Origin of the sequence: Clostridium sp. UBA7339 (assembly GCF_002470865.1) — a bacterium.
GTDB lineage: Bacteria > Bacillota > Clostridia > Clostridiales > Clostridiaceae > Clostridium_J > Clostridium_J sulfidigenes.
In genome coordinates this window covers 57672-288357 of record NZ_DKPI01000014.1, presented here as the reverse complement: position 1 = coordinate 288357, position 230686 = coordinate 57672, and the positions used below count along the sequence as shown (strand labels likewise).

Sequence of the window (230686 nt, the reverse complement as noted above, 5' to 3'; positions counted from 1 at the left end):
AAGAAATACTTAACTTTGACCATTTACATCCAACTCATGCTCAAGCTCGTTTAGTAGATAAGTATGGTGTAATTCAAGATGTAAAAAGCATGGGATTCAACAATGAAGATCGTATGGCTCTTGGTAAATTAATGATTACTCCAGAAGAAAGTTTAGATGATATGACTATAGAGCAATGGTTTAGTCATACCCCTCATTTCTTTGAGACTAACTTCTGGTATATGTGGCAAACAACCTTTGCTTTCCAAAAATGGTCTAGTCTGTTTGAATTAAAGCGTTATATGAATCGTATGATTTTTGAATTCTCTCGTATAGAAACACTAGAAGGAGTTACTCGTACACCATATAACCAATACGAATCTGTGATTTTACCAATAAAGGCATATCTAGATGAACATGGAGTTGATTTTAGTATAAATGCAACGGTAACAGATTTAGATTTTAGACCAGGTAATGAAATTACAGTAACAGCTATTCATGTAGAAGATGGAAATGGAGAAAGAGTTATTGAACTAAATGAAGGTGATGTTTGTATCATGACTAATGGTTGTATGACTGATAGTGCAACTTTAGGTGATCTTCATACACCGGCAGCTTTTGACCCTAGTGCTCCAATCTCAGGTGAGCTTTGGAGAAAAGTTGCTAATAAAAAACCAGGACTTGGTAATCCGGATCCTTTCTTTAATCATCCGGATGAAACTAACTGGGAAAGCTTCACTGTAACTTGTAAAGGAAATAAACTATTAAAATTAATAGAGCAGATTTCTACTAATATTCCAGGTAGTGGTGCTTTGATGACTTTTAAAGATTCTAATTGGTTAATGAGTATTGTAGTTGCAGCTCAACCACACTTTAAAGCTCAAACAATGGATACAACTATTTTCTGGGGTTATGGGTTATATACAGATAAAGTTGGAGATTATGTAAAGAAACCAATGCGAGACTGTACTGGTGAAGAAATGTTAATAGAACTTTTACATCATTTACATTTAGAAGATCAGATAGATGAAATTATGGAAGATGTGGTGAATGTTATTCCATGCATGATGCCTTATATAGATTCTCAATTCCAACCTCGTAAGATGTCTGATCGACCAAAGGTTGTACCAGAAGGATCAACTAACTTTGCTATGATTAGTCAATTCGTTGAAATACCAGAGGACATGGTATTTACTGAAGAATATTCAGTACGTGCAGCAAGAATTGCAGTATATACTTTATTCAAAGTGAAGAATAAGAAAATCTGTCCGGTAACTCCATATAAAAAGAATCCTAGGATACTAAAAGAAGCTTTAAAAACTTCTTATAGATAAACAGATTATCCATAGTTCATTAATGGTTATTATGGATAAAAACTTCCACTAAGTCAAAAAAACTAGTAGCTTCATTTGTGCTGAAGCTACTAGTTTTTTATGTTAATATATTTATATTTGAATATGGTATTAATATCCTATACAATAAAATAAAGGAATGAGACTGGGACGAGAGAATTTATTTTATATGAAAGTAGTGATACGAGTGAATGATATTATCTTAATAGCAAAGCATTATTTTAAAGGGTTATCAAAAGAAAATGGTCTAACTACCAGTAAAGTTAGAGCGTTTTCATCAAAGCTATATAAAACTATAGAAGATAAAAGTATTGATAATATTTTTAATATATGTGAACAATTACTTGATGAACATAAATGGGAATTAGGGGTTATTGCATACGATTGGGCTTATAGAGTTAGGAATCAGTATAATAATGACACATTTTTTGTATTTGAAAGTTGGTTAAAGAAGTATGTTACAGGCTGGGGAGATTGTGATGATTTTTGCACACATGCCTTTGGAGAATTATTAAGTCAAAATAATGAACTATTTAAATATGTGATAATTTGGACAAATCATCCAAGCTTTTTTGTGAGACGTGCAGCTGCTGTTATCTTAATTTATCCTATTAAAAAAGATAAGTATCATGGAATCAATCCTTACATAATTTCAGATATGCTTATGAAAGATGAACATCATCTCGTATTGAAAGGGTATGGCTGGATGCTAAAAGTGCTGTCACAGGTTGAAAAGGATAAGGTATATGAGTATTTATTAAAGAATAAAAATATTATGCCACGAGTAGCTTTTAGGTATGCTTTAGAGAAGGTTGATGAAGAAACTAGAAGAAGATTGATGATGAGTTAATATATATTACTATTATTGATAAGGTTATTATACTTAAAATATAAATTTTTAAATCATATTTTTATTTGTTGACATTATCACTAATTAGTGATAAATTTAGATTATGAAAGATATAAAGAAATTAATTAAAGAAAATAACTTAGACCTATCAACTTTAGTCGTATTTACTAGAGCAGAGCATGAAATTCATAAAAGGGAGTTTCAAACTATAAAGGAAACTGGACTTACAGTTGCTCAGTTTGGAGTTTTAGAGGCCTTATACAATAAGGGAGACTTAAAAATATATGAGTTAATAGAAAAAATATTAACTACTTCTGGTAATATAACTGTGGTTATAAAAAATTTAGAGAAGGAAGGATTAGTAAAAAAGATTATAGATCCAGAAGATAAGAGAGTTGCTATAATCTCTATAACAGATAGGGGGAAAAAAATTATTGAAGACATTTTTCCAAAGCATATTAAAAATATTAATAGGATCTTTAGTGTTTTAACGGATGAAGAAAAAATTATATTAAAAAGTATATTAAAGAAATTTAAAAACTTGTAATGAGTTTTTATAAAAATTTATCACTAATTAGTGATAAAATGGAGGTTGTTATGTTAAAGAGAATAGATAGTAATAACATGGGGAAAAGTAACTACGGATGGTTAAAAGGAAATTTTCATTTTTCTTTTGCAGAGTATTTTAAACCAACAAATATTAATTTTGGTGTGCTTAGGGTACTAAATGATGAGGTTATGAAGGCTAATTCAGGATTTGATATTCATCCTCATAATGACATGGAGATTATAACTTACATTGTAAGAGGAGAATTAACTCATGGAGACAGTATGGGCAATATTGGAAGCTTAGAGAGAGGTCAAATGCAATATATGAGTGCTGGCACAGGAGTATACCACAGTGAATTTAATCATAGCAATGAGGATTTAAGGATTCTTCAAATATGGATTATGCCTGATAAGAAACGATATAAACCTAATTACGGAGATTATAGATTTAATTGGAGAGATAGAACCAACAATTGGCTCCACATGGTATCTGGCACTTTAAAGGATGTACCTATAAATGTTCATCAAGATATAAATGTGTATGCAACTTATTTAGAAAGGGATAAAGAGATATACTTTAATGTAAATAAAGGAAGACAGGCATACTTAGTACAAATTGAAGGTAACTCAGAAATTAATAATGTGCATTTAAATGAACAAGATGCCTTAGAAATAGTTGAAGAAAACATTAAAATTGAAGCTAATGAAAACTCACATTTAATTGTAATAGAAATGAATAAAACAGAAGCACTATATATATGATAACTACAATATAAAATTTAAGAACAAAAATAAAATTATGTCTTGTGTGATGATATATACAAGATAAAAAAGGAGAGAAAGATATGAGTAAAGTATTATACATTAAAGCAAATATTAAGAAGGATGGAGAATCAAGAACTTTTAAGGTATCGGATAGTTTTATAGAGGAGTATAAAAGTAGTAATCCTAATGATGAAATAATTACTTTAGATCTATATAAAGAAAATATAGATTTTCTAAAACCAGAGGATTTAGGAGAAATATTTGGAGCTAAAAATGAAGAAAGTAGGAAGCACCCAATTCTAAAATATGCATATCAATTTGCAGAAGCAGATAAATATGTAATTGCAGCACCAATGTGGAATTTAAGTATTCCTGCAATTTTAAAAGCTTATATAGATTATGTAAGTGTTACAGGAATAACATTTAAGTACACAGCAGAAGGGCCAGTTGGACTTTTAAAGGATAAAAAAGCTGTACACATTGTATCTAGAGGAGGAGAATATGGGGATGCACCATATGAAATGGGGGATAGATATTTAAGAACAATCCTAGGATTCTTTGGAATTCAAGATATGAAGACTATTGCTGTAGAAAGTTTAGATGTTGTTGGGGCAGATGTTGAAGGGAAAGTTGAACAAGGAATAAAAGTAGCTAAGGATACTGCCAAGTTGTTTTAAAATTATATGTGTTAAAAAGCCATAATTAGTTTTATGGCTTTTTTATATGGATTAAATATTAATAAAAAAAGAAATGTATTTACTTTATTACTCTACCATGGTAAATTAATAAAGTAGTAGATTATAATTAAGTGGGGGGGATAAGCAAATGAGTAAAATATTAAGAAATGTAATAATCTATGGAATTATTGCAGTAATGGCATTATCAATAGCAGGATGTAACAATAAGTCACAGGATGCAATGGATAAGGAAACGCTTATAATTGGTTTTGATGATACTTTTGTTCCTATGGGATTTAAAGATAATAATGGAGAAATAGTAGGTTTTGATATTGATCTTGCAAAGGAAGTATCAAAAAGAATAGGTAAACAAGTAACATTTCAGCCTATTGATTGGTCTATGAAAGAATCAGAACTTAACTCAGGAAAAATAGATCTTATATGGAATGGTTATAGTATAACCAAAGAAAGAAAAGAAAAGGTGAATTTTACAAATCCCTATCTGGAAAATAGACAAGTTATAATAACTTTAGTGAATTCAAAAATAAATAGTAAAGTTGATTTAAAAGGTATGAATGTTGGAGCACAAAATCAATCTAGTGCAGTAGATGCAATAAACAAGGAAGAGGAACTTTTAAAAACCTTTAAGGATGGTAAGGTTTATACCTTTGAAACAAATAATGAAGCATTAATGGATTTAGAAGCAAAAAGAATAGATGCTGTTGTAGCTGACGAGATTTTAGCAAGATATTATATAAACAAAAAAGGTGAAGGTAAATTTAAAATATTAAATGATGATTTTGGAGATGAATCTTATGGTGTTGGTATACGAAAAGGTGATGAAGAATTGCTTGAGAAGCTTAATGAAGCCTTTGAGGATATTAAAAAAGATGGTACAGCTAAGAAAGTTTCCGAAAAGTGGTTTGGAAAAGATATAATTAAATAGGAGTGTATTTATATGAATAATTTAATTACCCTATTACCACAAGTATTCCAAGGATTAAAAGTAACCATTGAGGTATTTATATTAACCCTTGTAATTTCAATACCTCTTGGAATACTAGTTGCGCAGGGACGATTATCTAAAAATAAAATATTGAACAAAATAACAAGCGGGTACATTTTAATTATGAGAGGAACCCCTCTACTCCTACAAGTTGTATTTATATTTTTTGGTTTACCTATTATAGGGATAACCTTTAACAGATTTCCCGCTGCTATATTAGCATTTACTCTTAATTATGCAGCATATTTTGCAGAAATATTTAGGGCTGGAATAATTTCTATAGAGGAAGGACAATACGAAGGAGCTAAGGTTCTTGGCTTTTCTCAAAAATACATATTTTTTAAAATAATTCTTCCACAAGCTATTAAGAGAATACTTCCTGCTCTGGCAAATGAGATTATTACACTTGTAAAGGATACTGCATTAGTGTATGTAGTTGGATTAGACGAACTACTAAAAGTTGGTAAAATAGCATCTAATACAGAAGCTTCTCTTATGCCCCTTTTAATAGTAGGAATGATATATTTACTTTTAATTGCATTATTTGGTGAAATCTTTAAAAAGTTAGAAAAAAGGTATAGTTACTATCAATAGAGGAGGGTATATTGTGCTTAGAGTAATTGGATTAGAAAAAAGTTTTGGTGATAGTAAAGTTTTAAAAGGTGTAAACCTTGAAGTAAAAGAAGGGGAAATTACTGTTATAGTAGGACCTTCTGGTGGTGGAAAAACCACCCTTCTTAGGTGTATAAGTGGATTAACTAAACCTGATAAGGGTTCTATAATAATAAACAACAAGTATTTATACAAAGATGGAGAAGGGGCTCAAAGAAAGGAAAAGTTGGAAATACCGATGGATGTGGGGCTAGTATTTCAAAATTTTAATTTATTCCCACATATGAATGTTCTGGAAAATATTACAGAAGCTCCAAGGGTAGTATTGGGAGTTGGTATTGAAGAAGCTAAAAATAAAGCTAAAGAAATATTAGGTTTTTTAGGACTTAAAAATAAAGAAAATAGCTATCAATTTCAACTTTCAGGGGGACAAAAACAGCGAGTTGCCATAGGAAGGGCACTTGCAATGAATCCAAAACTTATATGTTTTGATGAACCAACCTCTGCCCTAGATCCAAGCATCACTGAAGAAGTAGCGAATCTTATAAAAAAATTAAGTATTGAAAAGGGCATGACAGTTTTAATTATTACTCATGATATGACTTTTGCAACTATAGTAGCTGATAGAATTTTATCCATGGATAACGGAGTATTAAAAAATGAACATATGTATATTTAAAGTGAGGATAATCTATTAATGATGGGATTATCCTTCTTTCATTTCGTTTATTATTAGAGGATAGTTTTATAAAAGAAATAGGAAAAGATATTAATGTCCATTAATGTTATATTATATTTTTTGCAAATAATTACTTTATTTAAATCAATGCTTATCAAAATTGTAAAGAAGAACATATTATGTATATATAGATAAAATATTTTTAACTATATAATAGAACCTATCTAATAATTGGAGGAATATTATGGAAAGTTTTTGTAGGATTTGTGATGAATTTGCTGAGATACTTGGAGCAGAAATTCTAAGTACAGAAAATAATGTTTGTACAGTAACATTTATGAGAAATATAAATGCAGAAATATTAGGAAGAAGAACAAAATCACCACTAGCTTTAGCAGCATTATTTTCTTTTGAATCTCCTGATAATAATGGTAGAACTCTTAATTTAGGTGAAACAGTTATACTTCAGAATGAAATAAATGATTTTATATCTGCGCTAAGAGCAAGAGGAATACTAGTAACTGCACTGCATAACCATTGGTTATTTGAGGATCCAAGACTTATGTATATTCATTTTGAGTCAATTGATAGGCCATTAGACTTTGCTAGAAAAGTGGCAGAAGCTCTAAGGGTATTAAGAAAACAGCATAAATAATTTTAATGGGGGCATCACAAAATAAGTAATTAAGTTATGGAGTGATGCTCCTTTTGCTATTTCAAATAAAAATAACCGAAGGTTTTGTTGGGGTTTAGCACCCAAAACATAGCATAATAAATTCAGTTTTAACGTTATTTTTTCCACGTGTAAAAAAACGAGTGAAATTATAGTCACTTTTCAACACTCCAAAAGTACCTTCAACTTGAATTGATCTATTCATTTAAAAGTGTTAAGTTAGGTGACAATAATGAAAGACTAATGTAATAGATGTAAATATGAAGTTAGTTATAAAAAACATATAATTTACTTAAAAGAAACTATAGGAGGATATAAAATGAAAAAATTAATAGGAATTATTGTAAGTATAATAATAGTAGGTGGAGTTTTATTGTTAGTAAGTTCTAACGGTATAATTAATCTAGGTTCAACAAAGTATTACGTTAAAACTGTAAGTGAATATAAGGATATAACAAGTGAGAATAGTGGAGGATACAATACGTATGAGTATAAAATAAATGGGTATGATAAAGAAGGAAATGAGAAATCAATTACATTTACAACGTCAAAGATACTAAAGGTTGATAGATATTTAAAGGTATATGTTAAGGGTGAAAAAACAAAGAGTTATGAAGAAGTTGAAATAAAAGAACTACCCGATAAGGTAAAAGAAATCTATAAATTAAATTAGTTTATTATTCAATGTTTTTATTTGAGAAGGAAATTATGTTAATATAGGACTAGAGAAAACATAATTTTTAGGGGATGAAAATACAATGAACGCAATTAATCACTTTAAGACTATAACAAAGCATAAGTTATTAGTTATGAAATACTGCTTTAAGGTGGGGTTATATAAACAAGGAATATTACATGATCTTTCTAAGTACTCTTGGGTAGAATTTTCAGCAGGAATAAAGTATTACAGAGGAGATGTTAGCCCTAATGGAATACAAAAGAAGGTGGAAGGATATTCTAAGGCTTGGCTTCATCATAAGGGAAGAAATAAGCATCACTTAGAATATTGGATTGATTATGGTACGAAAATACAAGATGGAATAGTTGGTATGAAAATGCCCAATAATTATGTAGTTGAAATGTTTATTGACAGAATTTGCGCTTGTATGAATTATGAAAAAGAGAAGTATAAAGATAATTCGGCTTTAATATATTATGAAAGGGGTAAGGATTATCAAATTATTCATGAGGACAGTAGGGAATTATTAGAGCTTTTACTTAATAAGTTAGCAAGTGAAGGTGAACAGATAACTCTAGATTATATAAAAAAACAGATTTTAAAATAACATAATAAAGCCATCTGAAAGGAGAAATTACTCCTTTTAGATGGCTTTAATTTTTTAGTTTTTAAATTTTGTACCCTTAGGATAGATTATTTCTATCCTACCATCACTGCTACCAGTCATGTGACCTGCATTAGATTTAAAGAGGGTTTTCCCTTTAAAGCAATCAAATTGAGACATTGTACCATAGGAGCTAAGAAGAATAACCTTTTGGTTTTCGTCATAGGTATAGTTAATATATAGTTTGTTATCCTCAAGTTTTGCTGTAACTATAGGGTTTTTGAAATAATTAAGATTTATATAGTCCACTTCATTGCAGGGAAGATGGTATTTTACAATAATATTTTCATAAATTTCTTCTATTGAGGAGTCGCTATAGCGAGTAGTAAAAATATTTTCTTCATCTTCATTAAATTGAGTTACTATTTCAATAGGGATATCAGTGTTAAGATTAGTTAGAGCCACTTCTATTTCTTTTTCTTCAAAATTTTTAAAGGGGTTATCGTTAACAAAGTTTATGGAATCAGATCCCATTTCACTATTGCTATTGTATGGATAATTATGGGTAAAAACACTTAAAGATATCACAATGATAAAACAGAAAAGGGCAATTCCACATAAAATAAATCTAGATTTAGTTGTATTTTTAGTCTCAGCTTTATAATATACTATAGTACTATTTATAACTACAGACAAAATAAGTAAAATTCCTAGTGTTATAGTACACTTTACAACAAATATGCCAAGGGAAGGTTCTTTAGTCCAAAAGCTAAAAAGATTTCCAATGGTAATGAACAGAGCTCCATTGTTAAAGAATGCAGCCACTATAAACATTATGAAAGTAATATAGAAATACATATGAAATTTTTTACTCAAAACATTGATTAACAAAGTCAGGGCAATTAACATGGAGCCATAGAGTAAATTAACTATAAAACCAGAGATTAAGAAAGGTAAATTTATAGGATAAGCAAAAGATATATTAGAATTTAATTTTCCAATTAATGCCCAAATGTTATATTGAATTAGGTATAAAAGTAAAGAAGTTACTGACACTTTTAATAGAGTAATGTAGTTAAACAGAGCATAAGACATAAATCTTGTTTTATTATCCTGGGGAAAAGCTTGATGTTGATTATTGAAGGAGTTATACCACAATAAAGTTCCAATGCTTATACTAATTGCTAGGAAAAGACCATTAGTGGTATAGGTCTGTAGACTGTAGGTAGTTACATCTTTAGAATAAGTGAAAATATCCATAAGAGTTGCAATTAAATCAATTGCAAAAAAGGATGCAAGTAGTATATAAATTATCCAAAGTGCCTTTTTATGCTCTTTTGAGCGTATTTTATATAGATTATTAATATTTTTTAATTGTCTTTTATCCATAACTCCTCCATGCCTCCATTATAATTATTTTCAGTCAGATAAATATATAGCTCTTCGGGACTAATTCTTGAAATATTCAAATTGTTAGTTGATATCTCTATCTCTAAAGATTCTGTAATTAAGCCTTCTATTATTGCAAAGGAGGTTATGTTACTAAAATCTTTATATAGTACTTTTTTATCTTTAATGAAATTTACTAAATTATCAGGATTTCCATCTACTCTATAGGCAGACTCCTTTATAGTATCCATAGCTTCATATAAAACTAAAGACCCATTATTAATTATTACTAGTTCTGAAAGAATATTTTCCAACTCTGATAAAATATGGCTAGAAATAATTATAGTTCGTGGATGTTCTATATAATCTCGTAGTATGATATCATAAACAGATTTACGAGTTTTAATATCCATGCCTAAAATTGGTTCGTCAAACATGGTAACCTTGGCACGACAGGAAATACCACATATAAAGTTAAATAAACTTCTCATACCTTGAGATAAATTTTTATACTTAATTTTCATTTTAAGATTAAAATGTTTCAAAAGGTTTTCTGCAAACTTAAGGTCAAAGTTAGGGTACATCATATTATAACACTCAACAATTCTACCTAGACATAAGTTAGATTCATAGGACATATTATGATAGCTATATACAATTTCCTCTAATACCGATAAATTATCCATGGGTTCTTCACCTAAAACCATTAATTCTCCTTCGGTTTTCTCAATTAGACCTGCACATAGTTTCATAAAAGTAGTTTTACCTGAGCCATTACTACCGATTAAACCTATGAGTTGATTTTCATTAATTTCTACAGATAGATTATCTATAGCCACCTTAGATTTATATCTTTTAAAAAGATTTCTAGCTATAATGCAAGAAGTCATATTATTTATCCTCCTTATAGTGTTTTTTTATAGTTTCAAGTACATAATCTTCAGATAAGTCTAATTTTTTTGCTGTATTGACTAGATCTCTTACCAGTTTTTCAAAGGTTTCATTTTTCCTTCTATTCATAATTTTTTTCTTTGCATTGGGAGTTATAATCATAGCTAATCCTCTTTGTTTTTCAAGAATACCTCTTCCTACTAATAAATTAATTCCCTTAGCTGCAGTAGCAGGGTTAACTGTAAGCTCTTTGGCAATTACTAATTGAGAATAGCAAGTACCACTTTCTTCCAAAGTTCCACTAAGAATATCATCTTCAATAGCATTTGCAATTTGAACATATATAGGAACTAGGCTATTTACATCTATTTTCAAGGGTAAACCTCCTTTGTTTCAGGAACTACATTACATGAGTAATGTAGTATTGTACTTTTAGTATATTATCATTAGGAATTAATGTCAATTCTTTTAAAAAAAATAATTAAAATATAAAACGATAATATTTTTATAATATAAATTCAAAACTTATAAAAATGAACATAGAATGAACAAAAATGTGAATATACAGGTGTAATGCTGAGAATTAATAAGAAATAAGGGGGAAAAAGGGGAAAAAGAGCGAATATGATACTTTATTTTTTTGTGATTTTATAGTAATATAATTATAGAATATCGATAAATATTGACTCTCAAAGTCAAAATTTGTTGGATTTATATCTAAAATCTTAAAGTACATAGGACAAGTTATTATTTATACGTGTAAAGAAAGTTATGAGTATAATATACAATATAAAATTATTATGAAATAAATAAAGAAATTGATAAGATGGGGAAATGCTGGAAATTATAGAATTTATGCCGTGAAATGGCTAAAAATTTTTTCGTAGGTCTGAAAACGTTTAAAGAGCGATGAGGACTAGAATCTTAAATTAAAGCATAAAAATTCTTAATTCATAGGATAATTATACAAAAATACATGAATGTTTCTCATTATTTCATAAAAGTGTGTATATTTAAGAGCATGTTACTAATATAAAATCTTTATTGGCTTATGAATAAAATATTAACTATGTGCTTAAAGTAGATATAAATAATTTAAGCTACTATATGTGGCAAGCACTAATACTAAATTATTGGAGGGATTTACATGGCAAAGAATAAAAGGAAATTATCATTTCCAACTGCTTTTACAGTATTAATTATAGTATTGCTTTTAGCAGCAGCACTAACTTATGTGATACCAGCTGGTTCATATTCAAAGTTATCTTATAATGCAGATAGCACTGTGTTTGAGATTACTGCTCCCAATGGAGATATAAAAGAAATGCCTGGTACTCAAGAAACCTTAGATGAACTTAAGGTTACTGGTGACATTTCTAAATTTGAAGATGGTAGTATTAATAAACCAGTAGCTATACCAGGTACTTATGAAAAAGTTGAACAAAGTCCACAAGGTATAATTGATATAATTCTATCACCTATTAACGGAGTATATGATACTATAGATATAATTTTATTTGTATTTATTATAGGTGGAGTTATTGGAGTATTAAATAACATTGGTGCATTTAATGCAGGGATTGCAAGTCTTTCAAGATTAACTAAAGGAAAAGAATACATATTGATAGTATTTATTACTTTCTTGATTTCTCTTGGAGGTACTACTTTTGGACTGGCAGAGGAAACAATAGCTCTGTATCCAATAATGGTTCCCGTATTCTTAGCTGCAAACTATGATGTTATGGTATGTATTGCAGCAATATACATGGGTTCTTCTATAGGAAGTATGTTCTCAACAGTAAACCCATTCTCAGTAGTTATAGGTTCTAATGCTGCTGGAATAAGCTTTACAAATGGACTTAACTTCAGAATTATTGCTTTTGTTCTTGGTACTTTAATAACTATAATATATATTTTAAGATATGCTAAGAAAGTTAAAGCAGATCCAAGTAAATCATTAACATTTGCAGACAAAGAAAAAATTGAAGCTAAATTTGCTAGTCAAGGAGAAGCACCAGAATTAACTTTAAGATTCAAAATTATATTGTTAATATTCCTTTTAACCTTTGTAGTTATGATTTATGGAGTTTCTTCTTTGGATTGGTGGTTCGCAGAAATGACAGCTCTATTCTTAGTAACTGGTATAATTATTGGATTCCTATCAAAATTAGGGGAGAAAGAGTTTGTAAACCAATTCGTAACTGGAGCTGCTGATTTAATGAGTGTTGCATTAGTTATAGGGGTTGCTAGAAGTATTAACCTTGTATTAGAAAATGGTATGATTTCTGATACAATACTTAACTTCTTCTCTAATGCTATAGCAGGTATGAACGGAAATATATTTATAGTACTAATGCTTTTAATATTTATAGTACTTGGATTCTTTATTCCTTCTTCATCAGGACTGGCTGTTCTATCTATTCCCATTATGGCTCCTCTTGCAGATTCAGTTGGACTTTCAAGAGATGTTATAATTTCAGCTTATGTATACGGATTAGGATTAATTTCATTTATTACTCCAACAGGATTAATTCTTGCAACATTAGAGATGGTTGATGTAACTTATGACAAGTGGTTAAAATTTATAATGCCTCTAATGGGATATATAGCAGCATTTAGTGCAATAATGCTATTAATACAAGTTAATTTTTAATATGAAATAGTAAAACTTTATAGAATTTTAAAAAATCCCCCTAGGATAGGCTAATTATAGTCTATCCTAGGGGGTATTTATATATATGATAGTTATTTCTTTTGATTTAGCAATATAAGAAATAAAAGTTGTTATAGTTAAATATTTAACATAAATAATAATTTATAAAAAATATTAACTATAAATAGTATATTAGTTATAAGTTTCATAAAAAATAATATAATGTAATATAGCGTATTGTAAAACAAAACAAGGGATGCTACAATATGTAATAAGATGAATATATAGGGAGGGAATTTGATGAAAAAAGAAGACAGTTTTAAACCGTTCATTTCTGCTGAAAAAGTCGTACCCGAATTTACATTAACATCTATTATTTTAGGAATTTTACTGGCAGTACTTTTTGGTGGAGCCAATGCTTACTTAGGTCTTAGAGTTGGTATGACAGTATCAGCTTCAATTCCAGCAGCGGTTATCTCAATGGGAGTTATACGTGTTATTCTAAGAAAAGACTCCATTCTTGAAAACAACATAGTTCAGACAATTGGTTCTGCTGGTGAATCACTTGCAGCTGGAGCTATTTTCACATTACCAGCATTATTTATGTGGGCATCAGAATGGGGAACAGAAGCACCATCTTTACTGGAAATTGGAATTATCGCACTTTGTGGTGGTATTCTCGGTGTTTTATTTATGGTACCACTTCGTAAAGCTCTTATTGTTGAAGAACATGGAGTGCTTCCATATCCAGAAGGAACTGCTTGTGCAGAAGTTTTACTTGCTGGTGAACAGGGAGGAGCAAAATCTTCTACAGTGTTTGCAGGTCTTGGAATAGCTGCATTATACAAATTTATTGCTGATGGATTAAAGTTATTTCCAAGTGAAGTACATTATGAACTTACAGGCTATAAGGGATCTGGAGTAGGTATAGACGTACTTCCAGCACTAGCAGGAGTAGGTTATATATGTGGACCTAAGATATCTGCATACATGTTATCTGGTGGAATAGTTGCTTGGTTTGTATTAATGCCATTAATTAGTTTATTTGGCGGAGATGCAGTTATATACCCAGGTGCAGATCCTATAAGCGCTATGGATTCTTTTACAATTTGGAGTAAATATATCCGTTACATCGGTGCAGGTGCTGTTGCAATGGGGGGTATTTTAAGCTTAGTGAAGTCACTACCATTAATTGTGAAAACATTTAGGCAAGCGATGAAGAGCTACGGTAGAAGTAACACTATTAGTGACCTTAGAACAGAACAAGATTTACCTATGAAAGGTATTTTAGCAGCTTGCTTAATAATTATTATATTAATGTGGCTAGTACCTGTAATTCCTGTAAATCTAGTTGGTGCAATTATAATTGTAGTATTTGGATTCTTCTTTGCTACAGTATCTTCTAGAATGGTAGGATTAGTAGGAAGTAGTAATAACCCAGTATCAGGAATGGCAATTGGAACATTATTGTTTGCAACAATTATTTTAAAAGCTACAGGAACTATTGGACAAGAGGGTATGACTGCTGCAATCGCAATTGGTTCAATTATATGTATTATAGCAGCTATTGCTGGTGATACATCACAGGATTTAAAAACTGGTTATATCATTGGTGCAACACCTAAAAAACAACAAATCGGCGAGTTAATTGGAGTGCTAGTATCTGCCATAGCTATAGGTGGAGTGTTATACCTATTAAATAAGGCATGGGGTTATGGTTCTACAGAATTACCAGCGCCACAGGCAACATTAATGAAGATGGTAGTAGAAGGTGTAATGGAAGGAAATCTTCCTTGGGCACTAGTATTTGCAGGTGCAGGTATTGCAATTGTAATTGAGATACTAGGAATTCCAGTATTACCATTTGCTGTAGGACTTTATTTACCAATTCACTTAAGTACACCAATTATGGCTGGTGGATTAGTAAGATTATACTTTGATAAGAAGAAAAATGTTTCAGAAGAAGAAAGAGGTCAAGTTGTTGAGAATGGTATTTTATACACCTCAGGTTTAATTGCTGGTGAAGGATTAGTAGGTATTTTACTTGCAGTATTTGCAATTATCCCAATTGGAGCATCTACTCTTGGTGATGTAATTAATATTTCAGAAACTATAAGTTTAGGCAATATTGGTGGTTTAATCTTCTTCTTGTTCTTAATATTCACAATATTCAAATTCAGTGCATCTAAAAATAAGATTAGAAAATAGAAATTATTTCTTGCAATAGTCTATTAAAATAAAAAATAAGTTATCCGACCTAGGGAAAACCTAGGCCGGATATTATTTAATAGGAAGTGAATAGTCATGTTAAATAAAGAAAAAAGTGCACAGAAGGAAAATTATTTAGATTACATTCCAAAGAAAAATGAAGAATACACTTGGTCTTTAAATGAAAAAAAACTAGTAGTAGTAGATATACCTAATAAAGGACTTCATAATAGAATTGCTCAAAAATTCTTCCACAAACCTAAAGTTAGCCATATAGAGCTAGATGCCTATGGAACTTTCATATGGAATTATATCGATGGAATGAATACAATTTTTGGTATTTCGGAAGAGGTAAAGAAACACTTTGGTAAAGAAGCAGAGCCTTTACTAAACCGTTTAGTAAAATTTTTTCAAATTCTTCACGAGAATAAATTTATTCTTTACATAGGGAAGGAGAATAAATAATGCCAATTAGAATTCAAACAATTATAGGTATTTTATTATTTGCAGTAGCTACTGCTATTATATATGCATGGGGACTAAAAAAATCAGGTGCACAACAGAAGGATCTTTTACAAATCTTATATAGCAAGGGTGCCCAAAAAGTAATTAAGAAGTTAAAAACACAAAAGTTCATTACAAAATCGGAAATAGAGCAAGAAGTTTTAGGCGTTACAGCTTCCCAATTCTATAGCAGAAAAAAAGCTGTAGTCACTGACAAAAAAGAATTTACAAGAACTTTAATAGAATTTATGATGAATAAAAATCTAATCATGGAAGATGTTGATAGTAATAAAAGGGTGTATAAATTAAGATAATAAAAATAAATTAAATATAACAAAAGTGTGCACAATCATATGATTTTGCACACTTTTTCTATAACTAATTATAAAGTTTTTGGTGGTTTTCTCCAAAGAGTTTCATTTACTGCTCTTACAGTTTTAGTAAACTTTTCACAAGTAACAGAAATTTCTATTTTTTCTTCTGAAGATAACCTTTCACTAGAGAATAATCTCTTTATTCCATAGCCAAAGCCTAAGGTTCCAAAGCCGAACTGCATTTCTGGAATTCTGCCCTTGCTTAGATTCATATCCATAGGTTTTTGATTTTTTAGTATATCTTGCTTAGTTTCGGCAGGATGTTTATCCCAGAAGTACTTATATTCAGGGTTTAATTTATATGCAGTTTCATGAACTTCCTTAAATAAAGTGAACTTTACATAAATATTATTCATGGCATTTTCTAATCTTTTTCTTGCTTTTGCATTTGCTTTTTCAATCTTTTTTTCCTTTGACATTAAAATTCCTCCAAAATCACTATATGTATATAATAATTACTATTCAAACAAATAATAAGGTATAAATATCATTATATATAGAATTCTATGCAAATGCAAACTTTTACACAGTCATGTGAAGAATTATGTGCTACAACGGTTGACGCAGTAATTGATTAAAGTTAGTCTATCAAATTAAAGATATAGTAAGAATAAAAAAATGTATGAAGTTTTATAGATTTACAACATATTTATGAAAATATATTATTTGACATTGGATATAATAAATTTTATAATTAAAGTGAAAATATAATTAAATAAATTCATATATATGAATTTATTTTTAAGAGTATAAATTTTATTTATCAATGTGAGTTGAGGTGATATGTTGAACTTGCCAAAGATTATTAATATTCAAAAGTATTCTATCCATGATGGGAATGGAATTCGTACCACCATTTTTTTCAAGGGATGTCCACTATCTTGTCTATGGTGTCATAATCCAGAAAGTCAAAATTATAGTGAAGAACTTATGTACAATGAAGAAAAATGTACAGGGTGTATGGCATGTATAGATAGTTGTCCTCAAAGGGCAATTTCAAAGGAAGAAAAATGCGTTGTTACAGATAAAATCAAGTGTGATCTTTGTAAGGAATGTATTGACTATTGTGTAAATAATGCTCGTGAAATTGTGGGGAAAGAATATACAGTAGCACAGCTTGTTAAGGAAGCAGAAAAAGATAGAATGTTTTATGAGGAATCAAGTGGAGGGATTACATTATCTGGCGGAGAGGTTATGACTCAAAACATGGACTATATAGAAGAATTATTAAAAAAATTGAAGAAAAAGGGATATAACATTGCCATTGATACTTGTGGTCAAGCTCCCTACGAAAATTATAATAGAATACTTAAGTATGTAGATACTTTTTTATATGATATAAAACTTATGGATAATGAAAAGCATATAAAATATATAAGAAAGTCTAATAATCTTATTCTTGAAAACTTAAAAAAGTTAAGTGAAGCTGGAGCAAATATCAATATAAGGATACCCTTGGTAGAAGGGGTTAATGCAGATGATGAATCTATAGAAGAATTAATAAAATTTTTAAAGAATAATATAAATGTACATAAGATAAATTTACTTCCTTATCATAATACAGGGAAGAGCAAATATGAGAGACTTCAAAAGGTCTATGAAGGAGTTAACTTTGAAGCACCTAGTAAGGAAAGAATGGAGACTGTAAAGGGGAAATTTGAAAAGGCTGGATTTATAAATATAAAAATAGGAGGTTAATTCATGGAAAGAGGCATGAATGAAAGAATAAAAAAATTAAGGACTCAAAGTGTAAACACTGTTCCTCATATATATATGGAGAGAGCTAAGCTAATGACTGAGGCCTATAAGAAGTATGAAGGTTCTGTATCAATTCCAGAAATGAGAGCTTTAGCATTTAAGTATTTTATGGAGAACAAAACTTTATGCATTAATGATGGGGAACTTATAGTTGGAGAAAAAGGAGATGGACCACAGGCAGCTCCAACATTTCCAGAACTATGTTGTCATACCCTTGAAGATATGCACATAATGAATGATAGAGAATTAATTTGCTTTAAAGTAAATGAAGAGGATTTAAAAACTCAGGAAGAAGAAATTATTCCTTACTGGGAAAAAAGATCTATTAGAAATAAAATTATAAATGCCATGAGTGATAAGTGGAAGTCGTGTTATGAAAGTGGAATTTTTACTGAGTTCATGGAGCAAAGAGGTCCAGGGCATACAGTAGGCTCTGAAAATATATACAAAAAAGGATTCTTAGATTATAAAAATGAAATTAAGGAAGCTATATGTAAATTGGATTTTTTAAATGACAAAGAAGCATTTTCAAAAAGAGAGCAACTAAATGCTATGAGTATTAGCTGTGATGCTATTATGATTCTAGGGGAGAGATATGCTAAATATGCTAGAGATCTAGCTAGCAAAGAAATAGATGAGAAAAGAAAAAAGGAGCTACTTCAAATTGCAGCGAACTGTGAAGTAGTACCAGCCCATGCTCCAAGGACTTACTGGCAGGCAATACAGATGTATTGGTTTGTTCATTTAGGAGTAACTACAGAATTAAATCCTTGGGATGCATATAGTCCAGGAAGACTTGATCAACACTTAAATCCTTTCTATGAAAGAGATGCAGAGGAAGGTATTTTAGATGAAGATAAGGCTAAGGAACTTTTGGAATGTCTATGGATTAAGTTTAATAATCAACCATCACCTCCAAAGGTAGGAGTAACCTTAAAGGAAAGTGGTACCTACACTGACTTTGCTAACATTAACACTGGTGGAATTACACCTGAAGGGCAAGATGGAGTAAATGATATAAGCTATTTAATCCTAGATTGCATGGATGAAATGCAGCTGCTTCAGCCAAGCTCAAATGTACAAATCAGTAAAAAAACCCCTAAGAGATTCCTGAAAAGAGCTTGTGAAATCTCTAGAGAGGGATGGGGTCAACCTGCCTTTTATAATACAGAGGCCATTGTACAAGAACTTCTTAATGCAGGTAAATCCATAGAGGATGCAAGAAGAGGTGGTACTAGTGGATGTGTTGAAACTGGAGCATTTGGAAATGAAGCCTATATTTTAACAGGATACTTTAACCTACCGAAGATATTAGAATTAACATTATTTAATGGATATGATAAAGTAAGTGGTAAGCAACTAGGATTAGAATTAGGATATGCTAAGGAATTTAAAAACTATGAAGAGTTATTTAGTGCTTATAAAAAACAAATAGAGTATTTTGCAGATATAAAAATAGAAGGAAGTAATATCATTGAAAAAATATATGCAGATTATATGCCTGCACCTTTTCTTTCAATTATAACTAATGATTGCATAAGAAAAGGAAAAGACTACAATGCAGGAGGAGCTCGTTACAATACTAACTATATACAAGGGGTTGGTATAGGAACTATTACTGATTCTCTAGCTGCTATAAAATATAATGTCTATGATAAAAAGAAATTTACCATGGAAAAATTGATAGAAGCCATAGAAAATAACTTTAAAGGCAATGAGATAATTGCAAATCTAGTTAGAAATAAAACTCCCCAATACGGTAATGACGATGATTATGCTGATGAAATCATGACATCAGTATTTGATGCGTATAATAAAATAATAACTGGTAGACCAAATGTTAAAGGCGGATGTTATAGAATCAATATGCTACCGACTACTTGCCATGTTTACTTTGGAGAAGTGATGATAGCTAGTCCAAATGGTCGTCTTGCTCATAAACCAGTATCAGAAGGGATATCACCTGAAAAGGGAGCAGATACTAATGGACCAACGGCGGTTATAAAATCAGCCTCTAAGATGGATCATCTAAGAACTGGAGGAACTCTTCTAAATCAAAAATTCACCCCAAGTGTAGTAGCAGGAGAAGAAGGACTAGACCACATGGCTAACTTAGTAAGAGCTTATTTCAATATGGATGGCCATCATATTCAATTCAATGTAATTGATAGAGAAACTTTAATAGAAGCTCAAAAATATCCTGAAGATTATAAGGATTTAATAGTAAGAGTTGCAGGTTACAGTGACCACTTCAGAAATCTAAGCAAAGAACTTCAGGACGAAATAATAAACAGAACAGAACAGCGATTTAACTGACACTCCAAATCTATGATTTGGTTAGTGGAAGTTACTCCACCGAGTGAATGCGAGGCGGAGCATATTATAAAAATATAAATATAAAGGGGTCTTTAAAATGGGAATGAAGTTAGGATTTATTGGTTGTGGAAATATGGCAAAAGCTATGATCGGAGGAATTATTTCATCTAAGATTCTTAGTGCAGAGGAAATTATAGCTTCTGATTCATATGCTGAAGGATTAGCTAACACAAATAAGGAGCTAGGTATAAATATTACTGCTGATAATAAAGAAGTAGCAATGAATAGTCATGTGATAGTTTTATCTATAAAGCCTCAATATTATGATAATGTAATTAAAGAAATTTCATCTGTGATTAAGGATGAAACTATCATAGTAACTATAGCACCAGGTCAAAGTCTTGAAAAATTACAAGGTCAATTTGGAAGAGCTGTGAAGATAGTTAGAACTATGCCAAATACGCCAGCTCTTGTAGGAGAAGGAATCACTGGAGTGTGTAAAAATGCTTTAGTCAGTGAAGAAGAATTAAATTATATATGTAATATTTTAAGTGGCTTTGGAAAAGCAGAAGTTGTAGAGGAAAGAATGATGGATGCAGTTATGGCTGTAAGTGGAAGTTCACCGGCTTATGTATTTATGTTTATTGAAGCCATGGCAGATGCAGCGGTAATGGAAGGCATGCCAAGGGATAAAGCTTACAAGTTTGCAGCTCAAGCAGTTTATGGTAGTGCTAAGATGGTAATGGAAACAGGTAAACATCCAGGAGAATTAAAGGATATGGTATGTTCTCCAGGAGGTACGACTATAGAAGCGGTGAGAGTTTTAGAAGAAAGAGGTTTACGTAGCAGTGTCATTGAAGCTATGAAGGCATGTGTAGAAAAGGCAGGAAAAATGTAGAGTTATTAAAGTTATCCCCTGTCTATTGATATCCCCGACATGTTAAATCATTATCACTCTTTAATATGTTACAGTAGACAGTTAACCTTAAATTACAACACACAAACAATGAAAAAGAACTATAGGAAGGATATGTGTCCTTCCTATAGTTCTTTTTGAATGTTATTAGAAGTACTATTTTCTAGGTTTTATGCTAAGGTCTATAGTATAGGATAGATCGCCCTCATCTAGGTATAAACCATGTATCATAATAGTGTAAATAGATTCGTAGTTAGGGCTTAATTTTCGTAAATAAGCATCATGATTTTCACTTTCTTCATATATACTTTTAAATTGTAAAAAATCTTCATATCTAATAACTTCCTCTCCAAAAAAGTTATTTAATGCTTTACCACTTTCATAACAATCATTAAAAGCATTTTCAGTAAGCTCAGAAAGGTCCCATCTACTACTTGTGGTATTTTTTAGAATATAGTTATTATTAGTAGTAGAAGAAATAAAGTAAAATTCATGATAAGCGTTATCTATATGGCTAAGCCATTTTTTATCATCTTCAGACTTAGAAGTAGGCTTCCACTCGCATGTAATATAGTTACAGTCTTTATCTATATTATAATAGGGTAAATTTTTACCCATTGCATCATGTATTTTTTTTTCAGTTTCTAATGTATATGATTCCATTATGTTGCTATATTTATTATAATAAATTATTGTTCCAGCTATTAGAATTATAATGAAGAGTAATAATTTTTTTCTCATTATTGTACCTCATTTTTTAAAATAAATTTTTTAAGTCTTCTATATTTTTTATATTTAGATGTTATAATAAAAGTTTTACGTTTAGATTTTTTTTCTGTTTCACCATGTTCTATTCCATCAGTCTTTAGAACAATATAACCTCTTCTATTCTCTACAACTGAAAAATTTTGCATTTCAAAGTTCATAACTAAGGTAGGTCCATTATTGCTAATTTTTGTACATGTATCTAAAGTTTTAGGATTTCTCTTAGATTTTTCATTTGTTAATTTTTTCAATAGAGTGTTACCAAATATTTTTTTTAATAATGAAGGTGACTTTGTGCTCTTGCTGTAATCTTCATATTCATATGCGAATAAGATATTTTTATCGTAATCAATAGCATAGACTAAGCTTTCAGCAGGTTCATATAAATGACCATAAAATATATCTATAGGTACATGCTTGGAAACCTTAAATCCAACTATAAGTATAATAATAGCAATCAAAATTAAAACAGTAGCACTTAAAACAGCAGTACCTATAAATATGGGTTCTAAAAAGTCATTAAGGATACCTTCTTTTATATATTCATTCTTAATAAAACTTACACATACAAGCATCGCTAGCACTTCTATAGGTATCATTAATATTAGTGCCATAACCCATTCACCTATATTATCTATGTTACTATGTATATAAAACTTTTTTACCAATAAGATCCCCTCCTATATAGTTAAATTACTCCAAAAATCCTCTAGTCTTATTAGTGGAATTCTTATAAGGTGGTATAACAACCTTATCTCTATTCAAATATTTTCGTATTATATTGCCTAATCTACTACAAGAATAAAAAAAAGCCAGTAAATTTATAATAGATAAACCGGGAATAAACCCAAATTCAATATTTGCTTTTATAACTCCTAAAATAAGACACAAAACTATAAGATAAAGTGCAAGATTAGAACTTAAAAACCTATAATGAGATAATTTATGTCCTATACCAAAATAGTAATAAGAAAAGCAAATTAACCCGAAAACAATAACTATAATACAACTTACATAGGAAAATTTTTCTATATATGATGAAGAGAATATTTTTGTTATTATAAATAATATTAATGAAGATATTGTTAATCCTATTAAATATTTCAATTCTGAACTAAAACAGCAAATTTCTAATTTGCATTTTTTAAATCTAATGATTAAGGCTTTTAAGGAAGTTAAAAGTCCAATTATAACTAATATAAATAATATATTTAAAATAAGGTCATTAAAGTAATAGTGAGTTTTAAGAATTAATCCTACAGAAGAGTAAAGTTCAAAAAATAAGATGATAGAGAGTCCAATACACCCCCAAAAGCCAATAGAAAGATAGCTGAAGTCTTCTGGAGATTCTTTTTCTTTATCAGGGAATTCACAATATTCCTCTATATCTGGTAGTGAGAACTTTTCAGTTATTTCATTAATAAAGTCACCATTATAAAAAGTATCATAGATATGAAATTCCTTATAATATCTTTGGAAATAGTTAGGATTTATGGTATCTATTATTTCGTTTGCAGAGTTAGGTGATAAATCACAACAATAATTAATACCCGTAATTGAGTAAAGTTTTGAAAACGTATTATATTTGATTTTAGTAATACTCTTTAAATCAATATATTTCACATTAATAGTAAAATCTGTTCTAGTTAAATCATTTGGACTTAATTTTATTAAAATATTACCCCTTATGAAAACCTCTGTATTTTCATCAAGATGAAAGTAAGCATATTTATCTGGATTTGCAAATGACAGACAAATAAACAGAGGAACAAGACATAACCCTGCACCTAGTCCTAATGTAGGCCAGAAAATTTCTCCTTCAAAAAAATAAGTGTAAGCAAAAGGAGATATAAAACATATAAATGCAATTATTAATAAAATATTCATTGCAGGTCTTCTAACTTTTTTATCTTTAGGATATAGATAAGTATTATGAATCTCTTCTATAGCTTTTGTTTTACGAATAGAGGATTCTAAATAATTATCAGAATTGTATCTTAGATATTCACATACATCATTAAATTTAGATAAATTTTTACATATTATAGCAGTTCTTATATCAGAATGAGACATACCTACACGTTTCCCCCCAATCATAATAAAATTTTAAAAATAAAGTAAACATTCTATTTATATTGTACATCCTATTAATATATTGTCAATATTTATGCAAAAATGAAAAATAATGAAATATAAGGGAGCTAAAAAGGGTATTATTAGTTTTGAAGCATTAAAAGTTCATTGACATTATAGAATTATTTAATATCAAACAATTTATTTTTATAATTAAAGAATTGAATAATTATAATTAAGACTTTAGAAGTATTATAAATATAAAAATTTCTCATAATCATGAATTTAGCTTCACATATAAAATTCCTTTTGAATACATTAATAATGATAAACTTTTAAATGAATTAAGAAGGAGTTTTAGAATGTTAAATGATATGGATGAGAAAGTAAATTCAAATAATATTTATCCCTTTGAATTTAATAATGGACAGAATCACAAAGATGTAAAATATACAGTTACTAATGATAGATATATTATAATGTTTCTTAAAAATGAGATAATTATGGGGCTCAAAGATACTAATAGTGTAACAACACTTAATTACTATGAAGAACAATTAAAGGAAACTAAGAATACCGAAACTATTAATTTTTTTAAGATATTACTTAAGAATTCATTACCTGATGTTGAAATAATTGGAGAAGGTGAAGGTGATGAAAAGAAAAATTATTTTGATTTTGATGTACCTGATGAAGAAGTTATAGATGTACCTACTTATTCACAAATAAGGTATAAAGGAATTTATCACGGTATAGATTTATGTTTTGATTTTAATAATGGGGAGCTAGACTATAAATTTATACTTCAGCAAGGAACAAATCCAGAAATTATTAATATGACTTTTGAAGGTATAGACCGCATTAAATTAGATAGAGATAAAAATGCAGAAGTTAATATAAAAGAATGTAAATTATCAGTTCTAAAATCTAATGCTTATCAAAGTTATAGTGAAATAAATATAGAAGTAGCTAGTGAATTTAAAATTGAGGGAAATAGTTTATATATAGATGTAGGTCATTATGATAAAACTCTTCCTCTAGTTATTAAATCAGCACTATCATACTTCACATATATGAGAGGAGAAAGTGATGGTATGGAATATATAATAGAAAATGATAGCATAGAAAACATTGAATTAAAGGATATAACAAATTCTTCTGATATAATGACTGATAGTCAAGGTGATTTACCAGTTGAGGAACAAAAAGAATCCAATATTAAAAGAGAAAGTGGTGACGGTGAATTGAATGTTTTGGATAGTGGTCATCATAAAGAACCAGACATTGAAGATGTTTATAATATTATTACAAATCCACGTTATGGATTGGCAGAGATAAAAAGAGAAGTTAGAGCTATAGAAAGAAATGTTAAGGAGACCATATGTAGATTAGAAGCTAGAAATAGAGAAATCCAATGTAAACTAGACTGTATAATAGCTTGTATGAATTGTAAAAGAAAGTTTGCTTTAACTACTGGTAGAGTAAGAAGAGAATGTAGAATAGCTAATTTATTTATTAATATAAGAAATAATTCTAGGACCCCAGTAGAATTAGAAATACGCAGAAAAAATATATGTAATGATAGAAGCAGGGTTTGCACTATTTGTATAACAGTAGGACCATGCTCATGTAAGGAAGTTATTTTCCGTAACATTCCAGATACTTATGAAATAGAAATTAGGGGAGTTACAGAAGATGTAAGAATAAGAGTAACGGAAGTATGTTGCGGAGATAATGGTTCTAGCAGACCAATAAGATTATGTAGAATACCTGATCCAAGTTAAAACTAATTATTTTATAATTTTAATAAAAGGCTAACTCAGAATTTTGAGTTAGCCTCCATATAATTACTCTATTACTTTTAAAATAGTATCTGAAAACTTACGTTTTGGCATTGCTACTTCTTCATCATAATATCCAATAGGAATAACTGAAACAATTTCCTCTGTATTAGGGATTCCAACAATTTCAGCTACCTTTTCTTCATCAAAGATGCCAAGAATAACTGTACCTAGACCTAGTTCTTTAGCCTTTAATAAGAAAATCATGTTAGATAATCCGCAATCATACATTTGCCAACCATCACCCTTAGCAGAGTCAAAGCCACCATCACGAGTATAACCAGATCTAAATTTAACTACACAAGATACTATAATAACAGGAGCACTTTTACATGAAGGTTTATTAAAGTCGGGCATTGCTTCTATTATTGCATCTTTTACTTTAGCGTCTTTAATTGCATAGTAACGAGTTACTTGAGAATTTTTCCAAGACGGAGCATAAGCAGCAGTGTTTACTATCTCCTCTATAATATCATTACTTACTTCTTTTGAGTTAAAGTTACGAATACTTCTTCTTGTTTCTATACACTTTTGAAATTCCATAATCAAACACCCTTTAATCTTTCTGTTTATATTTAGTTTCATAAAATTTAGATAAAATAATCAATCTTTTTTAAATTACCAAATCTAAGAAAAACATAATCTTATTACCTATTATAGTATAGTATAGCAAGGCCATGCAACTAAGAAATTTTTATTAGTTTTCAGGATTTATGTTATAAAGAGCTAAATATATATCCCTAAGTGATGACTATAGATTCTGCAGTTTTAGATTTAGAGGAGTACAAGCTAATTATAACATCTTGTTCAGGTAAAAACATTTTATTTTTATGCTTTTCTATATAATCAAGGAACTGTTGAAAGTCTTGATATTTTCATTAAATATATAAATAGTTAATGTTGGAATATGTCAACTTTTATATAATAATATGGTTGAAATGAGTTAAATTGGATGTTAGAATAAATCTGTAATATTGGTTAATATTTAATATACTACTTATTACTTAACAGAATGGGTATTATGGGGGGATAATTTTGAAGTTTAAAGATAGCTCAGTAAGTATAAAAAAAGTTTTAATTTTAGCTATAATTAGTATTTTTATTGGTTCTGGTCTTGGAATTGTGGGAAGTATATCAAAATATGAGTTTTCTAAAATAAATGAGAAAAATGAAGTTATACTTGCTAAAATTAATGCTCAAGAGAAGGTATTAGAAGAAAGTAAAGTATATCTAAATACCTTAGCTAGCAAAGAAACTGAACTTAAAAATAAAAAAGAAGAGATTTTAAAGGTTGAAAAAGAAGCTAAAGCAGAGAAAGAAAGATTAGAGAAAGCAGAAGCTGAAAGAATTGCAAAAGCTGAAGCAGAGGCAAAAGCAAAGGCTGAACAAGAAAAAATAGATAAAGTAGAAGATGAAAAAGTAGCATCTGCTAACACTGCAAGTCAAAATAGTGGAAACAATGGGAATTCAGTAGCAAATCAAGAACCCATAGGAGTAATGGTGTGGAGAACTGCTACAGGTAAGAAGTATCATAAAATTAATAACTGTGGTAACACAAATCCTAACAATGCCACATATATAACCAGAGAATCGGCAGAATCACAAGGGTTAACTCCATGCTCTAAGTGTTATTAGGAGGTGTAGGTTAATGGAAAACAAAGGATCATTATTTAGAAAGTTGGCCATAACATTTGTAATTATTACAGGAATTATTATAGGAGTTGCTATTGGTACAACTGGTAGAGTAACATATAATGCATCTGAATTTGATAAGCAATACGAAGAAAAGTTAAAGCTTTTAGAAGATAAATCACAGGAAGTAAATTTAATTAAGAATAAGATAACAAATTCAGAGAAATCAATTGAAGTCTTGAAATCATTTTTAAAAGAAAAAGAATAGGTTATAAAATGGAAGAATACTCGATATTCTTCTATTTTTATTTCGGACTTTTTTAATTATATAAAGTATGCGCCCTACTTAAAATAAAACCAATATGTGAACATAATAAATTACTTATTGAAAATGTAACAAATAAATAATAATATACTATATAAAGAAGCAATATGTAGTAAAATATGAATTCAAAAGGAGCAAAGTAATTATGAATATAAAAGAACTAATTTATCTTATACCGGCTATTCTTATTGCAGTATCTCTTCATGAATTTGCCCATGGTTATGTGTCTTATAAACTAGGAGACCCAACACCAAAGGTAACGGGACGTCTTTCACTAAATCCATTAGCACATTTGGATCCAGTAGGAACACTATGCCTTTTATTCTTTCGATTCGGATGGGCAAAACCTGTACAAGTAAACCCGTATTACTATAAGGATAAAAGAAAGGGCATGGCACTGGTAGGATTAGCAGGTCCTATGATGAACTTTTTAATAGCTCTTATATGCGCTTTTGTTATAGAAATAATTCTAAAAATCACAGGAGGTTATGGTGGAGATGTGATTTTGTTCATATTCAATCTTCTTAACTATACTTATATAATCAACATAGGGCTAGGCGTGTTTAATTTGATACCATTTCCACCACTAGATGGTGCTAAAATTATTGGAGCATTATTACCAGAGGAGAAATACTTTAAGTTTATGAAGTATGAAAGGTATGGTCAATTAATTATAATTGCATTATTAATGTTTAATTTTTTAGATATTCCGTTAGACATGGCAAGAAGAGGAGTAGACAGTATTATTTGGGGCATTGTGAAGCTAGTTGTATAATTTAATTACATTATAATTAAGATCAGACAAAGAAGTTTTCTGATTTTTAAATATAAAAAAGGATTCGTTGGAAGAATGTCAAATATATAAATAGGAAAAATAATTATATTAGTTTAATTAAGAGTTAAAAAGATTGTAAGTAAGTTTTGGACTTATATTTTATTGAAGGATAAGATAAAGTTATATTGAATATATGCATAGGAAACTATCTACATAGTTTCCTATTTTAAATTTTTAAAAGTTATATAGATAAAATTTTAAAATGTTAACTATTTAAATAGTTGTTGTCACCATGGGGCTTTAGAGGCTTTTGATGGTTAAATTAGTTGATAATATATAGATAAATTTTGTATTTTTGCTAAAGTTATTGACATTCCAGTAGATGTAAGGTGTTTAATATATTTATAATTAATCACATAAAGGAGACCATAGATGAAAATAAAAGATGCGGAACTGTTAACAGGATTATCAGCTAAGACAATTCGGTTTTATGAGAGTGAAGGTTTAATTTCTGTAAGAAGAAATTCAAACACATATAGGGATTATGATGAAGATAATATTAAGGAATTGAAAAGGATAAAAATTCTTAGACAATTAGAAATCCCAATTTCTAAAATAAGAGAGTTTAAAAACGGTGACTTACAATTAGAAAATATTTTAAAAGAAAAATTAGAAGAATTAAATAAAGGTGAATTAGATATTCAAAGCAAGAAATTTACTATTGAAGTTTTATTAAAGGAAGTAAAGAAAAATCCTAATGCAGATTTAGATTATTATCATGATGACTTTGAATATATTAAAAGTGAAGAATTCACTGAATTTTTAGGTGAAGTTAAGGAGCTAAGTGAAATTTCATTAACAGCTCAACTGTTTGGTACTTTAATGCTTAGTGGGCCATTATTGTGGCTTTGGCTTAATATTACTAATAAAAATTATGATTCTATAGGGCTTAATAGCATCATGGCAATATTTAGTACAGTAATATTAACTTTAACTTGGAGAAAATATTTAAAGCAACCTAATAAAAAGACTAAAGGTACAGCCTCTGTATTTTTAATTTCAATTCTTGCAATAGTTTTAACTATTTCAATTTTTGTGGGTATAGGGACGTTACAAGAAGCTATATTTGTACCAAAGAGTTATTTAATGTTTATATTTAAACCACCATATAGTTATTTTATCTTCTTCTATGAAATAGAATTAATTGCATTTTTAATATCAAGAGTGTATAAAAAAATAAAGAATATAGAGTTAAAATGGACTGTAGACTTTTGCAATTTTGTAAAGAAGAATATATTTGTAACTATTATTATAAATATTATTCTACTATATGTGTGCATTACTGGCATTACTGTGGTAACAGAAAATAAGATTACTGACTATAGTTTTTATAATCCAATGGGGACAACCTATTCCTATGAAGATATTTCTAAGGTTGAAGCTGGATTTAATGGAAAGAAGTTTGGCATTTTTCCAAAAGGAGCAGGTGAATTTTATTATACTGTATTCTTTAATGATGGTAATAAAGTAAATTTTTATCAAGCTAATAGTGAATTTGAAGACACTTATTTAGAACTTGAAATATTTGATAAGCTTCTTATGGACACAGGTAAGGCTGAAAAGACATCATCTAAAGAAAATTATGAACTATGTGACTTTGATCAAAGGTATGTAGATAGATTTTTGAGGATAATTGATAATAAGTAATTTGAAAATGTCGGAAATAATTAAGGTTTAATTATTTCCGGGGAAAGTTATTTTAGTAGTTTTGTGTAGGTATTTTTAGTCTGTTAATATTATGAAGAAAATTTAAAGGAGTTGTGTATATGTTTAGAGAAATGAGAAAAAAGGATAGAGAAGTTTTTGGTGAAGACATAGAAAAAATTTTAATTAATGGAGAATATGGAATTCTAGCAACTGTTAGTGAAAATGGCTATCCTTATACTGTGCCATTAAGTTATGTTTATCAAGATAACACTATTTATTTTCATTGTGCTAAAGAAGGGCATAAGCTTGATAATATTGAAAAAAATCAAAAAGTATCCTTTTGTATTGTTACGGATACTGAAATGTTACCAGGTAAGTTTAGTACAAAATATAAAAGCATTATAGCTTTCGGAGAAGCGAAGGAACTAACTGGAGAGTTAAAGAGAGATATTTTATTTAAATTTATTGAAAAATATTCTCAAAGCTTCATAGAAGAAGGTAAAAGATATATTGAAAGAGCACAAGATAGTGCAAAAATAGTAGAAATTAAAATAGAACATATTACTGGGAAATCAAGAGGATAATAAGAATAATGAAATTAAGATTAAGAGTGTAGTCTTAATTATTAAAATGCTATGTTGAGAACAACATAGCATTTCTATTTAGCTAATATTTATTATTAAAGAAATTGAGCTGAATATACATTATATTGAAGTTAATGTTATAATTAGAATATATATTACTAATTATAGTAAATGGAGGAATAAGGTTGAGGTGTAGTGAATTAACTGAGTATATAGTAGAAAAATTAATCACTCAGAAATTAATGATAAAAGATAGATGCTTAATAGTTGGAATTGATGGACAAGGATGTTCAGGAAAATCCACTTTATCTCAAAATATTAAAGATTCTTTAATAAAGTCAGGAGTAAAAGCTGAAGTGGTTTCAATTGATGATTTCTGTAATAAAAGAGCTATACGCTATTCTGGTGAATTACCATGTTGGGAACAACACTATTATAACAACTTTGACTATATAAAATTTGAAAGAGATATTTTAAAAAAAGTCAGAATAACAGGGAAAATAGAATTTAGTGATTTTGTTTTAGATACACTAGAGGATGAATATACAAAAAAATTAGATGTTTCCTTAGATAGTGAAGGGATACTCATAATTGAGGGTATATTTATATTTAAAAATGAATTTAAGAAATATTATGATTATAGTATTATGATTATAGTTGAAATAGATGAACAATTCAGACGTGCTTCTGAAAGAGATATATTTAAGAATGTTAACTTGAAAATGTTATTAAACCAATATAATGATAGGTATGTTCCAGCATATAAATTATATGAAAAGATTGATAACCCTTATTCCTTTGTAGATTTAATTATAGATAATACTAATATGGATATGCCTAATATAATTAAATAAAGTAAATTATCATATAAAATCATAGGAGGAAATACATGAATAAAACAGTTGTTATATACAAATCAAAATATGGTTCAACAAAAAAATATGCAGAATGGATTGCTACTGAACTTGATGCGGATATTTTTGAGGCATCTAAAATTGATGTAGCGGATATGCAAAATTATTCTACTATTATTTATGGAGGCGGTCTTTATGCAAGTGGAATACTGGGTGTTTCATTAATTACTAAAGCCTTTGATAAGCTAAAAGATAAAAATTTAGTTGTATTTACTGTAGGACTTGCTGATCCAAGTAACACTAATCAATATATCCCTGTTATTAACAAGAATCTTACAAAGGAAATGCAGGATAGGATTAAATTATATCATTTTAGAGGTGCTATTGATTATAAAAATCTTGGTTTTATCCACAAATATATGATGGCTTTATTAAAAAAGAAAGTAAGTAAAATGCCTGAGGATAAAATGGATGATGAAGCAAAAATGATGCTTGAAACCTATGGTAAAGTAGTAGATTTTACAGATAAATCATCAATCAAGCTATTAATTGAATTTTGTAATGGATTATAGAGTATTACAAAATAATATGGTGATATGTTTATAAAGGAGCAATAGAGGAATATAACTGGAGGAGTAAAATGAAGTTAGTAACAATATGGGACAAGGTTGCCGTTGATTTTGGAAAAGTTGGACCTAAGTATTGGAATAGTTTTGGAGATAGATTAGTTGAACTTTCAAGTATTAACAAAGGAGCTAAAGTGTTAGATATTGGAATGGGTAGAGGTGCTTCATTATTTGCTGCAATAGATAAAATAGGCACAGATGGATATGCTGTAGGTATAGATAATTCAGAAGTTATGGTAAGTGAAACTCATAAAGATATTTTAAATAATAAAATATGTAATGCGGAAGTTAAAAATATGAATGCTCAGAATTTAAACTTTAAAAAAGATTCATTTGATAATGTTATTTGTGGATTTGGAATAGGATATCTTTTACTTAGTGAAAATAGATTAAATGGAATACTAGGGGTACTAAAAAATGGAGGACGAGTAGGATTTAGTATATGGGGTAAACAGGAAGATCAAAAGTGGTTAACTGAAATAGTTAATAAATATTTACCTACGAACATACAGAAAGAAAATAAAGATAGAAAGCCAGATATTCCAAAGTTTGATACAGTAGTGGATGTGAAAAAAATATTAGATGAGTCAGGTTTTAAAAATGTTAAAGTTCATGAAGAAAGTACAGATGTTGTGTATAAGGATAAAGAGGAATGGTGGCAAGAAATGTGCACCAATGCAGTTAGAGGAATATTTGAAAAAATAGAAGATTTGGGTTGTTATGTATTTGAAGAGTTTAAAAAAGACATATTTCAAGGACTAGAAAGTTTCGGCAAAGGTGACGGGCTTCATTTTAATATGTCAGTGATATATGCATTTGGAGAAAAATAAATATATTAGCTTAATAATATAGACAAGGAGTGGTAAATATGGCTAAGAGAATATATTTTGAAAAAATTCTTTCTCAGGATGATTTTACCGAGGCTGAGGTTGAGTATTTACTGCTCCTTGAGTATTGGGGAATGGGATATGGAAGTGAGATTCTAAGGGAATTATTAAATAAAGCTGAAGAAATGAAGAGTATACAACAAGTTATAGGAATGATAGATCCTAATAACATAGCATCTAGAAAAATATTATTAAAGAATGGTTTTGTATCATGTAAGGTATATGAAATAGATGATGGTTCTTTAACGGAAGTGTTAAGTAAAAATTTAAGATAAGTTATATACAAAGAAAGCAAAAGAAATTGGTAGAGAAAGAATTAAGTTTATGGAAAAATATTTTAATAGGTTACAGATGGAGATAGAAGGCATTAAGTAAATTAATGCTTTCTATTTTGTTTAGGAATTAATTAACTAATATACAAGTATATATATCATATTGAAATTAATGTTATAATTAAAATATAAATAAAATGATTGAGAAACTTAGGATAAAATAAAGAATGGAATGTTAGGAGTTGAATTGATGCCAATATTTGAAAATAAAACAATAATTACAAAAGAAGTAATAAATGAGCTTTCAGAAGAAAATTATAAGGAATGTAATAAGAAATATCGCAGTTTTGTTTTATTAATGTTTCTTATATCTGCATTTTTTACTGTTATAAACTTCATAACAAATGGAGTATACTTGGTTTCTGTGTCCATGTTTTTATCTACAGTATTTTTCCTTTTTATGTTTTTTAAAGGGTATACTTTAAAATTAAAAGAGAGTTATAAAAACTTTAAAGGGGTATATGGTGAATCAGTGGAAATAACGTTAAATTTTTACGATGAAAAAATAGATATTATTACATTTAGGTCTAATTTAACATTAGAGTATAGTCAAATTACTAAAGTATTAGAAACAGAAAATCTATTTTCATTGATGATAGAAAAACAAAATATAATTCTTAGTAAAAACGGTTTTATAAATGGAGATATTGATAAATTTAAATTGTTTATAAAGGAAAAAGGACTTATTGAATAAAATACTAATGTCGAAGGAGCATAAATTTCATTCTTTTATCTAGATTTAATAGGGGGTGAAAATTATTAATAATAAAAATAATGAATCAAAGTTAAATCCATTAGAAAACCAAGTAGAGGAGATAAATGAGTGGCAAAAGAACGCTAATAATCATGGTTATTTTATTGGCTCAGGCAAAGCACCATTACCTATGAAGAATATATTAAAGTCTCCTATAATTATGTTAATAATAGGAGTTATATTTGCAATACCAATAATATTTAGTTTAGTTAAGAATTTTAGCATTGAAACTATATTTAATAATGTGGTGATAATAACCATAAGTATTATACTAATTACTGGAGGCATTATAAGGCTGCTAAACAAAAGTTAATGAATTCACAATATATAAGTAAATAATTGGGAGGTTAAAGGAATGAAATCAGATTCAAAAATTAGAATTAAGTTATTACTAATAGCAATGGTTTTTGTAGGAGTATTGGCATTCTTTGGATATATGATTTGGGAAAAACCAAAAACAATAACCTATACATCTGCTATAAAAATTGTTGATGTCAATAACAAGGAAGATATAGCTAAATATGAAAAATATAAAAATCCTTATGAATATAAAGAAAAAGAAAATAATCAATTCACATTAAAATATCATGATTATATATATCCTTTAAAACCTATTGATAGCACACTAATATTAACATCAGAGCAATATGACGAGATAGTTGAGGGAAATGACTATTGATTTAAAATAAAATTTTATACTCCTGATAATAGTGGTAGTGGGATTGTAAAAAAAGTTTATACGGATGATCCTGCAAGAAAATAAAATATATTTCTGGTTGACATAAGAAAAGTTTAATTCTTGAAAATTATTTTTGAAAAAAATAATTATATGTTTATAAAATTTTATTTATATCTAGGAGGCTTAATGATAGTTATATCAACGCTTTGTAGATTGAAGAACATAAAAATAATAAAAGCTAAAAATATGTTATGTTATAGTTATTTTCATTTTGAAGGAGGGATAAAATATGATTTTATTTATAGAATGTGTTATTTCCTGTGCAGTTTTCACGCTAATTATATTACCTTCTCTTTATAAAGACCCTATTAAGCATATTATGTCTTACCCTAAAGAAATTATAGATAGGGTAGAAAATCTGCCTCAGTATAAATATGTTATTAAAGTTGAAGAAAAAAGACATTTATCAGTTAAATTAATTGCAGTATTGATTTTTGCAATTGTTCTTGCTGTAGTGGCATATTACTCTGGTGCAAAAAACTTTAAGTCTGCATATATCCACGTTTTTATATTATTTTTTGTGGTGAATATTTACGATATGATAGTATTAGATATTGGACTTTTTTGTCACAGTAAAAGAACAAGAATACCTGGAACTGAGGATATGGATAAAGAATATAAGAATCCCTGGCATCACATAAAGGGTGCTGTTATAGGAATAGTAATTGGCACTATTGTTGCTTTATTATCAGGGGCAATAGTCCATATCATAGGGATAATATAAAGTTACTAATTGAAATTTATAATGGATTATAGAGTATTAGAAATTAGATGAAAATGAATGTAGTTAAGGGGATTAAGATGTTAGGAAAAGAAGACATAATTAAAATGATTAAAGACATGGAATTACCTTTAAATGAATATTGGATAACCTCTGGTGCAGGTTTAGTAATTCATGGTGTTAAAGAAACCACAAATGATATTGATTTAGGGGGTACTACAAACTTAGTTGAGCTATTTGTAAAAAAAGGTTGTAAGTACACATTAGAAAAAGATAACTCAAGAATTGTTCAGATAAATAATACAATAGAAATACTAGAAAATTGGTTCGTAGATGAAATAGTGTTTATTGATGGATTACCTGTAGGAAGTTTAGAAAGTATAAAAAAGCAGAAGGCACAATTAGGAAGAGAGAAGGATATTAAGGATATTAAGATTATAGATGATTATATTAAGAATAGAGTTAATATAAAAATTTGGAAATATGAAATAAGGAATACTTATAGAGTTCAATTAGGAGTGAATAAATGCGAAAGGTATTAATTGTTTTTCTGACATTAACTATGAAGACATAATTGATAAAGAACATGTTCCTATAAATATTGATGCAAAAAAGGAAAATTCTATCATAAAAGTATTTGATGATAGGGAGTTATAATACAAGTAAAATTTACAAGGAAACATTAAATTTTTTAATTTGGAGGGTATTATGAATTTAACAGAACTTAATCCTAAAGGTAGATTTAGTAGTCGAGTAGAAAACTATGCAAAATATAGACCTAACTATCCTAATGAAATAATAGGGTTTCTAAATACATCAATTGGCTTAACTAAAGAAGCAATTATTGCTGATATTGGCTCTGGAACAGGAATCTCTGCTAAATTATTTTTGGATAATGGAAACGAAGTATACGGCATTGAACCTAATGCAGAAATGAGGTACGCTGGAGAGAAGTATCTAATTAATTACACAAATTTTCATTCAATAGATGCATCTTCTGAATATACAAAGTTGGAATCAGAATCAGTAGATATAATTACATCAGGACAAGCATTCCATTGGTTTGAACCAGAAGCTACAAAAAAAGAATTTCTCAGAATATTAAAACCTGGCGGGTTCGTAGTAATTATCAATAATAGAAGAAAATTTAGCAATAGCAAATTTATGAATGAATATATGGAACTAATTGAAAAATACTCAGAACGTGAGGGGGGGAATTCACTTAATACGGATTTACCCAAATTCTTTGGTTTAAAAACAATCGATAAAGAAATATTTTCTAATCCTCAAGTGTATAATTTGGAAAGATTAAAAGGGGATTTAGTATCTTATTCGTATATTCCAAATGAAGAAGACCCAAAATTCAATTATATGATTACGGAACTTGAACTTCTATTTAAAAAGTATAATAAAAATGGGACATTGATTTTTGATTATGAAACAGTAGTATACTACTGCAAAATGAAGTAGTTTACATAAATAATAATTGGAACTATTATTACTTTGTGAATTATGAAGAGAGGAAGAATATTAATGGTTAATATATTATTTAGTTTATATAATTTCCATGAAAATTGGGCAAAAGATACGATGGAAAAATATATAAAGTGTAATGATAAGGTTTTGGTAATTCCATTTTCTTTCGGTGAAAATATAAGCAATGATATGGAGTGGCAGAGTGCCTATAGTAAATATAAAGGAAAGTATTATAACACTATTGTTCTACCATTTTTAAGTTATGAAATTAGGGAAGAAAATATAGACTGGATAAATTATTTTAAAGATACAGAAGAAAGTGCAAAAAAGAAAGTAAGAAACAGTGACATAATATTTTTTACCGGAGGGTTACCTGATAAAATGATGTATCGCTTAAAGGAGTTTGATTTAATAAATGAGATTGAAAGTTTTGTAGGAGTAATTATAGGTATTAGTGCTGGAGCAATAATTCAGATAGCAGATTACCATATTACTCCTGATAAAGATTATGATACATTCTCATATAATAGAGGATTAAATTTGATTAGAGACTTTGATATTGAAGTTCATTATGAAGATACAGAAATAGAAAAAAATTATATAAATAAGGTATTAAATGAAAGAACAGATACTGTATATGCAATTAAAGATACTGGTGGGATAATTGTTGATAATAATGCAATTACATTACTTGGAGATACACAAATATTTAGTAGGAAATAGTTTAACTTTTTTCAAAATTAAAAAAGTTGATTGTGTAGATGGGGGAGTTATGAAGAGAATTATAAATATATTATTGGTTAGTTTACTGTTTTGGTTTACGTTGGATATTACAGGGTTTTCTATAGGAAATTCTTGCTTAGTTGAAAGCCCAGGCATACTGAGTTTTGATACTACTTGGTGGATAATTTTTGTTGTTTGTTCTATGCTATTTTTCTTAAAAGAAAAACAAGGTAAATATGTATTATCAGTATTTCTTACGGTTTGGGTTATAGTTCAATATTTTTCACATTGGAATTACACAATTTTTGGTGTAACTGAGAGGAAATTAAGTGGGTATAATAAATTCTTTGCTAACACATACCATATTATTCCACAATCTGATAGTATATTGATACCTGATTTATACCATATAATTTTACACATATTATTAATCTCATTACTTGTTTTAATGATAGTGTATATATTTCAAAAAAGAAATAGAATAACTTCAGCTTAATCCATTTGTTCCTATAATTATAATTGAGTTTGATTAGGAGATAAATTAATAATTTAGTGGAATTGTTATTTGTATTATGCAGGGCATAAATATATCACATAAGAAGAGTAAATAAGTATATGTTTTGGATAATGAAATAATTGTTAATAACATTTATAGCTTTAAATATATAATGGGAGATTAGCTGATATGAGGATGGTTAAAAAATTATTTATAGTATTAGTAATTATAATAGTAGCAATTACAATATTGCCTTGGATAGTATTTCCAATTAGTAATAATATAAAGTTATATAAGTTTTCAAAGCAATTATATAATTGTAAATTGCCAAATAATACCCAGTTAATTGATAAAGATTCTGTATATGGTAAATTAAATGGTAATGGTAATGGATTAGATTTTGCTACTGTTATAGTATTAAAATCTGAATTGGATACCGAAAATATAGAAAACTACTATAAATCAAGAGATTTTCATACTATAGAAGAGAAAGATAATCCTCCAACTATAGAGGTTGGAGTTATAAGTGATGGTAAAATTGATAGTAAATTATTAGAGCATAAAAGTTTTATATTGGACGAAGATAGCAAAAAGGATGATTACTATTATGTAATTATTTATGATGGTGGGTACGCTTCTTATTTTGATATTAATGGTAATTAAAAATTATATAAGCATTATATTTTGAACTTAACCAATAAAAATAAGTCATAGTATTCTTGAGTTTCAATGTAATTTAGAGAATTAATTGATGATTTTTACAATATTTGGTATTATATAGAAAAAGGGGGCGTATTTATGGAGAAAAAAGCCAAGATACTTATATTAGGAACTTATCATTTTGCAAATGGTGGAGAACATTTAATTAAAACTCAATGTGAAGATATGACTACTGAAAAAAAACAAAAAGAAATTAAGGTAGTGATAGAAAAGCTAATGCAATTTAAACCAAATAAAATTGCTGTTGAAGCAAATCGAGGAAAAGAAGAGAAATTAAATAAGGCTTATTCCGAGTATTGTATAAATAATTATAATTCATCTAACAAAATAATAAGTCATAGAAATGAAATTGTTCAATTAGGGTTTAGGTTAGGACAAATATTAAAACATAATAAAATTTATCCTATAGACTATCCAGTAGATTTACCGGAGCAGGTTTTTGAATATGCTGAAAAGAATTGTCCAAAGTTCTATGAGAAGTTTATGAATGAAATAAAGGAATGTAATATAAGTGAAAATGAAATTATGAAGAATAGTACAGTTATTGAAATCCTAAAGCATCTTAATGATCCTACGCGTATTGCAAAGGAGCATAGTGATTTATATTTAGATATGGCTCAAATAGGAGCTGGAGGTAAATATTATGGAGTGGACATGCTTACAGAATGGTATAGGAGAAATCTTTATATTTTTGGAAATCTACAAGATATAGTTGAATCTGGAGATAGAGTTTTGGTTATTTATGGAGCTGGGCATTGCAAAATACTTCAGGATTTTGTATCAGAGTATAATGATTTTGAATTAGTAGATACCTTGGATTATCTATAAATCTAGATATCTAGATTTATAATTTAGAAAATTAATTGATGATTTCTACAGTGTTTGGTATTATATAGAAAATAAGGTTTATTGGGGGGTAGTAAATATGAGATTTCAATTAGCTAAGAAAGAACAACTCAAAATACTCTGTGCAAAGTCTGTAAGTATGGCTTAAGGCGACAATTGCACAGAGGTAAATATCTAGTCGCCATTACTAAATAAATTCATACTTATACAGGCTTTGTTTCCTTAATTTAAAGTATAAATTTAAGGAGCTGAGCTTTATGGGATATGTAAAGGCTGAAACAATTTTACCAGATAATTTATTAAGAGAAATTCAAAAGTATATTCAAGGAGAATATGTATATATTCCATCTGAACATACAACACGGAAAAAGTGGGGAGAAAAGTCAGGAACCAGGCAGCGTATACAAAATAGAAATGAAGTTATACGTAATAAGCATGAAAGTGGATATACCATTGATGAGCTGTCAGAAGAATTTTTTCTTTCTATAGATAGTATTAAAAAAATTGTATATAGTAAAAATAGAAATGAAAAGCTATCACTCTAATAATGAGTGGTAGCTTTTTATGTGCAAAGAATAATATAGAATTGTTCTTTATATATTAATTGATGATCTCTGTATATTAAAATAAGTATGATGATAAATTTTGACATGTGAAATTCTTAATTAAAGATATTTATGTTTGTGGGGTGAAATATAAATAATAAATTTTTTGAATTAGGTATACAGAAAGGAATAATATTTAAAATGGGGTTAGATATAGAGGAATTAGGTGAAGAATTTTCTCATTTAAAACTTGTTGGTAGTAAGGACAATTCAATAAGACTAATCAATGGAATAATAAAGAATAAAAAGGTTGAAGATGAAGATTTATTTGTTATAGAGGGATTATGGGCCTATGAAAAGATAATTAAAAGTAATATTAGAATAATAAACTTTGTATTTTGTCTAGAGTTTATTAAAAACAAATCTACCTTTGATATGGTTAAGAGTATTTCTATGATAGCAGAGAATTCATGTTTAATATCAAGTAATTTGTGTAAAAGATTGAGTAGCAGAGATAGTGGAGAAGGATTTTTTCTATTATGTAGTTTTCCAAAGTATAATCTTGGGAATATAAGGTTGAAGGAAAACAATTTGTTAGTAGTACTTGATGGATTAGAGAAACCAGGAAATATTGGAACAATTATAAGGTCAGTTGATGGTGCTGGTGGAGATGGAGTAATTATTTGTAATAGTAAAGTTAGAAAAACAAATCAAAAGCTGATAAAGTCAAGCATGGGATCTAGTTTTATGTTGCCAGTTGTAAGTAGTGACATAGAATTACTTGTAAGGTGGCTTAAGAGTAACGGATTTAAGATTATTGTTACTGATTTAAAAGCCAGTAACAATTACTATGATGCTAATTATAAGGGGAGAATTGCTATTATTGTAGGAAATGAAATACATGGAATTTCAGAAATTTGGAATAAATATGAATGTGAAAGAATAATAATCCCCATGTTTGGAGGTGCAGATTCCTTAAATGTAGGAGTAGCAGCTACTATGATTGTTTATGAAGCAAGCCTTTCTCAAAAGAATTTAGGTAAAAGAATTGGCTAACTATGATTTAAATAAATCATAGTTTTATGGATTATATAAGTAGGAAAGAGGGCGTAGTCGTAGAGGCTACACCTTCTTTTTTTAGTGATTATTTTTAGTAAGTATTAAGTAATAGCAGGATTTATTAAAATATACCTTGCAATGCAAAGTACATTTTAATATAATAATAATATACTTTGTATTACAAGGTAAGGGAGGAGTTGCTGTGAATAATAATTCTCAAATTCTTAAAGGTATTCTTGAAGGATGTATACTAAGTATAATTTCAAAGGAAGAGACCTATGGTTATGAACTACTAACAAAATTAAAAGGATGTGGATTTGAAGATATTGTTGAGGGAACGCTTTATCCATTATTACTTAGGCTTGAAAAAAATCAGTTAATAATTGCTGAAAGAAGGAAATCATCCGCGGGAGTTAATAGAAAATATTATAAACTATCAGAAATGGGAAGTATAGAACTTGAAGGTTTTATAGAATACTGGAATAAACTACATGTTAATGTAAATAAGATTATAGGGGGGATGGACGATGAGTAATAGCATATTGAGGGATGAATATAAGGAAGCATACACCAGTATAGTAATATACTTATCAAGTAGTGGTATGGAAGGTAACTTTATGGATGAAGTAAGTGAGGATGTAAAGGACTTATTAATAAGTGCACAGGATGATGGTATTGATGTGAAGAGTATAATTGGTAATAATATTGAAGAATTTTGTAAAGAAATAATAAAATCAAAGGATATTAATAGTAGTACAATACTTAATATATATCAAAGTACTAGGTGGGCTATAATTATGTCAGCAATGATGTCATTATTATATTATATATTTCATATGAAATTCACCTTAAATATAATTTTTATGTTTATAGTTGACTTTTTGTTTTGTAGGTTTATTTTTAGTATAGGATTAAGGAAAGTAATAATAAATAATAAAGGAAATACAAAAAAAATAATAAAGGTGTTATTATTATATATTTTATTTGTGATACCAGGAGCAATTCTAAACTTTATCTTAATTACAAATTTTGTTGTAGAAATTAATTCATTATACACATTCATGATTTTAGTAGCAATATTGCTATTAAGTTACATCATAGGTAAAGCTTTTAGAAATAGAAAGGTGAGGTTAGATTAAGTAATAAAGCAGTAGAATTTTAGCTTTCTACTGCTTTATTTATATAGACAAATAACAAAATATTTAACCTTTTAAATAGGTTTCTGTAAGAAGTTTTTACAATATGAGTTTTTATTGTAGTGTATCCTTGGCTGTAAGTATACACATACTATATACATAAAGGGAATGAGAATTAAAGAAAAGAGGGCATAAGTAATGATTAATTTTAAAAAGTACATTAAGAAGGGACAAATTTTATTGGCTGTTATGGTATTAATGTATAATATAAATGAGAAAATAATATTTGGAGTAGAAAATGATGAAGTACATGGAAGGATGGAAGGTGATAAGATTTTTATGAATGTATCTACAACCGTAGACTTACCTCATCAACCACCTAAGGAGTCCACAGAAGAACTGTATCAAGATGTGTTTTTAGCTTTACTAATGCCTTATATCCAGATTGAGGTGGAAAAATATTATTCTACATACTTATCTCAAACGCCACTAGTTGATCCTTACTCCATATATATAAATAGTATTTCTAGACCAAATGGTTATCGTTCCTTTGTATTTGATATAAGCCTTCAAGTAAATCCCTATATAGGACCTCATATTCTTGTAGGAACTGATAATATTGATTTCACTGTAGAAGGTAACGGAAGGGTTAAGGTGAAAAAGTTTGAACATATAAAAAGTTATGACTTACCACCAACCTATGAGCATATAATGACAGAGATTGTATAAGATTTTAGCATCAGGTTGTTATAACTAGTGAAGTTAGAGTAAAATAAAATTCGCCAATACCCTAAAAGGGATATTGGCGAAGAGGAAATAGTGGAATACAATAGCACTAGTTTTTACTATTCTTCATAGTTAGAAAGTGTGTTATTTAATGAATGTAGTGCACTTTCTACTGAGTTAAGGGTATTTTCGATTATTTGTCTGTTTTGTGATTTTTCAACAGATTTTAATGCTTGATCCAAGCAAGTTTTTGAATCTTGAAGTTCAATTTGTACATCTCGTAGATGGCGTTTAGCGCTTTTTCCTTCATTATTGTGCATAACAATTACCTCCTAAAACTTTATTTTTAAGGTATGGAGCTAGCATATTATGAAAATAAGCTTAAGCTCAATCCAAGAGTGAAATTTTGTTCATAGTAAATTTCTTCATCTACAACAGTCCTATTAACACCATTATTATCAGAAGAATTTCACTATGGAATATCAAAATTATTATATGTCATAAATTTAAAATCATACTTGGAAAGTTTAGCTTATGAAAGAAAAAACCTTAAGAAATAGATTATTAAAGAATCTATTTCTTAAGGTTTCAGTAAAAAGTTCTATTAATCATTCATTAGTTCTTCTAGATCTATTGGATACTTTCCGTATAGTTTACCAGCATCCATAAAGGCTTCAATATTCTTCATTGGAGTGTGCATTGGAATTTGACATCCAGTGCTTAAAATATAACCTTTTTGAGAATTGAAACCTTTTCTAATACAGTGTTTTACTGACTTAAAAATGTCTTCTTTAGTTCCAGCATATATAACATCAACAGGAGGAACATTTCCGGTTATTACAACTTTATCACCAATCACATTTTTAGCTTCTTCTATATCTTCTATATTATCAATACTAAAATTAGAAATTCCAGTATTCACAACATCTTCCCAAATGTCTCTACTTTTTCCGCAGATGTGTATACCAGGGTAACTACCAGTTTTTTCTTTTATTTTATTTATGTTTTTTTGAAGAGCAGGTAAGGAAAATTCTCTGAATTGATTTGGACTTATAAGACTTGTTGATGAGACTGGATCAGCAAAACTAATTGAGATACCCAGTTTAGCAACTTCTTCTATGTATCTATTATTAGATTCTGACACTATTTCCATAAGAGTATGAACCTTTTTAGGATATTTAATCATCCATTTTAATAAATTTTCAGTTCCTACTACAGAGGCTGCAACACTAAAAGGACCAGACATAGAGGCACTGACATCTACATCATTTATAAGTGCATCTTTAGTAAGTTTTAATGCTTCCAGTAGTATAGGTAATTTTCCATCCTTTAGAGGGTTTACTATTTTGAGAGATTCAATTTCATCTATTGATTTAATAGCAGGTTCTAGTAAATAGGAGATAGCATAATCAGGATAGCATACCTTGGCTCCCATAGCTTCAGCCACTCCTCTAAGACTAGTAGATATGCCTACGCTATCATGACGAAGTTTTTTAAACAAAGCTATTTCTAAATCTGCCATTAGTCGTGCAGAATGATAGTAATCCTTAGTTGTTATACCAATGAATGGCGCCATAGTTGCTCCCATGTCGGGGATACAAATTAGTCTATCAATTTCTAATCCTCTAGAAAATGCATCCATTCTCTCTTTTGGAGTCATTTCTTCTTTAATCACTTAAAGGTTCCCTCCTAACAAAAATATATTTTACATATTAGTTACATAACTCTAAAGTAATTATATAAGACAAAAATGAATATGTATAATTGAATTATCCTATATATAATATATATCTATTGATATAACCAATATAAAAAGATAAATTTTGTTTGTTAAAATGATGAAATATAATATAGAAAAAGACTGAGATATTAATTATTTTATTTAATATCTCAGTCTCTCTATTAAATTAATTGGTATTCATATAGAACTCAAGGTTTTGGGATTAACCTTGTGTTTTGTTATTCTTGATAGTTAGAAAGAGTACTATTTACTGAATTTAATGCACTTTCTACTGAATTAAGAGTATTTTGGATTTTTTGTCTGTTTTGTGGTTTTTCAACAGAGTTTAATGCTTGATTTAAGCAGTTTGTTGAATCTTGAAGTTTACTTTGTACATCCTGAACATGTTGTTTAGCATTTTTTCCTTGATTTTGTTGCATAACAATTTCCTCCTAAGTTTTATTTTCAGATATTAAGATAAAATTTAATACCTAATTTAATTTTTAGTCATAGTAAGTTTCTGTACAATAGATAATTATTATTACTAAGAGGTAAAGAAATTCACTATGAACTAGTAAAGTTATTGTATGTTATAAATTTTAAATTATACTTTTAAATTTTATTATCAAAACTAATAATATAATCATAACTAAGTATTAAGATAAGAAAAGCTAGGCAGTAAGCCTAGCTCATTATTCTTTAATATCTATGGCATCTACAGGACATTGATCTCTTCCATCAACAGCTCCAGCTTCAAGATCAGAAGGAACATCTCCATCTATAGCTTCAGCTTTACCATCATCATCGAATGAATAAATCTCAGGGCAGACACCAACACAAGCTCCACAACTTATACATGTATCTTTATTTACGATTGCTTCCATATTTACTCCTCCTTGTTTTTAATATATTAACAAGATTAGTGTTTGCAGTAATTGATTTCATATACGCAAAAATTAGAAAATTAATTAATAATAGGTACATGGATGTTAGAGTAAATATATATAATTATGTATTTATATCAGGAGTAGTTGAGTCTTTAAATCTCTACGGCGAGTTCATAGTCATCTTGATTTTCTCGTTCTTCAATAAGCTTTAAAATATTATCCATAGTATATATTTTAAGAGATAGATCACTGTTGTCTTCTAGTTTACCAATGTATTCTAGGGCATTAGGGGACACACTGCCTGTAGTAAGAATAATACCTTTTTTTATATTGTTTGCCATCATAGCACCAACAAGTTTTTGGCATATAACTCTTCCTATAAAAAACTCATCAGAAGCATTATCTTCATCATTAGAGGCTAGAGTTGGATTAGAATTATATCTTTTACATTCAACATAGATTTTTTCATCGTCATAATTTGTAAGAATCAAATCAACTCCACCATCATTACTAGGAGGTGTAAGCTTTATATCCTTATATTCAGGGTTATTATGAAAAAGCCATTGACAGAAGCCTTCAAATTGAAGTCCTGTTAATCTATTAATATTTTCTTTTTTAATCCTCATAGTAAATTTTAGTTGTTCATCTTTAAAGCCTCTTATTTTCTCAATAAATTGAGTAAAGCTCTTTATAAGTATTATGAGTACTATAAGTAGTACTAAAATTTCATATTTGTTCATAAGAATCACCTCGTATAATAATTATTGTCATTATAGAAAAAAATTAATCAATATATTTGGGATTTTTGCTTTACCATGTGATATTAATGAGCACAATAAACAGATATTTTTATATGAAATCCATAACAGATTTAGAAAAGTATCTTTAATTATGAAGGTTTTTAATATAAAATAGTAATAAATACTTCAAGGAGGTTACGTATGAAGAGAGAAGATTATATTTCTTGGAATGATTATTTTATGAGTATTTCTTTGTTATCAGGAATGAGAAGTAAGGATCCATCAACACAGGTTGGAGCTTGTATAGTTGATTGCAACAATAGGATAGTTTCTATTGGATATAATGGATTTATTAATGGATGTAGTGATGAAGATTTTCCTTGGAGTAGAGATGGAGAATTTTTAGAAACTAAGTATCCTTATGTAGTGCATGCTGAGCAAAATGCTATTTTAAATGCTAGAGGTAAGTCTTTAGAAGGCTGTAGACTATATGTAAATTTGTTCCCTTGCCATGAATGTGCTAGAAATATCATTCAATCAGGCATAAAGGAAGTTTATTATCTTAGTGATAAGTATGCTGAAACAGATTCTATAAAAGCCTCTAAATATATGTTTGAAAAGGCTAATGTGAAATTAACTCAATTAACTCCAAGTGTAGACAAGATAGAGATAAAATTAAAATAGACCTATTAAATTAGAGCTAAAAGGATTGTCTCATATTTTTATATTGAGATAATCTTTTTTATTTATGAGCAATATCAACTGAATTTTAGAATGAATTAAAGTCCCATTTTAAGATTGGTTGAACGTATACCTAAGAGGTTAAATAATTATATTTAAAGACAGAATTTGTTAAGGAGTAGATTAAATGAAAACTAAAGATATGACGAGAGATGCTATAGTAATTGGTTTTGCTTTATTTGCTATGTTTTTTGGAGCAGGAAATCTTATATTTCCAACATTTTTAGGACTAGAATCAGGGATAAGTTGGAGTAGTGGATTGTTTGGATTTGTTTTAGCTGATGTAGGCTTAGCTATACTATCAATTATAGCTGCAGCTAAATGCAATGGAGATGTAAGTGAAATTTTTGGAAAGGTAGGTAAAAAATTATCAATAATTTTGGGTGCTGTTATAATGGTATGCTTAGGACCACTTTTAGCCATACCGAGGACAGCAGCAACAACCTATGAAATGGGTATTGTGCCAATATTCAAAGGATTTAGCCCAGTAGTATTTTCAATAATATTTTTTTCTATAACATTGGTTTTATCTATAAAACCATCTAGAGTAATTGATATAATAGGTCAGTTTTTAACCCCAATGCTTCTCATAACTCTACTATTACTCATATTAGTTGGAATAATAAATCCAATTGATTCTATCAGTATAGCGCCAAGAGTAGAAAGTATATTTGCAGAAGGAGTAATCCAAGGCTATCAAACCATGGATGCATTAGGAGCTATAGCATTATCTACTGTTGTAATAACAACATTAAGTAATAAAGGATATAAAGGAATAAAGGAAAAAATAAAATTAACCTTAAAAGCATCTATTGTTGCCTCAATAGGACTAGTTTTAGTCTATGGTGGGTTGACTTATTTAGGAGCTACCATTTCAAATCAATATGCAAACATACCATTAGGAGAAATATCTCAAACTGCATTAATAGTACATATAACAGATATATTACTTGGAAAACCAGGAAAGATATTATTAGCAATAATAATAGGTCTTGCATGTCTTACAACAGCAATAGGACTTACGTCTGCAACAGCCCAGTATTTTAGTAAAGTATCAAAGGGAAAATGGAAATATAGAGATATAGTTATATTCGTATGCGTGTTTAGTAGTATAGTAGCTAATTTTGGAGTAAGTACTATAATAAAATTTTCAGCACCAATATTAAGTGTTATCTATCCTCCAACAGTTACATTAGTAATATTAACATTATTTAAAGAAAAAATTAAGAACAATTATGTGTTTATTTTTTCAACATATACAGCTTTGTTTATAAGTGTATTAACGGTTTTAAACCATATGGGAATAGGCAGTTCAATAGGAGTACCAATAGTAACTAAACTTCCATTTGCGAATTTAGGTTTTAACTGGATAGTTCCAGTTATAGTGGCAGGTATAATGGGGAATTTTATTAAAACAAACACAGAAATATAATATTTAAATTATATTTCATACTACAAAGATATACAAGGCAATCAATAAGTGTTATGGATGATTTATATAATTGTAGCAAACATGTTATAATAGATACATGTAAATGCGTATTTTAAAGATAGAATACCTACATAATTTAATATAAAAATTAGTTTGGAGGTAGAGTTATGATTAAAGCAATTGAAGAGCGTAGAAGCATAAGAAGATATATGGATAAACAAGTGGAAGATGAGAAGTTATTACAAATTCTTCATAGTGCAAGACTAGCACCATCAGGTAGTAATACACAACCATGGCAAATTATTGTGGTTAAGGAGCAGAGAAATAGAGAAAAAATAGCAGCTGCTGCGTATAATCAAAAGTGGATGGTTAGTGCACCTGTCCACCTTGTGTGTGTTGCAGATATAAAATCAAGGTTACCTAAGTGTGATGACCTTTATATTGATGAATATAGTAAGGAATTCGAAGTTAAGCAAATTATTAGAGATACATCTATTGCCATTGAACATATGGCACTTGAAGCAACAGATTTAGGGTTGGGAACTTGTTGGATTGCTTGGTTTGAACAGAAGGACTTTAGACCAGTTTTAAATATTCCTGATGATAAGTATGTGGTTGCAGTATTAACTTTAGGTTATCCAGATGAAGCACCAAGTCCTCGTCCAAGAAAGAATTTAGAAGAAATAGTTCATTATGAGCAGTGGTAATAGATAATGAAAGTATATAATAAATTAGTAAGAGATAAGATTCCACAGGTGATAGCTGAAGATGGAAATCAGTGTGATGTAGAAATTGCATCTAAAGAGGACATGATTTCTTTATTAGAAGATAAGCTAAAAGAAGAGGTAAATGAATATCTAAAGGATAAAAATTTAGAGGAGCTAGCGGATATTATGGAAGTGCTGTTTGGGCTAGCTCATAATTTAGGATATTCTGAAGAGGAATTAGTGGAGAAAAGAAATTGGAAGCTAAAGCAGCGTGGGGGATTTAAGGAAGGAATTGTTCTTAAGTCTGTTAAGTAAAAATATTAGCTATATTTTAGTCAGTATGATTAAAATTATAGAGCGTAATGTTATAAATAGTTTTTAGTAATGAGGCAAAAGATAAGGAGATACTGATGATAAGAGAATTATTTGAAGATATATATCAAATAGAGGTAGAACTTCCGGATAATCCTTTAAGGGCACTAAATGCCTATTTAATTAAGGGTAATGAAAGAAATCTACTTGTGGATACAGGCTTTCGCAAGGTTAAATCTTTAGAAAGCTTAAGACAAAGTTTAAAAGAATTGAATGTAAATATGGACAATACGGATATATTTTTAACTCATCTTCATGATGACCATACAGGTCTTGTACCATTTCTTTTAAATTCTAATAATAAGGCTTATATTCATCCAAGAGAAAGTGAAGAGATATATAATTTAAGAAAAGTAACTTATATGGAAGAAATTAATATATTTAATGAAGCAATGGGATTTCCTAAGGGCGAGGCGGTATCAGCACTAAAAGCTCTAAGAGATCAAGAAGGTTTTGAAGAAAGTTTCACTGAGCCAACTTATACAGATATTAAGGATGGGGAAACATTAAAGGTAGGAAAGTATGAGTTTAAATGCATTTTGACTCCAGGGCACACCCCAGCTCATTGCTGCTTATACGAAGAAAACCATAGGATTTTAATTGGTGGAGATTTAATATTAGCAAAGATAACTCCAAATATAGCCTATAACCTTGAGCAATGGATGGAAAACCCTTTACACGAATACTTTGATAGCTTAGATAGAGTTGCATCTCTACCTATAGACGTAACACTTTCTTCTCATAGAGCTATTATAAGGAATACTAAAAGGAGAATAAGAGAACTCAAGGATCATTATGATCTTAGGTTAGAGGAAATCATGGATATTTTGGCTAATGGAGAAAAACTTTCCCCTTATGAAATTGCAGGAAGAATGCACTGGAGTATAACAATTAAAAACTGGGAAGACTTCCCAATAACTCAAAGATTCTTTGCGTTAGGGGAGTGTATGTCCCACTTAGTCTATCTTGAAAAGCTTGAAATGATAAATAAGTTATATAAAGATGGAAAGATTTATTATGTTATATCAAATAAAGGATTAGTCTGGGCAATAGTTAAATACATTAAAGAAAGTTAAAAGAGTGAGTTTTAAAATAAATATAAAGGATGTTTAGAAATAAGGTTATTTCAAAACATCCTTTTAAGTTCTGAAATTATTGAGCTACTGTTGATGAACAGATTTTACAGATGTTTATAGTTTTTCCGTCTTCACATTTCTTAGTCCAAACTAATTTTACTCTTTTTCTACCGCATAGAGGGCATGTACCTCTCCAACCTACTATTTTCTTAATAACCTTACCTCTTCTTTGCTTACCCATTTTCTCATCGCTCCTTTCTTTAAAAATATATTTTTAGAAAGGCAGAGTTATGACTAAAAGTTAAGATAAGCTTAAATAAAAAAAGTAGTACCACAATTAAATTAGTACTACTCTTATATATTTTTAGGGTATGTTGATTATCTATACATTTTGGTTATAAGATAAATGCTGGAAATGGAAACGAAAACATAACCAGCATTCATCTCATAAGAGTTTAAAATTAAATAAAAATGTAAAACGTAAAATTTTAATGTAAGTAATATTATAGTTTTATTTTAACATAAAACACTATAAATAAATTAATTAAATTAACTATTTACAATAAATTTTAAAAGCTATTAAGTAATTGTGAAATATATTAATAGAGTGTGTATATAAAGTAAAAAAAGTGATAAGTAGTATAACGTATTTTATTTTACAATACGGTTTATTATTTTACAAATGTTGTATATAATAAAGATATGAATATTAGAAAAGTTGGTGATCACATTGTCAAACCAATTAATTAAAGAAGAAATCTTAAATAAGTTAAAATCAGAAGAATTTACTGGTTTTATAAAGAAATTTGACATTATAAATATAGTTGTATTTGGAAGTGTTTTAACTGAAGAGTTTAATGAAGAATCAGATGTAGATATTGCAGTATTAGGAAGAGGTAGTTTCTCCTTAGATGATATTTTAGAAATAGAATTATTTTTAGAAAAGTTTTTAGAAAGAGAAGTTGATGTTGTAGATTTAAAGAGTAAAACTTTAGATATATTTGTTAAGATAAGTATTCTAAACTCTTGCGAAATTATATATTCAACTGATAATGAGGTCTTTGAAGAGTTTTGCGATGACGTGGAGTGGATATATAGAGAAAATGAAAATTTTATTCATTTTAGAAAGGTTGATGTTTTGTATGAATGAAGAAAGACTTATGAGGATAATTGAGGATTTAAAGGAATGTAGTAGTGATATAGAAGAATGTATAGAAATTATTAAAACTAGCAATGATAGATTACTCTTAAAGTTAGCAAAATCAAGTTTAAGGCAGTTATTTGTTAGTTTTCATACCATACTTGAGGATTTATGCTCCATTATACTAAAGGAAATAAAAAGATTTAAGATAGGTATAAGCTTAAGTGATAGCTTAAAAATATTTAGAGAAGAGGGAATTTTAGATCAGGATACTTATGAATTCTTAGAAAAATCTAAGTTAATTAGAAATAGAATTGCTCATAGATACAAAGAACCAACTCATGAAGAACTTTTCAATCATATTGTGAAATATAAAAGTAAATTCAAAAAGATTATTAGAATAGCAGCTAGTTATTTATAAATTATGAAAGAAGAAAAGAGAGTATTATGAAAAAACACAATCTACAAAAGCAACTAAAATGTAAAATTCTATTTTAGAAAGGAGCACTTAAGATGGATAACAATACTTTATGGTATATGGAGAAAAGAATTGATAGAACTATAAAAAATCTGAACAGAAGAAACATGGGTGGATTCTTTGTTAAAGATAAAAATGAGCTAATAATGCTTTTAAAGAATCTAATAGATGATAATTCCACAGTAGGAGTAGGAGACTCTATGACACTTTTTGAAACAGGAGTTATAGATTTTCTACGCAAAGGTGATTATGTATTTTGGGACAAGTATAGAGATGATATTACTAGTGAAGAGAAGAGGGAAATTTATCTAAAAAATTTTTCTGCAACTACATTCATGTGTAGTACTAATGCATTAACAGAGAATGGTGAACTATATAATATTGATGGTAATGGAAGTAGGGTTGCACCCATACTTTATGGTCCAAAGCAAGTTATTCTAGTAGCTGGAATAAATAAGATTGTAAAGGACATAGAGGAGGCAGAAAAAAGAGTTAGAAATTATGCTGCTCCTATTGATGCCAAGAGGTTAAATAAAGATACTCCATGTACTACCTTAGGCTATTGTGTAGATTGTAAAAGTCCCAACAGAATATGTAATGATTTCACAATTATAAGAGGTCAGTTTATTAAAAATAGAATAAAAGTAATTATTGTGGGAGAACAACTAGGTTATTGATAATTTTAAATAATGTATAGTTCGTATAGAACATGAATTTTTTAGTCTGCAATACTATAATAGACTTTAATAAATCCTTATATCAAGTAATAGATTGATGTAAGGATTTTTTTGTTTATAGAAAATATTTATATATAAATTTATTGTAGTATTTTGAAATATTGAAAAAATATAAAAAATATTCATAATTATATAAAAAATGATTAAAAAACATTGCAATTATTCATGAAAGTAGTATAATTATATAAAAAATAAAAAATTACAATGGAGGTATTAAAATGAATAAAAAGATTAAAATTACATTAATTGAAAATTTAATCCGATTTATGGGGAGGAAAAATTTTAAGCGAAATGCTTCATTAGCATGTTTAAGTGTATTTATGGTGGTAAATACATCGACTGGAGTTATGGCTATGACTATGGAAGATATGGACAAGATACCAATAAATATAGCAGCAGAAAATAATAAGGATAGTTTAAAGCAAAATTTAGAACAAAAGCTAAAACCATATGGAGTATTAAAAAATGGGATTTCAAATAATGAAGAAATTATTCAAGCTAAAACATTAGCAGAGGCTAAAGTAGATGATGTCAGTTTACTTAAACCTTCAGAAGAGAAGAGGGTAGATACAAAAGCAGTTGAAGCTCAGCGCAACTATACATTAAAAGAACTTTCAGCGATGAGCTATCAAGAAATGGTTAATACTATTGCATCCTTAGAGTGGAGAAATATCGATGGACTATTTAAGTATTCTGCAGATTCACAAGAATTTTACGGTGATAGAGCTCGTGTAAAGTATATAATAGAGGCTCTAGATACAAGAGCTAAAACTTTTACAGGCACTAATAACAATGGTATTCCCACTATAGTAGAAGTTTTAAGATCAGGGTTCTATTTAGGATATTATAATACTGAATTAAGTTATCTAAATGATAGAAACTTTAAAGACTTATGCTTACCAGCATTAAACTCAATGATTGACAATCCTAACTTTAAGTTTGGAAATAAACTTCAAAATGGTGTAGTTGAAAGTTTTGGATCTTTAATTGGAAATGCATCTTCCAGTGTAGAAATAGTTAATAAGTCAGCAGCACTATTAAGAGATTATAAAATCAATATAGAGATATATGGCACTGATTTATCAAAGGCTAATGCTATCTACGGAGTAATTAAAGGTATATCCTATGATTTAACTTCTGCAGCCTACGGAAAAGATCCTGCAACAATGCCTTACTACGGTAAAATTGATACCTTTATAAATGAATTAAAAGAAATAGCATTGATGAAAAATACTAGTAGTGGTAACCAATGGTTAGTTAATAATGCCATTTATCAAATAGGAGAACTAGGTGTGTTCCACAGCAATCAGAAGATGGCAATTGGATTATTAACTGATGTTATGGATACTTCAAATAAGTATTCAGAGAAATTTTTTATAGCAGCAGAAAGAATTGATTATCTATACAAAGGCATCAACTCACGTGGAGAAAATATAAACTATACCCAACTTCAAGAAGAGGGCTACAACAAGTACCTACCTAATAAGTATACATTTGATAATGGCTCAATAGTAATGCAAGTTGGATCTAATGTTTCAGAAGAAAAGGTAAAAAGACTTTATTGGGCAGCAAAGGAAGTAGAAGCTCAATTCTTTAGAAATATTGGAAGTGATAAAGTTTTAGAAGCTGGAAATAAAGATAATGTTCTAACTATAAAAATTTTCAACTCCCCATCAGAGTATAAAATGAATCAATATTTAGGTAATGTTAGTACAGATAATGGTGGAATATATATAGAACCTATAGGAACTTTTTACACTTACGAAAGAACAATTCACGAAAGTATTTATAGCTTAGAAGAACTATTTAGACATGAATTTACTCACTATCTACAGGGTAGATATTTAGTTCCTGGTTTATGGGGACAAGGCCCATTTTATGAAAATGAAGATTTGACTTGGTTTGAAGAAGGTTCAGCAGAGTTCTTTGCTGGATCTACTCGTACAGAAGGAGTAAAACCAAGAGAAGCTATAGTGAATCAACTTGCAAAGGAAGAAGCCAACAGATTTACATTAAGTCAAACTATATCTTCAGGATACAATAGTGGATGGCAATTCTATAATTATGGCTTTGCCCTTGTAAGCTACATGTATAATAATGATATGGAATCATTAAATAAAATAAATGATTATGTGATTAATACTGACATAAAAGCATACAGAAATTTTATTTCACAATTAAAGGTTGACTCAAACAAAAATGTAGAATATCAACAATATATGCAGCAATTAATAGGGGATACTACTATAGGAACTCCATTAGTATCAGATAGTTATACAAAGGTTCATCCTAAAAGAACTATAGAAGAAATTTCTTCCGACATAGTAAGTATAAGTAGAATTAGTGGTGTAAATCAAGATAAAACTTATTCAGCAGATTTCAACACATTTAAGATATCTGGTAAGTATGTAGGTGGAACTTCAAAAGGAAGATTACAGGATAATAATGAAATGAATCAAAAAGCTAATGAAATGCTTAAAAACCTATTATTAAAGGGTTGGACAGGCTATGAAACAGTAACTTGCTATTTTACTGATTATAAAGTTGTCAATGGTAAATATGAATATAACTTAGTGTTTAAAGGACTTTTAAATGATAGCTCAGTAAATCCTGAAAATAAAATTCCTACTGCAAGTATAGATGCTCCAGATAATGTAGAAGTAAATAAGACGGTTTTATTTAGTGCAGATAAATCTGCAGATTCAGATGGATTTATAGTAGCATATGATTGGGATTTTGGAGATGGATCTACGAGTTCAACTAAAAATCCAACTCACTCTTATAATAAAGAAGGAAATTATGTTGTTACCCTTAAAGTTACGGATAACAAAGGTGCCATTGGAGAAACAACATTTAATATTAAAGCTAGCAAAACATCTGGAGAAAATGGAATAACTTCAGAAGTAGAACCCAATAATGATTATAATCAGGCTAATTACTTTATAGCTAATAATAAAGATGTAACTGGTACTATACAAAATGCTAATGATGAGGATACATTTGCTTTTGAAGTAGATAATGCTGGTGAAGTTGATATAAAGATTACAGGAAATTCATCTAAAATAACTTGGATAGTTTCTAAGGAGAATGACTTAGACAATTACGTCTGTTGGAAGCAATACACTGAAGGAGATATAAGTAAAGGAAGCTTTAGTGCTACTCCAGGAAAGTATTATATTAAACTATACTCAACAGATGAAGCTATAGAAAATGGAAACTATAGTATAAATATCAATGGTATAAAGTCCTATAATAATGACCCAGAAGTGCCAAGTAATATTACAGAAGTAGAACCAAATAATAGCTTTGAATCTGGAAATGTAGCTATATACAACAACATTGATGCAAAAGGAAAACTACCTACAGGTGGAGACACTGACGTTTTTTACTTTGATGTAGATACTGCATCTAATGTAAATATAAAGGTTGGAAGTACTCAGCAAGGATACACTTGGATAGTGTGTAAATCAGATAACTTAAATAATTATGTATGCTGGAGTCAGAATAGTGAAGTAGATGGAACTAGTGGAAGCTTTAAGGCTGTACCTGGTAAATATTTTATTAAACTATACTCTTTAAATAACTCTAGCAGTGTTGACTATACTATTAAAGTTGATGGTATAAGACAAAGATAGCGTAAGTTTAATAGTTATAACTAAATTTATAGTTTTTTATACTTGATAAATAATAAAGTTTCAACTACAATGTAAGATTTAAAATGTAGTTGAAGCTTTTTTATTGACAAAAATACTACCATGCAATACAATATAGAAAAGGACTATTATGCATTACAATATACCTTGTGATAAATAGTACTGGAAATAAGTTTTGGAGGGGCAGTTTATGAAAACAAAACAGTATATAAAAGAGGTTAATAAGTTTATTAATAAACTAAGTAAAGAAAATGAGGAAAAGTTTGAAAATATATTATTTAAAATACGGTTTTCAAATATTAATGATCATGATGCTGAGGAGTTTATACACCATTGTTTAGATTTATTTTTACAAGCTGAGGAAAGAGGAATTGACGTAGAAGAAGTACTAGGAAATAGTGATATAAATTCCTTTTGTGATGAGTTTATATCAGAAACAATAGAAGGGTACTCAGTGCTAGAAAAAGTGTACTGGAAGGTTTCTAAGCTACCAATAATATTGATTATTTTTACTGGCGTGTTTGAGATGTTTGTAGGACAATTAATTGATAGTTGGGTAAATAAAACAACACTTTTTACAGTTTCAGTTACAGTTTCAATGTTAGTTAATACTATAATTGTAATTATATTAACTAATTATTTATTATCTAAAATACAATATATGTATAATATTTTTAATGGAGAGGATAAAAAGAAAGATAGAAAGATAACATTTTTATTATGGATAGGCTTTTGCATTATAACAGCTATATTTGTATTAACTAAACTGTTTTTAACAAAGGTACTTTTTGAAGTTAACTATTTAATATTCATGGGCATACTTATAACTATTTATTTGATACAGTATTTCTTTGAAAATAAAAATCAATAGAAGGAGGGAACCATGAATAATAAATCACAGTTATTAAAGGGAAGTTTAGAGGGCTGTGTTCTTAAAATTATAGATTTAAAAGATGAGATTTATGGATATGACATTGCTAGAATATTAAAGGATAATGGTTTTACTGATATTTCTGAAGGAACTTTATATCCACTGTATACACGCCTGCAAAAGAATGGTTTTATATCGTCAAAAATGAAGGAGTCTCCCCTTGGCCCTGCTAGGAAATATTATAGTTTAACAGATAAAGGCCGTGAAGAACTAAAGGATTTTGTGGATACTTGGGAATATATGAGTAAAAATATAAATGATATAATTAAAGGGAATATTCAGTAATATATTTCTTAATATTTAAATATATTCAATAATTTATATAACCATAAAATCCTTATATATTAGTATACTTTGGAGGCGGTAATGTTAAACTATTATTTGAATAAAAAGCTTAACATTGATATAGATTTATTTTGAATACCTTTATAGAGTATTTCTATTGTATCACTTTTATCCACCATGCCAAGTATATATAGTAATGGTAAATAGTGATCCTTAGTAGGAATGGCGTTATTTTTTTTATCTCCATATTCAATTAGAGATTCAAAGTTTCTTGATTTTAGATTTGTTACTACTTCATTTTCAAAATCAATAGCCCATTGATATGGAGTAGTATCATAATTCATATCTGCTAAGTATAAATTATGGACAATGTTTCCACTGCCTAATACTAAAATATCATGCTCTCTTAAAAATTTTAATTTTTTACCCATTTCGTAATGATATATAGCAGGTTGTGCCATATCAATACTAAGGGCTACTACAGGAACATCAGCCTTTGGATACATATGTTTTAAGACTGACCAAACTCCATGGTCAAGACCATATGTATTAATAGGCTTTATGTCAAGATTTTCAAGCATTCTACTGATTTCAGGAAAACCTGGACATGGATATTTTATTTCATATAATTCATTTGGAAAACCATAAAAATCATATATAAGTTCTGGATTTTGGGATGTAGTAACTGCAGTGGCACCGTCTGACATCCAGTGAGCAGTAACCACCATTATTGCCTTTGGTGTAGGTAGAGTCTCACAGATATTATAAATACTTTTTGTGTAGCTATTGTCAGTTATGATATTCATTGGTGAACCATGCCCTATAAAACCCATTGGGAATTTCATAATATCACTCCTTAATATACTTTATTATATAACTTAATTTTATTATATCAAAAAATAAGGTGAAATATATTTAATAACTATTTTGCTTAAAATTTATAATATACAAGAGATAAGTGGCAAATAACTAATCATGTCGATAAGCTATTTACCACTTATTTAAAATTAAGATATGTATTTTATAATTTAGATAAATCTGATACAAATTCAATATCTACATTTAATGAACTTAATAATCTTTTTAATTGCATTGCAGCAATAGCTGAGCTTGGTGGTGTTGAAACTATATTTTTGAACCCAGTAGCTTTATACATTTTAATGCAGTTCTCAAGAATTGGAATCATTTCTGCTTTTGATGTTGATAATTCTGAACTTTCAAGTGCAAGAGTAAAGCTTGATGGAGTTATAGACTTTACAGCATTATTATAATCATTTAAGAAATTTTTGCCATCCTCCTCTTGAAAAAATCCTCCTACAGTGATAAATAAGACCTTCTTAGCATTATTAACTTCTACTTTATACATTTAAAATTCCTCCTTTAAAATTTATATAAAAAAGCTCCCATTGTGTATCCAGAACCAACTGAACAAAAAATAACGAGATCTCCCTTATTTATCTTTTTAGTTTCTATAGCTCTATTAAGCGCAAAAAACGGGCTTGTACATCCAGTATAACCATATTCATCTGCAACAAAGGTATAAGTGTCACTACTAACCTCTAAATTTAATTTATTTAATGTTTCTTTTATATCAGCATGGGAAAACTGTGAAAATAAGAAGTGTTTTACATCTGTTATAGATTCATTTCCTTCTTTTAAGAGTTTATTGATAAGTTTTACCCATTCATCACTAAAGTAAGACACATCATGATTTACCCAAGCATATTTTTTACTATCTATAGGCAGTTCTTCATCATATATATGGGATAATCCACATTCAGGGAAAACCATATATTTATGATTTTTAGAATCAGTATGGAAGGCAGAATTAAGAACCCCACCAGTTTCTTCATCACTAGTAAGTAATATTGCGGCAGCACCATCTCCAACAGTAGAATTTACTAACTCACAATCACTTTTGGCAAGGAGTGAGCCATATGAAGCACCAACGATTAAAGATTTTTTATATTTACTTTTAGATTTCATATAGGTCGCAATGCTATCTATAGCTGTTATCATTCCTATACAATTATCGTTCATGTCATAAGTTAAATCGCAGTTACATGCATCTATAGTATCTCGTATCAAAAGAGCGTTAGTAGGTATTAAATGTTCTACAGAATCACTAACAAATACAATAATGTCTAATTCAGAAGCCTTAACATTAGCTTTTTTCAAACAGGATTTAGTAGCTTCCACACTCATAGTAAGAGAATTTTCTGTATTGTTATCAACTAAATACCTAGACTTTCTTCCTAAGTGATTTAAAAGTTTTTCTAAATCTTGTCCATATTTGTTAATGAAGTGTTGATTCTCTATTCTTTTTTTAGGATGATATATTGATACTTCTTGAATTTTTATTCCCATAAAGTCCTCCCCATTCACATTTGAATTTGATGTTTAAATATATATATTACATATAAACAAAATGGTACAATATATATGTAAAAATTATAAATATAGTAAAAAATATATTCTACTGAGTTTATTATTCTACAAAAATTTCAAATAAAATAAATTTAAAATATAATATAGTATTATATTTTTGATATCACTCTATTATTATCGTCACAATTCGATTTACTTTATATGTTTTATAATTTATATTCTTACTTTATTAGAAGCCGATATAAATTTATGAAAAGAGAGGAAGTTGGATTAACCTCTAACTTTTTTATAGTAGTTGACTCTTGGGTTACCGAAGGGTTTATAATAATAATAGATGGCAAGGTGCACACTTGTAGAGCTTATTTGTTGAGGTGAAGTTATGTTTAAGATTGGTGAATTTTCGCGTATGAGTGGACTTTCAATTAATACACTGTATCATTATGACAATGTAGGAATTTTAAAACCTATATATATAGACAAATTTACTGGTTATAGATACTATGATGCAAGTCAACTTATAACCATAAATAAAATAATTGCTTTAAAGGATGCTGGATTTTCACTTGTTGAAATTAGCAATTTCTTTAATAATAATTCTAGTAATGAGTCGCTTATAGAGGTTTTGGAAGTGAAAGCAGATTTACTTGAAAAGGCACTAGAACTAGAAACAAGTAGGCTTCAACGTCTTCGTACAAATATATTTTTAATAAAGAATGGAGGCATACCTACTATGAATGAAATTTCAATTAAAAAAGTAGAAAAAATCTTAGTTGCATCATTGCGAAAATGTTTTGTGAAGGATGGTAATCAAACTTATGATGAATTTTGTGAAAGCCTATGGGTACAAGTTAATGAATATATAGATAAAGTAAAAGGAAAACGTACAATTCCGTGTATGACACTTTATCATAAAGATAATACTTCAATACAGGATATGGAGGTTGTAGAACCTATAACAAAATTAATCCCAGAAGGTGATACTGTCAAAGTATCTGAACTGCCCATGATAGAAAAAATGGCTTGTATAGTTCATAATGGCTCATTTGCTACAATTGGAGAAACCTATGAAATAATGTACAAATGGATTTCAGAAAATAAGTATTCAATCTGTGGACCAGTGCGTGAAATATACCATGAAGGTGAATGGGTAACAGATGATCCCAATGAATATGTAACAGAGCTACAATTTCCTATAGATTAATATGATTAATTTTTAATAAAAATAGACTACTCAAATGTATATAAAGATAAATAGAAAATGAATATTATAATACCGTATTATTCTTTAAAATGAATATACGGTATTTTTTAATAATTGAATGCTAAAGTGTTATATATAAATTACCAAGTATAGATATTTTGTATAATATGGTATAATTTCCTTGGAGCTGCTTTTGGTTTTAATACTTACTTTTAATGACTTTATGGGAGTTATAAAATGAGGATTCACTTTTTTAGTGCTATGTGAATGAAGGGAGTAAAGATTTATATGAAAAAATCTTTAATAAAAAGTAAAACTATTACTGAATTAGAAAAAAGGATTAAACAGAATGGACATAAGGCTGTAGAAGAATTTACACATGATTTACAACATAAGGGTTCTCCAATAATAGAACATATAGAAAATGATGATAAGAATAGCTTAGTTACTTTTATATATGAAGGGATTAAAGAGTGTAAAAATGTTTTGTTTATACCTGATATAGGATTAGATAAATTTAAAGATAACTATAGAGATTTTCAAATGGAAAAAATAATGGAAACGGATCTATGGTTTATTACTTATGAAGTAAGAAATAATTTAAGATTTATATATTACTTTTCACCAAATGATCCATTGGATGATGATTGGAATGAAAGATTTGGTAGTAGAGTTAAGTATGATAAGTTTTGCAAAAAAGCATTGAGTTTTGATAAAGAGAATCCAGAAGATAAGGGTTCTTATGTATTAATGCCTAAGTCACCTGAAGATATTTGGTCAACAAAAATAGAAGATGTACCAGAAGGAAAAATAGAGGAACATAGGTTTGAAAGTAAAAACTTAGAGGATAAGCGTAGAATCAGAGTTTATACACCTTATGGATATGATAAGAAAGAAAAACCTTATGGATTTATGGTTTTAACTGATGGTGATGATTATATCTCTAATCTTTCTGCAATAGAAACTTTGAATAATCTTATTGCCACTAAAGAAATACCACCTATAGTTGCCATATTTATTGATTCAACAAAAAATAGAGGAAAAGAACTAAAGTGTAATGATTCATTTTGTAAGTGCATTGCAAGGGAGGTAATCCCATGGGCTAAAAAAAATTATAATATTTCTAGCATGCCAGAAAAAGCTATAATTTGTGGACTTAGTCTAGGAGGATTAACAGCAGCTTATTTAGGGTTAAACTATTCAGAAGTTTTTGGAAATGTCCTTTCTCAATCAGGTTATTTTTGGTATAATTCAGAAGACTATGTACCTGATGAGGATTGCTGGATGAGCAAAATGTTTAAAGAAGTAAACAGGCTTCCTCTTAAATTTTACCTAGATATGGGGGTTTTAGAAACTAAGTATAAAATTATAGATCCTAATATAAATTTAAGAGATACATTGATATCTAAAGGATATAAAGTTGATTTGCGATGGTTTAATGGAGGACATGATTACTTATCTTGGGGAGAAACCTTGGCACATGGATTAATTTCACTTATAGGAATAAAGGAGAAATTATAAGAATATAGCAATGTGTACATTAGGAAGGTAAATAAGAGCAGTATTCTTTGAAATAGTAATAGATATAAATATATTGAAAAGTATGTTCTAATATGTATAAATATGTAATATATAAGTTTAAATTACATATAAGCAGTGAAACTTACAAAATGTTAAATTTTAATTAGGGGGATTTGGGGATGAATAAAATTACAAAATATGAATTTAGGAAAGTAACAAATAATGATGTTGAAGATATGCTTACATGGAAGTATGAAGGAATTTACTCATTTTTTGATAATGACTTCTCAGAAGGAAAAATAAATTATGTAAAAAGTTTTCCTATGGATGATAATGTGTACGCAATTTATGATGATAAAAATGAATTAGTAGGAAATTGTGCTTTTTACCTTAATGATAAAGTAAGCTTTTCAATTCAAATGAGACCAAGTTTAACAAGCAAGGGCATGGGAAAGGAATTTTTACAAGCTATTTTAGAATTTGCTAAGGAAAGGTACAATTTAAAAAATATAGAGCTTTCAGTTCTTAAATTTAATGAAAGAGCTATAAGATTATATAAAAGTTTAGATTTTAAAGTTATAAATGAATTCATAGGAAAAACAGTTAAGGGAGAAATGGAATTTATAACCATGTCAAAAAAATTATAAATAGAGTTCTTAGTATCAGTACTTTCGATACTTAGAACTCGTTGTCCATTAGGGTAAATCGTTATCCGATGACTACCCTACATATTTGTACTAGGAATGTAGGGTAGTCTTATATTTCCTTTGTTACAATTAAATATGAAAGGGGAAGGTAAAATGGAATGGGTTGATAGAATGACAGCAACAATAGATTATATTGAGAATCATTTGACCGATGATATTATGTATGATGAAGTAGCAAAAGTTTCTTGTTGCTCAATGCATCAATTTGGACGTGTTTTTTCTTATGTTGTAGGAGTATCTCTATCTGAATATATTCGTCGTAGAAGATTAACCCTTGCAGGATTAGATTTACAAAGTAGCAATAAAAAAGTTATTGATATTGCTATAAAGTATGGATATAATTCGCCCGATGCATTTACTCGTGCTTTCGTTGGAATGCATGGTGTAACTCCTAAGGTAGCGCGCACTTTGGGAGTAAAACTTAAAGCCTACCCACCCATCACTTTTCATATTTCAATAAAAGGAGATGTTGAGATGGAGTATCGTATTGAGGAAAAGAAAGAAATAAAATTGGTTGGACTTGTTAAACAAATAAAGAGGCAGTCTGCTAATGCTGAAGCTAATAATTGGAAAGAAGCTTTAGGTGAAGTATGGGATATTTGGGATGAATTTTTGGATGGTGATATTGATAGGAAGATAGCATGTGAATACAAACTTTATCGCAGCCCCATGTGGCAGATGGGTTTCACCAAAACTTTAGAAAATGGAGAAACTATACTGGCTATTGGTGCTGAAGTTGATGAAAATGTTGTAACGGATTTGCAAAGTTATACTATACCAGCAGGAAAATGGGCAGTATTTACTGCAAGAGGAAGCCTCAATGGCAAGGCGCACCCAATTGATGTCATGTGGACAAAAATAACAGCAGAATGGCTTCCTAACTGTGGATATGAAAGAGCAGCAGACTATGAACTTGAAGTTTATCTACCAGGAGATACAAATGATGATGATTATGCCTGCGAAATATGGGTTCCTATTACTAAGAAGTAGATATATATATTCTAAAATTAAAAATATCTATAAAAAATAAATATTCATTGGTTAAAATACCGTAGTATTCAATAATGATTACACGGTGTTTTTATTTTATGATTTAACTATATAGTAAATTGTATAATTAAAGTAATATTATTTGAGAGTTGAATAACATGGTATTTAAAATATAAATTACTATAAAAATATATAGAAAATAATTTGGTTTAATATGGTATAATTTCATTAAGTTTACTTGTTTTACAGGTCACATATAGGAAAAAGTATTATGAGTTTTAGTGTTTAATGTGATGTTTATTTAAAATAAAATAATTATTTTAATAGTGAAAAGTAGGAAGGGGCAAGTATAGATGATATCATATAAAGTAGGATTAGAAAATATTCAGTGGGATAAACTTTTTGACCTATATAAAAGAGTTGGATTATTGAAACGGTTTATGGAAAATAATGAATACCACAAAATTCAATCAGCATTTAAAAATAGTTATAAAGTTGTTATAGCATGGGATGATGAAAAATTAATAGGAGCCTGTAGAATGATATCAGATGGCATATGTTATGGCTCAGTATTTGATGTGGGGGTATTGCCTGAATATCAGAAAAAGGGTGTAGGAAAGAATTTAATGAACACACTTTTGGAAGGAGAAGACTATATACCTATTCATCTTACCGCTACTTTTGGAAATGAGGATTTCTATAAAAAAATTGGTTTTAAAAGGCATAAAACGGCTTACTCTAAATATCCATGGGAAACCATATATACAGAAGAATAAGCATGTTATGGAAGGAGTAGTATAAATGGAGTCTAAAGAAATATTAATGCTCATAGATAATATATCTCCCCATGCAAAAGAGTATGTAGAAAAAGCATTTGAAAACAATCAAGTGGATATAATATATTCTGTATCAACAGTGGAAAATATAGGAGTATTTATAGCTGTTGACAATAAAGATTGTTGCATTTTTTATGCTTATTTTCTTAATGGAAACAATATAGAACAAATTTTAGATATTATAAAAAATAAGACTAAAGAATATATTTTAAAATTTGACTCAAAAGAAATATGCTTTAACGTGTACGGTAATAATCTAAAAATAATTAATGAAGTAAGAAAATTAGGTTTTAAAGTAGATGTTGAAGGATATCATCTTGAATTCATTGGTAAGGAGTTACCTAATTTAAATTGTTGTAATTTAATTGATAAAGGATTCAAAAGTGATATGTTAAAAGAATTTATTAACTTATTTGATAGTTCATATTATCAGTTATATAAAGATAATGGTTGGCAGGTAAATACTAATGCCATAAATGAAGAACAATTTTACAAAAAGCTTATTGATTTAGATAAGCATAGCCAAGTACGTTCATTCTGGATAAATAATGAGTTGGTAGGTGCATATATTTTCTGCCAAAACTATATAACTGATATTGTAGTTAAACCTACAGTTCAAAATAAAGGATATGGAAGTTATATATTAGCACATTGTATTAGAAATATGAGTATGAATGAATCTATTAGAAACATAAGACTTCGAGTAGCTAAGTCAAATACTGGTGCTAAAAAGTTATATGAAAGAAATGGTTTTATTGAAATTGCTTATTTTTCAGAACATACATATGAATAAATATGATTAGCTTATTAAATTTAATGCCTGAACTATTTGTATGGATGTTAGTAAGTAAATATAAAAAAAGAGAATAAACAATATTAAATAGTTCATGATATTTTTATGAATGATGCATTTCTAAGATAGTGAAGCAAAGTTAAGGAGAAAATTATGAATGATATAGAACAAGTATTACAGACAGAATATAGTGAAGAATTTGATAAACTAAGAAAAAATAGAATGTTCGTCAGTTATCATAAATACGGTCCTATAAAAAATAACTATGGTGAGGGTTTAATTAATTCAGTTGAAAATCTAGAAATAAGATTAAAAAAGTATAAAGAAACTGGTAATACAGAATTTTTAGTTGATGTTGCAAACTTCGCAATGATCGAATTTATGTATCCTAAACATAGTAATGTTCACTTTGATAGTGAAAACCATGGTACTAGATTAAAGGGAATGACTGTTAATGATTTGAAACAGTTATAATACATAATTCAACTAAATAGTTAAGAAACAAAAAATAATGGTTGATAAAACTCTAGTGTAGATAAATGAGTTAGATAAGATATTTGGTTTTTCAGATATAACGGAGGTAAGAATGATAAAGGATATTATTAATGAAAAAGGATTTAATATAGAAACAAGTAGGTTACTTCTTGTGCCTATTTCAGAAGAATTTGCATATGATTATTTTACTGAATTTAATGATGAAATAACAAAATACCAGTATCCAGAGCCTTTTAAAAGCCTAGATAGTACAAGAAAATTTATTGATGAGTTTACAGAACTTAAAGAAATGGGAACAAATTTGGTGTGTTGTATTTTAGATAAGGAATATAAATTCATTGGAAGTATAGAGATTCATCTGATAGATACTAAGACTCCTGAGGTGGGTTTATGGATACGAAAGAATGAGCAACGTAAGGGGTATGGATATGAAGCTATTACTGGTCTAACTAACTTTTTTCGTGAACATATGGATTTAGATTATTTTATTTATGAGGCAGATCGTCGTAATCCTAATAGTATTCAGTTAGTTAAAGCTCTAGGTGGAATAGAAGGTGGATTCAATAAAGCAGAAAGTAATTGTGGAAGTACTTTAGAGTTGAACATGTATTATATTAAATAGTAAGGTTATAAAATATCGGATTATTCAGAAATGAGTATACGATATTTTTTTATTTTCTAATTTTACTACATATACAAATATATGGATGATAATCCGGTGTAATATGGTATAATTTTATTAAGATTACTGTTTCTGGAGAATGCTAGGGAGGGAGTTTAATGATACTTTTAAAAGAAGTTACGGAGAAAAGTTGGAGAGATGTTAACTTACTAGAAGTGGAAAAAGAACAGCAACATTATGTATGCTCTAATGTTGGTATTTTGGCTAGAGCTTATGTTTTTAGACCTCAAAGAAGTCAAGCTAAAGCAATATATAATGATAGTGAAATAGTAGGATTATTAATGTATAGAGAGTGTGATGAATTACAAGCCTTTGTATTTGATCAAATGATGATTGATAGAAGATATCAGAGAAATGGATATGGAGAAGAAGCGGTATTCAAAGCAATAGAACTGATGAGAAATAATGCAAAATACAGCAGAATAGTTTTATGTTACTGTGATGGTGATATTGCTGCTAAAAATCTTTATACAAAGTTAGGCTTTCTTCATACAGGAGAAGTAGATGAAGATGAAATAATTATGGCTTTAGATTTATAGAGTTAAATACATTTATTCTGTTAAATGAGGTGTAAAAATATGGACATAGATAGTATTATTTTTGATTTAGATGGAACTATATGGGACTCAACATCTAGTGTTATAGATTCATGGAATAAAACTATAGGTAACTATGATGAGGTGATAAATAAACTTACGCTAGATGATATGAAGGGTGTTATGGGGTTAGTAATAGAGGATGTTGCATTAAAGTTTTTCCCATATTTAGAAGAAGAAAATAGACTTAAAATAGTTAAGCATTGCTGTAAGGATGAATGTAATCATTTAGGCAAACATGGTGCAATTCTATATGATAGGGTAGAGGAAACTTTAAAGGAATTATCTAAAAAATATAAATTATTTATTGTTAGTAACTGTCAATGTGGATATATAGAAGCCTTTTTTAAATCACATAAGTTAGATAAATATTTTATAGATTATGAGAATGTAGGAAGAACAGGTTTAAGTAAAGGTGAGAATATAAAACTAATAATAAAAAGAAATAACTTAATTAGTTCAGTATATGTTGGTGATACTGAGGGAGATTTAAAAGCATCACGAATTGCTAATATACCTTTTATTTATGCACAATATGGTTTTGGGGAAGTTAAAGAATATGATTATGTAATTAATAGCTTTCACGAACTTTTAAAGTTTGTGTAACACTATAAGAACATATGTTTATAAATTACAATACATAGATTTATTAACAATCTGTAGATTATATTGTGAAGTAAAAAGGGGGAGTATAATCAATGAAACCTTATGAGAAATTAGCAAAGTTTTATAAAAAATGTTGGGGAAAAGATAGTATTAAATACGGAGATTTAATTTGCAATGTAATTAATATTTACAATCTAAATATTAAATCTGTGTTAGATGTTGCTTGTGGGACAGGTATATTAGCATCAAAATTATATAATGAAAATTTTGAAGTTATTGGAATTGATATTTCAGAAGATATGATTAATGTAGCAAAGGAGACTACAACGGGAATAGAATTTGCAGTTGCAGATATGGTAAATTTCACTTTGAATAAAAAATTTCAGCTTATAACTTGTGCATTTGATGCACTAAATTATTTAGTAACAGATTCAGACATGAAAAAAACTTTAAAAAATGTTTTTTTACATTTAGAGGATAACGGAATTTTTATATTTGATATTAATACTCCAGTTTTATATGAAGAAAGGCATTTTGGAATAATTGATAGAAAGTTTGATAATATAGAATTCAAACAAATATTAGAATATGATAAGGTAAGTAAAATAGGTAAAACTGTCTTTGACTTTGGTGATAATCAATGTGAAACACATATTCAAAGGGCATATACTGTTGAAGAAATGGATGAGTTTCTTATAAATTCTGGCTTTGAAATAATGAATAGGTATAAAGATTTTAGATTATCTCCAATTGATGATAAGTCATATAAAATATTTTATGTGGTCAAAAAGGTTAACTAATAATCTTCATGAACTGTAAAGCTAGGAAAGCTGGAGGTATACCTTATTTTAAGGAGGAGTCTATGATTAGAATTGAAGGAGACAAGATTTATTTAAAAACATATACTAGAGATAAATATCATGAACACTATAAATCCTATGTTACAGATCCAATTATGGATCCAAATACCTATATTTATGATAAAGAAAAGGTTGATAAAAAGTATGATTCTATTATAGAAAAGGAATCATGGTATCCTAGGGTTGGAATTTTTTTAAGGGATGGAAGAATCATTGGAGAATTATCTTTTAAGCGAATTGATTATGAAAAAAGCAGATGTGAACTTGGGATTACCCTTGCCAATAATAATTATAAGGGATTAGGGTATGGAACTGAAGCAGTTAAATTGGCAATAGACTATGTATTTAATACATTAAAACTTAAATGCATATATGCTGATACAATGGGCTCAAATAAGAGAATGAAAAGTATATTTGATAAATTTGGATTTGAGTTTATAAATAGAGAAGAGCATTTTTATGATATGCATGATAGATGGGAAGATAAGCTAAATTATATATTAAGAAATCCAGAGGCAACGGTACTAACTAAAGAAGATGATAATATTGTGGAGAAAAATGAAAGGGTGGATATTAAATGAAAAAGAAGTTAGCAATAGTGTTGTTGGTAGCAGTATTTGTAATAAATATAACTGCCTGCAATAATAAAGTTAACAGCAAAGAAACAACTTCTACTAATAATAATATTAAAGAAGATGTAAAAATTGAAAGATTTCCGTACATGGCTGATTTTGGAAGAGGGAGTATAAATAACATTGAAGAACTCAAAGATGAGTGGGGAAAAAATAGTAGTGATTTAAGAGGATATGACCTTGAGAAACTTGATTTATCTGGGGAGAAAGATAAGCTTTTAAATTCAGTGTTTGATAGTAAAACAAAATGGCCAGGGAAACTTCCAGAGGAGTTTAACCCTGAAAGTTTTTTAGAGTTTCATAAAAATCCAGGTCTTCAAATAAAAAAACTTCATGAAAGAGGTATAACTGGTAAGGGGATAAACATAGCATTTATCGATTATTCTCTTTTAGTAAATCATGAGGAATATCATGATAGAGTAAAGATGTATGAAGAAATTCATTATGAACCAGAAGAAGCACAGATGCATGCTCCAGCAGTGGCATCCATTGCAGCAGGTAAGAATATTGGAGTTGCATCAGAAGCAGATTTGTATTTTATAGCATGTGAAAACTATAACTTTGTTAATAGTGAAATGGAAATAGATTTTTCTTGGACAGCAAAAGCAATTGAAAGAATTATTGAAGTAAATAAATCTTTGCCAAAGGATGATAAGATACGAGTTTTATCTATATCAGCAGGATGCAAACCTGAAAGTAAGGGGTATAACGAATTTATAGAAGCAATAAAAAAAGCAATTGAAGAAAATATATTTGTTATAACAGTAAATATGTTTGACACATATGAGGATAAGTTTTATTTCCATGGATTAGATATAGATTCCCTTGCAGATAAAAATGATATTTCTAATTATAAAGTTACAGAATGGAAAGAGTGGGTATCGAAAATAGAGCATATTGATGAACTTAATAAGTATTATGAAGAGAAATTTAATATGGACAAACCAGAAGAATTATTACTTATTCCTATTGATTCTAAAACCGTAGCTAGCCCTACAGGAGAGAAGGATTATGTATTTTATAGAGAAGGTGGATGGAGCTGGTGTATGCCTTATCTTGCTGGACTTTATGCTTTAGCTTGTCAAGTAAAACCAGATATTACGCCAGAAGAATTTTGGAAACAAGCTCTTGCAACAGGAGATAGCAGACAAATAGAAAAGGGAACAGAAAAATATAAGGGAAAAATAATAAATCCTGAAAAATTAATCTCTAGTTTTGAATAAGAATAGTAATATTAAATACTTGTACATTAGGGAGGAGTAAGAAAATGAGTATAAAATTAATAATGCAACCAAACCCATGTGCATGTGGACAAGCATGCATAGCTATGCTTGCGGGAGTGTCAGTTGATGAAGTTATTAAAAATATGCATACACATGGGCCAACATCCATTGGACAGCTAATTGAAGCTCTTGATTTTTATAACATTAAACATGCTGATAAAAATGTAAGATTATCTAAAAAGAATCCTAAGATTTCAGAAGTAGCAATTTTGACAGTACACATGCCAAAGTATACACATTGGGTAGTACATTATAAAGGCAAATTTTATGATCCAGAGTTTGGACTTCTTGAAGAATGTCGTCCTGATGGAAAGATAACATCATTCTTGGAGATTTATTAATATAGGTATATCTGATATTTGTTCTAAAAATTATAAAAGTGGCTACTTCCATTTTGAAGTAACCACTTTGCTTTTTCTTGTAGAATAAATTAACTTATATACAAAATATATACATAGCATTAAAATAAATGTTACAATGAAAACATGCTTAAGCAGTGTTTATGTAGGTGATAAAATAATAATATTTCTATAGGAGGAAAACACATGGAGTATTTTGATATTTTAAATAGAGATGGTAGTAGAAGTGGTAAAATAGCACCAAAAGATGAAGAGCTTTTAGAAGGACAATATGATTTAGGAGCACATGCATATATACATAACTCAAAGGGCGAATTCTTAATTCAGAAAAGGTCAAAATCAAAACAGTTCTTACCTGGTGGATGGGATATTCACATGGGGCACGTTATAGCTGGAGAAACAAGTAAAGAAGCTATTATTAGAGAGATACATGAAGAATTAGGTATAAAGATAGATGATATAAATTTTCTTAAAAGAGTTTTATGGGAAAAATACAATCATTTCATTGATATTTTTGTATTATGTAAAGATATTGATATTTCAGATTTAACCTTACAAAAGTCAGAGGTAGACGATGTTAAATTTATTTCAGCCCAAGAGATGATTAATTTGATAAAATCCATGGACTACAGACCTGAAGAATATAGAACAGTTATGAATGACTATGTTAATGAAATTATTTTAAATTTTAAGTAGAATAAAATAAATATGTAACTATTTATATATGAAAATAGTTACATAGGAAACTATACAACTATTTAACTATTTAAATAGTTGTTGTCATACCAAGGGTTTCAGCGACTTTGATGTTTGAATAACATGAAATTCATAGCCACATTCATAATAAATTATCTTTATATTGGAGGAGAATTAGCATGAAATATGCAATAGAATTATATTTTGATAAGGAAACAGAGGAAAAAATTCTTAAATTGGCTAAAGGAATTGCAAGAGAGGGAATCAGTGAAAAGTATTTAGAATGGAAGACTCGTCCTCATATTACCATAGCTATATTTAATGATATTGATATTGAAAAGTGTGACAAGTTATTAAAAGAAATTGCTGAGGATACAAAATCATTTCCTACATTACTTTCTAGTATTGGGGTGTTTAATAATACTAGAACTGTATATCTTGCACCAGTTGTATGTAATGAATTAATTGCTTTACATAAAAATGTACACGAAACCTTTGCATTTTGTGATCATAGTGGTTGGGAATATTACACAGCTGGACAATGGGTACCTCATTGTGCTGTTATGCTGGGAAGTGAAGATAAAGAATCAGCATTAGTGGAAGCTACAAAATACATAATCGAAAACTATGAGGTTTTTCCAAACAGTAGATATGAAGAAATTGGTTTTGTTGAAGTTGTAATGCCTGTAAAAGAAACAAAACCTCATAAGCTCAATATTTTCATGTAAATATAATTATTATAAGAAGTTTTTCAGAATAATTTATTTTAAAATCTAGTCTTAAAATTGAAAATAATATAATAAATAAAAATTTTAGTGAGGAAGTAATATGAAAAAAATTACTATGTCAAAGGGCGAATTGAGAAAATTTCTGGTTATGTATCAGGGTTTATCTTCACCAAAATCTTTTGATGGTGAAGAGGGTATTAAGAATTTTATAAATAGAGTAGGGTGCATACAATATGATCCTTTAAATATGGTAGGGAGAAATGCTGATTTGGTGCTTCAGTCCAGAGTTGAAAATTATAACCCTATGATGCTAGAAACTCTTCTTTATAATAAAAGAGAGATCATAGATGGTTGGGATAAAATGATGGCTATCTATTCTGTCAATGACTGGCCTTATTTTGAGAGGGTGAGATTAAGGAGAAAAGAAGAGATTGAGAGAGTATTGCATCATAGGAATTCAATTGAAGCAATTAACTATGTTGGTGTAGCAAAGGAATATATAGGGAAAAATGGTGCTACCTTGCCTTCAAAGTTGGATCTTGGACGAGTAGAAAGTGGAGTTTGGGGGCATGGAAAGCTTTCTAGTGCTACTATGGATTATATGTGGAATAGTGGAATTTTAGGCGTTAAAGAAAAGAAGAACACACAAAAGGTTTATGACTTGATAGAAAATCTATTGCCTAAAGAAATACTGGAAATGAAAGATCCATTCAATAGTGATGATGATTTTTATAAGTGGTATTTTAAAAGGAGAATAGGAAGTATAGGGATTTATTGGGAGAGAAGTGGTGAAGGATGGCTTGGTCATTTTGTATCCGATAAAAATCTTAGAAAGAAAATATTAAAGGAACTACTAGAGGATGGTGAGCTTATACTTGTAAAAGTAGAAGGACTAAATGAAACTTTTTATATAAGGGCTGACGATACATCAATGTTAGATAATCTTAATTCTAGTATTGATAAAAAAGCAAGTTTTCTGGCTCCACTTGATAATCTTCTTTGGGACAGAAAGTTAGTTAAAGATATTTTTGATTTTGAATATAGTTGGGAAGTATATAAACCTGTTTCAAAGAGGCAGTATGGATATTATGTATTACCAGTTTTATATGGAGATAAGCTTGTAGCAAGATTTGAACCTGAAATACATCGAGGAAATGAACCATTGATAATAAAAAATTGGTGGTGGGAAGAGAACTATCAAGTAACAGAAGAGTCTATAGCTGCTATGATGGGATGCTTTGAAAGATTCTGTAAGTATCTAAAAGCAGATGGATTAGAAGAAAGTTCATGGAGGAAAATAAAAGGCTAGATTATAGTTAATGTTTATTATGTAAAGTAATTGCTAGTAATTGACTAAGGAGTGATACTTATGATTATGCCAACACATATTGTTACAGGAGCAGGAGTAGTTGAAAATGATAAAGAAGAGATTTTATTAGTCAAAGCTCATCATGGGGGCTGGGTTTTTCCTGGTGGTCAAGTTGAAGTCGGAGAAAATGTTATTGATGCAGTTGTAAGAGAAATAAAAGAGGAAAGTGGGATTAATGTTACAGTAAAGAAACTTTTTGCTATTTCTTCAAATACAGCCATGCATGAAGGATATAATGGAGTTAAGACAGTACCTACAAAGGTGATGATGGATTTTATTTGTACATTTGTAGATGGTGACTTATGTATTTCAGATGAGAATTCAGAATCACGTTGGGTAAAGAAGTATAAAGTTCTTGATATGATTACGTCACCATCAATTCGTCAACGTTTTCAAGCATATTTAGATTTTGATGGTAATGTTCAATATCTAGCATATGTTACAAAGCCAGAATTTGACTTACAAGTTAGTAGAAAGATATAAGGGGAATTCTTTTATGAATAAATTTATTTTAACAGAGGAATTAATTGGACAAGTAAAATTGCCAAAAGGAATTTATATTAGGCAATTTAAAGAAACAGATTTTTCTTCTATTCAAGTATTATATGAGAAAGAAGGATGGATGACATTCTTAAAAAGATCAGAAAATGCATTAAAGGCATGGGAAAATTCTAATATTACACTTGTTGTATTAGATGGAGACATAATAGTTGGATTAGTTCGTGCATTAACAGATGGAGAAATTACTACTTATATAGCTGAAATTATAATTGATAATAGCTATAGAGGAATGGGAATATGAAAAGCTTTAATTGATATATGTCATAATTTATATCCGAATACAAGATTAGATTTACTTTCAACAGATGGAGCAGACGACTTTTATCAAAGAAATAGTTTTAGAACGAATATGGGATTTAGAAAGAGTTATTAAGTTATAAATTTAAGGAGAGTATTCATAATGAAAGTTACTTTAAATAATTATTATATAAAAAATTATGAAGATAGAAATAAAAAGCAAAATTCAAAAGGAGAATTTTTGAAATTATTGGAAGAATCAAAAGCTAGTAATACTGAAATAAAAACATCAGGTAAAAGGAAAATAGAGTACATACTTGAAGGTGGTATTATAAAAGTTTATGTTAGTGATGGTAAAAATCCACCTAAGTGTATAAAGAGTATTCCAGCAAAATCTGCATCAAAGGAATTATTGGCAAGAGTGAAATGCTTAACAATAGCAGATTCTTTATACATTAATGAATTAATGAAGTCTAAAGGGGAATCTGATGAAAAGGTAAGTGGAGATACTGCCATTAATGAAGAGAGCATGATAAATAATTACGATTAAATTAAATATTTTAGGGTTGATAAGGAAATACGAGAGAGTTAGAATGTTAAGTTTAGTTGACAAATTTCCATTTTAACTTGATAGAAAAGGTGTTTAGTGTTTAGTATACTATAGCTACAAGTTAACTTGGATTTTAGGAAAGGCTGGTGATAGTTATGTCATTAGGCGAAAAATTATTATATTTACGTAAAAAGAAAGGTTTATCTCAGGAGGATGTTGCAGAGAAATTAGGTGTATCTCGACAAACGGTAAGTAAATGGGAGACCGACCAAACGGTTCCTGAACTTATTAAAGCAAAATTACTAAGTCAACTTTATAATGTAAGTTATGATTATCTTATTAGTGGAAGCCATATTAGTGGTGATGTTACTGGCATTGAAATGATAGTTGATGAAATTGACTGGACAGGTGCGTGGAGTAAAAAGTATCCAATTTTGGCTTCATATCAAGGGATAAAAGGAATATATACTTATAGTGAGAAAATATCTGAGTTATATGATGCTTTTAAAATTGAGTTTGGGTTTGATGACGTAAATACTGTTTTAGTTTTAAAAGATATTCTTTACCAAAAGTATAAAATGGCAAAAAAGAAAAACAACCAGTAAGAACGTAATTTGTGGTAAATTTAATATTAACAAGGTGTATTAGTATATTTTGTAATAAAAATTAATTAAATTGCAATGTCAGTATATAGGTATAAGCATATATTGTTAATGAAGTATTATTTAAAGGGAGAAAATATGTTATCTAAGGAGAAGTTTATTAAACAATCGCTAGAATTAAATCTATTCTTTTTAAGAATAATGAAGGAGCATCTAGTTTTTGTTGGTGCATCGTTAATGCCTAGATCTCAAAATTACCTTCATTACGCAGATATGTTAAAGGAACAACTAGATGGATTGCTTAGAAAGACTATAAAATTATCTAGTGGAATTATCGATCCAAACATTGGTAATACAGGAGAAATAATTACAAACTATACACTAGAAGCAGAAAGAGCTACAGAATTTTACACTGGAATTAATATCAATACAAATACAACTGAAATGGAATTATCTTTAGGAGATTATCAAAATAGTAAAACTCTAGATGGTTTATCAGAAGAAGTATTTTATTTAAATAAAGAGATTATTCCTGTAGTAAATGAAACAGCTAAGTTAAAAAATAAAATAAAAGTAAATGTATTAAAGTGCAAGATGTTTACAGGTTCTTATCCACTTTTAGTGGATCATATTTTAAGAGAAGCAATGTTCTATCTTAGAATGTTAGGAAGGTTACAGGAAAGAGTTGAGATGGACATTAATAAGGAAATGGTTGATCAGGAAGCTTTCTGGAACAGAATTATGGCTGAGCATTCTAAATTTATTAGAGGCTTTTTAGATCCAACAGAAGAGGAATTATTTAATGTTGCTAACAAGTTTGGTAAGCAATTTGATAGATTGACAGAAGAAGCACTTACTATGCACGATAATACAATTTCATTAGCACATATATCCACTGTAACTGAGGAGAGTAGAGAGGCCACTAAAGATATTAGAGATTTCAAGATGAAAGGAACAGAAGGATTATTAAATTGTAAGATTAAGTCCATAATTTTACCACTCTTAGGAGATCATGTTCTAAGAGAAGCAAATCATTATCTAAGATTGCTAAATAATTACAAAACAAAAACATATTCTTCATATATATAAAATTGATATAAGAATAAATGGGTTTCTAAAATACTGTGAAATTTAGTGATGAATTTTACGGTATTTTTATTTTTCAATAATTAATTTATAAATAAGCTACCTATAATTTATATGGTATAATTTACATATAATAACCATGCAAAATGGTATTGAATATAGGCGATTAATTTATCATACTGCGTTAATAAAGTCAAAGAAAATATTTTAAGTTTGGTATTATAGAAGTTAAATGGATAATTTTACAAAGATCCTTGAAGTGTATTTTAATAAATGATACCCTTATATTATCCCCTATGGGGGGATGATATAAGGAGGGATAGAATGAATTGGGTAAAGAAAAATAAAGATAATATTATTACTATATTTTTATTATCAATTCCTGTAATAGTAGAAAATATTCTTCAAACACTACTGGGAACGGTAGATACCTACTTTGCAGGACAGATTAATGATAGTGCAATTGCAGCAATTAGTGTAACTAATTTAATTGTTAATGTGTTCATTGCTTTTTATACTGCTATAAGTATAGGAACTAACGCAATTATTTCAAGAAATGTTGGGAGATGTGATTTTGAGGAAGCCAATGCGACCATAAAACAATCCAATATATTAGGTATCATAATAGGAATATTGGTTGGAGCAGTCAATTTAATATTTTATAAACCGATATTAATGATTTCAGGTGCTTCAAATGAAATATTAAGTTATACAGTACCATATTATATGGTTGTTGCAGTACCATCAGTATTTCTTTGCTTATCACTTATTCTATCAAGTTGTTTAAGAGCAACTAAAGATACTAGTACACCAATGATAGCAACGGGTGTTGCTAATATATTAAACATAATTTTAAATTATATTTTTATGAGATTAGGATTAGGAATTCTAGGGTTAGGTTTAGCTACAACTATCTCACGTATAGTAAATGTTTTAATTCTTTTATTAAAACTAGTAAATGGTAGTGTTATCAAGCTTGATTTGACAAATATAAAGATTAAAAAAGATATAATAAAATCCATAATGAGAATTGGAATACCAGCTGGAATTGAAAAATTAGTTATGAGATTAGGTCAATTAGTATACAATAGCATGATTATTTCTATTGGTATATCAGCATATGTAGCCCATAATATAGCAGGCAATATTGAAAGCTATTCCTATATACCTGCAATGGGTTTGGGGGTTGCTACAGCTACTCTTGTTGGTATAAGTCTTGGTGAAGATAATACTAATAAAGCTAAAAATATTGTTTTTTTATCGGATTTCATTGCAACTATTTTTATGATTTGTATTGGAATTATATTTTTTATATTTGCCCCACAATTTGCAATGATTTTTACAGATGCAAAAGAAATACAAGAAATGGTTATAAGAGTATTAAGGTTGATTGCGTTATTTCAGCCATTTGCAGCAATTACCCAAGTATTTACCAGCGCGTTGCAAGGTGCTGGAGATACAAAATTTCCAATGTATGCAACACTAATAGGAATTTGGTGTGGGAGAGTAATAGTTGGATATTTACTAGGAGTAACATTTGGGCTGGGATTATTGGGAGTATGGCTTGGGTATGCTTTAGATATTACAATTAGAGGTATTATTTTGCTAAAACGTTTCTTAAATGGAAAATGGCAGAAAATTAACATATAATTAAAATAAAACAAAAGGAGATAAATTTATGAGTGATGAAAATGGACATAACCATACACATAAAAATACTAAAGCTGTAATAAATAGATTATCAAGAGCTATAGGACATTTAGAGGCAGTGAAAAAGATGGTTGAGGATGGGCGAGATTGCAGTGAAGTATTAGTACAGGTCTCAGCAGTAAAATCTGCAATTAATAATATTGGTAAAATAATTTTACAAGATCATATTGAAAATTGTGTTGTTGATGCTGTAGAAACAGGAGATAAAAAAGTTCTCACAGATTTAAATGATGCAATAGGTAAATTTATTAAGTAAATCCTAAAATATTTTTAATAATACTAATTATAATTAGTTTAAATATCACATGTTCTAAAAGGAATGTGTGATATTTTTTCATTTAATAACCAAGCTATATTACAATTCAAACATTGAAATGTAAATAGTTGATGTTGGAAACAGAATAGTAGAAATTAGAAGAATGTGATATATTTTGGGACTTTCATTAAAATTATATGTTATAATTTTCTTAAAGAATTATTTGTAATTAATTTAAATATATAGTAATTATTCAAAAATAGATATGTTAAGGAGATTTATATTATGAAGGCAGAATTATATGAAAAAATTTTGGAAACTGAATTGAAATATATAAAATGTTTTTCAGATTATGCTGAACTGAAGAAATCAATCATTTTCACAGACAAAAAACTACTTGATATGTACATGCATAATTTCACTTTTCTTAAAGAGTCAATGGAGATGGGGGAACTAAGAAGCTTTATTGAAAATAAGCTTGGTGAAATGCAAAAGTCAAATAATGAACATTTACATATCATGATGGATTATAGTGTGAAATGGGATGAGTTAAAAAACTTGATTCAAGAGCCTGAGATTACAGAATACTGTTTTATGGCTATAGAGCCAAAAGATTTTAAGAAATTAAAAGTAAAAGATGATTGCATAGCTTTAAAAGCAGATACTCTTGAAATACTTGATGCTGGATACAAAGCTGATGTACAGGCCAATAAGGCAGCTATGGGAGAAGAGTTTGCTATAAAAAGAAGCAAAAGAAAGATGGAGGTATATAAGGAAAATCCTGATTTGAACCTTTATGTTTGCTACAAGGGAAAGGAACCTATAGGTAAGTGTGAGCTTTTCATAAAAGATGGCATTGCAAAGATTGAGGATTTTGATATTATTGAGGAATTTCAAAAACAAGGATATGGCACTTCTATGTTGCATAAATTGCTAGAAGAATCTCTTAATGCAGGAGCTGATATAGCATACTTAATAACAGACAATTTCGATACAGCAAAGGATATGTATAAAAAATGTGGATTCTCAATATGCGGTATTAAGACATCTATATTATTTATAAGATAGTTATAGATTATAACATGAATTAAAGTAGATAGTTGGGGAGGAAATATGAATATGATTAACATTGTAAAGGCAGAATTAACAGATTCTAAAGTTATAACTGAAATTAAGAAATTTGCATATAATGATGAAACAAGTAGATTTGGACCAGGAAGGGATGGTGGTCCTCCAGGATATGATTCAGAAGAAGAAACACGAAGACTTATTAAAAACTATTTATGCTATAAGATTATCCTTGATAATGATATAATTGGATTCTTTTGGCTACACGGAGTAGAACAAGAGTTTTATGAATTGGAAGATCTATGTATTCATCCGAAATATCATAATAAAGGTTTTGGATTTAAGACTATGAGTCTAATGGAAGAAATGCATCCGCAGATAAAAAGATGGATATTGGGAACTCCTTATTATAGTGTAAGAAATCAATATTTATATGAAAAAGCTGGTTATAAAAAAACTGGACAATCAGAAGATGGATTTCTGTTCTTTTATGAAAAGTTAATTTGTTAAACTATAAAGTTGTATATCAAAGATGATTTAATATGAACTTCTAAAACATTACTAATAATATTTTAATAATGGTCAATGAAGCTTTGAAGATATTAACTAAGTTTTGATTTAGGCAAATAGGAGTAAAGATTATGAAAGAAAAAATAAAAAAACTTTTAGGTGCAAATATGGACATAGATTTAACAAGTAATGACAAGGTTGATTGGAAGCAAAGTCGTTGTCCTTGGAATGAAAAAGAAGGTTCTAATACACATAAATGTGCAGTGAAAAATACTTCAATATGTGAATATTTTTGTGGTATTGAGTATCTCGATACAGTAATTTGTTGTTTTCCTAATGAAAATCCAAATAGATGATATATACATTTAACTATATCTAAATCCTTGGAGCATTGGGATAAAATTACAATTGAGAGATGATAATGGGAGATATATTTTTCTTTGAAAATTAATGATTGATATCCGTTATAAATGTATAGGGGGGAATATGTGTGATAGAAAAAATCAATTCAGAGATTATTAAAAGTGAAAATGACATACTTGATATGTTAGATAATTTAGTAGAGAAACGGGATAATGAGTGGTGGAGCAATTTTTATTCTGATAAGGAAAAAGCAATTCCATTCTTTAAAAATATTCCTGATGAAAACCTTGCTTCATATTTTGAGTTAGATTTATTAAAACAAGGAAAAGCACTTGATATAGGATGTGGAAATGGTAGAAATTCATTATATCTTGCACACAAAGGGTTTGAAGTTTATGGAATTGATTTTTCAAAAACATCTATTGAATGGGGAAAACAATTGGCGAAAGAACAATCTATAGAAGTGAATTTTTTATGCCAATCAATATTTGACTTTAAATGTGAACCAGAGAGTTTTGATTTTATCTATGATTCAGGATGTTTTCATCATATAAAACCTCATAGGAGAAATCAATACCTAAGTGCTGTTTTAAAACTTTTAAAGCCAGATGGATATTTTTCCATGAACTGTTTTAATTTAAACGGAGGTGCAAATATATCTGATTATGATGTGTATAGAGATTATTCAATGCATGGTGGACTTGGATTTTCTGAGTATAAGCTAAAAACAATTTTAAAACTACACTTCAATATACTTGAATTTAGAGAGATGAAAGAGATCGAAAATGACAATATATTTGGAAAATCTTTTATGTGGACAACATTATTGAAGAAAAAATAAAATGTAAATATCTTTATATTTATATAGTGAAAATTTTAAATTAAGTTGATGACAATTTATGGTGTGTCAGATTACAAATTTGAGGGGGAGAAATATGAATTTTATCGTATCTACCGGAGAAGTTGATAATGTAATTAATATTATGAAAGAAGTCGCTTATTGGGGACGCTCTGTTGGATTAAATGTATGGAAGGATGAACACCTTACAAAAGAAAAATTAATGGTAAATGTTATGGAAGAAGATTTTTGTGTGGGAAAAGTTTCAGGAGCTAATGCATGTTGTATGATATTGCAATGGAGTGATACTTTCTTTTGGCCAAATTCAAAGGAAAATGAAGCTGGATATATACATAAACTGTGCGTGAGAAGAGAGTATGCAGGATTGGGTCTACCAGGCAAAATGGTTAAATTTGCAATAGAAGAATGTAAAAAAGAAATATTAAATACTTAAGATTAGATACAGGATGGACTAATAAGAAATTATGTAATCTTTATAAGAGTCTAGGATTTGAGATAGTTGATAAATTCTTATTAGATAATGGTGGAGCATTTGCATTATTTGAGATGAAAATAGAATAAATAAGCTAACCTATTAATAGGAAGTATCATAATGCCATAGAAATATTATCCACATAATAGGAGGTGAAAGGTTTGAGAGATTACTTTATGAAAACAGAGCGTATAGGTTTCTCAAATTGGTCAGATTGCGACTTTACACTAGCACATCAGCTTTGGGGAGAAAAGGATGTTACTAAATTTATTTGTGCTACAGGGGAATTTACAGAAAATGATATTCACAATCGTTTAAATATTGAAATTTGTAATGGCAAGGGTTTTCATGTTCAATATTGGCCTATATTTGAAATAACAACAGGAGAACTGATTGGCTGCTGTGGTGCACGCCCATTTAAATCTAAACAACACTCATATGAAATTGGTTTTCATCTTCGTAAAAGATACTGGGGTCAAGGTTATGCCCATGAAGCAGCAAAAGCAGTAATCAATTATTGTTTTTCTAAATTAAATGCAGACAAGCTTTTTGCAGGACATCACCCACATAATGTTGGATCTAAAAAACTTTTAGTATGCTTAGATTTTCATTATATAGGAGATAATTTCTATGAACCAACAGGACTGTATCATCCATCATATGAAATGACTAATCTAAGATTATAATCATAACGTGTAGTAAGCTAAGTCCACTAGTGAAGAACTCTATTGAAGGAAGGGAGAAATATCAATGGAGAATTATAATAGCACAAAAATATTTTGGGACAATATATTTTAAGCAGTAATACCAAATAAATATGAAAATGCAGATTTGGGACAAGAAGATTTAAATGAAGCTTTAAAGTGGTTAAGTAGTGGAACAAATAGCATTGTAGATTATATGGATGTGGAAGTGGGGAATTACACACTTAGACAATGATTTATTACTTGTGGAATTTAGAAACAGAAAAATGGTGTAGTATATTGGAAAAATATTTTCATATATATCTTAAAAAGGATATTTACTATAATCAACATGAACAGTATAATAGATTATTTTTATTAGTAAACAAATAGTATAAATTTTAAATATAAGGAGTGGTAATAAAATATGCATAACCTTATAAATGCTATTCCGTTATATAATTTCTTAAAATATTGTAATAACAATTCCTCTGAGAAAATTATATTAGACTGTGGTGCTGGTGGTTCTAATCCACCTCTTTCTTTGTTTTATGAATTTGGATATGAAACCTATGGAATTGAAATATCTGAAGATCAACTAGAAAAAGCAAGGGCATTTTGTATAGAACAAGATAAAGATTTAAATATCATATTTGGTGATATGAGAAAAATACCTTTTGAAAATGAGTTTTTTAGTTTTTTGTATTCTTATAATACATCTGTTCATATGAAAAAAGAAGATTTCTCACTTGCTTTATCAGAATTTTATAGAGTGTTAAAACCTGGAGGACTATGCTATGTGAATTTTTTAGGTGAAGAGTGTGATACTTATGGCATAGGAAAAGAAATTGGTGAAGGGGAGTTTTTACAAATTGAAGATAATGATGAAGTGATCTATTGTCATTATAAGGATAACGAAATTGAGCAAGCCCTTACAAAATTTGAAGTTATATATAAGGAAAAGAAATCAGTAAAAAGAAATATCGATGATAGAGAAAATACATCAGTTTATCTTGAATATATACTAGTGAAAAAGTAATTGAATAAGATTAGTTGTATAATTGGGGGGATGAATCAATGATTGAAATTAGACAATTAAAGGAATCTGACATGCAGCAGGCCTTAGAATTAAAGATTTTGTGCTGGACGGAAGAGTTGGCAGGTAAGGCTGAAAACATCCTTTCAGTTTCTCAAGAATTAGACTTCTGGGTAGAGTGGATGCATACAGGGAAAGAAAATAATGATGTTCGCTTGTTAATTGGAGCATTTGAAAATGACAAGATGCTTGGAGTAGCCTTTAGCAGTTTTGCGGAAACCTTTGATATACCTGAAAAAGGTATAGAGTTAAATGGGATTTGGGTATATCCTGACCAGCGAAATAGGGGGATTTCTCTCATGATGATTATTTATACATTGAGTTTCTACATGTCTATGGGTATGGAAAAGATTGTTATCTATAACCATCATTATGCAGCATCAAATCAGTTTTATCACAAATTTTGTGGACAAGTTGCCAAACAAGAATATCAGATGGAGGGTAAACTTTTGGTGGATGTATTCTTAATAGACATATTATCAATGAAAAGCAGAATGGAGCAATCTCTAAAGAAATATATAGGAGAATATGCCTATGGAAATTAAAAAAATTAAAGCTGAGAATATTGAGCAAGTAAGGGAGCTACACGTATATTGTACAGGCCGTCAGTGGACTGATACTAAACCAGCAAAGGATGAATTATCATTTTATACTCCTGATGAAATATTAGGAATGTTTGATGAAGAGAAACTAGTAGCTATGATAAGGAACTATACATTTAATCAGTCAGTGAGAGGTGTAATTAAGAAGATGGGAGGGGTTTCCCATGTGGCTACTTTTCCTGAATATCGTTTGCAGGGATATGTAAAGGACTTGATAAAATTAGCATTTATAGATATGAAAGAAAAAAATCAATCTATTAGTTTATTACATCCTTTTAAAGAAAGTTTTTATAATTCTTTTGGGTATGTGGGTACAAATGACAATTTGCTAGTTAAAATTTCTTTAGATGGATTTTTTCATTATTTAAAAGATGTATCAAAAATAAATGGTGAATGGGAAGAGAAAAGAGTAAGAGCTATTGAGGTGCAAGAGGAATTTGAAGCATTTAAATTTGAACTTGATTTGTTGGAGCATCATGGACTTGTTTTTCTCAATAATATGTCCAAGGAGTATTGGATAGAAGATCATGGTGGTGTAATTGTAGTATTTATAAAGAAAAATAATAAAACTATGGCAGCAGCAAAGTATATTAAAATAGGATCAGGAGAAAATGGAAAAATTTTTGTGGCAGAAATGTATTGGAAAGACATAGAAAGCAGAGTGATGTTATTCAGATATTTTGCAAAGCACAAAGACCAATTTTCACATATAGAATTAAGAGTTCCATATGGTACTAATTTTTGGACATGGTTGAATGATCCAATGAGGCCTTTTGAAGTAAAGATTAACAATAATCCATGGATGGTAAGAATTATTGATGCAGTAGAAGCAATGAATGATATTAATGTAGCTTTAGAAGGTAATATTATTTTAGAATTATATGATGAACATTGTCAGTGGAATAATGGTATTTATAAGTTAGAAGCTGTGAATAAGAAACTAAAAATGAGCAAATATGAGAGTAAAAAACCAGATGTAAAGATGGACATAAAAGGGCTTACCGCACTATTGTATGGTGCATACTCTGTAGAAGAGCTTGAATTTAAGGAATGGATTATACTATCAGATTCAAAGTTTAAAATAATATTAGACCATTGGTTTCCTAGAAAGTTTCTTTATAATCCATATTATTTTTAATGGTGTAGTTTGTAATAATGATTTTTAAAAGATATAACATGGAATTTGATAATTGTAGTATAAGTATTGTTAAATGTGATGAGATAAGCAATACGATAGCTGTGAAATGCATTAATGATACAGGGCACTTGGAGGAAATAGGAGAGTAGAAGGTTAGGAAGATGCTTTCGCAAAATATATCACTAATCTTATATAAACTGTTGAGCATGTACTTTAATATTATTGTTAACGAACGCCATTTGCATAAGTAAGAATCTAAATCTTTGATTTAGTTATTCGAACTCAGTTCTTCTAATTTATTAGAAGAACCTCCTAGAACATTTATTACTTAGGATTTATGAATGGTAAAATCGTAAAGCAACGCAACTTGTTTGAGTGAATACGAGTTGTTGTGTTGTAGATTTTAACTTGAATAAATCCTTTTAGTAAATCAATGCTTCGAAACGGCTGAACAGCAATAATATAAGTACAAGCTCAACATTTACTTAGATTAGCTTATTTTGCGAAGGCCCCTCATACTTTCATAAAAATATAATCATTTAAGTGTTCAATACTATTAGAACTCCTTCTAATGATTTTTACGTCCATTTTTATTGGAAGATGCTATAGAAGCTATGATAATAAAAATAGATATATTTACAAGGTTAATGTAGAAATCTATACTGCTACCACTTAGGTTATATTCATCAACATATATTCCTCCTTGCCATATACTTAAATTTGATATAAGTACTAAGAATAGAGAATTTACTATAATAATAAAGGAATTAATGGCTTTACCTCTATATTTCATAAGTATCATATATAATAAGTTGAAAATAAGAAATGCTAAACATGCATATGAAAATGCCCCCAAAAGATCCAAAATGTTATCCTCCTAAAATAAATATTTAAGTATATAAAAGAATTATGTAGTTTATACATAGTTCTCACTTACTATAGAAATTCCTTGTTCGATTCTAGATTTGCTCTGAGAAATATAGTTTTTCATCCATTGACTCATGTTAGAAAAACCAGTGCTACGACATATACCTATATAGACGATAAGTTCTCTTAGTTGAAGAAATAGAGGTATTTGTTTTAGCCAATATTCATCTATATGATTTTCTTTAAGGTAACCATCCATAAAGCTTTTCATAAAAATACAACTTTGAGCTTGTCTTTCATCCATGCTATCATCTAAGAATACATAAGTAATATAAAACAATTGAATAGCTATATCTTCAATAAACCAACTATATTGACACTCATCAAAATCAAATATATTAATATCTTTATTATCTAGGAAAAAATTTCCAACATTAATATCTCCGTGAATAATTCCAAAGGAATCAGAATCCTTACAGAGCTTATTTATTCTATTCACTATATCATCATAACTTTCAAAAATCTTGAACTGATAAGCAGAAATATATTTCTTTATGTTTTGCAGATAGTAATTATGTGACCAATCAGGTCTCTTAATTTCTTTTGATGAAGGTATGTACTTCTTAGATAAAAAATGCATTTTCCCTGTTAATCTACCACATTTCTCAAATAAATCTTTATTACTAATGCATTCAGGATATCCAATCTTTCTTCCAGTAGCTTTTTCAAAAGAAGTAGCTGTAAAGTACGATCCTCCTATATGGATTTTTTCTGATAAATTACCAGAGATAGAGTAGATGGGCTTTGAAGCTGACACTCCACTATTAATTAAATATAAAACCCAGTCAAGTTCACCTTTTATAAGGTTATCGCTTCTATGTGAGCTATGAGTAAATCTTAAAATATAAGATTTCTCCTGCTTTTTATATTCATAAACATAGTTTTGAAAACCTCCAATTAAATTTAGTGTAGACATATCTATATTAAACTTTCTTGCCGCTTCTCCTAAAATTTGATTATTAAATAATTTCTCAATTTCTCTATCCAATTCTTCCACTTCCTTATTAAAATAAATATAATTCTGAGTTTAAATTTTAGACCAATTTATATAGCATGATTTGAGGTCATAATACGTCAATGTATACATATCTGGTAATCAAAAAATATATAGTTGTACAATAGTATAAGAATATTTTACTATAATTAACTTAAATGGTGTATATTTTAAGAGGAAAATTTAATATAATTTCATGTGGTATTATAACTCCATTATGCTAATAAAAAATGATATTCATGGAGATAATTAGCTTTTAATTTGAACATATGTTATAATATGGTAAAACAAGGTTGTGCTTATTAAATATTGTGTAGCATTGGGGGAGTTAAAATGAAAATAAAATCACATACGAAACTTAATTTATATTCCTTTATATCTATTGGGATTAGTGCAGTTATATATTTTATATTTATGATCATGGATATATTTTATCTACCTAAAGATAATGAGTTACTTTTACTAATCACCATATCATTAATTTTAGTAATTAGTATTATTGGAATGATATATAGCATTTTAAGTTCAAAATCACTAAGAGAAAGAGAGATTAGTAATATATGTGTTCCTAAAGTGGATTTATTTTTAACAATCGCTGCCCTAATTATAAATGTTGGTATTGTAGTTTTAACCCTACCAGCGCTTATTATTACTATAAAATTTATGTATTTTTAAGTGAAATATATTTGTATGTAGGTTATAAAATTTTTGAGTTTGATATCTTGTACTAATTATTTATAAAGGAGGATAAGTAAATGAGCATACAACTTAGAAAGAGGTTAATTAACCAAATAGAAAGACCATTTCAATTTAAAATCAGTGACCTAGTTTTAGAAGGAGCAGAGTTAGAAAGTAAATTAAATACTTATCTATCAATGTTTATAGAGGGAACCTTAGACACTGACCTTTCTGGTAAAAAACCAGATAAGTTTATTGAAAATCTTAGGAATAATATTTTGGGAGATTTTTCGAAACGATATATTATAACTGCACAATGTAAGGATGATGTAATAGGTATTTTAATAGCTTTACCTGGAAGTGTGAATGAGATGCATATTTATTCACTGCATGTTGCACCAGATCATAGAAATAAAGGAGTTGCTTCTACACTATTAGCTACCTGTGTAAATGATATGCATAAAAAGAATATAGAAGATATTATTATAGATGTACATATAGACAATAAACTTGCTTATGATCTATATAAAAAATTTGGATTTATTGAAGTTGAGAATATAATTTAATAAAGGAATAATGTTAAGTATATTAAAGCCATAGATATTAATAATTAAATTAAATAAAAAATAATAATGAATATTTAGAAAATATGCTATAATAGAAATATTAAAAACAGAATAATTATAATTTAGTTTTAATAGTGGTAACAATTATCTAAAGAACGGAGGAAGGCTTTTGATATACATTACAGAACCTGGATTTGAACCGAAGCATATAAATCCATTTACAGATGAAAGATATACTGATGATTGGATTGTATTTTGCTTAACTAATTCTAAGAATTATGAAATAACCAATGGAAGAGGCAATTCATCTGTATATACTTTAAAGGTAAGTAAAAAGTGTAAGCAGTGGGAATTTAATCTTATGGATTTTATAGAATATGAAAATAGCTATTGTAAGAATATGATTTTGTCGGTAGATGAGGAAGACTTAATTAAAGCAAAGGAAGAATATGAGAATCATCATTATAATGAAGCTTTTTTAAGGGGAAATGAACCTAGGGTTCTTATTCATAGTACCACAATGGAGAATTGGGAAAAAATTAAAAGCGATGGATGTTTAAAGTCGTGGAATATACTAAAAAAAGAAGGTAGCAACTACAAGGACAAGCCTATAGGTGAGCTTCTTGGTGATCCAAAGGACTATAGTGATTATATTATGTTTTCTAATGGGAATGTTTCAAGTGAAGTCGTTGTATTATCCAAGGAAAATAATAAAATTATTATGGATGAGAAAATGAAATATAAAACAGGTGCAAGGTTATATTTTGATATTGAAAAAATAGCTAAAGATGGATTATTAGTTCGTGATGGTTGTCATCTAAAGGTAAAGGGCATGTTACCCCTAGATAAATATCTAATCTGGACTGCTACATGGGAAAATCTTAATCTAGAAAATAAATATTCTACACCTGAGAACTTTACAAAAATAGCAAATGAAACCTTCAATTCTCTCTTTGGAGATGCACTTATTAAATAAAAGTTTATATATTAAAAAAGGAGAGAAGTAAATTTGTGTTTACACAAACTTACTTACTCTCCTTCATATTTTAAAGGATTAAAAAATTCTTTGTTTTTAACATTTCTTCATAAATTCTTCAATTTCTTCGACAGTTTTTATAATCTCATCAGACAAGACTTTACATCCATTTTTAGTTATAACTACATCATCCTCAATTCTTATTCCTATGCCTTCTTGGGATAAATATAGGCCAGGTTCTACTGTAATTACCATGCCTTCTTCAAAAGGCGCATCATAATCTTCTACATCATGGGTATCTAGTCCTAAATGATGACTTACTTGATGATAGTAATAATTAGACAATTCATTTTCATCCTTTATTATACCAAGGTCAATTAATCCCTCTGTTAAAGCTTTTTTTGTAACCTCATTTATTGACTGAAAAGTATGACCTGGTTTAAGAGCTTTTATAGTTTCAAGTTCAGCATTTAATACTATATTGTATATTTGTTTTTGTCTTTCGGTAAACTTACCGTTAACAGGAAAGGTTCTAGTTATATCTCCATGATAATAATTCCATGCTGCACCTACATCACATAAAACCAAAGAGTTATCATTAATTTCGCAATTATTATCTTCATAATGGAGAATTGTTCCATTTTTTCCACTGGCAATTATACTTGGAAAGGCAAAATCTTTCACACCATTGTTTTTTAATGAAAAATCGAAATAGGACTCAAGTTGATATTCCATAATATTAGGTTTAGCATTTTTCATCATCGCTTCTATTCCTAATTTAGTTTTCTCTATAGCAGATTTAATTTCTTTAATTTCCTCTTTTTCTTTGCACATTCTTAGAATGGATAACTTAGGATATACGTTGTGTATAAATACCTGAGAGTATCTTTCCTTTAAATCTTTGGCAAAGCAACCATTAGTAGTTAAATCATCTTCATAGGCATCTTTTTCTAAATCTAAATATATATGGACTAAATTTTTAGTTGATATTAAACTATTTAAATCTGTTTTAAAGTCATCTATAAATCTAATATCATTTATTCCAGATATTTTTTTAGCATCCTCAACATTAATACTCTTACCTACCCACTTAGCTCTTTTTTCATCAAATTTTCTGATATAAAGTCTTTCTTCTATATTCCCATTTCTATCTTTAATAACTACAAGATTTATATGCTCTTCATCAACTCCACACAGGTAATAGAAATTTCTATTTGGTGTGAACTTATAATTATAGTCATTTGATTTCTTCGGTGCTTTTCCAGCAAACATTATTAATATGGATCCATTAGCTAATTCCATTGATAACTTTAGCCTATTCTTCTTGAAAAAATCTTTATTCATTTCAAACAACCCCTTCATTAAGTAATAGATAATAGTTAAGTTCAAGGCACATTAAATTTTTTATAAAAGATGTTTATATAATAATATTAACCTAATTTCAGTTTATAGTAAATGATTACATAAGTGAAAATATAGAAACTTATTCATGGATAAAAATAATTTTTTTTCTTAAAGATATCTTTAATATACATATGTATGGTAAAATATTACCCATAAGTAAAAAATGAAATAATTAGTTTTTATATTCCTTATAATTGTTATATTGGAGGTGAATAAATGGCAAAGATTAGAGAAATTACTTGTGATGTAGCGTGTAATAAATTAAAAAGAAAAATACCCTTTGCCTGGGATTTAAACATATATCGAGGTTGTGAACATGGTTGTAAATATTGTTATGCTATGTATTCACATCAATATTTAGATTCAGATAAATATTTTGAAGACATATATGTAAAAACTAATGTGGTTGAACAATTGGAAAAACAACTGAGTAGTCCTTCGTGGAAAAGGGAAGTTGTTAATATTGGAGGGGTAACAGATAGCTATCAACCAGTAGAAGAACAGTATAAACTAATGCCGGATATATTAAGACTTATGATAAAGTATAAAACACCATGCATTATTTCAACTAAATCAGATTTAATTTTAAGAGATTATGATTTAATAGATGATCTTTCTAGGGTTACCTATGTAAATATAGCAGCTACAATTACATCTATGGATGAAAATATACGAAAATTAATTGAACCAAATGGAGTAGAATCTTTAAAACGATTTGCAATGTTAAAGGAATTTAGTAAAACCAATGCATCTACTGGACTTCATTTTATGCCTATTATTCCATATATAACAGATACTTTTGAAAATATAAATTCTCTATATTTACATGCTAAAGAATGTGATGTGGATTACGTTCTACCAGGAACTCTTTATTTAAGAGGTAGTACAAGAAAAGTATTTTTAGATTTCATAAAGAAAGAATTTCCAAAGATATATGATGACCTACTATTATTATATAAAACTGGTGGAGCAAATAAGGAATATAAAAATAATTTATATAAAACAGTAAATGCTTTGAGAGAAAAATATGGTTTATCAAGTAGTTATTCCAAACCAATGAAAGAAAAGTTAAATCAAGAATGCCATACTCAATTATCAATTTTTGATTGAAATTGGAAAATATAATACAAATGGCAAATTGGAAAATATTTAAAGTGTAGAAAGGTATTATAATTATGATGAAGATAAAAAATCACAATGAACTTATAATTAGAAAAGCAACAGTTGAAGATTCTAATGAAATTGTAATGTTAGTGAAACAAGTAATGGGCGAGGTAAGTTTCTTTCCTAAAGACCCAGACGAATTTGACTTAACAGCTGAAGACGAGGCAGAATATATTAAAAATACATCTTTATTTTTAGTAGCAGAGATAAATGAGAAAATAGTAGGTTCTACCACATTACAAAGGGGTAGAACTAAAAGGACAAGTCATGTTGCAGATTTTGGTATAACAATTTTAAGGGAATACAGTGGGTTAAAAATAGGAACTTTGTTAATGGAAGAGGTTATAAAGTGGTGCAAAGAAAATCAAGTTGAGAAAATTGAATTAGAGGTTTTTGAAGAAAATACACCTGCTATAGCACTTTATAAAAAGTTCGGATTTATTGAAGAGGGAAGAAAAAATAAAAACATAAAAATCAAAGGTGAATACAAAAACACATTGTTACTAGCTAGATTTTTAAAAGAAAATTAAGAGATAAAGTTAAATCGGATATAATAGTAAATAGGAGTAGGTATATTACTAGCAACATATCTATTCCTATTTTTAATGTATAATGATTATTCTTTGAGTTATTTTCTAAATTTTAATGCTACAGAATTTATTAAAGTTTTTGATATTGGTCCAAAGTCACGAGAATCTACGCTATCTAATCTATTATCCCCCATGACAAAGTATCCATCAGGTGGAATCGTAAGGTTTAAATCATCTTTGCTGGATTGACTATAATAGGCATAAGGTTCATCTAGAAGCTGCCTATCAATATATACTTTGTTTTCCTTGATTTTTATATTTTCATTAGGGAGTGCTATAACACGCTTAAGTAAGTTATAACTACCTTCATTATCAGCTTTAATAGAAACTAAATCTCCACGCTTAATTTTTTTCAAATCAGATTTAATAAGAAGTAGTTTGGAATCATCTGATAAAGTTTTTTCCATAGATTTCCCAGAAACAGTTGAATAGTATATACCTATTTTAAAAACTAAAAGTCCGCCTTGTAGGATAAAAGCAATAGATAATAAAATAACTATTAATAGGAATTCTGGTTTAGATATAGACTTTCGTTGTAACCACTCCTTCATATGAAAAACCTCCAACATTGAATTATAAACATAATTACTACTCCTAATAAATAGGCCGTAGGAATAGCAACTAATAAACATTTACCTAAGTCTAGGAAAGAATATCTTTTCAAAACAAGCACATCATTCTATATAATATTTTTATTAAATAGTAGATATATATTAAAACCTGACCAGATGCATTATCAAATTATCTCTATACTGACCTTCATGAAATTCTCTTTTTTTAAGGATTTTTATAGCCTTGAATCCACATCTTTCATAACATTTAATAACACATTTATTCAGCCTAAGATTTAATGAGGGTTAAGTCTATTATACTATTATTTACCATATTGGAATATATATTGATTTAAAATATTTTTTTATATTTAGGGAAATAGATTAAGAAAAATACTTACTGATAAGAATAGATAATTATTATGAATATACATAAATAGAAAAAATTTGTAATAAACTTTAAGGTTTTGTATAATAAAGAAAATAAATAATTGTAAAGATTAACAATGATAAGGATTAAAATTCAAAAAATATTAGAGATAATATAAAAATTGTCTAATATATTTATAAAAGGGAGTAATTATATGATTAAGATACGAAGGTATGGAAGCCAACCATATAATATAGCAGTTATTCACGGAGGGCCTGGTGCTCCAGGGGGAATGGCTCCAGTAGCAAAAGAATTGTCAATGAAATATGGAGTTCTTGAACCTATGCAATCAGCAAATTCTATTGATGGACAAGTTTCTGAACTTAAAGAATTGCTTGAAAATAATGGACAATTTCCAGTAACACTAATTGGTCATTCATGGGGAGCATGGTTAAGTTATATTTTTGCATGGAAATATCCAGAGTTAGTAAGTAAGGTTATACTTATAGGAAGTGGATCCTATGAAGATATTTATCTTTCATCAATGAATAGTAAAAGAGCTAACAGACTTACAGAAGAAGAAAACTTAAGAGTTGGTACATTATTTCAATTATTAAATGAACATAATAATCCAAACAAAAAAGAAGTATTGCGTGAATTTGGAGAATTAATGGCAAAGGCGGATTCTTTTAGTCCAATTTCTATTGAAAATGAATCTCTAGATTTCCAACCAGAAGTTTTTCAAAGTTGTATGGAAGAAATTAATAAATTAAGAAGCAATGGAGAGCTTTTGGATTTTGGAAAGAATATAAAATGTCCTGTAATTGCTATACATGGTGAATATGATTCTCATTCTTTTGAAGGTGTTGAAAAGCCACTGACAAGAACCATAAAGGATTTTAAATTCATATTATTAAAGAAATGTGGACATAACCCTTGGAATGAAGTTTATAGTAAAGATAAATTCTATGAAATAATCTTCAGAGAGTTAGAATCAAGATAGATGAGGATAAAGTTAAGGCAAAAGCACTAACTTAAGGAGAAGATTAAAATGATAAGGAATGTTTATGAGCAGTGCCCTATATTAAAAAATCATTTGACTGCATTAAAACAGACAACAATTAAAGATGCAGAGGAATTGCTAAAGTGTTATTCAGATAAAGAGGCTGTGAAATTGTTTAATTCTGATAACTGTAATGGTGATGATTTCTATTATACAACAGTTGAAAGAATGGAGGAGGCAATTAAATTTTGGACTTTTTCCTATGAGAATAAATACTTTGTGAGATGGACGATAATTTTGAATGATACAAATGAAAGAATTGGAACTATTGAAATGTTTAAAAGAGAAGCAGAAGATGAGTTTAACCATTATGGATTATTGAGAATAGATTTGCATAGTAAATATGAAAAACAAAAATATATAGATGATATTTTAGAAATTGTAAATAAGAATTTTTTTGAACTCTTTAATGTTGAGGGAATTCTTACAAAAGCAATTCCAAATGCAACTGAGCGTATTGAGTCATTAAAGAAAAAATATTATGTACCATTAAATAGAAAAATGATGCTATATGATGATTATTTTATAAGGACAAAAGTATAAGTTTAAAATTTAAATAACTTTAAATAGGAGGAAACTATGAGTAAATTATCTGAATTACCTAATATAGGTAAGAAACTAGAAGAACAACTTAATGAAGTCGGCATAAAAACTGTTGAACAATTAAAAACAGTCGGGAGTAAACAAGCATGGTTAGATATTAAAGCCATAGACGATTCTGCTTGTATCAATAGGTTATGTGCATTAGAGGGAGCAATACAAGAAATCAGATGGCATTCTCTTTCAGAGGAAGTAAAGCGAGATCTAAAAGAATTCTATAATACAGTAAAAAGCTAAGTAAATCTAATATTCCTATAATATCACCAAACAATATATTGGACAATCATCATGAAAATGCTCACATAAAACTTCTGAGTGAATAATCTATCAATATAGTTATTTCATTGATGGAGGTAATGAGTGGGATATTATATTAAAGTTGAACCAAATGTGAAAATTTATGTAGAGGATCTTAATCCAGAAGGAAAAAAAACAATTCTATTTTTACATGGTTGGCCTGGTAACCATAATCTGTTTGAATATCAGTTTGACCAATTTCCAAAGTATGGGTATAGATGTATCGGAATAGACACCAGAGGTTTTGGAGATTCTGATAAACCTTATGATGGATATGATTATGATCGTTTATCTGATGATGTTAGATGTGTAGTAGATGCACTAAGTCTTAGAGATTTCACACTAGCAGGGCATTCAACAGGTGGAGCTATAGCTATTAGATATATGGCTCGTCATAAAGGATATGGAGTATCTAAGCTAGTTCTTATATCTGCAGCAGCACCTAGTCTTATTAAGCGTAAAAACTTTCCATATGGATTGGATAGAGAAGAAGTTGTTAAAATTATTGATGGGACATATAATGATAGGCCTAAAATGCTGAGAGATTTCGGAGATATATTTTTCTTTAAATATATATCTGAACCATTTTCTCAGTGGTTTTTTAATCTCGGACTACAGGCAGCTGGATGGGCCACAGCATCTATTGCAAACACGTGGCTAGGTGAGGAAAAATTATTTTCTGATTTAGAGACTATAAGAGTTCCAACATTAATTCTTCATGGCATTCATGATAAAGTGGTTCTATTTGAGTTAGCTGAAATTCAAAATCAGTGTATTAGAAATTCAAAACTTGTACCATTCAAATATAGTGGTCATGGAGTATTTTACGATCAGAAAGAAAAATTTAATGAAGAATTAATGAGATTTGTTGAAGAATAGAAGCTTATAACATAGGAGTATTTAATAAGAAATTAAAATGTTTATCTATAGAATACCGTACTATTCATTTATGTATATACGGTATTTTCTATATGAAATTATTATGGAGGTATAATCATGGATATAAATACTATAAATAAGTTAAAAGAAAACTTTAGGATGAGAAATATAGAGGTTGAATGTTTTGAAGATTTAACTGAAGTTAAGAATCATATATTAAAAATTATACATGAAGAATGTATCATTGGAATTGGTCATTCAGCTACCCTTCAGAAAATGAATATAGTAGAATCACTGATGGACAGAGGAAATATAGTTTATGATAAAGAACTTGGAAAAACTAAGGATGAAACTAAAATGCTGAAAAAGAAAGCTCTTATAACTGATTGGTATATTACTGGTTCTAATGCTGTGACCACTGATGGGAGAATTATCAATGTGGATCATAGTGGAAATAGGGTAGCAGCAATTACTTTTGGACCAGATAAAGTAATTGTAGTTGTAGGTAAAAATAAAATTGTAGACAATGTTGAAGAGGGAATGAAAAGAGTTAAGAACATAGCATGTCCTTTAAATGCAAAAAGAGCAGGTTATAATCCACCCTGTGTAGAAATAAATAGATGTGTAGATTGTAAATCAAAGGAAAGGGTTTGTAATGTTCTTTCCATAATTGAGGGACAAGCGGATAAAAATAGGATGAAATTATTTATAGTTAATGAGGAATGTGGTTTTTAATATGTATTTAACTCAATAGTTACATGAAAGGTAGAGATAAATATGATAATTAGGACGGGTAATTTGAATGAATTAAAGGCTTTATGGAAAAATGAATCTCTCACTAAAGAATATTTCATTAAAGAAATTGAAAAAGATAATATAGAGTTTTGGACAATTGAAAATGAGAAAGATAGCTCGTTAATAGGAGAGCTTTATATATTTTGGAATTCGGAAGATAAGAATGAAGCTAATGGTAAAGACAGAGCTTATCTTTGTGCTTTCAGAATAGAAAAAGGCTTTAGGGGGTTAGGACTTGGGAAGAAGCTCATGGAAAGGGTTCTTCAAAGAGTTGAAGAAAAAGGATTTAAAGAAGTAACAATTGCAGCTGATAACAATGATTTAGAAAGATTAACAGCTATGTATAAATCTTGGGGATTTATTGAATTGGTAAAGTTTCAAAACTACGATTATCATTATATTGATAACAATAATAACCCGACCTACTACGAGATTCCATTTGGATTATACTTAAAAAGATTATAAAAAAAGAAAAAATGGAATAGTATAAAACTTTTTACAATATTAGAATAAGAAAGTATTTACTATATTTTTTAGAAGGGAATACAACTATGAAAATATTAATTATAGGGGCAAGTGGATATTTAGGAAATACAATATATAAGAAACTTAAGAAATGTAATAATGATGATATTTATGGAACTTGTTATAGATTAGGGAATCATGAACTTTTACAAATCAATGTATTGAATAAAATAGATATAGAGAAGTTGCTTTCATTTAAACCTGATATAATTATTTGGAGTATTATTGATGTGGAAAAAGAGATGTCCTTATCTAAAATAGGTATAAATGAGATAGTTACTAATATCTCTAAAGATGTACGTTTAATTTATATTTCTACTGCCTTTGGAAAAGGAAAGAATCAAACTGAAGATGTAATTACTCATAAACGTATGCCTAATGAATATTTTTCAAAGTATATTAACGGTAAAATTGAAGGCGAAAGTATAGTTAAAAGGCATTCTAATCATGTAATTGTAAGACCAGGGAGTATATATGGTTATGACTATGATGGAAGAATGGATACTAGAATGAAGTCTTTATTGGAAGTTTCAAAAACGGGTAGAAGTTATTCAAGAACCGCAAATTTCTATGCAAGTTTTATTAATGTAGAAGATCTAGCAGAGGCTATAATTGAACTTATATATAGCCATTTTAAAGGAACAATAAATATAGCATGCGAAAAACCAGTAAGTCATTATGATTTTAACATACATTTAGCAAAATTGATGAATATTGATAGCAGTTTTATAGTACCTGATTATAAGCGAGAAGATATTTATCATAATATAAGTGGATATAAAAGAAAAAATATTATTAAAACATTTATAAGGGAGATTCAAGATTAATTAGAGGATATATCAATATACCTTGGTTAAATTAGGGGGCATAGTATGGAGTACATGGGAAATAAGGAATATTGGGATGATAAGTTTAAAAATAGAAGTGACAAGCCGTTGAGTGCTGAAAAATCAATAATTGAAAATATAGCATACTTTAAAAAAGGATCTGTTCTTGATATAGCATGTGGAGATGGTAGAAATACTTTATTTTTTCTTGGAGAAGGATTTCAAGTAACAGGAATTGATTTTAGCAATAAAGCACTTGAAAGGTTGAATAGATTTGCAAAAAGAAATAATTATTTGGTTCATACAAAGCAAATTGATTTAAGTGTAATAAATGCTTTAAAAAATATTGGAACATTTGATAATGTTCTAGTTAACCATTATAGATTAAGCAAGAACCAGCTTGAATATGTGAGAGAATGTATAGCTGATGATGGCATTTTATTTGTATGTGGTTTTGGATGGAAGCATAAAGTAGATACTAAAATTAGAAAAGATGACTTGATTCAGCAAACTGATTTTGAAGATTTAAATAAGTCATTTAAGTTAATTAAATATAGTGAAAGTCAAGATGATAGGGGCTTTATTGTTACGTATATTTTTAAAAAGATAAAATATTAATATATAATGGATGAATAGAGAGAACATATTAGAGAGGATAGGCGTAATAAAATGAAGAATACATGGTTTTGTTATATAAAAATAGATGAAGAAAGTAATTCTGTGTTTACATCAGGAATGACCTTTAAGGACTTTATGAGTGGAATTAAAGAAACACCTAATAACATTCTAGTTTTAAAGGGATTTCCAGATGAGGGCAATTGGAGTCATAAGTTAGGGTTTGAATATATTTTGCAGAATAACATGGAAAGTTTTATAGAAGAAGATGTATATAGTTATGGGGATTTTTGTTGGGTAGATTTTCAATGTGAAGATGATCTTGAGAAAGTTAGTAATGAGGAACTGGCAGAGTTATTGTATTTAGCACATCGAGTTGAACCTTTAAGGAAGTTTACTTTCGATAGTTTACAAAATAGATATGCTTATCTTTGTCATGATGATGATTATATAGTAAAGGTTTATATGAATGATATAAAAGTTTATAAAGAGGTTATTCATCACAAAATTCTTAGTGAGTTAAAGGGAAGAAAAAGAAGTATTGAGCCAGTACCATCAGAGATATTAGATAAACTTTATGATATGTTTAAGGGTGGGGCAGCATTTGATTTTGAGAATGCATATAGTAATGGTGTCAACATATATCCCATTAAAAAAGATGGTTATATTGATGATATACACAAAAGTCTTGATAGAAAGAGAAATATACCTGGATGTGGAATATGCCTTGATTATAATCCTAGAACTAAAAAGTGGATGATATACTAGAAGATCCAGAGGGGAACACTATTGAAATAACAGGAAGATATTTTAAAGAGGTGAAATAAATGTATCTAGAAATGAGGGATAAGGTTAACTTGTATGTAAAGCAATCAGGACAAGGTATTCCGTGTATATTTGTCCATGGTGGACCAGGGGAAGGAAGTCTTGATTTTGAAGTTTTAGGTGGAATTGCATTAGAAGATTTTATGAATATGATATATTTTGACCAAAGAGGAAGTGCAAGATCAGAAGGAGACGAGGAAACTGATTACTCTATTGATAGGCTTGTAGAGGATATAGAGGAAATTAGAAAAAAATTAGGCATATCAAAGTGGATAGTCATGGCTCATTCCTTTGGAGGAATTATTGCAACAAACTATGCTCATAAGTATGGAGAGGCTATAGACAAGCTTATTTTATTAAATGTTACTCTTAGCATGGAAGATTCCTTTAAGAGTCAAATATATCATGGATCAAAATTATTATCTGAAAATGAATTAAAGTCCATAGAGGCTAAATCATATATGGAAAAATGGCAACAGATAGTTACTAGACTTATTGAAAAAGATATCTTTTATAAACTTCAATATAAGGAATATGATAATTTTTTAAAATTAAGGGAAGTAAGTAATACAATAGATAGTTTTAATCCATCTATGGCAAATCAAGGACTTAGCAATAAAGAGTATTTAAAAAATTATTTTGATATTACTAAAAAAATAAACATTCCAGTCCTTGTAGTAGCTGGCAATGAAGATTATGCTGTAGGACCAGATCATCATAAAAATTTTATATTTCCTAACATGAAGATTAAAATTATTTCAGGAAAGCACATGTTATATATGGAAAATAAAGAGGAAGTTAAGTCAGTAATTGAAGCATTTATAAAGAGCTAATTTAAGTAGCAAAGACGCTGAAACCCGCATGAACAGAACAACTATTTAAATAGTTATATAGTTATATAGTTATATAGTTATATAGTTATATAGGTTTATATATGACTATATAACTAGGTTCATATGTTAATATTTATATAGTTTCATATCTATGAGAGGATATGGACAACTTAGTAAAGTTTTAAGTTATAGAAAGGGGATTAATTCCTTGGAGTATTTTGGGTTAATTGCATTTGTACTAGTCCTATCTCAGATGGGATATTCATCAAAAATAAAAAAATTAGAAGGTGAATTAAAGAATTTAAAAAGAAAGATTAAGGGGGAAGAGGCCTTGTCAAAGTTGTTAAAGGATCTAATTGGTGTGAAATGTATTATTGATTGTGATGGAGCTGTAGTATTTACAGGCAAAAGCGAAATGGAATGTGAAGTTCTTGATGTAGATGATGAGTGGGTTAAGATAACCTATAAAGATAAAAAGAATGTTACTAAAACTAATATTATCCGTATTGAAAGCATAGATAATATAGAGATAATAAATTAGATAAACAAGTAAAGGTTAATAATTAAGCACCTTCCTAATAATCTTTAAGAAGGTGCTTTTAAAATTTAATAATATTAGATATTTATTCTTTCTTCTGTATCTTTATCAAAAAAATGAAGTTTGCTAGTATCAATTGCTATATTTATTTGTTCTGATTTTATATCTGTAGAAGATGGAACTTTTGCTATTAACTTGTTACCGTTACAATCTAGATATAAGTATGATTCTGATCCCATTAGTTCAGTAATATCAACTTTAGTTGAAATAATATTGCTTAGACTATCTTTAATGGTGTTATTCTCAACATATATATCTTCAGGTCTAAAGCCTAAGATAATAGATTTATTTGCGTAGTTGTTAAATAAAGACTTAATTTTATCTGTATTAGGTAATTTAATTGTAATGCAATTAAGTTTAGCATAAAAATTGTTAGAGTTGTTTATAAGAGTAACTTCTAGGGTATTCATTTTAGGAGATCCCATGAATTCTGCTACAAATAAGTTACAAGGATTATTATATAGATTCATAGGGGTATCTACCTGTTGAATAAGGCCATCTTTCATTAGTACAATCCTATCTGCCATGGTCATTGCTTCTGTCTGATCATGGGTTACATATAGAAAGGTTGTACCTAAAGTTTTATGTAGCTTGATTATCTCAGTTCTCATCTGAGTTCTAAGCTTTGCATCTAAATTTGATAGAGGTTCATCAAGTAGAAACACTGATGGATTACGAACAATAGCACGTCCTAGTGCAACACGTTGACATTGCCCCCCTGACAGCTGCTTAGGTTTACGATATAATAGTTCTTCAATGTCTAGAGTTTTAGCAACTTCAGTGATCTTTTTATGAATTTCATCCTTTGGTACCTTTTTCATTTCAAGTCCAAAAGCCATATTTTTATATACAGTCATATGGGAATATAGAGCGTAACTTTGAAATACCATGGCAATATCTCTATCCCTAGGAGCTACATTGTTTACTAATTTATCACCAATGAATATTTCACCCTCTGTAATACTTTCAAGACCTGCAATCATTCTTAAAGTTGTAGATTTTCCACATCCTGATGGTCCTACTAAAACAATAAATTCCTTATCTCTTATTTCTAAGTTAAAGTTTTCAACAGCAATATTGGTTTCATCATATTTTTTAACAATATTATTAAACGTTATAGTTGCCATTTTATTACTCCTTTTCATAAGATTTAAATAGGATAACATAGATTATAGCATACTTATTTGAAAGTTTTCATCATATTTTCTTTTAACTATAAAGATTTATATATATTGGTAGAATATTATAATATATAGTATATTAATTATGAATGTATATATTATTTGTTTTAGGGGTGTTTACAGTAAATTTAAATGCAAATAGGATTGTGGGGGAAAAATGATGTTTAAAAGTTTAGGAGAAAGCACAATAACTTTAGTAATTACTATTTTACTAGTAATAGCTTTAGCTACATTATGTGTATTTCTATTTTCAAAGTTGCTTGAGGGGTATAATTTAAAGAAAAAAAAGAAGAGTCATGAAGAACAAGTAGAAGCAGTGGTTACAGTTGATGAAAAAACTTTTGACATTAAAGATGATATAAGGGAAAAAGTTAATAATCAGATAAGTAAAGTAAAAAGAGATGTTATAGAATATGCAAATGATAGAGTTAATAATAGTATGTCTGATGTTTTAGCAACCACTATGAAAGGGAAAAAAAGATTTGTGGAGAAACAGATAGTCAATGAAATGGGAGAAACTGTTAATAATACTTATGAAGATGTAATAAAAGAGGCAAGAAACAAATTTTCACAGAATAATGAGGAGCTCATAGAAATTATAGAAACTAAAATAAAAAATTATGTTAGTGATAATAGTGAAAAAGATTATAGGGGAATTAATAAAGAAATAAATGAGCTTTTAAATGAAAGTATGAATATTTATACTAAAGAAGTAGAACAAATTTTAACTAGACAGAGCACTTCATTAAAGATGCAAATAGGAATGAATATAGACAAGCAGTTCAAGTCTATGAAGGGAGAAATTAAAAATAGTAGTAACATAAATCTAGATGGCTTTGAAAAAAGCTTAAAGAGTCATACTAATAATGTTATGGATGTTTGTATAAGACAAAGTGAGAGACAAATTAATCAAATGGTGGATAACATTACTGATGAATTTGAAGAACTAAAGAAAAAAGGAAATTATGAAAAAATAAGTGAAAATATTAAAAAGAATATAGAAGAATTAGAAGAGAGTTATATGACTTCAGTTCAGAAAAATGTAGATTGTACTATAGAAATAGTGAATAGCTTATCTCGACTAGGGGTAGCTGATTATAAAACTATAAAGGATGATGAAATCATTGATATTTTCAAAGAAGCTTTAATTGCAGCTAAAAGCGAAATAGACATAGTTACTCCTTGGATAAATAATCATGTAATGTATAAGGAAAAAGTATATAGTCTTTTGAAAGAGGCATTAAACAGAGAGGTTAAGGTTAGAATAGTTTATGGCTTAGGTTCCAATAAGGATTTGAATATGGAAGAAATGGAAAGAGGATCAGAAAGAATAGCAGATATCATTAAAGATGATTTTAATAACTATGGTAAACTTTTTGAAATAAAGAAGGGTGATACCTGTGAAAGGGTGTTGATTTGTGATGAAAATCTTGCTCTTATTGGAAATTTCAATTTCTTATCCTTCCATGGAAAATACTCAGAAAATAAGAATTTAAAAAGTCAAGTTGTAGCAGTAATTACAGAAAAAAGAGCCATACAAAGACTTAGAAAAGAAAAAATCGGATTTTAGTTTTGCACAAAGACTGTCTCAAAATTATTTTGGGTCAGTCTTTTATTTATGTGTAATGGATGAGAAGCAACTCAGATATGGGGAACTTACTGGTGTTATTTCTATATAATGATAAGAAGAGAGAGTTTACAGTTTAGATTCTAGATTTTATCAGTAATTTTAAGAGGAGAAGTTAATATGAACATAGATTTTCATGTCCATGGATTGTTGAGTAAAAGAAAAGATTTTAATGAGAGATTTTTTAATGAGGAAATTGAATATGCAAAGCAAAATAAATTAAATGGAATAATTATGTGTGAACATTTTAATGCTATAAATTTTAAAGAAATATATAAATATCTTAAAGAAAACTATGAATACAAAGATCATAGGTATTTAGTTAAAGGAGTTTCTGTTTTTCCTGCTATGGAAGTGAGCATAAAGGATAAGGGACATGTTGTTTTAGTAGGAAGGAGAGAGGCTATATTAGAGATTCATGAAAGGCTAGAACCTTATATGAATAGAGAAAACTTAGTGGAATTTAAAGAGTTATTAGATTTAGCTGATGAGTATGGATGTTTAAAAATAGGAGCACATCCTTTTAGAAGAGGACATAAGTTATGTAATCATCCTGAAGAACTACTAAAGAGATTAGATGCTATAGATTTAAATGCTAAAGATATATTCAAAAAAGGTGAAAAAGAGGTAAGAAGAGAGTTATATGAATTATCTAGTAAAATAGGAGTTAATGTAATTACAGGTAGTGATAGTCACACTCCATTACAATTGGGTGGGATATATACTAAACTAGATAATCCATGTTATACCATAGAAGAGCTTAGATTAGCTATAACTAGTGAAGGTTATTCTATAAAAATAGAACCCTCCTTAAATTTTAGAGTATACACTTCTAAAATATTAAAAAGATATTTGATTGCTAGAACAGAGTATAACAAAGATATGGAGTTTACTATATAAATAGAGTTCTTAGGGAAGATATTAACTAGAAAGGATTAGTAGGTGAAGTTTATAATGAAAGAGTTTTAAAGAGAGAGGATTAATATGAGGTGTTTTTTGTGTAAAATTAAGAAAAAGAGGAAAAAACAAAAGAAAAGAAATAATAAATATATATCAATAGAAGAAAGATTAAAAGCTGATGAGGAAAAAGAGAAAAGAGAGGAACTGGAAGAAGAAATAAGAGAGAGAGAGGAATTAACAAGAGAAATTTTAGAAGAATATATTTTAGATATTATAGAAGATGAAGTAGATAAAAGAGGTGGAATTGAAGGGTTAGATGGAGAAACTATAAGTGATATTTTAAGTTACTACATTGCTAATGATCTTAGATTTCAGATTAAATTACAAAAGGAATTACGAAGAAAAGGAAAAAGATAATTAGAGGGCGATATAGAAATTAATAAGCTTCTAATAGGACCAAATAACTTGGAAATAATTTTCTTTGTCCTCTTGGCTGATATACTCATATTAAATAATATAAGATAATTTAATATGAGTATATATTATAAGTTTATATAGATTTATATTAAATAGTGTATAGATCTGAGATTAGATAAATATGGGATGAATAAAAATACATAGTATGACAAGAAAATGTAGATATTATAGGAAGAAAAGTGGTAGAATAAGGTGATGATGAATTATTGGGAATAAATATGGGGGATAAGTATGGGGTTAGCTGAATTGTATTTACAGAATATGCCATGGGCTGCATGGATTGCAGATATAGATAAAAAGATTATTTTTATTAATAAAGCCTGTGAAAAAAGTTATAATTTAAAGCTAGAAGAAGTAAAAGGTAAGACCTATGAAGAAATCTTTCCGAAGAAAGTAGCAAGTATATATAATAAAAGAGTAAGAGAATGTTTAGATAAATTACAATTGTATTCTTATGATGAAACTACTGTAGAAATAGCAGAAGAGTGTTATGTATTTCCAATCACTGATGATAGCGGTAATACTAATGCTATGGGTGGGATTATTGTAAATATTGAAGAAGAAAAAAGAAGAGAAATAGAGCTTCAAAATCAAAAAAGTATTCTTAGGACTATAATAGACTCAATACCAGAGGCTATTTTTTATAAAGATAAAGATTCAAGATATATTGGTTGCAATAAAAATTTTAATGACTATTATAAGCAATTTGGAGTAGATAATGTAATTGGGAAAAATGACTTAGAAGTTTATCCAGATAAGGAAATTGCAGAAAATTTTATTAAAGTAGATAAAGAAATAATGGAGAGTAAAGAAGCAAAATATATTCAAGGGGTTACCTTAGATGAAAATGGAAATAGAATTATAGAAGAAAGTTTTAAGGCTCCTGTCATAAATAAAAAAGGTGAGGTTTTGGGAATTGTTGGGCTGGCTAGAAATATTACTAGCCAAAAAAAATTAGAGGATAGGCTTAGATATTTGAGTTATAATGATGCTCTAACAGGAATATATAACAGAACTTATTTTGAAGAAAAGATATGTGAATTAAATAATGAGGAACACCTTCCTTTAGGAATAATTATGGGTGATGTAAATGGATTAAAGCTAGTTAATGATTCATTAGGACATCTAGAAGGCGATAGGCTACTAAAAAGTATATCTAGTGTTCTTAATAAAGCTTGTAGTGATAAAGGCTTTGTTTTTAGATGGGGTGGAGATGAATTTATGATACTTCTGCCAAACTGTGATGAAAGCGGCTGTGAGAGAAGTGTTGAAAAAATAAAAAGTGAATGTAGGAAGTATAAACATAATTACATTGAACTTAGTATTGCTCTTGGTGAAGTGGTTAAGCATTCTGTAGAAGAAGACATTGATAAGTGTATTAAAGAAGTAGAAGAGAGGGTATATAGGCAAAAACTCTTAGAACATAATAGTGTTAGAAGCTCCATGATGAACTCATTAAAAAAGAGTTTGGAAGCTAAGAATATGGAAACAGAAGAGCATACTGAAAGGGTAGAATCCTATGCGTTGGAAATAGGAAAGAGATATGGATTTAAGAGCTCACAAATGGATGAATTAATGATAATAGCTAGACTTCATGATATTGGAAAAATTGCCATTGAGGAAGATATACTTTTAAAACCAGGTCCACTTACAACAAATGAATTTGAAGTGATGAAAACTCATGCAGAAAAGGGATTTAGAATAATCAATGCTTCTAGTGAAATAATGAATGTGGCAAAATGTGTTTTAACTCATCATGAAAAATGGGATGGTAGTGGATATCCTTTAGGCATTGCAGGAGAAGAAATACCGCTTATGGCAAGAATTATTGCTATTGCTGATGCCTATGATGTTATGACTCATGATAGGGTATATAGAAAGGCTATGAATAAAGAAGAGGCTATTAAAGAATTAAAGAGATGTGCAGGTACCCAATTTGATCCAGAACTAGTAGAGCTATTTTTAAAATGTTTAGATAACAATGAAGAAAAAAACAATTAAGAAATAAAGGGTTGAGAAGTAGCAAAACACCTTAATAAAGGGTGATGTTGAATAAATACTTCTTGACCTTTTTATTTTTAATTTATGTTAGATATATATCTAATTGGCATTGACAATTATCTAATATAATCATAAACTAATAATAGGAAGAAAATTTAATAATATATAAATTATGTAAGGGTGGTATAGTTATGGATTTAGCTGTAGAAAAGAAAAAAATAGGATATAAAGACATACTTATGGATAAAAATTTTTGCTTATTTATCATTGGTAATCTTATTTCAAGATTTGGGGATTCTATTGACACCATTGCCTATGGATGGATGGTATATGAAATTACAGGCAGTACTGCGTTAATGGCTTTAATTTTTGGAGTTAATGCTATTCCAACAATATTATTTCAACCTATTGCTGGTGTGTTTGTAGACTATAAAAAGAAAAAAAATGTGGTTGTCCTTTGTAATTTAGGAAGAGCCACTGTAGTAACTATCACAGCGTTAATGTTTATATTTGGCATACTTAAGCCATATCATTTATTTATATTTACTTTTATAAATTCTACCTTTGAGTCCTTTGAAGGACCAGCCGCAATAGCAGCTTATCCATTAATTATTGAAAAAGAAAAGTTTGCATATGCAAGAGCTGTACAATCTACTTTATCTAGAATTGTAGAGCTAGTAGGACTTGCTGTGGCAGCTGGAATCATTGCAGTTATTGGTATTGGTGGCGGAATGATTGTTAATGCAGTTAGTTTTTTTCTCTGCGGGATATTTATGGCTATGGTCAGATATAAAGAAGAGATTTTAAAGAAACAACAGCTAAATATGAAGGGGTACTTGGGAGATTTAAAGGATGGATTTATCTATTTAAAGACTAGTAAAATTTTGATGTCAATAACCATATTTGCCGCATTAATTAATTTATTTATGATACCTTTTAACACTTTAGGAGTTGCATATGTAAATGAAGAGTTGTTAAAGGGGCCTGAAGTAGTTGCTATGATTAGCTTTAGCTTAACTTCAGGGATGCTTATTGGTGGTGCTATATATCCTAAAATAGCAGAAAAATTTAAAGGAATTAATTTATTTATAATATCGGGGGTAATCCTAGGAACTGCATATTTATCTCTAGCATTTGTACCTATGATAGGTGTTGATTTAGTTCTTTATGGAACTATCATTTTAGTAGGCTTTTTATTTGGTGCATCTGCTAGTATATTTATGATGATAGTAAATATAACTTTTATGCAAAAAACAGAACAACAATATTTGGGAAGAGCAGCAGGAATACTTAATTCATTATGCATGGCAGCTACACCAGTAGGATCGTTAGTAGTAGGGAGTCTTTGTGTATTCTTAAGCACAGCTCAACTATTCTTAATATTCGGAATAGGTATGGTGGTATTATTCCTATGTCAACGTTATAATAAAAGCATGCAGGAAATTTAAGTGACAATCTAAATATTTGATTTAGTTATTGGAACTTACTCATCTGAAGGACGAAAGAAGGAGTTTCATATGAAATATATAGTAGAGAATAACATTAATTTAATTGAGGAAGTGAAAAATACTCTTTATTTTATAGTTAATGAAGAAAAAATATTTAACAAGCTGAAGGACAGTTTTAAAAAGTATGGCGAAGATATAGATAAATATATGAATAAGGATTTAAAAAGCTTTTTTAAATTTATCGAAAAATTTAAGACTAGAAATAAGATACCTATGGATAGACTTAAGATATTCTTTAATGATATTAGTGAAGTTCATGAAAAAACACATTGTATAGCTAGTATTTTTGTTAACAACATAACCGAGAAGGAACTAATTGAGGGACGTAGTAGAATTCGCAATTTAGATTCCATGGAACTAAAGGAACTTGCTATGAAGGAAATTCTATGTCAAGATGATTATCTTAGAGATGATTTTCCTGATAAGGATGATTTATCTAGCTTAGATGCAGAAAAAGAATTTATGCCTTATCTTATAGAAAGATGTACTTTAGACAGTGAATCTAAGTGGTGGCTTACGGTTATTTCTCAAAATCCAAAGGAGTATTTAAGCGAACTTATTGATATGATTATAAATTCTATAGATGTATTTAAGGAAGCTTTTAAGGTTATGGAAAAAGAAGTAGAAAAATTTATATATGATCTTAGAGAGTTAATTAAAGAAAACCCTAAATTTATCTCTGATTCCACAGGTATTAAAATCTTTGATCAGTGGGAAGATGATATTTATATCTTTCCAAGTATAATTAGATTTAATTCAGTATCATTTTTATCAACCATAAGCCCTGTTTTTAATAATAAAAGAAGAGAATATATGTACTTTGGATGGAAGTTTTATGAACTTTTGAGTGCTTCTGTAGGAAATGATAATGAGGAAAAAATCCTAATTGATAGATTAAAGTGTCTAAGCGATAAAAGTAAATTTAATATTATAAAGATGCTTAAGAAAAAATCTATGTTTGGGCAAGAAATTGCAGCGGCTCTTTCTCTTACTACAGCTACTGTTTCTTATCACATGAATGCTTTAATTATAGCTAAATTAGTATATATGGAAAAGGTAGATAATAAAATTTTTTATAGTGTAGATAAAGATACTATTAAGGAATTCTTAAGGGTTTTAAATAAAGAGCTGAACTAATAGCTCTTTTTTCTTTAATAATTTTACAATTTGAGATATAATTGTATAAGAAGATATTTATCTGAGTATTGTCAATATAGGTGAGTGCTATGATATAAATTAAAATTTGACATAAATAAAGTAGAATGGAGTGTATTACATGGCAGTTTTAGTAACTGGAGGAATGGGCTATATCGGTAGTCATACTACTGTTGAGCTATTAAAAGAGGGGTATGAAGTTGTTATTGTAGATAACTTAAGTAATAGTAAAGAGTTAGTAAAGGGTAGAATTAAGGCGATTACAGGAAAAGAGCCTAAATTCTATAAATATGATGTTTTAAACAAGGAAGATATGGACAAGGTTTTTAGTGAAAATACTATAGATTCAGTAATTCATTTTGCAGGCTTTAAGGCTGTGGGAGAATCTGTGGCTAAGCCCCTAGAGTACTACCACAATAACTTAACTAGCACTTTTGTACTTTTAGAATTAATGAGAAAATATGGAGTTAAAAATTTTGTATTTAGCTCATCAGCTACTGTTTATGGAGATGCAAAAATTATTCCAATTACAGAGGAAGCACCACTATCTGCTACAAATCCATATGGAAGAACAAAGCTAATGTTAGAAGAAATTTTAAGAGATTTATATAGCTCTGATAATTCATGGAATATAGCATTACTTCGTTACTTTAATCCAGTAGGGGCCCATGAAAGTGGAACTATTGGAGAAGATCCATGTGGTATTCCAAATAATTTAATGCCTTTTATTACAAAGGTTGCTATAGGTGAGCTTAAGGAGCTTAGTGTATTTGGGGATGATTATGACACACCAGATGGTACAGGAGTTAGAGATTACATTCACGTAGTAGATTTAGCTAAAGGTCACTTAAAAGCATTAGAAAAATTAAAAACTAATTCAGGTCTTGTAACTTATAATTTAGGAACAGGAAATGGATATAGTGTTCTTGATATAGTTAAGGCATTTTCAGAGGCTAGTGGAAGAGAAATTCCTTATAAAATTACTGCAAGAAGACCTGGTGATATTGCGACCTGTTATTCAGAACCAAGAAAGGCTAATGAAGAGTTAGGCTGGACAGCTGAAAAAGGCATAAAAGAAATGTGTGAAGACTCTTGGAGATGGCAAAGCCAAAATCCAAAAGGATATGAAGAGTAAAGTGAACTTTATATAAATAAATTGAAAGTGCTTGGCAAGACATCTTACATGAAATTAGTAAGATATTTTGAAAAGCACTTTTGTTTTCATTTTATCTTATAAAGTTGGTTCTTAATTTTTCTTCCTTTTTAGGTAAGGATATTCCGGCTTTTTTACCAGTCTCTATAGATTTTAATAGCCAAGCCATATTTTTACCAAGAGTTCTCATTGTTTGCATACCTTCAAGGTCTTGTTTTACCTCTTCTGGAGTATTGCCATGAACCATATTCCAATATTGTGAAGAAACTATTGGCATGTTTGATATAGTAAAGTATTTATTTAATTGGTCAAAGGTAGCAGAGGAACCACCTCTACGACAACTTACAATAGCAGCCCCAGGTTTATATTCAAATCCACTACCTGCATAGAAAAATCTATCCAAAAATGATGTAATCATACCAGAAGCACCAGCATAGTGAACTGGAGAACCAAAGATAAATCCATCAACATCCTTAGCTTTTTCTAAAGCAATATTAACAGTATCATCATTGAAAACGCATCTTTCACTACCACTTTTATAGCAGTGACCGCATCCCATACAGCCTCTAATAGGAGCCTTGCCCACATGGAATATTTCTGATTGTATATTTTCTTTTTCTAGTTCCATTGCTATTTCACATAAAGCAGTATAAGTACATCCTTTTTCATTAGGACTACCGTTTATTAATAAGACTTTCATTTTAAAATTCCCTCCAATACAATATTATCATTAATAAATAAATTATAGCATTATTCATTTTAAAGTGTATGATTTATAAAAAGTAAATTAGATTTATTATAATTAATCTTTTTAAGATTTAAAAGAGTAAAAATGTGTAAAAGTTATAGGGATATAGTTAATAATAAGGTATAATAATTATATATTGTAAAAATATACAAAAATAATTAGTCTAAGGAGTTTAGATTATGATTAAGTTAATGGATATCGAGGGAAGAAAGTTAGAATATTTAATTAAAGGAAATAGTAAGAAAACAGTAGTAATTATGCCAGGAATGGGTGGAAGTTTTTATGAATGGATAAATATTATAGATAATATATCCTTATATACAAAAGTCATTGCAATTCATAGAGCTGGTGTTGGAAATAGTGGGCTTAATAGTGAAGGTAGTAATACAATGACAACTGCAAAGGATTTAAATATATTATTAGATAACTTAAATATTAAAGAAAAAGTTATATTGGTAGGACACTCTTATGGCGGACTGTGTGTTCAACACTTTGCAAGAATGTATCCTGAGAAAGTTGATAGTGTAGTACTTGTTGAATCTGCTTCAATGAATAGAGAGGATGGATATGATAAGTTAGAAACTCCAATATCGGATGAAAGTACCTCAGATGAAGTTTACATAAAGTTATGGACAACATATTCTAAGTATAGTAAAGAACAATTAATAGAAGAGGTGAAACCTAAATTATCAGAAGTAGATTTTAAATTACCAATTAATATGAAAAGGGAACTTATGGAGTTTCATGTAAGACCAGAAATATATATAAATCAACTCTCTGAAATAAAAGACTTGAGAAGTAATGTAAAGTATATGAGTAAATATGGTAATTTTCCAGATTGTCCATTAATAGTACTAATTGAAGACCCAGTTTATTCTATAAATGAAATGATTGAAGAAGGAATACCTAAAATAGAAGCAGAAAGAATTGAAAGATTATCACAAGAACTCTCTAGTGGGTTAAAAGAGTTATCAAGTAAGAGTGATGTAAGAGTAGTTAAAAATAGTAATCACTGTATAAATGAAACTCAACCAGATGCAATTATAGATGCAATAAAAGAATTGCTATTTACAAGTTAGATATTATGTAGGAGGCAAAGCATTGGAATACATTTTAATTATATTAATATTATGGGTAATTTATAATATTACAGTTTACATTCCCGAAAAGATAAAAAAGCATGAAGAAAGAATGTTACAACATTTTCAGGAGATTAATTTACGGATGAATAAGCTTGAAGAAATGATAAAAAAGCAAAATAATAATATTATTTAGCGAGGAGTCTTAAATGGAGTGCTTATTAAGGGAATTAAGAAACCAAAAAATTTCTAATAGAATTTATGTTATTGGAATTGATGGATTAGGAGGAGCGGGTAAAAGCACAATAGTTAATTCATTAAAAGTGCAATTACAAAAGGAAAAGTATCATACTTATGTGTTGCATATTGATGACTTTATACATCCAAAACATATTAGATATGATGAGTCTAAAGAAGAATGGGATTGTTATTACAATATACAGTGGAGATATGATTATTTAGTGAAAGAAATTTTATCACCTGTAAAAAGAGGAGATAAAATATATAAATTAATAGAGTTATATGATAAAGAAAATGATGGATATATTAAACAACAAGTTTTAATAGAACGTGGTACTGTTTTGCTTTTAGAAGGGATATTTCTACAAAGAAAAGAGATAAGAAGGTATTTAGATTTTATAATTTATCTTGATGTACCACAAGAAGTTAGATTAAGTAGAGTTATAAAAAGAGATGGGTATATAGGTGGATTAAAGGATATAAAATGCAAATATGAAAGGCGTTACTTCCCAGCGGAAGAAAAATATATCTTAGATTATTCACCAATTGAAAATGCTGATTTGGTAGTAAAATAGGGAGGAGAGATGTATGAAGAGATCATTTATATTTTGGATTGTATTTTTTTAGTTATAACTAATATAGTATTCATTGGTACAACTAATTTGGTACAAAACTAAGCTGGATAACCAAGAATTTAAAGTGTATTCATTTCAGGGAGAAAACACAGATATAAGATTAACAGAAGGGTTAATTATTCTATTTCCTAACAAGCATATAGTTAGTGGCGGCAATATACAGTATATAGGAAGCAAAGAAGAACAAATTGAATCATATTCTGAAAGTATCTATTTAGATAAAGAAGGAGATAAAGATATAGTTTTATCAAAAGCAGTTTCAAATGGATGGGATAATAAAGGAACGTCTTTATCTGGTGAACTTTTGTTGAATAAAAGTATAGGAGAAATTAGTTCACAACAATTATTCAATAAAGAACAGTTGGGTCTTATTAAGAATAATCTTTATTTTAACCTTCAATATTCAACAGTTGATGGAAAAATAGAAAATTCCATAATTATGCTAAATGTAGAAGAATTCAATATGAGGGAAAATAAATAAGTATACACAGAAACAATGAAAATGTTTACTGTGGGCTTGGAGGAAATTTATAATGAATATGAACAACATTAAAGCTATTTTATTTGATTCGGGAAGAACCTTAAATGTACCTAGAACAGGACATTGGTTTATTACACCTAACTTTTTTAATATTATTAATGACACAAGCTTTCAATATACAGAAGATCAATTAAGTGAAGCAATGAATAAAGCCTGTGATCATATTAATAAAATGTTATTAGTAAAAACAGAAGAAGATGAATTTGCGATGTTCAAGGAGTTTTATGAAATAGTACTAAAAGAAATAAAGTATGCGAGTATAAATGAGGAAATAATTAATTCTTTGGCAAGTGATAATGTACATAATGATCATAAATTTTATTTTTTTGATGATGTGGAACCTGGGCTACAAAGATTAAAAGATAAATATATTTTAGGGGTTGTCTCAGATACATGGCCATCCTTAGAAAGAGTATTTATTAATAAGAGTCTAAGAAAATATTTTTCTACATTTGTTATGTCATCAATTTATGGATCCTATAAAGCTGAAAAGGTACTTTTTAAAATAGCTATTGAAGAAATCGGAGTAAAACCAGAGGAAGTAATTTTTATAGATGATAGTGAATCAAATCTTGTTGCGGCAGAAGATTTTGGTATGATTCCAATTCTAATTGATAGATATGATAGGAATGATATTGAAAGTAAGTACCCTATAATTAAATCTTTAAATGATTTAAATTAGTAGAGGGTTCTATGATTAAACTAATGGTAAGATAATATTTAACTATGGAATGGGGAGCGAAGATGAAGATATTAATAGGACAACCACTACATGAAAATGGGCTTAAGCAGATTAGTAATGAAATAATAAATAATAGGGAAGTTGATATTGTACTATATCCTGAAGGGTATTTGGCTAATGAAGAATTATTAAAGGATGTTTGTAACATTGCAAAAGAATATAGAGTGATGATTATTACGTCTTATAGAATGAATAACAAAGATAGAGCAGTAATAATCAATAATCTTGGAGAGAAAATATTAGAGAGAGCTAAAACACCACCATATGATAATGAGAAATTATATAATCCTTTAGTGGTTAATTATAATAAAATGAATATTGGTTATTTACTATGTATGGAAATTTTGAAAGGTGTTAGAGATTTACAAAGAGTTAATGAAACTATAAACTTTATTGCTCATCCAATTGGTGTAGGAATGTTTAGTGATGAACAATTTCAACAGTGGATAACAGAGGCGAAAAATATTGCTAGAATCTATAAAACCATTGTAATTGGAACAAGTCATGCAGATGGTTCATATAGAAATTGTGATATATCTATTCCTATTTCCTATTGCATAGATAGTAATGGAGAAGAAATATTTATATCTAAAGCTGATACTAGAACTCGAATTGTTGATATAGATAGAAAAAAAGTTAAGACTTTTTAATATGGACATTTTTAGTACCTTTTATAGACAGTGGTTTAACATTTAATTTTATAGGAAATGAAATTTTTAAGACTAGGATAATTGTTTTTGCAATTATTAGTCATTGTTTAACTTGTACAAGTTTCTGTACTACAGTTGAAAATATAACTGAATGCAAGGAAGAAATTGGAGGGAAGTATATGGACGTTTCACATATTGTTGAAAGAATTAATGAACTTTTTAATGTAACAAGTAAGGAAATCTTTTCTAATGAATCTGGGATTACATATCATGCAGGTAAAAAAGTTAAAAAATTAGGATACTGTGTTAACCTAACCCTTGAAACTATAGAGGAAGCAAGAATTCATGGGGTTGATATGATGGTGACACACCACGATGCATGGGATGAAATATATGGATTAAAAGAGGCATGCAGAGAAAAACTAGAAGAGTATGGTATAAGTCATTACTATAATCACTTGCCACTTGATGACTGTAACTTTGGAACAAATGATAGTCTGTTAAAAAAATTGAATTTAGAAAGTGTTAAAAGAACCCACCAATGGGAAGGATTATATTTTGGTAGAGTGGCAGAATATGATGAAGAAATTGAGTTTAATGAATTAGTAAAAAAAATTGAAAATCTACTTGAAGAACCAGTTAAATCTTGGAAGTTTAATGACGAAAAAGTGAAGCGGGTAGGTTTAGTCTGTGGTAATGGAGGGCCAACAGATTGCCTTAAGGAAGCAGTCGAAAATAAGTGTGATGTATACATTACAGGTGAATGTAATTTGTATACCATTCAATATGCTCAGTTTAAAGGGATAAATCTTATTATCGGTAGTCATACTTTCACCGAGTTCTTTGGAATTCAAAGTTTAGCATTGAAATTGAATGAGAATATAAAAGAAATTGAAATAGTGAGACTTAATGAAGAGCATTATGAAACAAATATAAAATAAGTAGGGGGAGGGTGTACTACATTAGATGTGTAAAGGAGGTATAAATCTATGTCAATTAGAACAAAAGTTATTGTCATTGAGCCTTATAATGAAAAATGGAAGTTAGAATTTGAAAGAATTAGGGACATGCTAAATTCTTATATTGGAGATTTGGTTTTATCAATTGAACATGTTGGAAGTACTTCAGTGGAAGGGCTCTCTGCAAAACCTATCATCGATATAGATGTGGTTATGGATAGTTATGATAATTTCCCTGAAATAAAGAAGAGGTTAGAAGAATCTGGATATCATCATGAAGGGAATTTAGGCATTGAAGATAGAGAGGCTTTTAGTTATGTGAAAAATAGATTTATGCCATATCACTTATATGTATGTCCTAAAGATGGTAAAGGATATTTAGAGCATATTGCATTAAGAAATCATCTTAGAACAAATAGAGATGCACGAGAGGATTATGCAGCACTGAAAACAAAGCTAGCTAAAGAATATAGATACGATGCTGATACTTACTGCGAGAGAAAGACAAAATTTATTCAGAAAATCTTAAATAAGACACTATACTCTAATAAGTCTTAGAGTTACTAATTATAAGAAATAGAGGATATGAAATGATAAGATTAGAACTAATTAAAAAAGAAGATTTATATAAAATTGTGGAATGGAATAGGAATAAATCTGCTAATGATCTATTGCAATGGGCTGGACCTTTATATGAGTATCCATTAACCCTTTCTCAAGTAGAAAAGTATTTCTTAGATGAGAAAAATAAGGAAGTGGTAGATACCTATATATATAAGATAATTTCCATTAGTACAGAAGAAATTATAGGAACAGTGGAGCTGCGTGAAATAGATAGAGAAAATAAGATTGCTAGGGTATGTAGATTTTTAATTGGAAAAGAAAAGGAAAGAGGTAGAGGTATAGGTGCTTTGGCATTAAAGGAAATCTTAAGAAGTGGATTTGAAGATAGGGAATTTGAGAAAATAACTCTTGGAGTTTTTGATTTTAATAAGGGTGCAGTTAGATGCTATGAAAAGGTTGGTTTTGTAATAGAAAAATTATTAAAGGATGTAAGAAAGGCTAAGGACGGTTATTGGAGCCTATATGAAATGTCAATTTTAAAATCTAAATGGACAAAAGAAAATAATTAAATGTTGTACCACTCTGCTACCAATATATTGAGATTACACAAATGTTATAAAAAGTGCCCAATGCTAATTAGCATTGGGCACTTTTTATCCGATGACTACCAGCTCTAATACTCCCATCTCTTTAAAGTTGGAGTAAAGAGCTGCTACGTCCCTGGATAACGATTTCTAAGTATCAAAAATACTGATACTAAGAAATCTGTTTATATGTATTTCTTCAATTATTACATAGATTTAAATAGAAAGATCTAACTAATTTAAATCAGTGTTATCTTCATCCTTTTCTTCAGTATTTAATAAACCAGCATCTAAATATTCACTTCCAAAGGAATGCATCATTTCTAGAATAGGTATGATTTCTTTACCAACTTCAGTTAAACTATATTCAACTTTAGGTGGGACTACAGGGTATACTTTTCTAGATATAAGCTTATCTTCTTCTAAACTTCTCAATTGTGAAGTTAGCATTTTTTGAGTTACCTTAGGTAACCTCTTTTTAATATCACTAAATCTCAAGGTACCATAACTTAAATACCATAAAATTAATAATTTCCATTTACCAGATAGAAGATTTTGTACCACCACCATGGGGCACGTAGAGTACTTAGTTCATTGATTCCTCATATGACATTCTTCATGTCTAGGAAATATGCATAGCAAATTCTTATCCATTATATTCACCGTCCTAATAGTATATTTATAATATTATAGTATAAAAAAGTAACTACATATAAAAAAGTCTATAACATACTCTGCATTATACCATGAATTTTATATATGTTAAATTTTAAATCCACTATTTACATTATTATAAGATTTTCTAATATTATTTATTAATATAATAGTATCATTTATGATACTATGTCACAAAAAGTATAGTTAATGAGAATAAAGTGCCTACTTCCTAGAAAGATATTTTGTGATTATAATAAAATTAAATTAAGAGATAGAAAAAATCTAAATCATTATAAGAATGAACAAGGAGGATTTAATATGAATATAAAATTACAAGAAAAATATCAACTATATATTGATGGTCAATGGAGAGAGGCTTCTGATGGAGGCGTATTGAAAACTTACAATCCTGCTACTGGAGAATTCTTAGCTGAAATAGCAGATGCTACAGAAAAAGATGTAGATGATGCAGTTAAAGCAGCTGAAAGAGCTTTCATAACTTGGGGAAAAACAACAGTTGCTGAAAGAGCAGATGTGTTAAACAAAATTGCAGATACCATTGATGACAATGCAGAGTATTTAGCTACTATTGAAACTATGGATAACGGAAAACCAATTAGAGAAACTACAGGAGCTGATATACCTCTTGCAGCAGATCACTTTAGATATTTTGCTGGAGTTATTCGTTCAGATGAGGGTAGTTCAACAATGCTTGATGAAAATACTTTAAACATAATATTAAGAGAACCAATTGGGATTGTAGGACAAATAGTACCTTGGAACTTCCCATTCTTAATGGCTGCATGGAAGCTTGCTCCAGTATTAGCAGCAGGGGATGTTTCAGTATTTAAACCATCAAGCACAACTTCATTAAGTGTACTTGAGCTTATGAGATTAATAGAGAATATAGTTCCAAAGGGTGTAATTAATATAGTTACAGGCAGAGGATCTAAAAGTGGAGAATACCTACAACATCATAAAGGCCTTAATAAATTAGCCTTCACTGGATCAACAGAAGTAGGTAGGAAAATTGGACTTTCAGCAGCTGAAAATATCATTCCTGCAACTCTAGAACTTGGAGGTAAATCTGCTAATATATTCTTTAAAGATGCAGATTTAGATATAGCTTTAGAAGGACTTCAACTAGGAATTCTGTTTAATCAAGGACAAGTTTGCTCAGCGGGATCTAGAATTTTTGTACAAGAAGATTTTTATGATGAATTTATAGAAAAAGCAGTTAAAGCTTTTGAAAAGGTTAAGGTGGGTAACCCATTAGATAATAATACTCAAATGGGAGCACAAGTAAGTGAGGCTCAACTTAATAAAATTCTTAGCTATGTAGAAATCGGTAAGAAAGAGGGAGCTAAAGTAGCTACAGGTGGAGAAAGATACACTGAAGGCGATGCTGCTAAAGGTTACTTCATGAAACCAACTCTACTTGTTGATGTTACTAATGACATGAGAGTTGCTAGAGAAGAAATCTTTGGACCTGTAGGAGTTGTTATTAAATTCAAGACAATAGATGAAGTAATTGCCATGGCAAATGATAGCGAATACGGTTTAGGTGGAGGAGTATTTACTCGAGACATTAATAAAGCTATACAAGTTGCTAGAGGTATTAGAACAGGACGTGTTTGGGTAAATACTTATAATAGTTTCCCAGCTGGAGCACCATTTGGAGGATATAAGAACTCAGGAATAGGTAGAGAAACTCATAAATCTGTCCTAGATGCTTATACTCAAATGAAGAATATTATGGTTAATTTATCTGAAAAACCAAGTGGAATGTATGTAAAATAGGTTTAATAAATATATTAAGAAGGCTATGGACTTTGATTCATAGCCTTCTTTTACCATTTCTCTTTATCCGATGACTACCAGCTCTAATACTCCTATCTTCTTAAAAATGGGAGTAAAGAGCTGCTACGTCCCTGGATAAGGATTTCTAAGCTTCAGTGGGAGTAATAACTCACCCTGAAGCAAAGAACTCTCTTTAAACTAAGGTAAAGTATGATATAATACAAAAGATAAGATTTAGCTTAATAAGTTAATAATACTTTATATAGATACTGTAGATAAGAGAGGAAGTAAAAGATGGGAAAAATATTAGTACTAGCAGAGAAACCTTCAGTAGGTAGAGACTTAGCTAAGGTTTTAAAATGCAATCAGAGTAAGGGTGCATACATAGAGGGAAGTAAGTATGTGGTAACTTGGGCACTAGGTCACTTAGTGGGACTACAAGATCCTGAGGACTATGATGCCAAATATAAAAAATGGAGCATGGAAACTTTGCCCATGATTCCAAAGCATATGAAACTTACAGTTTTAAAAAAGACCCAAAAGCAGTTTTATGAAGTAAAAAAGCAAATGCTAAGAAATGATATAGATGAGATAGTTATTGCAACAGATGCAGGAAGAGAAGGAGAGTTAGTGGCACGTTGGACAATAGAAAAGGCTGGAGTAAAAAAACCACTAAAGAGATTATGGATTTCTTCTCAGACAGATAAGGCAATTTTAGATGGATTTAAAAATTTAAAACCAGGTAAAGATTATAATAATTTATATAAGGCAGCGGTGTGTAGAGCAGAGGCAGATTGGCTTGTAGGACTTAATGTAACTCGTGCCCTTACTTGTAAATACAATGCTCAGCTTTCAGCAGGAAGAGTTCAATCTCCAACCTTAGCCATGATAGTTCAAAGGGAAGAAGATATTAAAAACTTTATTCCTAAGGATTACTATACAATTACTGCCAAGGCTAAAGAATTTTCACTACAATGGGTTGATAAGAATAATTATCAAAGCACTTTTAATGAGGAAGTAGCTAATAAAACCCTAGTTAAGGTTAGAGGTCAAGAAGCAAGTATTATAGATATAACTGAAAGCCTAAAGAAAAAGCCATCACCTGCTCTTTATGACTTAACAGAACTCCAAAGAGATGCCAACAAAATTTGGGGATATTCTGCAAAGCAGACCCTTTCTATAATGCAAAGACTTTATGAAAATCATAAGATATTAACTTATCCAAGAACGGATTCAAGATATATAACTACAGATATAGTAGCTACACTTCCAGAGAGATTAAGAGCTATATCTATAGGAGTATATAGAGCAGCAGCTACAAATATACTAAAGGGTAAGATTACTCCAAGCAAGAGCTTTGTAGATAATAGTAAGGTATCAGATCACCATGCCATAATTCCTACAGAGCAAAGTCCTAATATGTCTAACTTAAGTTCAGAGGAAAGAAATATTTATGATTTAGTAGTTAAGAGATTTTTAAGTGTTATGATGCCACCTTTTGAATATTTACAAACTAATATAGCGACAGAAATAGCTGGAGAGAAGTTTGTAGCTAAAGGAAAAGTTATAAAATCTAAAGGATGGAAAGCACTATATGATAGAGAAGATATGGAGGATTCTAGCGAAGAAGATGGGTTAAAGGATCAAGTACTTCCAAAGCTGAATATTGGAGATAAATTAAAGATAAACTCTGTAGATATAAATAAAGGTAAAACTAAGCCACCGGCAAGATTTAACGAGGGAACATTACTTTCTGCTATGGAAAATCCACATAAATATATTAATGTTTCAAAGGATGCAGCAAAGACCTTAAATGCAACTGGTGGATTAGGCACTGTAGCTACAAGAGCAGATATTATAGAAAAATTATTTAACTCATTTTCTATAGAAAAAAGAGGTAAGGAAATAGTTCCAACATCTAAGGGGAAACAACTTATAGAATTAGTTCCAAGTGATCTTAAGTCACCACTTTTAACAGCTAAGTGGGAAAGTCAGCTAGAGGATATTAGTAAAGGCAAGGAAGATGCCATGGACTTCATTGTAGAGATGAGAAGATATTCAAGAGCTCTAGTTGAAGATGTTAAAGTCAATGGTAATAAGTTTGTTCATGAAAATGTCACAGGTGCAAAATGCCCTAAGTGCGGAAAATACATGTTAGAGGTTAAGACTAAAACTGGAGTTATGAATGTGTGCCAAGATAGAGAATGTGGTCACAGAGAAGGTGTTAGTAGAACTACCAATGCTCGTTGTCCAGAATGTAAGAAAAAACTTACCATTAAAGGACACGGAGAAGGTCAAATCTATGTATGCCCAGGGGCAAACTGTAACTTTAGAGAAAAGGCATCCCAATTTAATAAGAGATTCGAAAAAGGTGGAAAAGTTGATAAGAGGGATGTTAATAACTATATGAAGAAAATGAAAAAAGAAGCAGAACAAGAAGCAGCTAATGATAATCCATTTGCAGCTCTTGGAGATCTATTCAAGAAGTAAGGAGAAATAACTATGAATGGAACTAAAAGATCAGATATAAAAATAGGCTCAAAGGTCTTAGTAGTAAAGAAGGAAGATCAACGCACTGGAAAATTGACAGAGGGAATAGTTACAAGGTTATTAACTAATTCTTCAGTACATCCAAGAGGTATTAAGGTAATGCTTGAGGGGGGAGTAGTTGGTAGAGTTCAAAAAATTAGATAGAAATGCATTAGGATAGTCATCAAATTTTTAATTTTTGAATATAATTATATTTTTAAAAGAAATTAAAACAGGTTTTAGATTTGTATTTACGAATCTAAAACCTGTTTTTTATAGGAGAAAGTGAAATAAAATTTTATTTCATCATTATAATAAATGTTGCTTTAAGATATAATTTTAAAGTACGATAATTATAGTGGTATGTAAATATATTATTATTTGCAATAGGAAAAGAGGATATGATGAGAAAATTTAAATTACTGTGCGTAACACTAATATTTTTGATAATTACAAACATAGCTATGACGATGATAGCGTTTTCAGATACTGATAGCAAGATAATTAAAGTAGGTTATTATGATTATCCTTCTTTCATTGAAAAAGATAAAGATGGACTTTTTTCAGGGTACGGAGTAGAGTATCTTGAGGAAATATCAAAATATACTAATTGGAATTATGAATATGTATATTATACATGGCCAGAACTATTAGACAAGCTATCTAAAGGAGAGATAGATTTGTTATGTGGGGCTCAGTACACCGAGGATAGAAGCGAGATATATGACTATGTAGAATATTCAAATGGAATAGAACTTACAACTATGTATGTTTCAAGTAAAAATAACAGTGTATTTTATGAAGATTTTGAAGCATTCAATGGCTTGAAAATAGGATTTTTAAAGGAAAGTTTTCAAAATACAGTCTTTGAAGGTTATGCAAAACAAAATAATTTCTCTTATGAAAAAGTATATTATGATTTTGAAGAAGAAATGATAGCGGATATGGAATTAGGTAATGTGGATGCTATAGTTTTAGGAAGCATTTCAAATCAGAATAGTGGTAGATTAGTTGCCAAATGCGATATTCACCCTTTTTATTATATAACGCAAAAGGGTAATAATGATATCACTAATGAACTTAATGAAGCATTAAGGAAGATAAAACTAGATGATTTAAATTTTGATATGAAATTACGAGAAAAATATTATGGTAATAGTATTTTAAATCAACAACCATTACTTACTCCAAGAGAGGTTGACTTTATAAAAAGAAAACCGGTGTTAAAAGTGGCTTATAAAGATTATTTAAGTCCTATAGAATATAGGAATAGTAAGGGTGACTTCTCTGGAATAGTAAGAGATATGTTAGAAGAAATCTCTAGAAAAATAGGTATAGAATTTGAATATGTACAGGTAAAAAATACGGAAGAAGCTATAAAATTAATGGCAAATGGAAAAGTAGATTTAATAGCTAGTGAATCTAGTATTGAAAAAAATACACATTCTAGAGACATTATATTAACTAACCCATATATATCCTTACCTTTAGTTATAGTTGGAAAAGGAGAAGAATATATAAAAACAGAGAATGTGGATATAGCTATACCTAATGATATGAAAATCAACAAAGAAGCTTTTAAAAATAAATTTGGACAATACAACATTGAGTATTACAATGATTATATTAGTTGTATTAATGCAGTTAAATCGGGAAAAGTAGATATAACAGTATTAGACAGCTACACAGCCAATATTGCTATTAGCAGTATAAAAGATAATAATTTAAAATCAATGAATATTGGGAATTTAAGTTATAATATATCAATTGGAGTAAATCCTAATATAGATTCATTAGTAATACCTATACTTAATAAGGCTATTAATGTTATAGATGAAAAAACTAGAGTAGATATTATTATGAAAAATGTAGTACAAGAATCTATTCCAATAAATTTAAAGGTAGTACTAGTTAAATATAGATTAGAAATTATTATTTTTATATCTTTATTAGTAATAATATCTCTTTTGATATTTTTTTATGTAAAACAACGAAGAACAAAGTATTATGAAAAAATGGCATTTACAGATCCACTTACAGGTCTATGGAATGCTAATAAGTTTAAAGTTAGAGCTAAAAAGATACTTGAGACTAATAAAGGAAAATCCTATGCGCTTATATACAGTGACATAGATAAATTTAAGTTTATAAATGATAATTTAGGATATGAAGAAGGAGATAAAATTATTTGTGCAATATCCAATAAATTATACAACTCAATGGGGGAAAATGAAATTTTTGCAAGAGTATCTGCAGATAATTTTTTAATACTTGTAGAATACACAAATAAAAAAGAATTAATTGATAGGTTAACAAAATTTGAAAATATTTTTAGACAATTAGAAAAAGTTTTTGCAAAAAATTATAGGTTAATAGTTGTAAGTGGGATCTATATATTTAATTCTAATGATATAGAGGTTGAAGATATTATCAATAAAGCTAATATAGCACGTAAATCAGTTAAAGGTTCTCATACAAATAAAATTGCCTTTTATGATAAGTGTTTTGAAAATAAAATTATTGAGGAATTAGAAATAGAAAATAAAATGTATAAGGCTCTTATAAATAGAGAATATAAGGTTTATTATCAACCTAAATATGATTTAAATACAGAGAAAATTGTAGGTGCTGAGGCCTTAGTTAGGTGGCAGGATCCTGAGAAAGGGTTAATTCCTCCAGTGAAATTTATACCTTTGTTTGAGAAAAATGGGTTTATAGTAAATTTAGATATGTATGTTTATAAAAGTGTATTGCAGTGTTTAAGAGAAAGATTAGATAATGGAGAAAGTGTAGTTCCAATATCATTAAATGTTTCTAGATTTCATGTTAATAATCCCAATATAGTCAAGGATATTAATGAGTTAGTTAAAAGCTATAACATAGATCCTAAATTGGTAGAGTTTGAATTAACGGAAAGTGCTTTTATGAAAAATGCTGATAGGCTTATAGAAAAAATGATAGGTTTAAAAAAGGTAGGATTTAAAATCTCTGTTGATGATTTTGGATCTGGATTCTCATCATTAAATCTTTTAAAGGAGTTTCCAGCTAATACCTTAAAGATAGATAAAGCATTTTTAGATGAAACAACTAATTCACAGAGGAGTAAAGATATTGTTAAAAGTATAGTTGATATGGCGAAAAATATTAATATGGAAGTAATTTGTGAAGGGGTAGAAACGCGAGAACAGGCTGATTTCTTAAAAGAGATAGGATGTGAAATGGCCCAAGGATATTTATTTGCAAAACCTATGCCTAGGGAAGATTTTGAAGAACTATTAAATGTAAATTATATATAGGATGAATATATAATTTATAAGTTGATATATCATAAAGAGTTTTGATATATTGGCTTTTAATTTGATTTGGTAACCAATGTTACCGAAATTATAAAGATATTAATATAAACTCATAGATGTAGAGATTAATAAAATATAATCTGCTTATAAAGGTTAATATAAATTAAGCAGGTTAAAATATATTTAACTAAAGGATTATGATTTACAATTATATTGAAACTAGCGTTATAAAGTAATTTCAATATAGAAGATAAACATGATTTGAGTTTTAAAATTATTTAAATGTAGGAGGAGAAAATATGAGTTTATATCTTGGAAAAGTACATTATTGGTTATTTAACAAAATATTATGGTTTGAAGGATTAGAGGAAGAAATAATTAATCTAGCTAAGGAAGAGGGACTAGATGTATCTTCATTAGCTAAGGAGATTAATGAAAATCATGGAGAAAAACTGCCAAATCTTCCTTTAGAAGATATGATAGATACAAGTAATATCCATGGGTGGCTACAAGGGAAAATACATTCAGCAGAGGGAAGAATGGCAGCTTGGACAACTAAATTACTAAATAGTAATGAAAAAGTTAAGGCTAAATTAGAAAATATTTATATTCATCAAGGAATGAAAGCTGCTAAGGAAGTTAAAGAAAAGTTAGACCCAGCAAGTAATGCTATGGATATATATGATAGAATAAATGACTATATATTAGATGGAATGCCATGTGATAGAGTGAATGAGGTTCTAGTGTCTACAGAATATATGGTACAGTGGAGTAGAAGAATTTGTGTTCATAAGGACATATGGAATAGAGAATCTGGAGATGTTTCTTATTTCTATAGCTTAAGAGGACTATGGATTAAGGCCTTTGTTAATGAAGTTAATGGTAACTATGAATATGAGGAATTAGGAGATGGAACTCAAATCATTAAAAGAAAGTAGGAGGAGAAAAGATGAATGCTATAGATTTAATGATGGAAGAGCATAAGTATATTAAACGTATGCTTACTGTAGTTAGAAAAGCTACTTACAAATCTCTAGAAGAAAAGAATGTAAATTATGAAGATTTCTATAAGATGATAGATTTCATTAGAAATTATGCAGATGCACATCACCATAAAAAAGAAGAAGTAATTCTTTTTAATAAGATGGTGGAGGAGCTTGGACTTATTGCAGAGAAGACTGTGAAATATGGTATGCTTGTAGAACATGATTTAGGAAGACTTTATATTACAGGACTAAGTGAAGCACTTGAAAATTTAAAATCAGGTAATAAAGAAGCTATATTAGATATTATTGCTAATGCCATTTCTTATACTCATCTTTTAGAAAGGCATATAGACAAAGAAGATAATGTAATATATAAATTTGCTACTAGAGAATTAAAGCAAGAAATCATTGAAAAGGTAAATGCAGAGTGTGTTGAATTTGAAGATGCAAATACTGAAGTTATGAAAAAATATACTTCAATATTAGAGGAGTTAGAGAAAAAATATCTTTAATAATCGGAATAATGAACTTTGAGTACATGAGAGTTTGTGCTTAAAGTTCATTTTATTTATTTTTATTAATATCTAAATTTTATTTGCATATTAAAATATATATTCTTTTGAATTTTGGTAACGAATGTTACCGAATATTGTTTTGTACTTTAGTATACTTTAACTTGTGAAAAGCAATAATAACAATTTAATAGGAGATGAGAAATTTATGTCAATGTTTTGTTATCAATGTCAAGAGACAGCAGGATGTAAAGGCTGTACTATAAAGGGTGTTTGTGGTAAAGATGAGCAAGTTGCAAAGGCTCAAGATTTATTAGTATATGTAACTAAAGGATTAGCTATTGTAAGTAATGAAGGAAGAAAAGTAAATGTTACTGATAGTGTAGTAGATAAATATATTACAGAAAATTTATTTATTACTATTACTAATGCTAACTTCCATAGAGATGCTATTTTAAATAGAGTAAAAGAAACTTTAAAATTAAGAGAAACTTTAAAAAGAAAAGTTGTTAGTGCTGGTGGACAAGTTGGAGAAGTAAAAATAACTGGAGGCTTCTTTAAAAAGATATTTGGTCTACAAAAGAAAGAAATAGTAATGGCAGATGCAGTAGCTTGGACAGCAGATAATACTATAGAATTTGATGCTAAAGCTGAAAAAGTTGGAGTGCTTGCTACAGAAAATGAAGATATTAGAAGTCTAAGAGAACTTATAACTTATGGATTAAAAGGATTATCAGCATATATGAAGCATGCTATGAACCTAAAATATAATGAGAAAGAAATTCATGGATTTATGGCTAAGGCATTAGCTGCAACTTTAGATGATAGTTTAACTGTTGATGATTTAGTAGCACTTGCATTAGAAGCAGGAAAATATGGAATAGATGGTATGGCATTATTAGATAAAGCCAATACTGAAACCTATGGGCATCCAGAAATAACAACTGTAGATATTGGAGTTAGAAAAAATCCAGGAATATTAATTTCAGGACATGACTTAAAGGATCTAGAGATGTTGTTAGAGCAGACAGAAGGAACAGGGGTAGATGTTTATACTCATGGTGAAATGCTTGCTGGACAATACTATCCTAAGTTTAAAAAATATAAACATTTTGCAGGAAACTATGGAAATGCATGGTGGAAGCAAAAGGAAGAGTTTGAAAAGTTCAATGGTCCAATTCTTATGACTACAAACTGTATAGTAATTCCAGATAAGTCTTATAAGAATAGATTATTTACAACTGGTGCAACTGGAATGCCAGGATGTGCACATATAGAAGCTAATAGAGATGGCATAAAAGATTTTTCTAAGATTATAGAAATGGCTAAAAAGTGTAAAGCACCTACAGAGATAGAAAAAGGACAAATAGTTGGAGGATTTGCTCACAATCAAGTATTAGCTTTGGCTGATAAGGTTGTGGAGGCTGTTAAAACTGGAGCTATAAAAAGATTCTTTGTTATGGCTGGTTGTGATGGAAGAGCCAAATCAAGAAATTACTATACTGAATTTGCTGAAAAACTACCAAAGGATACAGTTATCTTAACAGCAGGTTGTGCAAAGTATAAGTATAATAAATTAAACCTAGGAGATATTGGAGGAATCCCAAGAGTTCTAGATGCAGGACAATGTAATGATTCTTATTCATTAGTTGTTATAGCTCTAAAACTTAAAGAAGTCTTTGGGCTTGATGATGTAAACGCCCTACCAATATCATATAATATTGCATGGTATGAGCAAAAAGCAGTAATAGTATTATTATCACTATTATACTTAGGAGTTAAAAATATTCATCTAGGACCAACATTACCAGCATTCTTATCACCAAATGTTGCTAAAGTTCTTGTAGATAACTTTGGTATTGGTGGAATAACTAATGTAGAAGATGATATGAAAATGTTCATGGAAAGCTAGAATTACAAGTAATGAAGTATTCAAAGGTAAATGGAGTTTACCTTTGAATACTTTTTTTATAAAAATTTTCTATTCTGTAACCTATGTTACCGAATATAGCAGAGTGTTTTAGTATACTTTAACTTGTAAGAGATACTAATAATTTTAAATTATTAGTTATATATAAAAATTCAAATTATAGGAGGAAAAGAATATGATAAATAAAGATATGACAATAGGTGAAGTTATAAGAATGAAAGAAGGAGCTCCTGAAATTTTAATGAGTTTTGGTATGGGTTGCGTAGGTTGCCCATCAGCTCAAGCAGAAACTCTTGCAGAAGCTGCTATAGTTCATGGATTAGACATAGAGAAATTATTAGCTGCATTAAATTAATATCTTTCACATAGATTTTACTTATGTATATATAATAGAACCTTAGTATACAAGTATTATAAGAAGCAAAATAAGTTTGAAAAGAGGAAATAAAAATGAGTTTAGATAAAAATATATTAGTACCTATAAGTATGAATGATATAGATATTAGGACTAAAGTTATAGCATCAAATGAAAAGTTTAAGACTATATTCTTCAACTTTGTAGCAGGGAGTGGTAAGCCTTATCATACTCATAATGGTTATGCATCAATTCAAATATATGAAGGTGATATAACTATGGAATTTAAAACAGGAGAAAAGTTTAGATTAAAAAAAGGTGATTTCCTTCCTTTCGATGCAAGAATAGACCATAGTATAATTGCTGAAGTAGATAGTAAGGTACTAGTAACTATTTCTGAAGTTCTAGATTAAAAAATAAAAGTATAATATTAATAGATGAATTTAGTAAGTGAATTAATATTAAAGAGTTATTTAAAAGTAGATATTATATAAAATGCATATAAAAAAGAAGTATTAAAGGGAAATTTCCTTAATACTTCTTTTTTTATTAATGGCAAGAAAAACCACCATTAAAAAATTGGTTATTAGAATCATTAGAAGGATAATAAAATTCACTATCTATATCATTTTGTATAGTAGAATCATTTATAGAATTTAAATCATCTACTACCTTTATTGTTCCTCTAAGCATGCCCATCCAACAGCTGTAGTTTATGTCTCCAGCGTCTGGAGTAAATTCTATTACATTTTCTCCAGAGGATAGAATCTTTTCAATATTCATAGATGGAATAACAATTTTATTATTACAGAAGTTAATACTTTCACCATCAATTATAAACTCTGTAGGAATTCCCTTTTGAATATAAACTACATTTGGAGTATATCCTTGATTATTAGCTGCAATCTTTATAACTTGCTTTCCGTTAGAAATTGTTGCTTTACTAGCTGAAGATTTATCGGATATAGTTGTATTATTATTTCCACCTAAAGATAAGGAATTAGGCATTAAATTAACTCCTATTAAAGACAAGCCACGATTAGCCATAATAATACCTAAAATTATGATAATACCACCACTGTATTTAATTAATCTTTTGGAATTTTTCTGACTAAGTACATTAGCAATAGCTCCAAAGCCTAACATTAAAGGAATTGTACCTAGGGCAAAGAAAAACATTGAAGTTGCACCAGCTATGACACTTCCAGAAGCTAGAGCATAAAGCTGCATTGTCTGTAGGGGACCACAAGGCATAAACCCATTTAAAAATCCTACTATAAGAGGGTTTCTAAATTTTTTCTGGGAGTTACAGTTACTCCAAGGAAGCTTTATAGAAAATTTTCTAAGGGCTTTAAAACCATATAAGTTTAAACCCATAATTACCATAAATACACCTGCAACTATTGCTATGAAGCCTTGAACTCCAAAGGAAAGAGAAAAAGCTTTACCAATACCACCTACGATACCACCTAAAACCGTATAAGAAATTAAACGGCCTAAATTATACATAAGTCCAGGTTTAAATTTGTTTTTTTCAGGTACAATAGAAGATGTAATACTTTGGGACATCATTATTCCACCACACATACCCACACAGTGTAGAGATGTGAAAACACCAATAGTAAATAGAGCAATGTAACTAACTTTACTACTTAAAGCAGAAGACATATCAAATACGCCAGTACCTTTGCCAAGGCGTATCATAAGTAAGGCTATAAGGACTATTCCCATAATGGGTAAAAGTTCTGAGTTACTCTTTTTTTTATCACTAGTAACTTTGTAGCCGGATTTTTCAATAGTAGCAACTATGGTAGAATAGGATACTTTCTCAGCATCATATTCAACATGGACGGTTCCCTTAGTATAGTTTGCTTTTACAATTGTAACTCCTGAAATCTTTTTTAAATGTCTTATTATAGTATTCTCGCAAGACGTACATACCATATTATCAATATTTAGGGTTATAGATTTATTAGACAAAATTATCACCTCATACTTAATTTTAAGATAGTAGCTAAAGTATATATTTAAGTTGTGTAGATTTTATGGAGGAATTCTACATAGAATCTTCATAATGATTTATTATAATTAGAAAGTATATTATAATAAGTTTTAAATTAATGGAGGAGTATAGATGCAAGTGGATATACTTATTGTAGAAGATGAAGTTAAAATTTTAGAAGTTTTGGAAGCATATCTAAAGAAAGCTGGTTATGGTGTTATAACAGCAATAAATGGAAGTGAAGCTATATATAAATATAAACAATACAATCCTAGATTAATAATACTAGATCTAATGTTACCAGATATATCAGGAGAAAAAATTTGTGAAATCATAAGAAAGGAATCAGAGGTTCCTATAATAATGTTAACAGCCAAGGTAGAGGAAGAAAGTATCTTGAAGTGTTTTTCTCTAGGGACTGATGATTATATAACAAAGCCATTTAGCCCTAAGCAGGTAGTGGCTAGAGTAAATGCAGTGTTAAAAAGAGCATTGAATTATAAACAGGATAATGTTTTATCATTTAATAAGGGAGACCTAGTTATAAATTTAGATACTTATGAGGTAAGACAAGGTAATAATTTAGTAGAATTAACTCCTTCGGAGTTCAAGATACTTTTAGCTTTATGTGAAAGTCCAAAGAAAGTATTCTCTAGAGGAGAACTTCTTGATCGAGCTCTAGGGGATGATAGTGATGTTTATGATAGAATAATAGATTCTCATATTAAGAATTTAAGAAGTAAGATAGAGGAAAATAGTAAAAATCCTAAATATATATTAACAGTTCACGGCATTGGATATAAGTTTGGTGGTGAATAATTTGATGAAATTGAAACATAGGCTTACTTTGACTTTTTTATTATTTTCTATGACAATTATTCTTTTAATTAGTTTTTCATCTCATATATTTATGAAAAAAAACTTTAATAGATATCTAGAGGATATTATAGAAGGAAGAAAAAAATCACTGATTAAAGATATAAGTAATACTTATAAAAATGGACAATGGGATAATAAAAATATAGAAGACATAGGGATTGAAGCTATAAATAATGGATTTATTATAAGCATAAAAGATATTTCAGATAATGTAATATGGAGTGCTAAAACTCATAATAGTAGTATGTGTGAGGCAATGATGAGTAGAATGGGTTACAATATGAGCATTGTAAATCCAGGATATAAAGGTGATTATACTGAGGAAGTATATAATTTGAAAATAGATGAAAAATATGCGGGGATTCTTGAAATAGGCTATTATGGTCCCCTTTATTATAATGATTCTGATGTGATTTTTTTTAAAACCTTAGATAATATATTAATTTTTGTGGGGATTTTTTCTTTAGGTATCTCCATATTTATAGGAATTTTAATTTCTACTTCAATAAGTAAACCTATAGGAAGCGTAGTTAAAGCCACAAATTGCATAGCTACAGGCAAATATAAAAATAAAATAAAAGAGGAAAGCAATATAAAAGAAATTAATGAAATGATTAGTTCAGTAAATACTTTGGCTTTTAGTTTAGATGAAGAAGAAAAGATAAGAAAAATCATGACTAAGGATATCTCTCATGAACTTAGGACTCCATTAACTACCATGCAAGGACAACTGGAGGCATTAATAGATGGAATTTGGGAGCCTACAGAAGAAAGGCTGCAAAGTATTCATGAGGAAGTACGGAGATTAAGTAGGTTAGTTGGTTCCTTAGAGCATCTTTCTAGATATGAAAGTGAAGATTTGATTTTAAATAAAAATGAAGTTGATATAAAGGAATTAGTAGAAATGATTCTAATTAATTTTGAAAAGGAACTTCATGATAAAAATATCAGTGTGAACAATAAATTAGAAACTTTTATTATAAATGTAGATAGAGATAAAATTACTCAAGGGTTAATAAACATCATTTCAAATGGAATAAAATATACTGAGCAAGGGGGAATAATTGAAATTACCTGTAATGAAGGAAAAAATATAGCAATAATACACATAAGGGATAGTGGCATAGGAATTTCTAAAGAGCACTTACCTTATATTTTTCAGCGATTTTACAGGGCTGATGAATCAAGAACTAGAGCTACAGGAGGAGCTGGTATAGGTCTTACCATATCAAAGGCAATAATAGAAGCTCATGGAGGAAATATAAAAGTTAAAAGTGAAGTTAATGAAGGAACGGAATTTATAATAGAAATACCTAAGGTATAATAAATTTTAAAAATGACTATATTAAATATTAACATTTAGTTAATTTTGATACAGTCATTTTTAATAATATTTGTTGTGAGAATTTAATTCTTGATACCATAGGAATTGGATACGGGACAATAAAATATAGGTAACTTCGGTGGACAATAAGTAAATAGGTAAAATATGAATGTAGCTCCAACTAACATAATAATGGCTATCTTATTCATTATTGGTGGAAATTCAGGTAGTAACATTAAGTTATAACTTACTAATAGTCCTATTAGAATACTAACTTCAAAGATAATTAAATCTTTAAGCAGTGAGTGATGGCCATTCTTTTTAAGCATTTCATAATAAAGAACTAACATTGAAATTGTTGTAATATAAGCGCTTAGAGTCTTTGCAAAGAGAAAATTATTTACATATTTACCCACGAAAAAATATTCTATAATAGCAAAGATTAGAGGAGACCAAAAGGTAAGCTTACAGTGTTCCCATATACTTTCATTAACGGCAAAGATACCAGAAGTAAAAGATAATTTGTTTGTTGCTTCATAGCCAAAATGTATTAATGCACCTATTAGGAAAATCATGATTGCACCAATGCATTCCCACATTAATAGTGTGGATTTCATAAAATATCGCTCCTTAATTATTGATTTTTAAAATAAATTTGAACATATTAATGTATATGAAATATTAATGAATAATATATTAAATAATTTATAATAATAAATTGTAAGTAAAAATTTTTATTAGTGCTTATATGGATGAAAAGTGGTAAAATATAAGCATATGTTATAAATGGAAAGGGTAGGTGGATTAAAATGACATATGATAAAATTAAATTACCTTATGAATACAATGGATTAGAGCCACACATTGATGCTTTAACAGTAGAAACTCACTACGGCAAACATTTACAAACATACGTAAATAATCTTAACAAATTACTTGAAGGACATGAAGCTCTTACTGAAGGTAAAACTTTAGAACAATTGTTAGAGAATTTAGATAGTATTCCAAATGAAATTCGTCAAGGAGTTATTAATCAAGGTGGAGGCGTGGCAAACCACAATTTTTACTTTAGTATTTTAACACCAGGAGGAAAAGGTGAACCAAAGGGAGAATTACTTGAAAAAATCAATAAAGCTTTTGGAAGTGTTGCAAATATGAAAGAAGCTGTTTCTAAAGCTGCTATTGGACAATTTGGTTCAGGCTATGGATGGTTAGTTTTAAATAGTGATGGTGAGCTAGAAGTTATGGCTACTTTAAATCAAGAATCTCCTTTAAGTAAAGGTAAAAAACCACTTGTAACAATCGACGTTTGGGAACATGCTTATTATTTAAAATATAAGAATGTAAGACCAGATTATGTTAATAGTATTTGGAACTTATTTAACTGGGATAAGATTCAAGAAGTATATGAAAGCTATAAATAATTTAGTTTAACATTGGATAACCAAGGCTTAAAGCCTTGGTTATTTTAATATAAAGAACTTGTACACTAATTAGAATATAGGAGTTAAATATATTTATAAAATTTTTAATATGTATCTATTGTGTATAACACGATACTATGATAACATAAGTATGTAAGGGTACTATGTAAAACGTAGTACCAAATTTAAAAGGGACTACTATGTTTTACATAGTGAAGTTGCTAAAGGTTTAGAAGGATTGTGTAATACACAGTAACTTCTATATTTTTTAAGACACTATTGTGTTTTACATAGTATAAGGATAGTTAAAATATATATAAAGAAAAGTATGTTGTTAAAACTTAATAAAGGAGGTTTAGATATGAGTACACAACTCAGAAAGGGTGTAATTGAAATCTGTGTTCTCACACTTATAAATGACAGAGATATGTATGGGTATGAAATTGTAGAAAATATTTCAAGAGTTATGTCAGTAAAGGAAAGCACTATATATCCATTATTGCGAAGACTTACTACAGAAGGAAATTTTGAAACCTATATGGTGAAGTCAGAAGGTGGCCCAGATAGAAAATACTATAGGATTACAGACTATGGAAAAGGTAATTTAAGTACTTTAGTTAAAGAATGGGATGAGTTTGTAAGGGATGTAAATTTAATATTAGGATGTTATAGGAAGGAGAATAAGAATAATGACTAAAAATGATTTTTTAGATATACTTAGGGATTACTTAAAGGGAGCTTTTAGTGAACTTGAGATAAATGATATATTAAGAGACTATGAAGAATTTTTCTTAAATGGAGAATTACAGGGAAAGAGTGATGAGGAGATTATAAAAACATTAGGTTCTCCTAAGAGCATTGCAAAAGAATTAACTGAGGAGATGAAGGGACAAGGCAAATCTACAAGTAGTAGCAATAGTGAACTTAAAGATAAAGTTTCTAAGGACGCTAAAAATCTTTGGAAAAATGTAAAGAGACAAGGAAAAAAGGCAGGTAATAAGACTAAGGAATTTTTAGATTCCAATTCAGTAATTAACGGAAAGATATCTTCTGCTGGAGTAAAATTAATAATAGTTGTTATAAGTATTTTATTATTTTTCCCAGCTTTAACAATAGTTATGTCTATGATAGCCAGTGGTTTAGGACTTGTTGGAATGTCAATTGCAAACTTTATAGGTTATCTAGGAGCTGCCTTCCTGTGTGGAATTGATATATCTATGGGAGTGTTTGGATTCTTTGCTTGTATAGCATGGACTGGATTTATTATTTTGTGTTGGATCTTATACTGTTTAGTATATAAAGGATTAAAATACTTAGTAGTGAGCTATATATCTTGGGTTAAAACTAGAAATATGTATGTAAGAGTTAAAAATCAACAAGAAAACACTGAAGGTAATGAGAAGAATACTGAAAGTGCTACTGAGAAAAATGAAGAGATAGAAGAAATTTCTGTAGAAGATAAGGCTTACGAAGAAAAGCCTATTTTTACAGAAGATATAGATGTAGATTATAAAGCAGAAAATATAGATGATAAGGAGGAAAAATTTAATGAATAGATGGAAAAAATCTCTTATTGTGGCTGGAGTGTTTCTTGCAGTAGGAATTACAGGGTCCATTATAAGTGGAGCATATATGATGCCTAAAATTGCAAATGAAGTTTATAGAGTTCAAAGAGAAATAATAAATGCAACTCCTTCGGAAAGAGAAGTATTCGTAACAGATAAACAAGTTGATGTTGTTGATATTTCATCCTTAGAAAATAAAGGGTATAATGTAGAAATTAAATCTTCATCAGATAAAAATACAAGGGTTAAGGTACTAGAATATATAGAAAATGATATGAAGGTACAAACTTCCTATGATGCTAATACAAAGGGTCTTAAAGTTGTAGGAGACAGAACTATGTATAATTTTTTTGAAGCAAAAAATATAAGGGGATTTTTTGAAAAATCTTATGATGCAATTATTTACACACTTATGGAAGAAAAAAATAATAATGCTCAAATTGTTATAGAAGTTCCAGTGGGAGTAGACATTAATTTTAATAGTAATTATTATACAAACCTAACAATAAAGGATAGTAAAGTTTTGAAAGATACATTGATTTTTACAAGTCCTAGAGGGGGATATGTAAATTTACCACATAATAATACTCTTAAAAATATTAATATTAAAACTAGCAATTATTTAGAAATAGACTTAAGTGAATTTATAAATGCTGAAAATGTTAAAATAGATTGTAATAATGCTAGGGTATATTCAGGAGGTACTTATAAGGATTATGGAGAAGGAAAAGTGCTACCTAATAATGTTACCATCAATGCTAATTATATAAATATAGAATCCTACATGCCAATAGGAAAAAATGTTATATTAGTTGGAAGGGATGTAGAGTATACCACTGATTTTGACAATTATGCTATGAAGGTTAATTTAAAAGATAATCTTGGAGGTAGAGTATACTTTGATGGAGCTGATTTAGGTAATGAAGAAAACTTTAATTCAGTAACTTCTAATAGTAGTTATGAAGGGTATATAGGGAGAGGAAAAAAGAAGGATTTTCAATTAAGTGTATCTGGATATGATATATGTGAATTTGAACATTCATCTACTACTGATTTAGAAATGGAGTTATATAATTAACTTTTAGAATTGGAAGAGTGTAGTTAAATTTGTTTAATGACAATTTGCTACACTCTTTCTTATATGACTAAAATGTAAGAAAACTATTAATTATGTAAGGTAAGGTTTATGGTGAAAAAATAGTTAAATATATATAATGATATTTGTAAAGAGAAGTGTAGTGATTAATACAACCTTAATCTAAATACTATTGAGGCTAAGAGTTAAATTATTGTAACTACAAAATTTTAATATAGATTGAAGGAGAATTATGTATGGAGATTTTAAGAGTTGAAAACTTAAAGAAGTATTATGGAGAAGGAAATAGTCAGGTTCGTGCTTTAGATGATATTAGCTTTAGCATTGATAAAGGACAATTTGTAGCTATAGTAGGAGCTTCAGGTTCTGGAAAGTCTACATTACTTCATTTAATTGGAGGATTAGATATACCTACTAGTGGAAAAGTATTTATAAATGATATAGACATATACAAGCAAAATGAAACTGGTCTTAGTATCTTTAGAAGAAGAAATATAGGATTTATATTTCAATTCTTTAATTTAATGCCTATTCTCGATGTAGAAGAAAATATATCTTTACCTGCCCTTCTTGATAGTGAGAAGGTAGATAAAAAATATTTAGATGAAATTATATCTATGATCGGTCTTGAAGATAGAAGAAAACATATTCCATCAGAGCTTTCAGGAGGGCAGCAACAAAGAGTATCAATAGCAAGAGCACTTATAAATAAGCCATCTATAATTCTTGCAGATGAGCCAACGGGTAATTTAGATAGTAAGAATTCTAAGGAAGTTATAGAGCTTTTAAAGGTTACCGCTAGAAAGTATAATCAAACTCTAATACTTATAACTCACGATAGGAATGTGGCTGAACAAGCAGATAGAGTTATAACTTTAAGTGATGGAAAAATTGAAAGTGATAAAACTATGGCATAGGGGGAAGAAACATTGATTAATAGTTATAAAGCTTTAAGTGGAAAATACTTAAAGGATAATAAAAAAAGGACAATATTAACTATAATAGGAATAATATTGTCAGTAGCACTTATAACATCAATATGTACTTTTATATTAACAGTGCAGAATTCTATGATTGAAAATTCAAAGAAAAGTATGGGGGCATTTCATCTTGCTATAACTAATGTATCTGAAGATGAAATAAATAAGATTCAAACTAATATAAATGTTAATAGTTTAGGGGTTATGATTAGTAAAAATGCTGTTCCATTTATAAAGGATAAAAACATTGAACTTAACTATTTAAATGAAGCTGCATTTAAACTTATGAATATAAATTTAGAAGAAGGCCAATTACCTAGGAGTAATAATGAAGTTGTTATTGAAAGGTGGATTCTTAGATATTTTGATGAAGAAGTTAAAGTAGGCGATATAATTAAAATACAAGATGAAGATGGAGATGAAAAAGATTATACCTTATCTGGAATAGCTAAAGATGATTGGCAAAATCAAAGTGAAGGAATATCAAAGGCTTATTTAATAAAGAATGATAGTAATGTGAAAGAAGATTCCACAGTATTAGTTGAAATTAAGGATGAAGCTGATAAACAAGAAGTGATTAAGGAAGTATCTAATCTTGTTAGTAGTAAAAGTAAAGTAGTACAAAATAAAGATTTACTAAGACTTATAGGGGAGTCTAGTAATGCGGATATGAATAAATCTCTATTTATGATAGTTTTCATTGTTATAGGAATTGTTGTTTTGGCTACAGTAGTGGTTATTTATAATGCTTTCCATATTAGCATAGCAGAAAGAATGAAGCAGTTTGGATTGTTAAGAGCTATTGGAACTACTAAAAAACAAATTATGAATTTAGTAATTAGAGAAGCATCTATTATGATATTTATAGGTATTCCTATTGGAGTATTCTTTGGAATAGTGGCTGTATATTGTATTGCATTTACCTTTAATAAGATGTCAGGATTGGGTGAATTTTCAAACCTTAAAGTAGTAACATCACCATTTGTACTATTATTAAGTAGTGGTATAGGAGCAGCAACTATATATGTTTCAGCTTATCTACCAGCTAGAAGTGCAGGTAAGATTTCACCATTAATAGCTATAAGTAGTCAATCTTTAATTAAGAAAGAAAAGAGAAATAGGAGTGGTAAATTTTTAGGGAAATTCTTTAAAATAGATACAGCCATGGCTCTAAAAAATGTTAAGAGAAATAAAAGAAGATTTTATATCACTGTATTATCTATGGCTATAAGTGTAACTCTATTTGTAACGTTTATGAGCTTTGCTAAGTTCTCAGATAATTTTTCTGAGAAGGTTACTGAAGATAATGACATTGCATTTACCATTCATGATAATGGTAATACTGAAAAACTAGATGCTATAAATAATAAATTAATTGAAGAAGTAAGAAATATTTCAGGGGTAAGTGAAATCTATAAACATTATAATTTCATATTAACTCAAGGATTTGTTGAGAATTCTGCTATACCTAAGGAAGTAAGACAGTGGGCAGCAGAAAATAGGGATGAAGATTTATTCAAGAGTAAAGTTGATGGAAAAGACAAATCGAAAATTAGTGTTGTATTTCAAGCCTATGAAGAAAATAAGTTAAATGTGGCTAAGAAATATATTAAGGAAGGTAGCATTGATAATCTTAAAGATGGAGAAGTAATTATAGTTAGAGAAACAACATTCTTTGGAGATAAGAGAAGTCTTATTGCACCCATGGCTAAACTTAAAGTAGGAGATGAGATACTAATTAGTGATGTGGAATATTCAGATGGACAAGAGAACTTTAATAGTAAGGAGCTTAAGAAGGTTAAGGTAGCAGCAATTATGGATGTTCAGCCTTTTAGTGATTTAGATTATCAAGGAGTATTAAATGTTATAGGAAGTAAGAATACTGTTAAGAATATAATAGAAGGCAATCAGCAGCAGATGAAAAATTTTAGAGTTACAGATATGGGAATAAAAATTAATGATGAGAGCTATTTAGATAAAATAGATAAGTCGCTAAAAAAGATAGAAAATACTAATGCAGGAATTGGCTATTATAATAAAATAGAATCTGCTAAAAGTGAAAAGGCGTATAAATTGCAAATGAGTATATTGCTTATGGGATTTATAATAGTAATAACCTTAATAAGTGCAGTAAACATTGTAAATACGGTAACTACAAATATTCTTCTTAGAAATAAGGAAATAGCAGCTTTAAAAGCTATAGGGATGACAAGGAAACAAGTGAGAAAAATGATAACTTTTGAAGGTGTATTATTTGGACTATATGGAGGAATTATTGGTTCAGTAGCAGGTACTATACTAGCATATATACTATATAATCCTATGTCAAATATTAGGGATTTCAAATTTACATTACCATGGAATAGTATTGCTATTTCTATTGTAGCTGTAATTATTATGGGATATGTTTCGGCATTAATACCTCTTAGAAGATTAAGTAAACAAAATATTATTGATAGTATAAGAGGTGAGTAAATAATATAGACATATTATTAAATAAAACAGTTATTCCAAAATAAGAATAAGAAATAGATAAAACAAAAATCCAAGGAAATATTCTTTGGATTTTTGTTTTAATATAATTATAACCTAAGCTTTTTAAAATCCCTATAATGTTATATGATTTTAATGATAAAATTAAGTTATAAATGCAAGTTTTAAAGTAGTGTTAATAAATAATTTGAAAATTTTTTTATGGAGGAGGTTATGTAATGAATAGAATTTTATTAGTTGAAGATGATGAGGCATTGGCTTTAGGAGTAGAATATACCCTTCAAGAAGAAGGGTATCAGGTTTTTAGAGTGGGTTCTATAGAGAATGGAAAAGAAAAATTTAATAATGAGGAGTTTGATTTAATACTTCTAGATATAAATTTACCTGATGGAAGTGGATATGACTTTTGTAAATACGTGAAGGAAAAGAAGGACACACCTATAATATTTTTAACTGCTTTAGATGAAGAGGTAAATATAATTTTGGGATTAGATATAGGTGGTGATGACTATATAACAAAACCTTTTAGAGTAAAGGAGTTATTATCAAGAATTCGTGTAGTTTTAAGAAGAGTTGGCAAAGGTGATAATAATATAACAACTTTAAGATCCGGAGATATAATTATTAACACATCTAGTGCAGAAGTATCCAAGGGTAATGAAAAGATATCATTAACGGCAAAGGAATATAGGCTTCTTTTAGCATTTCTACAGAGTCCAGAAATATTACTTAGCAAGGATCATATATTAAAGGAATTATTTGGTGAAGAAGGCGCATATGTAGAGGAAAATACTCTTTCAGTTTATATAAAAAGACTTAGAGAAAAAATAGAAGATAATCCTAGTAAGCCAGAATATGTTATAACGAAAAGAGGACTAGGCTATATGTGGATAAAAGAAGTTGTTAATGGAAAGTAGGAGAAATTAATGAAAGAGCTTATAAATCCAGAATTAAAAAAGAGTTCCGTAGTGTTATTATTTATAGTTATAATATTTATATTTATCGTTAATATGTGGATTACTTTTTATTTTAATAACATAAAGAGTCAATATATAGATGGCAAGGCCGCAATGTTATCTACAATGGTAGAAAAATTTCCTAATCTTGAAGCGGATTTAGTAGAGGCAACCTTTAAAGTGCCAACAAAGGAAGGGATAAAATTAGGAGAAAAAATTATAGATAATTATGGTTATAAAGATAATATAAATATAATGTATATAGATGGAATAAATGAAGCTTTTAAAAATAGTAAATTTATATTTATAATTATAGGTAGTACATTTGGAGGTTTATTAATATTATTAAATTATATTCAGTATAGAGGTATATATAGTCGAGTAAGAAATTTGACAAGAGCCTCAAAGGAAATATTAGAGGAAAACTATGATGTAAATCTTTATGAAGAGAAGGAAGGAGATTTTGCAAAACTTTCCTATGGATTTAAAAATATGAGACAAGTTTTACAAAGTCAGATGGTAGATTTAAAAAAAGAAAAGGAGTTTCTAGTAAATATATTATCAGACATATCTCATCAATTAAAAACACCACTATCTGCCCTTATTATTTATAATGATATTTTAAGTAATAAGAAAATTAGTGAAGATAATAGGGAAAAATTCTTACATAATAGCAAGACACAATTAAATCGTATGGATTGGCTTATAAAAAGTATATTGAAGCTAGCCAAGGTAGATGCAAGAGCAATTGAATTTAACATGAAGGAAAATAGCTTAGTTAATACTATTTATGAAGTTATAGACAATGTTGCAATGATGGCAGCAGAAAATAAAGTTAATATAGTATTTGAAAGTAATATGTATGAAGAAACGGTAATAAGTAATATAGAAGAGATTAATAAAAAAAATAAAAATAAGTTTATGTTTAATTATGATGAGAAATGGTTAGGAGAAGCGTTGATTAATATAGTTAAGAATGGTGTAGAACATAGTTATAATGGTGAAATCCATATAGAACTTGAGGAAAATCCCATAAATACAAAAATTGTAATAAGGGATAATGGAGTGGGAATTAGTGAAAAGGATCTTCCTAATATTTTTAAGAGATTTTATAAAGGGGGAAAATCTGAGTCTGTTGGAATTGGATTATCTCTTAGTAAATCAATTATTGAAGCCCAAGGAGGATATATAGAAGTTAAAAGTAAAGTGGACATAGGTACTGAGTTTAAAATTGTACTTATGAAAAGTATCTAATATAAATTAAATAGATAGTAAAAACATTGAAGAGTTTAATAATTTAATCTATTTGTAATTTTATACTGAAAAATGATATAATGACCAAGGGAACATATTTTCATGTTTCTTATTTTACCTTAAATATAAGGCTAAATAGATAAAATTTTCTATTTAGCCTTTAAACGGTATTTGAGAGTAATATTCTTATATAAATTTTAAGATTGGGGATGAGATAATGGAAGTTTTATTGGTTATTGTAATTATATTGTTAATTATAAATATATATTTTACTCTAAAATTAAAGGATTCTAGAAGCAGAATGCAAAAGGGCAGTGCAGCCGATATTGAGAATTCAATCTTACATATAGAACAAAGGGTAGGAGATATAGATAAAAGTGTTGATAAATTAGAAAAAGCCTTTAGAGATGAAATCTCTAGAAATAGGGAAGAATCTCGTAAAGGTGAAAAAGAAGCTAGAATTGAGTTGAACCTTCAAATACAAAGGTTAAGTGATGCTATTTTAGGTAGAATGAGTGAAATAGCAAATTTTCAAAAGAATCAACTAGATACATATTCTAATACTATAGAAAAATCACTTAAATCTTTTGAAAATCAATTTTCTAAAAGTGTTAATGAGTTTAATAATCTTCAAAAAGAAAAATTTAATGATTTATCCCAAAAACAAGGTGAGTTGCTTAAGTCTACTGAGGATAAGTTAGAAAAAATGAGGGAAACTGTGGATGAAAAGTTACAAAGTACATTGGAGAAGAGATTAGGAGAATCCTTTAAGTTGGTAAGTGAAAGATTGGAAGTTGTGCATAAAGGACTAGGTGAGATGCAAACCTTAGCTATGGGAGTAGGAGATTTAAAAAAAGTTCTTTCCAATGTTAAGACTAGAGGAACCTTAGGAGAAATTCAATTGGGAAGAATTTTAGATCAAATTCTTACTAAAGAACAGTACGATATAAATGTAGTAACTAAGAAGGGATCTAGAGATAATGTGGAATTTGCAATAAGACTTCCAGGTAAGGATAAAACCTCTGATGTAGTATACCTTCCTGTAGATTCAAAGTTTCCTTTGGATGTATACCACAATTTGGTGGATTCCTATGATACTGGAGACCAAAGTTTAATAGAAGAAGGTTATAAAAAGTTAGAAACAGCTATAAAGAAATCAGCTAAGGATATTAGAGATAAATATATAGACCCACCTTACACCACTGATTTCGCAATTATGTTTTTACCAATAGAAGGTCTTTATGCAGAGGTAGTTAAAAGAACTAATTTAGTTGAAATTCTTCAAAGAGAATATAAGATAAATATAACAGGCCCAACAACTTTAGCAGCACTTTTAAATAGTTTACAGATGGGATTTAGAACTCTTGCAATTGAAAAAAGATCTAGTGAAGTTTGGAATGTACTTGGAGCAGTTAAAACAGAGTTTGGAAAATTTGAAGAGGTGCTTAAAGCTACACAGAAAAAGTTAAATCAAGCAAGTACAGATTTAGATAAGCTTGTAGGTACAAGGACTAAGCAGATTAATAAAAAACTTATGAGTGTAGAAAGTTTGACAAATGATGTATCAGAGAAATATATAGATGTACTTTCTATAGATGAATAGTTAAATAGAAGTATATTCTAGATCATTTTTTCAAAATATATATAAAAGATATTTTAGAATTACATGTAGAGATGTACTTTATTACAGCTGAAAAATAAAAAATACATAACAAATGAAGCCATATTTTAAACAAGGAGGTTTTTGAAGTATGGATATAATGGATGATGTGAAAGAGCGACTTTCAATCTTTAAAAATATATATGATATGATAAGAATAATTAATCCCAATAATAATAAAATTTTATCAACAGATAACAATACTATAAATACTGATACACATTGCTATGAGTTATGGAATAGGAATGGTATATGTGAAAATTGTATTTCTAAACAAGCATATGAAAGCAATGAAACAGTAGTAAAAATAGAGTATAACAAAAACAGGATTTTTCTAGTTATGGCTTCTCCTATAAATATTGGCAAGGAAACCTATATAGTTGAGTTAGTGAAGGATATATCAAAAGGAGGAGCTATTATAGATAGAGAGAGGGAATATGCAGAATCTATTGAGAAGTTTTTGAAAAATATACAAGAAACTACCCTAATAGATGATCTTACAGGTGTATATAATAGAAGGTACATAAGAGAGCGATTAGAAGTTGATGTTGAGAAATCTATAAGGGAACAAAAATCTATGTCTGTTATAATGGCAGATATAGATTATTTTAAGGAAATTAATGATACCTATGGTCATATAGTTGGAGATAATGTATTAAAAGATTTTACGAGAATTGCTTCAAAATATATTAGAAGCAATGGAAGTGATTGGATTGGACGTTATGGTGGAGAAGAATTTTTAATTGTTTTAAATGATACAGATGAAGATAAAGCAGAAATTATTGCAGAAAGAATTAGGAAGAATTTAGAGGAAACGACCCTTGAACATAAAGGAAATAAGTTTAGTATAACCTGTAGTTTCGGAGTATATGGCTTTAGAGATTTAGATATGAATACCGAAGATATAATATATAGAGCAGATATAAACCTTTATGAGGCTAAGGAAAAGGGGAGGAATACTACCGTTGTTAATAAAAATAGGTTAAGAGATTAATAAAATTATAAAAAGTTTATGATTATTATTTTAAAGTACATAACAAAGAAAATATATGGATTTATTAAATGAAATTTTAATAAATCCATATATTTTTAATTTAAAGCTAAACTACTCAACTAACATATTATAAATAACTAGTTTCTAATCACATTGCGATTAATCCAATCTAGTCTGTCTACTATATTTAACTTTTGTGTACACAGAGTTTCACATTTTTTACACCCAATGCAATCGCTGGGAGCCATATCTTTATCAAAGTCAATATCGCCATATTTAGAGAGTAATTCATACATTTCTTTTATACCATTAATACCTTTTAATACGTAATAATTATATAAATCCATATATTTAGGAATATTAATACCTTTAGGACAATGTTTGCAATATTGACAAGTTGTACATAGTTGATTCATATCTTGCCTAAGAGAAGATTTTAAAGTTTCTATTTGAGAGTTTTTGAGAATAGTAAGGTTTTTAACAGCATCTACATTATGCTTAACTTCTTCCTTACTACCCATACCAGATAGAGTTACTGAAATACATTCATGAGAAGCATTAAAACGCAGCGCTGCTTGTACAACACTTTCATTTTGATTTTGTTTTACAAATGAAAAATATTCTTGATTTTCAGGAATTAATCCACCACCTAAAGGGTTCATGGTTGCTACTCCTAGACCATGCTGATGAGCAGCTAAAATACCTTCTTGTCGATACGGAAAGTTTAAAATGTTGTATCCTAAGGTTACTCCTTCAAAATAACCTTCTTCTACCATAATTCTAATTTCTTCACCAGAAGCATGGGTAGAAAATACTAGGTGGTCTATTAAGCCTTCCTCCTTAGCTTTAAGAGCTCCCCAATAAGGACCACCTTTGGCCATAACTTTTTTATAGTGATTAAGGTCCATAATACACCACATGTGATGAAAGTTAATTTTGTCTATACCAAGTCTTTTGAGTGAGTTTTCTATTCTACGTCTTACTGAATCTGCATCTGGTTCACTACCAAGACTGCTTTTAGTAGATACATAGAATTCACCAGACATATTTTTAAAAGCTTCTCCAAAGATATCTTCACTTCTATCATTGCAATAGTTAGGTGCAGTATCAAAGTAATTTATACCAAGGCTATTTGCATACCTAACTATTTCAGCTCCTTCTTCAATGGAACAATCATCTTTAAATCTCATTCCACCAAAGCCGAGGGCAGAAACCATTTTACCAGTTTTACCATAGGGTTTATAAATCATTTTGGACACTCCTTTAATTCTCTATTTTTAATAAATGTATCAATTATATTAAATCCTTCTTCAGGATTTATTGTGCCAGACAAAGATGCTTCCATAGGACATTGCCCATCTTTTTTACGATTATTTATATAAGGAACTATTTCTTCGTAGTCAAATTTAATATTATGGGAATTTAAAATATCTATAGCGCCTTGACTAATTATTTGTGTGTAGATATATTCCACACCACCATAAATAGCCATCAGAGCAACTGCCTTTCCAACAATTTTATCGCCCATTATTAATGGTATAGGAGACACTCCATTTTCTTTGATATATTTATATATAGGGCTTACACCTTTATCAAAGGAAGTCATCACAGTTTTTTCTTTGCTCATAAGGATACAGCTATATTTATATTCTTCAAGTAAAGCTTTTATACGGGTTTTCATTTTAATACGCCTCCAAATTTATTGAGTCATTAAGTTTTTAGTATATGGTAGCTTACATAACCAATAGAGAATTGGTGGGATAATTAGCATTTGAAGTATTATTCCGGGAATACCTTGAGTTATTGCTATAGATATACCCATAGCAGGAGGAAGAAAAATTCCCAAAAATTTTGTAGCAACGACAAAAACTAAACCTCTAGTTATTCTACCTGCAATCATAGATACAATAAGTGATACATATATGTTGAATTTAAATTTCTTAAATATAAGACCTGTAAATAATCCATAAGTACCTAGTTCAACTATCATAAGATATAACATAGGTATTGCAGGCATTATTCCTCCAGTATATAAAAAGCTACAAATAGGACTTAAAATTCCAATTATTAATCCGGTAATAGGACCAAGGATAAATCCAGCAATTAAAACTGGAATATGCATAGGAAGAAGTGTTGTTCCAATACCGGGACCTCCCACTAAATGAAATAATTGGGGAAGTAAAATGCTGCAAGCAATTAAAAGTCCACTGTAAACTATTTGTTTTGTTTTCAATTTTATCACACCTTTTCAATAATTATTTTTGGACTCTAAGTAATTATACCATTATAAGTAAATGTACTTCTATAATTATTTTTAAAATTATGAATATTAAATTAGTAATTTGATATAAAATATAATAAAAGGTGTTAAAGCAAGTAACTTAACTCCTTTTATCTACTGAACTTAAAATCATACTTAAATAAATTTCTCTATGTTATCGGTAAAGATACCATCACATCCAATTTTATCAAGGTGATTGGCTATAAATGGTTTATTTACGGTGTAGGTGAATACTTTTAAGTTATTATTATGAGCCAATTTGATTAAAGGCTCATTTACTAAATAAACATTAGGATTTAAAGAATAAGCACCTAGATTTTTAGCATAGGCAATTATATTATCAATTTTTCTATCAATTAGCACACCTAATTTTATATTTTTATCTATAGACTTACATATTTCAAGGGAAGTGTGATTAAAACTAGAAAGTAATACATGGTTTTCAATACCATAGTTTTTTATTAAATCAATCACATCTTTTTCTATATTATTATAGTGAATAACATCAGTTTTAAGTTCTATATTTATAAGGACTTTACTAGGTTTAAGTAACTCTAAGACCTGGTATAAAGTTGGAATCTTACATAACTTGCTATTTTCATAATCAATATTTTTAGATTTTAAGGAACTAATTTCTTTGAGGGTTAAGTCTTTTATAAGTCCTTTACCCTGAAAGGTTCTTGCAACATCTTCATCATGAATAACTACTAGCTTATTATCCTTTGTTTTATGAACATCTAGTTCAATTGCTTTTGCACCTGCAATAATAGCCTTATGAAAGGCAAGCAAAGTATTCTCAGGATAATTTTTGCTAGCACCTCTATGAGCAAAATAAATCATAATTTATACACCTCCGTATATAAATATATTACTACAGTTGAACAAAGGTGTTAATATGTGATAAAAGAATAATATATTAAAATATATTAAAAAAGTAATGGGGAATTTCCCCATTACTTAAGGATCGGTTATAATTTTAATTTATATGAGGGCTTTGAAATCCTTCTCTCTTAATAGAATGCTTTTTAGCAGTTCTATTATGATTTTTTCCTGTCTCACTAGTAATTGGTGTTTGATAATTACATTTTTCCATTCTAGCTTGTTTGTTATCTGGTTGACTATCCTTTGTCATAAGAATTCCTCCTAAAAAAATAAATTTGAATATAATTTTAGTGTGGTTTATTTTGTGTATTTTATTATAGGAAATTAAAGGAGTGTAAAATAAATGAAAAGTAGTAGAAATATTTTCAAGACAATTAGTAAATTAACAAAGGTTATAATGATCGTCGTAGTTATTTGCACATCAAATATTTTATTCTATGGATGTAGCTTTATAAGTAAAGAATCAAAGTATAATAATAAAATAGATATAGAAGATAAGTCTAATAAGGATTTGAAAAATAATAATATGGTGGAAGAATTCGGTGAAGAGGAGCCTCAAGTTGACCCAATACAAGATGAAATAGATGCTATGTCATTAGAGGAAAAAGTAGGTCAGCTGTTTATTGTTGGATTTGATGGTTATGAAGTGGATGATAATATTATTAGTTTAATAAAAAATAAAAAAGTAGGAGGTATAATATTATTTAGTAAAAATATTAACACTGTAAGTGGAACAAAAAAGTTAATAGAAAGTTTGAATGGGTTAAATAATGAAAACAAGGTTAAACTTTTTATGTCAGTGGATGAAGAAGGTGGAGTTGTAAGTAGAATTCCTAAGGAAATGGGACGTTTTGAATCTGCATGGGATGTAGGAGCTACTGGAGATTTAAATTATGCTTTTGAACATGGAAAAGCTATAGGTGAAACTATAAAGTCTTTAGGTTTTAATCTTGACTTCGCACCTGTGCTAGATGTGAATTCTAATCCTAATAATCCAGTTATAGGTAATAGAGCATTTTCAGATGATCCTGAAATTGTTAAGAAAATGGGAACGGAAGTATATAAAGGTTTGAAGAGTGCAGGTGTTTTAGGAGTAGGAAAGCATTTCCAGGACATGGGGATACAGATGTTGACTCTCATGTGGGGGTGCCAGTTATAAATAAATCCCTTGATGAATTAAAAAAATTAGAGTTAATTCCATTTAAATATGCAATAGATAATGGTGTTGAAATGATAATGGTAGGTCATTTATACTTACCTCAATTAGATAAGGATTACGTAGCAAGTATATCTGAAAATATTGTCACAAAGCTTTTAAGGGAAGAGTTAGGATTTAATGGAGTAGTTGTTACAGATGATATGATTATGGAGGGAGTTAAAGGCAAGTATCCAACTAATGAATCAGCGGTTAAAGCTATAGAAGCAGGGAATGACATAATAATAGTATCATCAGGTATACATGATCAAAATAGTGCCATAGATGGAGTAGTAGAAGCTGTTAGAAATGGTATCATTACTGAAAAAAGAATTAATGAGAGTGTTTATAGAATTTTAAAACTAAAAAATACAATTTCTAGACATTGAATTACTTATATAATTGTGATATAAGTAATTATGGGCAGTATAGGAATAACTGCACCTATAATTTGATTATATCTTTAAATTAGAATATATAGATTGAAAAATAATATTCTAATTTGTATATAGCTATTATTCTCTAGGGAAAGCAGCTATAAAGGAAAAGTTTTACGGACAGCTCATATCTTTTAGAATGAGACTTAGATAACAAATTACTTCACATGATTTTTAGTTTTAAATTTCAGTTAATATTTATGTATTGTTTTAATATTAACTTAGAAAACAGATAAAGTGAGGAGTGATTGTTATAAAATTTGGATTCATTGGAGCCGGGAAGGTTGGTTTTTCGCTAGGGAAATACTTTAAAGAGAATGGTATCTTACTTATTGGATATTATAGTAGGAATCATAGCTCAGCTAAGGAAGCCGCAGAATTTACTGGCACAAAATCTTTCATAAACTTAAAGGAGTTAATGAAAGAAAGTGATGTGATTTTTATTACTACCCCAGATGGAGAAATTCATGGGGTTTGGAATGAGCTTAAAGAGTTGTCTATAAAAAATAAATTAATATGCCACTGTAGTGGTTTGTTATCTTCGGAAATCTTTTCAGATATAAGCAGGTTTGGTGCTTACCCATATTCTATACATCCTATGTTTGCCATATCAGACAAATATAATTCCTATAAAAATTTTAAAAAAGCCTTTATAACTATTGAAGGACATGAAAAATATATTGATAAATTAGCTGAAATTTTTCGTTCTCTGGGTAATTCGGTAAAAATTATTGAAAAAGAAAGTAAGAGTTTATATCACTTAGCATCGGTTATTAGCAGTAACTTGGTTCTAGGGCTTATTAATAATGGTGTAAATTATCTTAAACAGTGTGGTTTTAGTGAAGATTTAGCCATTGAAGCCTTATATCCTCTTATAAACAATAATATAGAGAATATAAAATCTTCAGGAATGGTAAAAAGCCTTACAGGACCATTGGAAAGAGGTGATTTATCTACTATGAAGGCTCATATAGCTTGTTTAAGTGAGGAAGATAAAGTTTTATATAGGATGTTAAATAATAATTTGTTAAAGGTGGCAAAGAAAAAAAATAAAAATAGAGATTATAGTGAGATTGAACAATTTCTAGGAGAGGAAAAATAAAATGAAAAATACGACTATAACATTTAGAGAAGCAAAGGCAAAGGGTGAAAAAATAACTATGCTTACTGCCTATGACTATTCCATGGCTAAGATTATTGATAGTTCAGGGATTAATGGTATTTTAGTTGGAGATTCAGTAGGGATGGTGTGTCTTGGTTATGAGGATACAATTTCAGTAACTATAGAGGATATGATTCATCATACAAGGGCCGTAGCAAGAGGAACAGAAAATGCTTTAGTAGTTGCAGATATGCCATTTATGTCTTATCAAACTTCTGTTTATGACGCTGTTTTTAATGCGGGACGCCTTATGAAAGAGGGACGTGCTCAATGCGTAAAACTAGAAGGTGGAGTAGATATGTGCGATAGAATTGAAGCTATAACTAAAGCGTCTATTCCTGTAATGGCACATATAGGATTAACCCCTCAATCAGTAAATTCCTTAGGTGGATTTAAGGTGCAGGGAAAAAGTGAAGAAGCGGCTAAAGAACTCATTGAAGCAGCAAAAGCGGTAGAAAAAGCTGGCGCATTTTCAGTGGTCTTAGAGTGTGTTCCAGCTAAGTTATCAGAGATAATTAGCAAAGAAATATCAATTCCAACAATAGGTATTGGAGCAGGAGCTAGTTGCGATGGACAAATTCTTGTATATCAAGATATGTTAGGAATGTTTAATGATTTTACACCTAAGTTTGTTAAGAAATATGCGGATTTAGGAGCTACAATGACAGAAGCTTTTAAAGCCTATATTGAAGATGTAAGTAAGGGAATTTTTCCAGCACTAGAGCATGGATTTAAAATAAGTGAAGAAGTTATATCTAAACTATATTAAAAGTAAACTCAGTGCTGAGTGAATTAATAAAATTAAACTAAAAAGAAGGTAAAATTATGGAAATATTAAATGATGTAATAAAAGTAAGAGAAGTAGTTAAAGGGTGGAAGGCTCAAGGTTTAAAAGTAGGATTAGTTCCAACTATGGGTTATTTACATGAAGGTCATGAAAGTTTGATTAAAAAGGCTGTATCAGAAAATGATAGAGTAGTAGTTAGTGTTTTTGTAAACCCAACTCAATTTGGGCCTAATGAAGATTTAGATAAATATCCTAGAGATTTAGAAAGGGATTCAAAACTTTGTGAAAATGCTGGAGCAAGTTTAATATTTCATCCAGAAAGTGAAGATATGTATTATAAAGATGCTTCAACTTTTTTAGAGGTAGGTGGTTTGACCACTGGACTTTGTGGAAGTAGCAGACCAACGCACTTTAGAGGAGTTTGCACTGTAGTTTCTAAGTTATTTAATATTATACCTGCCCATAGAGCATATTTTGGAGAAAAGGATGCTCAGCAATTAGCGGTTATAAAAAGAATGGTAAGAGATCTGAATTTTGATATTGAAGTAGTAGGATGTCCAATTATTAGAGAAACTGATGGACTTGCGAAGAGTTCAAGAAATATATATTTATCTCCAGAAGAAAGAAAGGCTGCATTAGTGCTTAATAAATCTCTTTCTATGGCTAAAAAACTATTAGAGGATGGAGAAAGAAATCCAGATAATATTAAAAAGCTAATTAGGGAAAATATAGAGAAAGAAGATTTAGCCAAAATAGATTATATAGAAGTGGTAAGCAGTGAAAGTTTAGAGATGGTAAAAGAGATTAAGGAGGATGTCCTAGTAGCATTGGCAGTGTACTTTAAAAAAGCAAGATTAATTGATAACTTTACTTATCACATATAATTAGGAGGAAAAACAATGACAATAACGATGTTAAAGGGAAAAATACACAGAGCTACCGTAGTCCAAGCTGAGCTTGATTATGTAGGGAGTATTACAGTAGATGAAGATTTACTTGATGCAGCAGGAATTCTAGAATATGAAAAGGTTCAAATTGTAGATATTAACAATGGAAGTAGATTTGAAACTTATACTATAGCAGGAAAAAGAGGTAGTGGTCTTATATGCCTTAATGGAGCAGCAGCTAGATGTGTTCAAGTAGGAGATAAGGTTATAATTATGAGTTATTGTGAAATGAATGGAGAAGAAGCCAAAGAACATAAACCAACAGTGGTTTTTGTAGATCATAGCAATAAAATAAAAGAAATTGCACATTATGAAAAACATGGTGAGCTTAAGTAAGTATAAACATATATAATTTCATATTTATTAGGAATGTAGAAAGTTCATAAATCGAAATTAACTATTTATGAGCTTTTTCCATTCCTTTTTTTATAAATTTTAAAAATTAAAAATAAGGAATTAAATATATTGTAATTATAACTATATTAAGGAATAATATAATTATATGGATATAAAAGGAGATGGTATTATATGAATATTTATGAACCACATAAGTCTTCTATAGGAAATATAGATGCTAATGTTATGGCTCTGATTGCTTACGGTGCAGCAATAGTAGTAATTTTTATTCCAGGAATAAAGATTATAGCATGGCTTGCTCCTATTGTAATTTATATTTTAGAAAAGGATAGCAGTTTTGTGAAGTTTCATGCTATGCAAGCTTTTTTAATAAATATTGTAGGTATTATATTTAGTTCTATTATATTTATGATTATAGGTGGTAGTATAGGATTAATGTTTTTTAGACCTCTAGCATATGGGGCCCTAGGTACTATATTACTATCAGCAATAATAACAGGTATAGTTGCTATAGTTATAACTATATTTGAAATTATTTCAATGGTGAAGTGTTATGAATATAAAGAATATGAAATTCCTATTATAGGGTTAATGGCTAGAAAAATAGCATATAAAAAATATTGATATGGTATAATCTTTGAAATTCGTAGATTGATGATGATATTAAAAGGATTTTTAAGGATTATACTTAGATGTACGAAATAAAATGGGATAATGATGAAAAGAAGGCTTTTTTAATTTATGTATTTATAGTAAAATAAAGGTATTAACCTTTAAAAGAATAGGAGGATGATTATTATGAAAGTTATAGATGAAAATAATTTTGAAAATGAAGCAGGCAAAGGTTTAGTTTTAGTGGATTTCTTTGCTACTTGGTGTGGACCATGCCAAAGATTAACTCCAGTGTTAGAAGATATTCAAGGAGATTTTGATGGTAAAGTTAAATTTTTAAAGTCAGATATTGATGAAAGTAGATCTCTTGCTAAAAAATTCTCTGTTATGAGTGTACCCACTATGGTAGTACTTAAAGATGGAATTCCTGTAGATAGAATGGTAGGCTATATGTCTCCAGAAGACATTAAAGCTAAACTTCAAACTCATCTTTAAAAATAACAAATAAAAATCTCACCAACTTGGTGGGATTTTTATTTATATTATAAAAGTAAAAGTGTAGCATATATATCAGATTTAAATGATTAGTTTTTAATGAAATTTAATAATCAACCTAGTAAATTAAATATTTTTTACATAAATATAAATATGAAAATGGTAGTAAATAAAAGAAAATGAAAGTAAATACTATATTTCAACGGGAAATTAAGAAAAAATATGATATACTATATTTGACACATATTCTAATGTGATATACTATATTGATATAAAGAGTATAACAATGAATTGCGGGGGTTCAATTATGATAAACGTTGGAATAAATGGATTCGGAAGAATCGGAAGAACTTTTTTAAGGATAGCATGTGAAAGTCCTGAGACGGATTTTAATATTGTAGCTATAAATGCTAGAGCAGATATAAAAACACTTGCACATTTATTTGTTTATGATTCATGCTTTGGTACCTTCAAAGGAGACGTTAAGACAACAGAGGATTCAATAATAATTAATAATAAAGAAATAAAGATAACAAGATGTGGATCACCAAAAGAAATTCCTTGGAAGGACTTAGAGGTTGATTTAGTTATAGAGTCTACTGGAAAATTTAAAACAAAAGAAGAACTTATGGATCATGTAAAAGCAGGAGCTAAAAAAGTTATATTAACAGCACCAGGTAAAGATGAAGATATAACAGTAGTAATGGGTGTAAATGATTCTGATTTAGATTTATCACAACATACAATCATATCAAATGCATCATGTACTACTAATTGTCTAGCACCTGTAGCTAAAGTAATAGATGATAAATTTGGGATTAAAAAAGGATTTATAACTACAGTTCACTCTTATACAAATGACCAACAAATCCTTGATAAGAGTCATAAAGATTTAAGAAGAGCAAGAGCGGCAGGGGAATCTATAGTGCCAACTACAACTGGAGCTGCAAAAGCGGTTGCAAAGGTATTACCTCAATTAAAGGGTAGATTAGATGGATTTGCATTAAGAGTTCCAACAGCTGCTGTATCTATAACAGATTTAGTATGCGAAGTTGAAAAAGAAACTACCGTAGAAGAAATAAATAGAGTAATTAAAGAAGCATCTGAAAATGAACTTAAGGGAATATTAGGTTTATGTGAATTACCATTAGTATCTGTAGACTTTAAAGGAGATAGTAGATCTTCTATAGTAGATGGATTATCAACTATGGTAAATGGAAACATGATTAAAGTAGCATCTTGGTATGATAATGAGTGGGGATATTCAGCAAGAGTTGTTGATTTAGCTAACTACGTTGCACAGATGTTAAAGGAAGAAAAAGTTACTAAAATAGCTTAAGGTGTTAAGGGTTTTAAGTAACAATATAAATTAATTTAGCCAACTATTATAAAATACCAATATATTTAATTTAGAGTCAAGAGATTATTTTGTAAAAGAAATAGTCTCTTGATTCTTTTTATAGTATAATTAGACCTTGAGTTGAATTATAAATTTGAACTATATTTGAGTAGGTGATTAAATGTTAGAAAATAGATTTTTACCAATTTGTAAAGATGATATGTTAGAAAGACAATGGGAACAGTTAGATTTTATAATAGTAACAGGAGATGCATACATAGACCATCATAGCTTTGGTACTGCTATAATTTCTAGAGTTCTTGAAGATGCAGGATTTAAAGTAGGAATAATTCCTCAACCTGATTGGCATAACACTGAAGATTTTATGAAATTAGGAAGACCTAGATTAGGATTTTTAGTTAATGGTGGTAACATGGATTCCATGGTAAATCATTACACTGTAGCTAAAAGAGTTAGAGAAAAGGATCTTTATTCTCCAGGTGGGAAAATAGGTTTAAGACCAGATCGAGCTACTATTGTATACTGTAATAAAATTAGAGAAGCATATAAGAATATTCCGGTTATAATTGGTGGAGTAGAGGCTAGTCTTAGGAGATTTGCCCATTATGATTACTGGAGTGATAAGGTAAGAAAATCAATGTTAGTAGATAGTGGAGCTGATTTACTTATATATGGAATGAGTGAAAAGCAAATAGTAGAAGTGGCAAATTGTTTAAATGATGGATTAGAAGTTCAGTATATAAGACATGTGCCTGGAACATGCTATATGATAGATGACTTAGAATATGTAAGCGGGTATATTGAGATACCGTCCTATAAAGCTGTATCTATAGATAAGATGGAGTATGCCAAAGCATTTAAGGTTCAATATGAAGAACAAGATCCAGTAAGAGGAAAGGCTCTAGTACAAAAGCATGCCAATAGATATGTGGTACAAAATAGACCAGAGATGCCACTAACTAGGGAAGAGTTAGACCATGTTTATGGATTATCTTACACAAAAAATTATCATCCTTGTTATGAAGAAGCAGGTGGAATAGCTGCTATAGAAGAGGTTAAATTTAGTATAGTTAGTTCTAGAGGTTGCTTTGGAAATTGTTCTTTTTGTGCTATAACTTTCCATCAAGGAAGAATAGTTCAGAGTAGAAGCGAAGATTCTATTTTACAAGAAGTTGTAGAAATAACAAATTTACCTGATTTTAAAGGATATATTCATGATGTGGGAGGTCCTACTGCAAACTTTAGACGCCCTGCATGCAAAACTCAGCTTAAGCATGGTGCATGTAAGCATAAGCAATGTTTATATCCAAAACCATGTAAAAATATAGATGCAGATCATACTGAGTATTTAGAACTACTAAGAAAGGTAAGAGCTACTCCTAAGGTGAAGAAGGCATTTGTACGCTCAGGGTTACGTTATGATTATATAATGGCAGATAAAAATGATACCTTCTTTAAAGAACTTGTAGAACATCATGTAAGTGGACAATTAAAGGTAGCTCCAGAGCATGTTTGTGCTGATGTTTTAAAGTATATGGGAAAACCATCTGGGAAGACCTATGATAGATTTGTAGATAAGTTTTATAATCTTACTGAGCAAGTTGGAAAGAAACAATATATTATACCTTACTTAATGTCTAGTCATCCAGGGAGTACATTAGCATCAGCTATAGAGTTAGCAGAATATCTAAGAGATATTAATTATCAGCCAGAGCAAGTTCAGGATTTTTATCCAACACCTGGAACTTTATCTACAGCTATGTTTTATACAGGGGTAGATCCATTAACTATGAAAGAGATATATGTACCTAAGAGCAAGAGGGAAAAAGCAATGCAAAGAGCTCTTCTTCAATATAGAAACCCTAAAAAGTATGATATAGTATATGAAGCTTTAGTGGAAGCTGGAAGAGAAGATTTAATAGGAAATGGACCGAAGTGTTTAATAAGGCCTAAAACACAAGGAAAAAATCTTAACCATGGTGGAAATTACAGTAGGCATAAAAAGGTTGGTAAAGAACATAGTAATAGTAAAACAGTTTTACCTAGAGGTAGTCATGGAAGAACTTCTTTAGAAAGAAAAAAGGGTAAAAACACTTCTACTAATAAGAGAAAATCTATGAAGAAAACTCGTCAGTAGTTAGGGAAAAGAAATAAGAAATAAGAAATAATTAAATCAAAATTTATTGTAAATATAAAATAAAAGTAATAATGATAGTAGATTTTCATTATTACTTTTATTTTTGATTAAAAAAATTTCATTATTGACAAAATAGTACGATGGTAGTACTATTTATTTAAAGATATAGTACGAAATTCGTACTAATTAAATTTTACGTTTAGCAAACAATAATATAGGTTGTAATCTATTGATTTAATAATTGAATTATGATGATTGTAGGATATAAGAAGATTTTAAAGGAGTAGGTGTAATGGAGGATAATGACAAGTTAATTGAAGAATTTTCGAATTTATGGAAAATGTTTTTGTCTTTTTCAAATCAACATAGGACTATGGAGGAATTTCCTAGGATAGAAAGACTTAATACTATGGAAATTAGTATTATAAGAATTGTCTATGATAGGGATGATATAATTTTAAAGGAAATTTGTAATATGTTAGACATACCTAAAAGTACTTTAACCAGTGCTATAGATAGGCTAGAAAGACTTAATTATGTGAATAGAACTATTAGTAAGAGAGACAGAAGATCCTATGGATTACAACTTACAGATGAAGGCAAGGAAGTGAAGAATGAACATATAGCTTTTGAAAGAAAATTGTATGGATATGTTTTAAATGCCTTAGACACAAATGGTGAAAGAGAAGAATTTTTAAAGCTATTTAGAAAGATAGTTAATAATATTTAAGTTTTATGAAGGGAGAAATGCTACTTAATTAGATATAAAATTGGAGTAGCAGGTGATGTTATGGAGACAGAAAAATTAACAATAAGAGTTCAACAAAGTTTAAATGATGCCTATGAGGAAGCAGTAAGAAATAATCATCAACAAGTAGATATTATTCATTTATTCTCTGCACTTCTAAATCAAAGAGATGGATTAATACCTAATGTCCTTGAAAAAATGGGTGTGGATGTTGAAGGAATTAAAAGAAAAGTAAATTTAGAGCTAGAGAAAATGCCTAAAGTATTAGGAGAAGGAGCTCGTTCATCTGGAGTTACTGCCACTAGAAGAATCAATGAAGTTTTAGTTAAGGCTCAAGATATATCAGAGAAATTTCATGATTCCTATATAAGTGTAGAACACATAATGATGGCTATCATGGAGGTTGATGCAAAAGGTATATCAGGGAAAATACTTAAGGAATATGGCATAGATAAAGAAAAATTTATGGAAGTGTTATCTCAGGTTAGGGGAAATCAAAGGGTAGATACTAATGATCCAGAGGGAACTTATGATGCTCTTGCTAAGTATGGAACGAATTTAATTGACCTTGCTAAGGAACATAAATTAGATCCTGTAATAGGAAGAGATGAAGAGATAAGACGTGTAATTAGAATTTTATCAAGAAGAACTAAAAACAATCCAGTGCTTATTGGTGAGCCTGGAGTAGGTAAGACTGCCATAGTTGAAGGTTTGGCAGAAAGAATTGTACGTGGAGATGTACCAGAAGGATTAAAAGACAGGATGATTTTTTCTTTAGATATGGGAGCTTTAATTGCAGGAGCTAAGTATAGAGGTGAATTTGAGGAAAGACTTAAAGCTGTACTAAAGGAAGTTAAGAGTTCTGATGGGAAGATAATATTATTTATAGATGAAATTCATACTATTGTAGGTGCTGGAAAAGCTGATGGAGCTATAGATGCAGGAAATCTTATAAAGCCTATGCTAGCAAGAGGAGAATTACATTGTATTGGAGCTACTACTTTTGATGAATATAGACAATATATAGAAAAAGATAAAGCATTAGAGAGAAGATTTCAACCAGTTATTGCAGAAGAGCCTACAGTACAAGATACAATTTCAATATTAAGAGGACTTAAGGAAAGATTTGAAATACACCATGGAGTTAGAATTCATGATTCAGCTATAGTAACAGCAGCCAAATTATCTAATAGGTATATTCAAGATAGGTTTTTACCAGACAAAGCCATAGATTTAATTGATGAAGCTGGGGCTATGATAAGAAGTGAAATAGATTCTCTTCCTACAGAACTTGATATGGTTAGAAGAAAGCTATTTACATTAGAAACTGAAAGAGAAGCTCTGATTAAAGAAAGTGATGAAGCATCTCAAAAGAGACTTGAACAACTTCAAAAGGAGTTAGCAGAATTAAAAGAAAAAAATGATGAAATGACTGCTAAATATGAACAAGAAAAAAGCAAGATTCTTGAAGTTAGAACTTTGAAAGAGCAATTGGATGAAGCTAGAGGTAAGGTTGAAAGGTATGAGAGAGAATATGATTTAAATAGTGCTGCAGAACTAAAATATGGGGTTATACCACGTCTTGAAGAAGAAATAAAGGAAAAAGAAGAAAGCATGCACAATAATTATGAAACAGCCCTTCTCAAAGAAGAGGTTACAGAAGAAGAAATTTCTCAAATTGTATCTAAGTGGACTGGAATTCCAGTAACACGATTAGTAGAAGGGGAAAGAGAAAAACTATTAAGATTAGAGGAGGAACTTAGCAATAGGGTAATAGGTCAAGATGAAGCAGTAACAGCTGTTGCTAATGCCGTAATTAGGGCTAGAGCAGGGATGAAAGATGAAAATAAGCCTATTGGTTCATTCATTTTCCTAGGGCCTACAGGGGTAGGTAAAACAGAACTGGCTAAAACTTTAGCGAGAAATTTATTTGATAGTGAAGAAAATATTATAAGAATTGATATGTCAGAGTACATGGAAAAATATTCAGTATCAAGACTTATAGGAGCGCCTCCAGGATATGTAGGTTATGAAGAAGGGGGACAATTAACTGAAGCGGTAAGAAGAAATCCATATTCAGTAGTTTTATTTGATGAGATAGAAAAGGCTCATGAAGATGTATTTAACGTATTTCTACAAATATTAGATGATGGAAGACTCACTGATAATAAGGGCAAAACTATAGACTTTAAAAATACTATAATAATTATGACTTCTAATATAGGTAGTAGTCATCTACTAGAGGATAGTGGTGTGATTACTGAAAAAACTAAAGCTTTAGTAATGAGTGAAATGAAGAGTAGGTTCAAGCCAGAATTTTTAAACCGTGTAGATGACATTATAATGTTTAAACCACTAAATATTGAAGGTATAAAGAAAATTATAGATATATTTATTGACCATGTTAGAAGAAGATTATATGATAAAAATATAGGTTTAGAAATTACTGACGTAGCTAAGGAGATTTTAGCAACAGAAGGCTATGATCCAGTTTATGGGGCAAGACCACTAAAAAGATATATTGGAAATGTTTTAGAAACCATGATTGCAAAAAAAATTATAGCTGGGGAAGTTTACGATGGATGTAATATTTTAGTAGATGGTAAGGGTGAACAAATAGTATTTGAAATAAGTAATAAAGGGATTACTACTGTATAAATAAAGATAAAATAAAATATTTATATAATTACTTGCATTATACGTAAAGTGTATGTTATACTGAGTAAGTGGTTAAACACAAATAAAATTGAAATAAAGATTTAACATATATAATAATTTTCTTCAATTCGAGGATTTGTTAATAATAGGTGGATCTTTAAAATGGAGGAATTGTAAATGGCAGATAGAACATTAACATGCAGAGATTGCGGAAACGAATTCGTATTCACAGAGGGAGAGCAAGCTTTCTACGCTGAAAAAGGATTCGAAAATGAGCCAACTAGATGTGCTGATTGCAGAAGAGCAAGAAAAGCAGAAAGAAATAGAAGATAATTAATATTTAATATTTCAATGAAAGCTATAAGAAGTGATTCTTATAGCTTTTATTTTTGAGCTATATAGAATTAACTATTTATATAAAAAGTATTAATGTATAAAATTTTAAAAATAAGTAGAAATATATATATAAATCTAATATGATGTAAAATAGGAATAATGATTAGATATTAATTAGATACAAGGAGATAGTTATGGAAAGTGGATTTAAAAAATATAATTTAAGTGAAAACATATTACAGGCTCTAAACAATCTAGGGTTTGAAAATCCTTCTGAAGTTCAAGATAAAACAATTCCAAGTCTTTTGGATGGAGAAGATATTATAGTAAAATCACAAACTGGAAGTGGGAAAACAGCGAGCTTTGGAGTTCCTATTTGTAATGAAGTTAGGGTAGAAGAGGGAAAAATAACAGCATTAGTTCTAGTTCCCACAAGAGAACTTGCATTACAGGTTAAAGATGATATATCCAATATAGGGAGAATAAAAAAAGTTAGATGTGCTGCTGTTTTTGGAAAGCAGCCTTTTAATGAGCAGGTTAGAGAACTTAAGCAGAGGGTACATATAGTAATAGGAACACCTGGGAGGATAAGTGACCATATGAATAGAGGAAACTTAAACTTTAAGGATTTAACATATGTAATCATTGATGAAGCAGATAAAATGCTAAATATGGGTTTTATAGATCAGATAAGTGATATACTAGATAGACTACCGAAAAAAAGGACAACAGCTCTATTTTCTGCAACAATACCAGAAAGTATCGAGGAGCTATGCACTAATTATATGATAAACCCTAGATTTTTAGAAATAGAATCCAAGATATTTAATCGCGATAAAATAAAAGAATCATATTTAAATGTTGAACATAAAGATAAGTTTAAAGCCTTATGGAAGAACTTATATGCATGCACACCGGATGCAGCTATAATATTTTGTAATACCAAAGATAAAGTTAAAAAAGTGTATGAAGAATTAAAGTCAGAGGGAATTCCAGTAGAACAACTACATGGAGATATGGAACAAAAAATAAGGATTGAAACTATGGAAAGGTTCAAGAATGAGGAATTTAAAGTACTGGTTGCTACGGATATTGCAGCAAGAGGGATTCATGTAGATAATATAACTCATGTATTTAATTATGAAGTTCCAATGGAAAGGGAAAGTTATGTTCATAGAATAGGTAGAACGGGAAGAGCAGGACGGGAAGGAACAGCTATAACTTTAGTTTCTGAATATGAAAAGAAGTATTTGACTTCTATAGAAGAATACTTAGGGTATAGTATTAAAAAGGGGAATTTCCCAAGTGATTTAGAGATTAAAGAAGGTAAGAGTGTATTTAAGGAGAGTCAGAAAGAACTTAAAGTAGGACAGAGAAATAAAAAGAAAGTAATTCATAAAGATATCTTAAAAGTATACATTGGAGCTGGTAAAAAAAAGAAAATAAGGAATATAGATATAGTGGGAGCTCTTAGTAATCTTCCAGATTTGAATGGAGACGATATTGGTATAATAGATATACAAGATAATATTTCTTATGTAGATATACTGAATAATAAAGGTGAGAACTTCTTAAAAAAATATGGAGAGATAATTATTAAAGGTAAAAAAGTTAAAGTGCAAAAATCTAGGAAATAAAATTAAAATATATATTGAATTATTATTATCGCCATGATATACTAAAAGAGTAGTAAATACAAAAATATATTATAAAGATTTAAGATTAATAACACTTTTCTCCAGTTTTAGAGAATCAGTTAGTTAAAAGTAAATCTTTAAAAATGGAGGAATGAAAAATGGCAGATAGAACATTAACATGTAAAGATTGCGGAAATGAATTCATATTCACAGAAGGAGAGCAAGCTTTCTACGCTGAAAAAGGATTCGAAAATGACCCAGTAAGATGTGCTGATTGCAGAAGAGCAAGAAAATCAGAAAGAAATAGAAGATAGTAATATTTAATATTTCAATAGAAGCTATAAGAATTAATCTTATAGCTTTATTTTTATATAAAATTATAATAATTTATTAAAATATAAGGATTGATTTTATATATAGTATATGAGTTATTTAAAAATAAAATAATCCTATAATTGGTATAAAAATGGATATAAGTATTCAAAAAATACTTGAAATTTAACTAGCAAAGTGATAAACTGAAACCATAAAATAAAAAGATTCACATCTATTATAACTTTCTCCGTTTTTAGGGAATTGGTTAATTGAATGTAAATCTTTAAAAATGGAGGAATTAAAATGGCAGATAAAACAATATTATGCAAAGACTGTGGTAAAGAATTTATATTTACAGAGGGAGAGCAAGCTTTCTACGCTGAAAAAGGATTCGAAAATGAGCCAGTAAGATGCCCAGATTGCAGAAGAGCAAGAAAAGCAGAAAGAAATAGAAGATAATAATCTATTTTCTATAGAACTACAGACTAAGGTCTTGTAGTTCTTTTTTTAGTTAAAGGACTATTCTAAGGCAATTAAAAGATAATAGATTGCCTTAGAATAGTCCTTTATTATATTAAAATATAAATTAAACTGCTAGGTGTAGTAGATTTACGGATAATGTAAAGTATAGAGTTAGTGCAACCGCATCTACTATAGTTGTGATTAATGGGCTTGCCATAATAGCAGGATCTAATTTTAATTTTTTTGCTAAGATGGGTAGTATACCACCTACTATTTTAGCTACAACAACAGTACAGAATAAGCTTATACATACAGTGAAAGAAATTAAAAGGTTAATTTTTTCAAAATAATATATTCTTATAAAATTTACTATGGCAAGAACGGAACCTGTAATGATACTAACTCTTAGTTCTTTAAATATAACTTTAAATCCATCAGATAATTTTATATCTCCTAAGGCAAGACCTCTTATGATAAGAGTTGAAGATTGAGATCCGGCATTGCCGCCTGTATCCATTAACATTGGAATGAAGGAAGCAAGAATAACTACTGAGGATAGGACATCTTCGAATTTTCTTATAATGTTTCCTGTAAAAGTTGCTGAAATCATTAATACAAGAAGCCAAACTATTCTATGCTTAGAAAGAGTCCAAACACTGGTCTTTAAGTATTCTTCTTCATTTGGCTCCATAGCGGCCATTTTTTGGAAGTCTTCTGTGTTTTCTTGGTCTATAATATCTACTATATCATCTATGGTGATTATTCCAACTAATTTTTTTTCATTATCAGTAACTGGGATAGATAACAAGTCATACTTTTTAAATAGTTGAGCTATATTCTCTTGATCATCTAAAGTATTAACATGTATAAATTCAGTTTTCATTAAATTTTCTATTAGCATATTTTCATCACTTAAAATAAGTTTTCTTAAAGAAACAATACCTTCTAGCTCTCTGTTATCGCCTAAAACATAGCAAGTGTGAATAGTTTCCTTATCTATGCCTGTTTTCTTTATATGAGCAATAGCTTCATTTACAGACATATGCTTTTTTAAATCAGCAAATTCTATAGTCATTATACTTCCAGCTGAACTTTCAGGATATTTTAAGAATTGATTTATAATCTTACGAGTATTTTCATCTGTATTTTTTAAAACTTTTTTAACCACATTAGCAGGTAGTTCTTCTAGAAAGTCTATAGTATCATCAATGAATAAATCATCTATAATATTTGAAATTTCACTATCGGTAATAGAGTCAATTATAAATAGTCTTTCCTCGTGGTCTAGATAAGAAAATACATGTGCAGCTTTGTCTTTAGGAAGTACTCTAAAAATTTTAACTACAGATTCTTTATCCATTTCACCTAATAAAGTAGCTATATCTACTACATTCTTTTTTTCAAGAGTTTTTCTTGCATCAATGAATTTTTTTTCATTGATTAGTTTTATTGTGTTTTCCATTGTTACCCCTCCTATTAATTCAATACATTATGAACGTTCAAAATAAGTATTGACTAAAATTGAAAAATTATAATTTCTAGGTTGTAGTGGGTAAAAAACAATGAAGACATAAAAAAGCATTAAACCTCATGTTTAATGCCTTGATAAATAACTATGTAATATTTCTATCTGTTTATGGACATAAAATTCTTAATGATAGATTTAACTTTGAAAAAGTTAAAGTAAAATTTAATTATGCCATAAAGAGGGTAAGAAGTTACATAGAGTTTTATTTTTGGATTAAACAATAAACTTATTAAATCTTCATTGTCAATATTACTACTACCATCGTCCATGCTTCTTACACCTCCTAAAGTTTATCAAATAAAAAAACCTCCGTAAACTAAAACGCAGGCAAATACTAATAATAGTATGTCTCGTTCAAGTTTTAGCTCTGCAAGGCAATGAAATTGCGTTAGATTAAGCCTTCTTTGTTCGGCAAAATCTGCTAACCAGTTAAGAGTGTTTCCACTCTTTTACGGTAGCAACCCGTATCCTTGTAGTAACCTCACCTACCGAGGTATATAAAATTTTCCACTAAATAATTATATTACTTTATTTAAAATAAGTCAACAGTAAAAGGTGAATTTTTTTAAATCATTTCATTTGATAAAATATAGGACTATTTATTTTAAAAGAAATAGTCCTATATTATGTATTATTGCATTTTTAGTTCTCAACGTGTAATAAGAATTTACTTGAAACCTTTATTCCAATAGCACCTAAAGGTGCAGTTATTAAAATGGATAATACAGATATTGCTAGAATAAAATCTCCAGAAACAACACCTAGAGACAGAGGCAAGGCCCCCATGGCTGCTTGAACTGTAGCTTTAGGTATATAGGAGATGACACAGAAAATCCTTTCCTTTACGTTTAAATTAGTACCTATAAGTGAAATTATAACTCCAATACTTCTACCTACTAGTCCTATAAAAATAATTATTATACCTATTGCGCCTGAGGTGAATGCTACAGATATGTTTACTTGAGCGCCCACTAAAACAAAGAGTAGAATTTCTGCAAATATCCATAATGTATTAAGTCCTTGAGAAAGGGGAGCAGCAACATTAGGAAGTTTCTCAGTAAGAACAAAGCCAATAGTCATAACACCTAAAAGGCTTGCAATTAATAATTTATCTTTAAAGATAGTTTCTAAGGTAGTTAAAAGTATAGAAATAGCTAGCACAATTAGTATCTTTTTTACATCATTAATACTACACTTTTTAAATAAATATATAATTACAAAGCCTAATATTAATCCTAGTCCTATTCCTAATATTATGGAAAGTGGTATTTGAAAAAGTTGGGAAGCGATATTAACGTTCTTACCAGAATATAAGGCAAGAAAGCTAGTTAATATTGTAATTGCAAATACATCATCAATAGAAGCACCAGCTAATATTAAAGTAGGGATGCTCTTATTAGTGCCAATTTTTTTATCTATAAGGCTAATCATTTGAGGTACAACTACAGCAGGAGATACGGCAGCAATTATAAATCCAAGGATTCCTCCTTGGATAAAGGTGAATCCTAGTAATTTAGTAGAAATAAAGGCTATAAAAAAACCTTCTAATATTCCAGGTATACAACTCATTTTTATTGCAGGTTTTCCAATTTTCTTTAAATCGGACGTTTTTATACCCATCCCAGCTCTTAATAAGATAACAATAAGTGCTATTTTACGCAAATCAGAAGAGATATTTAGTAAATCTCCATGAACCAAATTAAATCCATAGGGACCTATAGTGATTCCTAAAATTAACATACCTAAAAGTCCAGGAAGTTTAATTTTTTCAAATATAAAGTTAGAAACAATAGCAAGTAATATAATAATTGCTATACTTGTAGCCATAAAATAGCCCTCCTTTTAAATTAAAGCTTTACAATGCCAAGATTAAGACTATAAATTATTAACACAAAATATTGAAAGAATTTATTTGGTGTTAATAATTTAGTTATTTTACACATAAAAATCTCCTACAGACATACTCATAGCGTTGTCTGTAGGAGTCATTAGCAATTGCGATTAAGGTGAACTCCATCACCATAAATTATATTTTGAGTATATCAATGTTTAAAAATAAAATCAATATTTAAAAGTATAAAATTTTATGGGAATTAAAATTTCGATATACGAAATTATTATAGAATTTCATAGAATATTATGATAACATAATAAATATAGAATAAATTTACATATATAAGGAGGAAATATTATGTTATTAGAAAAATTAATCAGTGCCTTTGGTGTTAGTGGATATGAAAAAGACATAAGAAGCGTAATAAGAGAAGAGATTAAGGAGTTAGCAGATGAAATTACTGTAGACGCCCTTGGAAATTTAATAGTTTATAAATCAGGAGTTGGAGAAAATAAGAAGAAAATTATGGCCTCTGCTCACATGGATGAGATAGGATTTCAAGTTGTAAAAATAGAAGATAAGGGGAATATTAGAGTTAGAGCATTAGGTGGAATCCCGGTTATTGGTACATCTATGAATAGAGTTAAGTTTAGAAATGGAATAATTGGACTAGTAGCTAGCACAATTAAGGAAAAAGAATTAACCACAGATACTAAAAAATTGTATATCGATATTGGAGCTAGTAGTAAGGAAGAAGCAGAAAAATATCTTAAAGTTGGAGATGTAGCAGCATATGTTGGAGATTATGCAGAGCTTAAGGAAAACAATATAACAGGTAAAGCGCTAGATGATAGAATTGGATGCTATATATTAGTGGAAGCTTTAAAGAAAATCAATAAGCCGTATAATGATTTATACTTTGTATTTTCAACACAAGAAGAAGTTGGTCTTAGAGGAGCTACTGTTGCAGCTAATAGAATTAATCCAGACTTAGGAATAGCTCTAGATGTTACAACTGCGCATGATTTTCCTAATTGCCCAGAAGGTAGCAATAAAGTTGGGGAAGGAACTGCGATTAAGGTTTCAGATGGTTCAGTTATATGCAATGAATATTTAGTAGAAGAGATGGTCAATTGTGCTAAGGAAAATAACATTAAATATCAATTGGATGTTATTGATGGTGGTGGTACAGATGCAGGAGCTATCAATAAATCCAACTTTGGAGTTAGGGCCACAGGTATATCAGTAGCAACTAGATATGTACATGGACCTAATGCGTTACTAAGTATGGATGATACAAATGCATCCATAGATCTTTTAGTGAATTATGTAAATAGAGAATTTAACTTTGACGAAGAATAGAATTAAATATAAAGTTTAATTTACGATAGAATTAAATAAAGAGATGTTTGTTACAAACAATATAAGTATAAGAGGAGGAAAGCATATGTTAAACTTTACACTTTATAATCCAACTAAATTAGTATTTGGAGAAAGTACAATAGAAACTATAGGAGAACATTTAGTTAAGAGTGGAATTAGAAAGGTATTAATAGTATATGGAAAAGGCTCCATAATGAAAAATGGAGTTTATGATACTGTTGTAGAATCTTTAGAGAATAATAACATAGATTATATTAAATTATCAGGAGTTAAGCCTAATCCAGTATTATCAAAGGTTCAAGAAGGCATAAAGTTAGCTAAAGAAAATGAGGTAGATGGAGTTTTAGCTGTAGGTGGAGGAAGTGTAATAGATTCGTCTAAAGCTATAGCTGCGGGAGTATGCTATGAGGGCAATGTATGGGAGTTATTTGAAGGTAAAGGAAGTGTTAAAAAAGCACTACCTCTATTTACTATATTGACTCTATCAGCAACAGGATCTGAGATGAATTCAGGTGGTGTAGTAACTAATGAAGATGAAGGTAAAAAGTGGAGCTTTGGTTCACCTTTATTATATCCTAAAGTATCTATTTTAGATCCTTCAGTTCAAAGATCTCTTCCATCCAATCAAACGGCTAATGGAGCAATAGATGCTATAAGTCACGTATTTGAAGCTTATTATGGTGGAACAGAAAGTACTGATATGCTTGATGAACTTTCAGAAGGTATTATAAGAACTGTAATTACACATACTAGAGAGTTATTAAAAGATAGCAACAATTATAAATCACGAAGTGAACTTGCTTTTGCAGCAACTTTAGCCTTAAATGGATTGAATGGAGTTGGAAGGAAAGGTGATTGGGCATCTCATTCTATAGAACATTCTCTTTCAGTACTTAATGATATTGCCCATGGTTCAGGTCTTGCTATTATAATGCCAGCATGGATGAAATATGTTTATAAAGAAGATGCTAAGAAATTTGCGAAATTTGCATGTCATGTATTTACTATAAATGAAGGTAGTGACGAAGAAAAGGCCCTAAAAGGTATTGAGGCGCTGAGAGATTTCTATAAGGAGATAGGAGCACCTATAACTTTAAAAGAAGTGGGAGTTAAGAGAGAAGAATTAGATTTTATAGCTGATAATGCTGCAATCCTTGCACCTATTGGAACACTTAAACCTTTAAAAAGAGATGATATCTATAATATATTAGAAATTGCTTTTGAATAAGCTTATAAGAATACAATATTATTAACTTAAAGTAAACATCACATTAAATAAATCTTAGTTTATTTAATGTGATGTTTTTTATTTTATATTATAAAATATTTTAAAAGAATTATAAGTATATCAGGAGATAGTTTACAAAATTAAAGTATAATTTAATGTTAATAAATTTAATAATATACTAATTAAAGATATTTTATAAAAATAAAAAGGAATAGTAACGTATTTATAGAATATATAAGAAAAAATGGGGTATATTACTGGAGTTTGGGGGAGTAGATTAATGTTAGAAAGTTATAGGTATGTACAAAATGAAAATATAACGGTTTATTATATTGGAAATGATATGAGATTTGTAGTAGAAGTTAAAGAGGAAATACTTTATGCATATAAAGAATTAGAAAATTATTTTCATTTAATAGATAAAGGATTTTCTATAAGGGCTATTATAGCTATGAACAGAAGAGAATATAATTATATAAGTAAAATGATTTTAAAACTTAGGGGGAATAATGAATCTAAGAAAAGTCAAGTAGCTATTACATCTAAAAATGATCTGTTGATATTATCACCTTTTGCATATGAAGAAGAATCTACTTATACTTATGATGAGTATAAGCTTAAAAAAGTAATTTACAGTCAGGTAGTTCATATATTTCATGAATTTCTATCTTTAAATTCAGAAGTTTCATCTACATGGATAGGACAAGGAATAGCTATGTATTTATCTGAATTATGGAAAGAGGGTGAAGTAAAAAAAGTAATAAATGAAGCTATAAAGAAAGACATGATACCACAATTAAATGAAATTCAAGAAAATGAAAGTCTATATAAGATATGGGCATGGACTATAGTCAAGTATATAGAAGAAAACTATGGTAAGGAAACAATAAATAAAATTATAAGAAACTATGATGTAGATGATATTTTTAATATATTAAAGTGTTCTATTGATGACTTTGAAGTTCAATGGAAAATTTGGTTAAAGGACGAAAATAATCTATCATAGAAAATAAAGACCGTTTCAATTTAGAAACAGTCTTTACTTTTTATGTTCTAATTATTTTCTTTTTTCCCAAGTATATATGTAAGTATAAAACCAATTAAAAAAGTTATAATTGATAGCATTCCTGATAAATTAAAAGTAAAACCAGGATATACTGGAAAGACAGAACCTAAAATTAATCCACAAATAGCAAAATATGCAGGTTGAGGATATTTACTCATAAAGGATTCTATGAGCTTTGTCATAGTCAATATACCGACAAGAACACCCAAACCACCAGGAATAAGTAAAGGAATATTAAAGGTAGAAACTGCATTAGTAAAAGTAGTATATAGTCCAATAATCAAAAGTACTAAAGAACCACTTACCCCTGGAAGAATCATAGTGGCAGCTGCAATGAATCCTGCTAGGAATAGGGATATAAAAGATTTTACACTTAAACTAGTCATAGCTATAGTGCTAACTTCTACATCACTAAATATAGACATAATTACCATTAATGTGAAAGTCAAGAGAAACCAAAGATAATTTATTTTTTTTACTTTTCCCTTTGTTGCTCTTTTATATAGCATAGGAAATGAACCTAAAATCAATCCTATAAAAAAGAAATTGGTTGGCTCAGGGTGATTTGTTAATAGATTTGTAATTAATTTACTAAATAGTATTATACCTAAGCCTGCACCTATAGCTATTTCACCAAGAAAGAAAATATTTTTTTTCCAATCTTTAAAAAAGCTATTTACAGCAGATATAAGTTTATCATAAATACCTAGAACTACCGCCATAGTTCCTCCGCTAACACCAGGAATAACATTGGAGACACCAATAACCATTCCTTTTAAAATAACAAATATATTTTCCATACTTTATCTCCTCATATAATTAAATTTGTAGTTAATTTAAACTAAGGTTATAAATAACTACTCTAATTATATTGAGAACTCTTTTAATTTGCAAATTAATTATTTAAAAGTTAATAATATATTTATTTTTTGTTAATTTTAGGTTATTCGTGTTATAATGCAGATATGATGGATTATTTAAATTTTAATATTATTAAATCAACATAAAAACAAGCTTTATAAAGGAGCAAATCATATGTGGGATAGGTTTAGAATAGATAAAAAGTTAGATATAGATAGAAAGTATATAAATATTGGAGTTGTAGCTGTTATTGCTGGAATTGCCTTATTTATAGGCTATGAAATAGTAAGTAGAAGTGGTACTTTTATTAATATAATTAAAAATGCAATATTAGGATTTTTAAGTGTAATAAGACCCATAATAATAGGAGCTATAATTTCATATTTATTATTTCCTTTAGTAAGACGTATTGAAATCTTTATTAAGAAATGTGTTAGTGTAAAGGAAAATAATAAATTTAATTGGATATATAGAATTATAAGTATCGTATTAGTTTTTTTTATAATAATACTATCAGTAGTATTAATATTTAATTTTATAATTCCACCTCTTTTAGAGAATGCAAAATCATTAATAAATAATATTCCACAATATGAGAGTGTAGTAAGGAATGGAATAAATAACTTGAATTCGTATTTTGCTACTTTAGATATAAATTATCAGCAAATTAGTACTTATATTGATAAGGTAACAGCAGCATTTGCAGTTATTGGTCAAGAGATAGTTAATATAATTACAAATAGCATTTATGGATTTGGTTCATTTATGATAGATTTTGTTTTAAGTATAATATTTACATTTTATTTCTTAAAAGATAAAGAGATGTTATTTAAAACTATTAGGAGATTTGGGAGAGCTTTTATACCAGGAAAGTTAGGAACAGTACTTAAGCAATTTATTATAGATTTAGATGAAGTTGTAGGAGGATTTGTAAGAGGAGTTTTACTTGATGCCCTTATTGTAGGTATAGTTTCATCTATACTTATGTTAATGATTCATCATCCATTTGCTGTACTTGTTGGAGTAATTGCAGGTATAAGCAATGTAATTCCTTATATAGGACCCGCTATAGGAGCAGTAGTAGCATTTATATTGGGGATGTTTTCTAGTATTACACTTGGAATTTGGGGATTCATACTTTTAATTATATATCAACAAATTGATGGTAATATTATACAACCTAAGGTGGTAGGTGGTAGTGTAGGACTTCCAGCTGTTTGGACTTTAATTGCTTTAACCATTGGAGGAGGGTACGCAGGAGCTATTGGAATGATAGTGGCAGTACCTATTGCAGCTATACTAAGTGTATATGTTCACAGAATTTATAAAAAAAAGTCAATTATATAGTATAATAAAACTGATTTAGTTATGAATATAAGGGTAGGAACTGTAAATAGAAGCAAAAGAGAGGATAATAAGTATGGGAAAAATTTCAGCAGAAGAATTAAGGAGAAAAATGGATGGCAATGAGAAATTAGTTATACTAGATTTAAGAGATGAACAGGCTTACAGAGAAGGACATATAGAAGGGGCCATATTGATTTCTTTAAGTGATATTTCTCATGACATTGAAGATATAGTTCAGAATAAAGATGAAACTGTATGTGTATATTGCTATAGCGGCAATAAAAGTGCTAGAGCTGCAATGATGCTAGAATACTTAGATTATTCTAATGTGTGTGATTTAGGTGGTATTACAAATTGGAGTTATGATCTTAAAAAATAGCTTCAATTTATTTAAAGTAGCTAGTAAGTAAATAAAAATAATAATAATATAAAGGTGTATGAGAGCAATCTCTACACCTTTATATTATTTATAATTATTTTACCGAAATCTTCACTTTTCATCTTTATATTTTCTACATAAAAAATCGTTTTAGGATCATTAGCTATGGCACGAATAGAGAAATAAGGTGGAAGCCTAAATCCTTTATTTATATTAAGAGCACCTATTAATTGTTTAGCAATAGAATCACTACCAGAATTTCCAGATACTATTACAGCAAAGATGGATTTATTATAAAAGTTACATCTTCTATATAGTGCTGTAAGACGGTTTATTACAGCTGTTAAATTAGCTGCTATAGCATCGTTATAGTTAGGGCATAGCCAAATTACTGCATCACTTTCTTCAATGGCGGGAAGAACATTTTCTGTCATAATACCTCCATAGAAACAACCTTTTTTCTTTCCATAATGAAGACAAAGTTTATAAGGACATCCTATACAATCTAGCACTTCTCCTCTTTCAATTTGTATTTCATTAATTTGAAAATAATTAATATGATCAGATACTAGGTGCCATAGGTCTAAGGTATTAGATGATTTATGTGGACTAGAGTATATAACAGAAATCTTTCCACTTTGAAGAGTCTTAGGATTATCCTTTACAAGGCGATTGACTAGTTTCCTACAGAGATCATAACAAATATCATTCAATGACATATCCATAGTCTTTTGCCACGTTAAAAAATTTTTTAAAGAACTAGTGGCTTCTACTAGAGGATGGCCTATAAAAGCACATCCCATATTATTAGCAATATATACAATATCTTGAGCAAAACGTTTTGTACCATGGTCATCAATACTATATATAAGAATAGCACCGGTAGATCCAAGTAAGGTGTCTTTACCTTTCTCTAGAAGTTTTGATAGAAGGTTAATCATAGGGATATCAAAACCAACATCCTCAACCTGAGCTACAAAAAGTAATTTTTTATAGGATAAATCAGGAAGATTACATACATCATCTATTATTACATGATGTATATTTTTAAGTGAATGAGACACCATAGTATTCAATATAGGAGATGTATTTTTATTTGGTAATATCACATATAAAGTTTCTATTATTATCCCTCCTAACAAAGTATTATTAATAACATTTTTGTTATAAAAAATATTAGATATATAAACAGTTTATTCTTATTATTTTTTATTATACAATTCATTTAAAAGATTATAGGTATTTTTTAATCTATTCATTAATTCTAAAGGTAAATCTAATGTTTCGTTTTCTGTACATCCATTTAGAAATTTATTTTTGCACCCCATATAGGTACCACCAATAAAGTTTGAAGAATAGTGGAAGTTACCTTTAATTGTATCAAGGATGCTGAGAGCACCAGAAGATAGGGCTGGAGCTATATATGGTTTAAATCCGGTAGCACGAACTTCCAAATTTGCAGTTTTAGCCTTTTCAGTAAGAAAATCCGAGGCAGACTCATTGAAGTTTTCAATACTATTAGCAATTATTAATCCTTCACCATGGGGACCAAAAGCTCTACCTTCTTGTAAATAATTCGCAGTATCTTCCCTTAAACTACTATAATAAGCTGCTCTACCATTCATAACCCCCAATCCATATCCGCGAATCTGCTCTGGAGCAAGACCTTGAAAATCAAGGGTATCATCCTTATTTTTATTGCTATCAATAAAAAGAGATTTGCATAATAAATCTACAGGATCAGATACTACTGCAAAGATTCCTTTGAATTTTGCATCTCTTGCCATTTGTCCATATACTTTAAGGATTTTTCTGTTACCATCAAACTGAACAAGTCTTACATCTTTTTCTTCTTTTCCTATAGGAGGAATACCTACAGATACACAAAATACAAACATATCACAGTTGAACAAATCTTCTTCCCTTAAGGGAAGAATTTGTAGATTGTTTTCTTTACCATCGCAAGATAAAATTTGAGATAATTCAAGGTTAAGTCGATTCACTTTTTTAAAATCCTTATCATAAATACCTAAACTAGATATTACATCATTACCTAGAAGTTTAAGGCCGGTTAAAAGAGTTGCACCTACATCTCCTAAACCAACTACATTTACTTTCCACTTTAGAGGGGTAGAATAGACTATCACATCTAGAAAGTTTGGATAATTAGTATTTAAGGAAATAACTCTTTTTTCATTAATGGCATTTTTAAGCCAGATAGGTATTGTTTTATTTATTTTATAAGAGGAGTTAAGTATACTTAAATCCTCTTTTTCTAAAAACAAAAGATTTTCAGTAGAGACTATAAAGGATCTTCTAGAATTTTCACAATTTATAGAAGTTAAAGCAAAGATCTTACCAGTATAGTTTTTACAGAAATTTTCATCTGTAGAGATAAAGTCATCTCGTGTTATAAATTCATTAGTTATAATTAAATTATTATTAAATATATAGTAAAACATGTATAGTTCTCCTTTTATAGCATATTTTCAAGTCTGGTAAGTAGTTCTAAATCCTTTTCAACTAGGGCTGATGGAGTAGATGATAAATCATATTCAATTCCTTTTCCAATATCTGGACTTCGAGGAGTAGTTATAACTTCGCCTAGTGATGAAAGGGTTAGATTTCTCCCATATATGTTATGATATTCTCTTTCAAGTATTTTTAGTATTTCTATAGAATTTTCAAGACAAACCTTAGAAAAATTATAAACATTTTCGTGGGAAGTATTTTTTATAAATACTGGGTAAGTGTATGGTAATATACTATTAATTGATGGAATTAAGTTTCGTTTAGGAAATTCTCCTCTCCATATAGCATCTCCACCTAAAAATGGATATAAAGAATTCTCATTAAACCAAATTTTGAGTCTAGGTATGAAGTATACGCTAGAAACTTGCCTATTTTGCATATCCATTAAATCTTTTCCTCTACCAGAGAGAATACCACAGTGGATTTTTTTTACATTAATTTCTTGATTAATTAGTATAGGGTCTAAGGCTCTCATTCTATACCCCTTATGGAGAATGTTATCTACTAAAAAAATTGGTCGATTAAAGGACTTTATCATTTTCATCTGGTTATTTAAAGATAGGTAATAGGGAGATTCGCCTATAAAGAAGTTCTTCATATCACCATAATAATATTTTTCTGTATGAAGGGATTTGGTAACAGTATTTGGTACTAAATCTCTATCTAAAATATCACCATAAGGTACACACATAGCTTCACCATATTCCTTAGATGCTTTTACATAAGTAGAAATACTATTTTCATGACAAATATTTCTTATCATTTTTTGATGAAGTACTTCACTATTAAAGCAAAGTAAAAGTTCATTAGGATATAATTTTGAAAGAGCACCTTGCAATAATTTTCTTCTATAATTAATTACATTCTTAATTTTAGAGTTACTTCTAAAAGGTTCTTTTAAAATATTTTCTACATCTAAGTTCAAAATACATGGACTAGTCATATTAACTGCTAATACAGGAGACTCCTTATTTTCAGAGCCAATATTTACAAAACCTTGGGATAGCATTATTTCTACTAAGGTTGAGCTAGATAATGAACTATGGCATGGATTAAAAACAGCGTATTCATAATCTTTAGAAATAGCATAAGCTAAAGCCTCAGTTAAAATAATTTGCTCAAGAAATTTATATTTTTCTCTATCAGTAACATAAATTACATCTATAAATATCATTCTTCCTGTAGATAGGGAACGAAGTGCTCTAGAAATATTCTCATCTTTAACTTCATCGTAAAGATTATTTGAACGAACCCAATGCATTGCGGCAATAGCTAGAATTTCACTTTTTTTAGAATCTTTAATCATTACTAGTTTAGGAGCTTCCTTATCTTTAAGTTCTGATAAGATAGATTTCATTTCATTACTAAGGTTTAAATGAGAAAATAATTTTAATATTATATTATCAGTAACTTCATCAACAAATTCAAAATCTAAGTGACTTTCATTTAGAGATAGCTTATCTAGGGGTTCTCGTTGGTAAAAACCATTTTCATTAATATATTGAGAAACTAAAGGATCTACTAAGGTTGAAATATCTCTATTTCTATCTATATAGTTTCTGATTTGACTAGAGCTTATGGTAGAGTATTTAGCTGGAAGTTTTAATACTTCTACAGTGCCATTTATGAGAGATTTAGCAGCTAAAAGTTTTTTTGAATTACCTCTTTCAAAAATTATGTGATTAAAAGTATGAATGGAATCCTCTTCCACAGGATTACGATAGCAAGAGGCATTTAAAAGTACATCGCTACCTGAAACAAAGAATATTTGAGAATCTGAAAATGATTCCTTAAGCATTCTTAAATCATCAGTATTAGATATATTCACTTGTATAGTTTCAGGGTATATATAAATATTAAATTCATCACAAATTGATAAATTAATTAATATTTTTCTTAAAAGATTAGGTAAGGTTTTTTTAGACCAAGAAAATTCATCCACGGCTAAGTATACTTCATAACCTAAATCACGAATTGCTTTAGAAATATTCTTATGTCCTAAAGAGAAAGGGTCAAAGGTACCAGGGAAAAATGCTATTTTCTTAGGTATATCTATAAGAATATCGCCATTTAAAAAAGTATAGTCTGCTATGAATCTATAGATGTGATTTAGAGCAGCTGCATTGGTTAGTAAAAGTAATCTATTATTGTCATCATTACCTACAAGAGTAAGAATTTTTTTAGCTACTAATTTGAAAACATATAACTTATCATTTATAGAAATTGTTGAACTTCCAAATATATCCTTGCCAAGAGTGATTATGGCTGCTTGTTTAACCTTATCCTTATAATCACCTATACCATTTAAAATAATAGATAACATTGATTTTAATCTTTCATTATAAATTTTTTCATTTTCATTATAACGAGATTTATATACATCATAGTTAGACAAGGAGATTCCTATAGCTTTAAGAATTAGTATCTTAACATCTTCATTTGAAGTTTTGATTTTGCTTTTTAAATCATCAATAATTTCATCTAATTCATTAGGTGCTAGCCATAAGATTATCTGACCTAAGAAAGGTGATATATATTCTGTGAATTTCTGGCCTTCAATTTCTAGTCCACGTAAAAGCTCTATAGCTACTTCATTTCTTTCTGAATCATTTAGGTTAGGCATAATTTTAAGTATTGAAGAGCCTGCACTATTTCTAACACTTTCCATAGCACTAACTTTTAACATATTACAAAAGTGAATGCAAGTATGAAGTCCTGTAGTTGGCGCAATATAGAGTGTATAATTAAGAAGTATATCTATCTGATGTTTTTTTACTACCCAATTAGTAGCTGTTTTTAAGTTGCTAAGGAGGATATCTGGGATTTTATTATAATCTTCCTTACAGTAAGTTTTAAAAAGAAATATATGGTCATCCATATTAAGAGTTGTGAAAATTTTTAAGTATAAATAATTTTCAGATGAATTTTTCCTTCTAGTTTTAATTTCTCCAAGATTTTTAATCATATAATCAAGTATAGAATGAGTAGGTGGTATTTTAGGAATTATATCGTTTAAACTTTCAAGAGCAGCTAATCTTATAACTACATTTCTTTTTTTTACTTTATCAATAATGAATTCTATGAGTGAATCTAAAGTTTCATCATAGGACTCAAAAGATATATACTTTGCGGTATAGAGTAAATACAGCTGAGTTTCAAAAGAAGTTATGTTTTGAGACATATAATGTTTCAAGAGAATACTTCTATATATTTTCATAAAAATTTTTCTGGAATTTATAAAAACAGAGTTAACCATGATTTTAGTATTATAGCCAATCCAGTTTTTATGAGCATTTACTAGTTTACCGCTAGGATAAAGCATTAATGAAATATACTCTTCAAATAATTGATAACTATTTATGTTAGGTTTATCTATAGATACGTTTTTAGGTAATTCTTTACTATAATCTTCATCAAAAATAGCTATTAATTTTCCTATTAGATATGCACAGTGACGGCGAATGTCATCTTCTCTATGAGCTAAATTGTCATAAAGAAATTCTAGAGTTTGTAGCTTTTGTTTTTGAGTAAAGTAAGTACAATATTCTTCTAATACTCTTATATATTGGCGAAGATTTTTCCAGTTATTCTCACTTCGAGCCTGTTCTAATATAGTATTTAACGAATATTCATCACGTAATAAGTACATAAGATTTATATTGTGATTTATTGCTAAATGTTTCATACTATCAGTTATTTCTTTTCCTCTAAGCAAAGAATATATTGGAGGGTTTGCAGAAGTTAAATTGTCTTCTTTAAAATCTAAATCAACATTTACACCAATACTCTTTATGTAATCTTCGAAGTCTTTTAACTTGCCATATACTTTTTTATAACGAGATTCCTTTTTAGCATCAACATTTTCTAGTTTTTGAAGAATTACTTTAAAAGAGTTTTCTAAAGAAAAAATATGCATAGTAGGATATGAATTAGTAAATACATTTTTAACTCTAAAATCACAATAGATGAGTATTAATGATTCTAAAGATAGATTTTCAAGTTCTAAATCCCAAGTAGAATGATTTATAGCGATATTTCTAATATAATTTATATTGTGGTTTCTAAACCATTGGTCTGTGTAATAGTAGTGGAGATGTGGAACGCGTTTTAGCTCTTCACCTTTACATCCATATTTTCCAATGTCATGTCCGGCAGCAGCTCCAGAGACTCTTCCTAAATCTATAGGTAACCCTTTAGTTTTAAGTTGGCGTGCTAAAAACATAGCTAGGTAATGTACACCACAGATGTGATCTAAAGTATTATACTTAAATATTTCTCCATTAAGCTTCATCATTTCATATACATAGTCACGGTCAAAGGCTTTAATGAATTTTAAATATTCATCTTTTCTTTCTAGTTCTTCAATTTCACTATCTGTTAAAGTTATTAAAGGATAGTTTGCTTGCCAACAATCTGAATCAGATATGGATTTTTCTATATTACATAGAACCTTATAAATTCTAAGGAATATTTCACATCCTGAAGTTAATTTTGAATCTAATTCTATAGTTACTGCATCTTTAAAATTCTTGCTTAAGGCATAATTATATAAATATACTAACCATTCATTAGGACCATCTTCATATAAATCATTTAATAAAGGAGTACATAGATAAAGAACTTTAGATGGAGAAAAATCTTTTTCCACTAAAATGTCTTGGAGTGTGTATAAAAAAACTGGTGAGTTTATATGCTTATCAAGAAATTTTTGTGATATATTTTCAGATTTTAAGAAATGAGAGTTATAAAGCTTTCTTAAAATTTTTTTCTTTATTTCTTTTAATTGTAAAATTTCCATAGAGACCTCCTAAACATCAATATATAACATGTATAAAACATATTTCTTATAAATATTTTATCATTTAAACTGCATTTATCCTAATAAATATACTATAATAATAATCTAAATAATATATTCATAAAATCTAATTATTTATTATAAAAGAGAAATAAGAAAGAATTAAATGAAAAACTTTTATTTTATCTTATTTTTATATATAATCTATTTATGATGTTTTTAGGAGGATCTATGATAGAATTAATAAAAAAAGTGGATATAACACTATTGCAGTTTATAAATAAAAAATTACGATGCAAGTTTTTAGATAAAATTATGCCATATATAACATTTTTAGGATCTGCCACATTTTGTATGGTTTTTGTTGTGATGACTGTTATGTCTAAAAGTAAAGAAATTAAGAACCTAGGATTTCTAGCATCTTTATCAATTATTACTTCTGGCGGTATTACTCACTTTTTAAAGAGAGTAAAAAATAGGATACGACCATATATAAAGTTTCCAACGCTAAACATAAAGAAGATAGGTGTAGATGATTATTCCTTTCCATCGGGTCACACCACTGCAGCTTTTTCAATTGGAGTTAGTATTGCACTAAGCTTTACTGGATTAGCAGTAGTATCTATAGTAATTGCTAGTCTTGTGGGATTTTCAAGGGTTTATCTTGGTGTACATTATCCAACAGATGTAGGTGCAGGAGTTGTAGTTGGAACTTTGAGTGCCCTTTGTATGCATATGATAGTATAATAATTAGGAAAGAGATAAGAATTTAATTTAGATTCTTATCTCTTTATTACATCATAGATTATTCTTAAAGAATTAATGGATAGTCAATATTTCATCAATTACCCTTCCATCACATTTTGGAAATTTAATACCTAAAACTTTTGAGAGGGTAGGGGCTATGTCCACTAAATTCATATTATTCATAAAAAAGTTTTCTTTAAACTCTTCACCACATCCAATAAAGAGAGTATGGATATCAGGACTATTAGGATGATAACCATGATTTCCGTTAGATTTTCCCTCTTTAGGAGTGGTTGAAGTCACTATAGTACCATTAAATTTATCTATAAAAATAAAACCTCTTTTAGCTTCAATCATAAATGTAGCCTTAGGATCACCACCTAAATCTATTATCTCATCATTTCTATATATCTTTGCAATTCCCTTAGATTCATCAAGAGATAAGGCTTTTAAAATATTATAAACTTTTGAGGAGAGATTTTTATTAAAGTCATCCTTAACATATACATAGGCACTTCCATCACAAGATTTTACATATACTCTCCAAGAATTAAGTCTGTTATCATCACCCATGCTTATTAACCCTTGATTTTTAAATAGGGTGTTTAAGGTAATAACTTTATTAAAGTCTTGAAATCCATGATCACCTAAAATAACTATAGAAGAATTATTATATATACCAGCTTCTTTCAGAGCTTTTATTACATCAGCTAATCTTCCATCATGGCGATGAAGTGAATCTACAGCTTCTTTAGAATCAGTACCATAACCATGACGTTGACTGTCTAGGTCTAAGAGATGTAGTAAAAGTAAGTTAGGTTTATACTTTTTAATGGTTTCTATAGCACAAGCAGTAGCAAAATTATCTAAGTTAGGCTCCTTTATACCATCAAGGAGATGTTTGAATTTTCTGTTTAAATTGAATTGGTATATAGGGCTTCCACCTAGAAGTGATGCCATTTCTTGAGATATATATTTATTGTTAGAGAAAATTTCAGGCATATTATATTTTATAGAAGATTTACCAGTAACAGGCCAAAATATAGATCCTACAGTAAGCCCTCTACTTTTTGCCATATCATATAGTGTTGGACCATTTACATATTTTCTGAACCAAAACCAATCTGGAGCAGCTTTTTCAGGTTCTAATAATTTATTGTTTACAACCCCATGGTTTTTAGGATACTTACCTGTAACTATGGTAGTGTGAGCTGGATATGTTAATGATGGATATATAGATTTAACATTTCTAACTACTGACCCCTTTTGAATGCATTGTGAAAAAGTTGGTAAGTTACTTATTATATCAAAATCAGCTGCTTTTAATCCATCAATTGAAATAACAACTAAGTGCTTATTTGTTAAATTATTCATAACTTATTCTCCTTAACTTTATGTTATATATAAATTATGATATACTAATTTTGTTATTAAATCTACATAGTAAGATAATATAAATAAGGAATAAAGAAGAAAAGTGGCGTAAGAAGGTGTAATTTTGGAGCTAAATTATAAAGAACAATTCACTATAAAGTTTCATGAAGGAGACTTTAAGGGAAATGTTAAATTATTTACAATAATGGATTATGTTCAACAAGTTTCAGAAAGTCATTCTCAAATTTTGGGGGTGGATTTTCAGTCTATGATGAATAAAGGATTATTTTGGGTAGTATCTAGAGTTGAAATTACAATGGAAAGATATCCTAAGGTTGGAGAAGATATAACAGTAGAAACTTGTTTAGGTGGCCGTGAAAAAGTTTTTATGAAAAGAAGATTTAAGATTAAGGATAAGGATGGACAAGTTATTGGTAGAGTTTTGATATATTATTTAATTGTAGATATTGAAACTAGACTTCCACAAAAGCCGTCCATGTGCCCAGTAGATATAAATATTAATGTAGGGGATGTCATTGATAATAAGCTTAACAAGATAAAGATGCCAGGTGAGGCTATAGAAACTGTCAATAGGAAGTTATATTACAATGATATAGATATAAATAATCATGTTAATAATGCTAAATATATTTCTTTTATAGAAGATTTCTTTTCTTTAGATTGGCATAGAGTAAAGAAAATATCTTATATGCAACTTAACTTTATTAAGGAAATTAAATTTGATGATTCGTTAATAATGAATAAATTTATTGAGGATAAAGAAAGTAATAGTTTTTGCATTAATGGAATTTCAGAAATTTCAGAACAAGAATTTTTTCAATGTAGGTTAAAGTTTTAAACAAATGTGTATTGAAAAGTCATTAAGATAAAGGTATCTAAATAATAAAATTTTTAGATACCTTTTATTTTAAGAAATAACTAATATAGTATAAATAAAAAAGTGTAAAGGAATACATAACGTAAGAATATAATTTATTAAAGTGAAAATTAAATTTAGAAAACAATCACATATAAAATTTAATTTAAAAATATTTATAAATATGAAATAAAAAGTGAAAAAATTTACGAATAATAACCATTGACATTAATGGGTAAATAATTCATAATAAATATGGAATATTCATAAAAGATTTAAAATTTAAAATAAGGGGGAGCAATAATTGACGCATAAGAAGGGTTTGAAAAAGGCCGTTAGCAAAGAAGGTATTATATTTCTAATTTTATTTTTAGGTTTTTTCATAGGTATGGGAAGCGTTATGGGAACCATAAATATGTTTAATACCCTAATGGAAACTGCGTATAGCTTATTAATGAAAACAGTTTTTTATATAATGGCTATTGCAGTATTGGCAGGAGCTATATCTGCACTTCTATCAGAATTTGGAGTGGTATCTTTAATTAACAAATTGTTATCACCATTAATGAAGCCACTTTATGATTTGCCTGGTGCTAGTGCTATAGGAGTTTTAACCACCTATCTTTCTGATAATCCTGCTATACTTACTTTAGCAGATGATAAAGGATTTAGAAGATATTTTAAAAAATATCAGTTGCCAGCTTTAACTAATTTAGGAACAGCCTTTGGAATGGGGTTGATTATTACTACCTATATGATGGGACAAAAGTCACCTATAGGAGAAAGTTTTATACTGCCAGCTATAATAGGTAATGTAGGAGCTGTAATAGGAAGTATTATAAGTACTAGATTAATGCTTAGACAAACCGCGAAAATTTATGGAAAAGAAGAAATGTGTGTACAAGACAATGATACTGGTTTTGACATGATGAACTATAGAGAAATTAGAGATGGAAGTGTTGGAGAAAGATTTATTGGTGCTATGCTTGAAGGAGGAGCTTCAGGAGTACAAATGGGACTTGCTATAATTCCAGGAGTTTTAATAATTTGTACTTTAGTTTTAATGCTTACTAATGGACCATCTGCATCTGGAGCTTACACTGGAGCTGCATCAGAAGGTATCGCACTTTTACCTTGGATTGGGGAAAAACTACAATTTATATTAGTTCCGTTATTTGGTTTCCAAAGTCCTGAAGCTATAGCTTTCCCGATAACATCTTTAGGGGCAGCAGGAGCTGCAATTGGTTTAGTACCGGAAATGTTACAAAATGGATTAATAGGTGGTAATGAAATTGCAGTATTTACAGCTATGGGGATGTGTTGGAGTGGATATTTAAGTACTCACGTTGCGATGATGGATGGTTTAAAGTGTAGAGAATTAACAGGTAAAGCTATTGTTAGTCATACCTTTGGTGGATTAATAGCAGGTATGTCAGCTCACTTTATATATTTACTTATATCAAAATTCATATAAAAATAAAAACCACCTTTTTAGAGTGGTTTTTATTTTTATTATAATGGACATACATATGCATTTATATGCGCTTCAATGGGTTGATTAGTGGAATTTAAATAATTATTTAATATACCAGTCCTTAAGCCTTCACTACATATAATAATGTTATAGAAGTTACAATAGTTTACAATATGAGTTATTATTTCACATCCACCTAATATAATATCAGCACGTTTTTTTGAAAGACCTTGTAAGTTTTCTCTCTCTTTTAAACTTATAACTTTAAGGCTTTCACAAAGAGTTTTTAGTTCATGAGGGTTGGAAAATTCTATTGTGTTAGTAGATGAACATGAATTTGTTAAATAATTAGAATATATCTTTCCGAGATTCTTAAAAGTTCCGCCAATGCCAACTAAAGAGCTTCCATAAAAGCTTTCAATCCAAGGTATATTAGAAAATAGCTTATAGAAAAAGTCCTCGTTGTAGTCACAGCTCAAGTATCTGCCACGCTTATTAACTTTTATTTTCTCAGTTATGTTTATAGAACCTAGAGGAATACTAGTGTAATTTGTAAATTTACCCTCTTCTACAAAAATTAATTCTGTACTATTTCCACCAGTGTCCATTATTATACCCTTATCTAGATTACAAGTAGAAAAAACTCCAAGGTAAGATAAATAGGCTTCTTCTTTAGGTGATAAAACCTGAACTAAAATTCCAGTATGAGCTTTTATTAAATCAAGAACATAGTTACTATTTTCAGCTACTCTTAAAGCTTCCGTAGCTACACATATGATTTTAGAAACTTTATTTATAATACAAGAACGTAAAAATTTTTTTAAAACTGTTATTACATGAATGGTTTTTTCAGAACTTACAATTTTATTGGTAGCTAAGGTAGCTCCAAGTCTTAAATGTTCTTTATCTTCATCTATAATCTTTGGATTGGACTTATCATCTATATTAACAATTAGTAGGTGAACTGTATTTGAACCAATATCTATAATAGCAATAATATTCATAATACTTGATACCTCCCCAAAAAACTCTTTTATTATTTATACGATAAAAATAATAAAATATCACATAATAAATATATTAGACTATTGAAATTTAAAGAAAGAGTTTTTAAAGAAGATATGATAAGAAAAAAATATTAAGGCTATGTATAAGAAAAAATCTACAGAGCTAAAATTTCTAATAAATTTCACATAGCCATAATATTTACTAAGTTGCAGTTTCAATGAGAAGTATATTGCTATGAATATTTGCTTTTACTTCAAAAGTTTCATTGGAAATATAAGCGCTGTCAGAGCCTGTTAAGGTAATATTATCAGAATTACTTGCACAAATTTCAGTTTCTCCATAACATTGAAATAAATAGCCTTGTCTATCTTTGTTAATTGTAAAAGTTAAATCCTTGTTAGGATGTAGTAATGCAAAATAAATATTGATATCACAATTAGATTTAATAGGAGCCAGACCATTTAAAGGACTAATAGCATATATCCACTGATTTTCAATAGAATTTTTAAAGTCATATTTATTTAATATAGGAGATTTACTATTCTTTTTTTGAATATAAGAGTTATTATTGGTGTATAAGGTTATTTCAATAATATCTAGAAAATCAATACCACTATTAAAAATATCATAAGTTATCCCATCCATAGAATTAATATAAAGAAAATTTCCAGATGAAAGGGTTTCTAAATTTCCTATGTTATCGCTATATAGTAATTCACCGGAGATTACATACATAATAAATTCTTCTCCTATTTTAAAATTATTATGAGTTCCACTTCTAGGAACTAAGGTAATATTTTTTAGTTCTTTGATGCAAAGTTCTGAATCCATATTTTCAATAGAAGTAGAAAGATTAGAAGTAGTTTTTAAATAAGAAAAATCTTCTTCTTGATTATAAGTAACAATTCTTCTATTAATCAAAATATTACCTCCCACTATATAATTAAATGTTTATATGATCAAATAATTTTAATAAATATAAAATTATTCTACGATATTAGTATTTGCAGTTTTTATAATTTAATAGTAGGTATGTTTTTCACCTACTATTAAATAAATTAATAAGTGGGAATAAATTAGATAATAAAAGAATATATGATAAGATGATATTTATTGTTTAAAATGTGGTAATATAGTAATATAAAAAACTTAAAATGACTTTGGGGGGAATAATTAGTGATAAAATTTCTTAAAGAATGGATAATACCAGCATTAATTGCTATAATTTTAGGATTTTTAATAAATAAGTTTATTTTTTTCAATGTAAATGTTCCAACTAAATCTATGTATCCCACTATTACACCAGGAGATAGAATATTTTCATTGAGAACTTATAAACCATCATCTATTAAAAGAGGAGATATTTTAGTATTTCATTCTGATGAGCTAAATAAAGACTTGATTAAAAGAGTAGTAGGTCTTCCAGGAGAGAATGTAGAAATTCAATCAGATGGAAGTGTATATATAAATGGTGAGTTTCTAGAGGAGAGTTATGTAAGTAGTTTTAGTGATACTACAGGTTCTTTTAATGTACCAGAAGGTTGTTATTTATTTTTGGGAGATAATAGAGGAAATTCTATTGATGCACGATTATGGGAAAATCCTTATATATCTTTTGAAGACATACAGGGAGAAGGAAAATTTATTATATTTCCTTTTGATAGGTTTGGTAAACTAAAATAGTGTATAAGTAAGTAAAATGTTAAAGAAGTATTGAAGTGGTGAAATTTATTTCACCATTTTTTTATTTTAATTTATGCTAAATACAATAATAATTAAACTATATTTAGGGAAAGATAAATTCATATCCATAAAATATATTTAAAGGTATAAGGGAATTTAACAATAACTAAAATCAGCAATAAAATAAAGTGGTAAGTAATGGAATGAGGGGAAAAGTAAATATTAAAAATAAGTCAAAAGATGCATAATCAATGTGACTAATATATTTTACAAAGGAGGAATTATAAATGAAAGATAATAAGAGATTATCCCATACTGCCTATGGTGGTATAAAAGGTGATGATTATATGCCTTTTATATCAACTACAACGGCAATGCCTGAATCAAGTGTTTATTCTATTCTAATGGGTGCAGTATTTACAATGATATTTGCTGCTGCAAACACTTATTTAGGATTAAAGGTTGGTCTTACAATTTCAGCAGGTATTCCTGGGGCAATACTTGCCACAGGGATTTTAAAAGGATTGTTTAAAAGAAACAATATATTAGAGGCTAATATGGTTGCTTCAATTGCAGCAGTTGGAGAATCTATAGCAGGTGGAATTATATTTATACTACCAGCAATTATTTTATGGGGAATTACATTAAGGGTTTCTACAATAGTTATTGTTACTCTTCTAGGAGGGATAGTAGGTATATTTTTTGTTACTCCTTTAAGAAAATTTTTAATAGTTGAGGAGCATGGAAATTTAGTATATCCAGAATCTATGGCTGCAGCTGAAGTTTTAGTTAATGGAAGTGAAGGTGGTAGTGGATTTAAAATGGTTTTAATGGGTCTCGGAATTGGTGGAGGTTATAAGTTAGCTTCTGGAGGATTTGCTCTTTGGAGTGAAAGACCAGAATGGGTTATACCTGCATATCAAAATTCCGTATTTGGAATAGATACATTAGCTTCACTTCTAGGGGTCGGCTTTATTGTAGGTACAAAAGCATCGGCATTTATGTTTGGAGGATCTCTTGTAGCTTGGCTTGGATTAATACCACTTATTAAATATATAGGTAGTACAGTTCCAGAACCTTTATTTCCTTCAACTATGTTAATCTCTGAGATGGGAGCTTCAGATATATGGAGTAAGTATATAAGATATATAGGAGCGGGAGCTGTTGCCGCAGGAGGATTTATTTCTTTAGGAAAATCTGCACCAACCATTATTAGATCTTTTAAAGAAGCCATGTCAGGTATAGGTAAAAAGGAAAGTGGTGCAACTACTAGAATAAATGAAGATCCGCCAATTGTTTGGGTAATAGCTTCAGCAATATTGGTATTTGTTCTTGCATGGTTATTGCCACAAATTAGAGTAGGAATAATTGGCTCACTAATGGCAGTAGTATTTTCATTCTTCTTTGCAGTAGTTTCTGCAAGAATGGTTGGTATAATTGGTGCATCAAATAATCCTGTATCGGGTATGACTATTGCTACTTTACTATTTGTTACAGCCATATTAAAGATAACTGGCAATATAGGGCAAGAGGGAATGATTACAGCTGTTATGGTAGGTGGTATAGTATGTGTAGCTATAGCTGTTGCTGGTGGTACAGCTCAAAGTTTAAAGACTACATTTGTAATTGGTGGTTCTCCAAAGAAAGTACAAATTGGAATGTATTTAGGGTTAATATTTGGTGCTGTAGTTTCTGGGTATGTATTATTAATGCTTCATAATACATATGGAATTGGTTCAGAAGCAGTGCCAGCACCACAAGCTACTCTTATGTCAATGGTTATAGAAGGTGTTATGACTGGTGAATTACCTTGGGTACTTGTGTTTGTGGGAGTATCTATAGCTATATTTGCAGAAATATCTGGTCTACCAGTACTACCAGTTGCGCTTGGTTTATACTTACCTATACATTTAAATGCAGGTATATTATCAGGTGGTATAATTAGAATATTTGTTGAGAAGAAATTTAAGAAAAATGAATCCCTTATGAAAGAAAAAGTAGAGAGAGGTATTCTTATATCTTCTGGATTAGTTGCTGGAGATGCATTAATGGGTATAGTAGTTGCAGGGTTTGCTACTTTAGGACTTAATGTGGCCTTTGGACTTAATTTTGAAGGGTTAACTCAAAATTCTATATTCTCAACAGGTATATTTATAATTCTTGGAGTAATTATTTATCTTATTTCTTGTAGTGGAGATAATGAAAGAACTTAAAGGTAAATTATGATTATTGATAATATTTCTTATAATATTAAAAAATATGGATATAATTATGAATAATATTAAAGTTAAGAGCCATTGAGGCTCTTAACTAATTTGTAGGTGATTTGTATGAAAGGTAAAAAAACACAAAATAAAGAAGAAAAGAATTTTCTTTTATATATTCCCCAAATTGAACATGATAACTATAAAATTAATGATAATAATATAGTTACTTTATACTTTGAACATAACAAACCTATAGAAAAGTTCGCAAGATGGTTAGTGAAAAAAAATAATCTTAGTGATATAGTTTTTGATGATAAATCATCGCTGGCGTGGGCTTTAATAGATGGTAAAAGAAGTATATATGACATTGCACTTGAGATGGCAAGGAGATTAGGTGATACGGAAGAAGTAGCTATAGAGAGGCTTGTAATGTACATAAGATATATTGCTAAAAAAAGGTGGATAAAATTCATAGGAATAAAACATAACCAGGGTTGATATTAGGAAATATGTAGACATTGAGAGTAATATCTACTATTTAAATAAATAAATTGAACAAAAACAACCTACTATATAGCTTGACTACTTTAGGCTTTGGTGTATAATTATGACTTGACTAGATAGAAATTTTTACGGAAATGTAAAAAATCTATCATATTTTATTTTAAGCATATTTTATATGAATAAAATTCGGATAGATTAATAATATTAAAAATATAAATTTATAAGTAGTAGGGGTATAAAGATGATTATTGCAGATGTTAAAGTTGGTAGAATTACAATGCCATTAAAAAAACCATTCGTAACTAAAAACGGAGTTTATAATTATTCTAACGAAGTAGTTGTAAAGATTTTTACGGAAAATGGAGATGTGGGAATAGGAAGTGCAGCTCCAGCACCAAGAGTGACAGGGGAGACAGAAAGTTCAATTGTAGGTGCTATTAAACATATTACTACATTTATTAAGGGAATGGATCTTACGTGTCTTCAATGCATTTTTAAAGTTATGGATGAATGCATTAAAGGAAATAATAGTGCAAAAGCAGCTGTAGAAATTGCTATATATGATCTTTGGAGTAAAGGAGTAAATACTCCTTTGTATAAGTTATTAGGAGGATTCAATTCAACGGTACTTACAGATATAACTATACAAGATGATGATAAGATGGAAAATATGATAAATGCAGCCTATGAAGCTACTAGAGATGGCTATACTAATATAAAGATAAAACTTGGAAATAATGTAGAATCAGACTTTGAAAAAGTGAAATTTATTAGACGTGCTATTAGAAAAGGAATAAAAGTAAGAGTTGATGGTAATCAAGGCTGGTCACCTAAAGATGCAATAAAGATAATTAAGAAGATAGAGCAATTAGATTTAGACATAGAGTTTGTAGAACAACCAGTTAAAGGTTGGGATATCGAAGGATTAAAATTTATTAAAGATAATGTGGATACTATGATTTTAGCTGACGAATCAGTGTTTGGATCCCCAGAGGCCTTTAAGGTAATTCAGAATAGAGCTTGTGACTTAATCAATATAAAACTGATGAAATGTGGAGGAATACAAAATGCCATAAGAATTTACAATATGGCAGATACCATGGGTATAAGGTGTATGGTTGGTTGTATGTTAGAGAGTAAAATTGGAATCACAGCAGCAGCAAGCTTTGCAGCTTCAAGAGGAAATATGATAACAGCAGATTTAGATACAATGATATACTTTGCAGAGGACCCTATAGTTGGAGGAGCAATCTTTGAAGGAAATAAAATCACTTTGTCCGATGAACCTGGTCTTGGAATTACTGATATAAGAGGTTGGGAAGAAATAGTATAAGTAAACTTTATCCATCTATATATTATATTAATTTTGCATAGATGAAAGGGTTTAAGATTAATATATAGAACTTATAATAAGTTACTATGAAAATTCATTATAAGAATCTAATAAAGGAAGTGGTTTTATGTCAAATGATCTTAAAGACCAATTAAAGAAACAGTTAGAGGTTGCCATAGAAGAAGAAAGATTAGAATATGTTATAAAAATAATAAATGATGAAATTCTTAAGTGTATAGAGAAAAGAAAGCATATAACCAATGCCATATTAGAATACAGAAAAAATGTTTTAGAAGAATTTAAAGATGATGAAGATAAGATAATAGAGTATTTTGACCATGAAAACTACGTAAAAGAAGAAAATTTTAAAAGTACTGATAGAAAATTAAAAGAACTAACAGTGTTAAAATCTTCTCCTTATTTTGGTAAGGTTACTTTTAGAGAAGAAGATTATGGGATAGAAGATATATACATTGGAAGGTTTGGAGTAACTTTAGAGGAAACCTTTGAACCACTAATTATAGATTGGAGAGCTCCAATTTCAGCGCTTTTTTATAATAATTCAGGAAATATTGGTCAGTATAATTCACCTGAAGGAGAAATTACAGCTTCTATTTTAGAAAGGGTTCAATATATCATAAAGAGAGGTAAATTAGAGGGATTATTTAATTCTAATATCGATATAAAAGATGATATTCTTCAAATGGTATTAAGCAAAAACTCTTCAGATAAGCTTAAAGACATAGTTATGACTATACAACAAGAACAAAATGAGATTATAAGACAAGATAAGAATAAGATACTAGTTGTAGATGGTGTAGCTGGAAGTGGTAAAACTACTATTGCACTTCATAGAGTTGCTTATTTAATTTATAATTACAGAAATCTTTTAGAAAATAAGGTTTTAATTTTAGGGCCTAATAGAATATTTATAGATTATATTTCAAATGTTCTTCCAACTTTAGGAGAAACAGGAGTGTTTCAAACTACATTTTTAGATTTAGCTTTAGATTTAGTAGATGTAGATGATGTTATAGATATTAAAGATGTTATGGAAAGAATTCTTAATAAAGATAAAGGTTTTGAGAAAAAAATTATTTATAAGAGGTCCTTAAAGTTTATGGAGGATCTAGATAGACTTGTTATTAAACTAGAAGAAGATAGTTATTTTAGCCATGGAGTTTTCTTTAGAGATAAAGTTATAGCAACTAAAGAAGAAATAAAAACCATGTTTACAAAAGACTTTACTTCACTACCGTTATTTAGAAGAAGTAAAAAAATTAAAAGAATTTTATTCTCTAGAATTAGTGATGCGAGAGATGAAGAATTTAGATTTATTGAAATGAAGTATAAAGAGAAAAAGAAAGAGTTTACCCCTGAAGAATTAATACTTCATATAAATGATTTAGAATTCAAAAGAAAATTAGAAATAAGAGAATTAGTAAGAGATGTAATAGAAGTAAAAGCTACATTAAGTTATTTAGATGGAAAAAATATAGAAAATATATATGAAGAATTTAATGGTGATAAAGAATATACAGAAGAAGACTTGGTTGCTATATTATACTTAAAAGCTAAACTCATGGGCTTAAGGCTTAATAGAGAAATTAAACATTTAGTAATCGACGAGGCTCAAGATTATTCACCACTACAATTTATAGTGTTAAAAGAACTTGTAAATACTAAATCGATGACTATAGTTGGAGATAGTAATCAGCAATTAATACCTATTGAAAATAATTCTTCTTTAAGTAGTATTAAAGATATATTTAGTGAGGATTCAGTTGAAATGTTTAAGTTAAATAAAAGTTATCGTTCAACTAAAGAAATCATGGAATATAGTAATAGATATATAGATGATATTTCCATAGTACCTATGGTTAGAACTGGAGATTCTGTTAATGAGATATTAGTAAAGGATGAGAAAGAGATAAAAGAATATATTATAGAGCTAGCAACTAGCTTAAAGAAAAAAAATCTTGAAAATATATCTATTATAACTAAAAATTTATCTCAATCTAAGTATATATATGATTTGTTAAAAGAAGATATTTCATTAAAGCTTATAGATAAAGAGAATCTTCATATTGCTGAGGGAACTATGATTATGCCTAGTTATTATGCAAAAGGCTTAGAATTTGATGGAGCTATTATAATTGAAGAGGACATCCAAGAAAGATACAAGGACAATCTAATGTATATAATGTGTACAAGAGCACTTCATAATTTAATAGTTATTAAGAAATAAAAAGTAATAGCATCACAGGGTGCTATTACTTTTTATTTTTAATATATTATAAGCTATCTTCATATCCTTGAATTTTATTTAATACTTCTTCATATATTTGGTCAGCCTTATTAAAATCCATATTAGGAACATAGAATTCCTCTAATTCATCATGTAAATCTTTAGCTATTTTTATACAATCAAGACCTTTTTGAAGTAGGATGTAAAAAATGGAAGAAATATCGTCTATATCATCTTGTTTTTTTTCAATATAATTTGCATCTAATAGACTATCCATATCATATTCCTCGCCATGAAATTCTATTTTGGTAATTTCATTTGATGTTACTAGAGCAACCTTTAATTCAGGAATTAATAAATGTTCAATTTTTTCAGGATTTAGTGGAGTGTGTAGAATCTCTACATCTAGACCCCTTCGAGTAGCTTCATCTGCAATATATTCAAGAACACGAGTTTTGCCAGTTCCAGGAGAGCCTTTAAGTACATAAACACTGGACATGTCTTCTACTATATTATGAATATAAGTTATAACTCCCTTTGGAGTAAATCCTGTTGCAAATAAGTGGCGTTTTTTACCCAGTGATGAGAATGTATTAGGAAGAATTCTATTCTTCAAATTTTCTTTTAAAATATTAAGTTCATAAAGATTTAAAGCTTCATTATTAAAGGTATACCAATCATCATAAATAGATTTAGCCGCAGCAAAAAATCTGTAAGCTCTTCTAAAGGAATTTCCAATTTCTTTATTCACAGCTAGAATGTTAAATTTTATGTTCTTAAAATTCTCTTCTTTTAAACATATGCCCATATTTACTATATCATCTACAGCACCAGGAGTAATAGGGTCTATCATATGGGGAGATGTGCCATCAAGCATAGCTACTTTTAATTCTTTAATTAGAACTCCATCTAAAGAATCACTATCAGAAGAACAATGATGAAATTCTACATCATATCCTCTATCAATGTAGTGTTTTCCAATTTTTTTCATAAGGGAAGATTTTCCTGTACCAGGACCTCCCTTTAAGCAAATAATTCTAGTTGCATCCTTTTGGGAAATAATATAATTAAAGTGAGAGTAAAAGCCTTTTCCGGTATTGCCACCTAAAAAATAGTGAGTGGATATTCCAGTCATAATTAATCCTCCAATGATTTCTACACTATCATAATATTATATAAGTTAAAAATGGTTAATAAAAATTCAAATTAATTAGATAAAAGATGCATCTACGGTAATTATTGCGTTGTGATTTGGAGAAACTTTCTTAATTTCCTCATTTATTTGTTTTTGTAATTTAAGTTCTGATTCTTTAGTTATTATAAAATCATCCTTAACTACTACATCAAATATTAGGTTTTTATAGTCACCTTCACCTACTACTCTAAAATCATGAAAAGAAGATATATGAGGAATTTTATTTAAAACTTCTTCCAATTCTCTTTTTGCACTAAGAATCTCTTCATCCTTTGTAGTTACTGGATCCATATGAATTAGCAGATATATACCCAGTTCAGAAGAAATTTCCTTTTCAGCTCTATCTATAACCTCATGAGCAGCAACAACAGAAATATCAAGAGGAACTTCAGCGTGAATAGAAGCAATTATTCTTCCAGGACCATAATTATGAACTAGCAAGTCATGAACACCATCTATATGTTCATAGGATAATAACATTTTTTGAATATCTTCTACTAAATCATTATCAGGAGCAACTCCAAGTAATGGGTTTAAAGTATCTTTAATTAGGTTATATCCTGCATAAAGAATTACTAAGGAAACAACTAAACCAATATATCCGTCTATAGGAAGTGATGTGAATTTTGAGATTAGTAGTGATATAACTACAGTAGAAGAAGATATTACATCACTTATTGAGTCTACAGAAGAAGCTTTAAGAGCGGAAGAATTTATTTTGTTACCTATACCTCTATAGAACCTACTTAACCATACTTTAAATGATATAGATATGATTAAAAGAATAAATGGAAGTAGTGAAAATTCTACAGGAACAGGATTTTTAATTCTCTCAAAAGAGCTTTTTATGAATTCAAAGCCAACTAATATTACTAAAAATGCAACTATAAGACCAGAAATGTACTCAATTCGTCCATGTCCAAAGGGATGTTCTTTATCCGCTGGTTTGCTTGAAAGTTTAAAGCCAAAGATGGTTACTAATGAAGCACCAACATCGGAGAGATTATTAAAAGCATCAGCAATTACAGCAATACTATTAACTAAAAGTCCAGCAGTGATTTTAATTAAAAATAAAACTAGATTTACTAAAATACCAACAACTCCACCAAGATATCCATAGCGTTCTCTGACTTTTTTATTTTTTATATCTTCACTATTTTTAATAAATTTTGTTATAAGTTTTTGAGAAATCAATTATTACACCTCTTTATCAATATATTTTTTCTCATAACTATAGTATAACACGAGAACATGTTATAAATTAGGGAAAATCACAAAATTCATAGGAAATGTAGTAAAAGTTTGGTATACTATTACTAGTATTTCGTTTTAAGGAGGGGATTAATTATGTCAAAAGAATTGAAGTTTGCTAAAGAACTTATAGATTTTTTGTATGAAAGCCCTACTGCTTTTCATGCAGTGAAAAATGTTAAAGATTCTCTTGAAGGTTGTGATTTTAAGGAATTAAATGAAGAGGATAAATGGATATTAGAAAAGGGTGGTAAATATTATACTACTAAAAATGGTTCTGCATTAATTGCATTTACTGTAGGTAATGGTGAGGTTGAGAACCATGGATTTAAAATTATAGGTGCTCATACAGATTCACCTACATTTAGAATAAAACCAAATAGTGAAATTATATCAGAAAATAATTATATTAAATTAAATACTGAGGTTTATGGTGGTTTAATAAGAAGTACATGGATGGATAGACCACTAGCTGTAGCAGGAAGAGTTGCTTTAAAAGGTGAAAATTTACTTAATCCAGAGTTAAGGTTAGTTAACATAAAGAAACCAATATTAATAATACCTAGCTTAGCAATTCATATGAATAGGGAAGCCAATTCTGGAGGAGAATTAAATCCACAAAAAGATACTCTTCCACTACTTGCAATGGTAACTGAAGAATTAGAAAAGGATAATGCATTAATAAACATATTAGCTGAGGAAATGAAGGTAAATAAAGAGGATATTATAGATTTTGATTTATTCCTTTATGAATTTGAAAAGGGATGTATTGTTGGATTAAAAGATGAATTTATATCTTCAGGTAGATTAGATGATCTTCAAATGGTTCATGCTGGAATTGAGGCACTAAAAGAAGCTCCAATAACTGAGGGCATAAATGTAATGGTATGTTTTGATAATGAAGAAGTTGGAAGCTCTACAAAACAAGGAGCCGATTCTGATATGTTAGCAAATATTTTAGAAAGAATTGCTCTTTGTCTTGGAAAAGGGAGAGAAGAGTTCTTTAGAGCACTTAGCAGATCCTTTATTATTTCGGCAGATAATGCTCACGCAGTTCATCCTAATAGTCCAGAAAAGGCAGATCCGACTAATAGACCAATTGTAAATAAAGGTCCTGTTATAAAGATAAATGCGAATTGTGCATATACTAGTGATTCAGATTCTTCTGCTGTATATGAATCTATTTGTAATAAAGCAGGGGTACCAGTACAAAAGTTTGTGAATCGTTCAGACTTAAGAGGTGGTTCAACCATAGGACCAATTTCTTCAACCCATTTGAATATACGTTCTGTAGATATTGGAAATCCAACCCTTGCTATGCATTCTATAAGAGAGTTTGCAGGAGTTAAGGATCATAGTTATGTAGCAAAATCCTTTGTAGATTTTTACAAAATATAATATAATTATAGAAACTCCTTGTAACAAAGGAATAATTATTGAAACTAGTGATGGGAAAGAAGTAAAATTTAATGTGCAACCAGGTAGTTATAGAGGATTAACTAAAGGTAGTTCACAATAGCATATATAAAGAAGCCATTTAAGATAAGTAAGATATAAAGTTACTTTTCTTAGATGGCTTTTATTTAGCTATAGGAGAAAGCTAATCTATAGGATAGAAAAATATTTACTATTATAGATTTAAGTTAATTTGGTAATAATAATAGTTGAGCATCATTGAAAGGGGATAGCACCATGGAGCACATATTTATTTTAGTAAATTTAATACTTATACTAAGTATAGTTCTTCTTATGTACGTAATCAAAAATAGAAATAAGAGAAGAGCCTATATTAAGATTAGTGACAATAGTTTTTTAGCAGAAAATAAAGAAAAATTGGAAGATGCTATTGATGATATAGCCAGAGACCATAGAGAAATTGAAAAAATAAGTAGGAATGATTTAATTTCCAATTTAGATAAGCATTTTAATAATATATTGGGGTGCCATAATTTGTTTAAAGTGGATGAAAATAGAGAGTATTTCAAGATAAAAGGAACACAATGGATATTAGATAATATCTATGTTATTGAAAAAGAATATAAATTTATAAAAAAACATTTATCAAAGAAATATTTAAAATCACTACCTATACTAAAAAGTGGAGCATTAAAAGGATATCCTAGAATTTATGCTGTATCAAGAGAAATATTGGGAATTTATAGGGATAAGCTAACTAGGGATAATATTAATAAGTTTTTAAAAAGATATCAAGAAACAACCATATTAACCATGGGAGAATTATGGGCTTTACCTATAATGCTTAAAATAGCCTATTTAGAGATAATAGGAAAAAGCTCAGTATTGATAGTGGATAAAGCTAACGATAGACATAGAGGAGAAAGATTAGCTGATAGGATTATTAAGTATTATAATGAAGAAAATATGAAGAGAGCTATGGATTTCATATCTGAGAACAATATTAAATTTACAGAATACTTTGCGGATGCATTAATAAGAGTTTTAAGAGATAATGGAGTAAATTACGATGAATTAAATTTATGGATAGAAGATAAATTAAGCGAAAATGAAATTACTTTAGATAAAATTATTATAGATTCTAATAAAAGTGATGGTATCTATTCTATAGCCATTAGTAGTAGCATTAATGGCTTAAGAAATTTAGATGATATAAATTGGGAAGAAGTATTTAATATTAGCAATAAAGTAGAAGAAATATTAAGTAAAGATCCTGCTATGGTTTATAGTACTATGGATTTTTATTCCAAGGACTATTATAGACATGTTTTAGAAAAAATAGCTAGACAAAATAAAATTTCTGAGACATTTGTTGCTAGAAAAGTACTACAGTGTGCAGAAGTAAATAATGATAAAGAATTTGAAAATCATGTGGGATATTATCTAACTGATAGTGGTAGAGAAAAGCTAAATCATATTTTGAATATTGATTTTAAAGGATTTGAAAAGTTAAAAAATATGATAAAGGGAAGAGCTGTTGGTATTTATATAGGAACTATTGTTATTCTTACAGGCATACTATCGGGAGGATTTATAACTTGGAGCTATATAAATGATACAAATATATCAATATCTAAATATATTTTATCTGGAATAGTTACTATTATACCGCTCAGTGAGGTTGTGGTATCCATCTTAAATTGGAGTATTACTAATTTAAGCACACCTAATGTATTACCTAAAATTAATATATCCGATAGAATTCCTAAAGAAGGAATCACCTGTGTAGTAGTTCCTACTCTAATAGAAAGTATAGAGAAAGCTAAAAGTTTAATGAGTAATTTAGAAACTTATTATTTAGGAAATAATGATGAAAATCTATATTTTGCTATCTTGGGAGATTTTATAGATAGTCATAGAGAAAAAGAAGCAGAAGACGAAGTGATATCTAAATTTTGTTTAGAAGAAATTAATAAGTTAAATACAAAGTATAATGAAGATAGTGGTCGTTTTTTCTTTTTATGCAGACATAGAAGGTTTAATGAAAAGGAGAATAAGTGGCTAGGTTGGGAGCGAAAAAGAGGAAAACTAGAAGAGTTTAATAAGTTTATAAGAGGAGATAAAAATACCACTTATAGTGTTTTAAGTGAAGGTGTGGAAAAACTTTTTAAAGTAAAGTATGTTATAACTTTAGACGGAGATACCATACTTCCAAGAGAATCAGCAAAGATTTTAATTGGAGCAATGCTTCACCCGTTAAATAGAGCTTATACAAAGGAAGATGGAACTGTTTGGAGAGGGTATGGAGTAATACAACCTAAAGTTGGTATAGATTTAGAAAGTGCTAATAAAACTTATTTTTCTAAAGTATTTTCAGGAGAAGCTGGTATTGATATATATACATTTGCAATATCTGATGTATATCAAGATTTATTTGGAGAGGGTATTTTTACTGGTAAGGCCATATATGATGTGGATGTATTTACAAAGGTAACTCATGGAGTAATTGAAGAAAATCAAGTTCTAAGTCATGATTTATTAGAAGGATCTTTGGCAAGAACGGCTTTGCTTACAGATGTGGAGTTAGTAGATGGATATCCTTCTAACTTTATTGCAAGTTGTAAAAGACTTCATAGATGGGTGAGAGGTGATTGGCAACTATTACCATACATATTAAAGAAAAATAAATTAAATAGATTATCTAAGTGGAAGATGATAGATAATTTAAGAAGAAGCTTAATGGCTCCTTCTATGTTAATTTTATTACTTTGCTCTTTAGCAGGAATCCTTCCTGATGGTATAGATAAGTGGTATATGTCAGCTTTCATTGCTTTAATAACACCTATTCTATTTAATATGTCAGAAAATATAGTTTCGCCTATAAATGGAATAAGTCTAAGTGGAAAAGTTCAGAATTTCCAAATGGCTTTAAAGCAAGTATTTTTTATATATGCTTTTCTTCCTTTTAAAGCATATTTAATGGTAGATGCTATTATAAGAACACTATACAGATTAATAATAAGTAAAAAAAACTTATTACAATGGCAAACGGCTGAGGAAGCAGAAAGGTCTTCAGGAAAAGACTTTATAAGTTATTTTAAATACATGTGGCAAGAGATAGTAATAGCTTTATGTATTATGGTGGTAGCATGGAGAAGTGGCTTGGATACCTTTTATGTAATGATACCAAGTTGTATTATATGGGTTATTAGTCCAATAATAGCTTATATTATAGGTCAGAATATTAATGATGAAACAGTAAAATTAAGTGAAGACGATAATAAGGTTTTAAAAAGGTTAACTAGAAGGATTTGGGCATATTTTGAAGACTTTGTCACTGAGGATACTAACTATCTTGGCGGGGATAATTATCAGGAAGAACCATATAGAGGATTAGCTATGAGAACTTCTCCTACTAATATTGGTATGACTTTAATTTCCAATATTGTTGCTATAGATATGGGGTACATTGGGACGGTTAAAGGTATAGAAAACTTGGGTAAAACCATAGATACTTTGAAAAGGCTAGAAACCTGTAAAGGACATTTTTATAATTGGTATGATGTGGAGACACTTAGTCCTCTATTACCTAAATATGTTTCTACAGTAGATAGTGGAAATCTAGTATCTTATTTATATACCATAGAAGAAGCACTAAAAGAATTAAGAAACACACCTTACTTTAATAATAGAGTTGAAGGCATAGAGGATACTGTTTATCTTGCCATGGAAGAGCTGGAAGATGAAAGAAAAAAATATATGTACCTTAATGTTATTGAAAGAATAAAAAGAGAAGGAAAAGATATATTAACTTTTTATAATATGTTAAATAACTTTGAAGATATTGTACAGGAAGATATAGAAAATATAGATAGTACTTATTGGAATAAAAAACTATTAGATAATATAAAAGACTATTTAAGTGAAATTAAATTTTTATTTCCATTCATAGATGATATAAAGCTATTACCTAGAAGCAAGTATGAAAATATAATTAGAATTATTAGTAGTGATAGTTTAGGGCATATATATGATATTATAAAAGGGTTTAATTTTATATCTAATAATTTAAATGAATTTCAATTAGAAAGAATAAATAAGAATATAGATTTATGTAAAGAAAGAGTAGGAACACTATTAAAACAATTTACAAAAATTGAAGCCGAAATAAATAGAATTATAGATAATACAGATTTTAAATTTTTGTATAATGATGAAAGAAAGTTATTTCATATAGGCTATGATGTAGACAATGAATCATTAAGTAGTAATTACTATGACTTATTGGCATCAGAAGCTAGAACAACAAGTTTTATTGCAGTGGCTAAGGGAATAGTTCCAACATCTCATTGGTTTGCTTTAAATAGATCATTAACTTTAATGTATGGTAGAAAAGGATTGGCTAGCTGGAGTGGAACCATGTTTGAATACTTTATGCCAAGGATTTTAATGAAAAATTATAGGAATTCTATGTTAGATGAAACTTATAGGTCTGTAATGGAAGGTCAAATAAGATATGGAGATAAGAGGAAGGTTCCTTTTGGTATTTCAGAAAGTGCCTACTATAAATTTGATGTAGATTTAAATTATCAATATAAAGCCTTCGGTGTACCTAAAATTGGTATAAAAAGAGGATTAGAAGAAGAGTTAGTAGTATCACCATATTCTACTATCATGGGGCTTATGGAAAATATACCTAAGTCTATGGCAAATATAAGAAGTCTATTAAAACTTGAATGTTATGGAAAATATGGATTTTATGAAGCTATAGATTATACAGATAAAAGGATAAAAAATAAAAAGTTTGAAATAGTAAAATGCTATATGATACATCATTTAGGAATGAGTTTGTTGGCTTTAGATAATGTTATGAATAATAATATTATTCAAAGAAGATTTCATAGAATTCCCATGATCAGAGCTGTAGATATATTGCTTCAAGAGAAGATAAGTAAGAATGTGGTCTATGATAGAAAAGAAGATAATTTACAAGAAGTGAAAGAAGTGCAAAGGCAATATTCCATCCATAGAACATTTAAATTTGGAGAAAGTAAGTATCCCCAAACCATACTTCTGGGGAATAAAAATTATAACATCCTATTAAATACGGCAGGTGGTGGCTACTCTAAGTTTAAAAATGTAATGGTATATAGATGGAAAGAAGATTTGATTCGTAGTAGTTGGGGAAAGTTTTTTTATATTAAAGACACTAATTCTAATGAATATACATCTTCTACCTATGAACCTTGTAAAGAGCAAGGAGATAAATATGAAGTTAATTTCTATTTGTATAAGGCAGAATTCATAAAATACTGGAGAGATCTAGAAATAAATACTATAGTTCAAGTAATTCCTGAAGATAATTGTGAAATTAGGACTATTGATATAAAAAATAATGATAGTGAAGAAAAAATCATAGAAGTTATTAGCTATAGTGAAGTAGTTTTACAAGGATACAGTGGAGATATATCACATCCTACTTTTGGGAATTTATTTATTACTACAGAGTATATAGATGAATTAAGTGGAATACTTGCAAAACGCAGACCTCGTAGCGAAAAAGACAGGGACATATATACTCTTGAAAGTACACTAGGTGAAGAGGGATTTAAAACAGAGTATGATACGGCAAGGCTAAGTTTTATAGGAAGAAATCATTCAAAAGAAAATCCTATAGCTTTAGAAGAAAATGAACCTTTAAAAAATAATGTAGGCAATGTATTAGATCCTATAATTGCAATTAAAAGAATAATAAAAATTCCTAAAGGTGAAAGCAAATCTATAAAATATATAACAATTACAGGAAACTCTAGGGAGGATGTATTAAATAAGTCAAGAAATTATCAAGATAGTAATATTCTAGAGGAAAGTGCCCTAAGATCTGCTTTAAGTGTAGAAAAAAGTCTTATTAATAAAGGAATAAAACCAACACAAGGGATTATTTATGAGCGGTTTGCAAGTAGTATATTATTTAATAACTTTAGTTATACAAAGAGAATAAACAACCTAATTAATCTAAGTAGAAGTCAAAGAAATCTCTGGGCCTATGGAATTTCAGGAGATTTACCTATTGTATTGTTAACTATTAACAAGGAAAAGGAAAGTGATATCTTAAGACAGCTTATAAATTGCCATGGATATTTAGAAGAAAAGGGATTAAAGTTTGATATTGTAGTCATTAATGAAGAGGAAATAAGCTATGAAAAGCCTCTAGATAATGCACTAAAAAGAATAATATTGAATAGCTCTTTAAATGGACGAGAAAATACTTCAGGTGGCATATTTATAATTAATAATGAAAAAATGTCTAAAGAAGATTTGAATTTGCTTTATTCTATTGCAGCAATAATCGTAGACGGATCAGAAGGGCCTTTATTAAAACAAATTGAAAAAGCCATGAAAAATGAAGATTATCCATATGACTCAAGAAAGTATATCTGGGAAATGAGTGAACTAAAAGAAGCTAATTTAAGTTATAGTGATAGTAATATCCCTAAAGTAGAAACTTCAGAGTTAAGTTTTTTTAATGGATATGGAGGTTTTAATAATGAGGGAGAATATACAATTATACTAAAGGACGGAATGTCTACACCAGCTCCTTGGATAAATGTTATAGCCAATAATAATAGATTTGGATTTAATATAAGTGAGTCTGGTAGTAGCTATACTTGGTATAAAAATAGTAGAGAATTTAAAATTACTCCTTGGAATAATGATTTCATTGAAGATACCCCTAGTGAAGTTTTATACCTAGAAGAAGGGGATAAACTTTGGTCAATAACTCCTGAACCAATAAGAGATAAAGGAGAGTATGTAATAACTCATGGATTTGGATATTCCAAATTTACTCATTGTAAAAGTGGAATACTGGGGGAAATTACTGTATTTCCTTCAAAGGAGAGAAGTGCAAAGCTTATTAAGGTTAGCTTAAATAACTTAGTAGATAAGGAGAGAAATATAGCAATTACTTATATTGCAAGATTGTGTCTAGGAGATTTAAGAGAAAACAATTATAAGAAGATTTACACTGTAATAGATAAAGAAAACAAATACATATATGGAATCAATCCATATAGTAGTGATTTTTCATCTAGTCATGTTTATTTAAAAATAAGTGGAGGAAAAAATGAAAGTTTTAGTGGAGATGAAAGAGATTTTATTGTAAGTAAAGAATATATGGATTCTTTACCTGAACAGAACACTATAAGCTTATCAGGAAGGTGTGGTTCAGGATTAGAACCAGTACTTAGTGAGAAAGTTTACTTAAGATTAGGAGCTAATGAAGAAAAATCACTGGTAATTGTCTTAGGAGCAGAAGACAGTATTGAAGGAATTCAAAATTCCCTTGAAGAGTTTTCAGATATAACTAGAGTTGAGAAAGAGTTAGAAATGGTAAAAGGCTATTGGGAAAGGCTTTTAACTAAGATAAAGATAAAAACAGAGGATAAAGCTTTAGATTTCATGATTAATGGTTGGCTTCCTTATGAAACTATCAGTTGTAGATTATTTTCAAGAACAGCATTTTATCAATGTGGAGGAGCTTATGGATTTAGAGATCAATTACAAGACTCCATTCCAATGATTTATATACAGCCTGAAATTGCTAGAAATCAAATTCTTTATAGTGCTACTAGACAATTTGAAGAAGGAGATGTGCAACATTGGTGGCATCCAGTTGTAAATAGTGGAATAAGAACTAGATTTAGTGATGATTTATTATGGTTACCTTATGTTACTTGTATATATGTTAAAACCACTGGAGATTATAAGATTTTAGATGAAGAGATTGGATATTTAAAGGATGAGCCTTTAAGAGAAGGAGAAGATGAAAGGTATAATGTATCATCAAAATCAGATTTAAAAGAGTCCTTATACAATCACTGTATAAGAGCTATAAATAGAAGTTTAAAGTTTGGTTCCCATAATATTCCTCTCATGGGAAGTGGAGATTGGAATGATGGAATGAGCACTGTAGGAAATAAGGGTAAGGGAGAGAGTATCTGGCTTGGCTGGTTCCTATATGCTATATTAAAAGATTTTAAGGATCTATGCATATATAAAAGGGATGAGGATAATTATGAAAAATATATTAAGACTATGGATTTTATTAAAGAAAATCTAGAGATTCATGGATGGGATGGAAGTTGGTATAAACGTGCTTACTTTGATGATGGCACTCCACTAGGATCTCATGAAAATCAGGAATGTAAAATAGATGCCCTATCACAATGTTGGTCTGTAATATCAGAAGCAGGAGATAAGGAAAGAGCTAATATAGCTATGAGTTCTTTAGAAAAATATTTAGTAAAGCCTAAAGAAAAAATTATATTACTATTGAGCCCACCTTTTGATAAATCAGATTTAAAACCAGGATATATAAAAGGATATGTACCTGGAGTAAGGGAAAATGGAGGACAATATACCCATGGAGTTGCGTGGGTAGCTTTAGCTCTTGCAAAACTAGGAAGAGGAGAAGAAGCATATAACATATATTCCATGCTAAATCCTATAAATCATAGTTTAAACATAGAGGAAGCAAATGTATTTAAGACAGAGCCTTATGTTATGGCTGCAGATATATATTCGGTGGAACCTCATGAAGGAAGAGGCGGATGGAGTTGGTATACTGGAAGCTCAGGTTGGATGTATACTATCGCATTAGAACACATATTGGGTTTTAGATTAATAGAGGGAAAAGGGTTTAAAATTAAACCATGTGTACCTAAAGACTTTAAAGAATACTCTATAGACTATGTATATGGAAATGCTGTATATCATATCAAAGTAATTAGAAGTGGTAATTCTACCATAACTTTAGATGGAAATGTTATAGAAGGAGATATAATACCTGTTACCTCTGATGGAGAACATGAAGTAAAAATAAATATTTAATAAAAAATATAGGAATTGCCATTAAAGCAATTCCTATATTTTTTACTATTTAGTTGGAGTGTTTTTATTTATTGATGCTAAGGGTTGATCTTCAAAACCTAGAAGATCCGATTCCTCGTTATAGGTATAATCAAATTCTGCATTAGAGATGTTGTTTGCCACAATTGGATCTACAACATGATTTGGAAGCAGTACATAGTCTTCAAGAGAATGTGCTTTTACAGGTTTGGTACTAGCATCTAAAAAGTCTCTTTCATTAGGACCATAAGGTTTTGCACCATTAGACTTACTAGAATTGTTTTTTGAATCCATATAAAATACCTCCTTAAAGTAAGTGGTGATATATTTTAAAATTATATTAAAATACTGAAATGTATTTAATATGTTTAGTTTGCTTCAATACAGTAAATAAATACTAGAAATTTATGGGCTTTTATATAGTTCTAATTTAAATAAAAATAATCATATAGTAAGGTTAGAGATAGATAAACTAAAAAATAGAATAACAATTTCTAATATTGACATAATATAATATTAGAATTATAATAACTTTAATGTAATATTAAACAACTTTATTATTAATTGATCGGTGAGGCGAAGTAAGTAGTATTAAAAACAGATTTTCAGAGAGTGATAGATGGTGAGATTATCGCAATTATGCTTGATATGAATGGGTCGCTGAGATGTTGGGTGAATTTAAAGTAGTCTAGCACGGATGCTCACGTTATAGAGCTAGGATATGTTTGTATCTGAAAGAGGTGAGATTTTATTATCTCAAAATAGGTGGTACCGCGTGATTTATGCCCTATGGATTTATTCCATAGGGCTTTTATTTATAACTAAATGGAATAATTTTACGGATTGAAAGGAGAAAAAACATGGAAGATAAGAAAAAAGTTATGTTAAGTGGAATTAAGCCTTCTGGGGATTTAACACTAGGAAATTATTTAGGAGCTATAAAAAATTGGGTGAAACTACAAAATGAATATGAATGTTATTTCTTTATTGCAGATTTGCATGCAATTACAGTAAGACAGATACCAACTGAACTTAGAAAGAGAACTTTAGAAGTACTAGCAATTTATATTGCTGCAGGAATAGATACAGAAAAAAATACTCTATTCGTACAATCTCATGTACCAGCTCATTCTGAAGCTGCATGGCTTTTAACTTGCCATAGCTATATGGGAGAACTAAGTAGAATGACTCAGTATAAGGATAAATCTAAAAATAGTGGAGAAAGTATAGGGGCAGGATTATTTAGTTATCCAGTTATAATGGCTGCTGATGTATTATTATATCAAACAGATGTAGTGCCAGTTGGAATAGATCAAGTACAGCATTTAGAATTAGCTAGAGATATAGCTGACAGATTTAATAAATTATACAGTCCAACCTTTAAAATACCTGAACCATACGTAGGTAAGGCTGGAGCAAAAATAATGGACCTTCAAAATCCAGAAAAGAAGATGTCTAAGTCGGAAGAAAATCCTAATGGATATATCTTAATATTAGATCCACCAGAAGTCATAAGAAAAAAAATATCCAGAGCTGTAACTGATAGTGTAGGAGAAGTTAAATTCTGTGATGAACAACCAGGAGTTAAAAATTTAATGACAATTTTAAGCACTATTGAGGGCATATCTATGGAAGAAATAGAAGAAAGATATAAGGGGCAAGGTTATGCCCAATTTAAATTAGATGTAGCAGAGGCTGTAGTTAAGGAGCTTGAACCAGTTCAAAAGAGAGTTAAAGAGCTTTTAGATAATAAAGGTAAGCTAGAAGAAATCTTCAAAGCTGGGGCAGAAAAGGCAAATTATGTAGCTACAAAGACTTTAAGAAAGATGCAAAAGAAAATAGGATTAGTTCAGTATTAATATTATCAGTATTAATACTAAAGGTACTTTATATAAACTATTATTTATTAGTTTATATAAAGTATCTTTTAATTTTTTTGAAGTTAATATCTGTTACTACATCAGTATTTATGGTTAAGATAGTAGAAGCTTGTCTATGTATATCCTTTGTAAAATCTTAAGAAGCATCCTCTTTTTCAAAGGAACAAAAGATTGGATTATCATATATGGTTAAAATGAAATAAAGGAAAAATGTATAAATTGTAATAATTTCTTAATGAAATTGTAAGGTTTTTAAATTATAATATATCTATAGTATATTTTTTAAATATAGTATACTTATTAAATAATTTAATTTATAATGAATTAATACATTATTATAATAATAATTGGGGTGATTAAGTGGATAGAAAAATCTATGTTGTATTGACACAGACAGGAACTTTTTTTTCAAGAGCTATAAAGCTATATACTAGATATAATTATAATCATACATCTATAGCCTTAGATAAAGAATTAAAGCAATTATATAGCTTTGGAAGAAGAAAAATATATTTTCCACTTCATGCTGGTTTTGTTAGAGAACAAATTGATGGAGGAATATTTAAGCTATATAAAAGTACATCCTGTAGAGTTTATGAATTAAGTGTTACAGAAGATGAATATAATGAAGTTAAAGAGATTATAGATCGATTTGAAAGTGAACATGATAGATATAAATATAATTTTTTAGGCATTTTAGCTATAATGTTACACATACCTTATCAAAGAAGATATCATTTTTTATGCTCACAATTTGTGGCTTACGTACTAAAAGAAGGTAAAATCATAAACTTTGATAAAGATGTTTCTTTAGTGAAACCAGAGGATTTCGATGGAATAGAAAAGGGACAAGTAGTTTATAGTGGCTTATTAAGCCATTATGCATACTAAAATTATAATTATATATTTGTGGAATTATATTTTATTATTTTAATATTTATTACAATGGCAGTAAGATACAAATATCTTACTGCTTTATTTTGGTATAATTGAATTGAAAATGATAAATTTAGTATGATATTTAAACTAAAATTTTAGTGTTAATTTTAAATGTGATATACATAAAAACATTAATAATATTTGTGTTTATATTAATTAATATGGTATTATATAAAATGTGCTAAAAAGAGATACTATATAAATTGAAGATAATTTTAAATTTAAATAAAGGAGTTAAGGTAATGAGTGATTATATAAAGGAGATAGAGAAAAGAAGAACCTTTGCTATAATTTCCCACCCAGATGCAGGTAAAACTACACTTACTGAAAAATTACTTTTATATGGGGGAGCAATAAGACTAGCAGGATCTGTTAAAGCAAGAAAGACATCTAAGCATGCTGTTTCTGACTGGATGGAAATTGAGAAGAAGAGAGGAATTTCTGTTACATCTTCAGTAATGCAGTTTGGATATGAGGGATATTGTATAAACATATTAGATACTCCAGGACACCAGGACTTTAGTGAAGATACATATAGAACACTTATGGCTGCAGATAGTGCAGTAATGGTTATTGATGGAGCAAAAGGGGTAGAGGATCAAACTAGAAAGCTATTTCATGTTTGTAGTATGAGAGATATTCCAATATTTACTTTTGTAAATAAGATGGATAGAGAAACAAGAGACCCTTTTGAACTTATGGAAGAGATAGAAAATGAATTGGGTATAAAATCATATCCAATAAACTGGCCTATAGGTACAGGTATGCACTTTAAAGGTGTTTATGATAGAAATAATAAACAAATTCATATTTTTAAAGCTGGAGATCATGGACAGTTAGAAGTAAGTGAGACTGTTATAGATTTAGAGGATGAATCAGCAGCTAGAGAGGCTATAACCGATAGTCTATATGAAAAATTACTTGAGGACATAGAATTATTAGATATAGCTGGAGATGCCTTTGATGAAGAAAAGGTGAGAGTTGGAGAACTTACCCCTGTATTTTTCGGTAGTGCTTTAACTAATTTTGGTGTAGAACCATTTTTAGAGAACTTCTTAAAGTTAACTACAGCGCCATTAGGAAGAAATTCTGATATAGGAAAGATAGAGGCAACAGATGATAACTTTTCTGCTTTTGTATTTAAAATTCAAGCTAATATGAATAAGGCTCATAGAGATAGAATTGCTTTTATGAGAATATGTTCAGGTCAATTTGAAAAAGGTATGGAAGTTTATCATGTTCAAGGTGGAAATAAAATAAAGCTAGCACAACCTCAACAATTTTTAGCTCAAGATAGAGAAATTGTTGATAATGCTTATGCTGGAGATATTATAGGAGTATTTGACCCAGGTATATTTAGTATAGGTGATACCCTTTGTTCACCAAGCAAGAAGTTTAAGTTTGAAGGAATTCCAACCTTCGCACCAGAACACTTTGCAAGGGTTAGAACTGTAGATACTATGAAGAGAAAACAGTTTATAAAGGGTGTAACACAGATAGCTCAAGAGGGAGCAATTCAAGTATTTAAAGAGCTTCACATAGGAACAGAACAAATTATAGTAGGAGTTGTAGGAGTTCTTCAATTTGAAGTTTTAGAATTTAGATTAAAAAATGAATATAATGTAGATATAAAAATGGATATGCTTCCATATAGAAATATTAGATGGATTGAAGCTTTAGAAGGTAAAGTTGATGATTTAAGTTTAACAAGTGATTCTAAAGTTGTTAAGGATATTAAAGATAGAGACTTACTTATATTCCAAAATGATTGGGGTATTAGTTGGGCACTAGATCACAATAAGGGCTTAGTTTTATCTAATATTAGTAAAGGTGAATAATAGAAAAATTCCTCAAGTTTCTTTGAGGAATTTTTTTATTTAACTATTGAATTTATTTTTTACAGTTAGGTATTCTTCTATGTAGTCCATGGCAATAGTTAGAAGAGCTACTGCAATTATTAAATTAATTAAATTTCCTCCCATAACAAAAAATAAACCAATTAAAACTACTAATAGTAAAAAGCTACCAAACCAACGAAGATACATCATATATGTCAATCCTTTCTACATCCAAGTAAAGTAATAAGTTAGATCTTTTGACTATTTTCTCAAAAATATATAGGATTATAAGATCTGAAAGTCAAAGTTAAAATTATTTTGTGTAAAATATTTAATATTATTCTTTTATATTAAAAAATAAGGTTGAAATTCTTTAGATTTAATGTATAATTTAATTGTATGGATACTAAATTTGTTGTATGGGTACAATATTGCATAATCATAAAGGGGGACTTAAAATGAAAGAAAAGGCATCAATAAAAGCATCGAGAAATAGTTTTAGAATTATTGAAATAGTTCAAATAGGACTTATGGCAGCGTTAACATATATAGCAACTGCAGTTATAGCTATACCAGTGGGAGATAATGCAGTTTTACATATAGGTGATGCAGTACTATTTTTATGTGCCATCTTACTAGGAAAAAAACGAGGAGCTGTGGCCGCTGCTATAGGTATGACATTTTTTGATTTGTTTTCTCCATACTATATATGGGCGCCATTTACCTTTATTATAAAAGGAGTTATGGCATATATAGCAGGAGCTATAGCCTATAGAGGTGATTATCAAGGAGATAAAGTTTGGAATAACTTATTTGCATTCATTGTAGCCGGAATAGTTATGATTTTTGGATATTTTTTTGCTGGAGGTTGCTTAAATCACTTTGTATATGGAATACCAACTATTGGACAAGGATTTATAGTGGCTTTAAAGGATATACCAGCTAATATACTTCAAGTAGCAGGGGGAATTGCTATAGCATTACCACTTTCCATACCGTTAAAAAAATATTTAGCTAAATATTTATAATTGATAGAGCATCACTAAAGTTGGTGCTTTATTTTTTTATATTTTGGGGCAAACTAAATTAAAATAAAAAATTAACCTATTGACAATATATAAATGGAGTACTATTATGTAGATATACCCCCTGAGGGGGGAGGGGAGGTAAATGATGAGTGAAGAAAGAAAAAAAGCTTTGCAATTGTTAAAAACAGCAAGGGGTCAGATAGATGGGATTATCAAAATGATAGAAGAGGGGAGGTATTGTATCGATATTTCTAATCAAATCTTAGCATCACAAGCTTTATTAAAGAAATCAAACTTAGAAATTTTAAAAGGACACTTAAATCATTGTGTTAAGGATGCAGCAATAAATAATAATATGGATGAAAAGATTGTGGAAATAAATAATATATTAGAAAAGATAATTACAAAATAAAGAAGGTGAAAACATGGATAATAAATCATTTAAAATAGAAGGTATGACTTGTTCTGCTTGTGCAAATAGAGTAGAGAGAGCAATTAGTAAGTTAGAGGGGGTTGAAAAAGCAAATGTAAATTTTGCTACAGAAACTTTAACTGTAGATTTTAATAAGGAAAATTTAAATTCTCATAAGATTGAGGAAGCTGTAGTTAAAGCTGGGTATGGCGTAAAGAAAAATGTAAAAACCTACAATTTTAAAGTAGAAGGCATGACTTGTTCTGCCTGTGCTAATAGAGTAGAAAGAGTAACTAAAAAACTAGATGGAGTAGAAAATGCTACGGTAAATTTTGCCACAGAAAAGCTTACTATAAAAGTAAATGAAGATGAGATATCCTATGGTGATATAAAAGCAGCAGTAGATAAAGCTGGGTATAAGTTAATTAAAGAGGAAGTAAAAGATAAGGAAAAACAAGGAGAGGAAAAAAGTGAAGCTAGTAAATTACTTACAAGGTTCATATCTTCCCTAATTTTTACAGTTCCACTACTAATTATAACAATGGGTCACATGGTAGGGATGCATCTTCCATCTATAATAGATCCTATGACAAATCCGTTAAACTTTGCATTAATTCAGTTGATACTAACCTTACCAGTAATGATAGCTGGATATAAGTTTTATAAGGTAGGACTTAAAAATTTAGTTAAACTAAGTCCTAATATGGACTCACTAATATCCATAGGAACTTTGGCTGCTTTTATATACGGTATATTTGCTATATATAAAATAATGCAAGGGGATCATAAGTATGCAATGCATCTATATTTTGAATCTGCTGCAGTAATACTAACCTTAATAACCTTAGGTAAATATTTAGAAGCGGTATCTAAAGGTAAAACCTCTCAAGCTATAAAGGCTTTAATGGGTTTAGCTCCTAAAACAGCAACTATAATTAGAGATAACAAAGAAATTGTAGTACCTGTAGAAGAGGTTATAGTTGGGGATATAGTACTAGTAAAACCAGGTGAAAAGTTACCAGTAGATGGAGAAGTTATAGAAGGAAATACATCTATAGATGAATCAATGCTTACAGGAGAGAGCATACCCGTTGAAAAATCTATGGGAAGTAGTGTAATAGGGGCTAGTATTAATAAAACAGGATTTATTAAGTATAAGGCCACTAGAGTTGGTAGAGATACTGCTCTTGCACAAATAGTTAAGCTAGTAGAAGATGCTCAAGGTTCAAAAGCACCTATTGCTAAACTAGCAGATGTTATATCAGCCTACTTTGTACCTGTAGTTATAGGGCTTGCTGTAATTGCTTCAGTGGGTTGGTTGATTGCTGGTGAAACACCTATATTTTCTCTTACTATATTTATTGCAGTACTGGTTATTGCCTGCCCATGTGCTTTAGGTCTTGCTACTCCAACTGCCATTATGGTGGGAACAGGAAAGGGTGCTGAAAATGGTGTTTTAATTAAAGGTGGAGAACCATTAGAGACTACTTATAAATTAAAAACCATAGTATTTGATAAAACAGGAACTATAACAGAGGGAAAACCTAAGGTTACAGATATTATAACTAATGGTGAATCAGAGGAAGAAATTCTAATTTTAGCAGCTAGTGCAGAGAAGGGATCAGAGCATCCACTTGGTGAAGCCATTGTTAAAGATGCAGAGGAAAAAGGGTTGAGCCTTAAAGTAATCGATAAATTTAATGCTATTCCAGGACATGGTATAGAAGTAGAAATAGATAAAAAATCTATTCTTCTAGGAAACAAAAAACTTATGATGGAAAAAAACATTAATATTTCAAGTTTAGATGAAACTTCTGATAGATTAGCTTCAGAGGGAAAAACACCAATGTATATAGCTATAGATGGAAATGCTGCTGGAATTATAGCTGTAGCAGATACTGTTAAAGCAAGTAGTAAAAATGCTATAGAAAGTCTGCACAAAATGGGCATAAAAGTAGCTATGATAACTGGAGATAATAAGAGAACGGCGGATGCCATTGCAAAACAAGTTGGTATAGATATAGTATTATCAGAGGTTTTACCAGAGGATAAAGCAAATGAAGTGAAAAAGCTTCAAGTTGATGGAAATAGAGTAGGCATGGTTGGTGATGGTATTAATGATGCTCCAGCCCTTGCCCAGGCTGATATAGGAATAGCAATAGGATCTGGAACAGATGTAGCCATTGAATCAGCAGATATAGTTCTTATGAGAAGTGATTTAATGGATGTAATATCAGCCATAAAACTAAGCAAAGCAACTATTAAAAATATAAAGGAAAATTTATTCTGGGCCTTTGGTTATAACGTATTAGGAATACCGGTGGCTATGGGAGTATTACACATTTTTGGTGGCCCATTATTAAATCCTATGATAGCTGCAGGAGCTATGAGTCTAAGTTCAGTATCAGTATTATTAAATGCATTGAGACTTAGAAGATTTAAAGCTTAATATTCCTATTTATATAGGAAACTATATAAATATTAAGCTATATAAATAGGAAACTATATAAATAGTTAACTATTTGTTCTGTTTATCAGGGTTTAAAGGCATTTGATAATTTTAATGATAATATTAAATTATCATACTAATATATATTTTAGGAGGAGAAAGCGATGAAAAAGAAAATATTAATTGAAGGAATGAGCTGTAAAAACTGTGTAGCTCACGTAAAAAATGCTCTAGAAGAGTTAGCTGGAGTTTCAGAAGTAGAAGTTAATTTAGAGGGGAAATATGCTTTAGTAGAAGCTACTGAAAGTAATGATGTTTTAAAAGCTACTATAGAAGAAGAAGGATATGATGTAGTAGGCATAGAATAAAATTACCATAAATTATATAACAGAAAAATAATTAAATGTCTTAAAGGTTACTAGATTTTTATGAAAGTAAACTTTAAGGCATTTTTATTACCTATGGTTTTAAGAAGGTATATTTAAGAATAATCTATTATGTATATAAAATAATAATAATGTGATAATTATTCACATATAATTAAAATAACAGAAATATATAAGTTAATAGGAACTATTGATTAAATATTCTGAATATTATATAATATAACTATTAAAGTTAATGTATTTTATTAAAAAGTTTGGGGGCGTTTAAAATGATTCAAGTATTTTGTAAAGAAAAAGGCTCTGGGAAAACAAAAGCATTAATGAATTTAGCTAATTCAAAGGTAAGTAGCTCAAAAGGAAATCTAGTGTATATCGATGATGACACAAGAGGACTCCTACGTATTCATAAGAACATAAGGTTTATATGTTCTAAAGACTTTAATATTCATAATTACAAAGATTTTTACGGTTTTATATGTGGCATAATATCTAAAGACTATGATGTGGAAAGTATATTTATAGACGGTATTTTGAGTGACATATGTAATGATGCGGATGATTTTGGTTCAATACTAAATAAATTAGAATATTTATCAGAAAAATTTAAAGTTGACTTTTATGCCAACGTTAGTTGTGAAGAAAATAATATACCAGATACTATTAAAAAATATGTTGTTTAGAGAAAATTAGTATTTACTCTTGAAAAATGATAATAATAATAGTAATATGTATTTAAAATAGAATATAGTAAGAGACGATGAAGAAAAGAAGTAATTAAATGAATTTTAAAGAGAGCTGATGAGTGGTGTAAATCAGTAAAGGATTTTAATGAAATACATTTTAGAGTCTTAGGTCGAAGTAGTAGTAGGCTGTTACGGTTTCCTAACGTTATTAAGGAAGAGAATAATTTAAATGTTTTTAAAGATTTTAAATTATAAATTTGGGTGGTACCACGGAAATTTTCGTCCCTAGTATTTTTATACTAGGGACTTTTTTAGTTTCTTAATTATATTTGTTAAAATTGAAATCATAGCCGAAGATTAAAGTAAAAAAACTATAAGATGTTGGAGGAAGTTATGGAAAATTACAATGTATATGACGTTTTAAAGGAACGTGGATTTTTAAAGCAATTAACACATGAAGAAGAAATGAAAGAAATATTTGCAAAGGAAAAGGTAACTTTTTATATAGGATTTGATCCCACAGCAGATAGTCTTCATATAGGACATTTTATTGCTATGATGTTTATGTCTCATATGCAAAAGGCAGGGCATAGACCCATAGCTTTAGTTGGTGGTGGTACTGCAATGATAGGTGATCCATCAGGTAGAACAGATATGAGAAAAATGCTAACTAAAGAGGAAATTGATCACAATATATCTTGTATAAAAGGTCAACTTTCAAGGCTAATAGACTTTAGTGATGATAAAGCAATCCTAGAAAATAATGCAGACTGGCTTTTAGATTTAAATTATGTGGATTTTATAAGAGATATAGGTTCACACTTCTCAGTTAATAGAATGCTTACTGCTGAGTGCTTTAAACAAAGATTAGAAAAAGGATTATCCTTCTTAGAGTTTAACTACATGTTAATGCAAGGATATGATTTCTACGTATTGAATAAAAAGTATGATTGCACAATGGAATTAGGTGGAGATGATCAGTGGTCAAATATCTTAGCTGGAATGGAACTTATCAGAAGAAAAGAAGGTAAATCAGCTTATGGTATGACATGTTCACTACTTACAAATAGTGAAGGAAATAAGATGGGTAAAACAGCCAATGGGGCAGTATGGCTTGATCCTAATAAAACATCACCATTTGAATTCTACCAATACTGGAGAAACATTGATGATGCAGATGTAGAGAAGTGTCTATGCCTACTAACATTTGTTCCAATGGATGAAGTAAGAAGACTTTCAGCTTTAGAAGGAGCAGAAATTAACGAAGCTAAAAAGGTTCTTGCTTATGAGGTTACAAAACTTATCCATGGAGAAGAAGAAGCAGAAGGAGCTAAAAAGGCTGCAGAAGCTCTATTTAGTGGTGGAGTAGACATGAGCAATGTACCTACAGTAGAAATTGCTGAAGATATGAAATCTGCTTTAATTCTTGATATAATAGCACAAACAGGTATTGTTCCATCTAAGAAAGAAGGAAGAAGACTTATAGAGCAAGGTGGACTTACTATAAATGATATAAAAATAGAAGATGTTAATGAAATATTTAATGAAAGCTACCTAGAAAAGGATGGATATGCCTTAATAAAAAGAGGAAAGAAAAAATTCTATAAATTAGTGATAGCTTAGTAAAAAAAATTATGAGTATGCCTAATGGTATACTCATTGTTTTTGTAATATACTTCACTAAAATGAAAATGATACGATTAGTTTAATAGGGGGTGAAGTCTATGTCAAATGTATGGAAAATTAATATGGTACAAAACTATACAACAAGAGATGATTTTAACAAGCTCACCTTTAAAAAAGGAGATTCATTTTCTGCTAGAATTTTAAGGTTAGAGGGAAGTACAACTGATGTTATAATAAAGTTACTTGATGGAAGAGTATTTCCGGCAAGGGTAGATGGAGAAATACTTCAAGAAAATTTAGATGATTATATGTTTAAATTTCAACTAGATGGATTTGAAGGAGGAAAATTCCTTCTTAGAATATTAGAATCAAATGTTATAGATAGCCTTGGGAACAATGGTGACTCAGCTATTAAAGATCCATTAATGGAAGAACTACTTAAGAATTTAGATTTTCCAGTAGGCAAAGAGGATGTGCCTATATTAAAATCTATGCTTAAGAACAATATTCCAATTACAGAAGAAAATCTTTTAGAAATTAAGGGACTTAAGGAATTTATAGATCAAAGCAATAATTCTCCTAAGGAGTTAAATAAATTCATTGATAAATTTATAGAAGCTAAAGGAATACAAAATAATAGTTCTGAAGCTAAACAAATAAAAGAAACTTTAGGTAGAGTTTTAAATGAAATCAAGAATTTAAAGATAGATGATGTATTTGTTATGAAAGCCCTAGATATAAAGCTAAATGAACATAATATCAAAGCTTTTTCAAAGGTTATATCTAATGAATACAGTATTTTACCAGAGATAAAGGAAACTACCAATGTTATTAAAGAGCAGATTATTGGCAATATTAATAAAGATACACAGGGAGAAGCTATTGTTAATAGAAATTCAACTTTCATTGAAGGTGATAAATTAATATATTCTGAAAAAGATAGTTCTCAACCTATGGTATCAATAAAGGAAAGCTTAGAAAATAAAGAAGCTATATTATCTTCAGAAAAGATGGTAAACAAAGAAGGAAAGCATTCTAATGATATTATAAATGAAAGAACAATAGGAATAGTCAATGATGAAGATGATCTACTGGGGAAAATGGCATCTCACGGCAATGACGAAGTAGATAGCACTAATAAACTCTTTAAGCAGCTTAAATCAGATATCATGGTAGATAGAAGTATAACAAGCAATATGGTAAAGGATGAATTAAGAGAAAAAATATCCTTTATAAAAAATGATTTAATGGAATTAATTAAGTTATCCCAGAAAGAAACTAGTACTTTTAATAATGTGATTCAAAACTTAGAAACCAAGTTTCAAGAGTTTAAAATGTTTAATACAATAAATAATAATTATTATTTTCTTAATGTTCCACTGGATATGAAAGATAAGGAATATGATTGTAAGCTGATTATTAAGGATGAAAGAAGTAAAGGAAAAAAGTTAGATACTGAAAATATTAAAATAGCGGCTAGTGTAGCCACTGTAAATATGGAAAAGGTAGATGCTTATTTAACCGTTAATAAAAATTCAGCCACTATTGAAATAGAGAGTGAAGCCACATATGTAAAGATATTAGAAAGATTTAAGGGAAAGTTAATTAACGACTTAATGGATAGTAAGTATATGTTTAATATTTTTATAAAAGAGAAAAAACATGATTTTTCTTTTTCAAATTGCAGAAGTTTCTTTGAAGATGATGATTTCACTACAATTAATACTAGAGTTTAGCTAGGAGTGTGCTTATATGGAAGATAGAAAGAGAAAAAAAGCAGCAGCTTTAAAATATGAATATGGGCAGAATGCTCCAAAGGTTACAGCAGCAGGTATGGGTAATGTAGCTGATAAAATCCTTGAAGAAGCAGAAAAAAGTGATGTACCTATTGTATATAATGATGAACTTGCAGATATGCTTACTAAAGTGGATATAGATAGTGAAATTCCTTATGAGCTTTATGATGTAGTGGCAAAGGTTATAGCCTATGTTATGGAGATAGATAATAAGTACAAATAAATTTAAATAAAAAGATTATGAAATAGATAGTAGGTGGTTAAGTGGCATTATATGCAATTTCAGATCTTCATCTAGCCTCCACAGGAGAAAAGCCTATGGATATATTTGGGGAAAAATGGAGCAATCATGATGAAAAAATAAAAGAAAATTGGATTAGAATTGTGAAAGATGAAGATACAGTATTAGTAGCAGGGGATATTTCATGGTCTATGAATATGGAAAATGGCAAGGTTGATTTAGAATTTATAAATAATCTTCCGGGGAGAAAAATATTTGTTAGGGGAAACCATGACTATTGGTGGACTGGAATTACTAAGCTTAATTCTATGTTTCAGAGGATGGAGTTTATCCAAAATAATTTTTTCGTATATGAGGATTATGCTATATGTGGAAGTCGGGGATGGATTTTAAAGAATAATCCCAAATTTAATTCTCACGATAAAAAAATCTATGATAGAGAACTTATAAGATTAAGATTTTCCATAGATGCAGCAATAAAAAGTGGTTTTAAAAAAATAATATGTATGATTCATTATCCACCTATATTTCCTAATATGCAGGAAAATGAATTTTTAGAAATGTTTAAGGAATATAACGTGGATAAGGTAATCTATGGACATCTTCATGGTGGAGGACTTTTAAATGTCTTTGAAGGAGAAAAAGATGGGGTTGAGTATATTTTAACATCCTGTGATTATATAGATTTTGCTCCTATTAAGATTTTAGATTAATAAAAAATTCAATAAAAGTCATATAAAATACCATAAAAAATACCATTATATGATATAATTAAATACGGATTAATAGAATTGGTTAGTAAAGGAATGACATATATGGCAGTTATTGAGTGGAAGAGTTTTTTAATTCCATACGACCAAGCAGTAGAGGAATTAAAAGTAAAGTTTAGAAGTATAAGAAGAGAATTAAGAAAGAAAAATGAATACTCACCTATTGAATTTGTAACGGGTAGGGTTAAAGAGGTTTCCAGTATACTAGAGAAAGCTAATAAATTTGATATACCTTTAGATAGAATCCAGTATGAAATGGAAGACATTGCTGGACTGAGAATCATGTGCCAATTTGTAGATGATATAGATAAAGTAGTAAATATAATACGTGAAAGAAAAGACATGCATATAATTTATGAAAAAGATTATGTTACTAATGTAAAATCTAGTGGTTATAGAAGTTATCATATGATTATAAAGTATCCAGTAAATATGGCATCTGGAATGTGTGAAGTGCTTGCTGAATTTCAAATAAGAACTTTGGCAATGAACTTCTGGGCTACAGTGGAACATTCTTTAAATTATAAATATAAGCATGCTATACCAATAGACATTAAAGGAAAGCTTAAAAGTGCAGCAGATGCAGCCTTTAACTTAGATACAGAAATGTTAGCAATAAAAGATGAAATAAAGGATGCTCAAAAGCTATTTGAGGTAAAATCTTCTTTAGTAAGTAATATAGTGGAAAATATATTAACTATATCTTCCCTAGGGAAAACTGGAGAAGCATCAAGGTTTACAGAAGAGCTTAATAAGTTATTAGAAGTAGGAGATGTATTTGAACTTACAAGCCTATTAGAAGAAACTAAAAAGGTTCTTGAAAGGTACAAATAATTCATTGGTACAAAAGTTTTATATTCCTCATATGATGATATAAGCAATATTTCATGAGGTATAAAATGAGTGAGCAATTAATTAAATTTCAATCAACTACTTATGGAGATAAGTATGTAGATGCTAAGGTTGAAACTGGTGATGATAACAGAGGTGTTATCTATGGTAGAGTAATTGATAAAAATAATAAACCAATTAGTGATGCAGTAGTAAAGTTAATCATACTTGAAGATCCAAATGACCCATTAAGTATACTACCTATAACCCATACTTTTACAGATGAATATGGTCAATTTTTATTTGGTCCATTACCACCAAATAAGACCTATCTAATAAAAATATGGCATGATGATATTTATGTTAGGCCTGTTACCATAAAAGATAAAGAAGCAAGACATAGTTTCATAACCATAAGAGAAGGTAAAAATTCTGATAATAGTGAAAGAAAATTACCAATAAATCATAGTGAAAAATAAAACAGAGGAGATTTTCCTCTGTTTTTTTATTAGATTAATTAGCTACTATATTTACAAGTCTACCTTTAATAACTATAACTTTTCTTACAGTTTTTCCTTCAAGGTTAGATTTTATCGTTTCATCATTTAAAGATGCTTCTTTTATTTCATCCTCAGAAGAAGAAGTTGCAACATTTATTTTTGCTTTAATTTTACCATTAATTTGAATAGCAATTTCTACTTCATCTTTAACTAAAGCAGCTGGATTAAATTCTGGCCATTTTTCATTAAATACTGAGTAACCCATTCCAAGGTTTTCCCATTGTTCTTCACTGAAGTGAGGAGCAAAAGGAGCTAAAAGCTTAATATAATCAACTAATACTTCTTTTAAGAAATCAGTATTTTTAACAGCTTCATTTAGATACTTATTAAGAGCATTGGTAAACTCCATAAGTCTTGCAATGGCAGTGTTGAATTGAAGCTTTTCAGCATCCTCACTAACACCTCTAATTGCAAAGTGTCTCCAATAGTTAAGCTCTTTTTCAGGTGCTTCTATTACATTTTTAGAAGACTTGTTACAGTTAATTTCTGAAATTGATGTTTCAAGAATTCTTTCTATTCTATCTACAAATCTACCAATAGATTTTAATCCATCATCACTCCAAGCTCCGCCATCAGTGTATCCAAATCCAAACATTAGGTACATTCTAAATACGTCAGAGCCATATTCTTTGATGTAGTCATCAGGAGATATTGTATTACCTTTAGACTTACTCATTTTCTGTCCATCTGGTCCTAGGATTAAGCCTTGGTGAGTTAATGATAGGAATGGTTCATCAAAGTTTAGAAGTCCCATATCTCTAAGAGCCTTAGTGATAAATCTTGCATATAGAAGGTGCATACAAGCATGTTCAGGACCACCTACATATTTATCTACTGGAAGCATCTTATTTATTATTTCACTATCAAATGCTTTTTCACTATTTTTATTATCTGCATATCTCAAATAATAGAAAGATGAACATACAAAGGTATCTAAAGTATCTTCATCACGGTGTGCAGCACCTCCACACTTAGGACAAGTTGCATTTATAAAGTCTTCAGATTTTGCAAGAGGAGATTTTCCATCTGGTGCAAACTCTACATTGTATGGAAGTTCTACAGGTAATTGAGCTTCTGGCACTGGAACAGTTCCACACTTGTCACAGTGAATCATTGGAATTGGAGCACCCCAATATCTTTGTCTAGATACTAGCCAGTCACGTAGTCTGTAGTTAATTTGTTTTTTACCAAGAACTAACTTTTCAAGCTCAGTAACCACTGCATCCTTAGCTTCTTCTCCCTTAAGACCATCAAATTTTCCACTATTTATCATTGGACCATATTCAGTGAATGGAAGAGCATCTCCACCTTCTATAACTCTTTCTATTGGAAGATTATATTTTTGTGCAAAAGTATAGTCACGGTCATCATGAGCTGGAACTGCCATTACTGCACCTGTACCATAAGTATTAAGTACATAGTCTCCAACCCATATTGGAATCTCACGGCTGTTTATAGGATTTATAGCATAGGATCCGGTGAATACTCCTGTTTTTTCTCTAGAGATAGACTGTCTTTCTATATCACTTTGCTTTGCAGATGTTTCTTTATAAGCTTCAATAGCAGCCTTATTTTCTTCTGTAGTAAGCTTTTCAACTAATTCATTTTCAGGAGCAAGAACAACGTAGCTAACTCCAAATAAAGTATCAACTCTTGTGGTAAATGTGTTGAATTCAATATTAGAATCCTTAACTTTAAAAGTTACTTCTGAACCAGTTGATCTTCCAATCCAGTGTTTTTGCATAGCTTTAGTTTTTTCTGGCCAATCAAGACCATCAAGTTTTTCTAAAAGCTCATCTGCATAGTCTGTGATTTTAAGGAACCATTGAGTTAAGTTTTTCTTTGTTACTTCACTTTCACATCTTTCACAATGACCTTCTACAACTTGCTCATTTGCAAGTACTGTGTTACAGCTAGGGCACCAGTTTACTGGAGCATTTTTTCTGTAAGCAAGACCTTTTTCATACAATTTTAGGAATAACCATTGGGTCCACTTATAATAATCTGGTCTACAAGTAACAACTTCATTTTCCCAGTTGAACATTGCACCCATTGCTTTAAGTTGTTTTTCCATAGTTTCAATATTTTTATCAGTAGAGTCTTTAGGATGTATCCCAGTTTTAATTGCAAAGTTTTCTGCTGGAAGACCAAAAGCATCAAATCCCATTGGTTGGAATACATTATATCCTTGCATTCTCTTCATTCTAGCCCATGAATCTACTGGTCCGTAGTTAAACCAGTGTCCTGCATGTAATTGGCTTCCTGAAGGGTATGAGAACATTTCAAGAACGTACAATTTTTTATCCATATTGTTTTCATCGAATTTATATAGGTTTGTTTCTTCCCATTTTTCCTGCCATTTTTTATCTGTAGCAGTTCCATATCTAGCCATAGTAATCCTCCTTGTTTGATAAATATCAAATATTATTTTAAATAAAAAAAAGCTTTCATCTCTTATGAAAGAGACGAAAACTATAATTCCGCGGTACCACTCTATTTAGACCATAAAGGTCTCCCTTGATAATATAACGGTTAAATCCGTACTTGCTTTTAACAAGTAAGCTCCCAGGCAAGTTCATATAAGCTTATTACTACATTACACCAAGCTGTAGCTCTCTTTAAATAAGTAATTATATTACTACTCCTCATCACTGCAATAAATAATTTAGTTTTTAAAAATTATACATTAAGAGTGAAGTAAATGTCAAGGGATTTGAATATTATATCCCTAAAATTTGAATTTTTTAGTTCTCACACTATTTATGAATACCGTAAGAACATAGTCAAATATAAAGAAGGCCACATTTCCACCTACAAACATAATTATTAAAGGATATCGTAGTTCAATAGTAGGCATAAATAATTGTTTATATAAAAGAAATGATATAAAGGTTATCACATTAAAATAAACTAGTTTTAATATGATTTCTATAGTTGTATTTCTTTTTTGCTCTATAAAAAATTTTACTATGCCATAGGGACCAAAGATTAGCACATAAAAAAGACAAAGAGTTTTGTCTGGGATTATGAAATAAGCTAATACAGAGGAGCCTATATATACTAATAAAGTAGTTTTCATATCAGCAATAAGTATTCCCAGGGGAATAAGTGCTGAAGCTAAGCCTAATAAAAATAAAGTGTTAAAGGTAATAAAATTAGCGGCATACAAGATAATAAGAGTGAAAGCAATAAGCATACCGCCCTTTGCCATATTCGAAGCCTTATTTTCTTTCATAGTAACCTCCTTTTAACAACAACTAATACAATCTCCACCCATACATTCACAACAAGTATCTAACATCCAAATATTTAAGCAAGTATTGCACATGTCATTAGAACTATTTCTTTGACCATAATAGGTACTTCTATAGTTATTTTGTGTATGATTTAATTGATTAAGCATTTGTCTATATTCAAAGTTATTAGGATCCATTCTACAAGCTGTATTTATTAAATTATTTGCGCTATCGTACCAACCTTTTCTAAGATGTACAACCCCCATTAAAAAGTTCCATTCAGCAGTTCTATTAGTCATAGCATTAAGTTTCGATTCTGCGCCGCCTATATTTCCTCTATTAATATCCATTCTAACAGATTGAAGATTAGGATCATTGTAGCTGTTAGAACCACCACCATAGGTTGAGGAAGGATTTCCATAGCTAGAAGATCCATTACTAGTATTACCTTTTTTACTTAATACGTCATAAGCTTCGTTTATCTCTCTAAGTTTTTCTTCTGCTAAATCTTTTAGCGGGTTATTAACATACTTGTCTGGATGATATTGTTTTACTAGCTCTCTATAAGCTTTTTTGATTTCATCTTGAGAGGCATTTTCTTTAACTCCAAGTACTTCATAAGGATTATTCATGTTTTTTGTCACTCCTTGATTTTATAGTTTCTATTTTATTCATAAGTCCTAATTGTAAAATATTAAATAGTAAGTCTTTATTTTTATTTATAGGAAGTTTATCTAAAGCTTCAGAAGTAGAATTCGCACTCATTATTAGGTTAAATTCTATTCTATTGCCCTCTTTAATAATTAAGTCTTCATAGGGTAGGTTTTCAACATTGAAGGCTTTGTTAATGGCGTTAAATTTATGTTTCTCCATATCTTCCTTTAAATCATCAAAGGCATCTATTATATAAATCCATCTCCCTAGATTATATCCTAAATTATATAAATCATTAAAAAAGTTTTCATTTTTATAATAGTAAGAGATTATAAAAGCTGTTAAAGAAGCAAAAGGGTCACTGAGTTCATCAATAGATATCACATTCTGAGATTTTTCAAGAGAACTTAATTTATTTATATTTTCTTCTATATTAACTAAAATTGGAGATAAGTCCTCTTTAGATTTATTTATAAATTTTTTTATGTACATAGAAATAAACTTTTTACTTAGAGAATTATCATCATTATAATCATCTAATAATTTGTAGTATACTAGGGACACGTTACAAAAGGCAGCATAATCTAAAGCTCTATTACCTATAACCTTAGGCTTTTTTTTCATAGGATGAGCTATACATTT

Annotated in this window: 232 protein-coding genes, 2 pseudogenes, 2 riboswitches and 3 other annotated features (2 of these 239 only partly in view); of the genes and pseudogenes, 184 read left to right on the top strand and 50 right to left on the bottom strand. The window is 29.1% G+C overall.

The genetic code is table 11. The features are described from left to right. The 9 genes from B2S02_RS15640 to B2S02_RS15600 form a co-directional block, all read left to right on the top strand. Nucleotides 1-1313 carry the 3' portion of an oleate hydratase gene (locus B2S02_RS15640; protein ID WP_346849098.1) on the top strand. It extends 415 nt beyond the left edge of the window, so the window shows 1313 of its 1728 coding nt (coding positions 416-1728); its start codon lies off the left edge, out of view; the stop codon is at nucleotides 1311-1313. Nucleotides 1314-1500: 187 nt separating this feature from the next. Then, nucleotides 1501-2181: a DNA alkylation repair protein gene (locus tag B2S02_RS15635; RefSeq protein WP_346849097.1), complete on the top strand. Its 681-nt coding sequence runs from the start codon at nucleotides 1501-1503 to the stop codon at nucleotides 2179-2181. Between the two features lie 103 nt (nucleotides 2182-2284). Then, entirely contained in the window at nucleotides 2285-2728 is a 444-nt protein-coding gene (locus tag B2S02_RS15630) for a MarR family transcriptional regulator (RefSeq protein WP_346878296.1), read from the top strand. A gap of 50 nt (nucleotides 2729-2778) precedes the next feature. Beyond that, the gene (locus tag B2S02_RS15625) at nucleotides 2779-3492 is read left to right on the top strand and encodes a pirin family protein (protein ID WP_346921004.1); all 714 of its coding nucleotides are present in this window, start codon (nucleotides 2779-2781) and stop codon (nucleotides 3490-3492) included. Between the two features lie 83 nt (nucleotides 3493-3575). Continuing rightward, complete coding sequence (locus B2S02_RS15620) at nucleotides 3576-4172, top strand: NAD(P)H-dependent oxidoreductase (RefSeq protein WP_035131655.1); 597 nt, start codon at nucleotides 3576-3578, stop codon at nucleotides 4170-4172. Between the two features lie 148 nt (nucleotides 4173-4320). After that, nucleotides 4321-5118, top strand: a complete 798-nt coding sequence (locus B2S02_RS15615) for an amino acid ABC transporter substrate-binding protein (RefSeq protein WP_346849094.1) — start codon at nucleotides 4321-4323, stop codon at nucleotides 5116-5118. Between the two features lie 12 nt (nucleotides 5119-5130). Beyond that, entirely contained in the window at nucleotides 5131-5772 is a 642-nt protein-coding gene (locus B2S02_RS15610) for an amino acid ABC transporter permease (RefSeq protein WP_346878298.1), read from the top strand. A 13-nt stretch (nucleotides 5773-5785) separates the two neighbouring features. Next, complete coding sequence (locus tag B2S02_RS15605) at nucleotides 5786-6469, top strand: amino acid ABC transporter ATP-binding protein (RefSeq protein ID WP_346878299.1); 684 nt, start codon at nucleotides 5786-5788, stop codon at nucleotides 6467-6469. A gap of 244 nt (nucleotides 6470-6713) precedes the next feature. Continuing rightward, a complete protein-coding gene (locus B2S02_RS15600; RefSeq protein ID WP_346849091.1) occupies nucleotides 6714-7124 on the top strand; it encodes a DUF1259 domain-containing protein in 411 nt (136 codons plus the stop codon). Nucleotides 7125-7224: 100 nt separating this feature from the next. On the opposite strand, the pseudogene B2S02_RS15595 reads toward B2S02_RS15600, so the two are convergent. Beyond that, nucleotides 7225-7347: pseudogene (locus tag B2S02_RS15595) on the bottom strand (transposase); the annotation flags it as partial. A 114-nt stretch (nucleotides 7348-7461) separates the two neighbouring features. Between B2S02_RS15595 and B2S02_RS15590 the strand changes: the two are divergent. Together B2S02_RS15590 and B2S02_RS15585 are read left to right on the top strand one after the other, a co-directional pair. Beyond that, nucleotides 7462-7815 (top strand): YxeA family protein, encoded by a 354-nt coding sequence (locus tag B2S02_RS15590; protein WP_346877964.1) that lies wholly within the window; start codon nucleotides 7462-7464, stop codon nucleotides 7813-7815. Between the two features lie 85 nt (nucleotides 7816-7900). Further along, a complete protein-coding gene (locus tag B2S02_RS15585; protein WP_035131665.1) occupies nucleotides 7901-8428 on the top strand; it encodes a DUF5662 family protein in 528 nt (175 codons plus the stop codon). A 54-nt stretch (nucleotides 8429-8482) separates the two neighbouring features. Here B2S02_RS15585 and B2S02_RS15580 read toward each other — a convergent pair whose 3' ends face one another. Genes B2S02_RS15580 through B2S02_RS15570 form a run of 3 tightly spaced genes read right to left on the bottom strand, consistent with a single transcriptional unit; the run spans nucleotide 8483 to nucleotide 11080 of the window. After that, a complete protein-coding gene (locus B2S02_RS15580; protein ID WP_346878300.1) occupies nucleotides 8483-9814 on the bottom strand; it encodes a hypothetical protein in 1332 nt (443 codons plus the stop codon). Further along, nucleotides 9796-10704, bottom strand: a complete 909-nt coding sequence (locus tag B2S02_RS15575; protein ID WP_346877962.1) for an ABC transporter ATP-binding protein — start codon at nucleotides 10702-10704, stop codon at nucleotides 9796-9798. Before B2S02_RS15575 ends, B2S02_RS15580 begins: the two co-directional genes overlap by 19 nt. A gap of 1 nt (nucleotide 10705) precedes the next feature. Then, entirely contained in the window at nucleotides 10706-11080 is a 375-nt protein-coding gene (locus B2S02_RS15570) for a GntR family transcriptional regulator (protein ID WP_346877961.1), read from the bottom strand. A gap of 772 nt (nucleotides 11081-11852) precedes the next feature. Between B2S02_RS15570 and B2S02_RS15565 the strand changes: the two genes are divergently transcribed. The 4 genes from B2S02_RS15565 (at nucleotide 11853) to B2S02_RS15550 (ending at nucleotide 16384) form a co-directional block, all read left to right on the top strand. Continuing rightward, the gene (locus tag B2S02_RS15565) at nucleotides 11853-13358 is read left to right on the top strand and encodes a YfcC family protein (protein ID WP_035131673.1); all 1506 of its coding nucleotides are present in this window, start codon (nucleotides 11853-11855) and stop codon (nucleotides 13356-13358) included. 300 nt (nucleotides 13359-13658) lie between these two features. Next, entirely contained in the window at nucleotides 13659-15566 is a 1908-nt protein-coding gene (locus B2S02_RS15560) for an OPT family oligopeptide transporter (protein WP_346877960.1), read from the top strand. Nucleotides 15567-15662: 96 nt separating this feature from the next. Next, complete coding sequence (locus B2S02_RS15555) at nucleotides 15663-16031, top strand: PqqD family protein (RefSeq protein WP_346849084.1); 369 nt, start codon at nucleotides 15663-15665, stop codon at nucleotides 16029-16031. Next, nucleotides 16031-16384, top strand: coding sequence for a hypothetical protein (locus B2S02_RS15550; RefSeq protein ID WP_346877958.1), 354 nt, complete (start codon nucleotides 16031-16033; stop codon nucleotides 16382-16384). The genes B2S02_RS15555 and B2S02_RS15550 overlap by 1 nt, the downstream gene beginning before the upstream one ends. A 68-nt stretch (nucleotides 16385-16452) precedes the next feature. On the opposite strand, the gene B2S02_RS15545 is transcribed toward B2S02_RS15550, so the two are convergent. Beyond that, the gene (locus B2S02_RS15545; protein ID WP_346877957.1) at nucleotides 16453-16863 is read right to left on the bottom strand and encodes a hypothetical protein; all 411 of its coding nucleotides are present in this window, start codon (nucleotides 16861-16863) and stop codon (nucleotides 16453-16455) included. A 367-nt stretch (nucleotides 16864-17230) separates the two neighbouring features. On the opposite strand from B2S02_RS15545, the gene B2S02_RS15540 reads away from it, so the two are divergent. The 3 genes from B2S02_RS15540 (at nucleotide 17231) to proC (ending at nucleotide 21416) form a co-directional block, all read left to right on the top strand. Further along, entirely contained in the window at nucleotides 17231-18142 is a 912-nt protein-coding gene (locus B2S02_RS15540) for a trans-4-hydroxy-L-proline dehydratase activase (protein WP_349680282.1), read from the top strand. Nucleotides 18143-18145: 3 nt separating this feature from the next. Beyond that, the gene (hypD, locus tag B2S02_RS15535; RefSeq protein ID WP_346921002.1) at nucleotides 18146-20518 is read left to right on the top strand and encodes a trans-4-hydroxy-L-proline dehydratase; all 2373 of its coding nucleotides are present in this window, start codon (nucleotides 18146-18148) and stop codon (nucleotides 20516-20518) included. Nucleotides 20519-20615: 97 nt separating this feature from the next. Next, nucleotides 20616-21416 carry a pyrroline-5-carboxylate reductase gene (gene proC / locus B2S02_RS15530; RefSeq protein WP_346849080.1) on the top strand — a complete coding sequence of 267 codons (801 nt, stop codon included), beginning with the start codon at nucleotides 20616-20618 and terminating at the stop codon, nucleotides 21414-21416. A gap of 174 nt (nucleotides 21417-21590) precedes the next feature. Here the strand turns inward: proC and B2S02_RS15525 are convergent, their stop codons facing one another. From B2S02_RS15525 to B2S02_RS15515, 3 genes are all read right to left on the bottom strand, one after another. Then, complete coding sequence (locus B2S02_RS15525) at nucleotides 21591-22097, bottom strand: hypothetical protein (RefSeq protein WP_346921001.1); 507 nt, start codon at nucleotides 22095-22097, stop codon at nucleotides 21591-21593. Between the two features lie 77 nt (nucleotides 22098-22174). Beyond that, complete coding sequence (locus tag B2S02_RS15520) at nucleotides 22175-22867, bottom strand: hypothetical protein (protein ID WP_346849078.1); 693 nt, start codon at nucleotides 22865-22867, stop codon at nucleotides 22175-22177. Nucleotides 22868-22892: 25 nt separating this feature from the next. Continuing rightward, the gene (locus tag B2S02_RS15515; protein WP_346878302.1) at nucleotides 22893-24272 is read right to left on the bottom strand and encodes a hypothetical protein; all 1380 of its coding nucleotides are present in this window, start codon (nucleotides 24270-24272) and stop codon (nucleotides 22893-22895) included. A 362-nt stretch (nucleotides 24273-24634) separates the two neighbouring features. On the opposite strand from B2S02_RS15515, the gene B2S02_RS15510 reads away from it, so the two are divergent. Continuing rightward, complete coding sequence (locus B2S02_RS15510; RefSeq protein ID WP_346921000.1) at nucleotides 24635-26056, top strand: hypothetical protein; 1422 nt, start codon at nucleotides 24635-24637, stop codon at nucleotides 26054-26056. A 63-nt stretch (nucleotides 26057-26119) separates the two neighbouring features. Here B2S02_RS15510 and B2S02_RS15505 read toward each other — a convergent pair whose 3' ends face one another. Beyond that, entirely contained in the window at nucleotides 26120-26656 is a 537-nt protein-coding gene (locus tag B2S02_RS15505) for a nitroreductase family protein (RefSeq protein ID WP_346920999.1), read from the bottom strand. Nucleotides 26657-27148: 492 nt separating this feature from the next. Here B2S02_RS15505 and B2S02_RS15500 point away from each other — a divergent pair, with 492 nt between their 5' ends. The 24 genes from B2S02_RS15500 to B2S02_RS15385 all read left to right on the top strand — a co-directional run bounded on the left by B2S02_RS15500 (nucleotide 27149) and on the right by B2S02_RS15385 (nucleotide 43779). After that, nucleotides 27149-27748, top strand: coding sequence for a hypothetical protein (locus B2S02_RS15500; RefSeq protein ID WP_346877951.1), 600 nt, complete (start codon nucleotides 27149-27151; stop codon nucleotides 27746-27748). Nucleotides 27749-27761: 13 nt separating this feature from the next. Further along, nucleotides 27762-28013, top strand: a complete 252-nt coding sequence (locus tag B2S02_RS15495) for a hypothetical protein (RefSeq protein WP_346877950.1) — start codon at nucleotides 27762-27764, stop codon at nucleotides 28011-28013. A 202-nt stretch (nucleotides 28014-28215) separates the two neighbouring features. Beyond that, a complete protein-coding gene (locus B2S02_RS15490) occupies nucleotides 28216-28845 on the top strand; it encodes a site-2 protease family protein (RefSeq protein WP_346877949.1) in 630 nt (209 codons plus the stop codon). A 432-nt stretch (nucleotides 28846-29277) separates the two neighbouring features. Further along, entirely contained in the window at nucleotides 29278-30552 is a 1275-nt protein-coding gene (locus tag B2S02_RS15485; RefSeq protein WP_346877948.1) for a MerR family transcriptional regulator, read from the top strand. Nucleotides 30553-30671: 119 nt separating this feature from the next. Further along, a complete protein-coding gene (locus B2S02_RS15480) occupies nucleotides 30672-31136 on the top strand; it encodes a pyridoxamine 5'-phosphate oxidase family protein (protein ID WP_346920998.1) in 465 nt (154 codons plus the stop codon). 185 nt (nucleotides 31137-31321) lie between these two features. After that, nucleotides 31322-31990, top strand: a complete 669-nt coding sequence (locus B2S02_RS15475; RefSeq protein ID WP_346920997.1) for a hypothetical protein — start codon at nucleotides 31322-31324, stop codon at nucleotides 31988-31990. A gap of 35 nt (nucleotides 31991-32025) precedes the next feature. Then, the gene (locus B2S02_RS15470; RefSeq protein ID WP_346878307.1) at nucleotides 32026-32562 is read left to right on the top strand and encodes a flavodoxin domain-containing protein; all 537 of its coding nucleotides are present in this window, start codon (nucleotides 32026-32028) and stop codon (nucleotides 32560-32562) included. A gap of 68 nt (nucleotides 32563-32630) precedes the next feature. Beyond that, entirely contained in the window at nucleotides 32631-33446 is an 816-nt protein-coding gene (locus B2S02_RS15465) for a class I SAM-dependent methyltransferase (protein ID WP_346878308.1), read from the top strand. Between the two features lie 38 nt (nucleotides 33447-33484). Next, nucleotides 33485-33778, top strand: a complete 294-nt coding sequence (locus B2S02_RS15460) for a GNAT family N-acetyltransferase (protein WP_346877945.1) — start codon at nucleotides 33485-33487, stop codon at nucleotides 33776-33778. A gap of 247 nt (nucleotides 33779-34025) precedes the next feature. Next, the gene (locus B2S02_RS15455) at nucleotides 34026-34529 is read left to right on the top strand and encodes a YcxB family protein (RefSeq protein ID WP_346877944.1); all 504 of its coding nucleotides are present in this window, start codon (nucleotides 34026-34028) and stop codon (nucleotides 34527-34529) included. A 55-nt stretch (nucleotides 34530-34584) separates the two neighbouring features. After that, nucleotides 34585-34902 carry a hypothetical protein gene (locus B2S02_RS15450; RefSeq protein WP_346877943.1) on the top strand — a complete coding sequence of 106 codons (318 nt, stop codon included), beginning with the start codon at nucleotides 34585-34587 and terminating at the stop codon, nucleotides 34900-34902. Nucleotides 34903-34944: 42 nt separating this feature from the next. Then, nucleotides 34945-35268, top strand: coding sequence for a hypothetical protein (locus B2S02_RS15445; RefSeq protein ID WP_346877942.1), 324 nt, complete (start codon nucleotides 34945-34947; stop codon nucleotides 35266-35268). Between the two features lie 289 nt (nucleotides 35269-35557). Next, a complete protein-coding gene (locus B2S02_RS15440; RefSeq protein WP_346877941.1) occupies nucleotides 35558-36052 on the top strand; it encodes a hypothetical protein in 495 nt (164 codons plus the stop codon). Between the two features lie 53 nt (nucleotides 36053-36105). Continuing rightward, on the top strand, nucleotides 36106-36591 hold the full coding sequence (locus tag B2S02_RS15435; protein WP_346878310.1) for a hypothetical protein: 486 nt from the start codon (nucleotides 36106-36108) through the stop codon (nucleotides 36589-36591). Nucleotides 36592-36745: 154 nt separating this feature from the next. After that, nucleotides 36746-37519, top strand: coding sequence for a class I SAM-dependent methyltransferase (locus tag B2S02_RS15430; protein WP_346877939.1), 774 nt, complete (start codon nucleotides 36746-36748; stop codon nucleotides 37517-37519). A gap of 63 nt (nucleotides 37520-37582) precedes the next feature. After that, complete coding sequence (locus B2S02_RS15425) at nucleotides 37583-38248, top strand: Type 1 glutamine amidotransferase-like domain-containing protein (protein ID WP_346878312.1); 666 nt, start codon at nucleotides 37583-37585, stop codon at nucleotides 38246-38248. A gap of 49 nt (nucleotides 38249-38297) precedes the next feature. Continuing rightward, nucleotides 38298-38744: a hypothetical protein gene (locus B2S02_RS15420; RefSeq protein WP_346849059.1), complete on the top strand. Its 447-nt coding sequence runs from the start codon at nucleotides 38298-38300 to the stop codon at nucleotides 38742-38744. A 189-nt stretch (nucleotides 38745-38933) separates the two neighbouring features. Continuing rightward, entirely contained in the window at nucleotides 38934-39407 is a 474-nt protein-coding gene (locus B2S02_RS15415; RefSeq protein ID WP_346877937.1) for a hypothetical protein, read from the top strand. A 135-nt stretch (nucleotides 39408-39542) separates the two neighbouring features. After that, a complete protein-coding gene (locus B2S02_RS15410) occupies nucleotides 39543-40292 on the top strand; it encodes a DUF5694 domain-containing protein (RefSeq protein WP_346920996.1) in 750 nt (249 codons plus the stop codon). Between the two features lie 275 nt (nucleotides 40293-40567). After that, nucleotides 40568-40855: a CD3324 family protein gene (locus B2S02_RS15405; protein WP_150843961.1), complete on the top strand. Its 288-nt coding sequence runs from the start codon at nucleotides 40568-40570 to the stop codon at nucleotides 40853-40855. 201 nt (nucleotides 40856-41056) lie between these two features. Further along, nucleotides 41057-41911: an RNA methyltransferase gene (locus tag B2S02_RS15400; RefSeq protein WP_346878314.1), complete on the top strand. Its 855-nt coding sequence runs from the start codon at nucleotides 41057-41059 to the stop codon at nucleotides 41909-41911. Nucleotides 41912-42116: 205 nt separating this feature from the next. Then, nucleotides 42117-42449, top strand: a complete 333-nt coding sequence (locus tag B2S02_RS15395; protein ID WP_346849055.1) for a PadR family transcriptional regulator — start codon at nucleotides 42117-42119, stop codon at nucleotides 42447-42449. Then, nucleotides 42442-43053 (top strand): DUF1048 domain-containing protein, encoded by a 612-nt coding sequence (locus B2S02_RS15390; RefSeq protein WP_346920995.1) that lies wholly within the window; start codon nucleotides 42442-42444, stop codon nucleotides 43051-43053. Before B2S02_RS15395 ends, B2S02_RS15390 begins: the two co-directional genes overlap by 8 nt. 195 nt (nucleotides 43054-43248) lie before the next feature. Further along, on the top strand, nucleotides 43249-43779 hold the full coding sequence (locus B2S02_RS15385) for a DUF3888 domain-containing protein (protein WP_346849053.1): 531 nt from the start codon (nucleotides 43249-43251) through the stop codon (nucleotides 43777-43779). Nucleotides 43780-43895: 116 nt separating this feature from the next. Here the strand turns inward: B2S02_RS15385 and B2S02_RS15380 are convergent, their stop codons facing one another. The 5 genes from B2S02_RS15380 to B2S02_RS15360 form a co-directional block, all read right to left on the bottom strand. Continuing rightward, nucleotides 43896-44096: a hypothetical protein gene (locus tag B2S02_RS15380; protein WP_035131744.1), complete on the bottom strand. Its 201-nt coding sequence runs from the start codon at nucleotides 44094-44096 to the stop codon at nucleotides 43896-43898. Nucleotides 44097-44380: 284 nt separating this feature from the next. Continuing rightward, the gene (locus B2S02_RS15375) at nucleotides 44381-45451 is read right to left on the bottom strand and encodes a uroporphyrinogen decarboxylase family protein (RefSeq protein ID WP_346920994.1); all 1071 of its coding nucleotides are present in this window, start codon (nucleotides 45449-45451) and stop codon (nucleotides 44381-44383) included. 284 nt (nucleotides 45452-45735) lie between these two features. Beyond that, nucleotides 45736-45936: an EscE/YscE/SsaE family type III secretion system needle protein co-chaperone gene (locus tag B2S02_RS15370; protein ID WP_035131749.1), complete on the bottom strand. Its 201-nt coding sequence runs from the start codon at nucleotides 45934-45936 to the stop codon at nucleotides 45736-45738. A 252-nt stretch (nucleotides 45937-46188) separates the two neighbouring features. Further along, nucleotides 46189-46380 carry a ferredoxin gene (locus tag B2S02_RS15365; RefSeq protein WP_346849051.1) on the bottom strand — a complete coding sequence of 64 codons (192 nt, stop codon included), beginning with the start codon at nucleotides 46378-46380 and terminating at the stop codon, nucleotides 46189-46191. Between the two features lie 155 nt (nucleotides 46381-46535). After that, on the bottom strand, nucleotides 46536-47123 hold the full coding sequence (locus B2S02_RS15360) for a restriction endonuclease (protein WP_346849050.1): 588 nt from the start codon (nucleotides 47121-47123) through the stop codon (nucleotides 46536-46538). 201 nt (nucleotides 47124-47324) lie between these two features. On the opposite strand from B2S02_RS15360, the gene B2S02_RS15355 reads away from it, so the two are divergent. The 5 genes from B2S02_RS15355 (at nucleotide 47325) to B2S02_RS15335 (ending at nucleotide 51451) form a co-directional block, all read left to right on the top strand. Continuing rightward, nucleotides 47325-47807: a deoxycytidylate deaminase gene (locus B2S02_RS15355; RefSeq protein ID WP_035131756.1), complete on the top strand. Its 483-nt coding sequence runs from the start codon at nucleotides 47325-47327 to the stop codon at nucleotides 47805-47807. Nucleotides 47808-47991: 184 nt separating this feature from the next. Then, on the top strand, nucleotides 47992-49296 hold the full coding sequence (gene brnQ / locus B2S02_RS15350; protein ID WP_346877931.1) for a branched-chain amino acid transport system II carrier protein: 1305 nt from the start codon (nucleotides 47992-47994) through the stop codon (nucleotides 49294-49296). Nucleotides 49297-49463: 167 nt separating this feature from the next. Beyond that, nucleotides 49464-50003: a nitroreductase family protein gene (locus tag B2S02_RS15345; RefSeq protein ID WP_346849048.1), complete on the top strand. Its 540-nt coding sequence runs from the start codon at nucleotides 49464-49466 to the stop codon at nucleotides 50001-50003. Nucleotides 50004-50009: 6 nt separating this feature from the next. Continuing rightward, on the top strand, nucleotides 50010-50318 hold the full coding sequence (locus tag B2S02_RS15340; RefSeq protein WP_346849047.1) for a nucleoside triphosphate pyrophosphohydrolase: 309 nt from the start codon (nucleotides 50010-50012) through the stop codon (nucleotides 50316-50318). A gap of 95 nt (nucleotides 50319-50413) precedes the next feature. Continuing rightward, nucleotides 50414-51451 carry an MBL fold metallo-hydrolase gene (locus B2S02_RS15335; RefSeq protein ID WP_346877930.1) on the top strand — a complete coding sequence of 346 codons (1038 nt, stop codon included), beginning with the start codon at nucleotides 50414-50416 and terminating at the stop codon, nucleotides 51449-51451. Between the two features lie 76 nt (nucleotides 51452-51527). On the opposite strand, the gene B2S02_RS15330 is transcribed toward B2S02_RS15335, so the two are convergent. Then, nucleotides 51528-51692, bottom strand: coding sequence for a hypothetical protein (locus tag B2S02_RS15330; protein ID WP_167402990.1), 165 nt, complete (start codon nucleotides 51690-51692; stop codon nucleotides 51528-51530). A gap of 489 nt (nucleotides 51693-52181) precedes the next feature. On the opposite strand from B2S02_RS15330, the gene mntA reads away from it, so the two are divergent. The 6 genes from mntA to B2S02_RS15300 all read left to right on the top strand — a co-directional run bounded on the left by mntA (nucleotide 52182) and on the right by B2S02_RS15300 (nucleotide 58676). Further along, nucleotides 52182-52601, top strand: coding sequence for a type VII toxin-antitoxin system MntA family adenylyltransferase antitoxin (mntA, locus tag B2S02_RS15325; RefSeq protein WP_346849045.1), 420 nt, complete (start codon nucleotides 52182-52184; stop codon nucleotides 52599-52601). Continuing rightward, the gene (locus tag B2S02_RS15320; protein WP_346878316.1) at nucleotides 52555-53013 is read left to right on the top strand and encodes a HepT-like ribonuclease domain-containing protein; all 459 of its coding nucleotides are present in this window, start codon (nucleotides 52555-52557) and stop codon (nucleotides 53011-53013) included. Before mntA ends, B2S02_RS15320 begins: the two co-directional genes overlap by 47 nt. A gap of 92 nt (nucleotides 53014-53105) precedes the next feature. Then, the gene (locus tag B2S02_RS15315; RefSeq protein WP_346849044.1) at nucleotides 53106-53747 is read left to right on the top strand and encodes a lactate utilization protein; all 642 of its coding nucleotides are present in this window, start codon (nucleotides 53106-53108) and stop codon (nucleotides 53745-53747) included. A gap of 278 nt (nucleotides 53748-54025) precedes the next feature. Then, a complete protein-coding gene (locus B2S02_RS15310; RefSeq protein ID WP_346877929.1) occupies nucleotides 54026-57442 on the top strand; it encodes a collagenase in 3417 nt (1138 codons plus the stop codon). A gap of 208 nt (nucleotides 57443-57650) precedes the next feature. Further along, nucleotides 57651-58331: a DUF1048 domain-containing protein gene (locus B2S02_RS15305; RefSeq protein WP_346849042.1), complete on the top strand. Its 681-nt coding sequence runs from the start codon at nucleotides 57651-57653 to the stop codon at nucleotides 58329-58331. Nucleotides 58332-58343: 12 nt separating this feature from the next. Continuing rightward, the gene (locus B2S02_RS15300) at nucleotides 58344-58676 is read left to right on the top strand and encodes a PadR family transcriptional regulator (protein WP_035131768.1); all 333 of its coding nucleotides are present in this window, start codon (nucleotides 58344-58346) and stop codon (nucleotides 58674-58676) included. A gap of 92 nt (nucleotides 58677-58768) precedes the next feature. Here B2S02_RS15300 and ygiD read toward each other — a convergent pair whose 3' ends face one another. From ygiD to B2S02_RS15285, 3 genes are all read right to left on the bottom strand, one after another. Then, nucleotides 58769-59521, bottom strand: a complete 753-nt coding sequence (gene ygiD, locus B2S02_RS15295) for a 4,5-DOPA dioxygenase extradiol (protein ID WP_346849041.1) — start codon at nucleotides 59519-59521, stop codon at nucleotides 58769-58771. Nucleotides 59522-59697: 176 nt separating this feature from the next. Further along, complete coding sequence (locus tag B2S02_RS15290) at nucleotides 59698-60042, bottom strand: hypothetical protein (RefSeq protein ID WP_346849040.1); 345 nt, start codon at nucleotides 60040-60042, stop codon at nucleotides 59698-59700. 14 nt (nucleotides 60043-60056) lie between these two features. Further along, complete coding sequence (locus tag B2S02_RS15285) at nucleotides 60057-61043, bottom strand: 3-oxoacyl-ACP synthase III family protein (protein ID WP_346878317.1); 987 nt, start codon at nucleotides 61041-61043, stop codon at nucleotides 60057-60059. A 400-nt stretch (nucleotides 61044-61443) separates the two neighbouring features. On the opposite strand from B2S02_RS15285, the gene B2S02_RS15280 reads away from it, so the two are divergent. The 33 genes from B2S02_RS15280 to B2S02_RS15120 all read left to right on the top strand — a co-directional run bounded on the left by B2S02_RS15280 (nucleotide 61444) and on the right by B2S02_RS15120 (nucleotide 87211). Next, nucleotides 61444-62265 (top strand): MerR family transcriptional regulator, encoded by an 822-nt coding sequence (locus B2S02_RS15280; RefSeq protein ID WP_346878318.1) that lies wholly within the window; start codon nucleotides 61444-61446, stop codon nucleotides 62263-62265. 288 nt (nucleotides 62266-62553) lie between these two features. After that, nucleotides 62554-63786: an alpha/beta hydrolase gene (locus B2S02_RS15275; protein WP_346878319.1), complete on the top strand. Its 1233-nt coding sequence runs from the start codon at nucleotides 62554-62556 to the stop codon at nucleotides 63784-63786. A gap of 179 nt (nucleotides 63787-63965) precedes the next feature. Beyond that, nucleotides 63966-64433, top strand: coding sequence for a GNAT family protein (locus tag B2S02_RS15270; RefSeq protein ID WP_346920993.1), 468 nt, complete (start codon nucleotides 63966-63968; stop codon nucleotides 64431-64433). Between the two features lie 153 nt (nucleotides 64434-64586). After that, entirely contained in the window at nucleotides 64587-65483 is an 897-nt protein-coding gene (locus tag B2S02_RS15265; protein WP_346878321.1) for an AraC family transcriptional regulator, read from the top strand. 353 nt (nucleotides 65484-65836) lie between these two features. Further along, nucleotides 65837-66259: a GNAT family N-acetyltransferase gene (locus B2S02_RS15260; RefSeq protein WP_346849033.1), complete on the top strand. Its 423-nt coding sequence runs from the start codon at nucleotides 65837-65839 to the stop codon at nucleotides 66257-66259. A gap of 25 nt (nucleotides 66260-66284) precedes the next feature. Next, entirely contained in the window at nucleotides 66285-67112 is an 828-nt protein-coding gene (locus tag B2S02_RS15255) for a GNAT family N-acetyltransferase (protein WP_346878322.1), read from the top strand. Between the two features lie 153 nt (nucleotides 67113-67265). Continuing rightward, nucleotides 67266-67586 (top strand): hypothetical protein, encoded by a 321-nt coding sequence (locus B2S02_RS15250; RefSeq protein ID WP_346849031.1) that lies wholly within the window; start codon nucleotides 67266-67268, stop codon nucleotides 67584-67586. 112 nt (nucleotides 67587-67698) lie between these two features. Then, nucleotides 67699-68229: a GNAT family N-acetyltransferase gene (locus B2S02_RS15245; protein ID WP_346849030.1), complete on the top strand. Its 531-nt coding sequence runs from the start codon at nucleotides 67699-67701 to the stop codon at nucleotides 68227-68229. A 158-nt stretch (nucleotides 68230-68387) separates the two neighbouring features. Then, nucleotides 68388-68828, top strand: coding sequence for a GNAT family N-acetyltransferase (locus B2S02_RS15240; protein WP_346920992.1), 441 nt, complete (start codon nucleotides 68388-68390; stop codon nucleotides 68826-68828). A gap of 39 nt (nucleotides 68829-68867) precedes the next feature. Then, nucleotides 68868-69491 carry an HAD family hydrolase gene (locus B2S02_RS15235; protein ID WP_346878324.1) on the top strand — a complete coding sequence of 208 codons (624 nt, stop codon included), beginning with the start codon at nucleotides 68868-68870 and terminating at the stop codon, nucleotides 69489-69491. 92 nt (nucleotides 69492-69583) lie between these two features. Continuing rightward, nucleotides 69584-70291, top strand: a complete 708-nt coding sequence (locus B2S02_RS15230) for a class I SAM-dependent methyltransferase (protein ID WP_346920991.1) — start codon at nucleotides 69584-69586, stop codon at nucleotides 70289-70291. Between the two features lie 62 nt (nucleotides 70292-70353). Further along, nucleotides 70354-70932, top strand: coding sequence for a GNAT family N-acetyltransferase (locus B2S02_RS15225; protein WP_346878326.1), 579 nt, complete (start codon nucleotides 70354-70356; stop codon nucleotides 70930-70932). Next, complete coding sequence (locus tag B2S02_RS15220) at nucleotides 70929-72206, top strand: S8 family serine peptidase (RefSeq protein WP_346878327.1); 1278 nt, start codon at nucleotides 70929-70931, stop codon at nucleotides 72204-72206. The genes B2S02_RS15225 and B2S02_RS15220 overlap by 4 nt, the downstream gene beginning before the upstream one ends. A gap of 44 nt (nucleotides 72207-72250) precedes the next feature. Beyond that, a complete protein-coding gene (locus B2S02_RS15215) occupies nucleotides 72251-72607 on the top strand; it encodes a hypothetical protein (RefSeq protein WP_346878328.1) in 357 nt (118 codons plus the stop codon). 204 nt (nucleotides 72608-72811) lie between these two features. Continuing rightward, on the top strand, nucleotides 72812-73321 hold the full coding sequence (locus tag B2S02_RS15210) for an NUDIX hydrolase (RefSeq protein ID WP_346878329.1): 510 nt from the start codon (nucleotides 72812-72814) through the stop codon (nucleotides 73319-73321). A 179-nt stretch (nucleotides 73322-73500) separates the two neighbouring features. Next, entirely contained in the window at nucleotides 73501-74049 is a 549-nt protein-coding gene (locus B2S02_RS15205) for a 2'-5' RNA ligase family protein (RefSeq protein WP_346878330.1), read from the top strand. A gap of 100 nt (nucleotides 74050-74149) precedes the next feature. After that, nucleotides 74150-75358, top strand: a complete 1209-nt coding sequence (locus B2S02_RS15200) for a winged helix-turn-helix domain-containing protein (protein WP_346920990.1) — start codon at nucleotides 74150-74152, stop codon at nucleotides 75356-75358. A gap of 60 nt (nucleotides 75359-75418) precedes the next feature. After that, the gene (locus tag B2S02_RS15195; RefSeq protein WP_346920989.1) at nucleotides 75419-75901 is read left to right on the top strand and encodes an NUDIX hydrolase; all 483 of its coding nucleotides are present in this window, start codon (nucleotides 75419-75421) and stop codon (nucleotides 75899-75901) included. Between the two features lie 13 nt (nucleotides 75902-75914). After that, nucleotides 75915-76220 carry a GNAT family N-acetyltransferase gene (locus B2S02_RS15190; protein ID WP_346920988.1) on the top strand — a complete coding sequence of 102 codons (306 nt, stop codon included), beginning with the start codon at nucleotides 75915-75917 and terminating at the stop codon, nucleotides 76218-76220. 159 nt (nucleotides 76221-76379) lie between these two features. Next, nucleotides 76380-76766, top strand: a complete 387-nt coding sequence (locus B2S02_RS15185) for a hypothetical protein (protein WP_035131806.1) — start codon at nucleotides 76380-76382, stop codon at nucleotides 76764-76766. 155 nt (nucleotides 76767-76921) lie between these two features. Further along, nucleotides 76922-77371 carry a helix-turn-helix transcriptional regulator gene (locus tag B2S02_RS15180; RefSeq protein WP_346849017.1) on the top strand — a complete coding sequence of 150 codons (450 nt, stop codon included), beginning with the start codon at nucleotides 76922-76924 and terminating at the stop codon, nucleotides 77369-77371. A 108-nt stretch (nucleotides 77372-77479) separates the two neighbouring features. After that, entirely contained in the window at nucleotides 77480-78457 is a 978-nt protein-coding gene (locus tag B2S02_RS15175; protein ID WP_414632898.1) for a DUF2935 domain-containing protein, read from the top strand. A 321-nt stretch (nucleotides 78458-78778) separates the two neighbouring features. Next, nucleotides 78779-80104 carry an MATE family efflux transporter gene (locus tag B2S02_RS15170; protein WP_346878335.1) on the top strand — a complete coding sequence of 442 codons (1326 nt, stop codon included), beginning with the start codon at nucleotides 78779-78781 and terminating at the stop codon, nucleotides 80102-80104. Nucleotides 80105-80132: 28 nt separating this feature from the next. Continuing rightward, entirely contained in the window at nucleotides 80133-80420 is a 288-nt protein-coding gene (locus B2S02_RS15165) for a metal-sensing transcriptional repressor (protein WP_346849015.1), read from the top strand. 285 nt (nucleotides 80421-80705) lie between these two features. Continuing rightward, the gene (locus tag B2S02_RS15160) at nucleotides 80706-81488 is read left to right on the top strand and encodes a GNAT family N-acetyltransferase (protein ID WP_346849014.1); all 783 of its coding nucleotides are present in this window, start codon (nucleotides 80706-80708) and stop codon (nucleotides 81486-81488) included. A 51-nt stretch (nucleotides 81489-81539) separates the two neighbouring features. After that, nucleotides 81540-81998 carry a GNAT family N-acetyltransferase gene (locus B2S02_RS15155; protein ID WP_346878336.1) on the top strand — a complete coding sequence of 153 codons (459 nt, stop codon included), beginning with the start codon at nucleotides 81540-81542 and terminating at the stop codon, nucleotides 81996-81998. Nucleotides 81999-82129: 131 nt separating this feature from the next. After that, nucleotides 82130-82354: a hypothetical protein gene (locus tag B2S02_RS15150; RefSeq protein WP_346849012.1), complete on the top strand. Its 225-nt coding sequence runs from the start codon at nucleotides 82130-82132 to the stop codon at nucleotides 82352-82354. A gap of 134 nt (nucleotides 82355-82488) precedes the next feature. Beyond that, nucleotides 82489-83202 carry a class I SAM-dependent methyltransferase gene (locus B2S02_RS15145; RefSeq protein ID WP_346849011.1) on the top strand — a complete coding sequence of 238 codons (714 nt, stop codon included), beginning with the start codon at nucleotides 82489-82491 and terminating at the stop codon, nucleotides 83200-83202. Between the two features lie 94 nt (nucleotides 83203-83296). Continuing rightward, nucleotides 83297-83653: a hypothetical protein gene (locus B2S02_RS15140; RefSeq protein ID WP_346878337.1), complete on the top strand. Its 357-nt coding sequence runs from the start codon at nucleotides 83297-83299 to the stop codon at nucleotides 83651-83653. A 200-nt stretch (nucleotides 83654-83853) separates the two neighbouring features. After that, nucleotides 83854-84378 (top strand): GNAT family N-acetyltransferase, encoded by a 525-nt coding sequence (locus B2S02_RS15135; RefSeq protein ID WP_346849009.1) that lies wholly within the window; start codon nucleotides 83854-83856, stop codon nucleotides 84376-84378. A gap of 424 nt (nucleotides 84379-84802) precedes the next feature. Next, nucleotides 84803-85414, top strand: a complete 612-nt coding sequence (locus B2S02_RS15130; protein ID WP_346849008.1) for a class I SAM-dependent methyltransferase — start codon at nucleotides 84803-84805, stop codon at nucleotides 85412-85414. Nucleotides 85415-85452: 38 nt separating this feature from the next. Continuing rightward, nucleotides 85453-86016 carry a GNAT family N-acetyltransferase gene (locus B2S02_RS15125; RefSeq protein ID WP_346920987.1) on the top strand — a complete coding sequence of 188 codons (564 nt, stop codon included), beginning with the start codon at nucleotides 85453-85455 and terminating at the stop codon, nucleotides 86014-86016. Next, nucleotides 86006-87211: a GNAT family N-acetyltransferase gene (locus B2S02_RS15120; protein WP_346878340.1), complete on the top strand. Its 1206-nt coding sequence runs from the start codon at nucleotides 86006-86008 to the stop codon at nucleotides 87209-87211. The genes B2S02_RS15125 and B2S02_RS15120 overlap by 11 nt, the downstream gene beginning before the upstream one ends. Before the next feature lie 568 nt (nucleotides 87212-87779). On the opposite strand, the gene B2S02_RS15115 is transcribed toward B2S02_RS15120, so the two are convergent. Both B2S02_RS15115 and B2S02_RS15110 read right to left on the bottom strand, forming a co-directional pair. Continuing rightward, on the bottom strand, nucleotides 87780-88076 hold the full coding sequence (locus B2S02_RS15115) for a hypothetical protein (RefSeq protein ID WP_346849004.1): 297 nt from the start codon (nucleotides 88074-88076) through the stop codon (nucleotides 87780-87782). Nucleotides 88077-88127: 51 nt separating this feature from the next. After that, nucleotides 88128-89126 (bottom strand): phosphotransferase enzyme family protein, encoded by a 999-nt coding sequence (locus B2S02_RS15110; RefSeq protein ID WP_346920986.1) that lies wholly within the window; start codon nucleotides 89124-89126, stop codon nucleotides 88128-88130. A 339-nt stretch (nucleotides 89127-89465) separates the two neighbouring features. Here B2S02_RS15110 and B2S02_RS15105 point away from each other — a divergent pair, with 339 nt between their 5' ends. From B2S02_RS15105 to B2S02_RS15095, 3 genes are all read left to right on the top strand, one after another. Beyond that, nucleotides 89466-89807: a hypothetical protein gene (locus B2S02_RS15105; protein WP_346877899.1), complete on the top strand. Its 342-nt coding sequence runs from the start codon at nucleotides 89466-89468 to the stop codon at nucleotides 89805-89807. A gap of 80 nt (nucleotides 89808-89887) precedes the next feature. After that, nucleotides 89888-90376 carry a GNAT family N-acetyltransferase gene (locus B2S02_RS15100; protein ID WP_346920985.1) on the top strand — a complete coding sequence of 163 codons (489 nt, stop codon included), beginning with the start codon at nucleotides 89888-89890 and terminating at the stop codon, nucleotides 90374-90376. A gap of 169 nt (nucleotides 90377-90545) precedes the next feature. Beyond that, entirely contained in the window at nucleotides 90546-91352 is an 807-nt protein-coding gene (locus B2S02_RS15095; RefSeq protein ID WP_346877897.1) for a hypothetical protein, read from the top strand. 96 nt (nucleotides 91353-91448) lie between these two features. Here the strand turns inward: B2S02_RS15095 and B2S02_RS15090 are convergent, their stop codons facing one another. Continuing rightward, nucleotides 91449-92696, bottom strand: a complete 1248-nt coding sequence (locus tag B2S02_RS15090) for an aminopeptidase P family protein (protein WP_346848999.1) — start codon at nucleotides 92694-92696, stop codon at nucleotides 91449-91451. A 276-nt stretch (nucleotides 92697-92972) separates the two neighbouring features. On the opposite strand from B2S02_RS15090, the gene B2S02_RS15085 reads away from it, so the two are divergent. Beyond that, on the top strand, nucleotides 92973-93866 hold the full coding sequence (locus B2S02_RS15085) for an SPL family radical SAM protein (RefSeq protein ID WP_346878343.1): 894 nt from the start codon (nucleotides 92973-92975) through the stop codon (nucleotides 93864-93866). A 65-nt stretch (nucleotides 93867-93931) separates the two neighbouring features. Then, nucleotides 93932-94450, top strand: coding sequence for a GNAT family N-acetyltransferase (locus B2S02_RS15080; protein ID WP_346877895.1), 519 nt, complete (start codon nucleotides 93932-93934; stop codon nucleotides 94448-94450). A 98-nt stretch (nucleotides 94451-94548) separates the two neighbouring features. On the opposite strand, the gene lepB (B2S02_RS15075) is transcribed toward B2S02_RS15080, so the two are convergent. Continuing rightward, nucleotides 94549-95061: a signal peptidase I gene (gene lepB, locus B2S02_RS15075; RefSeq protein ID WP_346878344.1), complete on the bottom strand. Its 513-nt coding sequence runs from the start codon at nucleotides 95059-95061 to the stop codon at nucleotides 94549-94551. A gap of 584 nt (nucleotides 95062-95645) precedes the next feature. Between lepB (B2S02_RS15075) and B2S02_RS15070 the strand changes: the two genes are divergently transcribed. The 11 genes from B2S02_RS15070 (at nucleotide 95646) to B2S02_RS15020 (ending at nucleotide 103231) form a co-directional block, all read left to right on the top strand. Then, on the top strand, nucleotides 95646-96434 hold the full coding sequence (locus tag B2S02_RS15070) for an alpha/beta hydrolase (RefSeq protein ID WP_346920984.1): 789 nt from the start codon (nucleotides 95646-95648) through the stop codon (nucleotides 96432-96434). A gap of 48 nt (nucleotides 96435-96482) precedes the next feature. After that, nucleotides 96483-97037: a GNAT family N-acetyltransferase gene (locus tag B2S02_RS15065; RefSeq protein ID WP_346849310.1), complete on the top strand. Its 555-nt coding sequence runs from the start codon at nucleotides 96483-96485 to the stop codon at nucleotides 97035-97037. Nucleotides 97038-97073: 36 nt separating this feature from the next. After that, nucleotides 97074-97331 (top strand): TfoX/Sxy family protein, encoded by a 258-nt coding sequence (locus B2S02_RS15060; RefSeq protein ID WP_346849309.1) that lies wholly within the window; start codon nucleotides 97074-97076, stop codon nucleotides 97329-97331. Between the two features lie 123 nt (nucleotides 97332-97454). Further along, nucleotides 97455-98270: an alpha/beta hydrolase gene (locus B2S02_RS15055; protein WP_346849308.1), complete on the top strand. Its 816-nt coding sequence runs from the start codon at nucleotides 97455-97457 to the stop codon at nucleotides 98268-98270. Nucleotides 98271-98387: 117 nt separating this feature from the next. Then, nucleotides 98388-99005 carry a lactate utilization protein gene (locus B2S02_RS15050; protein ID WP_346877891.1) on the top strand — a complete coding sequence of 206 codons (618 nt, stop codon included), beginning with the start codon at nucleotides 98388-98390 and terminating at the stop codon, nucleotides 99003-99005. A 63-nt stretch (nucleotides 99006-99068) separates the two neighbouring features. Beyond that, nucleotides 99069-99530, top strand: a complete 462-nt coding sequence (locus B2S02_RS15045) for a GNAT family N-acetyltransferase (protein WP_346920983.1) — start codon at nucleotides 99069-99071, stop codon at nucleotides 99528-99530. Between the two features lie 86 nt (nucleotides 99531-99616). Continuing rightward, on the top strand, nucleotides 99617-100417 hold the full coding sequence (locus B2S02_RS15040; protein WP_346920982.1) for an NAD-dependent epimerase/dehydratase family protein: 801 nt from the start codon (nucleotides 99617-99619) through the stop codon (nucleotides 100415-100417). Between the two features lie 45 nt (nucleotides 100418-100462). Continuing rightward, nucleotides 100463-101035, top strand: a complete 573-nt coding sequence (locus tag B2S02_RS15035) for a class I SAM-dependent methyltransferase (protein ID WP_346849304.1) — start codon at nucleotides 100463-100465, stop codon at nucleotides 101033-101035. Between the two features lie 51 nt (nucleotides 101036-101086). After that, nucleotides 101087-101800 (top strand): hypothetical protein, encoded by a 714-nt coding sequence (locus B2S02_RS15030; RefSeq protein WP_346849303.1) that lies wholly within the window; start codon nucleotides 101087-101089, stop codon nucleotides 101798-101800. 59 nt (nucleotides 101801-101859) lie between these two features. Continuing rightward, a complete protein-coding gene (locus B2S02_RS15025) occupies nucleotides 101860-102690 on the top strand; it encodes an alpha/beta hydrolase (protein WP_346878348.1) in 831 nt (276 codons plus the stop codon). 208 nt (nucleotides 102691-102898) lie between these two features. Beyond that, nucleotides 102899-103231: a hypothetical protein gene (locus tag B2S02_RS15020; protein ID WP_346877887.1), complete on the top strand. Its 333-nt coding sequence runs from the start codon at nucleotides 102899-102901 to the stop codon at nucleotides 103229-103231. 74 nt (nucleotides 103232-103305) lie between these two features. Here the strand turns inward: B2S02_RS15020 and B2S02_RS15015 are convergent, their stop codons facing one another. Continuing rightward, the gene (locus tag B2S02_RS15015; RefSeq protein WP_346920981.1) at nucleotides 103306-104415 is read right to left on the bottom strand and encodes an ABC transporter ATP-binding protein; all 1110 of its coding nucleotides are present in this window, start codon (nucleotides 104413-104415) and stop codon (nucleotides 103306-103308) included. Between the two features lie 214 nt (nucleotides 104416-104629). Here B2S02_RS15015 and B2S02_RS15010 point away from each other — a divergent pair, with 214 nt between their 5' ends. From B2S02_RS15010 to galE, 7 genes are all read left to right on the top strand, one after another. Further along, nucleotides 104630-106039, top strand: a complete 1410-nt coding sequence (locus B2S02_RS15010) for a hypothetical protein (protein ID WP_346849299.1) — start codon at nucleotides 104630-104632, stop codon at nucleotides 106037-106039. A gap of 177 nt (nucleotides 106040-106216) precedes the next feature. Continuing rightward, nucleotides 106217-106996: a PHP-associated domain-containing protein gene (locus B2S02_RS15005; protein WP_346848876.1), complete on the top strand. Its 780-nt coding sequence runs from the start codon at nucleotides 106217-106219 to the stop codon at nucleotides 106994-106996. A gap of 84 nt (nucleotides 106997-107080) precedes the next feature. After that, complete coding sequence (locus tag B2S02_RS15000) at nucleotides 107081-107413, top strand: hypothetical protein (protein ID WP_346920980.1); 333 nt, start codon at nucleotides 107081-107083, stop codon at nucleotides 107411-107413. A gap of 291 nt (nucleotides 107414-107704) precedes the next feature. Next, on the top strand, nucleotides 107705-109474 hold the full coding sequence (locus B2S02_RS14995) for a sensor domain-containing diguanylate cyclase/phosphohydrolase (protein WP_346848878.1): 1770 nt from the start codon (nucleotides 107705-107707) through the stop codon (nucleotides 109472-109474). Nucleotides 109475-109665: 191 nt separating this feature from the next. Further along, entirely contained in the window at nucleotides 109666-110922 is a 1257-nt protein-coding gene (locus B2S02_RS14990; protein WP_346892884.1) for an MFS transporter, read from the top strand. A gap of 69 nt (nucleotides 110923-110991) precedes the next feature. Further along, nucleotides 110992-112119, top strand: coding sequence for an ArsR/SmtB family transcription factor (locus B2S02_RS14985; protein ID WP_346920979.1), 1128 nt, complete (start codon nucleotides 110992-110994; stop codon nucleotides 112117-112119). A 139-nt stretch (nucleotides 112120-112258) separates the two neighbouring features. Continuing rightward, nucleotides 112259-113272, top strand: a complete 1014-nt coding sequence (gene galE, locus B2S02_RS14980) for a UDP-glucose 4-epimerase GalE (protein ID WP_346848881.1) — start codon at nucleotides 112259-112261, stop codon at nucleotides 113270-113272. Between the two features lie 91 nt (nucleotides 113273-113363). Here galE and B2S02_RS14975 read toward each other — a convergent pair whose 3' ends face one another. Then, nucleotides 113364-113990: a flavodoxin family protein gene (locus tag B2S02_RS14975; RefSeq protein ID WP_346877885.1), complete on the bottom strand. Its 627-nt coding sequence runs from the start codon at nucleotides 113988-113990 to the stop codon at nucleotides 113364-113366. Between the two features lie 227 nt (nucleotides 113991-114217). Between B2S02_RS14975 and B2S02_RS14970 the strand changes: the two genes are divergently transcribed. The 9 genes from B2S02_RS14970 to B2S02_RS14930 all read left to right on the top strand — a co-directional run bounded on the left by B2S02_RS14970 (nucleotide 114218) and on the right by B2S02_RS14930 (nucleotide 120017). After that, nucleotides 114218-115117: an alpha/beta hydrolase gene (locus B2S02_RS14970; RefSeq protein WP_346878350.1), complete on the top strand. Its 900-nt coding sequence runs from the start codon at nucleotides 114218-114220 to the stop codon at nucleotides 115115-115117. A gap of 22 nt (nucleotides 115118-115139) precedes the next feature. Then, complete coding sequence (locus B2S02_RS14965; protein WP_346877883.1) at nucleotides 115140-115313, top strand: hypothetical protein; 174 nt, start codon at nucleotides 115140-115142, stop codon at nucleotides 115311-115313. 13 nt (nucleotides 115314-115326) lie between these two features. Beyond that, nucleotides 115327-115932 (top strand): adenylyl-sulfate kinase, encoded by a 606-nt coding sequence (locus B2S02_RS14960; protein ID WP_346920978.1) that lies wholly within the window; start codon nucleotides 115327-115329, stop codon nucleotides 115930-115932. Between the two features lie 124 nt (nucleotides 115933-116056). Further along, nucleotides 116057-116473: a hypothetical protein gene (locus B2S02_RS14955; protein ID WP_346879693.1), complete on the top strand. Its 417-nt coding sequence runs from the start codon at nucleotides 116057-116059 to the stop codon at nucleotides 116471-116473. Between the two features lie 52 nt (nucleotides 116474-116525). Then, nucleotides 116526-117215 (top strand): HAD-IA family hydrolase, encoded by a 690-nt coding sequence (locus B2S02_RS14950; RefSeq protein WP_346920977.1) that lies wholly within the window; start codon nucleotides 116526-116528, stop codon nucleotides 117213-117215. Nucleotides 117216-117277: 62 nt separating this feature from the next. Then, complete coding sequence (locus B2S02_RS14945; RefSeq protein ID WP_346848888.1) at nucleotides 117278-117925, top strand: hypothetical protein; 648 nt, start codon at nucleotides 117278-117280, stop codon at nucleotides 117923-117925. Nucleotides 117926-118104: 179 nt separating this feature from the next. Continuing rightward, nucleotides 118105-118866 (top strand): Nif3-like dinuclear metal center hexameric protein, encoded by a 762-nt coding sequence (locus B2S02_RS14940; protein ID WP_346920976.1) that lies wholly within the window; start codon nucleotides 118105-118107, stop codon nucleotides 118864-118866. Between the two features lie 48 nt (nucleotides 118867-118914). After that, the gene (locus B2S02_RS14935) at nucleotides 118915-119442 is read left to right on the top strand and encodes a GrpB family protein (protein ID WP_346877877.1); all 528 of its coding nucleotides are present in this window, start codon (nucleotides 118915-118917) and stop codon (nucleotides 119440-119442) included. Between the two features lie 32 nt (nucleotides 119443-119474). Beyond that, nucleotides 119475-120017: a GNAT family protein gene (locus B2S02_RS14930; protein ID WP_346848890.1), complete on the top strand. Its 543-nt coding sequence runs from the start codon at nucleotides 119475-119477 to the stop codon at nucleotides 120015-120017. 249 nt (nucleotides 120018-120266) lie between these two features. On the opposite strand, the gene B2S02_RS14925 is transcribed toward B2S02_RS14930, so the two are convergent. After that, nucleotides 120267-120602 carry a winged helix-turn-helix transcriptional regulator gene (locus B2S02_RS14925; protein ID WP_150842901.1) on the bottom strand — a complete coding sequence of 112 codons (336 nt, stop codon included), beginning with the start codon at nucleotides 120600-120602 and terminating at the stop codon, nucleotides 120267-120269. A 405-nt stretch (nucleotides 120603-121007) separates the two neighbouring features. Here B2S02_RS14925 and B2S02_RS14920 point away from each other — a divergent pair, with 405 nt between their 5' ends. From B2S02_RS14920 to B2S02_RS14880, 9 genes are all read left to right on the top strand, one after another. Then, the gene (locus B2S02_RS14920) at nucleotides 121008-122489 is read left to right on the top strand and encodes an aldehyde dehydrogenase family protein (protein WP_346848891.1); all 1482 of its coding nucleotides are present in this window, start codon (nucleotides 121008-121010) and stop codon (nucleotides 122487-122489) included. A 294-nt stretch (nucleotides 122490-122783) separates the two neighbouring features. Next, nucleotides 122784-124979 carry a DNA topoisomerase III gene (locus tag B2S02_RS14915; protein ID WP_346848892.1) on the top strand — a complete coding sequence of 732 codons (2196 nt, stop codon included), beginning with the start codon at nucleotides 122784-122786 and terminating at the stop codon, nucleotides 124977-124979. Between the two features lie 12 nt (nucleotides 124980-124991). Next, nucleotides 124992-125183 carry a YwbE family protein gene (locus B2S02_RS14910; protein WP_346848893.1) on the top strand — a complete coding sequence of 64 codons (192 nt, stop codon included), beginning with the start codon at nucleotides 124992-124994 and terminating at the stop codon, nucleotides 125181-125183. A gap of 239 nt (nucleotides 125184-125422) precedes the next feature. Beyond that, on the top strand, nucleotides 125423-128314 hold the full coding sequence (locus B2S02_RS14905) for an EAL domain-containing protein (RefSeq protein WP_346920975.1): 2892 nt from the start codon (nucleotides 125423-125425) through the stop codon (nucleotides 128312-128314). Between the two features lie 299 nt (nucleotides 128315-128613). Continuing rightward, nucleotides 128614-129252, top strand: coding sequence for a hypothetical protein (locus B2S02_RS14900; protein WP_346848895.1), 639 nt, complete (start codon nucleotides 128614-128616; stop codon nucleotides 129250-129252). 11 nt (nucleotides 129253-129263) lie between these two features. Then, nucleotides 129264-129812 (top strand): hemerythrin domain-containing protein, encoded by a 549-nt coding sequence (locus B2S02_RS14895; protein WP_346848896.1) that lies wholly within the window; start codon nucleotides 129264-129266, stop codon nucleotides 129810-129812. Between the two features lie 208 nt (nucleotides 129813-130020). Continuing rightward, the gene (gene hcp / locus B2S02_RS14890; protein ID WP_346920974.1) at nucleotides 130021-131724 is read left to right on the top strand and encodes a hydroxylamine reductase; all 1704 of its coding nucleotides are present in this window, start codon (nucleotides 130021-130023) and stop codon (nucleotides 131722-131724) included. 193 nt (nucleotides 131725-131917) lie between these two features. Then, the gene (locus B2S02_RS14885; RefSeq protein WP_035131910.1) at nucleotides 131918-132097 is read left to right on the top strand and encodes a DUF1858 domain-containing protein; all 180 of its coding nucleotides are present in this window, start codon (nucleotides 131918-131920) and stop codon (nucleotides 132095-132097) included. A gap of 95 nt (nucleotides 132098-132192) precedes the next feature. Then, nucleotides 132193-132510, top strand: a complete 318-nt coding sequence (locus B2S02_RS14880; protein WP_051823985.1) for a cupin domain-containing protein — start codon at nucleotides 132193-132195, stop codon at nucleotides 132508-132510. 136 nt (nucleotides 132511-132646) lie between these two features. Here the strand turns inward: B2S02_RS14880 and B2S02_RS14875 are convergent, their stop codons facing one another. Beyond that, on the bottom strand, nucleotides 132647-134077 hold the full coding sequence (locus tag B2S02_RS14875; protein WP_346920973.1) for a sulfite exporter TauE/SafE family protein: 1431 nt from the start codon (nucleotides 134075-134077) through the stop codon (nucleotides 132647-132649). 154 nt (nucleotides 134078-134231) lie between these two features. Between B2S02_RS14875 and B2S02_RS14870 the strand changes: the two genes are divergently transcribed. Together B2S02_RS14870 and B2S02_RS14865 are read left to right on the top strand one after the other, a co-directional pair. Further along, the gene (locus tag B2S02_RS14870; RefSeq protein WP_035131911.1) at nucleotides 134232-134918 is read left to right on the top strand and encodes a response regulator; all 687 of its coding nucleotides are present in this window, start codon (nucleotides 134232-134234) and stop codon (nucleotides 134916-134918) included. 4 nt (nucleotides 134919-134922) lie between these two features. Next, nucleotides 134923-136302 carry a sensor histidine kinase gene (locus tag B2S02_RS14865; protein ID WP_346921111.1) on the top strand — a complete coding sequence of 460 codons (1380 nt, stop codon included), beginning with the start codon at nucleotides 134923-134925 and terminating at the stop codon, nucleotides 136300-136302. Between the two features lie 83 nt (nucleotides 136303-136385). Here B2S02_RS14865 and B2S02_RS14860 read toward each other — a convergent pair whose 3' ends face one another. Beyond that, on the bottom strand, nucleotides 136386-136919 hold the full coding sequence (locus B2S02_RS14860; RefSeq protein WP_346877871.1) for a DUF6512 family protein: 534 nt from the start codon (nucleotides 136917-136919) through the stop codon (nucleotides 136386-136388). Between the two features lie 192 nt (nucleotides 136920-137111). Between B2S02_RS14860 and B2S02_RS14855 the strand changes: the two genes are divergently transcribed. From B2S02_RS14855 to B2S02_RS14810, 10 genes are all read left to right on the top strand, one after another. Further along, on the top strand, nucleotides 137112-137726 hold the full coding sequence (locus tag B2S02_RS14855; protein ID WP_035132638.1) for a superoxide dismutase: 615 nt from the start codon (nucleotides 137112-137114) through the stop codon (nucleotides 137724-137726). A 361-nt stretch (nucleotides 137727-138087) separates the two neighbouring features. After that, entirely contained in the window at nucleotides 138088-138423 is a 336-nt protein-coding gene (locus B2S02_RS14850; RefSeq protein ID WP_035132636.1) for a PadR family transcriptional regulator, read from the top strand. After that, a complete protein-coding gene (locus B2S02_RS14845; RefSeq protein WP_346848900.1) occupies nucleotides 138416-139282 on the top strand; it encodes a DUF1700 domain-containing protein in 867 nt (288 codons plus the stop codon). Before B2S02_RS14850 ends, B2S02_RS14845 begins: the two co-directional genes overlap by 8 nt. After that, nucleotides 139275-140369 carry a hypothetical protein gene (locus B2S02_RS14840; protein WP_346920972.1) on the top strand — a complete coding sequence of 365 codons (1095 nt, stop codon included), beginning with the start codon at nucleotides 139275-139277 and terminating at the stop codon, nucleotides 140367-140369. Before B2S02_RS14845 ends, B2S02_RS14840 begins: the two co-directional genes overlap by 8 nt. 254 nt (nucleotides 140370-140623) lie before the next feature. Next, nucleotides 140624-141304 carry an ABC transporter ATP-binding protein gene (locus B2S02_RS14835; RefSeq protein ID WP_346877870.1) on the top strand — a complete coding sequence of 227 codons (681 nt, stop codon included), beginning with the start codon at nucleotides 140624-140626 and terminating at the stop codon, nucleotides 141302-141304. A gap of 12 nt (nucleotides 141305-141316) precedes the next feature. Continuing rightward, entirely contained in the window at nucleotides 141317-143842 is a 2526-nt protein-coding gene (locus B2S02_RS14830) for an ABC transporter permease (protein ID WP_346848903.1), read from the top strand. Nucleotides 143843-144078: 236 nt separating this feature from the next. Then, nucleotides 144079-144777, top strand: coding sequence for a response regulator (locus tag B2S02_RS14825; protein WP_150842884.1), 699 nt, complete (start codon nucleotides 144079-144081; stop codon nucleotides 144775-144777). Nucleotides 144778-144786: 9 nt separating this feature from the next. After that, a complete protein-coding gene (locus B2S02_RS14820; protein ID WP_346848904.1) occupies nucleotides 144787-146070 on the top strand; it encodes a HAMP domain-containing sensor histidine kinase in 1284 nt (427 codons plus the stop codon). Between the two features lie 217 nt (nucleotides 146071-146287). Next, complete coding sequence (locus B2S02_RS14815) at nucleotides 146288-147673, top strand: DNA recombination protein RmuC (RefSeq protein WP_051824026.1); 1386 nt, start codon at nucleotides 146288-146290, stop codon at nucleotides 147671-147673. Between the two features lie 148 nt (nucleotides 147674-147821). Next, nucleotides 147822-148724, top strand: a complete 903-nt coding sequence (locus B2S02_RS14810; RefSeq protein WP_346848905.1) for a GGDEF domain-containing protein — start codon at nucleotides 147822-147824, stop codon at nucleotides 148722-148724. A gap of 137 nt (nucleotides 148725-148861) precedes the next feature. Here B2S02_RS14810 and B2S02_RS14805 read toward each other — a convergent pair whose 3' ends face one another. The 5 genes from B2S02_RS14805 to B2S02_RS14785 form a co-directional block, all read right to left on the bottom strand. Next, on the bottom strand, nucleotides 148862-149974 hold the full coding sequence (locus B2S02_RS14805; RefSeq protein ID WP_346848906.1) for an aldo/keto reductase: 1113 nt from the start codon (nucleotides 149972-149974) through the stop codon (nucleotides 148862-148864). Beyond that, nucleotides 149971-150405 carry a DUF1893 domain-containing protein gene (locus tag B2S02_RS14800; RefSeq protein ID WP_051824025.1) on the bottom strand — a complete coding sequence of 145 codons (435 nt, stop codon included), beginning with the start codon at nucleotides 150403-150405 and terminating at the stop codon, nucleotides 149971-149973. Before B2S02_RS14800 ends, B2S02_RS14805 begins: the two co-directional genes overlap by 4 nt. 18 nt (nucleotides 150406-150423) lie before the next feature. Then, nucleotides 150424-150957 carry an ECF transporter S component gene (locus B2S02_RS14795; protein ID WP_346877867.1) on the bottom strand — a complete coding sequence of 178 codons (534 nt, stop codon included), beginning with the start codon at nucleotides 150955-150957 and terminating at the stop codon, nucleotides 150424-150426. A 183-nt stretch (nucleotides 150958-151140) separates the two neighbouring features. Further along, on the bottom strand, nucleotides 151141-151845 hold the full coding sequence (locus B2S02_RS14790) for a glycerophosphodiester phosphodiesterase (protein WP_346920971.1): 705 nt from the start codon (nucleotides 151843-151845) through the stop codon (nucleotides 151141-151143). 136 nt (nucleotides 151846-151981) lie between these two features. Beyond that, nucleotides 151982-152137: a hypothetical protein gene (locus B2S02_RS14785; RefSeq protein WP_167402876.1), complete on the bottom strand. Its 156-nt coding sequence runs from the start codon at nucleotides 152135-152137 to the stop codon at nucleotides 151982-151984. Between the two features lie 93 nt (nucleotides 152138-152230). On the opposite strand from B2S02_RS14785, the pseudogene B2S02_RS14780 reads away from it, so the two are divergent. From B2S02_RS14780 to B2S02_RS14705, 15 genes and pseudogenes are all read left to right on the top strand, one after another. Next, a pseudogene (locus tag B2S02_RS14780) lies at nucleotides 152231-153471 on the top strand (glycoside hydrolase family 3 protein). Nucleotides 153472-153772: 301 nt separating this feature from the next. Continuing rightward, complete coding sequence (locus B2S02_RS14770; protein WP_346848996.1) at nucleotides 153773-154621, top strand: Rossmann-like and DUF2520 domain-containing protein; 849 nt, start codon at nucleotides 153773-153775, stop codon at nucleotides 154619-154621. Nucleotide 154622: 1 nt separating this feature from the next. Then, nucleotides 154623-155450: a 3-methyl-2-oxobutanoate hydroxymethyltransferase gene (gene panB / locus B2S02_RS14765; RefSeq protein WP_346920968.1), complete on the top strand. Its 828-nt coding sequence runs from the start codon at nucleotides 154623-154625 to the stop codon at nucleotides 155448-155450. Between the two features lie 56 nt (nucleotides 155451-155506). Further along, a complete protein-coding gene (gene panC, locus B2S02_RS14760; protein ID WP_346920967.1) occupies nucleotides 155507-156352 on the top strand; it encodes a pantoate--beta-alanine ligase in 846 nt (281 codons plus the stop codon). A 15-nt stretch (nucleotides 156353-156367) separates the two neighbouring features. Then, nucleotides 156368-156751 (top strand): aspartate 1-decarboxylase, encoded by a 384-nt coding sequence (panD, locus tag B2S02_RS14755; RefSeq protein WP_346848912.1) that lies wholly within the window; start codon nucleotides 156368-156370, stop codon nucleotides 156749-156751. 192 nt (nucleotides 156752-156943) lie between these two features. After that, nucleotides 156944-157396, top strand: a complete 453-nt coding sequence (locus tag B2S02_RS14750; protein WP_346848913.1) for a DUF4870 domain-containing protein — start codon at nucleotides 156944-156946, stop codon at nucleotides 157394-157396. Nucleotides 157397-157570: 174 nt separating this feature from the next. Next, nucleotides 157571-157879, top strand: a complete 309-nt coding sequence (gene trxA, locus B2S02_RS14745) for a thioredoxin (RefSeq protein WP_346848914.1) — start codon at nucleotides 157571-157573, stop codon at nucleotides 157877-157879. Between the two features lie 304 nt (nucleotides 157880-158183). Further along, nucleotides 158184-159218 carry a type I glyceraldehyde-3-phosphate dehydrogenase gene (gap, locus tag B2S02_RS14740; RefSeq protein ID WP_150843439.1) on the top strand — a complete coding sequence of 345 codons (1035 nt, stop codon included), beginning with the start codon at nucleotides 158184-158186 and terminating at the stop codon, nucleotides 159216-159218. A gap of 181 nt (nucleotides 159219-159399) precedes the next feature. Beyond that, nucleotides 159400-161376, top strand: a complete 1977-nt coding sequence (locus B2S02_RS14735) for a YgiQ family radical SAM protein (protein WP_346848915.1) — start codon at nucleotides 159400-159402, stop codon at nucleotides 161374-161376. Nucleotides 161377-161668: 292 nt separating this feature from the next. Next, nucleotides 161669-162106, top strand: a complete 438-nt coding sequence (locus tag B2S02_RS14730) for a MarR family winged helix-turn-helix transcriptional regulator (protein WP_346848916.1) — start codon at nucleotides 161669-161671, stop codon at nucleotides 162104-162106. A 60-nt stretch (nucleotides 162107-162166) separates the two neighbouring features. Then, nucleotides 162167-164782 carry an ATP-dependent chaperone ClpB gene (gene clpB / locus B2S02_RS14725; protein ID WP_346920966.1) on the top strand — a complete coding sequence of 872 codons (2616 nt, stop codon included), beginning with the start codon at nucleotides 162167-162169 and terminating at the stop codon, nucleotides 164780-164782. 177 nt (nucleotides 164783-164959) lie between these two features. Next, nucleotides 164960-165115, top strand: a complete 156-nt coding sequence (locus B2S02_RS14720; protein ID WP_035132601.1) for a zinc-ribbon domain-containing protein — start codon at nucleotides 164960-164962, stop codon at nucleotides 165113-165115. 197 nt (nucleotides 165116-165312) lie between these two features. Continuing rightward, the gene (locus tag B2S02_RS14715) at nucleotides 165313-166755 is read left to right on the top strand and encodes a DEAD/DEAH box helicase (protein WP_346920965.1); all 1443 of its coding nucleotides are present in this window, start codon (nucleotides 165313-165315) and stop codon (nucleotides 166753-166755) included. A gap of 158 nt (nucleotides 166756-166913) precedes the next feature. After that, nucleotides 166914-167069 (top strand): zinc-ribbon domain-containing protein, encoded by a 156-nt coding sequence (locus tag B2S02_RS14710; RefSeq protein WP_035132599.1) that lies wholly within the window; start codon nucleotides 166914-166916, stop codon nucleotides 167067-167069. Nucleotides 167070-167373: 304 nt separating this feature from the next. Next, a complete protein-coding gene (locus tag B2S02_RS14705) occupies nucleotides 167374-167529 on the top strand; it encodes a zinc-ribbon domain-containing protein (RefSeq protein WP_035132598.1) in 156 nt (51 codons plus the stop codon). 127 nt (nucleotides 167530-167656) lie between these two features. On the opposite strand, the gene mgtE is transcribed toward B2S02_RS14705, so the two are convergent. The 3 genes from mgtE to B2S02_RS14690 form a co-directional block, all read right to left on the bottom strand. Then, nucleotides 167657-168994 (bottom strand): magnesium transporter, encoded by a 1338-nt coding sequence (gene mgtE / locus B2S02_RS14700; RefSeq protein ID WP_346920964.1) that lies wholly within the window; start codon nucleotides 168992-168994, stop codon nucleotides 167657-167659. Nucleotides 168995-169158: 164 nt separating this feature from the next. Further along, the gene (locus tag B2S02_RS14695; RefSeq protein WP_346920963.1) at nucleotides 169159-169329 is read right to left on the bottom strand and encodes a hypothetical protein; all 171 of its coding nucleotides are present in this window, start codon (nucleotides 169327-169329) and stop codon (nucleotides 169159-169161) included. Between the two features lie 71 nt (nucleotides 169330-169400). Further along, nucleotides 169401-169560: riboswitch (M-box (ykoK) riboswitch) on the bottom strand. Between the two features lie 142 nt (nucleotides 169561-169702). Continuing rightward, a complete protein-coding gene (locus B2S02_RS14690) occupies nucleotides 169703-170887 on the bottom strand; it encodes a cation:proton antiporter (protein WP_346920962.1) in 1185 nt (394 codons plus the stop codon). 145 nt (nucleotides 170888-171032) lie between these two features. Then, nucleotides 171033-171090: riboswitch (Fluoride riboswitch) on the bottom strand. Nucleotides 171091-171251: 161 nt separating this feature from the next. On the opposite strand from B2S02_RS14690, the gene B2S02_RS14685 reads away from it, so the two are divergent. The 3 genes from B2S02_RS14685 (at nucleotide 171252) to B2S02_RS14675 (ending at nucleotide 174511) form a co-directional block, all read left to right on the top strand. Beyond that, the gene (locus tag B2S02_RS14685) at nucleotides 171252-172256 is read left to right on the top strand and encodes a M42 family metallopeptidase (protein ID WP_035132595.1); all 1005 of its coding nucleotides are present in this window, start codon (nucleotides 171252-171254) and stop codon (nucleotides 172254-172256) included. 85 nt (nucleotides 172257-172341) lie between these two features. Further along, entirely contained in the window at nucleotides 172342-173505 is a 1164-nt protein-coding gene (locus B2S02_RS14680) for an iron-containing alcohol dehydrogenase (RefSeq protein ID WP_346848922.1), read from the top strand. Between the two features lie 280 nt (nucleotides 173506-173785). Continuing rightward, complete coding sequence (locus tag B2S02_RS14675) at nucleotides 173786-174511, top strand: hypothetical protein (RefSeq protein ID WP_346920961.1); 726 nt, start codon at nucleotides 173786-173788, stop codon at nucleotides 174509-174511. 47 nt (nucleotides 174512-174558) lie between these two features. On the opposite strand, the gene B2S02_RS14670 is transcribed toward B2S02_RS14675, so the two are convergent. Further along, nucleotides 174559-175371 carry a DUF368 domain-containing protein gene (locus tag B2S02_RS14670; RefSeq protein ID WP_346848924.1) on the bottom strand — a complete coding sequence of 271 codons (813 nt, stop codon included), beginning with the start codon at nucleotides 175369-175371 and terminating at the stop codon, nucleotides 174559-174561. Between the two features lie 235 nt (nucleotides 175372-175606). On the opposite strand from B2S02_RS14670, the gene B2S02_RS14665 reads away from it, so the two are divergent. Further along, the gene (locus tag B2S02_RS14665; protein ID WP_346848925.1) at nucleotides 175607-176779 is read left to right on the top strand and encodes an AI-2E family transporter; all 1173 of its coding nucleotides are present in this window, start codon (nucleotides 175607-175609) and stop codon (nucleotides 176777-176779) included. Between the two features lie 73 nt (nucleotides 176780-176852). Then, entirely contained in the window at nucleotides 176853-177158 is a 306-nt protein-coding gene (locus tag B2S02_RS14660; RefSeq protein WP_051824021.1) for a rhodanese-like domain-containing protein, read from the top strand. Between the two features lie 71 nt (nucleotides 177159-177229). Here the strand turns inward: B2S02_RS14660 and B2S02_RS14655 are convergent, their stop codons facing one another. From B2S02_RS14655 to B2S02_RS14645, 3 genes are all read right to left on the bottom strand, one after another. After that, entirely contained in the window at nucleotides 177230-178282 is a 1053-nt protein-coding gene (locus B2S02_RS14655) for a flavodoxin family protein (protein ID WP_346848997.1), read from the bottom strand. A 78-nt stretch (nucleotides 178283-178360) separates the two neighbouring features. Further along, nucleotides 178361-179620 (bottom strand): lactate/malate family dehydrogenase, encoded by a 1260-nt coding sequence (locus B2S02_RS14650; protein ID WP_346920960.1) that lies wholly within the window; start codon nucleotides 179618-179620, stop codon nucleotides 178361-178363. A gap of 14 nt (nucleotides 179621-179634) precedes the next feature. Next, entirely contained in the window at nucleotides 179635-184488 is a 4854-nt protein-coding gene (locus tag B2S02_RS14645) for a cytidyltransferase (protein ID WP_346920959.1), read from the bottom strand. A gap of 231 nt (nucleotides 184489-184719) precedes the next feature. On the opposite strand from B2S02_RS14645, the gene B2S02_RS14640 reads away from it, so the two are divergent. After that, on the top strand, nucleotides 184720-185235 hold the full coding sequence (locus tag B2S02_RS14640; protein WP_346848928.1) for a phosphatase PAP2 family protein: 516 nt from the start codon (nucleotides 184720-184722) through the stop codon (nucleotides 185233-185235). A 72-nt stretch (nucleotides 185236-185307) separates the two neighbouring features. Here the strand turns inward: B2S02_RS14640 and B2S02_RS14635 are convergent, their stop codons facing one another. Then, nucleotides 185308-186609, bottom strand: a complete 1302-nt coding sequence (locus B2S02_RS14635; protein WP_346848929.1) for an ectonucleotide pyrophosphatase/phosphodiesterase — start codon at nucleotides 186607-186609, stop codon at nucleotides 185308-185310. Nucleotides 186610-186733: 124 nt separating this feature from the next. Between B2S02_RS14635 and B2S02_RS14630 the strand changes: the two genes are divergently transcribed. After that, nucleotides 186734-187468: an acyl-[acyl-carrier-protein] thioesterase gene (locus B2S02_RS14630; RefSeq protein WP_346848930.1), complete on the top strand. Its 735-nt coding sequence runs from the start codon at nucleotides 186734-186736 to the stop codon at nucleotides 187466-187468. Nucleotides 187469-187790: 322 nt separating this feature from the next. Further along, nucleotides 187791-188960: a CD0519/CD1768 family membrane protein gene (locus B2S02_RS14625; protein ID WP_346848931.1), complete on the top strand. Its 1170-nt coding sequence runs from the start codon at nucleotides 187791-187793 to the stop codon at nucleotides 188958-188960. A 38-nt stretch (nucleotides 188961-188998) separates the two neighbouring features. Here B2S02_RS14625 and B2S02_RS14620 read toward each other — a convergent pair whose 3' ends face one another. Both B2S02_RS14620 and B2S02_RS14615 read right to left on the bottom strand, forming a co-directional pair. After that, a complete protein-coding gene (locus B2S02_RS14620; protein ID WP_346848932.1) occupies nucleotides 188999-189964 on the bottom strand; it encodes a hypothetical protein in 966 nt (321 codons plus the stop codon). Between the two features lie 205 nt (nucleotides 189965-190169). Then, nucleotides 190170-190889 carry a hypothetical protein gene (locus tag B2S02_RS14615; protein WP_346920958.1) on the bottom strand — a complete coding sequence of 240 codons (720 nt, stop codon included), beginning with the start codon at nucleotides 190887-190889 and terminating at the stop codon, nucleotides 190170-190172. A 255-nt stretch (nucleotides 190890-191144) separates the two neighbouring features. Here B2S02_RS14615 and lepB (B2S02_RS14610) point away from each other — a divergent pair, with 255 nt between their 5' ends. The 5 genes from lepB (B2S02_RS14610) (at nucleotide 191145) to B2S02_RS14590 (ending at nucleotide 197943) form a co-directional block, all read left to right on the top strand. Further along, on the top strand, nucleotides 191145-191651 hold the full coding sequence (gene lepB / locus B2S02_RS14610) for a signal peptidase I (RefSeq protein ID WP_346848934.1): 507 nt from the start codon (nucleotides 191145-191147) through the stop codon (nucleotides 191649-191651). A gap of 287 nt (nucleotides 191652-191938) precedes the next feature. Then, nucleotides 191939-193864: an OPT family oligopeptide transporter gene (locus B2S02_RS14605; RefSeq protein WP_346848935.1), complete on the top strand. Its 1926-nt coding sequence runs from the start codon at nucleotides 191939-191941 to the stop codon at nucleotides 193862-193864. Nucleotides 193865-193981: 117 nt separating this feature from the next. Continuing rightward, the gene (locus B2S02_RS14600; protein ID WP_346848936.1) at nucleotides 193982-194356 is read left to right on the top strand and encodes a PqqD family protein; all 375 of its coding nucleotides are present in this window, start codon (nucleotides 193982-193984) and stop codon (nucleotides 194354-194356) included. A gap of 247 nt (nucleotides 194357-194603) precedes the next feature. Further along, a complete protein-coding gene (locus tag B2S02_RS14595) occupies nucleotides 194604-195695 on the top strand; it encodes a dipeptide epimerase (protein WP_035132568.1) in 1092 nt (363 codons plus the stop codon). Between the two features lie 127 nt (nucleotides 195696-195822). Then, entirely contained in the window at nucleotides 195823-197943 is a 2121-nt protein-coding gene (locus B2S02_RS14590; RefSeq protein ID WP_346920957.1) for a HelD family protein, read from the top strand. A 46-nt stretch (nucleotides 197944-197989) separates the two neighbouring features. Here the strand turns inward: B2S02_RS14590 and B2S02_RS14585 are convergent, their stop codons facing one another. Continuing rightward, nucleotides 197990-199078, bottom strand: coding sequence for a PRK06851 family protein (locus tag B2S02_RS14585; protein ID WP_346848938.1), 1089 nt, complete (start codon nucleotides 199076-199078; stop codon nucleotides 197990-197992). A 75-nt stretch (nucleotides 199079-199153) separates the two neighbouring features. Beyond that, a complete protein-coding gene (locus tag B2S02_RS14580) occupies nucleotides 199154-200332 on the bottom strand; it encodes a cation diffusion facilitator family transporter (RefSeq protein ID WP_035132558.1) in 1179 nt (392 codons plus the stop codon). Nucleotides 200333-200485: 153 nt separating this feature from the next. Between B2S02_RS14580 and B2S02_RS14575 the strand changes: the two genes are divergently transcribed. Together B2S02_RS14575 and B2S02_RS14570 are read left to right on the top strand one after the other, a co-directional pair. Continuing rightward, nucleotides 200486-201787: a M18 family aminopeptidase gene (locus B2S02_RS14575; RefSeq protein ID WP_346920956.1), complete on the top strand. Its 1302-nt coding sequence runs from the start codon at nucleotides 200486-200488 to the stop codon at nucleotides 201785-201787. 294 nt (nucleotides 201788-202081) lie between these two features. Continuing rightward, the gene (locus B2S02_RS14570; protein ID WP_346920955.1) at nucleotides 202082-210697 is read left to right on the top strand and encodes a GH36-type glycosyl hydrolase domain-containing protein; all 8616 of its coding nucleotides are present in this window, start codon (nucleotides 202082-202084) and stop codon (nucleotides 210695-210697) included. A 45-nt stretch (nucleotides 210698-210742) separates the two neighbouring features. Here the strand turns inward: B2S02_RS14570 and B2S02_RS14565 are convergent, their stop codons facing one another. Continuing rightward, complete coding sequence (locus tag B2S02_RS14565) at nucleotides 210743-211009, bottom strand: hypothetical protein (protein WP_051824017.1); 267 nt, start codon at nucleotides 211007-211009, stop codon at nucleotides 210743-210745. A gap of 268 nt (nucleotides 211010-211277) precedes the next feature. Continuing rightward, nucleotides 211278-211508 (top strand) — a binding site (T-box leader). A gap of 67 nt (nucleotides 211509-211575) precedes the next feature. Between B2S02_RS14565 and trpS the strand changes: the two genes are divergently transcribed. The 3 genes from trpS to B2S02_RS14550 all read left to right on the top strand — a co-directional run bounded on the left by trpS (nucleotide 211576) and on the right by B2S02_RS14550 (nucleotide 215372). Then, entirely contained in the window at nucleotides 211576-212574 is a 999-nt protein-coding gene (gene trpS, locus B2S02_RS14560) for a tryptophan--tRNA ligase (RefSeq protein WP_346848941.1), read from the top strand. A 381-nt stretch (nucleotides 212575-212955) separates the two neighbouring features. After that, nucleotides 212956-213486, top strand: a complete 531-nt coding sequence (locus B2S02_RS14555; RefSeq protein WP_346848942.1) for a hypothetical protein — start codon at nucleotides 212956-212958, stop codon at nucleotides 213484-213486. A gap of 290 nt (nucleotides 213487-213776) precedes the next feature. Further along, entirely contained in the window at nucleotides 213777-215372 is a 1596-nt protein-coding gene (locus B2S02_RS14550; protein ID WP_346848943.1) for a peptide chain release factor 3, read from the top strand. Nucleotides 215373-215411: 39 nt separating this feature from the next. Here B2S02_RS14550 and B2S02_RS14545 read toward each other — a convergent pair whose 3' ends face one another. Beyond that, nucleotides 215412-215582: a hypothetical protein gene (locus tag B2S02_RS14545; protein WP_156964319.1), complete on the bottom strand. Its 171-nt coding sequence runs from the start codon at nucleotides 215580-215582 to the stop codon at nucleotides 215412-215414. A gap of 248 nt (nucleotides 215583-215830) precedes the next feature. On the opposite strand from B2S02_RS14545, the gene B2S02_RS14540 reads away from it, so the two are divergent. From B2S02_RS14540 to B2S02_RS14490, 11 genes are all read left to right on the top strand, one after another. Continuing rightward, on the top strand, nucleotides 215831-216400 hold the full coding sequence (locus tag B2S02_RS14540; protein ID WP_346848944.1) for an ECF transporter S component: 570 nt from the start codon (nucleotides 215831-215833) through the stop codon (nucleotides 216398-216400). Nucleotides 216401-216545: 145 nt separating this feature from the next. Continuing rightward, nucleotides 216546-216812: a metal-sensing transcriptional repressor gene (locus tag B2S02_RS14535; protein ID WP_035132480.1), complete on the top strand. Its 267-nt coding sequence runs from the start codon at nucleotides 216546-216548 to the stop codon at nucleotides 216810-216812. Nucleotides 216813-216825: 13 nt separating this feature from the next. Further along, complete coding sequence (locus B2S02_RS14530) at nucleotides 216826-219261, top strand: heavy metal translocating P-type ATPase (RefSeq protein ID WP_346920954.1); 2436 nt, start codon at nucleotides 216826-216828, stop codon at nucleotides 219259-219261. A gap of 164 nt (nucleotides 219262-219425) precedes the next feature. Then, nucleotides 219426-219629, top strand: a complete 204-nt coding sequence (locus B2S02_RS14525; RefSeq protein WP_035132469.1) for a heavy-metal-associated domain-containing protein — start codon at nucleotides 219426-219428, stop codon at nucleotides 219627-219629. Nucleotides 219630-219916: 287 nt separating this feature from the next. Then, nucleotides 219917-220327 carry a hypothetical protein gene (locus tag B2S02_RS14520; RefSeq protein WP_346848946.1) on the top strand — a complete coding sequence of 137 codons (411 nt, stop codon included), beginning with the start codon at nucleotides 219917-219919 and terminating at the stop codon, nucleotides 220325-220327. Nucleotides 220328-220395: 68 nt separating this feature from the next. Continuing rightward, nucleotides 220396-220620: a binding site (T-box leader), on the top strand. A gap of 103 nt (nucleotides 220621-220723) precedes the next feature. Continuing rightward, nucleotides 220724-221953 (top strand): tyrosine--tRNA ligase, encoded by a 1230-nt coding sequence (tyrS, locus tag B2S02_RS14515; protein WP_346848947.1) that lies wholly within the window; start codon nucleotides 220724-220726, stop codon nucleotides 221951-221953. 101 nt (nucleotides 221954-222054) lie between these two features. Further along, the gene (locus B2S02_RS14510; protein WP_346848948.1) at nucleotides 222055-223692 is read left to right on the top strand and encodes a hypothetical protein; all 1638 of its coding nucleotides are present in this window, start codon (nucleotides 222055-222057) and stop codon (nucleotides 223690-223692) included. A 16-nt stretch (nucleotides 223693-223708) separates the two neighbouring features. Then, complete coding sequence (locus tag B2S02_RS14505; protein ID WP_346848949.1) at nucleotides 223709-223975, top strand: EscU/YscU/HrcU family type III secretion system export apparatus switch protein; 267 nt, start codon at nucleotides 223709-223711, stop codon at nucleotides 223973-223975. A 41-nt stretch (nucleotides 223976-224016) separates the two neighbouring features. Further along, nucleotides 224017-224706, top strand: a complete 690-nt coding sequence (locus tag B2S02_RS14500) for a metallophosphoesterase (protein WP_346920953.1) — start codon at nucleotides 224017-224019, stop codon at nucleotides 224704-224706. Nucleotides 224707-224808: 102 nt separating this feature from the next. Beyond that, on the top strand, nucleotides 224809-225597 hold the full coding sequence (locus B2S02_RS14495) for a GTP pyrophosphokinase (protein WP_035132458.1): 789 nt from the start codon (nucleotides 224809-224811) through the stop codon (nucleotides 225595-225597). 65 nt (nucleotides 225598-225662) lie between these two features. Next, a complete protein-coding gene (locus B2S02_RS14490; protein ID WP_346920952.1) occupies nucleotides 225663-226073 on the top strand; it encodes a carboxypeptidase-like regulatory domain-containing protein in 411 nt (136 codons plus the stop codon). A 34-nt stretch (nucleotides 226074-226107) separates the two neighbouring features. Here the strand turns inward: B2S02_RS14490 and leuS are convergent, their stop codons facing one another. The 4 genes from leuS to B2S02_RS14470 all read right to left on the bottom strand — a co-directional run. Further along, nucleotides 226108-228546, bottom strand: coding sequence for a leucine--tRNA ligase (gene leuS, locus B2S02_RS14485; protein WP_346877847.1), 2439 nt, complete (start codon nucleotides 228544-228546; stop codon nucleotides 226108-226110). A 66-nt stretch (nucleotides 228547-228612) separates the two neighbouring features. After that, nucleotides 228613-228815: a binding site (T-box leader), on the bottom strand. A 67-nt stretch (nucleotides 228816-228882) separates the two neighbouring features. Then, nucleotides 228883-229389: a hypothetical protein gene (locus B2S02_RS14480; RefSeq protein ID WP_346877846.1), complete on the bottom strand. Its 507-nt coding sequence runs from the start codon at nucleotides 229387-229389 to the stop codon at nucleotides 228883-228885. A gap of 12 nt (nucleotides 229390-229401) precedes the next feature. Beyond that, nucleotides 229402-230022: a J domain-containing protein gene (locus B2S02_RS14475; protein WP_346877845.1), complete on the bottom strand. Its 621-nt coding sequence runs from the start codon at nucleotides 230020-230022 to the stop codon at nucleotides 229402-229404. Next, nucleotides 230015-230686, bottom strand: the 3' portion of a protein-coding gene (locus B2S02_RS14470; RefSeq protein ID WP_346877844.1) for a DUF5685 family protein. Its footprint extends 201 nt past the window's final position; only the last 672 of its 873 coding nucleotides appear in the window; its start codon lies off the right edge, out of view; the stop codon is at nucleotides 230015-230017. Before B2S02_RS14470 ends, B2S02_RS14475 begins: the two co-directional genes overlap by 8 nt.

Excerpts from the sequence above, each read along its gene's own strand:
- B2S02_RS15575 (WP_346877962.1), bottom strand. The coding sequence starts at position 10,704 with ATGACTTCTTGCATTATAGCTAGAAATCTTTTTAAAAGATATAAATCT.
- B2S02_RS14525 (WP_035132469.1), top strand. The coding sequence starts at position 219,426 with ATGAAAAAGAAAATATTAATTGAAGGAATGAGCTGTAAAAACTGTGTA.
- B2S02_RS15080 (WP_346877895.1), top strand. The coding sequence starts at position 93,932 with ATGATGAAGATAAAAAATCACAATGAACTTATAATTAGAAAAGCAACA.
- B2S02_RS15010 (WP_346849299.1), top strand. The coding sequence starts at position 104,630 with ATGTTTAAAAGTTTAGGAGAAAGCACAATAACTTTAGTAATTACTATT.
- B2S02_RS15505 (WP_346920999.1), bottom strand. The coding sequence starts at position 26,656 with ATGGAATTTCAAAAGTGTATAGAAACAAGAAGAAGTATTCGTAACTTT.
- trxA (WP_346848914.1), top strand. The coding sequence starts at position 157,571 with ATGAAAGTTATAGATGAAAATAATTTTGAAAATGAAGCAGGCAAAGGT.
- ygiD (WP_346849041.1), bottom strand. The coding sequence starts at position 59,521 with ATGAAATTCCCAATGGGTTTTATAGGGCATGGTTCACCAATGAATATC.
- B2S02_RS14600 (WP_346848936.1), top strand. The coding sequence starts at position 193,982 with ATGAAAGGTAAAAAAACACAAAATAAAGAAGAAAAGAATTTTCTTTTA.
- B2S02_RS14810 (WP_346848905.1), top strand. The coding sequence starts at position 147,822 with ATGGATATAATGGATGATGTGAAAGAGCGACTTTCAATCTTTAAAAAT.
- B2S02_RS15615 (WP_346849094.1), top strand. The coding sequence starts at position 4,321 with ATGAGTAAAATATTAAGAAATGTAATAATCTATGGAATTATTGCAGTA.
- B2S02_RS15120 (WP_346878340.1), top strand. The coding sequence starts at position 86,006 with ATGGAAATTAAAAAAATTAAAGCTGAGAATATTGAGCAAGTAAGGGAG.
- B2S02_RS15410 (WP_346920996.1), top strand. The coding sequence starts at position 39,543 with ATGGAGAAAAAAGCCAAGATACTTATATTAGGAACTTATCATTTTGCA.
- B2S02_RS15630 (WP_346878296.1), top strand. The coding sequence starts at position 2,285 with ATGAAAGATATAAAGAAATTAATTAAAGAAAATAACTTAGACCTATCA.
- B2S02_RS14885 (WP_035131910.1), top strand. The coding sequence starts at position 131,918 with ATGATAAATAAAGATATGACAATAGGTGAAGTTATAAGAATGAAAGAA.
- B2S02_RS14990 (WP_346892884.1), top strand. The coding sequence starts at position 109,666 with ATGGATTTAGCTGTAGAAAAGAAAAAAATAGGATATAAAGACATACTT.
- B2S02_RS15400 (WP_346878314.1), top strand. The coding sequence starts at position 41,057 with ATGGGGTTAGATATAGAGGAATTAGGTGAAGAATTTTCTCATTTAAAA.
- B2S02_RS14905 (WP_346920975.1), top strand. The coding sequence starts at position 125,423 with ATGAGAAAATTTAAATTACTGTGCGTAACACTAATATTTTTGATAATT.
- B2S02_RS15635 (WP_346849097.1), top strand. The coding sequence starts at position 1,501 with ATGAAAGTAGTGATACGAGTGAATGATATTATCTTAATAGCAAAGCAT.
- B2S02_RS15240 (WP_346920992.1), top strand. The coding sequence starts at position 68,388 with ATGATACTTTTAAAAGAAGTTACGGAGAAAAGTTGGAGAGATGTTAAC.
- B2S02_RS14690 (WP_346920962.1), bottom strand. The coding sequence starts at position 170,887 with ATGGCTACAAGTATAGCAATTATTATATTACTTGCTATTGTTTCTAAC.
- B2S02_RS15345 (WP_346849048.1), top strand. The coding sequence starts at position 49,464 with ATGATTAAAGCAATTGAAGAGCGTAGAAGCATAAGAAGATATATGGAT.
- B2S02_RS15590 (WP_346877964.1), top strand. The coding sequence starts at position 7,462 with ATGAAAAAATTAATAGGAATTATTGTAAGTATAATAATAGTAGGTGGA.
- B2S02_RS14900 (WP_346848895.1), top strand. The coding sequence starts at position 128,614 with ATGAGTTTATATCTTGGAAAAGTACATTATTGGTTATTTAACAAAATA.
- B2S02_RS15440 (WP_346877941.1), top strand. The coding sequence starts at position 35,558 with ATGATTTTATTTATAGAATGTGTTATTTCCTGTGCAGTTTTCACGCTA.
- B2S02_RS14930 (WP_346848890.1), top strand. The coding sequence starts at position 119,475 with ATGATAAGATTAGAACTAATTAAAAAAGAAGATTTATATAAAATTGTG.
- B2S02_RS15130 (WP_346849008.1), top strand. The coding sequence starts at position 84,803 with ATGCATAACCTTATAAATGCTATTCCGTTATATAATTTCTTAAAATAT.
- B2S02_RS15215 (WP_346878328.1), top strand. The coding sequence starts at position 72,251 with ATGAGTATAAAATTAATAATGCAACCAAACCCATGTGCATGTGGACAA.
- B2S02_RS15305 (WP_346849042.1), top strand. The coding sequence starts at position 57,651 with ATGAAAACAAAACAGTATATAAAAGAGGTTAATAAGTTTATTAATAAA.
- B2S02_RS15065 (WP_346849310.1), top strand. The coding sequence starts at position 96,483 with ATGATAAGGAATGTTTATGAGCAGTGCCCTATATTAAAAAATCATTTG.
- B2S02_RS15030 (WP_346849303.1), top strand. The coding sequence starts at position 101,087 with ATGAAGAATACATGGTTTTGTTATATAAAAATAGATGAAGAAAGTAAT.
- B2S02_RS15125 (WP_346920987.1), top strand. The coding sequence starts at position 85,453 with ATGATTGAAATTAGACAATTAAAGGAATCTGACATGCAGCAGGCCTTA.
- B2S02_RS15235 (WP_346878324.1), top strand. The coding sequence starts at position 68,868 with ATGGACATAGATAGTATTATTTTTGATTTAGATGGAACTATATGGGAC.
- B2S02_RS15195 (WP_346920989.1), top strand. The coding sequence starts at position 75,419 with ATGATTATGCCAACACATATTGTTACAGGAGCAGGAGTAGTTGAAAAT.
- B2S02_RS15625 (WP_346921004.1), top strand. The coding sequence starts at position 2,779 with ATGTTAAAGAGAATAGATAGTAATAACATGGGGAAAAGTAACTACGGA.
- B2S02_RS14935 (WP_346877877.1), top strand. The coding sequence starts at position 118,915 with ATGTCAATTAGAACAAAAGTTATTGTCATTGAGCCTTATAATGAAAAA.
- B2S02_RS15210 (WP_346878329.1), top strand. The coding sequence starts at position 72,812 with ATGGAGTATTTTGATATTTTAAATAGAGATGGTAGTAGAAGTGGTAAA.
- B2S02_RS15315 (WP_346849044.1), top strand. The coding sequence starts at position 53,106 with ATGGATAACAATACTTTATGGTATATGGAGAAAAGAATTGATAGAACT.
- B2S02_RS15260 (WP_346849033.1), top strand. The coding sequence starts at position 65,837 with ATGATATCATATAAAGTAGGATTAGAAAATATTCAGTGGGATAAACTT.
- proC (WP_346849080.1), top strand. The coding sequence starts at position 20,616 with ATGGGAATGAAGTTAGGATTTATTGGTTGTGGAAATATGGCAAAAGCT.
- B2S02_RS14715 (WP_346920965.1), top strand. The coding sequence starts at position 165,313 with ATGGAAAGTGGATTTAAAAAATATAATTTAAGTGAAAACATATTACAG.
- B2S02_RS14785 (WP_167402876.1), bottom strand. The coding sequence starts at position 152,137 with ATGACAAAGGATAGTCAACCAGATAACAAACAAGCTAGAATGGAAAAA.
- B2S02_RS14805 (WP_346848906.1), bottom strand. The coding sequence starts at position 149,974 with ATGATTTATAAACCCTATGGTAAAACTGGTAAAATGGTTTCTGCCCTC.
- tyrS (WP_346848947.1), top strand. The coding sequence starts at position 220,724 with ATGGAAAATTACAATGTATATGACGTTTTAAAGGAACGTGGATTTTTA.
- B2S02_RS14915 (WP_346848892.1), top strand. The coding sequence starts at position 122,784 with ATGGGAAAAATATTAGTACTAGCAGAGAAACCTTCAGTAGGTAGAGAC.
- B2S02_RS14735 (WP_346848915.1), top strand. The coding sequence starts at position 159,400 with ATGTTAGAAAATAGATTTTTACCAATTTGTAAAGATGATATGTTAGAA.
- B2S02_RS15090 (WP_346848999.1), bottom strand. The coding sequence starts at position 92,696 with ATGAATAAAGATTTTTTCAAGAAGAATAGGCTAAAGTTATCAATGGAA.
- B2S02_RS15490 (WP_346877949.1), top strand. The coding sequence starts at position 28,216 with ATGAATATAAAAGAACTAATTTATCTTATACCGGCTATTCTTATTGCA.
- B2S02_RS15360 (WP_346849050.1), bottom strand. The coding sequence starts at position 47,123 with ATGAACAAATATGAAATTTTAGTACTACTTATAGTACTCATAATACTT.
- B2S02_RS15160 (WP_346849014.1), top strand. The coding sequence starts at position 80,706 with ATGAAGGCAGAATTATATGAAAAAATTTTGGAAACTGAATTGAAATAT.
- B2S02_RS14605 (WP_346848935.1), top strand. The coding sequence starts at position 191,939 with ATGAAAGATAATAAGAGATTATCCCATACTGCCTATGGTGGTATAAAA.
- B2S02_RS15330 (WP_167402990.1), bottom strand. The coding sequence starts at position 51,692 with ATGGGTAAGCAAAGAAGAGGTAAGGTTATTAAGAAAATAGTAGGTTGG.
- B2S02_RS14835 (WP_346877870.1), top strand. The coding sequence starts at position 140,624 with ATGGAGATTTTAAGAGTTGAAAACTTAAAGAAGTATTATGGAGAAGGA.
- B2S02_RS14840 (WP_346920972.1), top strand. The coding sequence starts at position 139,275 with ATGAATAGATGGAAAAAATCTCTTATTGTGGCTGGAGTGTTTCTTGCA.
- B2S02_RS14670 (WP_346848924.1), bottom strand. The coding sequence starts at position 175,371 with ATGGAAAATATATTTGTTATTTTAAAAGGAATGGTTATTGGTGTCTCC.
- clpB (WP_346920966.1), top strand. The coding sequence starts at position 162,167 with ATGGAGACAGAAAAATTAACAATAAGAGTTCAACAAAGTTTAAATGAT.
- B2S02_RS14800 (WP_051824025.1), bottom strand. The coding sequence starts at position 150,405 with ATGAAAACCCGTATAAAAGCTTTACTTGAAGAATATAAATATAGCTGT.
- B2S02_RS15015 (WP_346920981.1), bottom strand. The coding sequence starts at position 104,415 with ATGGCAACTATAACGTTTAATAATATTGTTAAAAAATATGATGAAACC.
- B2S02_RS14825 (WP_150842884.1), top strand. The coding sequence starts at position 144,079 with ATGAATAGAATTTTATTAGTTGAAGATGATGAGGCATTGGCTTTAGGA.
- B2S02_RS14505 (WP_346848949.1), top strand. The coding sequence starts at position 223,709 with ATGGAAGATAGAAAGAGAAAAAAAGCAGCAGCTTTAAAATATGAATAT.
- B2S02_RS15565 (WP_035131673.1), top strand. The coding sequence starts at position 11,853 with ATGGCAAAGAATAAAAGGAAATTATCATTTCCAACTGCTTTTACAGTA.
- B2S02_RS15335 (WP_346877930.1), top strand. The coding sequence starts at position 50,414 with ATGATAAGAGAATTATTTGAAGATATATATCAAATAGAGGTAGAACTT.
- panD (WP_346848912.1), top strand. The coding sequence starts at position 156,368 with ATGACAATAACGATGTTAAAGGGAAAAATACACAGAGCTACCGTAGTC.
- leuS (WP_346877847.1), bottom strand. The coding sequence starts at position 228,546 with ATGGCTAGATATGGAACTGCTACAGATAAAAAATGGCAGGAAAAATGG.
- B2S02_RS15150 (WP_346849012.1), top strand. The coding sequence starts at position 82,130 with ATGAAAGAAAAAATAAAAAAACTTTTAGGTGCAAATATGGACATAGAT.
- B2S02_RS14870 (WP_035131911.1), top strand. The coding sequence starts at position 134,232 with ATGCAAGTGGATATACTTATTGTAGAAGATGAAGTTAAAATTTTAGAA.
- B2S02_RS15355 (WP_035131756.1), top strand. The coding sequence starts at position 47,325 with ATGAAGAGAGAAGATTATATTTCTTGGAATGATTATTTTATGAGTATT.
- B2S02_RS14695 (WP_346920963.1), bottom strand. The coding sequence starts at position 169,329 with ATGGACGATGGTAGTAGTAATATTGACAATGAAGATTTAATAAGTTTA.
- B2S02_RS15070 (WP_346920984.1), top strand. The coding sequence starts at position 95,646 with ATGATTAAGATACGAAGGTATGGAAGCCAACCATATAATATAGCAGTT.
- B2S02_RS15310 (WP_346877929.1), top strand. The coding sequence starts at position 54,026 with ATGAATAAAAAGATTAAAATTACATTAATTGAAAATTTAATCCGATTT.
- panC (WP_346920967.1), top strand. The coding sequence starts at position 155,507 with ATGGAAATATTAAATGATGTAATAAAAGTAAGAGAAGTAGTTAAAGGG.
- trpS (WP_346848941.1), top strand. The coding sequence starts at position 211,576 with ATGGAAGATAAGAAAAAAGTTATGTTAAGTGGAATTAAGCCTTCTGGG.
- B2S02_RS14490 (WP_346920952.1), top strand. The coding sequence starts at position 225,663 with ATGAGTGAGCAATTAATTAAATTTCAATCAACTACTTATGGAGATAAG.
- B2S02_RS15370 (WP_035131749.1), bottom strand. The coding sequence starts at position 45,936 with ATGCAACAAAATCAAGGAAAAAATGCTAAACAACATGTTCAGGATGTA.
- B2S02_RS15175 (WP_414632898.1), top strand. The coding sequence starts at position 77,480 with ATGAAGTATTATTTAAAGGGAGAAAATATGTTATCTAAGGAGAAGTTT.
- B2S02_RS14480 (WP_346877846.1), bottom strand. The coding sequence starts at position 229,389 with ATGAAAGAAAATAAGGCTTCGAATATGGCAAAGGGCGGTATGCTTATT.
- B2S02_RS15435 (WP_346878310.1), top strand. The coding sequence starts at position 36,106 with ATGAATGTAGTTAAGGGGATTAAGATGTTAGGAAAAGAAGACATAATT.
- B2S02_RS14985 (WP_346920979.1), top strand. The coding sequence starts at position 110,992 with ATGAAATATATAGTAGAGAATAACATTAATTTAATTGAGGAAGTGAAA.
- B2S02_RS15255 (WP_346878322.1), top strand. The coding sequence starts at position 66,285 with ATGGAGTCTAAAGAAATATTAATGCTCATAGATAATATATCTCCCCAT.
- B2S02_RS14845 (WP_346848900.1), top strand. The coding sequence starts at position 138,416 with ATGACTAAAAATGATTTTTTAGATATACTTAGGGATTACTTAAAGGGA.
- B2S02_RS15340 (WP_346849047.1), top strand. The coding sequence starts at position 50,010 with ATGAAAGTATATAATAAATTAGTAAGAGATAAGATTCCACAGGTGATA.
- B2S02_RS14880 (WP_051823985.1), top strand. The coding sequence starts at position 132,193 with ATGAGTTTAGATAAAAATATATTAGTACCTATAAGTATGAATGATATA.
- B2S02_RS15470 (WP_346878307.1), top strand. The coding sequence starts at position 32,026 with ATGAATAAAACAGTTGTTATATACAAATCAAAATATGGTTCAACAAAA.
- B2S02_RS14710 (WP_035132599.1), top strand. The coding sequence starts at position 166,914 with ATGGCAGATAGAACATTAACATGTAAAGATTGCGGAAATGAATTCATA.
- B2S02_RS14570 (WP_346920955.1), top strand. The coding sequence starts at position 202,082 with ATGGAGCACATATTTATTTTAGTAAATTTAATACTTATACTAAGTATA.
- B2S02_RS15250 (WP_346849031.1), top strand. The coding sequence starts at position 67,266 with ATGAATGATATAGAACAAGTATTACAGACAGAATATAGTGAAGAATTT.
- B2S02_RS15100 (WP_346920985.1), top strand. The coding sequence starts at position 89,888 with ATGAGCATACAACTTAGAAAGAGGTTAATTAACCAAATAGAAAGACCA.
- B2S02_RS15220 (WP_346878327.1), top strand. The coding sequence starts at position 70,929 with ATGAAAAAGAAGTTAGCAATAGTGTTGTTGGTAGCAGTATTTGTAATA.
- B2S02_RS14920 (WP_346848891.1), top strand. The coding sequence starts at position 121,008 with ATGAATATAAAATTACAAGAAAAATATCAACTATATATTGATGGTCAA.
- B2S02_RS14665 (WP_346848925.1), top strand. The coding sequence starts at position 175,607 with ATGTGGGATAGGTTTAGAATAGATAAAAAGTTAGATATAGATAGAAAG.
- B2S02_RS15265 (WP_346878321.1), top strand. The coding sequence starts at position 64,587 with ATGGAATGGGTTGATAGAATGACAGCAACAATAGATTATATTGAGAAT.
- B2S02_RS14475 (WP_346877845.1), bottom strand. The coding sequence starts at position 230,022 with ATGAATAATCCTTATGAAGTACTTGGAGTTAAAGAAAATGCCTCTCAA.
- B2S02_RS15485 (WP_346877948.1), top strand. The coding sequence starts at position 29,278 with ATGAAAATAAAAGATGCGGAACTGTTAACAGGATTATCAGCTAAGACA.
- B2S02_RS14590 (WP_346920957.1), top strand. The coding sequence starts at position 195,823 with ATGTCAAATGATCTTAAAGACCAATTAAAGAAACAGTTAGAGGTTGCC.
- B2S02_RS14815 (WP_051824026.1), top strand. The coding sequence starts at position 146,288 with ATGGAAGTTTTATTGGTTATTGTAATTATATTGTTAATTATAAATATA.
- B2S02_RS15415 (WP_346877937.1), top strand. The coding sequence starts at position 38,934 with ATGAGGATGGTTAAAAAATTATTTATAGTATTAGTAATTATAATAGTA.
- B2S02_RS14680 (WP_346848922.1), top strand. The coding sequence starts at position 172,342 with ATGTTAAACTTTACACTTTATAATCCAACTAAATTAGTATTTGGAGAA.
- B2S02_RS15425 (WP_346878312.1), top strand. The coding sequence starts at position 37,583 with ATGGTTAATATATTATTTAGTTTATATAATTTCCATGAAAATTGGGCA.
- B2S02_RS14945 (WP_346848888.1), top strand. The coding sequence starts at position 117,278 with ATGAAGATATTAATAGGACAACCACTACATGAAAATGGGCTTAAGCAG.
- B2S02_RS14820 (WP_346848904.1), top strand. The coding sequence starts at position 144,787 with ATGAAAGAGCTTATAAATCCAGAATTAAAAAAGAGTTCCGTAGTGTTA.
- B2S02_RS15190 (WP_346920988.1), top strand. The coding sequence starts at position 75,915 with ATGAATAAATTTATTTTAACAGAGGAATTAATTGGACAAGTAAAATTG.
- B2S02_RS15270 (WP_346920993.1), top strand. The coding sequence starts at position 63,966 with ATGAATAAAATTACAAAATATGAATTTAGGAAAGTAACAAATAATGAT.
- B2S02_RS14925 (WP_150842901.1), bottom strand. The coding sequence starts at position 120,602 with ATGGTGGTGGTACAAAATCTTCTATCTGGTAAATGGAAATTATTAATT.
- B2S02_RS15165 (WP_346849015.1), top strand. The coding sequence starts at position 80,133 with ATGAGTGATGAAAATGGACATAACCATACACATAAAAATACTAAAGCT.
- B2S02_RS14565 (WP_051824017.1), bottom strand. The coding sequence starts at position 211,009 with ATGGATTCAAAAAACAATTCTAGTAAGTCTAATGGTGCAAAACCTTAT.
- B2S02_RS15180 (WP_346849017.1), top strand. The coding sequence starts at position 76,922 with ATGTCATTAGGCGAAAAATTATTATATTTACGTAAAAAGAAAGGTTTA.
- galE (WP_346848881.1), top strand. The coding sequence starts at position 112,259 with ATGGCAGTTTTAGTAACTGGAGGAATGGGCTATATCGGTAGTCATACT.
- B2S02_RS15050 (WP_346877891.1), top strand. The coding sequence starts at position 98,388 with ATGGATATAAATACTATAAATAAGTTAAAAGAAAACTTTAGGATGAGA.
- B2S02_RS15285 (WP_346878317.1), bottom strand. The coding sequence starts at position 61,043 with ATGGGAATAAAAATTCAAGAAGTATCAATATATCATCCTAAAAAAAGA.
- B2S02_RS14650 (WP_346920960.1), bottom strand. The coding sequence starts at position 179,620 with ATGTTTTACTATATATTTAATAATAATTTAATTATAACTAATGAATTT.
- B2S02_RS15000 (WP_346920980.1), top strand. The coding sequence starts at position 107,081 with ATGAGGTGTTTTTTGTGTAAAATTAAGAAAAAGAGGAAAAAACAAAAG.
- B2S02_RS15620 (WP_035131655.1), top strand. The coding sequence starts at position 3,576 with ATGAGTAAAGTATTATACATTAAAGCAAATATTAAGAAGGATGGAGAA.
- B2S02_RS14860 (WP_346877871.1), bottom strand. The coding sequence starts at position 136,919 with ATGAAATCCACACTATTAATGTGGGAATGCATTGGTGCAATCATGATT.
- panB (WP_346920968.1), top strand. The coding sequence starts at position 154,623 with ATGAAAAATACGACTATAACATTTAGAGAAGCAAAGGCAAAGGGTGAA.
- B2S02_RS14950 (WP_346920977.1), top strand. The coding sequence starts at position 116,526 with ATGAATATGAACAACATTAAAGCTATTTTATTTGATTCGGGAAGAACC.
- B2S02_RS15280 (WP_346878318.1), top strand. The coding sequence starts at position 61,444 with ATGTTTAAGATTGGTGAATTTTCGCGTATGAGTGGACTTTCAATTAAT.
- B2S02_RS14910 (WP_346848893.1), top strand. The coding sequence starts at position 124,992 with ATGAATGGAACTAAAAGATCAGATATAAAAATAGGCTCAAAGGTCTTA.
- B2S02_RS15555 (WP_346849084.1), top strand. The coding sequence starts at position 15,663 with ATGTTAAATAAAGAAAAAAGTGCACAGAAGGAAAATTATTTAGATTAC.
- B2S02_RS15200 (WP_346920990.1), top strand. The coding sequence starts at position 74,150 with ATGAAAAAAATTACTATGTCAAAGGGCGAATTGAGAAAATTTCTGGTT.
- B2S02_RS15170 (WP_346878335.1), top strand. The coding sequence starts at position 78,779 with ATGAATTGGGTAAAGAAAAATAAAGATAATATTATTACTATATTTTTA.
- B2S02_RS15035 (WP_346849304.1), top strand. The coding sequence starts at position 100,463 with ATGGAGTACATGGGAAATAAGGAATATTGGGATGATAAGTTTAAAAAT.
- B2S02_RS15610 (WP_346878298.1), top strand. The coding sequence starts at position 5,131 with ATGAATAATTTAATTACCCTATTACCACAAGTATTCCAAGGATTAAAA.
- B2S02_RS15380 (WP_035131744.1), bottom strand. The coding sequence starts at position 44,096 with ATGCACAATAATGAAGGAAAAAGCGCTAAACGCCATCTACGAGATGTA.
- B2S02_RS15225 (WP_346878326.1), top strand. The coding sequence starts at position 70,354 with ATGATTAGAATTGAAGGAGACAAGATTTATTTAAAAACATATACTAGA.
- B2S02_RS15105 (WP_346877899.1), top strand. The coding sequence starts at position 89,466 with ATGAAAATAAAATCACATACGAAACTTAATTTATATTCCTTTATATCT.
- B2S02_RS14675 (WP_346920961.1), top strand. The coding sequence starts at position 173,786 with ATGTTAGAAAGTTATAGGTATGTACAAAATGAAAATATAACGGTTTAT.
- B2S02_RS14750 (WP_346848913.1), top strand. The coding sequence starts at position 156,944 with ATGAATATTTATGAACCACATAAGTCTTCTATAGGAAATATAGATGCT.
- B2S02_RS15390 (WP_346920995.1), top strand. The coding sequence starts at position 42,442 with ATGAGTAATAGCATATTGAGGGATGAATATAAGGAAGCATACACCAGT.
- B2S02_RS14975 (WP_346877885.1), bottom strand. The coding sequence starts at position 113,990 with ATGAAAGTCTTATTAATAAACGGTAGTCCTAATGAAAAAGGATGTACT.
- B2S02_RS14640 (WP_346848928.1), top strand. The coding sequence starts at position 184,720 with ATGATAGAATTAATAAAAAAAGTGGATATAACACTATTGCAGTTTATA.
- B2S02_RS14545 (WP_156964319.1), bottom strand. The coding sequence starts at position 215,582 with ATGATGTATCTTCGTTGGTTTGGTAGCTTTTTACTATTAGTAGTTTTA.
- B2S02_RS15510 (WP_346921000.1), top strand. The coding sequence starts at position 24,635 with ATGTTAAATGATATGGATGAGAAAGTAAATTCAAATAATATTTATCCC.
- B2S02_RS15525 (WP_346921001.1), bottom strand. The coding sequence starts at position 22,097 with ATGGAATCATATACATTAGAAACTGAAAAAAAAATACATGATGCAATG.
- B2S02_RS15550 (WP_346877958.1), top strand. The coding sequence starts at position 16,031 with ATGCCAATTAGAATTCAAACAATTATAGGTATTTTATTATTTGCAGTA.
- B2S02_RS14685 (WP_035132595.1), top strand. The coding sequence starts at position 171,252 with ATGTTATTAGAAAAATTAATCAGTGCCTTTGGTGTTAGTGGATATGAA.
- B2S02_RS15495 (WP_346877950.1), top strand. The coding sequence starts at position 27,762 with ATGGAAAACAAAGGATCATTATTTAGAAAGTTGGCCATAACATTTGTA.
- B2S02_RS14660 (WP_051824021.1), top strand. The coding sequence starts at position 176,853 with ATGGGAAAAATTTCAGCAGAAGAATTAAGGAGAAAAATGGATGGCAAT.
- B2S02_RS14550 (WP_346848943.1), top strand. The coding sequence starts at position 213,777 with ATGAGTGATTATATAAAGGAGATAGAGAAAAGAAGAACCTTTGCTATA.
- B2S02_RS15420 (WP_346849059.1), top strand. The coding sequence starts at position 38,298 with ATGAAGAGAATTATAAATATATTATTGGTTAGTTTACTGTTTTGGTTT.
- B2S02_RS15445 (WP_346877942.1), top strand. The coding sequence starts at position 34,945 with ATGAAATCAGATTCAAAAATTAGAATTAAGTTATTACTAATAGCAATG.
- B2S02_RS14645 (WP_346920959.1), bottom strand. The coding sequence starts at position 184,488 with ATGGAAATTTTACAATTAAAAGAAATAAAGAAAAAAATTTTAAGAAAG.
- B2S02_RS15085 (WP_346878343.1), top strand. The coding sequence starts at position 92,973 with ATGGCAAAGATTAGAGAAATTACTTGTGATGTAGCGTGTAATAAATTA.
- B2S02_RS14535 (WP_035132480.1), top strand. The coding sequence starts at position 216,546 with ATGAGTGAAGAAAGAAAAAAAGCTTTGCAATTGTTAAAAACAGCAAGG.
- B2S02_RS14995 (WP_346848878.1), top strand. The coding sequence starts at position 107,705 with ATGGGGTTAGCTGAATTGTATTTACAGAATATGCCATGGGCTGCATGG.
- B2S02_RS14865 (WP_346921111.1), top strand. The coding sequence starts at position 134,923 with ATGAAATTGAAACATAGGCTTACTTTGACTTTTTTATTATTTTCTATG.
- B2S02_RS15275 (WP_346878319.1), top strand. The coding sequence starts at position 62,554 with ATGAAAAAATCTTTAATAAAAAGTAAAACTATTACTGAATTAGAAAAA.
- brnQ (WP_346877931.1), top strand. The coding sequence starts at position 47,992 with ATGAAAACTAAAGATATGACGAGAGATGCTATAGTAATTGGTTTTGCT.
- B2S02_RS15185 (WP_035131806.1), top strand. The coding sequence starts at position 76,380 with ATGAAAGTTACTTTAAATAATTATTATATAAAAAATTATGAAGATAGA.
- B2S02_RS14940 (WP_346920976.1), top strand. The coding sequence starts at position 118,105 with ATGGACGTTTCACATATTGTTGAAAGAATTAATGAACTTTTTAATGTA.
- B2S02_RS14705 (WP_035132598.1), top strand. The coding sequence starts at position 167,374 with ATGGCAGATAAAACAATATTATGCAAAGACTGTGGTAAAGAATTTATA.
- B2S02_RS15300 (WP_035131768.1), top strand. The coding sequence starts at position 58,344 with ATGAATAATAAATCACAGTTATTAAAGGGAAGTTTAGAGGGCTGTGTT.
- mgtE (WP_346920964.1), bottom strand. The coding sequence starts at position 168,994 with ATGGAAAACACAATAAAACTAATCAATGAAAAAAAATTCATTGATGCA.
- B2S02_RS15545 (WP_346877957.1), bottom strand. The coding sequence starts at position 16,863 with ATGTCAAAGGAAAAAAAGATTGAAAAAGCAAATGCAAAAGCAAGAAAA.
- B2S02_RS14850 (WP_035132636.1), top strand. The coding sequence starts at position 138,088 with ATGAGTACACAACTCAGAAAGGGTGTAATTGAAATCTGTGTTCTCACA.
- B2S02_RS15455 (WP_346877944.1), top strand. The coding sequence starts at position 34,026 with ATGCCAATATTTGAAAATAAAACAATAATTACAAAAGAAGTAATAAAT.
- B2S02_RS15230 (WP_346920991.1), top strand. The coding sequence starts at position 69,584 with ATGAAACCTTATGAGAAATTAGCAAAGTTTTATAAAAAATGTTGGGGA.
- B2S02_RS15290 (WP_346849040.1), bottom strand. The coding sequence starts at position 60,042 with ATGTATAAAGTAGAAGTTAATAATGCTAAGAAGGTCTTATTTATCACT.
- B2S02_RS14720 (WP_035132601.1), top strand. The coding sequence starts at position 164,960 with ATGGCAGATAGAACATTAACATGCAGAGATTGCGGAAACGAATTCGTA.
- B2S02_RS14510 (WP_346848948.1), top strand. The coding sequence starts at position 222,055 with ATGTCAAATGTATGGAAAATTAATATGGTACAAAACTATACAACAAGA.
- B2S02_RS14970 (WP_346878350.1), top strand. The coding sequence starts at position 114,218 with ATGATTAAGTTAATGGATATCGAGGGAAGAAAGTTAGAATATTTAATT.
- B2S02_RS15040 (WP_346920982.1), top strand. The coding sequence starts at position 99,617 with ATGAAAATATTAATTATAGGGGCAAGTGGATATTTAGGAAATACAATA.
- B2S02_RS15465 (WP_346878308.1), top strand. The coding sequence starts at position 32,631 with ATGAAGTTAGTAACAATATGGGACAAGGTTGCCGTTGATTTTGGAAAA.
- B2S02_RS15580 (WP_346878300.1), bottom strand. The coding sequence starts at position 9,814 with ATGGATAAAAGACAATTAAAAAATATTAATAATCTATATAAAATACGC.
- B2S02_RS15585 (WP_035131665.1), top strand. The coding sequence starts at position 7,901 with ATGAACGCAATTAATCACTTTAAGACTATAACAAAGCATAAGTTATTA.
- B2S02_RS14635 (WP_346848929.1), bottom strand. The coding sequence starts at position 186,609 with ATGAATAATTTAACAAATAAGCACTTAGTTGTTATTTCAATTGATGGA.
- B2S02_RS14575 (WP_346920956.1), top strand. The coding sequence starts at position 200,486 with ATGTCAAAAGAATTGAAGTTTGCTAAAGAACTTATAGATTTTTTGTAT.
- B2S02_RS15600 (WP_346849091.1), top strand. The coding sequence starts at position 6,714 with ATGGAAAGTTTTTGTAGGATTTGTGATGAATTTGCTGAGATACTTGGA.
- B2S02_RS15460 (WP_346877945.1), top strand. The coding sequence starts at position 33,485 with ATGGCTAAGAGAATATATTTTGAAAAAATTCTTTCTCAGGATGATTTT.
- B2S02_RS15405 (WP_150843961.1), top strand. The coding sequence starts at position 40,568 with ATGGGATATGTAAAGGCTGAAACAATTTTACCAGATAATTTATTAAGA.
- B2S02_RS15025 (WP_346878348.1), top strand. The coding sequence starts at position 101,860 with ATGTATCTAGAAATGAGGGATAAGGTTAACTTGTATGTAAAGCAATCA.
- hypD (WP_346921002.1), top strand. The coding sequence starts at position 18,146 with ATGGAAAGAGGCATGAATGAAAGAATAAAAAAATTAAGGACTCAAAGT.
- B2S02_RS15245 (WP_346849030.1), top strand. The coding sequence starts at position 67,699 with ATGATAAAGGATATTATTAATGAAAAAGGATTTAATATAGAAACAAGT.
- B2S02_RS14530 (WP_346920954.1), top strand. The coding sequence starts at position 216,826 with ATGGATAATAAATCATTTAAAATAGAAGGTATGACTTGTTCTGCTTGT.
- B2S02_RS15365 (WP_346849051.1), bottom strand. The coding sequence starts at position 46,380 with ATGGAAGCAATCGTAAATAAAGATACATGTATAAGTTGTGGAGCTTGT.
- B2S02_RS14730 (WP_346848916.1), top strand. The coding sequence starts at position 161,669 with ATGGAGGATAATGACAAGTTAATTGAAGAATTTTCGAATTTATGGAAA.
- B2S02_RS15560 (WP_346877960.1), top strand. The coding sequence starts at position 13,659 with ATGAAAAAAGAAGACAGTTTTAAACCGTTCATTTCTGCTGAAAAAGTC.
- B2S02_RS15155 (WP_346878336.1), top strand. The coding sequence starts at position 81,540 with ATGATTAACATTGTAAAGGCAGAATTAACAGATTCTAAAGTTATAACT.
- B2S02_RS15480 (WP_346920998.1), top strand. The coding sequence starts at position 30,672 with ATGTTTAGAGAAATGAGAAAAAAGGATAGAGAAGTTTTTGGTGAAGAC.
- B2S02_RS14895 (WP_346848896.1), top strand. The coding sequence starts at position 129,264 with ATGAATGCTATAGATTTAATGATGGAAGAGCATAAGTATATTAAACGT.
- B2S02_RS14595 (WP_035132568.1), top strand. The coding sequence starts at position 194,604 with ATGATTATTGCAGATGTTAAAGTTGGTAGAATTACAATGCCATTAAAA.
- B2S02_RS14540 (WP_346848944.1), top strand. The coding sequence starts at position 215,831 with ATGAAAGAAAAGGCATCAATAAAAGCATCGAGAAATAGTTTTAGAATT.
- lepB (WP_346878344.1), bottom strand. The coding sequence starts at position 95,061 with ATGAAGGAGTGGTTACAACGAAAGTCTATATCTAAACCAGAATTCCTA.
- B2S02_RS15140 (WP_346878337.1), top strand. The coding sequence starts at position 83,297 with ATGAATTTTATCGTATCTACCGGAGAAGTTGATAATGTAATTAATATT.
- B2S02_RS15320 (WP_346878316.1), top strand. The coding sequence starts at position 52,555 with ATGAAAATTTTATTCATTTTAGAAAGGTTGATGTTTTGTATGAATGAA.
- B2S02_RS14960 (WP_346920978.1), top strand. The coding sequence starts at position 115,327 with ATGGAGTGCTTATTAAGGGAATTAAGAAACCAAAAAATTTCTAATAGA.
- B2S02_RS15385 (WP_346849053.1), top strand. The coding sequence starts at position 43,249 with ATGATTAATTTTAAAAAGTACATTAAGAAGGGACAAATTTTATTGGCT.
- B2S02_RS14790 (WP_346920971.1), bottom strand. The coding sequence starts at position 151,845 with ATGATTTATTTTGCTCATAGAGGTGCTAGCAAAAATTATCCTGAGAAT.
- B2S02_RS15515 (WP_346878302.1), bottom strand. The coding sequence starts at position 24,272 with ATGTCTCATTCTGATATAAGAACTGCTATAATATGTAAAAATTTATCT.
- B2S02_RS15060 (WP_346849309.1), top strand. The coding sequence starts at position 97,074 with ATGAGTAAATTATCTGAATTACCTAATATAGGTAAGAAACTAGAAGAA.
- B2S02_RS14520 (WP_346848946.1), top strand. The coding sequence starts at position 219,917 with ATGATTCAAGTATTTTGTAAAGAAAAAGGCTCTGGGAAAACAAAAGCA.
- B2S02_RS14620 (WP_346848932.1), bottom strand. The coding sequence starts at position 189,964 with ATGAATATTATTGCTATTATAGATATTGGTTCAAATACAGTTCACCTA.
- B2S02_RS14585 (WP_346848938.1), bottom strand. The coding sequence starts at position 199,078 with ATGACTGGAATATCCACTCACTATTTTTTAGGTGGCAATACCGGAAAA.
- hcp (WP_346920974.1), top strand. The coding sequence starts at position 130,021 with ATGTCAATGTTTTGTTATCAATGTCAAGAGACAGCAGGATGTAAAGGC.
- B2S02_RS14495 (WP_035132458.1), top strand. The coding sequence starts at position 224,809 with ATGGCAGTTATTGAGTGGAAGAGTTTTTTAATTCCATACGACCAAGCA.
- B2S02_RS15205 (WP_346878330.1), top strand. The coding sequence starts at position 73,501 with ATGAAATATGCAATAGAATTATATTTTGATAAGGAAACAGAGGAAAAA.
- B2S02_RS14855 (WP_035132638.1), top strand. The coding sequence starts at position 137,112 with ATGACATATGATAAAATTAAATTACCTTATGAATACAATGGATTAGAG.
- B2S02_RS15005 (WP_346848876.1), top strand. The coding sequence starts at position 106,217 with ATGAACATAGATTTTCATGTCCATGGATTGTTGAGTAAAAGAAAAGAT.